Annotated in this window: 224 protein-coding genes and 4 tRNA genes (2 of these 228 running past the window's edge); 112 read left to right on the top strand and 116 right to left on the bottom strand. The window is 69.1% G+C overall.

What is annotated here, in order from left to right:
- The 3 genes in view from rpl12p to LI336_RS04210 are tightly spaced (at most 6 nt apart) and all read right to left on the bottom strand, a layout consistent with a single transcriptional unit that may run on beyond the window.
- On the bottom strand, positions 1-126 hold the start of the coding sequence (rpl12p, locus tag LI336_RS04220; protein ID WP_227131373.1) for a 50S ribosomal protein P1. It extends 225 nt beyond the left edge of the window; only the first 126 of its 351 coding nucleotides appear in the window; its start codon is at positions 124-126; its stop codon lies off the left edge, out of view.
- 6 nt (positions 127-132) lie between these two features.
- On the bottom strand, positions 133-1,185 hold the full coding sequence (locus LI336_RS04215; protein ID WP_227131372.1) for a 50S ribosomal protein L10: 1,053 nt from the start codon (positions 1,183-1,185) through the stop codon (positions 133-135).
- Complete coding sequence (locus LI336_RS04210; protein ID WP_227131371.1) at positions 1,182-1,823, bottom strand: 50S ribosomal protein L1; 642 nt, start codon at positions 1,821-1,823, stop codon at positions 1,182-1,184. Before LI336_RS04210 ends, LI336_RS04215 begins: the two co-directional genes overlap by 4 nt.
- A gap of 209 nt (positions 1,824-2,032) precedes the next feature.
- Here LI336_RS04210 and LI336_RS04205 point away from each other — a divergent pair, with 209 nt between their 5' ends.
- Positions 2,033-3,658 carry a sensor histidine kinase gene (locus LI336_RS04205; RefSeq protein WP_227131370.1) on the top strand — a complete coding sequence of 542 codons (1,626 nt, stop codon included), beginning with the start codon at positions 2,033-2,035 and terminating at the stop codon, positions 3,656-3,658.
- A gap of 61 nt (positions 3,659-3,719) precedes the next feature.
- Here LI336_RS04205 and LI336_RS04200 read toward each other — a convergent pair whose 3' ends face one another.
- Positions 3,720-4,199 (bottom strand): 50S ribosomal protein L11, encoded by a 480-nt coding sequence (locus tag LI336_RS04200; RefSeq protein WP_227131369.1) that lies wholly within the window; start codon positions 4,197-4,199, stop codon positions 3,720-3,722.
- Positions 4,200-4,366: 167 nt separating this feature from the next.
- Here LI336_RS04200 and LI336_RS04195 point away from each other — a divergent pair, with 167 nt between their 5' ends.
- Together LI336_RS04195 and LI336_RS04190 are read left to right on the top strand one after the other, a co-directional pair.
- A complete protein-coding gene (locus LI336_RS04195) occupies positions 4,367-4,759 on the top strand; it encodes an OsmC family protein (protein ID WP_227131368.1) in 393 nt (130 codons plus the stop codon).
- Positions 4,760-4,851: 92 nt separating this feature from the next.
- A complete protein-coding gene (locus tag LI336_RS04190; protein WP_227131367.1) occupies positions 4,852-5,397 on the top strand; it encodes a DUF5799 family protein in 546 nt (181 codons plus the stop codon).
- 24 nt (positions 5,398-5,421) lie between these two features.
- On the opposite strand, the gene LI336_RS04185 is transcribed toward LI336_RS04190, so the two are convergent.
- From LI336_RS04185 to LI336_RS04150, 8 genes are all read right to left on the bottom strand, one after another.
- Positions 5,422-6,414 (bottom strand): isocitrate/isopropylmalate family dehydrogenase, encoded by a 993-nt coding sequence (locus LI336_RS04185; RefSeq protein ID WP_227131366.1) that lies wholly within the window; start codon positions 6,412-6,414, stop codon positions 5,422-5,424.
- Positions 6,411-7,118 carry a 3-isopropylmalate dehydratase small subunit gene (leuD, locus tag LI336_RS04180; protein WP_227131365.1) on the bottom strand — a complete coding sequence of 236 codons (708 nt, stop codon included), beginning with the start codon at positions 7,116-7,118 and terminating at the stop codon, positions 6,411-6,413. The genes LI336_RS04185 and leuD overlap by 4 nt, the downstream gene beginning before the upstream one ends.
- Positions 7,115-8,548, bottom strand: a complete 1,434-nt coding sequence (leuC, locus tag LI336_RS04175; RefSeq protein WP_227131364.1) for a 3-isopropylmalate dehydratase large subunit — start codon at positions 8,546-8,548, stop codon at positions 7,115-7,117. Before leuC ends, leuD begins: the two co-directional genes overlap by 4 nt.
- Positions 8,545-8,898: a DUF7989 family protein gene (locus LI336_RS04170; protein ID WP_227131363.1), complete on the bottom strand. Its 354-nt coding sequence runs from the start codon at positions 8,896-8,898 to the stop codon at positions 8,545-8,547. The genes leuC and LI336_RS04170 overlap by 4 nt, the downstream gene beginning before the upstream one ends.
- Positions 8,899-8,920: 22 nt before the next feature.
- Entirely contained in the window at positions 8,921-9,973 is a 1,053-nt protein-coding gene (ilvC, locus tag LI336_RS04165; RefSeq protein ID WP_227131362.1) for a ketol-acid reductoisomerase, read from the bottom strand.
- Positions 9,970-10,692: an acetolactate synthase small subunit gene (ilvN, locus tag LI336_RS20325; protein WP_438267268.1), complete on the bottom strand. Its 723-nt coding sequence runs from the start codon at positions 10,690-10,692 to the stop codon at positions 9,970-9,972. The genes ilvC and ilvN overlap by 4 nt, the downstream gene beginning before the upstream one ends.
- A gap of 161 nt (positions 10,693-10,853) precedes the next feature.
- On the bottom strand, positions 10,854-12,677 hold the full coding sequence (gene ilvB, locus LI336_RS04155) for a biosynthetic-type acetolactate synthase large subunit (protein ID WP_227131361.1): 1,824 nt from the start codon (positions 12,675-12,677) through the stop codon (positions 10,854-10,856).
- A 469-nt stretch (positions 12,678-13,146) separates the two neighbouring features.
- A complete protein-coding gene (locus LI336_RS04150; RefSeq protein ID WP_438267262.1) occupies positions 13,147-14,499 on the bottom strand; it encodes a LeuA family protein in 1,353 nt (450 codons plus the stop codon).
- A gap of 317 nt (positions 14,500-14,816) precedes the next feature.
- Between LI336_RS04150 and LI336_RS04145 the strand changes: the two genes are divergently transcribed.
- Positions 14,817-15,272, top strand: a complete 456-nt coding sequence (locus LI336_RS04145; RefSeq protein WP_227131360.1) for a ferritin-like domain-containing protein — start codon at positions 14,817-14,819, stop codon at positions 15,270-15,272.
- A 56-nt stretch (positions 15,273-15,328) separates the two neighbouring features.
- Here the strand turns inward: LI336_RS04145 and LI336_RS04140 are convergent, their stop codons facing one another.
- Positions 15,329-16,996, bottom strand: coding sequence for a cryptochrome/photolyase family protein (locus LI336_RS04140; protein WP_227131359.1), 1,668 nt, complete (start codon positions 16,994-16,996; stop codon positions 15,329-15,331).
- A 114-nt stretch (positions 16,997-17,110) separates the two neighbouring features.
- Between LI336_RS04140 and LI336_RS04135 the strand changes: the two genes are divergently transcribed.
- From LI336_RS04135 to LI336_RS04125, 3 genes are all read left to right on the top strand, one after another.
- The gene (locus LI336_RS04135; RefSeq protein ID WP_227131358.1) at positions 17,111-18,163 is read left to right on the top strand and encodes a S66 family peptidase; all 1,053 of its coding nucleotides are present in this window, start codon (positions 17,111-17,113) and stop codon (positions 18,161-18,163) included.
- A gap of 77 nt (positions 18,164-18,240) precedes the next feature.
- Positions 18,241-19,578, top strand: coding sequence for a Trk system potassium transporter TrkA (gene trkA / locus LI336_RS04130; protein ID WP_227131357.1), 1,338 nt, complete (start codon positions 18,241-18,243; stop codon positions 19,576-19,578).
- Positions 19,579-19,687: 109 nt separating this feature from the next.
- Positions 19,688-21,181: a TrkH family potassium uptake protein gene (locus LI336_RS04125; protein WP_227131356.1), complete on the top strand. Its 1,494-nt coding sequence runs from the start codon at positions 19,688-19,690 to the stop codon at positions 21,179-21,181.
- 55 nt (positions 21,182-21,236) lie between these two features.
- Here the strand turns inward: LI336_RS04125 and LI336_RS04120 are convergent, their stop codons facing one another.
- Positions 21,237-21,689: an acyl-CoA thioesterase gene (locus LI336_RS04120; RefSeq protein ID WP_227131355.1), complete on the bottom strand. Its 453-nt coding sequence runs from the start codon at positions 21,687-21,689 to the stop codon at positions 21,237-21,239.
- Positions 21,690-22,193: 504 nt separating this feature from the next.
- On the opposite strand from LI336_RS04120, the gene LI336_RS04115 reads away from it, so the two are divergent.
- Positions 22,194-22,379, top strand: coding sequence for a hypothetical protein (locus LI336_RS04115; RefSeq protein ID WP_227131354.1), 186 nt, complete (start codon positions 22,194-22,196; stop codon positions 22,377-22,379).
- A gap of 116 nt (positions 22,380-22,495) precedes the next feature.
- Here the strand turns inward: LI336_RS04115 and LI336_RS04110 are convergent, their stop codons facing one another.
- A complete protein-coding gene (locus LI336_RS04110; protein WP_227131353.1) occupies positions 22,496-23,680 on the bottom strand; it encodes a cystathionine gamma-synthase in 1,185 nt (394 codons plus the stop codon).
- A 127-nt stretch (positions 23,681-23,807) separates the two neighbouring features.
- Between LI336_RS04110 and LI336_RS04105 the strand changes: the two genes are divergently transcribed.
- From LI336_RS04105 to LI336_RS04090, 4 genes are all read left to right on the top strand, one after another.
- Positions 23,808-24,551 carry a class I SAM-dependent methyltransferase gene (locus LI336_RS04105; protein WP_227131352.1) on the top strand — a complete coding sequence of 248 codons (744 nt, stop codon included), beginning with the start codon at positions 23,808-23,810 and terminating at the stop codon, positions 24,549-24,551.
- 123 nt (positions 24,552-24,674) lie between these two features.
- A complete protein-coding gene (gene fen / locus LI336_RS04100; protein ID WP_227131351.1) occupies positions 24,675-25,655 on the top strand; it encodes a flap endonuclease-1 in 981 nt (326 codons plus the stop codon).
- 119 nt (positions 25,656-25,774) lie between these two features.
- The gene (locus LI336_RS04095; RefSeq protein ID WP_227131350.1) at positions 25,775-26,239 is read left to right on the top strand and encodes a PH domain-containing protein; all 465 of its coding nucleotides are present in this window, start codon (positions 25,775-25,777) and stop codon (positions 26,237-26,239) included.
- Between the two features lie 2 nt (positions 26,240-26,241).
- Positions 26,242-28,080, top strand: coding sequence for a PH domain-containing protein (locus tag LI336_RS04090; RefSeq protein ID WP_227131349.1), 1,839 nt, complete (start codon positions 26,242-26,244; stop codon positions 28,078-28,080).
- A 159-nt stretch (positions 28,081-28,239) separates the two neighbouring features.
- Here the strand turns inward: LI336_RS04090 and LI336_RS04085 are convergent, their stop codons facing one another.
- From LI336_RS04085 to LI336_RS04070, 4 genes are all read right to left on the bottom strand, one after another.
- The gene (locus LI336_RS04085) at positions 28,240-29,400 is read right to left on the bottom strand and encodes an ABC transporter ATP-binding protein (RefSeq protein WP_227131348.1); all 1,161 of its coding nucleotides are present in this window, start codon (positions 29,398-29,400) and stop codon (positions 28,240-28,242) included.
- 61 nt (positions 29,401-29,461) lie between these two features.
- Positions 29,462-30,358 (bottom strand): carbohydrate ABC transporter permease, encoded by an 897-nt coding sequence (locus LI336_RS04080; protein ID WP_227131347.1) that lies wholly within the window; start codon positions 30,356-30,358, stop codon positions 29,462-29,464.
- On the bottom strand, positions 30,355-31,365 hold the full coding sequence (locus tag LI336_RS04075; protein ID WP_227131346.1) for a carbohydrate ABC transporter permease: 1,011 nt from the start codon (positions 31,363-31,365) through the stop codon (positions 30,355-30,357). The genes LI336_RS04080 and LI336_RS04075 overlap by 4 nt, the downstream gene beginning before the upstream one ends.
- Positions 31,366-31,389: 24 nt before the next feature.
- Positions 31,390-32,685, bottom strand: coding sequence for an ABC transporter substrate-binding protein (locus LI336_RS04070; protein ID WP_227131345.1), 1,296 nt, complete (start codon positions 32,683-32,685; stop codon positions 31,390-31,392).
- A 349-nt stretch (positions 32,686-33,034) separates the two neighbouring features.
- Here LI336_RS04070 and LI336_RS04065 point away from each other — a divergent pair.
- The 13 genes from LI336_RS04065 to rpsB all read left to right on the top strand — a co-directional run bounded on the left by LI336_RS04065 (position 33,035) and on the right by rpsB (position 39,218).
- Positions 33,035-33,118 (top strand) — tRNA-Ser (locus LI336_RS04065).
- Between the two features lie 74 nt (positions 33,119-33,192).
- Positions 33,193-33,714: a 30S ribosomal protein S13 gene (locus LI336_RS04060; protein ID WP_227131344.1), complete on the top strand. Its 522-nt coding sequence runs from the start codon at positions 33,193-33,195 to the stop codon at positions 33,712-33,714.
- Entirely contained in the window at positions 33,714-34,235 is a 522-nt protein-coding gene (locus tag LI336_RS04055) for a 30S ribosomal protein S4 (protein ID WP_227131343.1), read from the top strand. The genes LI336_RS04060 and LI336_RS04055 overlap by 1 nt, the downstream gene beginning before the upstream one ends.
- Before the next feature lies 1 nt (position 34,236).
- A complete protein-coding gene (locus LI336_RS04050) occupies positions 34,237-34,629 on the top strand; it encodes a 30S ribosomal protein S11 (RefSeq protein WP_166037127.1) in 393 nt (130 codons plus the stop codon).
- 5 nt (positions 34,630-34,634) lie between these two features.
- Positions 34,635-35,381 carry a DNA-directed RNA polymerase subunit D gene (locus tag LI336_RS04045; RefSeq protein WP_227131342.1) on the top strand — a complete coding sequence of 249 codons (747 nt, stop codon included), beginning with the start codon at positions 34,635-34,637 and terminating at the stop codon, positions 35,379-35,381.
- Between the two features lie 174 nt (positions 35,382-35,555).
- Positions 35,556-35,640 (top strand) — tRNA-Leu (locus LI336_RS04040).
- 30 nt (positions 35,641-35,670) lie between these two features.
- The gene (locus tag LI336_RS04035; RefSeq protein ID WP_227131341.1) at positions 35,671-36,021 is read left to right on the top strand and encodes a 50S ribosomal protein L18e; all 351 of its coding nucleotides are present in this window, start codon (positions 35,671-35,673) and stop codon (positions 36,019-36,021) included.
- On the top strand, positions 36,018-36,455 hold the full coding sequence (locus LI336_RS04030; protein WP_227131340.1) for a 50S ribosomal protein L13: 438 nt from the start codon (positions 36,018-36,020) through the stop codon (positions 36,453-36,455). The genes LI336_RS04035 and LI336_RS04030 overlap by 4 nt, the downstream gene beginning before the upstream one ends.
- Positions 36,449-36,844: a 30S ribosomal protein S9 gene (locus LI336_RS04025; protein ID WP_227131339.1), complete on the top strand. Its 396-nt coding sequence runs from the start codon at positions 36,449-36,451 to the stop codon at positions 36,842-36,844. The genes LI336_RS04030 and LI336_RS04025 overlap by 7 nt, the downstream gene beginning before the upstream one ends.
- Positions 36,845-36,856: 12 nt before the next feature.
- Positions 36,857-37,051, top strand: a complete 195-nt coding sequence (locus LI336_RS04020; RefSeq protein ID WP_227131338.1) for a DNA-directed RNA polymerase subunit N — start codon at positions 36,857-36,859, stop codon at positions 37,049-37,051.
- The gene (locus tag LI336_RS04015) at positions 37,051-37,239 is read left to right on the top strand and encodes a DNA-directed RNA polymerase subunit K (RefSeq protein WP_227131337.1); all 189 of its coding nucleotides are present in this window, start codon (positions 37,051-37,053) and stop codon (positions 37,237-37,239) included. The genes LI336_RS04020 and LI336_RS04015 overlap by 1 nt, the downstream gene beginning before the upstream one ends.
- Complete coding sequence (gene eno / locus LI336_RS04010) at positions 37,240-38,445, top strand: phosphopyruvate hydratase (RefSeq protein WP_227131336.1); 1,206 nt, start codon at positions 37,240-37,242, stop codon at positions 38,443-38,445. It begins immediately after the preceding gene.
- Complete coding sequence (gene rpsB, locus LI336_RS04005) at positions 38,442-39,218, top strand: 30S ribosomal protein S2 (RefSeq protein WP_227131335.1); 777 nt, start codon at positions 38,442-38,444, stop codon at positions 39,216-39,218. Before eno ends, rpsB begins: the two co-directional genes overlap by 4 nt.
- A 194-nt stretch (positions 39,219-39,412) precedes the next feature.
- On the opposite strand, the gene LI336_RS04000 is transcribed toward rpsB, so the two are convergent.
- A complete protein-coding gene (locus LI336_RS04000; RefSeq protein ID WP_227131334.1) occupies positions 39,413-41,881 on the bottom strand; it encodes a methyl-accepting chemotaxis protein in 2,469 nt (822 codons plus the stop codon).
- Between the two features lie 300 nt (positions 41,882-42,181).
- Here LI336_RS04000 and mvk point away from each other — a divergent pair, with 300 nt between their 5' ends.
- Both mvk and LI336_RS03990 read left to right on the top strand, forming a co-directional pair.
- Complete coding sequence (mvk, locus tag LI336_RS03995) at positions 42,182-43,186, top strand: mevalonate kinase (protein WP_227131333.1); 1,005 nt, start codon at positions 42,182-42,184, stop codon at positions 43,184-43,186.
- Positions 43,183-43,935 carry an isopentenyl phosphate kinase gene (locus LI336_RS03990; RefSeq protein ID WP_227131332.1) on the top strand — a complete coding sequence of 251 codons (753 nt, stop codon included), beginning with the start codon at positions 43,183-43,185 and terminating at the stop codon, positions 43,933-43,935. Before mvk ends, LI336_RS03990 begins: the two co-directional genes overlap by 4 nt.
- A 12-nt stretch (positions 43,936-43,947) precedes the next feature.
- Here the strand turns inward: LI336_RS03990 and LI336_RS03985 are convergent, their stop codons facing one another.
- Entirely contained in the window at positions 43,948-45,279 is a 1,332-nt protein-coding gene (locus LI336_RS03985) for an erythromycin esterase family protein (protein WP_227131331.1), read from the bottom strand.
- A gap of 112 nt (positions 45,280-45,391) precedes the next feature.
- On the opposite strand from LI336_RS03985, the gene LI336_RS03980 reads away from it, so the two are divergent.
- The 7 genes from LI336_RS03980 to LI336_RS03950 all read left to right on the top strand — a co-directional run bounded on the left by LI336_RS03980 (position 45,392) and on the right by LI336_RS03950 (position 52,048).
- A complete protein-coding gene (locus LI336_RS03980; protein WP_227131330.1) occupies positions 45,392-46,930 on the top strand; it encodes a glutamate-cysteine ligase family protein in 1,539 nt (512 codons plus the stop codon).
- Between the two features lie 89 nt (positions 46,931-47,019).
- A complete protein-coding gene (gene cofD, locus LI336_RS03975) occupies positions 47,020-48,012 on the top strand; it encodes a 2-phospho-L-lactate transferase (protein ID WP_227131329.1) in 993 nt (330 codons plus the stop codon).
- 122 nt (positions 48,013-48,134) lie between these two features.
- Positions 48,135-48,881: a tRNA-dihydrouridine synthase gene (locus tag LI336_RS03970; RefSeq protein WP_227131328.1), complete on the top strand. Its 747-nt coding sequence runs from the start codon at positions 48,135-48,137 to the stop codon at positions 48,879-48,881.
- Between the two features lie 87 nt (positions 48,882-48,968).
- Positions 48,969-49,829: a triphosphoribosyl-dephospho-CoA synthase gene (locus LI336_RS03965; RefSeq protein ID WP_227131327.1), complete on the top strand. Its 861-nt coding sequence runs from the start codon at positions 48,969-48,971 to the stop codon at positions 49,827-49,829.
- A gap of 107 nt (positions 49,830-49,936) precedes the next feature.
- Positions 49,937-50,572: a DUF447 domain-containing protein gene (locus LI336_RS03960; RefSeq protein ID WP_227131436.1), complete on the top strand. Its 636-nt coding sequence runs from the start codon at positions 49,937-49,939 to the stop codon at positions 50,570-50,572.
- Positions 50,573-50,725: 153 nt separating this feature from the next.
- On the top strand, positions 50,726-50,920 hold the full coding sequence (locus tag LI336_RS03955) for a 30S ribosomal protein S17e (protein WP_227131326.1): 195 nt from the start codon (positions 50,726-50,728) through the stop codon (positions 50,918-50,920).
- 147 nt (positions 50,921-51,067) lie between these two features.
- Complete coding sequence (locus LI336_RS03950; protein WP_227131325.1) at positions 51,068-52,048, top strand: aldo/keto reductase; 981 nt, start codon at positions 51,068-51,070, stop codon at positions 52,046-52,048.
- 60 nt (positions 52,049-52,108) lie between these two features.
- Here LI336_RS03950 and LI336_RS03945 read toward each other — a convergent pair whose 3' ends face one another.
- The 3 genes from LI336_RS03945 to LI336_RS03935 all read right to left on the bottom strand — a co-directional run bounded on the left by LI336_RS03945 (position 52,109) and on the right by LI336_RS03935 (position 54,292).
- The gene (locus LI336_RS03945) at positions 52,109-52,687 is read right to left on the bottom strand and encodes an NADPH-dependent FMN reductase (RefSeq protein WP_227131324.1); all 579 of its coding nucleotides are present in this window, start codon (positions 52,685-52,687) and stop codon (positions 52,109-52,111) included.
- Between the two features lie 81 nt (positions 52,688-52,768).
- On the bottom strand, positions 52,769-53,548 hold the full coding sequence (locus LI336_RS03940; RefSeq protein ID WP_227131323.1) for a helix-turn-helix transcriptional regulator: 780 nt from the start codon (positions 53,546-53,548) through the stop codon (positions 52,769-52,771).
- 42 nt (positions 53,549-53,590) lie between these two features.
- Entirely contained in the window at positions 53,591-54,292 is a 702-nt protein-coding gene (locus LI336_RS03935) for a DUF3267 domain-containing protein (RefSeq protein ID WP_227131322.1), read from the bottom strand.
- Positions 54,293-54,476: 184 nt separating this feature from the next.
- Between LI336_RS03935 and LI336_RS03930 the strand changes: the two genes are divergently transcribed.
- Positions 54,477-54,905: a universal stress protein gene (locus LI336_RS03930; RefSeq protein WP_227131321.1), complete on the top strand. Its 429-nt coding sequence runs from the start codon at positions 54,477-54,479 to the stop codon at positions 54,903-54,905.
- Positions 54,902-57,133 (top strand): heavy metal translocating P-type ATPase, encoded by a 2,232-nt coding sequence (locus LI336_RS03925; RefSeq protein WP_227131320.1) that lies wholly within the window; start codon positions 54,902-54,904, stop codon positions 57,131-57,133. Before LI336_RS03930 ends, LI336_RS03925 begins: the two co-directional genes overlap by 4 nt.
- Positions 57,134-57,181: 48 nt before the next feature.
- Here LI336_RS03925 and LI336_RS03920 read toward each other — a convergent pair whose 3' ends face one another.
- Positions 57,182-58,168: an HhH-GPD family protein gene (locus LI336_RS03920; protein ID WP_227131319.1), complete on the bottom strand. Its 987-nt coding sequence runs from the start codon at positions 58,166-58,168 to the stop codon at positions 57,182-57,184.
- A 128-nt stretch (positions 58,169-58,296) separates the two neighbouring features.
- Between LI336_RS03920 and LI336_RS03915 the strand changes: the two genes are divergently transcribed.
- Positions 58,297-58,617 carry a ribbon-helix-helix protein gene (locus LI336_RS03915; RefSeq protein WP_227131318.1) on the top strand — a complete coding sequence of 107 codons (321 nt, stop codon included), beginning with the start codon at positions 58,297-58,299 and terminating at the stop codon, positions 58,615-58,617.
- Positions 58,618-58,694: 77 nt separating this feature from the next.
- Here LI336_RS03915 and LI336_RS03910 read toward each other — a convergent pair whose 3' ends face one another.
- Complete coding sequence (locus LI336_RS03910; protein WP_227131317.1) at positions 58,695-58,841, bottom strand: DUF8555 family protein; 147 nt, start codon at positions 58,839-58,841, stop codon at positions 58,695-58,697.
- A 156-nt stretch (positions 58,842-58,997) separates the two neighbouring features.
- On the opposite strand from LI336_RS03910, the gene ligA reads away from it, so the two are divergent.
- From ligA to LI336_RS03895, 3 genes are all read left to right on the top strand, one after another.
- Complete coding sequence (gene ligA / locus LI336_RS03905; protein ID WP_227131316.1) at positions 58,998-60,863, top strand: ATP-dependent DNA ligase LigA; 1,866 nt, start codon at positions 58,998-59,000, stop codon at positions 60,861-60,863.
- A 158-nt stretch (positions 60,864-61,021) separates the two neighbouring features.
- Positions 61,022-61,483 carry a hypothetical protein gene (locus LI336_RS03900; protein ID WP_227131315.1) on the top strand — a complete coding sequence of 154 codons (462 nt, stop codon included), beginning with the start codon at positions 61,022-61,024 and terminating at the stop codon, positions 61,481-61,483.
- Positions 61,484-61,564: 81 nt separating this feature from the next.
- Complete coding sequence (locus LI336_RS03895) at positions 61,565-62,314, top strand: MBL fold metallo-hydrolase (RefSeq protein ID WP_227131314.1); 750 nt, start codon at positions 61,565-61,567, stop codon at positions 62,312-62,314.
- Positions 62,315-62,455: 141 nt separating this feature from the next.
- Here LI336_RS03895 and LI336_RS03890 read toward each other — a convergent pair whose 3' ends face one another.
- The 3 genes from LI336_RS03890 to LI336_RS03880 are packed head-to-tail and all read right to left on the bottom strand — an operon-like array spanning position 62,456 to position 66,766.
- A complete protein-coding gene (locus LI336_RS03890; RefSeq protein ID WP_227131313.1) occupies positions 62,456-63,163 on the bottom strand; it encodes a hypothetical protein in 708 nt (235 codons plus the stop codon).
- A gap of 52 nt (positions 63,164-63,215) precedes the next feature.
- On the bottom strand, positions 63,216-64,313 hold the full coding sequence (locus LI336_RS03885) for a DNA topoisomerase IV subunit A (protein ID WP_227131312.1): 1,098 nt from the start codon (positions 64,311-64,313) through the stop codon (positions 63,216-63,218).
- Positions 64,314-64,315: 2 nt separating this feature from the next.
- Entirely contained in the window at positions 64,316-66,766 is a 2,451-nt protein-coding gene (locus tag LI336_RS03880; protein WP_227131311.1) for a DNA topoisomerase VI subunit B, read from the bottom strand.
- 423 nt (positions 66,767-67,189) lie between these two features.
- Here LI336_RS03880 and gyrB point away from each other — a divergent pair, with 423 nt between their 5' ends.
- Positions 67,190-69,115 carry a DNA topoisomerase (ATP-hydrolyzing) subunit B gene (gene gyrB, locus LI336_RS03875; RefSeq protein ID WP_227131310.1) on the top strand — a complete coding sequence of 642 codons (1,926 nt, stop codon included), beginning with the start codon at positions 67,190-67,192 and terminating at the stop codon, positions 69,113-69,115.
- A complete protein-coding gene (gene gyrA / locus LI336_RS03870; RefSeq protein WP_227131309.1) occupies positions 69,112-71,595 on the top strand; it encodes a DNA gyrase subunit A in 2,484 nt (827 codons plus the stop codon). Before gyrB ends, gyrA begins: the two co-directional genes overlap by 4 nt.
- Before the next feature lie 69 nt (positions 71,596-71,664).
- On the opposite strand, the gene LI336_RS03865 is transcribed toward gyrA, so the two are convergent.
- Positions 71,665-72,030, bottom strand: a complete 366-nt coding sequence (locus tag LI336_RS03865) for a DUF7979 domain-containing protein (RefSeq protein ID WP_227131308.1) — start codon at positions 72,028-72,030, stop codon at positions 71,665-71,667.
- Positions 72,031-72,136: 106 nt separating this feature from the next.
- Between LI336_RS03865 and LI336_RS03860 the strand changes: the two genes are divergently transcribed.
- A complete protein-coding gene (locus LI336_RS03860; protein WP_227131307.1) occupies positions 72,137-73,210 on the top strand; it encodes an FAD-binding oxidoreductase in 1,074 nt (357 codons plus the stop codon).
- Positions 73,211-73,223: 13 nt separating this feature from the next.
- Here the strand turns inward: LI336_RS03860 and LI336_RS03855 are convergent, their stop codons facing one another.
- Both LI336_RS03855 and rocF read right to left on the bottom strand, forming a co-directional pair.
- Positions 73,224-74,033: a GIDE domain-containing protein gene (locus tag LI336_RS03855; protein ID WP_227131306.1), complete on the bottom strand. Its 810-nt coding sequence runs from the start codon at positions 74,031-74,033 to the stop codon at positions 73,224-73,226.
- A gap of 90 nt (positions 74,034-74,123) precedes the next feature.
- Positions 74,124-75,053 carry an arginase gene (rocF, locus tag LI336_RS03850; protein ID WP_227131305.1) on the bottom strand — a complete coding sequence of 310 codons (930 nt, stop codon included), beginning with the start codon at positions 75,051-75,053 and terminating at the stop codon, positions 74,124-74,126.
- A gap of 135 nt (positions 75,054-75,188) precedes the next feature.
- Here rocF and LI336_RS03845 point away from each other — a divergent pair, with 135 nt between their 5' ends.
- Positions 75,189-75,605, top strand: a complete 417-nt coding sequence (locus LI336_RS03845) for a hypothetical protein (protein WP_227131304.1) — start codon at positions 75,189-75,191, stop codon at positions 75,603-75,605.
- Between the two features lie 82 nt (positions 75,606-75,687).
- Positions 75,688-76,059: a hypothetical protein gene (locus LI336_RS03840; RefSeq protein ID WP_227131303.1), complete on the top strand. Its 372-nt coding sequence runs from the start codon at positions 75,688-75,690 to the stop codon at positions 76,057-76,059.
- Positions 76,060-76,096: 37 nt separating this feature from the next.
- Here the strand turns inward: LI336_RS03840 and LI336_RS03835 are convergent, their stop codons facing one another.
- On the bottom strand, positions 76,097-77,032 hold the full coding sequence (locus LI336_RS03835; protein ID WP_227131302.1) for an NAD-dependent epimerase/dehydratase family protein: 936 nt from the start codon (positions 77,030-77,032) through the stop codon (positions 76,097-76,099).
- Between the two features lie 117 nt (positions 77,033-77,149).
- Here LI336_RS03835 and LI336_RS03830 point away from each other — a divergent pair, with 117 nt between their 5' ends.
- Positions 77,150-77,683 (top strand): HTH domain-containing protein, encoded by a 534-nt coding sequence (locus tag LI336_RS03830; RefSeq protein ID WP_227131301.1) that lies wholly within the window; start codon positions 77,150-77,152, stop codon positions 77,681-77,683.
- A gap of 114 nt (positions 77,684-77,797) precedes the next feature.
- Entirely contained in the window at positions 77,798-78,967 is a 1,170-nt protein-coding gene (locus LI336_RS03825) for an NAD(P)/FAD-dependent oxidoreductase (protein WP_227131300.1), read from the top strand.
- 255 nt (positions 78,968-79,222) lie between these two features.
- On the opposite strand, the gene LI336_RS03820 is transcribed toward LI336_RS03825, so the two are convergent.
- Together LI336_RS03820 and cdd are read right to left on the bottom strand one after the other, a co-directional pair.
- The gene (locus tag LI336_RS03820; protein WP_227131299.1) at positions 79,223-80,044 is read right to left on the bottom strand and encodes a nucleoside phosphorylase; all 822 of its coding nucleotides are present in this window, start codon (positions 80,042-80,044) and stop codon (positions 79,223-79,225) included.
- Between the two features lie 102 nt (positions 80,045-80,146).
- Positions 80,147-80,545 (bottom strand): cytidine deaminase, encoded by a 399-nt coding sequence (gene cdd, locus LI336_RS03815; protein WP_227131298.1) that lies wholly within the window; start codon positions 80,543-80,545, stop codon positions 80,147-80,149.
- Between the two features lie 139 nt (positions 80,546-80,684).
- Between cdd and LI336_RS03810 the strand changes: the two genes are divergently transcribed.
- Positions 80,685-81,503 carry a hypothetical protein gene (locus tag LI336_RS03810; RefSeq protein WP_227131297.1) on the top strand — a complete coding sequence of 273 codons (819 nt, stop codon included), beginning with the start codon at positions 80,685-80,687 and terminating at the stop codon, positions 81,501-81,503.
- Complete coding sequence (locus LI336_RS03805; RefSeq protein WP_227131296.1) at positions 81,500-82,309, top strand: hypothetical protein; 810 nt, start codon at positions 81,500-81,502, stop codon at positions 82,307-82,309. The genes LI336_RS03810 and LI336_RS03805 overlap by 4 nt, the downstream gene beginning before the upstream one ends.
- Positions 82,310-82,475: 166 nt before the next feature.
- Here the strand turns inward: LI336_RS03805 and LI336_RS03800 are convergent, their stop codons facing one another.
- From LI336_RS03800 to LI336_RS03780, 5 genes are all read right to left on the bottom strand, one after another.
- Positions 82,476-83,537, bottom strand: a complete 1,062-nt coding sequence (locus LI336_RS03800) for an ABC transporter permease (RefSeq protein ID WP_227131295.1) — start codon at positions 83,535-83,537, stop codon at positions 82,476-82,478.
- A complete protein-coding gene (locus tag LI336_RS03795) occupies positions 83,530-84,828 on the bottom strand; it encodes an ABC transporter permease (RefSeq protein WP_227131294.1) in 1,299 nt (432 codons plus the stop codon). Before LI336_RS03795 ends, LI336_RS03800 begins: the two co-directional genes overlap by 8 nt.
- Positions 84,825-86,381 (bottom strand): ABC transporter ATP-binding protein, encoded by a 1,557-nt coding sequence (locus LI336_RS03790; protein WP_368408341.1) that lies wholly within the window; start codon positions 86,379-86,381, stop codon positions 84,825-84,827. Before LI336_RS03790 ends, LI336_RS03795 begins: the two co-directional genes overlap by 4 nt.
- 93 nt (positions 86,382-86,474) lie before the next feature.
- The gene (locus LI336_RS03785) at positions 86,475-87,551 is read right to left on the bottom strand and encodes a BMP family lipoprotein (protein ID WP_227131292.1); all 1,077 of its coding nucleotides are present in this window, start codon (positions 87,549-87,551) and stop codon (positions 86,475-86,477) included.
- 126 nt (positions 87,552-87,677) lie between these two features.
- Entirely contained in the window at positions 87,678-89,054 is a 1,377-nt protein-coding gene (locus LI336_RS03780; RefSeq protein WP_227131291.1) for a phosphohexomutase domain-containing protein, read from the bottom strand.
- 130 nt (positions 89,055-89,184) lie between these two features.
- Here LI336_RS03780 and LI336_RS03775 point away from each other — a divergent pair, with 130 nt between their 5' ends.
- From LI336_RS03775 to cysE, 3 genes are all read left to right on the top strand, one after another.
- On the top strand, positions 89,185-89,826 hold the full coding sequence (locus LI336_RS03775; RefSeq protein WP_227131290.1) for an RAD55 family ATPase: 642 nt from the start codon (positions 89,185-89,187) through the stop codon (positions 89,824-89,826).
- Positions 89,827-89,945: 119 nt separating this feature from the next.
- Complete coding sequence (locus LI336_RS03770; RefSeq protein ID WP_227131289.1) at positions 89,946-90,101, top strand: hypothetical protein; 156 nt, start codon at positions 89,946-89,948, stop codon at positions 90,099-90,101.
- On the top strand, positions 90,098-90,679 hold the full coding sequence (cysE, locus tag LI336_RS03765; RefSeq protein ID WP_368408340.1) for a serine O-acetyltransferase: 582 nt from the start codon (positions 90,098-90,100) through the stop codon (positions 90,677-90,679). Before LI336_RS03770 ends, cysE begins: the two co-directional genes overlap by 4 nt.
- A gap of 48 nt (positions 90,680-90,727) precedes the next feature.
- Here the strand turns inward: cysE and LI336_RS03760 are convergent, their stop codons facing one another.
- The 3 genes from LI336_RS03760 to LI336_RS03750 form a co-directional block, all read right to left on the bottom strand.
- The gene (locus tag LI336_RS03760; RefSeq protein ID WP_227131288.1) at positions 90,728-91,861 is read right to left on the bottom strand and encodes an acyl-CoA dehydrogenase family protein; all 1,134 of its coding nucleotides are present in this window, start codon (positions 91,859-91,861) and stop codon (positions 90,728-90,730) included.
- A 52-nt stretch (positions 91,862-91,913) separates the two neighbouring features.
- Complete coding sequence (locus LI336_RS03755) at positions 91,914-93,230, bottom strand: alanine--tRNA ligase-related protein (protein WP_227131287.1); 1,317 nt, start codon at positions 93,228-93,230, stop codon at positions 91,914-91,916.
- A gap of 61 nt (positions 93,231-93,291) precedes the next feature.
- Positions 93,292-93,825, bottom strand: a complete 534-nt coding sequence (locus LI336_RS03750) for a helix-turn-helix domain-containing protein (RefSeq protein ID WP_227131286.1) — start codon at positions 93,823-93,825, stop codon at positions 93,292-93,294.
- A 201-nt stretch (positions 93,826-94,026) separates the two neighbouring features.
- On the opposite strand from LI336_RS03750, the gene LI336_RS03745 reads away from it, so the two are divergent.
- Positions 94,027-94,111: transfer RNA gene (locus tag LI336_RS03745), tRNA-Leu, on the top strand.
- Positions 94,112-94,405: 294 nt separating this feature from the next.
- Here the strand turns inward: LI336_RS03745 and LI336_RS03740 are convergent.
- Entirely contained in the window at positions 94,406-94,999 is a 594-nt protein-coding gene (locus LI336_RS03740) for a hypothetical protein (RefSeq protein WP_227131285.1), read from the bottom strand.
- Between the two features lie 135 nt (positions 95,000-95,134).
- Here LI336_RS03740 and LI336_RS03735 point away from each other — a divergent pair, with 135 nt between their 5' ends.
- The 3 genes from LI336_RS03735 to LI336_RS03720 all read left to right on the top strand — a co-directional run bounded on the left by LI336_RS03735 (position 95,135) and on the right by LI336_RS03720 (position 98,476).
- Positions 95,135-96,913, top strand: a complete 1,779-nt coding sequence (locus LI336_RS03735) for a PA14 domain-containing protein (protein WP_227131284.1) — start codon at positions 95,135-95,137, stop codon at positions 96,911-96,913.
- 134 nt (positions 96,914-97,047) lie between these two features.
- A complete protein-coding gene (locus LI336_RS03725) occupies positions 97,048-97,845 on the top strand; it encodes a plastocyanin/azurin family copper-binding protein (RefSeq protein ID WP_227131282.1) in 798 nt (265 codons plus the stop codon).
- Between the two features lie 58 nt (positions 97,846-97,903).
- Positions 97,904-98,476 (top strand): DUF420 domain-containing protein, encoded by a 573-nt coding sequence (locus LI336_RS03720; RefSeq protein ID WP_227131281.1) that lies wholly within the window; start codon positions 97,904-97,906, stop codon positions 98,474-98,476.
- A 25-nt stretch (positions 98,477-98,501) separates the two neighbouring features.
- Here the strand turns inward: LI336_RS03720 and LI336_RS03715 are convergent, their stop codons facing one another.
- The 5 genes from LI336_RS03715 to LI336_RS03695 form a co-directional block, all read right to left on the bottom strand.
- On the bottom strand, positions 98,502-99,041 hold the full coding sequence (locus LI336_RS03715; RefSeq protein WP_227131280.1) for a GNAT family N-acetyltransferase: 540 nt from the start codon (positions 99,039-99,041) through the stop codon (positions 98,502-98,504).
- A 100-nt stretch (positions 99,042-99,141) separates the two neighbouring features.
- Entirely contained in the window at positions 99,142-100,623 is a 1,482-nt protein-coding gene (gene purF, locus LI336_RS03710; protein WP_227131279.1) for an amidophosphoribosyltransferase, read from the bottom strand.
- 301 nt (positions 100,624-100,924) lie between these two features.
- Positions 100,925-101,098, bottom strand: coding sequence for a 50S ribosomal protein L37e (locus tag LI336_RS03705; protein ID WP_227131278.1), 174 nt, complete (start codon positions 101,096-101,098; stop codon positions 100,925-100,927).
- Positions 101,095-101,289: an LSM domain-containing protein gene (locus tag LI336_RS03700; protein ID WP_227131277.1), complete on the bottom strand. Its 195-nt coding sequence runs from the start codon at positions 101,287-101,289 to the stop codon at positions 101,095-101,097. Before LI336_RS03700 ends, LI336_RS03705 begins: the two co-directional genes overlap by 4 nt.
- A gap of 82 nt (positions 101,290-101,371) precedes the next feature.
- The gene (locus LI336_RS03695; protein WP_227131276.1) at positions 101,372-102,436 is read right to left on the bottom strand and encodes a M20/M25/M40 family metallo-hydrolase; all 1,065 of its coding nucleotides are present in this window, start codon (positions 102,434-102,436) and stop codon (positions 101,372-101,374) included.
- A 201-nt stretch (positions 102,437-102,637) separates the two neighbouring features.
- Here LI336_RS03695 and LI336_RS03690 point away from each other — a divergent pair, with 201 nt between their 5' ends.
- The gene (locus tag LI336_RS03690) at positions 102,638-102,985 is read left to right on the top strand and encodes a hypothetical protein (protein WP_227131275.1); all 348 of its coding nucleotides are present in this window, start codon (positions 102,638-102,640) and stop codon (positions 102,983-102,985) included.
- A 90-nt stretch (positions 102,986-103,075) separates the two neighbouring features.
- Entirely contained in the window at positions 103,076-104,035 is a 960-nt protein-coding gene (locus LI336_RS03685; protein ID WP_227131274.1) for a zinc-dependent metalloprotease, read from the top strand.
- Between the two features lie 50 nt (positions 104,036-104,085).
- Here the strand turns inward: LI336_RS03685 and LI336_RS03680 are convergent, their stop codons facing one another.
- The 5 genes from LI336_RS03680 to LI336_RS03660 form a co-directional block, all read right to left on the bottom strand.
- The gene (locus LI336_RS03680; RefSeq protein WP_227131273.1) at positions 104,086-104,352 is read right to left on the bottom strand and encodes a DUF8527 family protein; all 267 of its coding nucleotides are present in this window, start codon (positions 104,350-104,352) and stop codon (positions 104,086-104,088) included.
- The gene (locus LI336_RS03675) at positions 104,352-104,741 is read right to left on the bottom strand and encodes a hypothetical protein (RefSeq protein ID WP_227131272.1); all 390 of its coding nucleotides are present in this window, start codon (positions 104,739-104,741) and stop codon (positions 104,352-104,354) included. Before LI336_RS03675 ends, LI336_RS03680 begins: the two co-directional genes overlap by 1 nt.
- Positions 104,742-104,829: 88 nt before the next feature.
- The gene (locus LI336_RS03670; protein ID WP_227131271.1) at positions 104,830-105,384 is read right to left on the bottom strand and encodes a hypothetical protein; all 555 of its coding nucleotides are present in this window, start codon (positions 105,382-105,384) and stop codon (positions 104,830-104,832) included.
- Positions 105,385-105,467: 83 nt separating this feature from the next.
- Complete coding sequence (locus LI336_RS03665) at positions 105,468-105,656, bottom strand: hypothetical protein (protein WP_227131270.1); 189 nt, start codon at positions 105,654-105,656, stop codon at positions 105,468-105,470.
- Between the two features lie 56 nt (positions 105,657-105,712).
- A complete protein-coding gene (locus LI336_RS03660; RefSeq protein WP_227131269.1) occupies positions 105,713-106,234 on the bottom strand; it encodes a hypothetical protein in 522 nt (173 codons plus the stop codon).
- Between the two features lie 93 nt (positions 106,235-106,327).
- Here LI336_RS03660 and LI336_RS03655 point away from each other — a divergent pair, with 93 nt between their 5' ends.
- The 3 genes from LI336_RS03655 (at position 106,328) to LI336_RS03645 (ending at position 111,017) form a co-directional block, all read left to right on the top strand.
- Entirely contained in the window at positions 106,328-109,054 is a 2,727-nt protein-coding gene (locus tag LI336_RS03655) for an AAA domain-containing protein (protein WP_227131268.1), read from the top strand.
- Positions 109,055-109,147: 93 nt separating this feature from the next.
- The gene (locus LI336_RS03650) at positions 109,148-109,669 is read left to right on the top strand and encodes a DUF6789 family protein (RefSeq protein WP_227131267.1); all 522 of its coding nucleotides are present in this window, start codon (positions 109,148-109,150) and stop codon (positions 109,667-109,669) included.
- A 79-nt stretch (positions 109,670-109,748) separates the two neighbouring features.
- On the top strand, positions 109,749-111,017 hold the full coding sequence (locus LI336_RS03645) for a lactate racemase domain-containing protein (RefSeq protein ID WP_227131266.1): 1,269 nt from the start codon (positions 109,749-109,751) through the stop codon (positions 111,015-111,017).
- A 69-nt stretch (positions 111,018-111,086) separates the two neighbouring features.
- Here the strand turns inward: LI336_RS03645 and LI336_RS03640 are convergent, their stop codons facing one another.
- Positions 111,087-111,437, bottom strand: coding sequence for a hypothetical protein (locus LI336_RS03640; RefSeq protein ID WP_227131265.1), 351 nt, complete (start codon positions 111,435-111,437; stop codon positions 111,087-111,089).
- A gap of 102 nt (positions 111,438-111,539) precedes the next feature.
- Entirely contained in the window at positions 111,540-112,289 is a 750-nt protein-coding gene (locus LI336_RS03635; protein ID WP_227131264.1) for a hypothetical protein, read from the bottom strand.
- Between the two features lie 138 nt (positions 112,290-112,427).
- On the opposite strand from LI336_RS03635, the gene LI336_RS03630 reads away from it, so the two are divergent.
- Complete coding sequence (locus LI336_RS03630; RefSeq protein WP_227131263.1) at positions 112,428-112,649, top strand: hypothetical protein; 222 nt, start codon at positions 112,428-112,430, stop codon at positions 112,647-112,649.
- Between the two features lie 18 nt (positions 112,650-112,667).
- Here the strand turns inward: LI336_RS03630 and LI336_RS03625 are convergent, their stop codons facing one another.
- Entirely contained in the window at positions 112,668-115,481 is a 2,814-nt protein-coding gene (locus LI336_RS03625; protein WP_227131262.1) for an ATP-dependent helicase, read from the bottom strand.
- 306 nt (positions 115,482-115,787) lie between these two features.
- Here LI336_RS03625 and rpl7ae point away from each other — a divergent pair, with 306 nt between their 5' ends.
- From rpl7ae to ndk, 4 genes are read left to right on the top strand one after another with little or no spacing between them, the layout of a single operon-like run.
- Positions 115,788-116,147 carry a 50S ribosomal protein L7Ae gene (rpl7ae, locus tag LI336_RS03620; protein WP_227131261.1) on the top strand — a complete coding sequence of 120 codons (360 nt, stop codon included), beginning with the start codon at positions 115,788-115,790 and terminating at the stop codon, positions 116,145-116,147.
- 6 nt (positions 116,148-116,153) lie between these two features.
- Positions 116,154-116,378, top strand: a complete 225-nt coding sequence (locus LI336_RS03615) for a 30S ribosomal protein S28e (RefSeq protein ID WP_227131260.1) — start codon at positions 116,154-116,156, stop codon at positions 116,376-116,378.
- Positions 116,378-116,572: a 50S ribosomal protein L24e gene (locus tag LI336_RS03610; protein WP_227131259.1), complete on the top strand. Its 195-nt coding sequence runs from the start codon at positions 116,378-116,380 to the stop codon at positions 116,570-116,572. Before LI336_RS03615 ends, LI336_RS03610 begins: the two co-directional genes overlap by 1 nt.
- Entirely contained in the window at positions 116,569-117,033 is a 465-nt protein-coding gene (ndk, locus tag LI336_RS03605; RefSeq protein ID WP_227131258.1) for a nucleoside-diphosphate kinase, read from the top strand. The genes LI336_RS03610 and ndk overlap by 4 nt, the downstream gene beginning before the upstream one ends.
- Before the next feature lie 140 nt (positions 117,034-117,173).
- Here the strand turns inward: ndk and LI336_RS03600 are convergent, their stop codons facing one another.
- A complete protein-coding gene (locus LI336_RS03600; protein WP_227131257.1) occupies positions 117,174-119,063 on the bottom strand; it encodes a S9 family peptidase in 1,890 nt (629 codons plus the stop codon).
- A 153-nt stretch (positions 119,064-119,216) separates the two neighbouring features.
- On the opposite strand from LI336_RS03600, the gene LI336_RS03595 reads away from it, so the two are divergent.
- The 3 genes from LI336_RS03595 (at position 119,217) to LI336_RS03585 (ending at position 122,961) form a co-directional block, all read left to right on the top strand.
- Positions 119,217-121,730: a penicillin acylase family protein gene (locus tag LI336_RS03595; RefSeq protein WP_227131256.1), complete on the top strand. Its 2,514-nt coding sequence runs from the start codon at positions 119,217-119,219 to the stop codon at positions 121,728-121,730.
- Positions 121,727-122,065, top strand: a complete 339-nt coding sequence (locus LI336_RS03590) for a hypothetical protein (RefSeq protein WP_227131255.1) — start codon at positions 121,727-121,729, stop codon at positions 122,063-122,065. Before LI336_RS03595 ends, LI336_RS03590 begins: the two co-directional genes overlap by 4 nt.
- A gap of 74 nt (positions 122,066-122,139) precedes the next feature.
- Entirely contained in the window at positions 122,140-122,961 is an 822-nt protein-coding gene (locus tag LI336_RS03585) for a class I SAM-dependent methyltransferase (RefSeq protein WP_227131254.1), read from the top strand.
- Between the two features lie 24 nt (positions 122,962-122,985).
- On the opposite strand, the gene LI336_RS03580 is transcribed toward LI336_RS03585, so the two are convergent.
- From LI336_RS03580 to LI336_RS03545, 8 genes are all read right to left on the bottom strand, one after another.
- Positions 122,986-124,125 carry a methionine synthase gene (locus tag LI336_RS03580; protein WP_227131253.1) on the bottom strand — a complete coding sequence of 380 codons (1,140 nt, stop codon included), beginning with the start codon at positions 124,123-124,125 and terminating at the stop codon, positions 122,986-122,988.
- On the bottom strand, positions 124,122-125,120 hold the full coding sequence (locus tag LI336_RS03575; RefSeq protein ID WP_227131252.1) for a 5-methyltetrahydropteroyltriglutamate--homocysteine methyltransferase: 999 nt from the start codon (positions 125,118-125,120) through the stop codon (positions 124,122-124,124). Before LI336_RS03575 ends, LI336_RS03580 begins: the two co-directional genes overlap by 4 nt.
- 98 nt (positions 125,121-125,218) lie before the next feature.
- On the bottom strand, positions 125,219-125,797 hold the full coding sequence (locus LI336_RS03570) for a HemK2/MTQ2 family protein methyltransferase (protein WP_227131251.1): 579 nt from the start codon (positions 125,795-125,797) through the stop codon (positions 125,219-125,221).
- Positions 125,794-127,194, bottom strand: coding sequence for a mechanosensitive ion channel family protein (locus LI336_RS03565; RefSeq protein WP_227131250.1), 1,401 nt, complete (start codon positions 127,192-127,194; stop codon positions 125,794-125,796). The genes LI336_RS03570 and LI336_RS03565 overlap by 4 nt, the downstream gene beginning before the upstream one ends.
- Positions 127,191-128,027, bottom strand: a complete 837-nt coding sequence (locus LI336_RS03560; protein ID WP_227131249.1) for a 16S ribosomal RNA methyltransferase A — start codon at positions 128,025-128,027, stop codon at positions 127,191-127,193. The genes LI336_RS03565 and LI336_RS03560 overlap by 4 nt, the downstream gene beginning before the upstream one ends.
- Before the next feature lie 93 nt (positions 128,028-128,120).
- A complete protein-coding gene (locus tag LI336_RS03555; protein ID WP_227131248.1) occupies positions 128,121-128,684 on the bottom strand; it encodes a DUF655 domain-containing protein in 564 nt (187 codons plus the stop codon).
- Between the two features lie 49 nt (positions 128,685-128,733).
- A complete protein-coding gene (locus tag LI336_RS03550) occupies positions 128,734-129,090 on the bottom strand; it encodes an RNA polymerase Rpb4 family protein (RefSeq protein ID WP_227131247.1) in 357 nt (118 codons plus the stop codon).
- A gap of 1 nt (position 129,091) precedes the next feature.
- Positions 129,092-129,382 (bottom strand): 50S ribosomal protein L21e, encoded by a 291-nt coding sequence (locus LI336_RS03545; protein ID WP_227131246.1) that lies wholly within the window; start codon positions 129,380-129,382, stop codon positions 129,092-129,094.
- A gap of 433 nt (positions 129,383-129,815) precedes the next feature.
- On the opposite strand from LI336_RS03545, the gene LI336_RS03540 reads away from it, so the two are divergent.
- The 4 genes from LI336_RS03540 to LI336_RS03525 all read left to right on the top strand — a co-directional run bounded on the left by LI336_RS03540 (position 129,816) and on the right by LI336_RS03525 (position 134,849).
- On the top strand, positions 129,816-131,168 hold the full coding sequence (locus tag LI336_RS03540) for a ribonuclease J (protein WP_227131245.1): 1,353 nt from the start codon (positions 129,816-129,818) through the stop codon (positions 131,166-131,168).
- Positions 131,168-132,223, top strand: a complete 1,056-nt coding sequence (idsA3, locus tag LI336_RS03535; protein WP_227131244.1) for a geranylfarnesyl diphosphate synthase — start codon at positions 131,168-131,170, stop codon at positions 132,221-132,223. Before LI336_RS03540 ends, idsA3 begins: the two co-directional genes overlap by 1 nt.
- A 157-nt stretch (positions 132,224-132,380) precedes the next feature.
- Positions 132,381-133,007, top strand: coding sequence for a DUF8159 domain-containing protein (locus LI336_RS03530; protein WP_227131243.1), 627 nt, complete (start codon positions 132,381-132,383; stop codon positions 133,005-133,007).
- Between the two features lie 111 nt (positions 133,008-133,118).
- Positions 133,119-134,849, top strand: coding sequence for a glutamate--tRNA ligase (locus LI336_RS03525; protein WP_227131242.1), 1,731 nt, complete (start codon positions 133,119-133,121; stop codon positions 134,847-134,849).
- A gap of 29 nt (positions 134,850-134,878) precedes the next feature.
- On the opposite strand, the gene LI336_RS03520 is transcribed toward LI336_RS03525, so the two are convergent.
- From LI336_RS03520 to tmcA, 3 genes are all read right to left on the bottom strand, one after another.
- A complete protein-coding gene (locus LI336_RS03520; RefSeq protein WP_227131241.1) occupies positions 134,879-135,589 on the bottom strand; it encodes a hypothetical protein in 711 nt (236 codons plus the stop codon).
- A gap of 28 nt (positions 135,590-135,617) precedes the next feature.
- Positions 135,618-136,103 carry a DUF456 domain-containing protein gene (locus LI336_RS03515; RefSeq protein ID WP_227131240.1) on the bottom strand — a complete coding sequence of 162 codons (486 nt, stop codon included), beginning with the start codon at positions 136,101-136,103 and terminating at the stop codon, positions 135,618-135,620.
- A gap of 88 nt (positions 136,104-136,191) precedes the next feature.
- A complete protein-coding gene (tmcA, locus tag LI336_RS03510) occupies positions 136,192-138,540 on the bottom strand; it encodes a tRNA(Met) cytidine acetyltransferase TmcA (RefSeq protein ID WP_227131239.1) in 2,349 nt (782 codons plus the stop codon).
- A gap of 117 nt (positions 138,541-138,657) precedes the next feature.
- Between tmcA and LI336_RS03505 the strand changes: the two genes are divergently transcribed.
- Positions 138,658-139,104: a DUF5518 domain-containing protein gene (locus tag LI336_RS03505; protein WP_227131238.1), complete on the top strand. Its 447-nt coding sequence runs from the start codon at positions 138,658-138,660 to the stop codon at positions 139,102-139,104.
- 235 nt (positions 139,105-139,339) lie between these two features.
- Entirely contained in the window at positions 139,340-141,778 is a 2,439-nt protein-coding gene (locus LI336_RS03500; RefSeq protein WP_227131237.1) for an integrin alpha, read from the top strand.
- Positions 141,779-141,799: 21 nt separating this feature from the next.
- Here the strand turns inward: LI336_RS03500 and LI336_RS03495 are convergent, their stop codons facing one another.
- Positions 141,800-142,285: a DUF309 domain-containing protein gene (locus LI336_RS03495; RefSeq protein ID WP_227131236.1), complete on the bottom strand. Its 486-nt coding sequence runs from the start codon at positions 142,283-142,285 to the stop codon at positions 141,800-141,802.
- A 191-nt stretch (positions 142,286-142,476) separates the two neighbouring features.
- Here LI336_RS03495 and LI336_RS03490 point away from each other — a divergent pair.
- Positions 142,477-142,560 (top strand) — tRNA-Leu (locus LI336_RS03490).
- Between the two features lie 224 nt (positions 142,561-142,784).
- Here LI336_RS03490 and LI336_RS03485 read toward each other — a convergent pair.
- A complete protein-coding gene (locus LI336_RS03485) occupies positions 142,785-143,042 on the bottom strand; it encodes a DUF8072 family protein (RefSeq protein ID WP_227131235.1) in 258 nt (85 codons plus the stop codon).
- 120 nt (positions 143,043-143,162) lie between these two features.
- On the opposite strand from LI336_RS03485, the gene LI336_RS03480 reads away from it, so the two are divergent.
- The 3 genes from LI336_RS03480 (at position 143,163) to LI336_RS03470 (ending at position 146,017) form a co-directional block, all read left to right on the top strand.
- Positions 143,163-143,987: an inositol monophosphatase family protein gene (locus LI336_RS03480; RefSeq protein WP_227131234.1), complete on the top strand. Its 825-nt coding sequence runs from the start codon at positions 143,163-143,165 to the stop codon at positions 143,985-143,987.
- A 162-nt stretch (positions 143,988-144,149) separates the two neighbouring features.
- The gene (locus tag LI336_RS03475; protein ID WP_227131233.1) at positions 144,150-144,599 is read left to right on the top strand and encodes an Lrp/AsnC family transcriptional regulator; all 450 of its coding nucleotides are present in this window, start codon (positions 144,150-144,152) and stop codon (positions 144,597-144,599) included.
- Between the two features lie 104 nt (positions 144,600-144,703).
- Positions 144,704-146,017: a DUF63 family protein gene (locus LI336_RS03470; protein WP_227131232.1), complete on the top strand. Its 1,314-nt coding sequence runs from the start codon at positions 144,704-144,706 to the stop codon at positions 146,015-146,017.
- 102 nt (positions 146,018-146,119) lie between these two features.
- Here LI336_RS03470 and LI336_RS03465 read toward each other — a convergent pair whose 3' ends face one another.
- From LI336_RS03465 to LI336_RS03450, 4 genes are all read right to left on the bottom strand, one after another.
- A complete protein-coding gene (locus tag LI336_RS03465; protein WP_227131231.1) occupies positions 146,120-146,302 on the bottom strand; it encodes a hypothetical protein in 183 nt (60 codons plus the stop codon).
- A gap of 170 nt (positions 146,303-146,472) precedes the next feature.
- The gene (locus LI336_RS03460) at positions 146,473-148,215 is read right to left on the bottom strand and encodes a YcaO-like family protein (RefSeq protein WP_227131230.1); all 1,743 of its coding nucleotides are present in this window, start codon (positions 148,213-148,215) and stop codon (positions 146,473-146,475) included.
- An 88-nt stretch (positions 148,216-148,303) separates the two neighbouring features.
- Positions 148,304-149,680: a class-III pyridoxal-phosphate-dependent aminotransferase gene (locus LI336_RS03455; RefSeq protein WP_227131229.1), complete on the bottom strand. Its 1,377-nt coding sequence runs from the start codon at positions 149,678-149,680 to the stop codon at positions 148,304-148,306.
- 119 nt (positions 149,681-149,799) lie between these two features.
- Positions 149,800-151,098, bottom strand: coding sequence for an MgtC/SapB family protein (locus tag LI336_RS03450; protein ID WP_227131228.1), 1,299 nt, complete (start codon positions 151,096-151,098; stop codon positions 149,800-149,802).
- Between the two features lie 142 nt (positions 151,099-151,240).
- Between LI336_RS03450 and LI336_RS03445 the strand changes: the two genes are divergently transcribed.
- Positions 151,241-152,488 carry an AI-2E family transporter gene (locus LI336_RS03445; protein ID WP_227131227.1) on the top strand — a complete coding sequence of 416 codons (1,248 nt, stop codon included), beginning with the start codon at positions 151,241-151,243 and terminating at the stop codon, positions 152,486-152,488.
- A 2-nt stretch (positions 152,489-152,490) separates the two neighbouring features.
- On the opposite strand, the gene LI336_RS03440 is transcribed toward LI336_RS03445, so the two are convergent.
- The gene (locus LI336_RS03440; protein ID WP_227131226.1) at positions 152,491-152,775 is read right to left on the bottom strand and encodes a PadR family transcriptional regulator; all 285 of its coding nucleotides are present in this window, start codon (positions 152,773-152,775) and stop codon (positions 152,491-152,493) included.
- Positions 152,776-152,979: 204 nt separating this feature from the next.
- Here LI336_RS03440 and LI336_RS03435 point away from each other — a divergent pair, with 204 nt between their 5' ends.
- On the top strand, positions 152,980-153,270 hold the full coding sequence (locus tag LI336_RS03435; RefSeq protein WP_227131225.1) for an amphi-Trp domain-containing protein: 291 nt from the start codon (positions 152,980-152,982) through the stop codon (positions 153,268-153,270).
- Positions 153,271-153,801: 531 nt separating this feature from the next.
- Here the strand turns inward: LI336_RS03435 and tbsP are convergent.
- A complete protein-coding gene (gene tbsP / locus LI336_RS03430) occupies positions 153,802-154,620 on the bottom strand; it encodes a transcriptional regulator TbsP (RefSeq protein WP_227131224.1) in 819 nt (272 codons plus the stop codon).
- Positions 154,621-154,930: 310 nt separating this feature from the next.
- A complete protein-coding gene (locus tag LI336_RS03425; RefSeq protein WP_368408339.1) occupies positions 154,931-156,988 on the bottom strand; it encodes a hypothetical protein in 2,058 nt (685 codons plus the stop codon).
- A gap of 226 nt (positions 156,989-157,214) precedes the next feature.
- Here LI336_RS03425 and glyA point away from each other — a divergent pair, with 226 nt between their 5' ends.
- Positions 157,215-158,471 (top strand): serine hydroxymethyltransferase, encoded by a 1,257-nt coding sequence (glyA, locus tag LI336_RS03420; RefSeq protein WP_227131222.1) that lies wholly within the window; start codon positions 157,215-157,217, stop codon positions 158,469-158,471.
- A gap of 107 nt (positions 158,472-158,578) precedes the next feature.
- On the opposite strand, the gene LI336_RS03415 is transcribed toward glyA, so the two are convergent.
- From LI336_RS03415 to LI336_RS03405, 3 genes are read right to left on the bottom strand one after another with little or no spacing between them, the layout of a single operon-like run.
- The gene (locus tag LI336_RS03415) at positions 158,579-159,328 is read right to left on the bottom strand and encodes a DsbA family protein (protein WP_227131221.1); all 750 of its coding nucleotides are present in this window, start codon (positions 159,326-159,328) and stop codon (positions 158,579-158,581) included.
- Positions 159,329-159,372: 44 nt separating this feature from the next.
- Entirely contained in the window at positions 159,373-159,906 is a 534-nt protein-coding gene (locus tag LI336_RS03410; protein ID WP_227131220.1) for a hypothetical protein, read from the bottom strand.
- On the bottom strand, positions 159,903-160,682 hold the full coding sequence (locus LI336_RS03405; RefSeq protein WP_227131219.1) for a DsbA family protein: 780 nt from the start codon (positions 160,680-160,682) through the stop codon (positions 159,903-159,905). Before LI336_RS03405 ends, LI336_RS03410 begins: the two co-directional genes overlap by 4 nt.
- A 120-nt stretch (positions 160,683-160,802) precedes the next feature.
- On the opposite strand from LI336_RS03405, the gene LI336_RS03400 reads away from it, so the two are divergent.
- Positions 160,803-161,429 carry a hypothetical protein gene (locus LI336_RS03400; protein WP_227131218.1) on the top strand — a complete coding sequence of 209 codons (627 nt, stop codon included), beginning with the start codon at positions 160,803-160,805 and terminating at the stop codon, positions 161,427-161,429.
- Between the two features lie 36 nt (positions 161,430-161,465).
- Here LI336_RS03400 and LI336_RS03395 read toward each other — a convergent pair whose 3' ends face one another.
- The gene (locus LI336_RS03395) at positions 161,466-161,837 is read right to left on the bottom strand and encodes a hypothetical protein (protein ID WP_227131217.1); all 372 of its coding nucleotides are present in this window, start codon (positions 161,835-161,837) and stop codon (positions 161,466-161,468) included.
- A gap of 151 nt (positions 161,838-161,988) precedes the next feature.
- Here LI336_RS03395 and LI336_RS03390 point away from each other — a divergent pair, with 151 nt between their 5' ends.
- Positions 161,989-162,882, top strand: coding sequence for a tetrahydrofolate dehydrogenase/cyclohydrolase catalytic domain-containing protein (locus LI336_RS03390; protein WP_227131216.1), 894 nt, complete (start codon positions 161,989-161,991; stop codon positions 162,880-162,882).
- 69 nt (positions 162,883-162,951) lie between these two features.
- On the opposite strand, the gene LI336_RS03385 is transcribed toward LI336_RS03390, so the two are convergent.
- Complete coding sequence (locus LI336_RS03385) at positions 162,952-163,686, bottom strand: DUF7117 family protein (RefSeq protein WP_227131215.1); 735 nt, start codon at positions 163,684-163,686, stop codon at positions 162,952-162,954.
- A gap of 87 nt (positions 163,687-163,773) precedes the next feature.
- Entirely contained in the window at positions 163,774-164,763 is a 990-nt protein-coding gene (locus tag LI336_RS03380) for an ABC transporter permease (RefSeq protein ID WP_227131214.1), read from the bottom strand.
- A 354-nt stretch (positions 164,764-165,117) separates the two neighbouring features.
- On the opposite strand from LI336_RS03380, the gene LI336_RS03375 reads away from it, so the two are divergent.
- Positions 165,118-165,411: a DUF7853 family protein gene (locus LI336_RS03375; RefSeq protein WP_227131213.1), complete on the top strand. Its 294-nt coding sequence runs from the start codon at positions 165,118-165,120 to the stop codon at positions 165,409-165,411.
- Between the two features lie 213 nt (positions 165,412-165,624).
- Here the strand turns inward: LI336_RS03375 and LI336_RS03370 are convergent, their stop codons facing one another.
- Both LI336_RS03370 and glmM read right to left on the bottom strand, forming a co-directional pair.
- Positions 165,625-166,959, bottom strand: a complete 1,335-nt coding sequence (locus LI336_RS03370) for a carboxylate--amine ligase (protein WP_227131212.1) — start codon at positions 166,957-166,959, stop codon at positions 165,625-165,627.
- Positions 166,960-167,090: 131 nt separating this feature from the next.
- Positions 167,091-168,425, bottom strand: a complete 1,335-nt coding sequence (glmM, locus tag LI336_RS03365; RefSeq protein WP_227131211.1) for a phosphoglucosamine mutase — start codon at positions 168,423-168,425, stop codon at positions 167,091-167,093.
- A 329-nt stretch (positions 168,426-168,754) separates the two neighbouring features.
- Here glmM and LI336_RS03360 point away from each other — a divergent pair, with 329 nt between their 5' ends.
- From LI336_RS03360 to LI336_RS03330, 7 genes are all read left to right on the top strand, one after another.
- Entirely contained in the window at positions 168,755-169,489 is a 735-nt protein-coding gene (locus LI336_RS03360) for a YihY/virulence factor BrkB family protein (protein ID WP_227131210.1), read from the top strand.
- Positions 169,490-169,626: 137 nt separating this feature from the next.
- Positions 169,627-170,136 (top strand): DUF7528 family protein, encoded by a 510-nt coding sequence (locus LI336_RS03355; protein WP_438267267.1) that lies wholly within the window; start codon positions 169,627-169,629, stop codon positions 170,134-170,136.
- Between the two features lie 98 nt (positions 170,137-170,234).
- Positions 170,235-171,263 (top strand): DUF1028 domain-containing protein, encoded by a 1,029-nt coding sequence (locus tag LI336_RS03350; RefSeq protein ID WP_227131208.1) that lies wholly within the window; start codon positions 170,235-170,237, stop codon positions 171,261-171,263.
- A 104-nt stretch (positions 171,264-171,367) separates the two neighbouring features.
- Positions 171,368-171,985 carry a hypothetical protein gene (locus LI336_RS03345; RefSeq protein ID WP_227131207.1) on the top strand — a complete coding sequence of 206 codons (618 nt, stop codon included), beginning with the start codon at positions 171,368-171,370 and terminating at the stop codon, positions 171,983-171,985.
- Complete coding sequence (locus LI336_RS03340) at positions 171,982-172,647, top strand: DUF2238 domain-containing protein (protein ID WP_227131206.1); 666 nt, start codon at positions 171,982-171,984, stop codon at positions 172,645-172,647. The genes LI336_RS03345 and LI336_RS03340 overlap by 4 nt, the downstream gene beginning before the upstream one ends.
- Positions 172,648-172,695: 48 nt before the next feature.
- Entirely contained in the window at positions 172,696-172,896 is a 201-nt protein-coding gene (locus LI336_RS03335; protein WP_227131205.1) for a dodecin, read from the top strand.
- Positions 172,897-172,975: 79 nt separating this feature from the next.
- Positions 172,976-173,461 (top strand): cupin domain-containing protein, encoded by a 486-nt coding sequence (locus tag LI336_RS03330; protein WP_227131204.1) that lies wholly within the window; start codon positions 172,976-172,978, stop codon positions 173,459-173,461.
- A 44-nt stretch (positions 173,462-173,505) separates the two neighbouring features.
- Here the strand turns inward: LI336_RS03330 and LI336_RS03325 are convergent, their stop codons facing one another.
- From LI336_RS03325 to LI336_RS03310, 4 genes are all read right to left on the bottom strand, one after another.
- A complete protein-coding gene (locus LI336_RS03325) occupies positions 173,506-173,688 on the bottom strand; it encodes a DUF4177 domain-containing protein (RefSeq protein WP_227131203.1) in 183 nt (60 codons plus the stop codon).
- A gap of 41 nt (positions 173,689-173,729) precedes the next feature.
- On the bottom strand, positions 173,730-174,095 hold the full coding sequence (locus LI336_RS03320) for a HesB/IscA family protein (RefSeq protein WP_227131202.1): 366 nt from the start codon (positions 174,093-174,095) through the stop codon (positions 173,730-173,732).
- Positions 174,096-174,561: 466 nt separating this feature from the next.
- Complete coding sequence (gene hisD, locus LI336_RS03315; RefSeq protein ID WP_227131201.1) at positions 174,562-175,848, bottom strand: histidinol dehydrogenase; 1,287 nt, start codon at positions 175,846-175,848, stop codon at positions 174,562-174,564.
- A gap of 520 nt (positions 175,849-176,368) precedes the next feature.
- A complete protein-coding gene (locus LI336_RS03310; protein ID WP_227131200.1) occupies positions 176,369-176,581 on the bottom strand; it encodes a hypothetical protein in 213 nt (70 codons plus the stop codon).
- Positions 176,582-176,719: 138 nt separating this feature from the next.
- Here LI336_RS03310 and LI336_RS03305 point away from each other — a divergent pair, with 138 nt between their 5' ends.
- From LI336_RS03305 to LI336_RS03295, 3 genes are all read left to right on the top strand, one after another.
- On the top strand, positions 176,720-178,435 hold the full coding sequence (locus LI336_RS03305) for a lipopolysaccharide biosynthesis protein (RefSeq protein WP_227131199.1): 1,716 nt from the start codon (positions 176,720-176,722) through the stop codon (positions 178,433-178,435).
- A gap of 6 nt (positions 178,436-178,441) precedes the next feature.
- Positions 178,442-178,744 (top strand): hypothetical protein, encoded by a 303-nt coding sequence (locus LI336_RS03300; RefSeq protein ID WP_227131198.1) that lies wholly within the window; start codon positions 178,442-178,444, stop codon positions 178,742-178,744.
- Positions 178,745-178,820: 76 nt separating this feature from the next.
- Positions 178,821-179,849, top strand: a complete 1,029-nt coding sequence (locus LI336_RS03295) for a hypothetical protein (RefSeq protein WP_227131197.1) — start codon at positions 178,821-178,823, stop codon at positions 179,847-179,849.
- A 20-nt stretch (positions 179,850-179,869) separates the two neighbouring features.
- Here the strand turns inward: LI336_RS03295 and LI336_RS03290 are convergent, their stop codons facing one another.
- From LI336_RS03290 to LI336_RS03275, 4 genes are all read right to left on the bottom strand, one after another.
- Positions 179,870-180,760 (bottom strand): winged helix-turn-helix domain-containing protein, encoded by an 891-nt coding sequence (locus LI336_RS03290; RefSeq protein WP_227131196.1) that lies wholly within the window; start codon positions 180,758-180,760, stop codon positions 179,870-179,872.
- Between the two features lie 223 nt (positions 180,761-180,983).
- On the bottom strand, positions 180,984-181,178 hold the full coding sequence (locus tag LI336_RS03285; protein ID WP_227131195.1) for a cold-shock protein: 195 nt from the start codon (positions 181,176-181,178) through the stop codon (positions 180,984-180,986).
- A 72-nt stretch (positions 181,179-181,250) separates the two neighbouring features.
- Positions 181,251-182,342 carry a phosphotransferase family protein gene (locus LI336_RS03280; RefSeq protein ID WP_227131194.1) on the bottom strand — a complete coding sequence of 364 codons (1,092 nt, stop codon included), beginning with the start codon at positions 182,340-182,342 and terminating at the stop codon, positions 181,251-181,253.
- 124 nt (positions 182,343-182,466) lie between these two features.
- Complete coding sequence (locus LI336_RS03275) at positions 182,467-183,213, bottom strand: mechanosensitive ion channel family protein (protein ID WP_227131193.1); 747 nt, start codon at positions 183,211-183,213, stop codon at positions 182,467-182,469.
- 357 nt (positions 183,214-183,570) lie between these two features.
- Between LI336_RS03275 and LI336_RS03270 the strand changes: the two genes are divergently transcribed.
- The gene (locus LI336_RS03270) at positions 183,571-184,215 is read left to right on the top strand and encodes a DUF998 domain-containing protein (RefSeq protein ID WP_227131192.1); all 645 of its coding nucleotides are present in this window, start codon (positions 183,571-183,573) and stop codon (positions 184,213-184,215) included.
- Between the two features lie 235 nt (positions 184,216-184,450).
- Here the strand turns inward: LI336_RS03270 and LI336_RS03265 are convergent, their stop codons facing one another.
- Positions 184,451-184,891: a DUF6653 family protein gene (locus LI336_RS03265; RefSeq protein WP_227131191.1), complete on the bottom strand. Its 441-nt coding sequence runs from the start codon at positions 184,889-184,891 to the stop codon at positions 184,451-184,453.
- Between the two features lie 314 nt (positions 184,892-185,205).
- On the opposite strand from LI336_RS03265, the gene LI336_RS03260 reads away from it, so the two are divergent.
- Positions 185,206-185,817 carry a hypothetical protein gene (locus LI336_RS03260; protein WP_227131190.1) on the top strand — a complete coding sequence of 204 codons (612 nt, stop codon included), beginning with the start codon at positions 185,206-185,208 and terminating at the stop codon, positions 185,815-185,817.
- 80 nt (positions 185,818-185,897) lie between these two features.
- Here the strand turns inward: LI336_RS03260 and LI336_RS03255 are convergent, their stop codons facing one another.
- The 4 genes from LI336_RS03255 to LI336_RS03240 are packed head-to-tail and all read right to left on the bottom strand — an operon-like array spanning position 185,898 to position 190,330.
- On the bottom strand, positions 185,898-186,782 hold the full coding sequence (locus LI336_RS03255) for an ABC transporter permease subunit (RefSeq protein WP_227131189.1): 885 nt from the start codon (positions 186,780-186,782) through the stop codon (positions 185,898-185,900).
- Positions 186,779-187,609: an ABC transporter ATP-binding protein gene (locus LI336_RS03250; RefSeq protein ID WP_227131188.1), complete on the bottom strand. Its 831-nt coding sequence runs from the start codon at positions 187,607-187,609 to the stop codon at positions 186,779-186,781. The genes LI336_RS03255 and LI336_RS03250 overlap by 4 nt, the downstream gene beginning before the upstream one ends.
- Entirely contained in the window at positions 187,606-189,678 is a 2,073-nt protein-coding gene (locus tag LI336_RS03245) for a NosD domain-containing protein (RefSeq protein WP_227131187.1), read from the bottom strand. The genes LI336_RS03250 and LI336_RS03245 overlap by 4 nt, the downstream gene beginning before the upstream one ends.
- 1 nt (position 189,679) lies before the next feature.
- Positions 189,680-190,330: a nitrous oxide reductase accessory protein NosL gene (locus tag LI336_RS03240; protein ID WP_227131186.1), complete on the bottom strand. Its 651-nt coding sequence runs from the start codon at positions 190,328-190,330 to the stop codon at positions 189,680-189,682.
- A 177-nt stretch (positions 190,331-190,507) separates the two neighbouring features.
- Between LI336_RS03240 and LI336_RS03235 the strand changes: the two genes are divergently transcribed.
- Positions 190,508-192,001 carry an APC family permease gene (locus LI336_RS03235; RefSeq protein ID WP_227131185.1) on the top strand — a complete coding sequence of 498 codons (1,494 nt, stop codon included), beginning with the start codon at positions 190,508-190,510 and terminating at the stop codon, positions 191,999-192,001.
- Positions 191,998-192,900, top strand: a complete 903-nt coding sequence (locus LI336_RS03230) for a universal stress protein (RefSeq protein WP_227131184.1) — start codon at positions 191,998-192,000, stop codon at positions 192,898-192,900. The genes LI336_RS03235 and LI336_RS03230 overlap by 4 nt, the downstream gene beginning before the upstream one ends.
- Positions 192,901-192,912: 12 nt before the next feature.
- On the opposite strand, the gene LI336_RS03225 is transcribed toward LI336_RS03230, so the two are convergent.
- Positions 192,913-193,746 (bottom strand): hypothetical protein, encoded by an 834-nt coding sequence (locus LI336_RS03225; RefSeq protein WP_227131183.1) that lies wholly within the window; start codon positions 193,744-193,746, stop codon positions 192,913-192,915.
- A gap of 416 nt (positions 193,747-194,162) precedes the next feature.
- Between LI336_RS03225 and LI336_RS03220 the strand changes: the two genes are divergently transcribed.
- Together LI336_RS03220 and LI336_RS03215 are read left to right on the top strand one after the other, a co-directional pair.
- On the top strand, positions 194,163-195,515 hold the full coding sequence (locus LI336_RS03220; RefSeq protein WP_227131182.1) for a ribonuclease J: 1,353 nt from the start codon (positions 194,163-194,165) through the stop codon (positions 195,513-195,515).
- Between the two features lie 100 nt (positions 195,516-195,615).
- Complete coding sequence (locus LI336_RS03215; RefSeq protein WP_227131181.1) at positions 195,616-196,725, top strand: pyridoxal-phosphate-dependent aminotransferase family protein; 1,110 nt, start codon at positions 195,616-195,618, stop codon at positions 196,723-196,725.
- A gap of 21 nt (positions 196,726-196,746) precedes the next feature.
- Here LI336_RS03215 and LI336_RS03210 read toward each other — a convergent pair whose 3' ends face one another.
- The 5 genes from LI336_RS03210 to LI336_RS03190 form a co-directional block, all read right to left on the bottom strand.
- Positions 196,747-197,259, bottom strand: coding sequence for a hypothetical protein (locus tag LI336_RS03210; protein WP_227131180.1), 513 nt, complete (start codon positions 197,257-197,259; stop codon positions 196,747-196,749).
- Between the two features lie 163 nt (positions 197,260-197,422).
- Positions 197,423-198,358: a LipP1 family hormone-sensitive lipase gene (gene lipP1 / locus LI336_RS03205; protein WP_227131179.1), complete on the bottom strand. Its 936-nt coding sequence runs from the start codon at positions 198,356-198,358 to the stop codon at positions 197,423-197,425.
- 73 nt (positions 198,359-198,431) lie between these two features.
- Positions 198,432-199,220 carry a 2-oxo acid dehydrogenase subunit E2 gene (locus tag LI336_RS03200; protein ID WP_227131178.1) on the bottom strand — a complete coding sequence of 263 codons (789 nt, stop codon included), beginning with the start codon at positions 199,218-199,220 and terminating at the stop codon, positions 198,432-198,434.
- 143 nt (positions 199,221-199,363) lie between these two features.
- Positions 199,364-200,413, bottom strand: coding sequence for a hypothetical protein (locus tag LI336_RS03195; protein ID WP_227131177.1), 1,050 nt, complete (start codon positions 200,411-200,413; stop codon positions 199,364-199,366).
- 689 nt (positions 200,414-201,102) lie between these two features.
- Positions 201,103-202,326 (bottom strand): MFS transporter, encoded by a 1,224-nt coding sequence (locus tag LI336_RS03190; protein WP_227131176.1) that lies wholly within the window; start codon positions 202,324-202,326, stop codon positions 201,103-201,105.
- Positions 202,327-202,610: 284 nt separating this feature from the next.
- Here LI336_RS03190 and LI336_RS03185 point away from each other — a divergent pair, with 284 nt between their 5' ends.
- A complete protein-coding gene (locus tag LI336_RS03185; RefSeq protein WP_227131175.1) occupies positions 202,611-203,012 on the top strand; it encodes a carboxymuconolactone decarboxylase family protein in 402 nt (133 codons plus the stop codon).
- 146 nt (positions 203,013-203,158) lie between these two features.
- Here the strand turns inward: LI336_RS03185 and LI336_RS03180 are convergent, their stop codons facing one another.
- The 8 genes from LI336_RS03180 to LI336_RS03145 form a co-directional block, all read right to left on the bottom strand.
- Positions 203,159-204,592, bottom strand: a complete 1,434-nt coding sequence (locus LI336_RS03180) for an NAD(P)/FAD-dependent oxidoreductase (RefSeq protein WP_227131174.1) — start codon at positions 204,590-204,592, stop codon at positions 203,159-203,161.
- A gap of 89 nt (positions 204,593-204,681) precedes the next feature.
- Positions 204,682-205,530, bottom strand: coding sequence for a helix-turn-helix transcriptional regulator (locus tag LI336_RS03175; protein WP_227131173.1), 849 nt, complete (start codon positions 205,528-205,530; stop codon positions 204,682-204,684).
- Positions 205,531-205,618: 88 nt separating this feature from the next.
- Positions 205,619-206,917, bottom strand: coding sequence for an NAD(P)/FAD-dependent oxidoreductase (locus LI336_RS03170; RefSeq protein ID WP_227131172.1), 1,299 nt, complete (start codon positions 206,915-206,917; stop codon positions 205,619-205,621).
- Between the two features lie 271 nt (positions 206,918-207,188).
- Positions 207,189-208,562, bottom strand: a complete 1,374-nt coding sequence (locus LI336_RS03165) for an NAD(P)/FAD-dependent oxidoreductase (RefSeq protein ID WP_227131171.1) — start codon at positions 208,560-208,562, stop codon at positions 207,189-207,191.
- A 123-nt stretch (positions 208,563-208,685) separates the two neighbouring features.
- The gene (locus LI336_RS03160) at positions 208,686-209,024 is read right to left on the bottom strand and encodes a DUF7116 family protein (RefSeq protein WP_227131170.1); all 339 of its coding nucleotides are present in this window, start codon (positions 209,022-209,024) and stop codon (positions 208,686-208,688) included.
- Positions 209,025-209,163: 139 nt separating this feature from the next.
- Complete coding sequence (locus tag LI336_RS03155; RefSeq protein WP_227131169.1) at positions 209,164-209,409, bottom strand: DUF5816 domain-containing protein; 246 nt, start codon at positions 209,407-209,409, stop codon at positions 209,164-209,166.
- Between the two features lie 100 nt (positions 209,410-209,509).
- Positions 209,510-211,066 (bottom strand): hypothetical protein, encoded by a 1,557-nt coding sequence (locus LI336_RS03150; RefSeq protein ID WP_227131168.1) that lies wholly within the window; start codon positions 211,064-211,066, stop codon positions 209,510-209,512.
- 111 nt (positions 211,067-211,177) lie between these two features.
- Complete coding sequence (locus LI336_RS03145; protein WP_227131167.1) at positions 211,178-211,366, bottom strand: hypothetical protein; 189 nt, start codon at positions 211,364-211,366, stop codon at positions 211,178-211,180.
- A gap of 251 nt (positions 211,367-211,617) precedes the next feature.
- On the opposite strand from LI336_RS03145, the gene dpsA (LI336_RS03140) reads away from it, so the two are divergent.
- From dpsA (LI336_RS03140) to LI336_RS03125, 4 genes are all read left to right on the top strand, one after another.
- On the top strand, positions 211,618-212,163 hold the full coding sequence (dpsA, locus tag LI336_RS03140; RefSeq protein WP_227131166.1) for a DNA starvation/stationary phase protection protein DpsA: 546 nt from the start codon (positions 211,618-211,620) through the stop codon (positions 212,161-212,163).
- A gap of 13 nt (positions 212,164-212,176) precedes the next feature.
- Positions 212,177-212,752, top strand: coding sequence for a ferritin-like domain-containing protein (locus tag LI336_RS03135; RefSeq protein WP_227131165.1), 576 nt, complete (start codon positions 212,177-212,179; stop codon positions 212,750-212,752).
- A 2-nt stretch (positions 212,753-212,754) separates the two neighbouring features.
- Entirely contained in the window at positions 212,755-213,324 is a 570-nt protein-coding gene (dpsA, locus tag LI336_RS03130; protein ID WP_227131164.1) for a DNA starvation/stationary phase protection protein DpsA, read from the top strand.
- Between the two features lie 208 nt (positions 213,325-213,532).
- The gene (locus LI336_RS03125) at positions 213,533-214,966 is read left to right on the top strand and encodes a bifunctional metallophosphatase/5'-nucleotidase (RefSeq protein WP_227131163.1); all 1,434 of its coding nucleotides are present in this window, start codon (positions 213,533-213,535) and stop codon (positions 214,964-214,966) included.
- Positions 214,967-215,055: 89 nt separating this feature from the next.
- Here the strand turns inward: LI336_RS03125 and LI336_RS03120 are convergent, their stop codons facing one another.
- Positions 215,056-216,411 (bottom strand): hypothetical protein, encoded by a 1,356-nt coding sequence (locus LI336_RS03120; protein ID WP_227131162.1) that lies wholly within the window; start codon positions 216,409-216,411, stop codon positions 215,056-215,058.
- Between the two features lie 172 nt (positions 216,412-216,583).
- Here LI336_RS03120 and LI336_RS03115 point away from each other — a divergent pair, with 172 nt between their 5' ends.
- From LI336_RS03115 to LI336_RS03105, 3 genes are all read left to right on the top strand, one after another.
- Positions 216,584-216,994, top strand: a complete 411-nt coding sequence (locus LI336_RS03115; RefSeq protein WP_227131161.1) for a universal stress protein — start codon at positions 216,584-216,586, stop codon at positions 216,992-216,994.
- A 143-nt stretch (positions 216,995-217,137) separates the two neighbouring features.
- Complete coding sequence (locus LI336_RS03110; RefSeq protein ID WP_227131160.1) at positions 217,138-217,809, top strand: class II aldolase/adducin family protein; 672 nt, start codon at positions 217,138-217,140, stop codon at positions 217,807-217,809.
- Between the two features lie 64 nt (positions 217,810-217,873).
- Positions 217,874-218,413 (top strand): NUDIX hydrolase, encoded by a 540-nt coding sequence (locus tag LI336_RS03105; RefSeq protein WP_227131159.1) that lies wholly within the window; start codon positions 217,874-217,876, stop codon positions 218,411-218,413.
- A 75-nt stretch (positions 218,414-218,488) separates the two neighbouring features.
- Here the strand turns inward: LI336_RS03105 and LI336_RS03100 are convergent, their stop codons facing one another.
- Positions 218,489-219,502, bottom strand: a complete 1,014-nt coding sequence (locus tag LI336_RS03100) for a mechanosensitive ion channel family protein (protein WP_438267261.1) — start codon at positions 219,500-219,502, stop codon at positions 218,489-218,491.
- 86 nt (positions 219,503-219,588) lie between these two features.
- Here LI336_RS03100 and LI336_RS03095 point away from each other — a divergent pair, with 86 nt between their 5' ends.
- Positions 219,589-220,332, top strand: a complete 744-nt coding sequence (locus LI336_RS03095) for a proteasome assembly chaperone family protein (protein WP_227131158.1) — start codon at positions 219,589-219,591, stop codon at positions 220,330-220,332.
- An 80-nt stretch (positions 220,333-220,412) separates the two neighbouring features.
- Here LI336_RS03095 and LI336_RS03090 read toward each other — a convergent pair whose 3' ends face one another.
- The gene (locus tag LI336_RS03090) at positions 220,413-220,883 is read right to left on the bottom strand and encodes a DUF5793 family protein (RefSeq protein ID WP_227131157.1); all 471 of its coding nucleotides are present in this window, start codon (positions 220,881-220,883) and stop codon (positions 220,413-220,415) included.
- 160 nt (positions 220,884-221,043) lie between these two features.
- Between LI336_RS03090 and LI336_RS03085 the strand changes: the two genes are divergently transcribed.
- On the top strand, positions 221,044-221,610 hold the full coding sequence (locus LI336_RS03085; RefSeq protein ID WP_227131156.1) for a DUF7549 family protein: 567 nt from the start codon (positions 221,044-221,046) through the stop codon (positions 221,608-221,610).
- A gap of 138 nt (positions 221,611-221,748) precedes the next feature.
- Positions 221,749-222,639, top strand: partial view of a type II/IV secretion system ATPase subunit gene (locus LI336_RS03080; protein WP_368408338.1) — the 5' portion only. It continues 840 nt past the right edge of the window; only the first 891 of its 1,731 coding nucleotides appear in the window; its start codon is at positions 221,749-221,751; its stop codon lies off the right edge, out of view.

Raw genomic sequence — 222,639 nt, 5'->3', positions numbered from 1 at the left:
GACGAGCGCCTTGACGCGGGATTCCTCCACGTCGACGCCGGCGGCCTCGAGCACGCCCGTGATGTTGTCTTCGCTGATCTCTTCGCCCGTCTCGTTCAGGATGAGTGCTGCGTAAACGTACTCCATTGTGATTTATCCGAACATGTTGCCGAGCGCGTCGCCACCGGCCTCCTCGTCGTCGTCATCGTCGTCGTCGGAGTCCTCGGCGTCCGCCTCGGTATCGTCTTCTTCAGTAGTCGATTCGTCCTCGCCCTCGTCAGCAGCGTCCTCGGCGGCCGCCGCAGGCGCTTCCACGTCCTGCAGTTCCTCCGGGAGCGCCTCGGGGTCGTCGACCATCGCCGCGAGCGCACGCACCTGCGCGTCCGCCTTCGCGACGAGGTCGTCCGCGAGGTCCGGGCTCTCGATCGCTGCCTGCAAGCCGACGGACTTCGCTTCGCCCGTCGCCTTCGCGAGCAGCGTCGACGCCGTCTGCGCGGTCGGATAGACCGCGTTGACGGAGAGGTTCCGGGCACCCGCGGCAGCTGCGGCGACGTCGTCGCGGTACGCGTCGACGTCGATGTCCAGGTCCTCGGGGTCGAACATGACGCCCTCGGAGAACACGGCGCGGAGGTCGAGCCCGACTTCCTTGGGCTCGATGCCGAGTTCGCTCAGGACGTTCGCGAGGTCGTCGGAGACCTCCTCGCCGGCCGAGAGGACCGTGGAGTCCTCCGTGACCTTGATGGAGCCCTCCATGATGCGCGCCTGCGCACCGACCTGCTGGAGTTCGCCGACGAACGGCCCGGGGTCGACGCCGGTGTCGCCCTCCGGGATGACGATGTCGTTCGGCGCGACCTCGCCCGCGTTGATCGGGGCGGGGGTCTTCGACGCTTCCAGCGTCTTGTAGAGCGCGAACGGGTTGTCGTTCGTCCCGATGAGACCGACCTGACCGGCGATGTGCTCGGTCAGGTCCTCGACGCCCTCGTCGACCTCCTCGAGCGCACGCACGAGGAGCGTGTTCCGGCTGACACGGAGTTCCGTGTTCGGCCAGAGGTCCGCGCGCATCGCCTGGAGCTGTCGGCTCGGGATGCCCGCGATGTTGACGACACCGACCGAGTCGTAGGACTCGATGGTCTCGACGAGGTCCGCGACCTCCTCGCGCTTCCACTCGGGGAGGTTCTCGGTCTTGCGCTCCGCTTCGGCGCTCATGCGGGCACCTCCACGCTCGGGCCCATCGTCGTCTTCACGAAGATGGAGTCGATGTTGAGCGGGCCCTTCTCGAGGTTCGCCTCGAGACGACGGATGATGACGTCGATGTTGTCACCGATGTCCTCGTCCGTCATGTCCTCGGCGCCGACGCGCGTGTGGAACGTGCGGCGGTCACCGGAACGGAGCTGGACCGTGTTCTTCATGCGGTTGACGGTTTCGACGACGTCGTCGTCTGGACCGAGCGGGGTCGGCATCTTCCCGCGGGGACCGAGGATGGTCCCGAGGTAGCGACCGACGTCCTGCATCTTCGCCTCTTCGGCGATGAAGAAGTCGGTCTCCCCAGCGAGGTCCTTCGCTGCGTCGTCGTCGTCTCCGAGGTCGGCCAGATCGTCGCCGTCGAGAACTTCGTCGGCGACGTCTTCGGCGCGGAGTCCCGTCTCGCCGTCTGCAATGACGACGATGCGGGTCTCTTGGCCTGTTCCGGCCGGCAATACCACTGACTCGTCGATACGCTTCGACGGGTCGTTGAGGTCGAGGTCGCGCAAGTTGATCGCGAGGTCCACCGTCTCCCGGAAGTTCCGGTCGGGTGCGTCCTCGAGTGCGCGAGAGACTGCGTTCTCTATATCCTGGTCTGCCATCGTTCACCTCCGTAGTACGCGTAGTGCTCCTACGGGTCAGTGAAACAGGCGAAGCCTGTCTCGCTTGGAACGTGACCCAACGGACTCTTAAACCCGTCGAAGTGCTGGACCTACGGGAGCGCGACGCAGGGCCGTGCGTGGTGGCCGTGCGAACGGCGGGGTGAATCGCCCAGTGCGCTCATATGTGTGTCCCGCGTGAGTTCGGTCAGATGCGCCTGTCGACGACGCTCGTCGGCCTCCTGGTCGTGCTCTCGGTCGTCCTCGGGAGCACGGTCTACGCGGGGTTCGCGTTGCACGCGGACGACATCGTCGACCACGAGCAAGCGAGCGTGAACGAGACGGCGGCGACGGTCTCGCACAACCTCCACACGCAACTCGAGGCGAAGGAGCAACTGGTGCTGGTCGGCTCGCGGATGCACGGCATGGCCGACCACGGCTCCGTGGACCAGTCGGTGGCGTTGCACGACTTCCTGACGACGTCGCAGTTCGACGGTGGGAGCGTCGTCGCGGCGAACGGGACGGTGATGGCGTTCGACGCAGAGGACACGAACGAGACGGAACGCGAGCGCGTGGTCGGGGCGGACCTGCGCGACCGGCGGTACGTCCAGGAGGCTCTCGATGGCAGGGTGTACGTGAGCGAGCCGTTCCGCGCGGACTCCGGGAACCTCGTCGTCGTCGTCAGCACGCCCGTCCGCGACGGGATGCAGGTCGTCGGGACGCTGAACGCCGCCATCCACATCGAGGACCCCGAGGCGGACCAGCACGGCGTGTTCTCGGACCTCAGTCACCTCGTCGGCCCCGACCAGACCGTCACCGTGCACTCGAAGTCGGGGACGCTCTACGACGGCGACCCGATCCCGGGACGCACGTTCCGCGCGACGGAACCGGTCGCGCAGACGGACTGGGTGGTCGTCGTCGAACAGGACCGGTCGGCCATCACCACGCGCCTCCAGTGGGTGTCCGTCGTCCAGGGCGCCGCGCTCCTCGTCGTCCTCTGCTCGGTCGGCGCCGTCGGCTACTGGACGTACCGGACGAACATCCGGCAGATAGCGGACCTCCGCGCCGGCCTGAGCGCGCTCGAGAACGGCGAGTACGACGTCGACGTCGAGCTGTCCGGGACCGAGGAGTGGGACGAGATCGACGACCGCTTCAATCGCGTCGGCATCCGCCTCGAGCAACGCGAGAGTCAGCTCAGGGTCCTGAACCGCGTGCTCCGACACAACGTCAGGAACGAGATGAACCTCGTGCTCGGGCACTCGAACTCGCTCCGCGAGGACGACGCGGACGTGGAGAAGCACGCCACAGCCATCGAGGCCGCGGTGCAGGATACCCTCGAGATCAGTGACAACGCGCGGATGATAGAGGACCGCATCCGGGACGCGACCGCGGGTCGCGCCCCCGCACCGCTCTCGTCGGTGGTCGCGGAAGCGACCGCGGCCGCCGACGGGCCGTCCGCGGCGAACGTCACCGTGGACGTCCCGGACGACGTCGTCGTCGCGGACGGGGACGGGGTCCGCACCGCGCTCGCGGAACTCGTCGAGAACGCGCGCATCCACAACGACAGACCGCCCGCGGACCGCGACGTCGCCATCACCGCGCGCGACGACGAGGACCGCGTCCACCTCACCGTCAGCGACAACGGCCCGGGGCTCCCCGACGTCGAACGCGACCTCCTCGCCGGCGGCCTCGACGCCTCGCCCGTCGACCACGGCGAAGGCCTCGGCCTCTGGATCGCGCGCTGGCTCGTCGAACGCGCCGACGGCACCATCACGAGCACGTGCGACGACGGAACGGTCGTCCACGTCGACGTCCCGACCGTCTACCCGGAGCACTGAACCTGGCTGCACGACGCTGTCGCTGAGGGCTACGTCGAAACGAGTGAGAGAATGCCTGTGGTCAGGCGTCAGCGAACGTGTCGTCGTACTCGCCCGCGTCGATGCGCTCCTTGAACTCGCGCGGGTTCTCGCCTTCGATCGTCACGCCCAGCGACGTGCACGTCCCGACGACTTCCTTCGCCGCTTGCTTGGAGTCGTACGCGAGCAGGTCCGTGAGCTTCTGCTCGGCGATCTGCTTGACCTGGTCGACGGTGAGGTCCGCGACGAACTCCTCGTGGGGTTCGCCGCTTCCGGTGTCGAACCCGGCTTCGTCCTTGATGAGCTCCGCGGTCGGGGGTACACCGACCTCGATGCTGAACGAGCCGTCGTCGTCGTACTCGACGGTCACGGGGACTTCCGTCCCGTCGAACGCTTCCGTCTGTTCGTTTATCTCACTGACGACAGCCTGCACGTCCACGGGTGTGGGACCGAGCTCGGGACCGAGCGGCGGGCCAGGGTTGGCCTGTCCACCCGGAACGAGCACTTCGATGGTTCCAGCCATACTCGATAGGTGCCTCGGGCGAGTTTTAACCCTTACCTTTCTCGGGCGACGTGTCGGCCGGGCTGCATCGGTCGGGTCGCGAGCGCGCCCGTCTCCGGCCGTGTTGCGGCGTGATAGCGTTCCGCAACGGCAACGCTTACCCGGGTTCCGAGTGTAACCTTGCGTGTATGTCCAAGCAAGTTCATTCCGTCTCCGAGGAAGGGTTCAGTACGACGACGACGATTCGCGACTTCGAGCAGACGGTCGACGCGACAGGCGAGGACGCGCCTGATACGCTCGAGACGCTCCTCAGCACGTACGCGGCGTGTTTCGTACCCGCGCTCCGCGTCGCTGCCGAGCAGCGGCAGGCGGGCGACCTCGGGCACGTCGAGATCGACGTGACCGGCGACCTGAACGACGACGACAAGCTCGCGGCGATCAGCTTCGACGTGTCCGTCGCGGGCGACGTCGGCGACAAGGCCGAGGCGGTCGTCTCGCGCGCCGAGGAGCTGTGCAAGGTCCACGACGCCCTGAAGACCGACCTCCACGCGGACGTCTCGCTCACCGGCGACGCGTTCTGAGACGCACTCGGTAGCGCTCGCCAGCAGCTAACTCGTTTTCTTCGAGTGATTGCAGCGGAACGCTGATACGACGCGTGGGCGTAGCCGTGGGTATGACCGAAGAGTGGACGAACCGCGTCGTCGGCGAGCGGATGTCCGTCGACCAGGAGTTCAACGACCGCGTCACTGGGTCGGAGTTCTCGAACCAGGAGTGGAGTCTCATCATGAGTGCGACGCAGTACACCATCGACGACCCCGACGACCCCGAGGCGGCGAGTATCGTCGTCGACCGCGACGCGACGAACCTCGAGGCCATCATGCCGGAGCTGGAGAACATCCAGGAGCAGATGGGCGCGCTCGGTGGCGCCGGCGGCGGGAAGAGCGACGTCGGCGGGTCGGGCGGGAGCTTCTTCGATGGCGTGAAGAGCGCGCTCGGTCTCGGCGGTGGCGGGTCGAGCGACGAGGACTACGCGGCCCGCGCCGAGACGGCGCGCGAGCTCGCCGGCGAGTACGGGCGCGAACTCCAGAACCACCTCGAAGCGAAGGGTCGCTGGGAGGAGGTGTGCGCCGTCGCCGCCGCGGAGGACGCTGGCGGGAGCGAGGGAGCCAGGGAGGACGCTGGCACGACCGACGGAGCGGACGCTGGTCGCGACGAGTAACGACGGAAGAACGGCTGTGAACGGTTAGAGTTCGTCGAGGATGGCGTTCCCGACGTCTCCGGTGGTCGCGTTGCCGCCGAGGTCGGGCGTCCGCGGGCCGGCGTCGAGCACCGTCTCGACGGCGGTGCGGACGCGCCCCGCTTCTGCGTCGTACCCGAGGTGCTCCAGCAGCATCGCCGCGGAGAGCACGGTCGCGCTCGGGTTCGCGACGCCGTCGCCGGCGATGTCGGGTGCGCTCCCGTGCACGGGCTCGAACAGGCCGTTCTCGCGGCCGACGTTCGCGCTCGGCAGCAGCCCGAGGCCGCCGACGAGGCCGGCGGCGAGGTCCGAGAGGACGTCGCCGGCGAGGTTCGGGCAGACGACGACGCCGTAGTCCGTCGGGCGCTGCACGAGGTGCATCGCCAGAGCGTCCATGAGCGCCTCCTCGAACTCGCGCTCGTCGACCGCGGGGTGGTCGCGCGCGACCTCGCGGCAGCGGTCGAGGAACCGGCCGTCGGTCTCGCGCATCACGTTCGCCTTGTGCGCGACGGTGACGTCGTCGTAGCCGTTCTCGACCGCGTAGTCGAACCCGAACTCGGCGATGTCCCTGGAGGCGTCGTCGGTGACGACCCTGGTGAGCGTCGACACGCCGTCGGCGATCTCGTCCTCGATACCCGCGTAGACGCCCTCGGTGTTCTCGCGGACGAACACGATGTCCGTCTCGGGCTGGAGCGCGTCCACGCCTGGGTACGCGCGCGCCGGCCGTACGTTCGCAAACGAATCCACTGCCTCGCGGAGCGGGAGCACGACGTCGGCCGCGGTCTCGCCGGCCGCGCCGAAGACGGTCGCGTCCGCGTCCGCGACGGTCTCGTACGTCGCGTCGGGGAGCGGGTCGCCGGTCTCCGCGGCGACCGCGTCGCCGGCGTTCGCGTGCACGAACTCGAAGTTCCCGACCGCGTCGAGGACGTCGACGGCGACCGGAACGACCTCCTGGCCGATGCCGTCGCCGGGGACGACCGCGATGCGTTCGGCGGTCACGCGTCGCCCCCGCCGTTCGCGGTCGCGTCGTCGCCGGACGCGTCGATGCGAGCGCGTGCGTTCGCGACGACGTCGTCGTCGACGTACGGGAGGCTCGCGGCGGTGTCCGCGACCGCGTCCGCGTTGCTCGCCATGAGCGCGGTCGTGTCCCAGACGCCGTCTACGAGCGCCTTCCGCTGCGCGTCGTCGACCGTCACGTCGACGGTGGTGTCGCCGTACGTCACGGTCTCGTCCGCGACGTCCACGTCGACGTCGCCGTTCGGGTGCTCGTCCACCCAGTCCTGGATGGCCTCGACGGTCGCCTCGTCCGCGGTGACTGTCGGGATGCCGAGCGCGAGGCAGTTCCCCGCGAAGATCTCGGCGAAGCTCTCGCCGACGAGCGCGTCGATACCCCACCGCATCAGCGCTTGCGGGGCGTGCTCGCGCGAGGACCCACAGCCGAAGTTCTTGTTCGTGACCATCACGCTCCCCGACCGGAACCGGTCCTCGTTCATCGGGTGCGCCTTCTCCTCGTCGTCGTCCGTGAACCGCTGGTCGAAGAACGCGAACTGCCCGAGGCCGTCGAACGTCACGACCTTCAGGAAGCGCGCGGGGATGATCTGGTCCGTGTCGATGTCGTTCCCGCGGATGGGGACGCCGGTCCCCGAGACGTGCTCGACGATCTCCGCCGGGCCGTCGTTCCCGTCGCTGGCGTCGCTACTCATGCTTCGGTCACCTCCTCGGGGTCGACGCGGTCGACGTCGCGGACGTCCGTCACCTCGCCGTGGATCGCCGCCGCGGCGACCATCTGGGGGTTCATGAGGATGGTCTTCCCCTCCTTCGACCCCATGCGGCCGACGAAGTTCCGGTTCGACGAGCTCGCGCACGCCTCGTCGCCCTCAAGCTGGTCCTCGTTCATCCCGAGGCACATCGAGCAGCCCGCGTTCCGCCACTCGAAGCCGGCGTCGCGGAACACGTCCGCCAGCCCCTCCTCCTCGGCGGCCTTCTGCACGCGCTGGCTACCGGGGACGACGAGCGCGCGGACGTCCTCGTGGACCTCGCGGCCCGCGACGACGCTCGCCGCCCGACGCAGGTCCGGGAGTCGCGCGTTCGTACAGGACCCGAGGAACGTCACGTCCACCTCGTAGCCCGCCATGGTGTCGCCGGGCTCGACGCCCATGTGCTCCTGTGCGCGCCGCGCCGTGTCCTGCTTGTCCGCGGGCAGGTCCTCGGGGGCGGGGATGGGTTCGTCGACGCCGACGCCCTGCCCGGGCGTCGTCCCCCACGTCACCATCGGCGGGAGCGCGTCCCCGTCTATCTCGACGACGTCGTCGTAGGTCGCGTCGTCGTCGGAGCGGATCGACTCCCAGTACGCCTTCAGTTCCTCGTACTCGTCGCCGTCGGGGACGCGGTCGCGGCCCTCCAGGAACTCGTAGGTCGTCTCGTCGGGGTTCACGTACCCGGCGCGAGCACCGCCCTCGACGCTCATGTTGCAGATGCTCATCCGACCCTCCATCCCGAGCGCTTCGACCGCGCTCCCGCCGTACTCGTAGACGTACCCGACGCCACCGTCCGTACCGAGCTTGCGGATGATCTGGAGGATGACGTCCTTCGCCTCGACGCCGTCCCCGAGGTCGCCAGTGACGTCGATGCGGCGGACGTCCTGCTTCTCCATCGCGATACAGCCCGTCGCGAGCACGTCCCGGATCTGGCTCGTGCCGATACCGAACGCGAGCGCGCCGAACGCGCCGTGCGTGCTCGTATGGGAGTCCCCGCAGACGATGGTCTTCCCGGGCTGCGTGAGGCCCTGCTCGGGGCCGACGACGTGCACGATACCCTGGTCGCCGGTGCCGGGATGCGAGAAGTCGATGCCGGCGTCGCGGACGTTCTCCTCGAGCTCGGTCATCATCGTCTCCGCGGCGTCGTCGTCGAACGGCCGCGACTGGTCGGCGGTCGGCACGATGTGGTCGACCGTCGCGTGCGTCAACTCCGGATAGGCGACGTCCATGTCCCGCTCCTCGAGCATCCCGAACGCCTGCGGGCTCGTCACCTCGTGCACGAGGTGCAGCCCCACGAACAGCTGGTCCTGGCCGGTCGGGAGGGTGTCAACCCGATGGCGTTCCCAGACCTCGTCGTAGAGCGTGCCCTCGCTCATTCCTCTGTGACGTCGGTCGTGTCGCCGACGCGCTCGAACATGCGATTCCCGTGACCCCCGCTCGGGGCCTCGTGCGATACGTCCTTCATCGGCGTTCCGTCCGCGTCGTCCTCGGCGTCGTCGTCCGGGGCCGCGTCCGCGTCGTCGAACGGTTCGTCGTCCGGGGCCGCGTCCGCGTCGACGGCCGCGTCCGGGTCCTCGTCGACGGCGTCGCGTCGGCCGCCGTCGGCGACGACGGTCACGCCGTGCTCGAAGACCGACCCCATGGATTCGTTCGTGTACGGGTTCGTGTGACTGACCGCTCGCATCGGCGTCGCGTTCTCGTCGGCGTCTCGCTGGTTCTCGGTCATTGCTGTGGAATGTATCTGTTGGTTAGTCGTCCGCGGCCGCTGGCGCTGATTCCTGCTCGTCGCTCTCGGCGTCGTCGTTCCACGAGAACAGCCCGCGGAGGTCCTCGCCGACGGCCTCGATCTCGTGGTTCTCCTCGGCGCGCTTTCGCTGCGTGTAGCTCGGCCGACCGGCCTGGTTCTCCGCGATCCACTCGCGGGCGAACTCGCCGTTCTGGACCTCCTCGAGCACTTCCTCCATCTTCTCGCGAGCGTGGTCGTCGACGACGCGGTCGCCGCGCGTCAACCCGCCGTACTCTGCCGTGTCACTGACGGAGTGCCACATCCCGCCGAGCCCGTCCTCGTACATCAGGTCGACGATGAGCTTCAGCTCGTTCAGGCACTCGAAGTACGCCATCTCCGGGCTGTAGCCCGCGTCGACGAGCGTCTCGTACCCCTGCTTGACGAGCGACGTGACGCCGCCGCAGAGGACGGCCTGTTCGCCGAACAGGTCGGTCTCGGTCTCCTCCGCGAACGTCGTCTCGATGACGCCCGCTCGCGTGCAGCCGATGCCCTTCGCGTACGCCAGGGCCTCCTGAGCTGCTTCGCCGGTCTCGTCCTGGTAGACCGCGAGCAGGCCGGGCGTGCCCTCGTCGCGCTCGTAGTTCCGGCGAACGATGTGGCCGGGGGACTTCGGCGCGACGAGCGTCACGTCCACGCCCTCGGGGGGCTCGATCTGGTTGTAGTGTACGTTGAACCCGTGTGCGAACTGGAGGGTGTCGCCTTCCTCGAGCGCGGGCTTGATCTGCTCGTAGACCGCCGGCTGGACGGTGTCCGGGACGAGGACGCTCACGACGTCCGCCTGCTCGGCGGCCTCGCGCGGCGTCGCCACGTCCAGCCCGTCGTCCTCGGCGACCGGCCACGAGTCCGAGGACTCGCGCAGGCCGACCACGACGTCGAAACCGCTCTCGTGGAGGTTCAACGCGTGGGCGTGCCCCTGGCTCCCGTAGCCGAGTACCGCGACCGTCTTCGATTGGAGGTACGATTCGTCAGCGTCGTCGTCGTAGTACACCGTCGTACTGAACTCGTCGTCTGTCATGCTTGCTCCGTGGTTGCGTCGTCCACCGTTGCGTCTTTCGGTTCGCCGTCGTCGCTCGCGCCAGCGGCGTCGGCGGGTTCGCCGCCGTCGGTGGCTGCCGCCGCCGCCTCGGTCTGCCCGGTCGTCTCCGCCGGTGGTGTCCCGGCCGTGCTGTCCGTGCCCCGGGCCTGGGCGGCCGTTCCCGTCCGCGTTATCTCGCGCACGCCGAACTGGCCGAGCGTGTCGATCGCGCCCTCGATCTTCTGTCTGGAGCCCGTGACCTCGACGGTCACCGTCTCCCGGGACGCGTCGACGGTCCGCGCGTCGTACATGTCCGCGACCGCGGCGACCTCGCTCGGGTCCGCCGCGTCGACCTTGATGATCGCGAGCTCCCGACGCACCGCGTCGGGGTCGAGCTCGCGCACCGAGATGACCGGGACGAGCTTCCGCAGTTGCTTCTCGACCTGGTCGATGCCCGGGTCGGGCTCCTCGACGACGACCGTGATGCGCGCACGCTCCGGGTCGTTCGTCGCACCGACGGTCAGACTCTCGATGTTGAACTGTCGGCGACTGAAGAGACTCGACACCTCCGACAGCACGCCGGGCTCGTGCGCGACCAGCACGCTGATGACCGCACGCCGTGGCTCGCGCTCCGCCTCGACCTCCGGGTCGATGCGGATGCCCTGCGAGTTCCGCTTCCCGCGCGGCACCGGACGCTCCCCCGGCGTCGGCCCTTCCAGGCCCTCGCGGCGATGGTCCGCACGCGCCCGCGGCGCAACCGTCTCGTCGTGCGATTCGTCACCCGTCCGCTGCGTGCTATCAGTCGATTCGCCCGCTGCTCGCTGTGCGTCGTCAGTCGATTCGCCCGCTGCTCGCTGTGCGTCGTCAGTCGATTCGTCGCTCATAACTGGTCCTCCGCCAGCGCGAACTGGCCGTTGTCGCCACCGCTCGGAACCATCGGGTAGACGTTCTCCGCCGGGTCGACGCGGAAGTCGACGACCGCCGGCCCGTCGTACTCGACGGACTCCTGGACGGCGTCGGCGACCTCGTCGTACTCCTCGACCGCGATGCCCTTCGCGCCGAAGGCCTCCGCGAGCTTCGCGAAGTCCGGACACCACCCGTAGTCGCTCGCGGAGTGCCGGCCGTCGAAGAACGCGTCCTGCCACTGGCGGACCATCCCGATGTACTCGTTGTTCAGGACCGCGACCGTGACGTCGAGGTTCTCGCGGACCGCGACCGCGAGCTCCTGCATCGTCATCAGGAACGACCCGTCGCCCTCGAACGCGATGACGGCGGCGTCCTCCTTGCCCTCGGCGTCCGCGGCGATGCGTGCGCCGATGGCGGCAGGGAGCCCGTACCCCATCGTGCCGAGGCCGTGACTGCTCACCCACGTCCGCGGTTCGGTGTACGTCCAGTACTGCGCCGCCCACATCTGGTGTTGGCCGACGCCGGTCGTGACGATGGCGTCGTCGCTCGTGGCGGCGTCGTACGCCTCGACGACGAACTGCGGCTTGAGGGGTTCGTCGCGCGGCGCGGCGTAGTCCATCGGGTACTCGGACTGCCACTGCTTGCACGTTGCGCGCCACTTCGTCGCCGACGGCTGCTCGTCCATCGCGGCGTCCAGCTGCGTGAGGACGGTTCCCGCGTCGCCGACGAGCGGATGATCGGCCTCGACGTTCTTGCTGATCTCCGCGGGGTCGATGTCGATGTGGACGACCTCGGCGTCGGGCGCGAACGTCTCGATACCGCCAGTGAGGCGGTCGTCGAACCGGCACCCGACCGCGATCAGGCAGTCGGTGTGCGTGAGCGCCATGTTCGCGTACCCGGTACCGTGCATCCCGCCCATCTCCAGGCTCAACTCGTGGTCCTCGGGGAACGACCCGAGCGCCGGCATCGTCGTCACGACCGGGATCTCGTACTCCTTGGCGAACTCGCGGGCCGCCTCGGTCGCGTCGCCCTTGATGACGCCACCGCCGAACAGGAGCACTGGCTCGTTCGAGTCCTCGATGGTGCGCGCCGCGTCCTGCACCGCGTCAGCGGGCGCGCGCTCTTGGACGTGGTACGTGTCCGGGGGCGTCGCCGGCCCCGGCTCCCGGTCGGTGTCGCCCTGCGTGACGTCCTTCGGCAGGTCGACGAGCGTCGGCCCCGGTCGGCCCGTGGCCGCGAGCGCGAACGCCTCGCCGACGTCGTCGCCGACGCGGTCCGAGCTCGCCGCGAACGTGTTGTCCTTCGTGATGGGCGCGGTGACGCCGGTCGTGTCCGTCTCCTGGAACGCGTCGTTCCCGACGAACTCCGTCGGCACCTGGCCGGTGAGTGCGACCATCGGGTCGCTGTCCATGTTCGCGTCCGCGATGCCGGTGACGAGGTTCGTCGCCCCCGGCCCCGAGGTCGCGAGGCACACGCCGGGCCTCCCGGCGACGATCCCGTACGCGTCAGCGGCGTGCGCCGCGGCCTGCTCGTGCGCCATCATGTAGTGATTCAACTCGGAGTCGAACACCGCGTCGTAGACGGGCATGATCGCGCCGCCTTGCACGCCGAAGCAGTGCTCGACGCCGGCGTTCTCGAGGGACCGGACGACCGACTGCGCGCCCGTCGTCACCGGCGTCCGCGCGTCCGTCGTCTCGTCCGCGGCGGTCTCCGACGCGTCCGTCGTGGCGCTTTCGGCGTCGGTCTCCGTGGCGGGCTCGGCCTCCGACTCGGCGGCGGCCTGGGCGCGTTCGCTCACGCCCACCACCCCGCCGTGCGTGGCGTCGACGCCGAACGGTCACGTGACCCGGCGGTCCCCGTGGTGGCTGTCGAATGTCGGTGCGTCAGTGGCTGCGTGCGTCGTGCGTGTGTGGTGTGTGCTGCGGGCATCTGTCGTCGTGCTGTCGAACGGACTCGGTGGTGATGGTCGAACGATACGCGGGGTCGAAGGAGAGGGATAGTAGGGGCGCTTACGCCCCTACAATACCGATGGTCCGTACGACGGCACCGTCGCTCCCGGCGAGGAGCGCGCCCGCGGTCGCGACGGTCGACTGCATGTACCTCCCGCTGAAGGCGACCGGCCGTATAGCTCTTGCGGGCCGTGCAATCGTTACCGGCGCGTGCTCGCGGTCGACGACCACTGGCGGGACGGCCGCTTGCCGTCCAGCCGCCCGAACGGTCGCTGGAGCGCGGGCTCGCGGGGGGTGCTGTCGAACGGACCGAGGCCCTCACGCGCGGACCTCCTCGTGGTCCTCCTTGGTGACGCCGACCTCGTGCGCGAACGCCTCGACGTCCTGCATCGTCACGCGCTCGTCGTCGGCGCCCTTGTCCTTCACGCGCCGCGTCACGGCGCGTACCTCCTCGTCGGTCGGCTCGAACCCGGCGTCGGTCAGGCGCTCGCGGACGCTGTGCGCGCCCGTGTGCTTGCCCATCACGAGCTCGCGCGTCGCGCCGACCATCGCGGGCGTCATCACGCCCGGCTCGAACGTGTCCGAGTTCTCGATGACGCCGGCCGCGTGGATACCGGACTCGTGACTGAACGCGTTCGCGCCAGTCACCGGCTTGTTCCCCGGGACGTCGATACCGGACTTCGCCTCGACGAGCTTCGACAGCGTCGTGATCTGGGTCGTGTCGATACCGGTGTCGGTCTGGTAGAGCGACTCGACCGCCATCACGTACTCCTCGTAGGCGGCGTTCCCGGCGCGTTCGCCGATGGAGTTCACCGACACCTGCGCCTGGTCCGCGCCCGCTTCGATGCCGGCGAGCGCGTTCGCGGTCGCCAGCCCGAAGTCGTCGTGCGTGTGCACGTCGATGTTCGCGGTCGTGTGCGCGTCGACGACCTCGATGAGGTCCCCGAACCGCGTCGGGGTCGCGACCCCGCACGTGTCCGGGACGTTGATCCAGTCGACGCCGGCGTCGGTGACGGCCTCGACCATCTCGACGAGGTAGTCCTCGTCGGTGCGCGTCGCGTCCATCGGGGAGAACATCACGGTCGTCCCCGACTCGGCGACGCGCTCCACGGCCTCGACGGAGCGCTGTTTGACGTCCGCGCGCGTCGAGTGCATGGAGTCCTCTATCTGGACGTCGCTGGTGCTCGCGAACACGTGGACCATGTCCACGCCGGCGTCCAGAGCGGCTTCGACGTCCTTGTCCACGACGCGCGCCAGTCCACACGTCGTCGCTGTCGTGGAGCTGGCGATGTCGCGGACGGCCTCGAACTCCGCGTCGGAGTTCACGGGGAACCCTGCCTCGATGACGTGGGTGCCCATGTCGTCGAGCGCCGCTGCTATCTCGCGCTTGTCTTCGTAGCTGAATGAAGTCCGCGGACTCTGTTCACCGTCGCGCAGCGTCGTGTCGAAGACGCGCGCGGCGTCGATCTCAGTCGTAGCGTCCAAAGTGCCCTTGAAGAACTCGATCGCCCTGACTGGTGTCAGAGCGGGACGTGTCGTTGGATGACATCGTACTCGGTCCCAGGGGGAAGGTGGTATTAAAGCGTTCCGCCCAGACAGTTCTTGCCGGCCCCCTCCCCGTGGGCGACCATGGTCGGCGCGCGAGAAACCGCACGACTGCGGCGTGTACATACTCCTTATATATCCTTGGTCACTGCCGTGTGGTATGGTGTCGAACCGCGTTTGAACTATCGTGATGTACTTTCCTGCGAGCGCAGAATTTGACAACGAACAGAATCGGTGCTGGCGCGCGCCGCGAGCCCAATCGGTCGTCCAACTCGAAGCGCTCGGAGCACGTCCACGCGCCGGCCGAAGGGCCGCGACGGCACGGTCGCGCGAAACGACACGGTCCCGTGAGTCCGCTGTCGCGAGCGCGCACGCGACGCACGAACCGGCACCACACGTGTCATGGACGAGTCGTTAAGGGGGATGCGGTCGTACTAGTTCGTATGGCAGATAAAGAGGTCGTTCGACTCCTCAAGAAGGCGTACCAGGACGAGATCGAGACCGTGATGAACTACCAGACGAACGCCATCGTCCTCGACGGCGTGCGCGCCGAGGAGATCAAGGAGAGCCTCCAGACGGACATCCAGGAGGAGCTCACGCACTCCCAGCAGCTCGGCGAGCGCCTGAAGCAACTCGAGGAGGCGCCGCCGGGGAGCGCCGAGTTCCAGGCGAACCAGCACAGCCTCCAGCCGCCCGAGGACACCACAGACGTCCTCTCGGTCATCGAGGGCGTGCTCGAAGCCGAGGAGGACGCCATCGCGACGTACCGCGCACTCATCGACGCGGCCGAGGAGGCCGACGACCCCGTGACCGAGGACCTCGCCGTGACGCTACTCGCGGACGAGGAAGCCCACCGCACGGAGTTCCGCGGGTACCGCACGGAGTACAAACAGGACTGACGCGGACGACGCGGTGAGGGCGCGGCCGTCGCCGTATCGACCCCCGATTCTCGCGGTTACAACTCGCCGCCAGCGCCCAGCTCGCGGATCTCGCTCGCGCGTTCGCGGACCGCCTCCAGGTCGTCGTTCTCTCGCTTCCGGTCGACGTGCGAGTACACGAGCCCCATGCGGTGATTCGACCGGAGGTCGTCCTCGTGTTCGGCGAGGAAGTCCCAGTAGAGCGCGTTGAACGGGCAGGCGTCGTCGCCCGTGGTCGCGTCCGGGTCGTACGCGCAGTTCGCGCAGTGGTCGCTCATCTTCCCGACGTAGTTCGCCGAGGAGACGTACGGTTTCGTGGAGAGTGCGGGACTGGCGAACGTCCCCATGCCGACGACGTTCGGCGTCGTCACCCAGTGGTAGGCGTCGACGAACCCGAGGTGGAACCAGCGGTTGAGTGCCTGGGGGTCGGCGCCGTACGTCGTCGCGAAGTTCGAGAGGAGCATCAGGCGCTCGATGTGGTGCGCGTATCCGCGTTCGCGGACGTGCCCGACCGCCGACGCCATGCAGCGCATGTCGGTGTCGCCCGACCAGTACAGCTCGGGGAGGTCCTCGGTCGCATCCAGTTGGTTCGCGTCGGTCAGCTCGGGCATCCGGTGCCGGTAGACGTGCCGGACGAACTCGCGCCACCCCAGGAGCTGGCGGACGAACCCCTCGACGCTCGCGAGCGCGATGCCGTCCTCGCCGTCAGTCGATTCCGCGTCGTGGTACGCGTCGACGGCCGCGTCGATGCACTCGCGCGAGGAGAGCAGGCCGAGGTTGACCGCGGGCGAGAGCAGCGAGTGGTTCAGGTGCCAGGAGCGCTCTATCATCGCGTCCTGGTACGGGCCGAACGCGGGCAGGCGCTCCTCGACGAACGCGTCCAGTTCCGCGAGCGCACCCTCGCGCGTGACGGGCCAGCGGAACGGCGCGAGGCCGGCGCCCTCGTCGTGGGTCCCGTCGGCGTGCTGGGCGTCCCCGTGGACGATGGTGTCGCCGTCGTCGACGGCCGGCCACGTCTCGAACTCGTCGGCGACCCAGTCGGCGACCTCGCGAACGACCGGGTCGTCGCGGACGCCGTGGTCGGGCGGGTCCGGGAAGCGCTCCTCCGGCCGCGGGAACCCGCGGTTCTCGTCGTCGAAGTTCCACTCGCCGCCGACGGGGTCGCCGTCGTCGACGAGGACGCCCGTGCGTTCGCGCATCCACCGGTAGAACGTCTCGTGGCGGAACGACTCCGGCATCGTGCCGTCGTCGTCCTCCGCCCAGTCGTCGAACTCGTCCGGCGAGCAGAGGAACGTCTCGTTCTCGCGGACGAGCAGGCGCGCACTCGGTGCGTCGCGGTCCGCCCCTTCGCGGTCGGCGACGGCGTCGCGAGCGGCCGCGAACGTCTCCACGAGCGCCTCCCCCGAACCGTGACTCGCGGGTCGCATCGTCGCGAGGTCCGCCTCGGGGTGCTCGCGGAGGTACTCGCGGAAGCCGGCCTCGAAGGAGTCGACGCGGTGGTAGTCGACGTCGAACCCTGCCTCGCGGAGGCGGTCACGGAAGTGTCGCATCGCGGCGAACACGAGCACGAGCTTGTGCGGATGGTAGCGTTTCCGGCGTGCGAACCCGGTGGATTCGACGAGGACGACTCGGTCCTCGCCGGGGGTCGCGTCCGCGAGCGGGCCAGCTCGCGTCGTGAGCTGGTCGCCGAGAACGAGTACGTTCATGTTCGGGTGTTGGGGCGCGAGGGTGTTATCCCCCGGGCCGACGCTGTTCGGTAGTCCGTCACTGCGTGTCACGCCCGGGTCAGGTTCAAGTCGGACGCGGGCGACGGCTCGCGTATGCCGGACTTCGTCACCCCGCCACCGGTCGAACGCGGCGACAAGGTCGCGGTCGTCGCCCCAGCGTCGACGAACCCCGAGTTCGCGAGTCACGTCTACGAGCTCGGCCTCCAGCGGATGCGCGAGGCCTTCGACCTCGAACCCGTCGAGTACCCGACCGCGACCGCCGACCCCGAGTGGCTCGCCGACAACCCCGAAGCGCGCGCCGAGGACGTCATGGACGCGTTCCGCGACCCCGACATCTCGGCGGTCGTCGCGAACATCGGCGGCCACGACCAGATACGCGTCCTCCCGTACCTCGACGCCGACGTCCTCCGCGAGCACCCGACGCGGTTCTACGGGTGGTCGGACAACACGAACCTCGCCCTGTTCCTCTGGAACCAGGGCGTCGTCTCGTACTACGGCGGGTCGACGCTCACCGAGTACGCGATGGACGGCGAACTGTTCGAGTACACCCGCGAGTACCTCGGGCGCGCACTGTTCGACGACGTCATCGGCGAGTGGACCGAAGCGGACGTCTTCACCGACGAGGCCGGCGACTGGGAGGACCCCGAGGCCCTCGAGGAACGCCGCGAGATAGAGGAGAGCGACGGCCGCGTCTGGCGCGGCGGCGACGACCCCGTCTCGGGACGGGTCTGGGGCGGCTGCTACGAGACCCTCGTCGAGCAGTTCCTTGCGGACCGCTACGTCCCCGACGAACGCGAGCTCGACGGCGCCATCCTCGCACTCGAGACGAGCGAAGGCATCCCCAATCCCGACTTCGTCAAGGCGAACCTGCGCGCGCTCGGCGAACGCGGCCTCCTCGAACGGTTCGACGGTGTCCTCGTCGGGCGCGCCGCCGCCCGCAGCCACCTCGAGGACAACCCACCTGAGTGGCGCGCGGACTACCGCGACCGCCAGCGCGACGCCATCACCGACGTCTTCGAGACGTACAACCCCGACGCAGTACTCGTGTTCGACTGCGAGTTCGGACACACGTACCCGACGTGCCCCATCCCCATCGGCGGCGAGGTCGACGTCGACCCCGCGAGCGAGACGATCCGGTTCCAGTAGGCGGGAACGACTTTTCATCGAGGTGCCCGTACGGTCGGGCAGATGAACGAGAACACGCTCGCGTCGCGGGTGATGGCGTGCGGATAGTCGTCGTCGGCGCTGGCGAGGTCGGGTCGAACATCGCCGCGAGCCTCTCGGCCGACCACGACGTCGTCGTCGTCGAACGCGACCCGGCGACCGTCGAGGAACTCACGTACTCGATGGACATCCTCGCGCTCGAAGGCGACGGGGCGTCCCGCGAGACGCTCAGGGAAGCGGGCGTGGAGGAGGCGGACCTGCTCGTCGCGAGCACCGACCAGGACGAGACGAACCTCGTCGTCTGCGGGACCGCGAAGACGCTCGGCGACCCGCTCACGATCGCTCGCGTCCGCAACGTCGAACTCCTCGACACGTGGCAGGCGTCCCAGGGCGCGTTCGACGTGGACGTCATGGTGTCGACCGACCTCCTCACCGCGCAGGACATCGTGCGCGTCATCGGCGTTCCCGGCGCGCTCGACGTCGACCCGTTCGCGAGTGGGCTCGTGCAGGTCGCGGAGTTCCAGGTACCCGCCGAGAGCGACGTCGCCGGACGGACGGTCGCGGACGCCGACCGCTTCGAGTCGCTGACGTTCGCCGCGGTCGTTCACGACGGCGAGGTCGCCATTCCACGCGGCGACACTGTCCTCGAAGGCGGTGACAAGGTCGTCGTCATCGGGACGCCAGCGGGCGTCCAGGAGTTCTCGCGAACGGTCGCTCCCGGCCAGGCACTCGACGAGGCCGACGACTTCGTCGTCGTCGGCGGGAGCGCAATCGGCGCGCACGTCGCACGCCTCCTCGCGGACCGCGGCGTGCAGCCACGACTCGTCGAACGCGACCCGGAGCGTGCGCGCGAACTCGCCGAGGCCCTCCCGGGCGCGCTCGTGATGGAGCACGACGCGACGGACGTCGACTTCCTCGTCGCCGAGGGCCTCGACCGCGCGGACGCGCTCGTCGCGGCGACCGACAGCGACGAGAAGAACCTCCTCGTCTCCCTTCTCGCGCGGAACGTCGGCGTGAAGCGCACGGTCGCGGTCGTCGAGAACGGCGAGTACGCGCACCTCTTCGAGACCGTTGGCGTGGACGTCGCGGTGAACCCGCGGCGGTCGACCGCGGAGGAGATCGTTCGGTTCACCCAGGAGGGTCGCGTCGAGAACCTCTCGCTCATCGAGGGCCGCGAAGCGGAGGTCGTCGAGTTCGAGGTCGACGCGGACAGCGCCCTCACCGGTCGCCCGATACGTGAGAGCATCGGGGACCTCCCCGACGGCGTCGTCGTCGGCGCGATAACGCGCGACCACGAATTCGTCGTTCCGCGCGGCGAGACCGAGATCCACGCCGGCGACCACGTCGTCCTGTTCGTCGCCGCGGACGCACTCGAGGACGTCATGACCCTCGCATGAACGCGGCGCGTGTCGGTCCCGGCCATCGCACGAACCCGGTGCGTGTCAGTGGCGCTCGCACGAACGCGGATCGCTGCCGTCTCGACGCTCACGCGAGCGTGATGCCTCGATGAGGGTCCGCGTCGACTGGCGCGTCAGCGTCAGTCTCGTCGGCACCATCCTCAAGTGGCTCTGGGTGCCGCTGACGGGGCCGCTCGTGCTCGCCGTCGTCGACGGGAGCGCGCTCGCGCCGTTCGCGCTCACCATGGCCGCGACCGTCGTCGCAGGCGTCGCACTCGAATCGCTCGCGGACGAACGCGACCTCCGCGGCCGCGAGGCGTTCCTCATGGTGTCGCTCACGTGGCTCGCGATCGCCGTCGTCGGCGCCGTCCCGTTCGTCCTCGCCGGCGAGGGCACGCTCGCGTCGCCGACGAACGCGCTCTTCGAGGCGACCAGCGGCATCACGACCACGGGCGCGACCGTCGTCGTCGACTTCGAGACGCACTCGCGAGCCATCCACCTCTGGCGCGCGGTCCTCCAGTGGCTCGGCGGCCTCGGCATCCTCGTCCTCGCGACCGCCGTCCTCAGCCAGCTCGGCGTCGGGGGCGCACACCTCATGGAGACGGAGACGCAGACGCGCGACGTCAACAAACTCACACCGCGGATATCGGAGACCGCGCGCCTCCTCTACCGGCTCTACATCGGCCTGACCGCGGTCATGGTGGCCGTCCTCCTCGCCCTCCACTGGCTCGGCGTGGCTCCCGAGATGACGCCGTTCGACGCGGTCAGTCACGCGTTCACCGCCGTCTCGACGAGCGGATTCTCGCCGCGCGGCGAGAGCCTCGCCGCGTTCTCCCCCGCCGTCCAGTGGGCGACGGTCCCGTTCATGGCGCTCGGCGCGACGAGCTTCGTCCTCATGTACTTCGTCCTCCAGGGCGACCTCTCGCGGCTCCGCGAGAGCGACGAGTTCCGGTTCTACGTCGCCCTGCTCGCGTTCTTCGCCGCGACCGTCGCCGGCGTCCTCGCACTCGACGGGACGTTCGCGACCACGGAAGCGACGGTGCGCCACGCGGTCTTCCAGGTGGTCTCGATACTGACGACGACGGGGTACGCGAGCGCGGACTTCAACCTCTGGTCGCCCGCAGCCAAGCACGTCCTGTTCGTGTCGATGTTCGTCGGCGGGATGGCGGGGTCGACGACGTGCTCGATCAAGGCACTGCGGTGGCTGGTCGTCCTGAAAGCGTTCCGCCGGGACCTGTTCACGGCCGCGCACCCGAGCGTCGTCCGCCCCGTTCGCCTCAGCGGGAGCGTCGTCGACGAGGACACCATCCGCGACATCTACGCGTACACGCTCGTCAGTCTCGTGTTCTTCATCCTCGCCACCGTCTTCGTCGTCGTCGACGCCTCCCGGGTCGGCCTCGCCGTCACCGAGTTCGAAGCGATGAGCGCCGCCGCCGCGACGTTCTTCAACGTCGGCCCGGCGTTCGGCATCGCCGGCCCGCTCGCATCCTACGAGCCGTTCCCCAGGTCGACGAAACTCGCGATGGTGTTCCTCATGTGGATCGGCCGCATCGAGATCGTGCCCGTGCTCGTCCTCCTCACGCCCTCGTACTGGCGGACCTGAACCGCTCCGCGGTCGCCCGCCACGAGGGACGCGGGGCCCGCGCCGCGATGCGCGGTCAGTCGTCGCCGTTCCCGTTGTCGCCGTCGAGCGCCTCTCGACGCAACCGCTCGCCCTGGTCGGATTCGACCGTGAGCTTCGGGACCTCAGCCGGATCGCGGTCCTCGTCGATCGCGACGAACACCATGTACGATTCCGTCGTCAACTCGGTCTCGCCGGTGCGGAGGTTCTCGCGGAACACCTTCACGCGCACCTTCACGCTCGTCTGCCCGGCGTCGTAGACGTACGCCTCGACGAGCGCCGCGTCCCCCTGCGGGATGGGCGCGCGGAAGTTCGTCTGGTCCATGCGCGCCGTCACGCACTGATGGCCCGCGAACCGCATCGCACTCATCGCCCCCACCTCGTCCATCCACATCATCACGTTCCCCCCGTGCGCGGTCTCCAGGATGTTCGCGTCGTTCGGATTCACGATGTGGCGATTCCGGATGTGCGTATCCATCAACGTGGGCATACCTCGAGGCGAGACGCGCCCGCCGCTTCAGGGTGTCGGGACGACCCCACCGCACGGAGAACACGCCCACTCACTCGACGCCACGACCCGAGCCCGTAGCGCGACCCCCACGACCCGAGCCCGTAGCGCGAACACCCGGGAAACCCGGGCGCGCGGGCTGTTCGCGACCCACTCGGTCGATTCGAACGCTCGAGTACCGGCCGGCGCGCGGTGTCGCAGTCGCGCGACCGGCGGGGAGCGCGGCTGCGTCGATACCGTGCGAGGACGAGACGCGACCGCGTTGCGCGTCGCGTCGAGTCGGCTGGGGAGGGCGAGGCTGCGGTGCGGTCGCCGTGCGGACCATCACGTGTCCCGGCCATCAGTGCGGTCGCGGGCGTCGCGTAGCGGTGTCTCGACCGTCCCGTCGAGCGGTTCTCGTCCCGTCGCCACAACCGTCACCGAACCACAGAGACAGCGATTCGAGTCAACAAAACTATTTTTTGCGTTTACCCGATAGCTACGTTCATGAGCCACGACGCTTCGACCGAGGTCTCACCACGACAGAGATCGGCTATCACCGGGATATTGGTGGTCCTGGGTGTCGTATTGCTCGGTTTCGGAGCCGTTCGAGCGGAGACGGTCAGTATCGCTGTAGGTGCCGGGGCGCTAGTGATCGCTCTGGCAACATACTCCGCGATGGGCGACACGTGACCGGTGAACACGCTTGCCCAGCGGTAGAAACGACGACGACACGATGACGGAGACGCCTCCTCGAAACGCCGTCGATGCGTTCGGGTCTCGGGAGCCCCGCGGCGACTACCCGGACGTCAGTCGAGCGCGTACTCCATCGCTTGCTGGAGGTCGGCTTTCAGGTCCTCGACGTGCTCGATGCCGACGCTCGCGCGCACCAGGCCGTCCGTCAACCCTGCTTCGAGCCGCTCTTCGCGCGGGATGGCGGCGTGAGTCATCGGCGCGGGCTGCTCGATGAGGGACTCGACGCCACCGAGGCTCTCCGCGAGCGTGAACACCTGCGTCGCGCTCACGAACTCGCTCGTCTCCGCGAGCGACGCGTCCAGTTCGAAGGAGAGCATCCCGCCGAAGTCGTCCATCTGCTTCGCCGCGACGTCGTGGCCCGGATGCGACTCGAGGCCGGGATAGTACACCTCGTCGACGTGGTCGTGGTCGTGAAGCCACGCGGCGAGGTCGCGCGCGTTCTCGCAGTGGCGGTCCATCCGAACGGGGAGGCTCTTCGTCCCGCGGAGGACGAGGAAGCAGTCGAACGGCCCCGGGGTCGCGCCCACCGAGTTCTGGTAGAACCCGAACTGCTCGTCGAGCTCCTCGTCGTCCGTCACGAGTGCGCCACCGACGACGTCGCTGTGCCCGCCGAGGTACTTCGTCAGCGAGTGGCTCACGATGTCCGCACCGTGCTCTAAGGGCCGCTGGAGGTACGGCGTCGCGAACGTGTTGTCGATCGCACAGAGCGCGTCGTGGTCGTGCGCCACGTCGCTCGCGGCCTCGATGTCGACGATGCTCATCAGCGGGTTCGTCGGCGACTCCAGCCACAGGAGCTCGGTGTTGTCCTGCATCGCGGCCGCGATCTCGTCGACGTCCGTCATGTCGACGAACGTGAACTCGACGTCGTACTTCTCGTACACCTGCGTGAAGATGCGGTGCGTGCCGCCGTAGACGTCCTCGCCGGTGACGACGTGGTCGCCCGATTCGAGGAGGTTCAGGACGGTGTTGATGGCGCCCATCCCCGAGGAGAACGCACGCCCGTACTCGCCGCCCTCGAGGCTCGCGAGGTTGTTCTCGAGGTCGGTGCGCGTCGGGTTCCCGGTCCGGGAGTACTCGTACCCGCGGTGCTCGCCCGGGGCGTCCTGCTCGTACGTCGAGTTCGCGTGTATCGGCGTCATGAGCGCGCCCGTCTCCTCGTCGGGTGCCTGGCCGGCGTGGATGCTCCGCGTCTCGAACCGGAACGCGTCCGCGTCACCGTCCGCTGGGTCGTCGGTCATGAGAGACGCGTCGCGCGCCCCGCAGGTGACTCTTGCGTTCCCCGAACGCGCCGCCAGCCACCTGGGGGTGTGACGGCTTCTCACACCGACGGTACGTCTTTGTTCCTCCACTCCGCGTACCTGACGTATGAAGGACGACGCCAGGGAGTGGTGGAACGCCTGGGCGGACGCGTTCCAGGCGAACGACATCGACGTCGCCGTCGCCTGGGGGCCGGGCGCGCCCGAAGGCGACGACCTCGGATTGCTCGGCGACGTCGACGGGACACGCGCGATCGAGCTCGGGTGTGGCGGCGGCCAGTTCGGGCTCGCGCTCGCCGAGCGCGGCGCCGACGTCACCGGCGTCGACATCTCCGAGGCCCAACTCGAGTACGCTCGCGAGAACGCTACTGAGCGCGACGCCGACGTCGACTTCGTACAGACGAGCGTCACCGACCTCGACGGGTTCGACGACGCCTCGTTCGACCTCGCGTTCTCCGCGTTCGCGTTCCAGTGGATCGCCGACCTCGACGCCGCGTTCGAAGAAGCCTATCGCGTCCTCGAACCCGGTGGCCGACTCGTCTACAGCGTCGACCATCCCTTCTACAAGACCGTGGACCCGGAGACCCACGAGGTCACGGGGAGCTACTTCGACGACGAACCGCGACGGGTCTACAGCGAGCGCTTCGACGCCGAGATGGTCATCTACGCGCGAGGCATCGGCGACACCGTCTCCCGACTCACCGACGCCGGGTTCCAGGTCGAGGCCGTCCGCGAACCCGGCTACAGCGACCCCGAGGCGTACGAGAACGACTTCGGGAGCTTCGAGCCCGAAGCGATGGCGAAGGTCCCCCCGACCGTCGTCTACGCGGCCCGGAAACCGGCGTCGTCCTGACACGGCGACGACGAATCTCGGAGGTCGGGCGGCGGACGGGAACGGTTCGATGACGACACGCAGGTACCGAGCGCGCCCGGAACCCCGGCCTCTTTGTCCCCCGTCGCGTACGCTTGCCCGACAATGGGGAACGCAGATCTGCGCGACCTCGCGACCATCGAGGAGGTCCCCTGGGACGAGCTCGACCCGGGCGTGGTCGCCGTGGACGCGCACAACTGGCTGTACCGGTACCTGACGACGACCGTACGGTTCACGAACGAGTCCGTGTACACCACCGCGGCGGGCGACGAGGTCGCGAACCTCGTCGGGATCGTGCAGGGGCTCCCGAAGTTCTTCGAGCACGACCTCACGCCCGTGTTCGTGTTCGACGGTGGCCCGAGCGAACTCAAAGCGGACGAGATCGCGGAGCGCCGGGAGCAGCGTGAGCAACTCGAGGACCGCCTCGAGGACGCCCGCGAGGAGGGCGACGCGGCCGAGGTCGCGCGCCTCGACTCGGCGACGCAGCGACTCACGGACGTCATCCAGGAGACGAGCCGCGAACTCCTCTCCCTCCTCGACGTCCCCGTCGTCGAAGCGCCCGCCGAGGGCGAAGCGCAGGCGGCGCACATGGCCGCGCGCGGCGACGTCGAGTACGTCGGCACCGAGGACTACGACGCGCTCCTGTTCGGCGCACCCGTGACGCTCCGCCAGCTCACGAGCAAGGGCAACCCCGAGCGCATGGACCTCGACGCGACGCTGCGCGACCTCGACCTCACGCGCGAGCAACTCGTCGACGTCGCCATCCTCTGCGGGACCGACTTCAACGACGGCGTCCGCGGGTACGGCCCGAAGACCGCCCTGAAAGCGGTGCGCGAGCACGGCGACCTCTGGGGCGTGATGGAGCACGAGGACGTCGTCGTCGAGAACGCCGACCTCGTCCGCGAGCTGTTCTTCGACCCGGACGTCACGAGCGACTACGCGTTCGACACCACGATATCGCCGGACGTCGACGCCGCCCGCGCGTACGTCAGCGACGAGTGGGAGGTCCCCGCCGAGGAGGTCTCGCGTGGGTTCGAACGCATCGAGGACGCACTCACGCAGACCGGGCTCGACGACTGGACGTGACCCGTCCGCAGGACCGGCATTGGCCGCGCGACCCGACTCGCCGCCCCGGGACCCGGTCGGTCGCGAGCACCGGCCGCGAGGCACGCGTTTTCAAGTCCCTCCGGCGTGACGGCCGAGGTATGGAGACGCTACACGGGCGCGTCCGCCTGCAGTGGTCGCTGCGCGCGCTCATCCTCGCCGCCGTCCTCGCCGGTCTCGCGTACGGTGCCACCCTGCTGCTCGAGTGGCTGCCGCAGGTCCCGCTCGTCGTCGGCGCGTTCACCGTCGTCGCCGTGCTCGGCGTCGCACACGCGTTCGCGCACTACCGCCGCTGGCGGTTCGACCTGGAAGCTGACGCGATCTACCTCGTCCGCGGCGTCGTCACGCACGTCGACACCGCCGTCCCGTACGTGCGCGTCCAGCACGTCGACACCCAGCGCACGCCACTCGACCGCGCACTCGGCATCTCCCGCGTCGTCGTCTACACGGCTGGTTCCAGGGGTGCCGACGTCACCATCCCCGGCCTCACCGTCGAGCGCGCACGCACGCTCCGGAACGAACTCCGCGAACTCGCCGTCGACGCCGAACCCGACGACGCCGTCTAGCCATGTCGATGGAACGCCTCCACCCGCTCTCGGCGGTCATCCGCGTGCTCTCCTACGGCGTGAACGGGTTCCTCATCCCGACGTTCCTCGCGTTCGTCGGCGGGAACGTCCTCGGCGACCTCGTCGGCATCGAGCTGCCTGCGACCGACCTCCTCGTCGTCCTCGCACCGCTCGGGCTCGCCGTCGGCGCGACCTACGGCTACCTCACCTACCGGCGGTTCTCGTACGAACTCACGCCCGACACGTTCGACATCGCGCGCGGCGTCCTCGGCCGCACCGAACGCGAGATACCTATCCGTCGCATCCAGAACGTCGACGTCCAGCAGAACGTCTTCCACCAGCTCTTCGACGTCGCCGTCGTCCGCATCGAGACCGCGGGCGGCGGCGCCACCGAAGCGACGCTCTCCGTCGTCGACATCGACGAGGCGCGCGCCATCCAGCGCGGCATCCGCGAACGCCGCGCGCGCCTCCGAGAGTCGAACGGCGCGGACGCGACCGCTGCGGAGCCGACCGACGCCGACGCGACTACCGCGGGCCCGACCGACGCCGACGCGACCACCGCGGGCCCGACCGACGCGGAGACGACCGCTGCGGACTCGGTCGCGGACGAACCGGCGGCGACCGCGGACGAGACGTCGCGGGCGCGCCGCGAGGACGCGCTCGGAGAAGACGGTGCGCACGACGACGCACTCGCCCACGGCGCCGAGGACTGGAACGACCCCGCGGGCGTCTGGGACGACGAGGAGGACTACGACCAACTGCTCGCGCTCAGGTTCGCGGACCTCCTCGTGCTCGCCGCGACGAACTTCCAGCTCGGGTCGCTCCTGTTCATCCTCGTCGGATTCCCGCTCGCCGGCGACGTCGCGACGAACGTCCTGCTCGCCGCCGCCGAACCGTTCGGCGGCCCCGCGAGCCTCGACCCGAACGTGGTGACGCCCGACCAGTACTTCGTCCTCGGCGGCGTCGCCGGCCCGCTCGTCCTCGTCGGCGGCTACGTCCTCTCCGCGGCGCTCGCCGTCCTCGAGTACTACGAGTTCGAACTCGGCCGTCGCGGGAACGACCTCGTCTACGAGCGCGGTCTCCTCCAGCGGTACTCGGGCTCGATCCCGACGGACAAGATACAGACGCTCACCGTCCGCGAGACCGCGCCGATGCGCTGGCTCGGGTACGCCGCGCTCGACGTCGAGACTGCCGGGTACGCCGGTGGAGGCGGGAACGCCGGCACGCAAGCCGCAGTTCCGGTCGCCACGCGCGACCGCGTCCTCGACCTCGCCGACGACCTCTTCGCGTACGACGACCCGGGACTGGAGCGCCCACCGAAGCGCGCTCGCGAACGCTACGCGGTCCGGTACTCGCTCGTCGTCCTCGCCGCCGTCGCCGTCGCGTACGCCGGCGCGCAACTCTACCCGTCGTTCACGCTCTGGTACGTCCCCGCGATCGCACTCCTCGCGGTCCCACCCGCCGCTCACCTCAAGTGGGCGCATCGCGGCTACGCCGTCCGCGACGACCACGTCGTCGTCCGCACCGGCTTCTGGCGTCGCCGCACGTACGTCGTCCCCTACTACCGGCTCCAGACCGTCGTCGGCTCCGCCACCGTCTTCCAGCGCCGCCGGCACCTCGCGTCGCTCGTCGCCGACACCGCCAGCTCAGCGACGCTCTCGCGGTCGTCGCCGACCGCCCACGACCTCGACGCCGACGACGTCGACCGCCTCCAGCACGAACTCAGGGACCGACTGCAAGCGCACCTCGGCGGGGACCACGCCGACGAACCCCCGGGCGACCACGTCGACGGCGGCGACGGCCCCGACGACCACGGTGGCGCGACACCGACGTCCGACTGACACCCCGCCCGCACACCGCTGCCACGACGCACTCCTCGACGCGAACGACGCACTTCTCGACGCGAACGACACACTCCCCGGCGCGAACGACGTCACCACCGACGACGCATCGCTCACCGCTACCCAGCGACCGACGACAGAAAAGACGCGACGACCGGGTCAGACGTGCTTGCCGAGCGTCTCGACCTGCTCGAGCGACCGGTTCTTCACCGCCTCGCCGGACGACTCGTCGAACAGGTGCACGGCCTCCTCCGGGATGTGCGCCGTGACCGGCTGTCCGGCCTCGACCTGCTGCATCCCGCCGACCGTGACGACGAACGTCTCGTCGTCCTCGTCGGGCTCCCCACCCGTGTCGAACGTGAGGTAGACGTTGTTCTCGTCGCCCATCGGCTCGACGACGTCCACGACAGTCTCGAAGTCGTGCTCGCCGGTCGCGCCATCGGTCGACAACGTCACGTCCTCCGGCCGGATCCCCAACCGGAGGTTCGTGCGGTCACCGATCTCCTGGAGCGTCTCGTCGCTCACCGGGTACGTGAAGTCGGCCGCACGCAACTGGTTCCCCTGGACCTCCACGTCGAAGAAGTTCATCGACGGATCGCCGATGAACCCCGCGACGAACTCGTTCGACGGCTCGTGATAGCACTCCAGGGGCGTCCCCGCCTGCTGGAGGCGGCCGTCGTCGAGCACCGCGATACGGTCACTCATCGTCATCGCCTCCGTCTGGTCGTGCGTCACGTACACCGTCGTCACGCCGAGGTCCTCCTGGATGCGCTGGAGCTCCGTCCGCATCTTCGACCGCAGCTTCGCGTCCAGGTTCGACAACGGCTCGTCCATCAGGAACACCGCCGGGTCACGGACGATCGCGCGACCGAGCGCGACACGCTGCTGCTGGCCGCCCGAGAGCTCGCGCGGCTTCCGACCGAGCAACTCCTCGATACCCATCATCGATGCCGCCGACGACACGCGCTCGTCGATCTCGTCGTCACCCATCGACGTGGACTCCTCCAGGCCGAACGCCATGTTCTCCCGCACCGTCATGTGCGGGTACAGCGCGTACGACTGGAACACCATCGCGATATCGCGCTCCTTGGGCTCCTTGTCGTTCATGACCTCACCACCCAGGCGGATCTCGCCGTCCGTGATGGTCTCGAGGCCAGCGATCATCCGCAGGGTCGTGGACTTCCCACACCCCGACGGACCGACGAGCACGAGGAACTCACCGTCGCGGATGTCGACCGACACGTCGTCGACCGCCACGATGTGGTTCCCGTCATCCTCGACGAACACCTTGCTAACGTTATCGAGCGTCAGTTCTGCCATACGTAATCACTCCTGTCGTTCGTCTCCGCGCGGAACCACTTGCCGACGGTGCGATTCCGGGTCACGTCGCGATCCCCTCCGCGAACTGCTCGCCGAAGAAGATGTACACGAGCAGCGTCGGGAGCGCCGTCAGGAACGCCCCAGCCATCTTCAGGCCGATACCGACGCTACTCAGGTTGTTCCCGAGCTGTGCGAGCACGACCGTCACCATCGCACCGTCGCCACTCCCGACGAGGACGAGCGCGAACAGGACGTCGTTCCAGATCTGCGTGAACTGGTAGATGAGCACGACCGCGAACATCGGCCCCGACAGCGGCAGGATGAGGCGACGATAGATGCGGGCGATGCTCGCCCCGTCCAGTCGCGCCGCCTCGATCATCTCGTCGTTCAGGTCGAGGTAGAACGTCCGGAACAGGAGCGTGCAGATCGGGAGCCCGTACGCGACGTGCGTGATGATGAGCTCCAGGACGTTGAAGTGGTACTGCTCGATGCCCGGCGTCAGCAGCCAGACGGGCTCGAACCACGTCTCCAGGGGTACGATACTCCCCCAGAACTTCGACACCGGGATGAGGACCGCCTGGTAGGGAATGAAGATCCCCGCGATGAACAACGCCAGGATACCGACCTGTCCCTTCCAGTCGACGTTCGTCAACCCGTACGCCGCCATACTCCCCATGAGCGCCGACAGTACCGTCGCCGGGATCGTCAGGAGGAACGAGTTCACGAACCCGTGCCCGAGCGCGTCGAACGCTCGCGCGTACTTCGCGGTCGTGAACTGCTCGACCGGCGGCAGGAACGGCGCGCTCGAGAACGGGTCCGCCTTCAACGACGTCATCAACCCGGTCTCTATCGGGAGGAGGTAGAACGCAACCAGTCCCCCGAGGACCGCGTACAGTGCCACTCGTTCGGTGTCGACGCCGACGTCGGTCTCCTCCGGCGTGACTGTCTCGGTACTCATAGTTGACCACTCCGGTACTGGTAGGTGAGGTACGGCGCGACGACGCCGAGCGCGAGCACGAACAGCATGATGCCGATCGCTGCCGCGTACGCGAAGTGTCCGTTACTGAACGCTTCGCGCATCATCAGCGTCGCGAGGATGTCAGTCCCCTTGTACGGCAGGTACGTGCCGCGGAGCGCGTACAGGAAGTCGAACGCCTTCAACGCGAACACCATCAGGACGACCGTCGCGGAGATCGTCGACCCCTTCAACTGGGGGACGATGACGCGCCAGTACATCTTGAAGGTGCTCGCACCGTCGACGCGAGCGGCCTCGTAGTGCTCGGTCGGAATCGCGCGCAGGCCGGCGAGGTAGACGACCATCGTGTACCCGCTGAACTGCCAGATGAGCGCGAAGATGACCGCCGGCAACGCCAACTCGGGGTTCGAGAACCAGCGGACCTTGTCCACGAACGGCAGGACGTCCAGGAAGAGGTTCACGACGCCGTTGTCGAAGTTGTACATCCACAGCCAGAACTGCGCCGTCACGACGAACGACAGGCTCATCGGGAGCAGGTAGATCGTCCGGAACGTGTTCTCGAAGCGGATGTTGCGGTCGACGAGGATGGCGACGACGAGCCCGAGCACGAGCGACACGAGCGTGAACGCGACGAGGAGCACGAACGTGTTCACGGTCGCGTTCACGAACGAATCGCTCGTGAACGCCTGGACGTACATGTCGAAGTCCAGGTCCGAGTAATCCGGCGAGCCGAGCCCGACCGGGTCCGTCAGCGACAGCATGAAGTTCCAGATGATGGCGCCGTACACGAACAACGCCATCAGCAGGAACGCCGGCAGCCAGAACGGCATCGACTCCCGGAACTGCTGGTTCGCCAGGTTCCGTTTGAGCGCGGCTATCGGGCCACTTCCCTGGGTATCGACGGGCTCACCGCCGTCCGCGCGGACCTCGTCCTCGGCGCTTCCCAAGCGACCTACGAGGCGTTTCGCGTCTCTTGCTAAATCACGCATAAATGAGGGCGTCGGTGTGCCGCCTTAGTTCCCGACGGCACTCATGAACGCCGTCGCGGTGGCGTCCACGGTGTCGGAGGTGTGATCGAACTTGTCGCTGAGCGCCGTCGAGAGCGCGCTGAGCTGTGCCTTCGGGACGGCGAGGCCGTGCGCGAGCGACGGCGGCTGGCTGTCGGAGTTCGTGAACTCCTCGAACTGCTGGGTCTGGAACGCCGGGAACTCGTCCATCGAGACGTCGCTCCGCGGCGGGATCGAACCCTTCTGCTTGTTGAAGCGCTTCTGGGCGTCCTTCGACGCGCAGTACTTGAGCCAGTTCTTCGTGCCTTCCGGCGACGGGTTGTTCGTCGGGTACACCCACGAGTCCATGTTCAGCTGGTAGACGCCTTCCGTGCCCGGATACGGCACGTGACCCCAGCCCGCCTCGAACTCGAAGTCACTGCCCTGGAACATCCCGGCGAGCCAGTCGCCCTGATGCATGAACGCCGCGTTCCCCTTCTGGACCATCGTCCCAGCCTCCTGGAAGCTGATGGAAGAGGCGTCGTCGGGCATGTACTCGGCGTACGAGGCGAGGGTCTCCAGGGACTTCGCGACCTGGGCCTTCTTCCCGTTCCCGTTGATGAACTTGTCGTACGCGCCGGAGCCGTGCTGGCCGATGAAGACCGTCGCGAACAGCTGGAGGCTCGTCCACGGGCCCTTCAGCGAGTGCGCGTACCCGACGGCGTCCGTCTCGGACTCGACGGTCTCGAGTGCGTCGACGAGCGCGTTCGGACTGTCGATGGAGGCGGGGTCGACGCCCGCGCTCTCCACGACCGACTTGTTGTAGAACAGGTTGTTGATGCGGTGGATGTTCGTCGGCACCGCGACGAACGTCCCGTCGACCTTCGCGGCGTCCATCGGGCCCTTGAGGTACGCGTCGCGGACCTCGTCGGTCCAGACGGAGTCACCGATGTCGCCGAACGCGTCGGCGTCCGTGAACTGCTGGAGGTTCGCGCCCGGCCAGTCGGCCCACGAGCTCGGCGGGTCGTCGTTCTTCACGCGCTGCTGGACCTTCGTGTTGAGCGAGGTGTTCGCGGAGCCGCCGATCGCCTGCACGTTGAGTTCGGCGTCGGGGTACTCCTCTTCGAAGCCTTCGCGCATCGAGTCGAACGCGGCCTTCCCGTCGCCGCCACTCCACCCGTGGAGGAGTTCGACGGTCGAGGTGCCGCCGGTCAGGCTGCTGAGGCAGCCCGAGAGTCCGGTGAGGCCCGCTGCGCCGGCTGCGCCGGTCGTCTTGAGGACGGTGCGTCTGGAGACGTCTGCTGTGTTGTCGTGTTCTGTCATGCCACCACGCGTCTCTGTGAGAGACTCACCCATGCATAACTACGCGCATCACTTAAGGTTTCCCCAAATTTATTCGAGACCGAGTGAATAACCAGGGTCGGTCGCGTCGCGGCCGCGACCACGCTGACCCCAGCACACGAACACCCAGCGCATCCCCGCACAAAAACCACCGCACACCAGCACGCGCTACCGGTTCGAATCGCCACCCGACGCCAGCCAACGACCGCGTGGGAACCGGACACAGTCGGCCCGCGTTCCGTGGGGCTTAAGTATAGGACCGGAGTATCAGGGAGTGCAATCGATGCAGGGGCATCGGCCCCGAGTCCGAGAGGGCGACGATAGACAGCATGTCGTGGTAGCCTAGCCTGGCCCAAGGCGCAGGGTTGCTAACTCTGTGGCGTAAGCCTCCGGGGTTCAAATCCCCGCCACGACGTCGGATTCCACACCACACCAGGCTGGTCGTGGAACTTCAACCGAGAGTGCATCAGCACTCCATACACGCAACACATGAGCGAAGAACAACCACAGGGCGACACCGAGGACGACGAGGACCTTCGCTACTTCGTCCGAATCGGCCAGACAGACCTCGACGGCACGAAGTCCGTCGAGCGGTCGCTCATCGAGATGAACGGTATCGGGCGACGTACGGCGAGAATCATCGCCCACGAGGCCGAGGTCGACCGGACGGCCACCTTCGGCCGACTGGACGACGACGACATCGACGCCGTCGTCGAAACCGTCGAGAACTACGCCGACGAGGTCCCGGACTGGCTCAACAACCGCCAGAAGGCCTTCTACTCCGGCGAGACCACGCACGAGGTCGGGAACGACCTCAACATGTCCCGCCGCCACGACATCAACCGCCTCAAGATGATCGAGGCGTACCGTGGCATCCGCCACAAGCGCGGACAGAAGGTCCGCGGCCAGCGGACGAAGTCCACCGGCCGCACCGAGGGTACCATCGGCGTCAACGTCGAAGAGATCCGCGAAGAACAGGCCGAAGAAGAAGCAGCGGCTGAGGACGAATAATGGCAACCGGGAACAACACCAAGGGCTACGAGACGCCGAACCACCCGTTCCAGGGCGAGCGCATCGCCGAGGAACACGGTCTCGTCGACACGTACGGCCTGAAGAACAAGGAAGAGCTCTGGCGCGTCCAGTCCCAGCTCCGTTCGTTCCGCCGCGAGGCCCGAGACCTGCTCGGGTCCGTGCAGATGGACGAGGGTGCGGAGGACGAGGACGAGGAGTTCCTCGCTCGACTCAAGCGCATCGGCGTGCTCGACGACGGCGACGAACTCGACGACGTCCTGAGCCTCGAGATCAACGACCTCCTCGAGCGCCGACTCCAGACCGTCGCGTACCGCAAGGGTCTCGCGAACACGACCCAGCAGGCGCGACAGTTCATCGTGCACGGGCACGTCACCGTGAACGGCGCTCGCGTCACGCGACCGTCGTACACGGTCTACGTGAACGAGGAGGACGCCATCGAGTTCGACGAGAACAGCGAGCTCGCGGACGAACTCCACCCCGAACGCGCGGAGGGTCAGTAACATGGCAGAGCAAGAAGACGACAAGTGGGGCATCGCCCACGTACACGCATCGTACAACAACACCGTGATGACCGTGACGGACCTCACGGGCGCCGAGACCATCGCGAAGTCCTCTGGCGGGACTGCTGTCAAGCAGAACCGCGACGAGGCGTCGCCGTACGCGGCGATGCAGATGGTCGAGAGCCTCGCTGACGAGATCCGTGCGTCCGGTATCGAGGGCCTCCACGTCCGCGTTCGCGGACCTGGCGGGAACCTCCAGAAGTCCCCGGGGCCGGGTGCGCAGGCAGCGATCCGCGCACTCGCTCGCGAGGACTTCGAGATCGGTCGCATCGAGGACGTCACACCCATCCCGCACGACGGCTCCCGAGCCCCCAAGGGCAAGGGCGGATTCTAACAAGCATGGACGAGGAATACGACGTCGAGTTCATCGAACGCGAGGAACGGTCCGCGAAGTTCCTCGTACGTGGCGTCACCCCGGCGTTCGCCAACGGTATCCGTCGCGCGATGATCGCGGACGTGCCGACGCTGGCGATCGACGAGGTGCGCTTCATCGAGAACTCGTCGGTGATGTTCGACGAGCAGATCGCGCTGCGGCTCGGACTCGTTCCACTGTCGACGCCGCCGAACGAGTTCGACGAGGACGACGTCGTGACGCTCTCGCTTGACGTCTCGGGGCCCGCGACCGCGTACTCCGGCGACATCGTGTCGTCGGACGAGATGGTCCAGCCGGCCGAGGAGAACGTCCCGATCATCGACCTCAAGGACGGGCAGCGGCTCGAACTGGAGGCCGACGCAGTGCTCAGCACTGGGAAGGACCACGCGAAGCACCAGGGCGGCGTGTCCGTGGGGTACCGACACCTCCAGCGCGTCGAGACCGTGGGCGACCGTGGCGAGTTCGAGGACGTCGACCCCGAGATCTACCGTGGCGTCATCCAGGAGGGTGACGAGCTGGTCGACACCGAGGAGTTCGACCACGACCTCACGAACCGGTATCCCGACCAGGAGGTCGCGGTGGAGGACGTCGAGCACGCGTTCGTCTTCAGCGTGGAGACGGACGGGTCGATGTCCGTCGAGGAGCTGTTCACGCGCGCCGTCGAGTCGCTCGACGCGCGCGCCGCTGAACTCGAAGACGCAGTATCGCTATAACGTAAACTATGACCCCTTCCAATCACACCCTGACGGCTGGACGAACGCTCGGTCGACCGTCGACCGACGCCGGGAGTGACGACGCCGACCGTGGCGCCGTCCCCCGTTCGTCCGCCGTAATCGAAAGTGGTTTGAAGGGGGGCACGGAACAGACAGGTGCCTACGAGGGCACGCGCAGGGATAGCCAAGTCAGGCCAACGGCGCAGCGTTCAGGGCGCTGTCCTGTAGAGGTCCGCAGGTTCAAATCCTGCTCCCTGCATCCGTTCTTCTCACATTCAGGAGGAAAGTCATGAGTAAGACGAATCCGAGGCTCAGCAGTCTCATCGCCGAGCTGAAGTCGGTGTCTCGTACAGATGACGCCGACGTTTGGAGCGACGTCGCCGATCGCCTCGAGAAGCCCCGCCGCACGCACGCGGAGGTCAATCTCGGGCGGATCGAGCGGTACGCGCAGGAAGACGAGACGGTCGTCGTCCCCGGGAAGGTCCTGGGGAGCGGCGCCCTACAGAAGTCGGTCACCGTCGCGGCGGTCGACTTCTCGTCGTCTGCCGAGACGAAGATCGAGCAGGTAGGCGAGACGCTCCAACTGGAACAGGCTATCGAACAGAACCCCGAGGGCAGCAACGTGCGGGTGATCCGATGAACACGTCCGAGTTCGACGCGGACGTCGTCGTCGACGCCCGTAACTGCATCCTGGGTCGCGTCGCGTCGCAGGTCGCGGAACGGTCGCTGGACGGCGAGTCCATCGCGGTCGTCAACGCGGAGGATGCCGTCATCACCGGTAACGAGGACGACATCATGTCGACGTACCGCAAGCGCGCGGAGATTGGGTCGGACCAGGGTCCGGCGACGATCAAGCGACCGGACCGCATCTTCAAGCGGTCCATCCGTGGGATGCTCCCCCACAAGTCCGACCGTGGTCGCGAGGCGTTCTCGAACGTCCGCGTCTACGTCGGGAATCCGTTCGACGACGACAGCGAGGTCCTCGACGGGACGTCGCTCGATCGGTTGTCGAACATCAAGTTCCTCCAGCTGTCGGAGGTCTCAGAGCAACTGGGTGCTAACGTCACATGGTAACGAACACGTCCGGGAAGAAGAAGACCGCTATCGCGCGGGCGACCGTCTCCGACGGGGAGGGTCGCGTCCGAATCAACAGCAAGCCCGTCGAGCTGGTCGAGCCGGAGATGGCTCGCCTGAAGATGCTGGAGCCGTTCCGCATCGTCGACGGCGTGCGTGACGACGTCGACGTCGACGTCTCCGTGCAGGGTGGCGGGTTCGCCGGACAGGCGGACGCCGTCCGCACGGCGATCGCGCGCGGTATCGTCCAGCACAGCGGCGACGCGGAGCTTCGCGACGCGTATCGCGAGTTCGACCGGTCGCTGCTCGTGAACGACGTGCGCCAGTCCGAACCCAAGAAGTGGGGCGGACCGGGTGCGCGTGCGCGCTACCAGAAGTCCTACCGCTAAGGTGATCCAGTCATGATGGTACCAGTCCGGTGTTTCACGTGCGGTAACGTCGTGGGTGAGCACTGGGAGGAGTTCAAGGCGCGGTCTCGCGAGGGCGACGAGGACCCCGAGATGGTCCTCGACGAGCTCGGCATCGACCGGTACTGCTGCCGGCGGATGCTCGTGAGTCACAAGGACCTCGTGGACATCGTCTCCCCTTACCAGTGATGCCCGGGAAACAGCGTTACAATCGGTACGAGAAGGCCCGTATCCTGGGTGCGCGAGCGCTCCAGGTGTCGTACGGGGCGCCCGTACTGATCGAGACGGACCAGACGGAGCCCATCCTCATCGCGGCCGAGGAGTACGACGCAGGGGCACTGCCCTTTACGGTGCGTCGGGGTCGAGGTGACGAGTAGATGACGCGCATCACGGACGTCCGGCTGCGGCGCGTGCTCGATTCGCGCGGGAACGCGACCGTGGAAGCCGACGTGTTGACGGAGAGTGGTGGTTTTGGTCGTGCGGCGGCGCCCAGTGGGGCGTCGACGGGCGAGTACGAGGCAATCGAGTTGCCGCCGTCGGAGGCGATCGCGAAGGCTCGCGAGCTCGCTGTCCCTCGACTACAGGGCGGCGTGTACGCGGGGAATCAGCGCGACGTCGACGCGGCGTTGCATGCGGCCGATGGCACCGACGACTTCGGCGTCATCGGTGCGAACAGTGCGGTCGCGATCTCGATGGCGGCTGCGAAGGCGGGTGCCGACGTGCTCGGCGCGCCGCTGTTCCAGCATCTCGGTGGGGCGTTCCGTGGTGGGTCGTTCCCGACGCCGCTCGGGAACGTCGTCGGTGGTGGCGAGCACGCGGCCGATGCGACGCACATCCAGGAGTTCCTCGCTGCACCGGTTGGTGCGCCGAGTGTCGCGGACGCGGTGTTCGCGAACGCGGCGGTCCACGCCGAGGTCGCGGACCTGCTGGACGAGCGAGACGTCGCCTGCGGGAAGGGCGACGAGGGCGCGTGGGCGCCGAGTATCGACGACGCGGAGGCGTTCGAGATAGTCGACGAGGCGACGAGTACGGTCGCTGACGAGTTCGGGTTCGAGATCGGGTTCGGGCTCGACGTTGCCGGTGCGGAGTTGTACGACGCCGAGGAAGACGCCTACGTGTACGGTGACGAGGTGCGCTCCACGGAGGAGCAGGTCGGTTACATCGCTGGTCTCGTCGACGAGTACGACCTCGTGTACGTCGAGGACCCGCTCGACGAGGACGCGTACGACGCGTTCGCGGACCTCACGGACCGCGTCGGTGACCGCACGCTCGTGTGCGGTGACGACCTGTTCGTGACGAACACCGAGCGGTTGCAGGACGGTATCGACGCCGGAGCTGGGAACAGTATCCTCGTGAAGCCGAACCAGATCGGGACGTTGTCGGATGCGTTCGACGCGATCGAACTGGCGGTCCGGCACGGGTACGACCCGGTCGTCTCGCATCGGAGCGGTGAGACGGAGGATACGACCATCGCACACCTCGCCGTGGCGACTGACGCGCCGTTCATCAAGACGGGCGCGGTCGGTGGCGAGCGAACCGCGAAGCTGAACGAACTCATCCGAATCGCAGACGACGCATTATGACAGCACAAGACGACGAAGGGCTCGATGCCGCCGAAGAGGAGATCGAGGCGGAGCCCGCGGAGGGCGCCGGTCCGGCGGCCGAAGCGGACGACGTCGAGCCCGTGACTGACGAAGAGAGCGCCGAGGCCGAAGAGGCCGAGGCCGAGACAGACGCGGGCCCCGCGCTCGACGACGACGTCATGGGCGACGAGGAGGCTGACCTCCTCATCCCCGTCGAGGATTACCTCGGCGCTGGCGTCCACATCGGGACCCAGCAGAAGACGAAGGACATGGAGCGGTTCATTCACCGCGTCCGCACGGACGGCCTGTACGTCCTGGACGTGGCGAAGACCGACTCTCGCATCCGTACGGCCGCGGACTTCCTGGCGAACTACTCGCCCGAGCAGATCCTCGTGACGAGTTCGCGCCAGTACGGTCGGTTCCCCGCGGAGAAGTTCGCGGAGGCCGTCGGCGCTCGCGCTCGCACGGGCCGGTTCATCCCGGGGACGCTCACGAACCCGAAGTACGACGGCTACATCGAGCCGGACGTGCTCGTCGTGACGGACCCGATCGGTGACGCGCAGGCGGTGAAGGAGGCTATCACGGTCGGTATCCCCGTCATCGCGATGTGTGACTCGAACAACCAGACCAGTAACGTGGACCTCGTCGTTCCGACGAACAACAAGGGTCGAAAGGCCCTGTCGGTCGTCTACTGGCTGCTCGCGAACGAGACGCTCGACCGCCGTGGGGCGGAGCCGGCGTACTCGCTCGACGACTTCGAGTCCGGTATCTGAACCGCCCGGGATTTCGTTTCTCGCGTTCGCTGTCCGCGTAGCGGTGCGGCCGGCGAGCGGTCGGTTCCGTCGGTGTGCTGCGGGGTCGTTGGTCGTGAGTGGTGCGTTCGGGAGTCCTGTTGCTGATGGGCGTGTTCTGGAGTGCCCTCGCTGTCTGGTGAAGTGGTCGAGAATGGGGACGGAACGAGGGTCGGTCAGTCGCTGTCGTCGACCGTTGCGTCGAGGTCGGTGTCGGTGGTCTGGTCGGGGTCGTCGGTCGCGTCGGTGTCTGCGTCGATGATCTCGTCGAGTGCGGTGTCGGGGTCGTCGGGCATCGGGTCGGCGGTGTCGTCCGTGAGCGCGCTCGGTTGGCCGTCGTGGAGTTCCGCGTGGTCGTCGGGCGCGTCGTCGGTGCTGGCGTCGGTCGTGAAGCGGTCGAGGGCGTCGCTGAGCGTGCTGGCGTTCGTCGCCAGGTTGCTCGCGCTCCGGGAGACCTCGGTGAGTGCGGTCGTCTGTTCTTCGGCGGCGGCGGCGACGTTCTCGGACTCCGCAGTGGTCTCCTCGCTGATGGTCGCGGCGTCGTCGACCATCGCGACGACCTCCTGCGTGCTCGCGGCCTGCTGTTCGGTGGCGGCCGATATCTCCTGGACGCCCGTGTTCGTCTCCTGTGCGTAGTCCGCGATCTCGTCGAGTGCGGCGACGGCGTTCTCGATGCTGCTGGCGTTCTCCTCGACGCGTTCGCTCGTCCGCTGGACCTCGTGGGCGGTCCGCTCGGTCTGGTCCTGGATGCGTTCCAGGCGGCTCTCGATGTCCTCCGCAGCGTCCTTCGCCTCGCTCGCCAGGTCCTTGACCTCCTGGGCGACGACCGCGAACCCTTCACCACCGGCGTCGCCGGCCGCGCCGCCGCGGGACGCTTCGATGTTCGCGTTCAGCGCGAGCATGTTCGTCTCCTTCGCGATGTTGCCGATGAACTCGATGAGCTCGTCGATCTCGCTCATCTCGCTCTCGAGGTCCTCGATGGCGTCGACGGCGTCCGTCGAGTCGGTCTGGAGTTCCCGCATCCCTTCGATAGCGGCTTCGGCGGCTTCTCGACCTTCGCGACCCGTCTCGGCGGTGCGTTCGGCGAGGTCCGCGACCTCGTTCGAGGACGCCGCGATCTCCTCGGTCGTCGTCGAGAGCTGCTCCATCTCGCCGCTGACGGACTGCAGGCTCTCATTCTGGCGTTCCGCGCCATCGGAGATCTCCTGGATGGACTCCGTGACCTGTTCGCTCGCGGACCGCACCTCCTCGCTGGAGGCGGTGACCTCCTCGCTGGCGGTCGCGACCTCGCTCGCGAACGCCTTCACCTCGGCGGTGGTGCGTTCGATCTCGGCGACCATGTCGTTGAACTCGACGGCGATGGATTCCATCGCGGCGCTCTCGGAGTCGGCGCTCATGCGTTCGGTGAGGTCGCCGTCGGCGCACGCCTGCATGACGGTGGCGTACTCGTCGGCTTTCCGTTCGAGGTGTGCGGTGAGCGCTTCCGCGTCGGCGCGTGCCTCCTCGGCGTCGGTGCGTGCTTCCTGGGCTTGGCGTATCTGGTCGCGGAGCGAGTTCCGCATGTTGTCGAACCCGTCGTAGAGCCGGCCGTACTCGTCGATGCGTTCGTGCGTGAGGGAGACGCTGAGGTCGCCTTCCTCCATCGCTGCGGCCTTGTCGCGGAGGCGCTGGAGGGGGCGCGTGGTCTGGCGAACGATGACGGTTCCGACGACGAGCAGCGAGACGAGGGCGGCGGCGACGAGCCCGCCGACGTTCATCGCGACGGTGTCGCGGACGGCGAACGCGGACGCTTCGGGCTGGGAGCTGACGACGACCCAGTCCGTGCTCGGGACTGGCGCGTACGCCTGGACGGTGTCGCCGCGGACGCGGAACGCGGGCTGGCCGGCGACGGCGTCCTGGAAGCCGCTGCGGACGACCGCGGTCTCGTCGCCGACGACGGGTTCGCGGTCGGTGGTGAGGACGTTCGTGGTCTGGTCGCCGGGTGCGCGGAGGTCGGTGACGAAGTCCTCGAAGCTCCCGACGACGACGACGGCGAGGTCTTCGTTCCCGGGGACGAGGCTGGCGTACGCCATGACGGCCTGGTTGTCGAACGCGGGGAGGTACGCGCGTTCGGTCGCCCAGACGTCGTCGCTGGACCGGAAGTCGTCGGCCTGGAGGCCGGTCCAGGCGCCGTCAGCGGCGTCGAGCCCCTGGCTGCGGAGGGACGTGGAGGTGGTGGTGACGAGTTCGTCGTTGGCGACGTTCACGACGTGGACGTTCACGACGACGGAACGTCCGCCGGTGTTGTACCGTGACTTTTCGGTTTTGGCGTAGTCGAGGATGGCGTCGGTGCTCGCGGAGTCGTTCCGGAGGACGTCGCTGTCGGAGATGGCGGACGTGCTCGCGCGCCGGTCGGCGCTCCATTCGTTGATGGCGTCGGCGTGGATCGTCGCGGTGGCTTTGAGGTTCTCTTCGGTCTGGGTCTGGACGCGCTGTTCGGTCTGGTAATAGCTGAACGCGCCAGCCCCGGCGACGACTGCGAGCACGACGAGGAGGAGGACGAAGAGCTTCAGTCCGAATCGTCTGCGGAGGAAGTTCGGTGCGATGCGTGCGCGTAGGCTCGGCCCGGTCGATGCGTCATCTTGGTCCTCGTCCTCACTTGACATACGTTCGTGGTGTATAGTCCGATACCGTCAATAAACCCTTGGGCTGTAAAGGGATGGTTTATTATCGTTTCGGAGTTCCGGCCGACACGCTTCGCGACTCGCAGGTGAGGGATCCGTGACTGCGACCAGACCGCCCCGCGGAGCTGTTGGTTCGCGGTACGGATTCGCGCGGCGGCTGGTTGCGCGAAGGGCGGTCGCGTGGCGGCTGGTCGCGCGGAGAGTGGCCGCGCGAGGGCTCGACGGGCGGTCGTCTCGTGGGGAACTGGCAACACTCTTTTTCCCGGGTGCGAATGGTCGCGTATGGTAACTGCGAGTGCGCCCGGGAAGGTCTACCTGTTCGGGGAGCACGCCGTCGTCTACGGGGAACCTGCGGTGCCTTGCGCCATCGAGCGTCGGGCGACCGTGACCGTCGACCCCCGAGAGGACGCGCGGCTCCGCGTCGAGTCCGCGGACCTCCACATCTCCGGGTTCACCGTCGAGTACGACGCCGCCGGCGGGACAGCACCGGACGTGGACGCGCCGACGCCGCTCCTCGAGGCCGCGACGGGGTACGTCGACGCCGCGATCGAGCAGGCGCGGGACGCGGCGGACGAACCGGACGCGGGCTTCGACGTGCACGTCGAGAGCGATATCCCGCTCGGTGGTGGGCTCGGGTCGTCCGCGGCGGTCGTGGTGGCGACCATCACCGCGGCGACCGCGGCGCTCGGCGTCGACGTCGACGCCCGCGAGATAGCGGAGCGCGCGTACCGCGCGGAGAGCGCGGTCCAGGACGGCGAGGCCTCGCGCGCGGACACGTTCTGCTCGACGATGGGTGGAGCGGTCCGGGTCGCTGGCGACGACTGCCGCAAACTCGGGAACCCCGACCTGCCGTTCGTCGTCGGCTACGACGGCGGTGCGGGCGATACCGGCGAACTCGTCGCCGGGGTGCGTGCGCTCCGCGACGAGTACGACTTCGCGGCGGACACGGTCTCCGCCATCGGTGACGTCGTCCGTCGCGGCGAGACGCTCATCGCGGACGCCGACGCCGCGCCGACCGACGACACGCTCGAAGAACTCGGTGCGTTGATGAACTTCAACCACGGCTTGCTCGAGGCGCTCGGGGTGTCCTCGCGGTCGCTCGACGAGATGGTGTGGGCGGCCCGGGAGGCGGGTGCAGCGGGCGCGAAGCTCACGGGCGCCGGCGGCGGCGGATGCGTGGTCGCGCTCGACGCCAGCGAGAGCACGGAGACCGCACTCGAGTTGACGCCGACGTGCGAGGACGTCTTCCGCGCCGAACTCGCGACCGAGGGGGTGCGACTCGAATGATCGTCCTGAAGCTCGGCGGGAGCGTCGTCACGGAGAAGGATCGCGAAGAGACCGTCGACGGTGCGGCACTGGACCGCGCCGCCGAAGCCATCGCGGCGGCTCGCGAGGACGATGCCGTCGACGATGTCGTGGTCGTCCACGGCGGCGGATCGTTCGGGCATCCCCACGCGGAGACGTGGGGTGCGAGCACCACGACTGGCGTCCACGACGTCGACGGCGTCACCGCCATCCACGGCGCGATGACGACCCTGAACAAGTTCGTGCTCCGCGCACTCCACGACGCGGACGTCCCCGCCGTCCCCGTCCACCCGCTCTCCGCGGCGCACCGCGACCGCGACGGCGACCTCACGCTCCCAAGCGGCCAGGTCGCGACGCTCCTCGCCGAAGGCTTCGTCCCCGTCCTCCACGGCGACCTCGTCGCACACGAGGGCGAGGGCGCGACCGTCCTCAGCGGCGACGAGATCGTGACCTCGCTCGCGGACTCGCTCGACGCGGACCGCGTCGGCGTCTGCTCGACGGTCCCCGGCGTCCTCGACGCCGACGACGCCGTCGTCGACGAGATACGGAGCTTCGACGACGTCGAGAGCGTCCTCGGCGGGAGCGAGGCGACGGACGTCTCCGGGGGCATGGCCGGGAAAGTACGGGAACTCCTCGCGCTCGGCGCCCCCGCGAACATCTTCGACCTCGACGCCCTCCCCGCGTTCCTCGGCGGCGACGAACCAGGGACCACCGTCCACGGCGACCGCTAGGCGATCGACGGGCTACCCGTCCGGTTCGGTCACGAAGTCGAGGAGCTCCGCGGCGTCGACCTCGGGAACGAACAAGAGCCCGTCGGCTTCTCGCGAGTAGTCCAGGCCCCAGTTGCCGGCCAGGCCCGCGTCGCGGTCGTCGTCGTACAGCGGTGCGAACCCGTGGCTGTCTGCGTTCGCGAGCCACTCGGCGACTGCCGGGTCCTCGCTCGCGGCCGCGAGGTCCACGAACGCTGTGTCGTCGGTCAGTGCAGTGAGTGCGGCAGGGAGTGAGTCCGCGGGCGGGGAGTCGAGCTGCTGCGCGGGGAACGAGCGCGCTTGCGCTTCGCTGTCGGCGTCGAGCATCCGGACGGAGCCGGTACCGAACTCGACCGCCAGCACGCGGTAGTCGTCGCCGAACGCGCGGTCGAGGTGGTAGCCCAGCGGGCCGTGTTGCGGGTCAGCGTCTTCGTGGTGGTCGTTCCCGGTCCGAAGGTGGCCGTTGGCGGCGACGACTGCTATCGAGTCGTGGGGTTCGAACTCCAGCAGCCACTCGACGCTCTCGACCATCGCGCCGTCGCGACGGCCGCCGTACGTGACGCCGTGACCGTCCTCGAGGGCGACGCGTGCGAGGTCGACTGCGTACTCGAGCACTTTGACGTGGCGGCGTGCGAGTTCGAACGCGCGTTCGTCGGTCGCATCGATGTACGCCTCGCGTCGGTCGTCGAACCGGTCGGCGAGCGTCGCGACGGTCTCACCAGCGGTCTCGACGTGTGAACGAGTCCTGGTCTCGTCTGGGTCGTCGTCGCGGGTGTGCGGCTGGATGCCTTCGCCGAGCAGTTCGAGGGCGTCGCCGGTCGCGTCCCTGAAGCCGGGGTCGACTGCTTCGAGATACGACGCGACCCGTTCGGCCGGCGCGCTCGTGGACTGGACGTCGATACCGTGGACGCGAACGCGATCGCTGACCGGTCGGTCGGCGTTGAACGCGCGGAGCCACTCGAGGAACTCGCGATACGCCTCGGTCTGCCATACCCAGAACGAGAGCTCCCGCATGGCCTCCTCGGCACTTCCGATGCCACGAACGACGTACTCGTCGAGCGCCCTGACCTCGGAGGCATGTGCTTCGAGCGCGACGACGCGAAGCCCGTGCTCGCGAACCAGTTGCTTGCAGAGTCGATGCTGGAGTCGGTGGCAGTCGCGGATGCCGTGTCCGGGCTCGCCGATACCGAGGACCGTCGCGTCGGCGACCGACGCGAGGACGTCCCCGAGGCGGTTCATGCCGTCGAACTCGGGAGCGAGGAGTGGGCGAACGTGCCCGGCGAGTTCCTCGAGCGGCGGGGTGACCTGCTCCGATGGCGGGGACATGCGTTCGCCGTACCGTTCCCGGGAAGATAAACCTCGGCGCTGGCGAGCGTAGCGGCGAACACCTACGTGCCCTACCATGGGATTGATACGGGTTGGCGTCTCCTTTCCGGGCATGCCATCGGACGACCTCGCGTCGCGCGTCGAGGATGCACTCGCTGTCGACACGGCCGCGTTCCAGGAGCGGGTTCGCGAGGATGCGGCGGTCATCAAGGAGGAGCTCCGCGAGGGGACGTTCGACAACCCGCAGGCGATCGTCGGGTTCGAGTACGAGTTCTACGCGGTGAACGACGAGACGACGGCGTTGATGCGGGTGCCGCGGCGGCTCCTGGAGTTCATCGGGTTCGAGAAGGAGCTCGGATTGCACAACGCGGAGATGTCGACGAGCCCGCAGCCGTTCAACGCTCATGGGCTCAGAGCGCAGGAGTCGGAGGTGCTCGCACGCCTCGAGACCGCTCAGGAGTGCGCGAGCGCTGAAGGGATGCGGCTCGTGAGCGACGGGATGTGGACGATTCCGCCCGAGGGCGAGACGGCGACCGGGTACCTGACGGATAGCGTCGAGGACCGCGGGGTGCGTGTCGCGACGAACATGAGCGACAGTGCGCGCTATCACGCGATGGCGAACGCCGAGGAGGGCGCGGCACAGGCGGGAATGCGGTTGGACGCACCGCACGTCGACCTGGCGGCGGACACCGTGATGCCCGAGAGCCTCATCACGAGCATCCAACCGCACTATCAGGTACCTCACGCCGCGGACCTCCCCGAGTACTTCAAGTACGCGCTCCGCATCGCGGGGCCGCTGCTCGCGCTCGGCGTGAACTCGCCGTTCTTCCCGCCGGACTGCTACGACGACGACGTGGACGCGAAGACGATTCTCGACGACGCCTGGATGGGTCACCGCATCGGCGTGTTCGAGACGGTCCTGAACGCGGAGACGGGCACCACGGGGAAGGTCCGGTTCCCGCGGGACGTCGACAGCGTCGAACAGTCCGTCGACCGCATCGCCGAGGACGACACGTTCGTCCCGATGCCCGTCGAGTCCTCGAACCGGTTCGACGACAAGTTCGCGGCGTTCCGCATGAAGCACGGGACGTACTGGCGGTGGGTGCGGCCGGTGTTCGGTGGGCCGACGCGGTCGTCGGCGAACGCTCGCATCGAGTTCCGGCCGATCGCTGGCCAACCGACGGTCCGCGACGGTATCGCGTTCCAGGCGGTGTTCGCGGGCCTCATGGAGGCCTTGCCGAAGGTCGAGCATCCGGTCCTGGACCTGGACTGGTCGGTCGCGCGCGACAACTTCTACGGCGCGATGCGCGACGGCCTCGCCGCCGACACGGTCTGGATCACGAACGACGGCCAGCACACGCGCGACCTCGCGCGGACCTACGAGGACTTGCTCGCGCACGCCGAGGAGGGCCTCCAGATGCGGGGCCTGGACGAGGACGAGGCGGCGCGGTACACGCACCCGCTGAAGGCGCGCGTCCGCCGGCGGATGACGCCGGCGCGCTGGAAGCACGAACGGGTCGCTGCGGCCGTGGACGACGGCGCGTCGTTCGCGGCGGCCGTCGAGGACGCACAGCGGTCGTACGTCGACGCGCAACGCGAGACGTTGCTGTCGGCGAGCTTCGCGGAGTGGCTGCAGGGCGGTCGACAGTGACCGGGAGCGCGCCGGGTCGGCGTCCACGCCCGGTGTCGAGCGGTGAGTGGGCCGGAACGGTTTAGACGAGCGGCCGGGAACGGTCGGGTATGGTGACGTTTCTCTCCGGTGGCACCGGCACGCCGAAGTTGCTGGACGGGGCCGCGGGCGCGTTCTCGCCGGACGAGACGACGGTCGTCGCGAACACCGGCGACGACGTCGAGCTCGGTGGGCTCATCGTGTGTCCCGACGTGGACACGCTCATCTTCCAGGGTGGGGGCGTACTCGACCGCGAGCGCTGGTGGGGTATCCGCGGTGATACGACGCGAACGCACGACGCCCTCGAGGACGTGGCGGAGGCCGCGGACCTCGACACGGGCCCGCAGTTCCTCCCGAAGGACAAACAGACGGCGGGCCGGGACCTGGCGCGCTGGCGGCGGTTCTCGGGCGTCGCGGAGTTCATGGAGATCGGGGACCGCGACCGGGCGGTGCACGTGACGCGAACGAGCCTGCTCGATTCTGGCTACTCGCTCGCGGAGGTCACGGACCGGCTCGCGCGCGGGTTCGGGCTGGAACTCGACTTGCTCCCGATGACGAACGACCCCGTGTCGAGTCTCATCCACACGCCCCAGGGAATGATGCACTTCCAGGAGTTCTGGGTGGGGCGCAACGGCGAGCCGACGGTCGAGAACGTCGAGTTCCGCGGGTCGTCGAACGCCGACCCCGCGCCAGGGGTGCTCGATGCGCTCGACGACGTGGTCGTCATCGGGCCGTCGAACCCGGTGACGAGCATCGGGCCGATGCTCTCGGTCCCGGGTATCGGCGCGGCGCTCCAGGACGCGACGGTGGTCGCGGTGTCGCCGTTCCTCGGCGACGAGGCGTTCAGCGGTCCGGTCGCGCAACTCATGGACGCCGTCGGTGGCGAACCGAGCACGCAGGGGCTGGCGGGCGCGTATCCGTTCGCGGACGCGTTCGTCGTCGACGAGGACGACGACGCCTCGTTCGACGTGCCAACCGAACGGACGGACGTCCGGATCGACGACCGCGAGGACGCCAAACGCGTCGTCCAGGCGGTGACGCGCGCCATCGACGCGGCGGAGTAGCTGGTGAGTCGGTGGAATCGGCACAGCGGAGTAGCTGGTGAGTCGGTGGAACCGGCACAGCGGAGTAGCTGGTGAGTCGGTGGAATCGACGCAGTCGAGTGATTGGGCGCGCTATGGTGGGTATGCACGGTTCGTTCGACCCGCCGCTCGCGCTCGCGAGTCTCTCCGGTGACGCCGACGCCGAGTGGGCGCGAGCGGGTGCGTCGTACGCGGGTGCGGCGTTCCTCGGTGGTATCGCGCTCGACGAGCCGTCGCGAGCGGCGGCTCGCGAGCTCGTGGCGCGCGACCGCAGCGAGTTCCTTCCCGAGGATCCGTTCGCGTGGATCGACGACCAGCTCGCCGCGCTCGCGGACGTCGACGTTCGCGCTGGCGTGAACGTCCGCGCGACCGCGCCCGGTCCGATACGGGCGGCGGCGGCGGTCTGTGCGCGTCACGACGCCATCGTCGAGGTGAACGCGCACTGTCGGCAGGCCGAACTCTGCGCGGTCGGCTGCGGGGAGACGTTGCTCGCGGACACCGCACGCCTCCGCGAGTACGTCGCCGCGGCCTCGGAGACGGGTGCGACCGTCTCCGTGAAGGTCCGCGCCGGCGTCGACGACGTCGACCTCCCGGCGACCGCTCGCGCCGTCGCGGACGCCGGTGCGTCCATCCTCCACGTCGACGCGATGGACAGCGAGCCCGCGATAGCGTGCGTCGTCGACGCGGCCCCGTCGCTGTTCGTCGTCGCGAACAACGAAGTGCGGGACGAGCCGAGCGTCCGCGAGTACCTCGCGCACGGCGCGGACGCCGTCAGCGTCGGCCGTCCGAGCACCGACCCGGTCGTCCTCGAACGCGTCAGCGACGCCCTCGACGCCGTCCGCACCACGTAGTCCGCTCGGTGGAGGCCCAGGGGGGTTGGGCGGCAGGCCGTGCCGACATCCGCCGGAGTTTTTCGCGGGGAGCGCGAACGGTCTCTCGTGCAATCGACAGCCGCGAACGCCGAACTCGCGCTCCTCGTCGAGGTCGCGGGCACGCCCAAGCCCGGGAACGTCGACCGCGAGCGCGACCTCGCGGACCTCCGCTTCGAGCAGTTCCTCGCCGGTGCCGTCGGCGCGCGCCCCGGGCTGGACGCGTGCTGCGACCCGAACTTCGGGCTCGGCGACGGGTTCGAGCGCGCGGTCGCGGGGATGAGCGACCGCGCCGGGACGAACACGCAGTTCGGCGCGCTCCTCGCGCTCGCACCGCTCGTGCGGACCGCGGCGACCGGCGCTCTCTCCCGCGACCGCGTCCGCGAGACCGTCGCGGCGACGACGGTCGCCGACGCCGCCGCGTTCTACCGGGCGTTCGACCACGTCGACGTCTTCGTCGGCGACCCGCCCGGTGACGCCCCGGACCTCGACGTACGCCGCGGGAGCGACGCCGTCCCGGCCGTCGAGGACCGCGAGCTCACCCTCGCGGCGCTCATGCGCGACAGCGCGGACCGCGACGGCGTCGCCGCCGAGTGGACGACCGGCTTCGAGCGGACGTTCGCGGCCGCCGACCGGATCGCCGCGGCGGACGGCTCGCTCGGCGACCGCGCCGCCGACGCCTTCCTCGCACTCCTCGCCGCCGAACCCGACACGCTCGTCGCCGAGAAGCACGGCGACGACGTCGCCCGCGAGGTCACCGAGCGCGCCGCAGCAATCCGTGAGGACGGCGTTCCCGGCGCGCCGGACCGCGAGGCGGTGACCGCGTTCGCCGAGGACCTCGTCGACCGCGGCGTCAACCCCGGGACGACCGCCGACCTCACCGCAGGCGCGCTGTTCGTCGCGCTCGAACGCTACGGGGTGACGCCGTGACCGACCCCGAACCCGACGGCGACCGCGCCCGCGACGGCGACAGTGACCGCGAGGTCGACAGCAACCGCGACGGCGACCGTGACCGCGACGGTGACCGCGACGCTGGCGTGGAGGAGGCAGTATGGCCGACGCGACTGCGCGGGGTCACCGAGACGGTCGTGGCGACGCTCGGCCCGAACGACCGCTGGAACCAGGCCGCGCTCGGCGTGCACGCCGACGGCCCGGCGTCGACGCGCGACGACGACGGCCGACTGCAAGCAGTCACTGCGTTCACGTACGGGAACACGCGAACGCGCCGGAACTTCCACGGGCGCGGCGCGGGCGTCGTCCAGTTCACGACCGACGCCGTCGAATTCACCGAGGCCGCACTCGACGTCTTCGAGACCACAGACCCCGTGCTGGAGTCCGCGGACGCGTGGGTTCGCGTCGACGCGACCCAGGTCGATGCCCGCGACGAGGACGGGACCCGCATCGAGACGTGGCGGCTCGACCCCGTCGCGTCGACGGTCAGGCGGCGCGTCGTCCCGGTCGTCAACCGCGGGCACGCCGCGGTCGTCGACGCTACCGTCGCCGCGTCCAGGCTCGGCGTCGACGGGTTCGACGACGACGCGCTCCGCGAGCGCCTGGAGCGCGCCGTGGACGTCGTCGCGACCTGTGGTGGGGCCCGCGAACGCGAGGCCATCCGTCGCTGTGCGACACTCACCGACGAGTGGACCCCGACCCGCGACCCTCCCGAGGACTGACTGCTCGCACGAGCGTACGGCGACCGCCAGGTCGCCGTTTCTGTTGCGACTGTCGAGCGGTCCACCGAGTGTGACCGGAGCACCCGCCGCAACCAGCCCGCTCGACGCCCGGAGAACGAACCCTTTTTGGGGGCGAACGGGGAACGAATCGGTATGGCCATCAAACCCGACTACGTCAAGAAGACGGGTACCATCCTCCTCGAGCAGTACCCGAAGGCGTTCACGACCGATTTCGAGACGAACAAGGACAGCGTCGCGAAGCTCACGAACATCGAATCCAAGGGCGTCCGCAACCGCGTCGCCGGCTACGTCACGCGCAAGAAGAACACCGCCGCGGCCGAAGCGTAACGCGACGATTCTCCCGAGCTCCCAGCACCCGATAGCGACAGCGCCGCGATCCACCGACCGCCGCGTTCCGTCCCCCGTCACGGCCGACGCCCCTCGAAGCCTGCCGCGGGCGACACGCTTACGCGACGGGGGGCGCTCGCGTGGCGCATGGACGAACGACAACTCGGTTCGACGGGCGAGTCGGTGACTGCTGTCGGGCTCGGCACGTGGCAGATCGGTGGCGCGTGGGGCGACGTCCCCGAAGACCAGGGACGGGACGTCGTCCGCGCCGCGCTCGACGCGGGCGTGACGTTCCTCGATACCGCCGACGTCTACGGTGACGGGCGGAGCGAGTCACTCATCGCGGACGTCCTCGAAGAACACGACGCCGACCCGTTCGTCGCGACGAAAGCCGGGCGCCGCCTCGACCCGCACGTCGCCGACGACTACGACCTCGCGCACCTCCGCGAGTTCGTCGACCGGTCGCGCGAGAACCTCGATACGGAGACGCTCGACCTCCTCCAGTTGCACTGTCCGCCGACGGACGTCTACTACCAGCCGGAGACGTTCGACGCCCTGGAGGCGCTCGTCGACGAGGACCGCATCGCGAACTACGGCGTCAGCGTCGAACGCGTCGAGGAGGGTCTGAAGGCCGTCGAGTACGACGGCGTCGAGTCCGTCCAGATCATCTTCAACCCGTTCCGTCAGCGGCCCGCCGAGCACTTCCTCGACCGCGCCGCCGACGAGGACGTCGGCGTCATCGTTCGCGTGCCCTACGCCTCGGGCCTCCTCACGGGCGCGCTCTCCGCGGACGACGAGTTCCCCGAGAACGACCACCGGAACTTCAACCGCGACGGCGAGGCGTTCGACGTCGGCGAGACGTTCGCTGGCGTCCCCTTCGAGACCGGCCTGGAAGCGGTCGAAGAACTCCAGGACCGGGCTGGCATCGACGACCTCGCGAGCTTCACGCTCCGCTGGATACTCGCACACGACGCCGTCACGACCGTCATCCCCGGGACGACGACGCCCGCGCACGTTCGCTCGAACGTCGCCGCCGCCGACCGCGCCGCCCCCACCGCGGAGGAACGCGCCGCCGTCGACGCCGTCTACGACGAGCACGTCCGCGAGCACGTCCACCACCGCTGGTAAACAAGCGGTGCTGCATCACCGCTGGTCGGCGCGCGATGCCGCGGCCGCCGACCGCGGCGGTCAGCGCGCGCCGACGTTCTCCTGGCTCTCGAAGCTGTCCGGGTCCGGTTCGATGTTCGCGTACTGGACCGCCTGCCGCCCGAGCGTCCGCACGCGGTCCGCGAGGCCGTCGTCTACGAACGCGCCGTCCTCGAACGCGTCGTACGCCTTCGGTATCGCGGCCTGATGCGGGATGACCCACGCGTCCAGCGCCCGACAGACAGACCGCAGGTGCTCGAGGGCGGTCACGGGGAACCCGCCGCCGGCCACGGCCAGCAGGCCGACGGTCTTGTCCTCGAACTCGTCGAACCCACAGTAGTCGAGCGCGGTCTTCAGCGGCGACGAGTACGACCCGTGGTACATCGGCGTCCCCAGCAGGATGGCGTCCGCCCCCGCGACCGTCGCCCGCAGTTCGTCGGCGTCTCCCGCGTCGTCGGCGTCCGCGTCGAACACCTGGAGGTCGAGTGCGCGGAGGTCGACGAGCTCCGTGCTCGCGCCTGCGTCGCTCGCCGCATCGAGTGCGACCTCGAGCGCACTCCGCGTGTGACTCGCGTCCCTGAGACTCCCGCACAGCGCGACGACGTGCACGTTCTCAGCCATGCAACGACCCTCGACGCCCGACCTCAAAAACCCACTGTCGGCCCCGCGTTGAGGCGGTCGTCATACCTGGCGGCGACGACCCTACAACGGCATCTCGTCGGCGCGCTCGAGGTAGTCGGCGACGAGCGCGTCACCCCACGAGACGGCGTCCGGCGCGTCGTTCTGGACGAGCGCCGCCATCCCCGTCCCGTCGTAGACGCCCATCGCCAGCACCCGCGATCCGTCCTCGCGTCGCAGGACGCTCACGCCCACCATCGGCAGCGAATCGATGCGATGCACCGCCACGCGACCCGTCTCGGTCGCCCGCTGGACGGACTCGCGGTGAGCGGTCGTCAACTCCGCGAGCGCGTCGTCGCTGAACACGAACTCGGCGGTCATCCCCGCGTCGACGACGCGACGCTCGAACACGTCGACGTACGCGCCGTACGCGGTCGGCGAGAACCCCCGCGCGTGCTCTGCGTCCTCGACGAGTTCGAGGAACGCCCGCACCGGCCGATCGGGTGCCGACGACGCCGCTCGAACGACCGTCGCGTCGTCGAGCACGTCCGGGTGCGCGAACTCGCGGGACGGCAGTTCCGCGACGACGTCCCGCGCGTCACACATCGCGTCCAGTCGCGACGCGAACCGGCCGTACAGGTCCACCGCGACCTCGCCGCACGTCGTCAACTCGTAGCCGTCGTCGCCGCGCTCGACGAGCGCCTGATTCTGGAGCTGGCGGATGGCGCGGTCCACGGTCGACCGAGCGACGTCCAGCTCCCTCGCAAGCTCGGGCTTCCGGCACGCGCTATCGTCGAGCGCCTCGAGCACTTCACGCCGGCGAGTGAGCGTCCGCACGAGCTCGTCGCGCTCACCCGGATTCATACCCAGCATGTTCGTCGGCGCGTTCTTACGCCTTACGGCAGTTCACTCGAACCGTCGCTCGGGGTGGAAGACGTAGCTGTGGCGCGCGTCGCTGTCGTAGAGGAGCGCGTCGTCTGGCAACCCGAGGAGGGTCGCGACGAGGTAGACGTCGCCCGTGGCGCCGGCGGTGTTGAACAGCAGGCCGACGAACGCCACGAACGCGACGGTCGGGTCCGGCGCGAAGAGCGCCGCGAGGAGGATGGCGTCGACGACGACGAGCGGTGCGATGCCGACGACGAGGTTGTGGTCTCGACGCTGGAACTGGTGGAACGCGGCGGTGTAGAACGCGCCCATCCCGACGAGCACGCCGTAGGAGACGTCGTACCCGAGGAGCCGATACGCGAGCCCGTGCACGAACTCGTGGAGGACGGTGACGCCCACGACGCCGAACGCGAGCGCGAGCGCGAGGACGCTCACGTTCGTCGTGAACGTCACGCTGTCCGCGGTCTCCGTTACCGTGAAGACGGTCGCGAGTGCGTCTGGGCCCTGCGCGACGTAGAGCACCCATCCGAACGCGGCGAGCGAGAGAACCGTCAGCACCCCCACGAGGACGACGAGCACGATCATCGGGTACCGGAACTCGACGGGGTCGGCGTACCCCGCGGGCGTCGCCGGGAGTAGGGTTGCGTCCGGGTCGTGCTCGCTCGCCACCTCGTCGGGGACGCGGTCGCGCGAGCCGTCGCGACTGTCCTCGATGTCGGCCATACGCTGACAGATACGGGCCGCGTGCTAATGCGTCCTGCACGGATTACCGCGCGCTCGTTCGTGCCGCATCGACGCGGGGCCGCCGAACTCCGGAAGCGGCGTCCGTTCGTCGAACTCCGGGCGTGCTCTCGGTCGGGACCCGGCGAGCAGTACGTTCATCCCGACTCGCGATGAACGTTCCCGCATGCCCGAACGCGTGCTCGTCGCCTTCGACGGTTCTCCACTCTCCGAACGAGCGCTCACGTACGCGATAGAGACCTTCCCAGGTGCATCGCTCACCACGATATACGTCATCAATCCCTACGACTCCGTCCTCGACGTGGAGAGCGGTGGTCTCCCGGTCGCCGAAGACTGGTACGACGACGCGAAGAACCGAGCGGCAAGCATCCACTCGCGAGCCAGGGACGTCGCCGGCGCTCACGACGTCGACCTCGACAGCGTCACGGAGGTCGGCAAGCCGGCGCGAACGATTCTCGACTACGCCAGGGAGCACGACGTCGACCAGATCGTCATGGGGAGTCACGGCCGTTCGGGGCTCGACCGGACGCTCCTCGGGAGCGTCGCCGAGACGGTCACGCGTCGCGCACGGTTCCCGGTGACGGTCGTCGGATGAGCCGCTCGAACCAGCGCCGTACCGATCCGCCAGCCTCGGACCGCGACGTGGCCGACCCCGACTCGCCCGCCCCAGCCACGTGCACCGTCCGGATAGCGCGACGCGGCGGTCGTGGCGAGGCCGGCGCGCGAGCGCTCGAACGCCACCTCCGGGAGACCAGCGGCGTCCACGACGTCGACGTGTCGTTCCGAACGGGGACCGTTCGGATAACCTACGACGAGCAGGTCACCTCCGAGCGCGACCTCCGGGCCGCGGTCCGCGACCGGAACGTCTCCGTCGACGACGACGCCGAGCCGACGGGCGACGAAGGAACCTCGCGGTCGGAACTCAGACGCGAGGGCGCGTTCGTCGCGCTGACGTTCGCCGGGATGGTGACGGGGCTGGCGACCGGCTGGCTCGGCGGTCCTTCACTCCTCATGTGGGCGGGATACGGCGTCGCGTACGTCTTCGGTGGCTGGTACGGACTGGTGGGCGCCATCGAGACGCTCCGTCATCGCGCGGTCGACATCGACCTCCTGATGATCGTCGCGGCGCTCGGCGCGCTCACCATCGGCGCACCGTTCGAGGGCGCGATGCTCCTCTTCCTGTTCTCGCTCTCGAACACCCTCCAGCACTACGCCATCGGTCGGTCGCGTCGCGCGATCAAGTCCCTCGTCGAGATGCGACCGGAGCAAGCGCAGGTGCTGCGCGACGGCGAGGAGGTCACCGTCCCCATCGACGACGTCGCCGTCGGCGACGTGTTCGTGGTTCGCCCCGGCGACAGGATTCCGCTCGACGGCGTCGTCGCAGACGGCGAGGGAACCGTCGACCAGGCGTCGCTCACCGGCGAGTCCGTGCCCGTCCCGAAGGCGCCCGGCGACGAGGTCTTCGGTGGCACGATAAACGAGAGCGGGAGCCTTGAGATCGAGGTGACGCGGCAGGCTCACGAGTCCGCCATCAGTCGCCTCATCACGATGGTCGAGCGCGCCCAGAGCGAGAAGGCGCCGACGCAGCGCCTCATCGACCGACTCGAACAGCCGTACGTCCTCGGCGTGTTCGCGCTCACGGTCGCGGCGATCGCCGTGCCGATGGCGCTCGGGGGCGAGTTCGCTGGGACGTTCTACAGAGCGATGACGCTCATGGTCGCCGCATCGCCGTGCGCGGTCGTCATCTCGACGCCCGCAGCGGTATTGTCTGCTATCGCGTCCGGCGGTCGCCAGGGCGTCCTGTTCAAGGGCGGGGAGCACGTCGAGACCGCGGCCCGCATCGACGCGGTCGCGTTCGACAAGACCGGGACGCTCACGCGCGGGGATACGACGCTGACGGACGTCGTCGTCCGCGAGGATGGCGTCACCGACCCGCCGACGGCGGACGAGGTGCTCTCGGCGGCGGCCGCGGTCCAGGCGCGCTCGGAGCACCACCTGGCTCGTGCGACCGTCGCGGCGGCCGAGGACCGGTCGCTCGACGCCCTCGACGCGCGACGGTTCCAGTCCGTCGCCGGGAAAGGCGTCAGTGCCGAGGTCGACGGTGAGACCATCCACATCGGGAACCGAAGCTACCTCGAGACCGTCCTCGCGGACGTGAGGATCGACGGCCTGGAAGCCGGATTCGACCGGCTCCGCGAGATGGAGGCGGCGGGGAAGACGGCCGTGCTCGTCGTCCGAGAGCGAGACGGCGAGCGGACAGTCGTCGGGTGGCTCGCGTTCACCGACACGGTGCGTCCCGACGCCGCGGAGATGATAGCGGACCTCCGGTCGCTCGGCGTGGAGCACATCGTCATGCTCACCGGCGACAACGAGCGCGTCGCCCAGCGGATCGCTGACGAGGTCGGTATCGACGAGGTCCAGGCAGCGCTGCTCCCCGAGGAGAAGGTCGAAACCATCGAGGCGCTGGTCGAGCGACACGAGAACGTGGCGATGGTCGGCGACGGCGTCAACGACGCACCGGCGCTCGCCACGGCAACCCTCGGTATCGCGATGGGGGGTGCCGGGACCGACGTCGCGCTCGACACCGCCGACGTCGTCCTGATGGGCGACGAACTCGACAAGATACCGTACGTGCTCGGGCTCGGTCGGAAGACCCGGCGGACGCTCACCGTCAACCTCGCCATCGCGTTCGGCGCGATCGGCGTGATGGTCGGCGCCATCCTCCTCCAGGGCATCCCGCTCCCGCTCGCAGTCATCGGCCATGAGGGGTCGACCGTCCTGGTGTCGCTCAATGGCCTCCGCTTGCTCGGATTCCGCGGGTGAGCGACCGCGACGCCGCCGGCTAGGCGCGCAATCGAGCGGTCGTCACCGCTACGCGCGCAATCGAGCAGTCATCTCAGCCCCGCCATCGTCGATGTCGACGAGGCCGTCGTCGTCGAGGTCCGCGAGGAGCCCGCGCAGCCAGTCGCGGCCGTACTCGCCGTCTGGCGCGTAGTCCACGCGAATCCGCGGGCCGAGTTCGTCGAGCGCGAGTTCGCCGTGCTCGCCGAGGACGTTCACGACGCGCCCGCGGAACTGCCGCCTGCTGCCTTCGAAGCTCGGTTGCGTCGGCACGTCGGGTGCGGTGAAGTCCCCGCTCTCGTAGGCGTGACACCACCGCCGCCACGGACAGCCCGCTTCGTCGCACGACGGGGTCTTCTCGCACGCGACGCCGCCGAGCTCCATGATGGCGTTGTTCCACACGCGGGACTCGCCGGCGGGCATGAGGTCGCTCGCCGCGGTCTCGAACGCGTCGTCGTCGTCCGGCACGTCGAACGCGCGGTACAGCACGCGCTTCACGTTCGTGTCCACGACCGCGTCCCCGTTGTTGAACGCGAAACTCGCCACCGCGTTCGCGGTGTACGGCCCGACACCCATCAGTTCCTGGAGGCCCTCCGGGGTCTCCGGGAACGCACCGTCGTGCTCCTCGACGACCTGCCCGGCGGCCTCGTGGAGGTACTTCGCGCGGTTGTTGTACCCCAGCGAGTGACTCGTCCAGAACCCGACGACGTCCCCGCGGTCCGCGGCCGCGAGCGCCTCGACGTCCGGCCACTCGTCGAGGAAGTCCTCCCACGCCGCGACGACGCGGTCGAGCTGGGTCTGCTGGCTCATCACCTCCGAGACGAGGATCTCGTAGGCGTCCTCGGTCCGCCGCCAGGGATAGTCGCGGTGGTCGCGCTCGTACCACTCGACGAGCGCGTCCTGCACCGCGCCATCGTCCTCGGGGAGCGCGGGCGCGTCGTCGTCGCTCGCGTCACCGGCGCCCTCGGTGTCATCGACCACGGCGCGCTCGTCGCTCTCGCCGTTACCTGCCGTCATCGGTCCCGACTCGGGAACCGACCGACAAGGGACTGCCGGTCTCGACCACGCGCGAGCGGCACGCACCCGCGACGACCGGGGTCCCGCGAGACGAAAGGCGTAGGCGTCCACGGCACCCAACAGGAGACATGAGTCTCGACGACCTCGCGACCGACGTCCAGCAGACCGCAGACGACCTGGAGACCGCGACCTTCCACCTCGACGCGGAAGCCCGCACCGAACTCGCGATGCTCGCCGCGGCGATGGACAACGACGACCCGAGCGTCCTCCTCGAGCGCGCCATCCACGCGCTCTTCCAGCAGACCGTCGACGCCGGCAAGCTCGACTTCCACCTGCGCGCGAACTACGACGTCACGTACGACGAGTACCTCTCCGGGATGACCTACGACGAGATGACCGGCGGGTCGACGTACCCGACCGACGACGGCGATCGCCGCTACCAGTTCTGACCGGGTCGCGGACCCCCGTTCTGCGCGGGCCGACGACGGCGACCGAATCCCGCTGGCGGGTACGGCCCCGCGAGCGGTTACATGTGTTCCTCTTCGAGCACCCACCCGATGGCGCGCTTGTAGTACGTGAACATCTGCTTGACGCCCTCGTGATTCATGTCCTCGTCCTCGAGTTGCTCGGTGAGGAACTCGTACTGCTCGCGGATCTCGTCCTCGTCTCGCATACGCTCGGGTAACGTTCCTGGGAACAAAAGTCCAACCACGCGGCCGCGTTGCGCTCGCCGCAGCGGTACCCTGGCCGCGAGTCCCGGCGTCGTGGCGTGAAGCGGTCGGCGCGAACCCGCGACGCTTTTGCGGGCGCCGCCGGTACGTCGAGCCGAATGGAGTTCGCAGCGTTCGCAGACCGGGCTCGCGCTATCGAGGAGACGGACGCGGACCTCGCGGTGGTCGCGGCGGTCGCTGACCTGTTCGCGGCCGCGGACGACGACCTGGAGACGCTCGCGCGGTTCGTGCAGGGCCGGGCGTTCCCGGCGTGGGACGACCGGAAGCTCGACGTCGGCCCGTCGCTGTGTCACGAGGCGCTCGCGCGCGCCGCCGGCCCGAACGTCACCGCCGGCGACGTCGAGGACCGGCTCGCTGACGTCGGCGAGATCGGCGCGGTCGCCGCGAGCCTGGACCTCGACGGCCAGCAGGGACTGAGTGCGTTCGGCGCAGGTGGCGGGGACGACCTGACGGTCGCGGACGTCCACGAGGCGTTCGTCGCCATCGCGACGGCGACCGGGAGCGGGTCGGCGGGCGCGAAGGAAGACCACCTCTTCGGGTTGTTCAACCGCGCCAGCCCCGCGGAGGCGCGGTTCGTCGCGCGGCTCGTGCTCGGCGAGATGCGTATCGGCGTGGGCGACGGCACCGTCCGTGACGCCATCGCCGCCGCGTTCCTCGCGGACGACGACCGCGTCGAGACGGGCGCGGAGACCGAGGGCGACGACGAGGGCGCGCAGTTGACGCTCTCGGAGCTCGGCGAGAGCGCCGACGGGGCTGGGGAGGTCGAGGAGGACGTGGAGGCCGTCGATGAGGACGCGGAGGCCGTCGACGAGGACGCGGCCGAGGTGTTCGAGCGACCGTCCGCGGACGCGGTCGCCGCGGTCGAGCGCGCGCTCCAGGTGTCGAACGACGCCGGCCGGGTGGCGACGGTAGCGCGCGACGCGGGCCGGGACGGACTCTCCGACGTCCACCTCGAGGTCGGGCGGCCAGTGGGCGCGATGCTCGCTCAGGCGGGGACCATCACGGACGCCGTCGAGGCGTGGGACGCCGTCGCCGTGGAGACGAAGTACGACGGGGCGCGCGTCCAGGTGCATCACGACCCCGACGGCGACACGCGGCTGTTCTCGCGGAACATGGAGGACGTCACGGACGCACTCCCCGAGCTCGTCGAGTTCGTCGCGGACCGCGTCGACATTCCGGTCGTCCTCGACGGCGAGGCGCTCGCGGTCGACGACGACGGCGACCCGCTCCCGTTCCAGCGCGTGCTCGAACGGTTCCGACGGAAGCACGACGTCGCTCGCGCCCGCGAGTCGGTCGCGATGGAGTTGCGCGCGTTCGACTGCCTGCATCACGACGGCGAGGACCTCCTCGACGCCCCGTTCACCGAGCGGCAGGCGAGACTCGAGGCGGTGCTCTCCGAGGGCGTCTCCGAGTCGTTCGTGACGACCGACGCCGACGAGATCGGCGAGTTCGAGGCGACCGTGCTCGACGCCGGCCACGAGGGCATCATGCTGAAGGACCCGGAGTCGACGTACTCCGCGGGGAAACGCGGAAAGGAGTGGTTGAAGCGAAAACCCGACGTCGAGACGCTCGACGTCGTCGTCACGGGCGCGGAGTGGGGCGAGGGCCGGCGCGCGAACGTCTTCGGGACGTTCGAGGTCGGCGTGCGCGTCCCCGAGTCCACCAATGCGTCCGCGGACGCCAGCGAGTACGCGACCGTCGGGAAGGTCGCCACGGGGATCACGGACGCGGAACTCGACGCGCTCACCGAGCGGTTGCGCGAGCACGTCGCGACCGAGGACGGCCAGACCGTCCGGTTCGAGCCGGCGGTCGTGTTCGAGGTCGGCTACGAGGAGATCCAGGCGTCGCCCACCTACGACTCGGGGTACGCGCTCCGGTTCCCGCGGTACGTCGCCGTCCGCGAGGACAAGGCACCCGCGGACGCGGACTCCCTGGAGCGCGTCGACCGACTCGCCGAGAACTGACTCGCGTCACCTGATTCGTCGGCGACTGCGACGGACGACCGGTTGGTCGAGAACCGGGTCGCGCCCCGGACGAACGGCGCGTGACGGTGCGTGCCAACGCGCCCCGAACGGCCACAATCGTAATGTGGCCAGCTACCGGGTTCTCTATCCAGAGAGGAATGATTCCGGGGGAATCACTCGACGAACGCGACCGGGGGGTCGCGGCCGTCGTCGACGGGGGTAGCCCGCATCGAGCAGCAGCGAACCGACTGGCGCGAGCGTTCGACGCGCATCTCGACCGCGAGGACCTCGCGGACTGCTCGCGCGTCGTCGTCCACGAGACGGCGAGCGCGCGCTACGAGTACGTCGACGGCGTCCACTACGTCACGGGCGTCGAGGACGACGTTCGCGAGCGCATCGAGGCGTTCGTCGACGCGCGCGACCTGGAGGTCGTGATGGACGGCCACGTCGGGTTCGCGTTCAAGCACTCGCGGCCCGATGGGGTGGCTGACGCGCACGTCGCGGGCGCGGTCGTCGAACTCGCGTTCGACGCCGCGTTCACGGACCTCGACGACGTCGTCGAGGTCGTCGACGGCGCGACCGAGATATCCTGGACGGAACTGGACGCTCGGCCCGCCTGAGCCGACGGTTCCTTCCACCACCACGTCTCGCGCTCGACTGCGTCCGTCAGTCCTATCCACGCCACTCGAGTACGGGCACGTATGACCGTCATCCACGACGACCTGACCGTCGAGTGGCTCGGGTACGCGACGCTCCGGGTCGCGGACGCCGACGAGGACACCGTCGTCTACTTCGACCCTGGCCGGTACGGCGTCCTCACCGGCGAGTGGGAGCCGGACACGCCCGGCGTCGCCCACCCGCCAGCCAGGGAGTACCGCCCCGAGGACGGCGACGTCGTCTGCGTCACGCACGACCACCACTACGACCCGGACGGCATCCGTCGGGTCGCCGGCGACGACGCGACGCTCGTCGTCTTCGACGGCGTGAACACGCACCACGTCGACCGCGTCGACGACCGCCCCAGCGACCTCGACGTCGACGTCGAGTGGGTGGACGCCGAGGCGGACTTCGCCGTCGGCGACGCCATCCTCCGCACGATACCCGCGTACAACACGCCCGACGGGCACGTCGACGCCAACGGCGATCCCTACCATCCCGAAGGCCGCGGCTGCGGATACCTCCTCACGCTCGACGACACGACCGTCTGCTGGCCCGGCGACACCGACGTCCTCGACGGCCACGAGATGCTCGACGTCGAGGTCTTCAGCCCACCGATCGGCGGGAGTTTCACCATGGACCGCCACGAAGCCGCCGCCCTCGCCGACGCCATGGCACCCGACGTCGTCGTCCCCATCCACTACAACACGTTCGCCGCACTCGAGACCGACTCCGCAGCGTTCGCCGACGACCTCGAATCGAGAGGGGTCAGCGTCGCACTCGACGAGGAATAACCGACTGAAGCAGCATACGGCGACCGCGAGGTCGCCGTTTCTGCAGTGACTGCTCGCAGGAGCATACGGCGACCGCGAGGTCGCCGTTTCTGGTGTGATTGTGAGAGCGGCCGACGTTCCGTCGGGCCGCCGTTCCTGACCTCAGTCCTCTTCGTAGGAGACGAGGGTGAGCGACATTTCGAGGGTGCCGTCTTCGCCGTAGTACGCGGCGTAGGGTGCGAGGCCGAGGTCCGGCGAGAAGCACGCTTCGTGGAACACGGAGTCGTTGATGCGCATCTCGCTCGTCCAGCAGTCGACGCGCGCGATGGTGTCGGTGCCGGTGACGGCGAAGCTCGCAGAGCCTTGCGGGGTGGAGTACGACCACTTCGTGCCCGTCGAGAGGTCGCGGCCCTCGTACCAGACTGCGGGCTGGGACATCGTCGTCACGAGGACGATGCCGCCGGGGTTCGTGAAGAACTGCTGGACGACGGTGTCTTTCGTGCCGGTGGCGGTCGTCTCGTAGCGTTCGTCGCCCATCTCGTAGACGAGGGTGACGGTGTACTCGCCGTCGTCGACCGATTCGACGTCCCAGACGATGGCGCCCTCGCCGTCGCCCTCCATGAACACCGCGTACTCGTAGCGCGCCGGGGTATCGAACGCGAACGGCTCCCATTCGCCGGAGACCGCGTCGCCGTCGGAGCTATCCGGGGCGTCGCCGTCGCTGGAATCGCCGCCGTCGTTCGAATCGCCGCCGTCACTTGCGCCGTCGCCGCTGCTCCCGTCGGTTTCGGGTGCGCCACCGCCGCCGCCGGTGAGGCAGCCTGCGGTGAGGACGAGCACTGCGACGACGAGGACGAACCTGGCCTTCATGCCAGTCAGACGATGCGAGAAAAGATAATACTACGTATGTGTTTGAGTGGCGTCAGATGACGCCCATCTCGTCGAGGCGCTCCGGGAGGTACGTGTCCGTCACGAAGTCCAGACCACGCGCCGCAAGGGCCTGCTGCTCGGCCTTCTTCCCGATGTCGAGCTGGAGCTCGATCTGCTCCGTCCAGAACTCGTCCTGGAACCGCGGGTCCTCCAACTCCGACTCCAGCGCGTTCACGTCCGAATCACCGAGCGGGTCCGTCGGCAGGTCGTACTCCACGATGTCCTCAGGGCGGATACCCACGAACTGCGCCTCCGGCGTCGCCAGGTACTCCGAGAGGTGCGCGGACTTGATCGACCCATAGGACACCGACCCGAAGATGCGGTACGACCACGGGTCACCGTCAGTGAACACCATCACCGGCAGCCCGAGCTCGTCGTGCAGGCGCTTCGTGATGCGGCGCGTCGCCCGCGCCGGCTGGCCCTTCAGGTGGACGACCAGACAGTTGTAGTCCGTATCGAACCCGTTCTCCACGAGCCGGTCGCGCATCCCACCGGTCTCCACGCACAGCACGAAGTCGATGTCGTGGTCGATGAACTCGATCGTATCCGGGTTGTTCGGGATTTGGTAGCCGCCCTCGCCGACGTCCTTCTGGCAGTGGATGACGCGCTCGCCGCGACGCGTCTGTTCGCGCAACTCCAGCGGCCCGATGAGCGTCGCCCCCGACTCCTCCGGCCGCATGTGGAAGTCCTCCCGTTTGACGTCGCTCACGATCTCCAGGTCCTCCACGAGCTTGTTCGACTCGTCCTGCCCGTTGAACTGCGCCTCCTCGTTGTCCCACGACTCCGAGAGGTAGTACAGTTCACGCAGCGTCGACGAGCGGTCCTCCTCGAGCTGGCGCGCGAGGAACTCGATCGTGTACGCCGCCTTCAGGAGCTTCCGGGCGCCACGCACCGAGTTCGCCGACCGCGTCGACGTCCGGTCGCCGTACACCCACACCTTCTTGTCCTCGTCGAAGACGATGTTGCTCTTCGTCCGCGTCGGCAGCGTCATCTCCGGGATGTCGCCGCGCTCGAACTGGTCGTAGAACTCCGCCGCCAGGTCCACGAGCTTCTGGCGGGCCTCCGCGTTCGAATCCTGTGTATCGCTCATTGTCAGTCACTCACCGTCAGCTTCGGGCCCTCGATCTCCGACACCGAGAGGTCCAGGGTCGCGTCCGTCTCGACCGTGTACGTCAGGCGGGCCTCCTCGCCCGCCGGCACGTCCGGCGTCCACTTCACGAACCACTCGCCGTCCATCTCGACGACGTTCGCGCCGTCGCTCACGTCGCGCGGCTCCCGGTCGACGATGTCCGTCACGTCCGGCGACTCCGACCGGTCGGAGTGATTCTCGACCACCACCGTCACCGTCTGCTCGCCGTCGCCCTCGCTCACCTCGCGCTCCACGAGGACGTTGTTCATGATGCGCGCCAGCGCGTCACCGATGTCCGGGTCCGGTCGGCCCGTCACGTCCGCGACCTTCTTCGACATCACCGGGAGGATGTCCGCGAGGACGTTCTGCTTCTTCTGGCGCTTCCGCATCGACTGCTGTTTCTTCAGGTACGACTTCAGTTCGCGAGCGGCCTCGCGGACCGCGAGCTCGATCTCGTCCTCGATGGCTTCGACGCTCGCGACCGCGTCCTTGGACTCGCTCGTGAACGGCACGTTCGTCGACGCGACGTGCACCATGATGACGACCGGGCCGTTCGGGATGCCGCTCCCGCCGGGCTGGTCGAGGTTGTAGTTCCGCCAGCCGATGCCCTTGATGGTCTGCGTGATGGCGCAGCCACCGCGCTTGTAGACGAGCGGCACGCGGTTCGCGAACCGCAGGAGGTCCGCCTGCCCCTCGGCTTCGATGTCGCCACCGTACGCGATGCCGGCCTCCGCGATGAACGGGTCCCCGGCGTGCACGTCCGCGTCACGCGACGAGGACGCGTAGAACTCCGCGTCGTACTCCTTCCGCAGGCCCGCTTCGACCTTCTCCGCGCTGATGGGCGACAGACACGACGTCGGCGGCGCGATGATGTCCGTCTCCCGCATCCCGTGCACGAGGCGACTGACGGCGTCGCGGTCGCCGACGAGGTCGCTCACGAGCGGCGCGTCGTCCGGCACCGTTCGCATCACGCGCCAGAACGCGGTCGTGACGTTCTCGCGAGCGGTGTCGCCGAACGTCGCGTCCTCGCGCTCCTCGGTCATGTCCGCGGACCGGTCGACGAACTCGCGAACCTCGTCGCGCGTGAATCGACCACGCCACGCGTCGGCGTCCGCCGGGTCCGGCACGAACTTCTCGGCGAGTCGCTCCGCGAACGCGCGAACGGTCTCGTCGTCCTTGCGCTTCGAGGTCGCCTCGTCGGCCAGCGCGTACGCGTCCGCTATCAGGTGCTCGCTCGCCGACTGGTCGGGCTCGTCCGGGTCGAAGCCGGTGATGGCGCGCCACGCCGCCTCCACGGCGTTCTCACGGACGGTCCCCCCGAACGTCTTCCCGTACTCCTCCTCGACGCGCTCGGCTTCCTCGTCGACGAACCGGCCGACGTGCTGGTGCGCGACCCGGTCCAGCTCCTGGACGCGGTCGGCGACCGCGTCCGCGAACGCCGTCGTCGCGTCCGCGCCCTTGTTCGACACCGCCGTCGACACCGCACGCGCCACGTCGCCGTCCTCGTGACTCGCTGGCGGCGTCCACGCCATCTCCCGCCCGAAGTGCCGGTCGCGGAACGCGTCGATGACCTTCTCGGCGGTCTTCTTCCCGACGCGCGTGAACTCCGTCTGCAGGAACCCAGACACGGTCTGGGAGTTCGTCGCGGAAAGCATCTTCAGGACGTTCCCCAGCTCCACGCCGTGGGGATGCGGCTTGATTTCCTCGGTCTCCTCGGGGAGCTCGTCGGTCGCCCGCTCGAACTTGAAGTGCTCCTGGGGCTCCTTGAGCTCCAGCCTGGCGTGGGGGTTCACGACCGCCGTGTGCTTCACGTAATCGTGGAGCTGCTGGCGAGCGCGCATGTTCCCCTCCATCTCCAGCTCGATGCGCGTCCCGTGCGGGCGGTCCCAGGACGTCTCGGACTCGTCGCGGATCTCCGGCTCGTTCGTGTCCGTGTCGATGACGAGCTCGAAGTACTGCGCGGTCTCGCTACCCTGCGTGCGACTCGTCACCTTCGCCGGCTTCCCCGACGTCAACTGCGAGTAGAGTACGGCGGCGGAGATACCGATACCCTGCTGCCCGCGGCTCTGTTCGCGAGCGTGGAAGCGACTCCCGTACAGGAGCTTCCCGAAGATCTTCGGGATCTGCTCCTTCGTGATACCGGGGCCGTTGTCCTCGACGACGAGCTTGTAGTAGTCACCGGCCTCCTCGATCTCGACGTAGATGTCCGGGAGGTGCCCGGCTTCCTCGGTCGCGTCGAGCGCGTTGTCGACCGCCTCCTTGACCGCGGTGACGAGCGCTCGGGCGCCCGAGTTGAACCCGAGCATCTGCTTGTTCTTCTCGAAGAACTCGGCGATGGAGATGGCGCGCTGGTTCTCCGCCAGTTCGGCGGCCATCCCCTCGTCCTCGCCGAGTGTCGACTGGAACGAGGTCATTCTGTATCGCCCCATACCTCCCGCGGGATTAAAAGCCGTTCCCTACCCGAGTGAAAGTGAAACGCCGGACGGAGGTGGGTCGAACGCCCCGACGACCGCTGGCCGGGTCCACCCAACGGGACGCGACGTCTCGCTCGCGTGCGTTCAGGATGGGTCGGCCTCTCGACGCCCCGAACGCGGACGGCTCCGCGGGCCGTCTGCGAGCCCGGTGGGGCACCCGGCACAACTCTACGAGAACTGATACTCTCTGGGCGGGGTGAATCGACGTCCAACCGGCGGACTCCTCGACGCCGAATCGCCAACGGCGAGCACCTTCAGCAATCGACCCCCTGCGCACGCTTTCCAGGGTCGTTCACGCGCGTGGGCGAGCGCGCACACGGTACCTTTATCAGTAGGTATCGTCTATGCCAGACCAGGTATTACATGTCCGAAGAAAGTGACTACAGCGCCGGACAGATCCAGGTCCTCGAGGGCCTGGAGGCCGTCCGCAAGCGTCCGGCGATGTACATCGGTTCTACAGATTCTCGGGGGCTACACCACCTGGTGTACGAGGTGGTGGACAACTCCATCGACGAGGCCCTGGCGGGCTACTGCGACTCCATCGACGTGAGCATCCACGAGGACGGGTCCGTGACCGTCAGCGACGACGGCCGTGGCATCCCCGTGGACACCCACGAAGAGTACGACCGGCCGGCGCTGGAGGTCATCATGACCGTCCTCCACGCGGGTGGGAAGTTCGACAACAAGTCCTACCAGGTCTCGGGTGGCCTGCACGGCGTCGGCGTGAGCGTCGTGAACGCGCTCGCCGAACGCCTCGAGGTCGAGGTCAAGCGCGAGGGCGCCGTCTGGACGCACGCGTTCGAGCGCGGTGAACCGCAGGGCGACATGGAGCGCGTCCGCGACATGCGCGAGGGCGAGGAGAACGGGACGAGCATCCAGTTCTGGCCGGACACCGACATCTTCGACGAGACCGAGTACAAGTTCTCCACGCTCGCGAACCGCCTCCGCGAGCTCGCGTTCCTGAACTCCGGCGTCGCCATCACCCTCGACGACGAGCGCGACGAGAAGTACCAGTCCTTCGAGTATGAGGGCGGTATCCGCGAGTTCGTCGAGTACCTCAACGAGACGAAGACGCCACTCCACGAGGACGTCATCTACTTCGACGACGAGGAACGTATCGACGACGGCGTCGTCCAGGTCGAGGTCGCGATGCAGGCGACCGACGAACTCCAGGGTTCCATCCACGCGTTCGCGAACAACATCAACACGCGCGAGGGCGGGACGCACCTGACGGGATTCAAGACGGCACTGACTCGGGTCGTGAACGACTACGCGACCGACCAGGGGATGCTGAAGGACCTCGACGAGAACCTCAAGGGCGACGACATCCGCGAGGGGCTCACGGCGGTCATCTCCATCAAGCACCCCGACCCGCAGTTCGAGGGGCAGACGAAGACGAAGCTCGGGAACGGCGAGGTCCGTGGCGTCGTCGAATCCGCGATGCACGAGAACCTCGACACGTACTTCGAGGAGCACCCCGACAGCGCGAAGCAGATCGTGCGGAAGGCCGTGGAGGCTGCGAAGGCGCGGAAGGCCGCGAAGAAGGCCGAGGAGCTCACGCGACGCAAGAGCGCGCTCGATTCGACGAGTCTCCCGGGGAAGCTCGCGGACTGCCAGACGAAGGACCCGAAGGAAGCGGAGCTGTTCATCGTGGAGGGCGACTCCGCGGGCGGGTCCGCGAAGCAGGGCCGGAACCCGGAGTTCCAGGCGATCCTCCCGCTCGGCGGGAAGATCCTGAACGTCGAGAAGCACCGGCTCGACCGCGTGCTCGAGAACGAGGAGATCCGGAACATGATCACGGCGCTGGGCACCGGCGTCGGCGACGAGTTCGACGCCGACGACGTCCGCTACGAGAAGATCATCTTCATGTGCGACGCCGACGTCGACGGCGCGCACATCCGCACGCTCCTCCTGACGTTGTTCTATCGCTACATGCGGCCGCTCGTCGAAGCCGGGTACGTGTACGCGGCGCAACCGCCGCTGTACCGCATCCGGTACAACGGGAACACGTACGACGTGATGACCGAGGCCGAGCGCGAGAAGGTGGTCGAGGAGAAGTGCAACGGGAACCCGACGCAGGTCCAGCGGTTCAAGGGCCTCGGCGAGATGAACCCCAAGCAGCTCTGGGAGACGACGATGAACCCCGAGAACCGCGTGCTCAAGCAGATCACGATCGAGGACGCCGCGGCGGCGGACAAGATGTTCTCGGTGCTGATGGGTGACGCGGTCGGGCCGCGAAAGCAGTTCATCAAGGATCACGCGACCGAGGCGGAGTGGGTGGACATATGAGTTCTGAACCAGCCGACGGCCCCGACATCGGTGCGGACCGCGTGAAGCACGTCCGCATCGAGGACGAGATGGAGCAGAGCTACATCGATTACGCGATGAGCGTCATCGCGGGGCGTGCGCTCCCGGACGTCCGGGACGGCCTGAAGCCCGTGCATCGCCGTATCCTGTACGCGATGCACGAGATGGGGGTCTCCAGTCGCTCCTCGCACCGGAAGAGTTCGAGCATCGTCGGGGAGACGATGGGGGACTACCACCCGCACGGCGACCAGGCGATCTACGACACGCTCGTCGGGATGGCTCAGGACTTCTCGATGCGGTACCCGCTGGTGGACGGCCAGGGGAACTTCGGGTCGATGGACGGCGACCCGGCGGCGGCGATGCGCTATACGGAGGCGCGGATGGCGCCGATCGCCGAGGAACTCCTCGAGGACATCGAGAAGGACACCGTGGACTTCTCGTCGAACTACGACGACCGCCTGACGGAGCCGAGCGTGCTGCCGTCGGCGTACCCGAACCTCCTCGTGAACGGGAGTACGGGTATCGCGGTCGGGATGTCGACGAAGATACCGCCGCACAACCTCGGGGAGGTCATCGACGCGACCATCGAGGTCATCGAGAACCCCGACGCCGACGTGTCGGACCTCATGGAGCACGTGAAGGGCCCGGACTTCCCGACCGGTGCGAACATCGTCGGGAAGAACGCGGTCCGGAAGGCGTACGCGACCGGTCGCGGTCGACTGCGCGTTCGCGCGGAGTACGAGGTCGAGGAGTGGCAGAACGGCCGGGAGCGCATCGTCGTCACCGAGTTGCCGTTCCAGGAGAACAAGGCGCGGATGGTCGAGCGCATCGCGAACGACGTCAACGACGGGAAGCTGGAGGGCATCACGGACCTCCGCGACGAGTCCGACCGGAACGGCGTCCGGGTCGTCATCGAACTGAAGCGTGGCGCGAACGCGGACGTCGTCGAGAACAAGCTCCTCGAGCATCACCTCGAGAAGACGTTCGGCGTCATCAACCTCGCGCTCGTCGACGGGCAACCGCAGGTCTTGACGCTCAAGGAGACCCTGGAGCACTACGTCGAGCACCGCAAGGAGGTCGTGACGCGACGCTCGCAGTTCGAGCTCGACGAGGCCGAGGACCGCGCGCACATCCTCGAAGGCCGCCTGAAGGCCCTGGAGAACGTCGACGACGTCGTCGACCGCATCCAGAACAGCGAGGACCGCGACAGCGCGAAGGCGAACCTCCGCGAGGCGTACGACTTCAGCGAAGCGCAGGCCGAGCACATCGTCCGGATGCAACTCGGGTCGCTCACGTCGATGGAGCGCGCCGAGATCGAGGACGAGTACGAGGGCGTGATGGAGACCATCGAGTACCTCGAATCCGTTCTCGGGAGCGAGGAGAAGCTCCTCGAGGTCATCAAGGACGAGCTCCGCGAGGTCAAGGACGAGTACGACGACGACCGGCAGACGAGCTTCGTCGAGGACACGGGCACGGTCACGCACGAGGACCTCATCCCGGAGGAGGAGGTCGTCGTGGTCGTCACGGAGGACGACTACGTCAAGCGGATGCCCGTCGACCAGTTCGACGCCCAGAACCGCGGCGGGAAGGGCATCATCGGCGCGGATGTCAAGGAGGGCGACCGCGTGTCGAAGGTCTTCCGGGCGAACACGCACGACTACGTGCTCGCGTTCACGAACCACGGCCAGGTCTATCGGTTGAAGACCTACGAGATCCCGGAGGTCTCCCGTACCGCGCGCGGGAAGTCGGCGGTGAACCTCCTGAAGCTCGACGACGGCGAGGAGATCACGGCGGTCGTGACGACGGACGAGTTCGAGGACGACGAGTGCGTGACGATGGTCACGCGGAACGGGTACTGCAAGCGCACGACGGGCGAGGACTTCTCGAACATCCTCTCGACGGGTATCATCGCCGCGGACCTCGACGAGGACGACGCGCTCGTCGACGTGGAGGTCACGGACGGCTCGAAGGACCTCGTCATCGCGACCGAGGGCGGGATGACGATCCGGTTCGACGAGCAGGAGGTGCGGACGATGGGCCGGAACGCCCGTGGCGTCCGCGGCATCGACCTCGCGGACGACGACCGGGTCGCTGGACTCGTCGCGACCGACCACGAGGACGACAAGAGCCTCCTCACCGTCACCGAGAACGGCTACGGGAAGCGCACGCGCCTCGCGAACTACCGCCAGCAGGGCCGGTACGGGAAGGGCCTCATCGACATCAAGACGAACGACCGGAACGGTCGCGTGACGAGCGTGAAGGCCGTCGACGACGACGACGACCTCGTCGTCATGAGCGACCAGGGCCAGATCATGGTCACGCACGCGAGCGACGTCAGTCTCGTCGGCCGGAACACGATGGGCGTCACCATCATGGACCTCGACGACGGCGACAACGTCGCGAGCGTCGACGTCCTCCCCGCCGCGACCGGCGCGGCCGACGCCGTCGACTCCGACGACTGACAACGTCGAGACGGCGTACCGCCCCGGCTGAACGACCGGTCTCTTTCTTCGAGGTGCGGACGAACGTCGTCAGAACCCGCCGCAGTCCGGCGTGTCGACGGGGCAGTATGCGGTGGACGCGTATCCCTGGTCGGTGACGGTCACGCAGAGTCCGTACCTGGTGTCGTCGTACTCGAGGTATGGCTCCTGGCTCTTCAGACGGTTCGCGAAGTCGTACACGGTGTCCGGAATCTCGGGACACGTGTGGTAGTACGGTTCGCGGATCGCGGTCTCGACGATGCGTTGTTCGGCGGGTGGGAGGTCCGCGTACGCGACGTCGGTCGGAGCAGGTGCCGAGGAAACCGGTTCAGCGTTCACGAGGGCGTCCTGGGGCATCCCACCGCAGCCGGCGAGCGGGACCGTGGCGGCGAGCGCGAGGACCTGTCGTCGCTGCATCGTCGCGCCGTTCGTCCACCCCCGATATCTGTCTTGGGGTGGCCGGCGGCGAGGGGACGCGGTCGCCCCCGTTTGGCTTATGCCCGCGACGCGAGTACGGCGCTGCATGGACGTTCCCGAGCATCTCGGGCATCACGAGGCGGCGGAGGCGCTGCCGCTCGTGACGGAGTCGGCGGTGGTGACCGAGGTGGAAGCGATGGACGAGAACCGGACGGAGGCGGTCGAGGACGCGCTGGCGGCGCTGTTCGAACGGAACGGCGTCGGCGACTGGTATAGGGGCGCGACGCGCGACGACGGGGAGGGCCTGCAGGGGAGCGACGTGGACTGGGATGCGGTCGAATCCCGGGCCGCCGACGCCGACTTCCCGGCGACGGACCTGGACGCACTCGGCGACCTCGTCGCGCGCCACGAGCGCCCGTACCCGTCGCTGTTGCGGGTTCGCGTCCGCCTCGAGGACGACGTCGACTTCGACTTCGCGCCCGGCCAGTACGCGACCGTGACGTTCGACGGCCATCCGCGCCCGTACTCCATCGCGAGCTCGCCGACCGCCGACGAACTCGAGTTCTGCATCCGGCGCGTCCCCGGCGGGACGCTCACGAGCGACGTCTTCCAGTACCTCGAGGAGGGCGACGAGGTCACCATCAGGGGGCCGAACGGCGAGATGGTGCTCGACGACCCGAGCGACCGCGACCTCGCGTTCCTCGCCACCGGCACTGGCGTCGCGCCGTTCAAGTCGATGCTGGACTACCTCTACGAGACGGGGCGGCACGTCGTCGACGGTCACGAGCGCGACGTCTGGCTGTTCCTCGGCGCCGCCTACGAGGACGACCTCGCGTACCGCGACGCGTTCCGCGCCCTCGACCGCGAGCACGAGCGCTTCCACTTCGTGCCGACGCTCACGCGCGAACGCCACCTCGGCGAGTGGGACGGGGAGACCGAGTACGTCCAGCGCGTCCTCCTGAAGTACGTCGCCGAAGACGCGGTGGACGCGACCGCGCTCCCCGAGGGCCTTCGAGCGTTCGCGACCGCGGACCCCGCGCTGGACGTCGACGCGCGCATCGACCCCGGGCACGTCGACGTGTACGCCTGCGGTATCAGTGCGATGGTCGAGCAACTCGTCGCCGCGACCCGCGCCATCGGCGTCCCCGACGACCGCACGCAGTTCGAAGGGTTCGGGTAGCGCCCCGGCGTCCTCACGCGAGAGCCTGCGAGAGGACGTAGACCGGAATCGCGCCGAAGAGCGCACCGAACAGCATCATCCCGACTCCGAGCTTGAGATGGCGCCACTCGGCCTCGTCCTCGCCGGTGTCCGCGACCACGAACGGGTCACCGACCAGACTGCTCAGGCGGCCGCCGCGGTTCGCGTCGACGACCGTCGGTGACTCGCCGTCGACCGCGGTCGTCGGCTCTGCGCGTCCCGCCGCGTACGCGCTCTCGCCGGGGTCGAGGCGGCGCTCGGTGAACCGGTGCTTGTCCCCACCGATGGAGATGCCCGCCACGTCGAACGTCGCGGTGTCGTGGTCGAGGTGGTCCTCGCCGTCGAGGAACGCCTGGATGCGCTCGGGCGGCCGCTCGTCGCTCTCGACGACGGTTCGATAGTTCCGCTCCACGGAGAGCCCCGACTCGGTCGGTTTCACGCCGACGGTCCCGGTCTCGTCCTGGATGTGGAACGGCACTGACCGCGTCCCACTGGCCTTCGTATCCCAGTTCGAGCCGTCGTCGTCGTAGCGGTAGCGCTCGACCTCGAACTCGTAGGCGACACACTCCTCGCCGGAGAACGGCGCTTCGAGCGTCTGCATCGCCGCCGCGGCCTCGCCCTCGACCTCGACGAGCCCCGAACCGACCGCGTGCGCGTCGGTCGGCGTCATCGACTTCAACTGCGCGTACGTCCGGAGGTTCGCGACGCCGTACGTGACCAATCCCAGAGCGACGAGCACGAAGACGCTCAAGAACAGCAGCGGCAGGAGGTCGATGCCGTCGAGCTGGAGGATACCCTCGAGCATACTACCGGCCTCATCCCGTCGCTCAAAATAGGTTCGGGTGGGTCGTGGTCGCAGGTACTCGACGGCGACGGCACACGCCCCGGGTCTTCGTCAGTCCCGCCCGAGGATGCGCTTCCCGAGCGCGCTCGCAGCGAGTTCGGTCGCGAGATGCGCGGTCTCGTTGTGCTCGTCGAGGATGGGGTTGACCTCGACCGCTTCCATCGACCGGAGCGAATCGTGCTCGCGGTCGTGCTCGGCGACGATCTCCATCGCGCGATGCGCCTCGCGGTAGGTGACGCCGCCGCGGACGGGCGTCCCGACGCCCGGCGCCTCGTTCGGGTCGAGCCAGTCCAGGTCGAGACTGACGTGGACGCCGTCGACGCCGTCGCTCGCTATCTGCATCGCGCGCTCGGTTATCTCGTCGATGCCGTGCTCGTCGATGTCGCTCATCGTGAACGCCGTCCCCGCCGAATCGCGGACGTCCGCGGCCTCCTGGTCGTCGACGCTCCGCAACCCGACCCAGACGACGTTCTCCGGGTTCAGGCGCGGGGCGGTCGCCCAGTCGACGCCCGCGAAGTCGCGGTGCCCGAGCGCCGCGGCGAGCGGCATCCCGTGGACGTTCCCGCTCGGGGACGTCGACGGCGCGTTCAGGTCCGCGTGCGCGTCGAACCACACCGTCCCGATGTCGGCGTCCGCCGCTGCACCCCGCAGCGACCCGATGGCGACGGAGTGGTCGCCGCCGACGACCAGCGGCGTCGCCCCCTCGGCGATGGTCGCCTCGACCTCCTCGGCGAGCTGGTGACTGACGGCCTCGATCTCCTCGACGAACTTCGCGTTCCCCTCCTCGGGCACGCGCTTGTCCGCGTCCTGGGTCTCCGCCGGCGGGGCGGTCACGTCCCCGAAGTCGGAACAGGCGACGCCAGCGTCCTCCAGTTGCTCCGCCAGCCCAGCGTACCGGACGGCGGACGGCCCCATGTCGACCCCACGTCGGTTCGCGCCGTAGTCTATCGGTGCGCCGATGATTCGGGCTTGTTCGGTCATACGCGGCGGTACTCACGGTCCCCGTATCAAACCCTTCGTTCCCACCAGCCGGCTCCGACTCGTGACGGTCGCGTTACGAAAACGCGCGTTTGACGTACCGGGCGTTTTTACTCACGTTCCTTGGTACGTGGCGGCATGACGACGACAGGTCGGTACGAGGGCTTGGCGTCCGCGCCGCTCCGGTTCGCGGTCTGGGTGCTCGCCGCCATCTACCTCGGACGCATCGGCTACGACAACACGCTCTACGACCTCAAACAGCTCACGGCGCGCCGCGTCGTCGTACGGACGCTCTCCATCGGTATCACGCTCGCGTTCGTCTACTGGAACGTGTTCGTCATCCCGGCGCAACTCCGGGGCGTCATCTGGGCGGTCGTCGCGCTCCTCACCGGCGCGGTCCTCGTCTGGAAGTACATCATCGAGACCGGCGTCGAGTACCACGACGCCCGCGACCCCCTCAAGCGCCGAGCGTTCAACGAGGACGACGTCGAGGCGCTCGACCTCGGCCACCGCGTCGCCGGGAAACGACTCGGCGACACCACCGACGACGACTGACGCGGCGCACGACGAATCGAGTGCCACGCGACTAGCCAGTACGGCACGTGTTTTTAGCCGGTGGGCACGAACTGTCCCGTAGATGCCGCACACGCACGAGTACAGCGGCTGGGAGTACGCACCGCTCCGACTCGCGGTGTGGATACTCGCCGTCGTCTACCTCGGTCGCGTCCACTACAACAACACGCTCTGGGACCTCAGGCAGGTTTCCGCTCTCGAGTACGCCGTCAAGACGCTCGCCATCGCGGTCGTGCTCGCGTTCGCGTACTGGAACGTCGCGCTCGCCGACCCGGACGTGATGGCGATGATCTGGGGCGTCGCGCTCTTCTTCGCCGCGAAAGTCCTGCTCGTCGCGGGCGTCATCCGCCTCGGCGGGGCGGTCGCGGACTACGAGGAACGGAAGGAGCGACGCCGGTTCGAAGCCGCGACCGCGTCCGACGCAGACGACGACTGACCGTCCGGCGACGCCCTCAGCATGACTCGGCCCGCGGTCAGTTCTCGAGGTACGGCTCGCAGACGCGCTCCATGCCCTCGCGGAACGACACCTGGGGTTCCCAGCCGGTCGCCTCCTGCATCTTCGAGTAGTCCGCCATCGTGTGCTGGACGAACACGCTCTCGTCGATCGGGTTCTCGACGTGCTCGGGTTCGACGTCCGTCCCGAGGACGTCGTTCAGGGCGTCGACGACCTCGTTCGCGGTGTACTGCTCGCCAGTCCCGAGGTTGTAGATGCCCGTGAGTTCGTGGTCGGCCGCCAGCTCGCAGCCACGGACGATGTCCGAGACGTGCGTGAGGTCCCGCGAGTGCGTGCCGTCACCGTAGATGACGGGCGACTCGCCGTTCGCGATGTCGTCAGCGAACTGCGCGACGATGTTCGCGAACTCGCCCTTGTGCGCTTCCGCACCACGATACCCCTGGTAGACCGAGAAGAACCGCATCCCCGCACAGGACATCCCGTGGTAGTTCGAGAAGTACTCCGCGTAGCGCTCGCGAGCGAGCTTCGACGCCTCGTAGCCCGTGTTCGCCTCCACGGGCATCGACTCCGGCGACGGCTCTCTGCGGTTCCCGTAGATCGACGACGTCGTCGCGTACACCACGGTATCACACCCCGCCTGCCGGCACTGCTCGACGGTGTTCGCGAACCCCTCGACGTTCACGCGCAGCCCCCGGACGAGGTTCTCGCGGGAGTCCTCGTGCATCTTCAGCGACGACAGCGCCGCGAGGTGGAAGCAGACGTCCACGTCCTCGACCGGCAGGTCGTCGTCGAGGACGCTCTGCTCGACGTACTCGACGTCGTCGTCGAGGTTCTCCGGCGTCCCGAGGTAGCCGTCGTCGAGCGCAACGACGTCGTTGTCCGCCGCGAGGTGATTCGCGAGGTTCGACCCGATGAACCCACCGCCGCCAGTCACGAGGACTCGCTTGTCTTGCATACCGCCAAGCGCACCGCGAACGGGCAAATGATTGTCGCTCCGCGCGCACCGGCGTTGGCCGCAAGCCGGCGTCGGGGTCCCCACGGTTTTAAGGCCGGACGTGACCTACCCGACGCTATGTCGTCGATCGAACTCACCCCGAGTCAGAAGAACATCTTGCAGGCGCTCATCAACCTGCACCGCGAGAAGGAAGACGCGATCAAGGGCGAGGACATCGCCACGCAGGTCGACCGGAACGCGGGCACCATCCGCAACCAGATGCAGTCCCTGAAAGCGCTCCAGCTCGTCGAGGGCGTCCCCGGCCCCAAAGGCGGGTACAAGCCGACGGCGGCCGCCTACGAGGCCCTGGAGATACAGCAGATGGACGAGCCAGCGACGGTCCCGCTCACGCACGAAGGCGAGTCCATCGAGGACGTCATCGTCGACGAGATCGACCTGTCGTCGGTCCACCACCCCGAGCTGTGTCGCGCCGAGATCCACATCCAGGGGTCGGTCCGGGACATCCACGAGGGCGACGCGGTGACGGTCGGGCCGACGCCGCTCTCGAAGCTCGTCATCGAGGGGACCGTCGACGGGAAGGACGACACGAACAACATCATCATCCTCCGCATCGACAACATGGTCGCGCCCGCGGAGGAAGCAGAGCACTGACCGAGCCGTCGCCCGGCCGCGACGACACGAACCGACCATAATCGGGGTGACAACGTCTCGCACGACGACTCGCGTTTCAACACCTTTGTACCGGAGGGTTACTGACCAGACGATATGGCTACGAACGTCACCGTGCTCGGCGCCGGCTACGCTGGCGCTGGCGCGGTCAAGGAACTCCAGAAACGCGCCGGCCCCGACGTCTCCATCACGTGGGTCGCGGACGTCGACTATCACCTCGTTCTGCACGAGTCCCACCGCATCATCCGGGAGCCGTCGGTCGCGGAGAAGATCAAGATTCCCGTGCGCGAGATCGCCGACCACAGCACGGAGTTCGTTCGCGGCGAGGTCGTCGGCCTCGACGAGGAGGCGCGCGAGGTCGAACTCGACGACGGTGACGTCATCGAGTACGACTACTGTCTCGTCGCCCTCGGCAGCCAGACGGCGTTCTTCGGTATCGAAGGACTCGAAGAGCACTCGCTGACGCTGAAGTCCGCGGACGACGCGCTCGCCATCCACGACGCCGTCAGCGACGCCGCTGCGGACGCGACGCGGAGCGACCCGGCGGACGTCATCGTCGGCGGCGCCGGCCTCTCGGGCATCCAGACCGCGGCGGAGATCGCGAAGTTCCGCGACGAGAAGCGCGCCCCCATCGACATCCACCTCGTCGAGGGCCTGGACTCCATCTTCCCCGGGAACGACCCCGAAGTCCAGGGCGCGCTCCGGAAGCGCCTGGAGGCACTCGACATCAACATCCTCACCGGCGAGTTCATCGGCGAGGTCGACGAGGAGACCGTCTACATCGGCGAAGACGCCGAGATGGAGTACGACGTCCTCCTCTGGACTGGCGGCATCACGGGCCGGGACGCGCTCGACGAGACCGAGGTCGACAAGGAACACAACCGGTTCCAGACCGGCCAGGACTTCCAGACGACCGACGAGCGCGTGTTCGCCGTCGGCGACTCCGCGCTCATCGAGCAGCCCGGCGAGGACCCGGCGCCGCCGACCGCGCAGGCCGCGTGGGGTGCCGCGGACGTCGCCGCCGAGAACGTCGTTCGCGCCATCGAAGGCCGCCGCCTGACGTCGTGGGTGCACGAGGACAAGGGGACCGTCATCAGCGTCGGCGACAAGGCCGTCGCGCACGACGTCAAGGCGTTCGGCGTGAGCGCGCCCGTCACGACCTTCGGCGGGTTCCCCGCGAAGAACCTGAAGAAGGCGATCGCCGCACGCTGGATCGCGGACGTCGCCGGGTACGGCCGCGCCGCCTCCGCCTGGAGCATCCTCTGACGCTCGCCGCCGACACGCTCACTTCTCTCTCTCTCGCTCTCCGACCGAACGTTCAAATGGAGAGCCGCGGCCACGCTCGACATGCACTGACAGTTCGCGACGCGAGGGCCGAGGCCGGAGTGCGACGACCCCTCGCGGCGACACACACGACGAACGCCGGTCGACGACCGCGACACCGTCGACCGCGAGCTCGTCGACTGCGGTATCGTCGACCGCCGTCGCCTGTTCGCTACGACATCCGCGCTCGAACGGCCGTCAGTCGAGCGTGAGGCCGGGATGCCAGTGGTCGACGCCAGCGTCGGCCTTCGCCTCGTCCATCTTCCGGAGGAGCTTCACCGCGAGACTCGCGGTCTCCGCGGCACGCGACTCGCCTTCCGTCCGGAACTCGCCCGTGATGCGGTTCGCGTACACCGAGCAGACCGCGCCCGCTCGGAGCCCGTAGACGTTCGCGAGCGTGAGGATGGCGGCGGCCTCCATCTCGATGTTCTTCACGTTCGCGTCCTGGAGTTCCTCGACGAGCGACTCCGAGCCCGCCGCCTCGAACCCCTCGAACCCAGGGCGACCCTGACCCGCGTAGAAGCTGTCCGCACTCATCGTGAGTCCCGTGTGATAGTCGTAGTCGAGGCGTTCGGCGGCGGCGACGAGCGCCGCGACGACCTCGTGGTCCGCGACCGCCGGGTAGTCCTCGCGGACGTACTCCGCGCTCGTCCCCTCCTGCCGGACCGCGCCCGTCGTGATGACGAGGTCGCCGACGTCCATCTCCGGCTGGATGGCGCCACACGACCCGACGCGGATGTACGTGTCCACGCCGACGCGAGCGAGCTCCTCGACCGCGATAGCGGCGCTCGGCGACCCGATACCAGTCGACGTCACCGAGACCTCCGCACCCTCGTAGTGCCCGGTCGCGGTCCGGTACTCGCGGTGGTACGCCTTCTCCTCGTGGTCGTCCCAGAGCGCCGTGATCTTGTCGACCCGCTCGGGGTTCCCCGGGAGGAGCACCGCGTCGCTCACGTCCGCCGGGCCGACCTCGACGTGGTACTGTACGTCCGCGTTCGGGTCCTCGCTGTCGCCAGTCATACCCTGCTCGTAGCGCGAGCCAGCGTAAAAGACTACTGCGTCAAATCGGTCGGGAGGTCGCCGTCCCCGGCCGCTTTCCAGGCAGGCACCGGTCGTCTGCGACTACTTTCCGAGGGTCTCCGGCCCGATGGTCTCCGGGAGCAGGTCGCCGAGGCGGTGCTCGCGGACTCCGTCCTCGCCGGCGTCACAGAGCACGCGGAAGTCCTCGTCGCAGAACTCCGCGAGCGTCTGCCGGCACATCCCACACGGCGTCACCGCGTCGCGCTTCCCCGAGGACACCGCGACCACCTCGAAGTCGCGGTGGCCGTCCTTGAGCGCCTCCGCGACGGCGACCTCCTCGGCGTGCAGGCTGTTCGAGTAGTTCGCGTTCTCCAGGTTACAGCCGACGTACACCTCGCCGTCGGCGGTCTCGATGGCCGCGCCGACGCGGTAGTTCGAGTACGGCACGTACGCCTCGGACTGCACGTCTCTGGCGGCTTCGACGAGTTCCTCGTCGTCCATGTCCACCACGATACCGTCCACGGGCAAGTAACCCACCGGTGTCGCACGAACTTGCGGCTGTACCGTGACGCTCGCGGGGTTTTTCTCGTCGCGAAAACACCGCGTGGTATTTACGGCATCCAAGGTGGGACTGTGTCGTATGCGCGAGAACTGGTATCGGCGTGCGTTCTTCGCCGGACTGGGCGGCTGGATCGGTGGCCTGCTCGCGATCGCCATGGGGATCGGAGCGGTGGCATACGACCTCGGTCCGTGGTGGGGTGGCGTCGCCATCGGCGTCCTCTCGGGCTCCGTCGGCGGGTACGTGGGCGCCGCGGTGACCTACGACTGGTCGATGCACGAGCGCTTGCACGGGTCCGTCGGGCTCGCGGCGTTCGTCGTCGTCCCGGTCGTCGGCCTGGTCGGCGTGCTCGTTGGTGTCGTCACGGTCGCGTCGCCGAGCGAGGCTATCGTGGCGTCGTCGCTCGTGGGAGCCACCACGGCCGTCCTCGGTGGGGTCGTCGTACTCGTCGCGAACCTCCAGCTCTGGAAGGCGAGCGTGCAGGCCGCTGCAGCGCCGTACGCGAAGTGGTCGGCGCGACGACCGCCGACGCAGCGTCGCCGTACGAAGTACGCGGTGGGTGGTCTCGCCGTGCTCGCGGTCGGCGCCGGTGCCGTCGTTTTCGTCGTCGGCGCGGAACTCGACGCGACGTGGGTGACGATAGTCGCGCCGTGGCCCGCGCTGCTCGCGAGCGTCGACACCGAGCGGACCGTCGAGGTCCGGGACGCAGGCGTGCTCGTGGACTCGTCGCTCGTCGCGTGGGACGACTACGAGTGCTTCGAACTCACCGACGAAGCGCTCGTCCTGCATCGAGCGAGTCGATACGTCGACCGCGCGCATCGCTTCGACCGCGACGACGTCGACGACCTCGACGAGACCGTGCGAGCGCTCGAACGCTTCCTTGCCCGACGCGAGTCATGACGGGGGTCGACGAGTCGCGGCGCGAGCGCGTCGTCGGCGCGTTCCTCGTCGCGTTCGCGGGCTGTGTGACCGCACCGCTGCCCGTGGTGCTCGGTGGCGCCGGCGAGAGAGGCGTCCTCGCTGGGAGCGTCGGGGTCGCCGTCGGCGTGGGTCTCGTGGTCGCCGCGGGCGTCCGCCAGAGCGACGCGCTCCTCGGCGCGCTCGCGGCACCTCGATGGCTCCTCCTTCCGGGCGGCGCGGTCGTCGCGTGGACGGTCGGCGCGTTCCTGCAGGGGCCGCCGCTTCGAGCGACGGTACTGGCTCCCTACGGGGTCGCGTTCGCGGGGTGCGTGCTCGGCGTGGCCGCGTGGGTGCTCGCCCGCGACGTCCACGACCGGCGGCGTCGCGAGACCGCCACGACCGCGGTATCGTTCGAGGCACCCATCGCGCCGCGCTCGCGTCGAGCGATGCGTCTCGGCGGCGCCGTCACCGTCGTCGGCGGCGTCGTCGCCGCCGTCGGCCTGGGCGTCGGCGACGACCCGATGCTCGCGTTCGCGTACCTCCCGCTCGCGGCGGCCGGCGTCGTGTTCCTCGCGTTCTCGCGGACCGAACGCGAGGTCCGCGTCGCCGACGAGGCGCTGTTCGTGAACCGGAGCAAGCGGTCGTGGCGCGAGTTCGAGTCGGTCCGCGTCGAGGACGACGTCCTCGTCGTCGACGGACGCGGTCGATGGCGGGGCGCGCTCCGGTTCGACGCGACCGCCATCGAAGATCTCGATGGCGTCGTCGTCGCCATCCGCGAACGCGTCGACGAACTCGCTATCGAGTGACCGAGAGCGAGCTGTCGGTCGTCGCCGGAATCGACAGAAGAGAAGCGAGCGGTCAGTGGTCGCCGGAATCGACAGAAGAGAAGCGAGCGGTCAGTGGTCGCCGGAATCGACAGAAGAGAAGCGAGCGGTCAGTGGTCGCCGGAATCGACAGAAGAGAAGCGACTGGTCAGTCGTCGCCGGATTCGTAGTGGTCGCCTGCGGCGTCGGGGATGCGGGTCTTCCCGACGAGTGCGAGGACGACGATGACGGCGACGAACGGCACCATCTGGACGAGCGACGGTGCGATGTTCAGTTCGCTTATCTGCTGGACGCGGAACTGGAGTGCGTTCAGGCCCGCGAACAGGAACGACGAGGCGAACGCGCCGATGGGGTTGTAGTTCCCCATGAGGTAGGCGGTGATACCGATCCAGCCGCGGCCGGCGACCATCGTCTGGCCGCTCCCGATGAACTGGCCGACCTGACCGAGTGCGAGGCCGGCGCCGCCGATGCCGGAGAAGACGCCGGAGAGGAGGACGCTCGCGTACCTGACGCGTCGAACGTTCACGCCGGCGGTGTCGAGCGCCTTCGGGTTCTCGCCGCTCGCGCGCACCCACCGGCCGAACGCGGTCCGGTTGAGGACGTACCACGAGACGGGGACGGCGAGTAGCATCAGGTACACGGTCGGGTTCGAGTCGAACACCGCCGGCCCGAGGACGGGGATGTCGACGAGGCCGGGGGCGACCCAGTTGTTCAGGGTCGGGACCGCCGGGGAGTTCACCGAGTCCCAGATGATCTGGCTCGCGAACGGCGCGAACCCGAGTGCGACCAGCCAGACCGCGAGGCCGGCGATGATCTGGTCGGCCTCGTAGCGGATGGTGACGACCGCGAACAGGGCCGCGAGCAGGGTGCTCGCGAGCACGGCCGCGCCGAACCCGGCCCACGCGGCCGTGGTCGGCGCGACCGACCCCTGGAGCGCCCACGCGACGGCGATGCTCGTGAACGCCGACGCGATGAGCAGTCCCTCGAGACCGATGTTGATGACGCCGGACTTCTCCGCGAAGATACCGCCGAGTGCGGCGAACGCGATGGGGACCGACAGCCGGAGTGCTGCCGAGAGCAGGCTCGTGTCGAGCTGGTCGACGAGCGCGACCACCCAGTCGACGGGGAACACGAACGCGAACACGAACAGCGCGAGCACGGCGACCGCTGCGCCGGCGGCGCCCGCGACGTACACGTTCCGGTCACGCATCGTCGTCACCTCCGTCGGTCGCGACCGCACGGTCGGCGTCCGGCCCGTACGGCGTGTACCGTGCGAGTAACCGGAAGAACTCCGGCATCGCGACGAAGAGGATGACGAGCCCGCGGAGCACGCCCACGAGCTGTTTCGGGACGCCGAGACTGAAGTCGATGGAGAGACTCCCGGCCTTCATCACGCCGAACAACAGCGCGGCGGGGATGACCCCGAGCGGGTTGTTCCCGGCGAGGATGGAGACCGTGATGCCGTCGAACCCGAGCGCGGGCACGCCGGTCCGGTAGCGCGCCATCACCATCATGACGTAGACGGCGCCGCCGACGCCGGCGAGCGCGCCCGAGAGCGTCATGCTGGAGACGACGAGGCGCTTCGGGTCGACGCCGGCGTAGTCCGCGGCCGCAGCCTGCAGGCCGCTCGTCCGGACGTCGTACCCGAACGCGGTGTTCGCGAGGACGTAGAACGTCCCCGCGACGAGGCCGACCCCGAGCAGGAGGGCGAGTACCGAGAACTGCGCGCCCTCGAAGAACGGCACGATGGGCTTCAGGCGTGCAGCTTCCGGGATGGCGACCGTCTGCACGCTCCCGCTCTCCGGGTCCTGGTAGTACGTCGAGATGAGGAAGAACGCGAGGTTCGTCGCGACGAAGTTCAGCATGATGGTCGTGATGACCTCGTTCGCCTCCGCGTACGCCTTGAGTGCGCCGGGGATGGCGGCGTACAGGCCGCCGAAGACGGCGCCAACGAGCAGCGCGAACGGCACGAGGACGAGCGTCCCGAGGACGCCACCGGGCGCGAGCGGCGCGACGAAGATGAGCGCGAGCGCCGTCGCGAGCCCGCCGAGGACGAGCTGTCCCTGCGACCCGATGTTGAACAGGCCGGCGCGGAACGCCACCGCGACCGAGAGGCCAGTGAACAGCAGGAGCACCGTCTCCTTCATCACGAGCGCGACGTTGAACCCGCCGATGAACGGGTCGACGAACAGGAAGTAGTAGACGAGGAACGGGTTGTAGCACGACCCGAGGAAGCCGGCGCTCGTACAGTCGACGACGAGCCCCGACAGGTAGACGAGGACGCTCCCGACGAGGACGCTCGCGAGGAACGCGGCGACGCTGATGAACACGCGCTCCTTCGCGCTCGCCGTGACGATCTTCGACGCCGCGGACTCCGACCACGACGGGATGTCGCCGTCGTCGACCTCGGTCGTCGCCGCGTCGGCCGCAGCCTCGCTGCCTGCGGCCGACTGGTCGTCGGCACCGTCCTTGCCACCTGCGTCAGACTGGTCGTCCGTCATGCGTCGTCACCTCGCGCAGGCGCCGCGTCGACCGTGCCGACGCTTTCGCCACCCATGAGAAGCCCGAGTTCCTCCTCGGTCGTCGTCGCCGGGTCGACGACGTCCACGAACTCGCCGTCGTGCACGACCGCGAGCCGGTCAGAGAGCGACTGCACCTCGTCGAGCTTCGAGGACACCAAGAGAACCGCCTTCCCGCGCGCTCGCAGGTCGAGCAGTTGCTCGTGGATGAACTCCACGCTCCCGATGTCGACGCCGCGCGTCGGATGCGAGGCGACGACGACCTCGGGGTCCTGACTGAACTCGCGGCCGACGATGAACTTCTGCTGGTTCCCACCGGAGAGGCTCTTCGCGCTCGCGCTCGGGTCCGGTGGCCGGACGTCGTACTCCTCGATGACGTCCGTCACGTGCTCGTACGTGCCCTCCCAGTCGATGCGACCGTTCGGCGCGAACGCCGGGTCGTGTTGCTTCCCCAGCAAGCCGTTCTCCACGAGGTCGTAGTCCATCACGAGCCCGCGTTCCTGGCGGTCCTCCGGGACGTACGCCATCCCGCGAGCGATGCGACTCCGCCGAGAGGCGCGCGTGATGTCCTCGCCGTCGAACGCCACCGACCCTGCGGCTGGGGTCCTGAGTCCGGTGACCGCTTCGACGAGCTCCGACTGTCCGTTCCCGTCCACGCCCGCGATACCGAACACCTCGCCCTCGCGGACGTCGAAACTCACGCCGTCGACCGCGACGACGCCGCGCTCGTCTCGCACCGTCAACTCCGACACCGACAGCGCGGACGACCCCGTCGACACCGACGGCTTGTCGACGTCGAGCAGGACCTCGCGCCCGACCATCAGCTCCGCGAGCTCCTCGCGGTTCGTGGCGTTCGCGTCCACCGTCCCGACGTTCACACCGTCCCGGAGGACGGTGATGTCGTCGGCCGCGTTCATCGCCTCGTCGAGCTTGTGCGAGATGAAGATGATCGTCTTCCCCTGCGACGTCAACTCCTCGAACACCGCGAACAGCTCCTCGACCTCCTGGGGCGTGAGGACCGCCGTCGGTTCGTCGAGGATGAGGACGTCCGCGCCACGGTACAGCGCTTTCAGTATCTCCACGCGCTGCTGTTCGCCGACGCTGATGTCCTCGATCGCTGCGTCCGGGTCCACGTCGAACCCGTACTTCTCCGCCAGGTCGACGACCGCCTTCCGGGAGGCCAGGCGGTCGACCGCGAGCCCACCCCACTTCCGGGGTTCGTTCCCGAGGACGACGTTCTCCGTCACCGTCATCGGGTCGACGAGCATGAAGTGCTGGTGTATCATGCCGACGCCCGCGTCGATCGCGTCCCGCGGCGAATCGAAGTCCATCGCCTCGCCGTCCAGCCGCACGACGCCCTCGGTCGGCTCGTAGAGCCCGTAGAGGACGTTCATCAGCGTGGTCTTCCCGGCGCCGTTCTCGCCGAGGAGCGCGTGCACCGAGCCCTCCTCGACGCGGAGGTCGACGTCGTCGTTCGCGACCACGCCCGGGAAGCGTTTCGTGATACTGTCGAGGTGAACCGCGAGCGAACTCACGGCCACGCACCTCCCGGGACCGCCCGCCCGTCACTTCCGTGCCTGCCCGTCGTCGTGGATTCGGTCATGAAGAAATCGGTGAGAGCTAACCGCTCAGGCGTTTTCCGGGTCGGTCGGCACCGAGATGTCGCCGTTGACGATACCGGACTTGGACTCCTCGAGTGCGCTCTTGACCTCGCTCGGGATCTCGGAGCCGAGTTCCTGCCCGAGGACGGCTTCGACGCCGCCTTTCTCGAGCCCGAGTGCACTCACTTCGCCGCCCGCGTGCTCGTCGTTCACGACGTTCTCGACGCTCGTGAGGACCGCGGTGTCGACGTGCTTGACCATGCTCGCGAGGATGACGTCCTTGTACTCCTTCGCGGACTTGGACTGGTCGGAGTCGACGCCGATGGCGTAGCGACCGCGTTCCTGGGCCGCACCGAAGACGCCCGTCCCGGTCCCACCCGCGGCGTGGTAGACGACGTCCGCGCCGTTGTCGTACATCGAGAGCGCGATCTCCTTCCCCTTCGCGGGGTCGCTCCACGAGCCCGCGTACGCCGAGCGGACCTCGACGTCGCCCGCGTGCTTCGCACCCGCGATGAAGCCGGCTTCGAACTTCTTGATGAGCGAGTTCTCCTTCCCGCCGACGAACCCGACCGTCGCCGCGTCCGTGTTCGTCGACGCGTCGGTCATCCCGTCACCGCCCGTCGAGAAGTCACGCTGCGTGAGCAGGCCCGCCAGGTGCCCGACCTGGAACGACCCGAGCTGCTCCTTGAACACGTAGCTCGCGACGTTGTCCTTCTCGACGACCGAGTCCACGATCATGAACTGCTGATCGGAGTACTGGTCGGCGTTCTCCGTGAGGGCCTCGGCCTGCGCGAACCCGATGGTGCAGATGAGGTCGTAGTCCGGGTTGTTCGAGTTGGCGAACTTCTTCTGGAGCGTCGGGAACTCGCTGTTCCCCGAGGGCTCGGCGCCCTGGTAGTTGATGTCGTACTCGTCGATGGCCTGGTCGATGCCCTGCTTGGCCATGTCGTTGAACGCCTTGTCGCCAAGGCCGCCGAGGGCGTACACGACGCCGACGTTCGTGCCGTCGCTCCCCGAGCCACCGAGACTCGAGAGACAGCCAGCGGTTGTCGCTACGCCGATACCAGCCGCACTCGCCAGGAACTTCCGCCTGTTCGAAGGCATTACGTCCAATTCATGCAGGATGCCGAATTAAACCCGTCGGAACGCAAGTCAATGGTTGTGACCCCTAACTATATATCCAACACGCAGAATGGTATTTAATCTATTCCTGGATAATACGCAAGAATCCTAGGATTGCGCGTCCTCGACTGCGGATTCGACGACTCCGCGTGCACGCTCGACGAGGGCGTCGACGTCGTCCGCCTCCGCGTAGATACGGACGTACGGCTCGGTCCCGCTCGGTCGGACGAGCACCCACGAGCCGTCCGGGCGGTCGACGCGAACGCCGTAGTCGGTGTCGACGTCGCCCTCGGCGAACGTCTCCGGGAGCGTGTCCGCGAGCGTTCCCATCGCCGCCTCCTTCGCCTCGTCCGGACAGGACACGCTTACCTTCCGGTACGGACGCTCCGTGATGGGCGCACGGAGCGCGTCGAGACCACCCTCGGTGGCGACGAGCGCCGACAGCACGCCCGCGCTCGTCACGCCGTCTATCCACCCACCGAACGCCGTGTGAACGTGCTTCCAGGGCTCCGCCGCGAACGCCACCTCGGTGTCCGAACTGCCCGCCTCGCGCTCGCGAGCGATACCCTCGTGGAGCGCGCCCAACCGAACGCGCTCGGTGCGCCCACCCGCCGCCTCGACGCGCTCGTCGATCCGCCCGGACGCGTTCGGCGTGGTCACGACCACCGGGTCCGCCGCGTCACTCACCTGGACGTAATGCTCGGCGAGCATCGCCAGTACGGTGTCCTCGTGCACCACGTCGCCCTCGGGCGTCAACACGACGATGCGGTCCGCGTCACCGTCGTGCGCGAGCCCGAGGTCGACCTCGGACTCCGCGAGGAACGCCGAGAACTCCGTGAGCGTCTCCGCCGTCGGCTTCGACGGCCGCGCCGGGAAGTGCCCGTCGACGTTCGCGTTCGTCGCCCGGACGTCCGCCCCCAGCGCCCCGAGCACCTGCGGCGTCGCGACGCTCGCCATCCCCGTCCCGCAATCCACGGCGACCGTCAACCCGTCCAGGGGCTCGGCTGCGCCGTCGTCGACGGACTCCCGAACGAACGCCACCACCGCCTCCCGGTACGCGTCGAGGACGCTGCCCTCGCGTCCCGACCCGAACGCGTCCCACGACGCCAGCGCGGGACCGTCCGCGACGCGCTCCTCGACGCGCTCCTCGGCCGCCCGGTCGTACTCCTCGCCGTCGACGAACAGCTTGATACCGTTGTCCTCGGGCGGATTGTGACTCGCCGTCACCATCACGCCACGACGCCCCTGGGAGGCGAACGCGAGCGCCGGCGTCGGCACCTGCCCGACGCGTTCGACGTCCGCCCCCGCGCTCTCCAGCCCAGCCTCGACGGCGGCCGCGAGCGCCTCGCCGGTCTCCCGACCGTCGCGACCGACGACGAACTCGGCGCCGTCGACCCCTGCTGCCTGCCCAACTCGCAACGCCAGCTCAGGCGTGACCCGTGTCGCCACCGGGCCGCGGATACCAGCCGTCCCGAACAGTGTCATATCACTCGATTCCCCCGCGCAGCACTTAGATGATGGCATACGCACGTCGGACGACTCCCGTGGGTTTATACAGACGTACGCGCAAATCACCACCAATGCAACCGGGCGTGGGAGCGATTTCGGGGGTCGTATGTACGCGGTAGCGGACGCCCTCCCGGTCGCCGAGGTTCGACCGGGGACGAACCTCCTCGTCATGGGGCCGCCGATGACCGGGAAGTACGACCTCCTCTGCGAGGTGCTCGCGGACGGGCATCGACAGGGCGACGCGGGCCTGGTCGTCACCACCCAGCACAGCGCCGACCGCATCCGCGAGGACGTCGGCAGTCGACTCCCCGACGACGTGAACCCGCAGCTCGGTATCGTCGACTGCGTCTCCCAGGAACGCGGGATGGGCCAGGAGGACCACCCGCTGACGCGGTACGTCTCCTCACCGGGTGACTTCACGGGCATCGGGATGGCGTCCTCGAAGCTCCTGGAGCAGTTCGCGAACCAGGGCTACCAGACGCGGGTCGCGCTCGACTCCATCAGCCAGCTCCTGATGTACGCGGACGTCAAGACCGTGTTCCGGTTCCTCCACATCCTCACGGGCCGCATCAGTGCCGCCGACGCGCTCGGGTTCGGGACGCTCGACGCGGACGCGCACGACGACCAGACGGTCAACACCATCCGCCAGCTGTTCGACGGTCTCGTCGAGACGCGGACCGGCGAGCACGGACGGGAACGCCGCGTACTCGGTCTCCCGGACTCGCCGAGTCCCTGGGAGGAGTTCTGAGCACGCGACCGGAATCGACCAGCGAACCCGCCTGCGTCAGGCGAACGGCCCTGTCTGCGCCAGTCGAGCGGTTCTGTGGAACCGATTCGTTTTAGACGATGGCTCGGCGAGTGCGAGGCATGCCTGTGGTCGTCACCGCATCCGACCGCATCGCCGTCGAACGCTCTCGTGGTTCGACGCGGCGGTGCTGTCGCACGCCACCCACCGTCGTCGACGGGACTCCCGGGGTCGTGAGCGTGCGCGACGGCGACCGCGTGTCGCGTGATCGGCCGTGATTGGGCGTCTCCTTCGACGCGTTCGCGTGGACGTGACCGCCGTTCACGACGCGGACCCGGCGGCGAAGTCGCGACTCGAGGTGGTCCTCTGTTACCCCGGCCTGCACGCGGTCTGGGCGCACGCCGTCACGAACGCGGTCTGGCGGGCGGGCTTCCCGCTGTCCGCGCGCCTGCTCTCCCAGCTCGTGCGATTCCTGACTGGCGTCGAGATCCATCCCGCGGCGACGGTGGGGCGACAGGTCGTCGTCGACCACGGGATGGGCGTCGTCGTCGGCGAGACCGCCGAAGTCGGCGACCGCGTCCACATGTACCACGGCGTCACGCTCGGTGGGAACTCGCCCGACCCGGTCAAACGACATCCGACCGTCGAGGACGACGTCACCATCGGCACGAACGCCACCGTCCTCGGCGACGTCACCATCGGTCACGGGGCGCGCGTCGGCGCCGGCGCGGTCGTCACGGACGACGTCCCACCCGGTGCCACCGTCGTCGGCGTGCCCGCAAAACGCGTCGACGCCGCCGACACGAACGACGAGGAGCGTGCCGACAGCGACCGCACCTCGGCCGCCGACGACTGACCCGCAGCGAGCGCGTTCCCAGCAGACGTAGTGGCGAGTGCGACCGGTTCAGTCCAGGAGATGCCGGGCGATGATCTTCTTCTGTATCTCGCTCGTGCCCTCGTAGATGGTGAGTATCTTCGCGTCGCGGTAGAGGCGCTCGACGGGGAAGTCGGTCGTGTACCCGTAGCCGCCGTGGATCTGGACGGCCTCGTTCGCGACCTCGATGGCGCTCTCGCTCGAGAACAGCTTCGCTTGCGACGCCGCCATCGCGGTCGCCTGCGGGTCCCCGCTGGCCTTCTTCCGGGCGGCGTCGTACGTGAGGAGGCGACCCGCCTGGACCTTCGTCTGCATGTCCGCGAGCTTGTGGCGGATGGTCTGGATGTCGCTGATGGGTTGGTCGAACTGCTCGCGCTCCTGGCTGTACTCGAGCGCCGCGTCGAGCGCGGACTGCGCGAGTCCGACGGACTGCGCGCCGATGGCGATGCGGCCGCCCGTCAGGATGGAGAACGCCGCCGACAGCCCGCGGCCCTCCTCGGTGAGCTGGTACTCCGCGGGGATGCGAGCGCCGTCGAACTCGAGGCTCGTCGTGTCGCTCGCCCGCAGCCCGAGCTTGTCCTCCTTCTTCCCGACGCTCACACCGTCGGTGTCCTTCGGGACGAGGAACTGCGTGACGCTCCCCGGGTCGTCGCGGTCGGTCTTCGCGAACAGGATGACGACGTCGCTGCGCTTCCCGTTCGTGATCCACTGCTTCGTCCCGTCGACGACGAACTCGTCGCCGTCGCGTCGCGCGACCGTCGACATCTCCGCCGGGTTCGACCCCGCCTGGGGCTCGCTGAGCGCGAACGCGCCGACCGGCCGACCGGTCGCCATCTCCGGGAGCCACTCGTCCTTCACGTCCTCGCTCCCGAACTCGGCGATACACGACGTCGCCAGCCCATGCACCGAGAGCGCGGTGGCGACGGACAGCATCCCGTACGCCAGCTCCTCGTTGATGAGCGCGTACGTCACCGGGTCAGCGTCGTACCCACCGTATCCCTCGGGGACCGTCAGGCCCGTGAGGTCCATGTCCGCGAGGTCGTCCCAGACGTCCTCCGGGAACGCCTGCTCGGCGTCGCACTCCGCGGCGACCGGCCGGAGCTCCTCGACGGCGAACTCGCGGACGACGTCCCGCACCGCCTCCTGCTCGCTCGTGAAATCCATACCGATGCTACGAACGGTCCCCGAAAAAATTGCCCGGTTCCGACGAACGCCGTTAGCTCTCCCGGAACCACTCGACGACTCCCGCCGGGTCGACCGACAGGCCACCGCCCTGCGCGAACCGAGGACTGCCACCGCCACCGCCGCCGAACTCGTCCGTGACGCGTTCGACGACCGCACCCGCGTTCGACGACGCGGATTCACCGGCCGCTACCACGACGAACGTACTCCCCGCGCGTCCGACGAGCACCACGACCGGCGCACGGTCGCCCGCGACCGCTCGCGCCACCGGCTCCACGTCGTTCGCGTCCACGCCCTCGACGGTCCCGACGAGCCAGCGCTCCCCCTGGCGTTCGACGACCGGGAACTGCGCCAACCGGGCTTCGAGCGCGCGGCGCTGCGCGTCCGCGGCCTCCTCGCGGAGCGACGTCACCTCGTCCTGGAGCCGCGACACCGCCTCGGGCACCTCGCCGGGGCCGACGTCGAGCGCGCGACCCGCCGCGAGCAACGCCGCCTTCTCGCTCCCGCGGCGCTCGATGCCGCGCGGGCCGACCGCGAACTCCACGCGCGTCATCCCCTCACCCGGGTTCGACCGCCCGAGGACCGTGATGGGTCCGATCTCTCGCGTGTTCCGAACGTGCGTTCCGCCACACGCCGCGACGTCGAACGGCTGCCCCGACGGCTGGCCGGCCGCCACCTCCGCGCCGCCGACGGTGACGACGCGCACCTCGGCGTCCTCGCCGAACACGCCCTCCTCGGTCTTCTCGTTGAACACGATCCCGTCGCGGTCGCGCGCCGCGTCCGCGGACAGCGTCTCCCACGTCACGTCCCGGGACTCCCAGACCGCCTGGTTCGCGCGTCGCTCCAACGTCACCAGGACGTCGTCGTCGACGTCCGTCGACGTCACGAAGTCCACGCGCACCCGGTCCGCGTCGCTTGAATCGACTCCCTCACTCCCATCGACTCCCCCACTCCAGCCGACCGCCTCGGCGCTCGACCGGTCCGCGGCCGCCCGGATGTCGAACCCGCCGTACCCGAGGTCGTCCATGCACGTACGCGCCGCCCCGTACAGGACGTGACTCGCGGTGTGCGCTCGCATACAGTACATCCGTCGCCGCCAGTCCACGCGACACAGCACCGACCGGCCGGCATCGAACGTCGGCGGTTCGTCGAGCGTGTGCACGACGACGTCGTCGTCCACCTGCACGTCGACCACGGACCGGTCACCCATCCGCCCGCGGTCCGCCGGCTGCCCGCCGCTCTCCGCGTAGAAGTACGTCTCCTCGAGCACCACGTCCCGTCCGTCGACGCGCTCGATCGTCGCCTCGAAACTCGTCGTGTACGGTTGCGCAGCAGCACGCTGTACGGTCATCACCGATAACAGACTTCCGGCGGTAGCAAAAGCACTTCGCCGACACCCCCCGGGTGGTCAGTTACTGCTCGGAGATTTCGACGTCGAGGTAGTCCTCGATGGCGGCGATGAGGCCACCACCGATACCGGCCTGGGTCGCGCGACCCTGCTCGATGGCGATGATGTCCGCCTCCGTCGCACCGAGTTCCTCCGCGAACTCCTCGCGCTGCAGTCCGCGCTCCTGGCGTGCCTCCGTCACGGTCTTCCCGTAGTCGCTGTGGAGGTACGGCAACTGGTCGTCGTCGTAGTTCGTTCCGCCTTCCTCCCAGTGCTTGGAGTCCGAATCCCAGACGTCGTTGGCCTTCGCCGTGTTCTGGACCGCACGCCGTTTCCGGTCACGGTCACCGCCACCGCTGCCGCTGCCGGCGCCGCTCCCGGAGCGGTCGTTCGAGGATCGCTTCGTCTCGGTGTCGTCGTGGGGGGCACAGGACGCGCACACGTTCAGTCGCGCGCCAGCGACGTTCGCCATGCTGAGGTTCTCGCTCGCCGCGCCGCAGAGCTCGCACGTGTCGCCGTCGCCGCCACCCGACGAACCACCCGTCGAGTACTTCGCCATACCTCTCCCTTCCACACCACACCATTTCAACCCCGCGCTTCGCGCGACCACCGCCACGCCGCGAGCGCGCCTCGTACGCGGTCGCGTTGGCGGTCCGGTGGCGAGCCCGGCGACGGCGTGCGAATCCCAATCACTGCCGGTGGAAAAGAAAGGGCTTTTATTGGTCCCCCGGGAACGAAGGAGTGCAGTAAGATACCGCGAGCGTGGGTAGCCAAGCCAGGCCAACGGCGCAGCGTTGAGGGCGCTGTCCTGTAGAGGTCCGCCGGTTCAAATCCGGTCCCACGCATCGCACCACGCGGCCACAACCGGCCGCACCTCGAATGCGATGCGGGTGCTCTCCCTCGTGGACAGCACCCACGCACATTCCTTTCCGACGCAACGCTCGAACAGCGACCGATATCTCGACATTACAGGGTGCTGCTCTCCCTCGTGGACACTCTCGGAACGGCTCCGCCGTTCCGGGAGGCAGCCAGAGATCTCTGATCTCTGGCCCGCGCATCCACGCACATTCCGTTCCGACGCAACGCTCGAACGGTGACCGGTTCGGTCTCGAGTACGCGACGTGGGTCGCCCCTCGCCGTCACTGGGTCGCGTCCTGCCGGAGTGCGGTGCCGGCCGCGAAGGAGATGCTGGCGCCGACGACGGCGACCGCGAGCACCTGCCACTCCGCCCAGAGCACCGTCGGTGCGACGTGGAATGCGAGCACGTTCAGTACGACGTACGCGGGGTCCACGACCGTCGGGAGCCACCGTACGACCGGGTTCGGGAGGACCGTCACGAGCGTCCCGAAGGCGACGCTCGCCGCTGCGAGCGCGCGAAGGACGCGGCCGTAGCGCGCGCGGTCCGCGGCCCCGTCGAATAACCGCTTCGCCATGACGGCGAACGCGACGAGGAGCGTCACGTTCACCGCCTGCACCGCGAGGAATCCGACCGTGTCCAGGCTCAACCCGAGGACGACCGCTTGCGGGAGGTACTGGAGCGTCTGAACCGTCTGGAAGCCGCCGAGGAGTGCCGCCGCTGCGAGCAGGATCGCGACCGCACGTGCCGCCGGCGACGAGACCCGTCCCTCGCGCGACGGCGCACTCGCCGTCCCGTCGCTCGCTCGCTCCGCGCAGTCGTCGCAGTACGCGGACGCACCGCGGATTGACGCTCCACAGGCGACGCACTCGTCCATACCGACGGCTCAGGGTGCCTTCCTGAAAAACCCCCTGTCGGCGGGAGGACGACCGCTCGAAGCGACCGCTGACCCCGAGTCGTCCGCCACTGGCTGGCCGGGAGTGTTTTAGCACCGACCACAGTACGATGTGGTATGCTTGGCGTCGACGACCGCGGGCTGAACTCCCAGATAGCGGTCGTGTTGATGCTCGCGGTGGTCGTCGTCGCCGCCGGCGCGACCGCTCTCTTCGGGTTCGATATCGCTGGCGTGGTCGGGAACGACCCGGCGCCACAGGCGTCGTTCTCGTTCAGTTACGACGCCGACGACGGCGTGGTCGCGGTCGAGCACGGTGGCGGCGCGACCATCTCCGACCGCGTCGCGGACCGGCTGACGGTCGTGGTCGTCGCGGACGGTGCGACGACGGCGACGTACACGTGGGCAAACGGGTCGTCGTTCGCGGTCGGGAGCGGCGACCGGTTCGTGCTGAACTCGACCGCGTCGACCACGACGGGGACGGCGACGCACAGGCCCGGGTTCGAGGCCGGGGACCGCGTGCACGTGAAGTGGGTGTCGACGAGCGGCGACCGGTCCGCGGTCCTCGCGTCGTACCGCGTGTCGACGGACGCCGCGCTCGCGACGCGCCTCCAGCAGGGCTTGCGGTACGAGTACTACGAGGCCGAGTCGTCGTACACGTCGCTCCCGGACTTCGACGCGGAGACGCCCGAGCGCGTCGGGACCGTCGCGCGCCCCGACATCTCGGTGCGCGACCGCGGGACCGACTACGCGTTCCGCTTCACTGGATACCTGAAGGTCCCCGAGGACGGCACGTACACGTTCACGACCGCGTCGGACGACGGGAGCGAACTCCACGTCGACGGGTCCCGCGTCGTCGACAACGGCGGCCTCCACGGGACGCGGCCGCGGTCGGGCACCGTCACGCTCGACGCGGGCTACCATCGCATCACGCTCACGCACTTCGAGCACACGGGCGGCGAGTCGCTGTCGCTCTCGTGGGCGGGCCCCGGGTTCTCGACCGAGCCGGTCCCCGACAGCGCGCTGTTCCGCGAACCCGTCGTCGTCGCGGCGATGGACGTCTCCTGTTACGACCTCGAATGCACGTTCGACGGGTCGCCGTCGGCGAACGAGGGCGGGAGCATCGCGAGCTACGACTGGTCGTTCGGTGACGGCGCCTCGGGGAGCGGCGCGTCCGTCTCCCACGAGTTCGCGAGCGCTGGCACCTACGACGTGACGCTCGCCATCGAGACGCCCGACGGCGCGACCCGGTCGGTGACGCGCTCCATGACGGTCGAGGCCGCCAAGGACGCCATGGAGCCCGGGAGCGTCGTCCAGGGCCTCGACTACGGCTACTACGAGGGCACTTACCAGACGATGCCGTCGTTCCCCGCGACCGGGGCCGAGTCGAACGGGACGAGCGCGAACATCGACGTGGACGCGTACTCGTCGCGACGCGGCGACAACTTCGCGTACCGGTTCGTCGGGTACGTCGAGGTCCCCGAGAACGGCACCTACGAGTTCTGGACGGGGTCGGACGACGGCAGCTACCTCTCCGTCGACGGCGAGCGCGTCGTCGACAACGGCGGCCGGCATCCCTATCAGGAAGCGGCGGGGACCGTCGACCTGGAGGAAGGCAAGCACCGGATCGTCGTGACGATGTACGAGCACACCGGCCAGGAGTCCCTCTCGGTGTTCTGGGCGGGCCCCGGGTTCTCGAAGGAACCCATCCCGGACGACGCGCTCTACCACGACGACGACGACGGCGACGGGTCGCCGGTCGTCGGAGGCACTCCGACTCGGACCCTGGCAAGAGGCGGTGGTGCGCTGTCCATAGCGAGCGGTGGCGTTGCGGTACGGGTCCGGGACGCGACGGTCGTCGGCGGGCACGACGTCGGTCTGACGGATTGCAAGAATTGAGAATCTCACGTTTTCCTTAAGTTAGCAGCCGAAGACGTTCGCCGTGCATTGGTCCCCATGTGCGACGATAGTTCGACCCGAAGACGGTTCCTGGAAGCAACTGGTACGACCGCGCTCGCGGCCGCCCTCGCGGGATGTGTGGTCGGGGGTTCGACCACCGAGCCACCCACCAGGAGGATGCGTCCGCCGAGGACGGCGACGTAGACACGACGACCGGTGGCGGCTCCACCACCGACGACGCGGCGGCGAACACCGATGAGACTGGGACGAACACCGAGGAAGAGTCGACGACCACGAGCGATGACGAGGTCGCCGTCGAGGTCGCGGTCGGCCCGGACGGCGAGTTCGGCTTCGAGCCCGCCGAGGTAGACGTCGACCCCGGCGACACCGTCCGATGGACGTGGCAGTCGGACAACCACAACGTCGTCCCCCACGACGTCCCGGCCGAGAGCGACTGGGTCGGGACGACCGACGGCGAGGTGTACGATTCCGGCTTCGCGTACGAGCACACGTTCGAGGTAGAGGGCCGATACGACTATCACTGCGAGCCCCACAGGAGCGTCGGGATGACGGGGCGCGTCGTCGTCGGCGACGTCGACGCGACGACGAGCGACCGCGTCGTCCTCGGCGAGGACGCGCCCGCACGCGTCGTCGTCGGCCCCGAGGGCGAGTTCGTGTTCGAACCCGGGACGAACGTCGCTCCCGTGGTTCGCCCCGGCACCGAAGTCCGGTTCGTCTGGGGGAGCGACAATCACAGCCTCACCGTCGACGAGCGTCCAGACGGCGCGACGTGGACTGGGACCGAGGGCGCCCTCCACGACGCGGGGGTCGAGCACGTGCACACGTTCGAGACGGAAGGCCGGTACCGCTACCACTGCGAGCCCCACGAGAGCGTCGGGATGGTCGGCGAACTCGTCGTCGCGAGCGAGTAACCGCCAGCGTGCGTCCGGGAAGGTAACGGGTAAACGGCCCGAGCACCGAGTATCAGTCATGCAACGAGTCGTTCGCCGGAACGTCCGCGGCCTCACCGCCGTCCTCTCCGTGGTGTCGCTCGCGCTCGTGTTCGCCGCGGCCCGGCAAGCCATCCCCGGGTCAGTCCTGCCCGGAGCGCCAGCGTGGCTGCTGGACGCCATCCCGCACGTGAACGCGGGCATCAGCCTCGCTGCCATCGCCTGCATCGTCCTCGGCGTCCGCGAGGCGCGCGCGAAGCGGTTCGACGCCCACCGAAAGTACATGCTCGCCGCGTTCGGGTTGTTCGTCGCGTTCCTCGCGCTCTACCTCTGGAAGGTCGCGCTCAAGGGCCCCCAATCGTTCCCGGGGACGGGCGTCGTCGAACTCGCGTACTTCGGCGTGCTCGCGGTCCACATGATCCTGGCCATCGTCTGCATCCCCTTGCTGTACTACGTGCTCCTGCTCGCGTGGACGCATCCCGTGAGCGAACTCCCGGAGACGAGTCACAAGCGCGTCGCGAAGGTCGCGGCGCCGCTCTGGCTCGTCTCGTTCGTCCTCGGGAACGTCGTGTACGTCCTCCTCTACCTCGTCCCCGCCGGATTCTACGGGTGAGCGCGAGGCGGTCGACGCGACCGCATCACGCCCGCTGCGCTCGCCAGTCGTCGGCGGTGATCGAGTAGATGTGCGAGTCGACGAACTCGCCGTCGACGAACGCACCCTCCGGGATGGTCCCGACGTGCTCCAGGCCGATCGAGGAGAGGAGTGCGTTCGACGCCTCGTTCGTCTCGTAGGCCTCCGCGCGAACGCTGTGCATGCGCTTCTCGTCGAACAGGTAATCGATGAACGTCGTCGTCGCGTCCGAGCCGTACCCCTCGCCGTGCGCGTCGGCGGCGATCCACGCCGAGAGGATGGCGTGGCCGTTCCGGTCCGCTATCCAGACCGTGCTCACGACGCCGACCGGTTCGTCGTCGGCGACGACGAGGAGCGCGATGCCGTCGCCGCCGTTCACCTCCTCCTCGATCCACTCCTCGTGATGCGCTCTGCTCCGCGGGTCCGCCACGCCGAGGGACTGCCGGACCGCCGGGTCGTTGACCGCTTCGGTGAGGAACGCGGCGTCCTCGGCCTCCATCGTACACAACTCCACGCGGTCGCCTTCGAGAAACGTCGCACCGGGCATACCTCGACCAACTCGACCGTCCGACATAAAAGACCGACCGGGTGTGGTACCGAGGGACGTGGTCGCGCTGACGCGGCCTGGAGCGCAACCGACCTGCGGGTCAGTCGTCGGCCGGGGCGTCGGCGCCCTCGATGACGGGACGGGCGACCTCGCGGTCCGTGGGCTCGCCCTCGATGTCGTAGGGGTACTCGCCGCTCACGCAACCGAGGCAGAGGTCGGCGCGGGAGGCGTCGAGCGCGTCGCAGACCGCGTCGATGGAGAGGTACGAGAGCGAGTCCGCGGCGATGGCCTCGCGGATGTCCTCGGTGGTCTGGCCGGCGGCGATGAGCTCGTCGCGCGTCGCCATGTCGATACCCATGTAGCACGGGGCGACGATGGGTGGAGCGCCGATGCGCATGTGGACCTCCTCCGCGCCGCAGTCCTTCAGGAGCTCGACGAGCTGCGTCGACGTCGTCCCGCGGACGATGGAGTCGTCGATGATGGTGACGGTCTTCCCCTCGACGGTGGACTTGATGGGGTTGAGCTTCAGGCGGACCGCGCGCTCGCGCTCGTCCTGCGTCGGCATGATGAACGTCCGGCCGACGTACCGGTTCTTCATCAGGCCCTCGGCGAACTCGGTGTCGGCGCCGTCCTCGTCGGCGGCCTCCGCGTACCCCGAGGCGAACGCACGCCCGGAGTCCGGCACGGGCATCACGACGTCCGTCTCGATACCGGACTCGTGCCAGAGGTTCCGGCCGAGCTGCCGGCGGACCTCGTACACGAGCGAGTCGTCGATGACGCTGTCGGGGCGCGCGAAGTACACGTGCTCGAAGAAGCAGTGCGCGCTGTTGTCCTGGTCGACGAGCTGGTAGGAGTCGAAGTCGCTCCCGTCCTCGTGGAGGACGACGAGTTCACCGGGTTTCACGTCCCGGACGAGGTCGCCGTCGAGCGTGTCGATGGCGGCGGACTCCGACGCGAGGATGTAGCCGTCGTCGAGTTCGCCGATGCAGAGCGGCCGGTTCCCCTCGGGGTCGCGGACGCCGAGGACCGTGTCGTCGTGCATGATGGTGAGCGAGTACGACCCGTGGATGCGCCCCATCGTGCGCTTGACCGCGCGGACGAGGTCCTCCTCGAGGAGGTTCCGCGCGAGGTCGTGCGCGATGACCTCGGTGTCGCCGTCGCTCGTGAACGCGTGCCCGAGCCCCGCGAGCTCGTCGCGGATCTCGTCGGCGTTCACGAGGTTCCCGTTGTGACTCAAGGCGAGCGACCCGCTCTTGAACGACACCGTGAACGGTTGCGCGCAGGACTTGTCGACGCTCCCCGCGGTCGGATAGCGGACGTGCCCGATGCCGGCGGCGCCCGTGAGCGACTCTATGTCCGCCTGGGTGAACGCGTCACCGACGAGCCCCATCTCGACGTGGTCGTGCTGCTGGAACCCGTCGTGCGTGACGATACCAGCGGACTCCTGGCCACGGTGCTGGAGTGCGTACAGCGAGTAGTAGAGCGGTCGTGCGGCCGCCCGGTCGTCGAGCGCGACGCCCACGACGCCGCACTTCTCGGTCGGCCCGTCGGAATCGGGGGTGGCTCCCCGCCCGTCTGTCATGGGAGACAGTCGGGCGTCACCCACCAAAAAAGGACGTGATTGTGGTCTAAACTGCTCCCCACCACCGAGAAGTATGCACGCTCGTGCGTATCTCGGGTGGTCGGCGGCCGGGTTCGTCCCACGCCACCGAGCCACCCCGGTCGCGTCGTCGTCACTCGACGGCGTCGACGCGCGAACGGCACCGGACCGGCTACCGAACGGTCGCCAGCGCGGTCGCTACGGGAGTCGAACGGTCGCCAGCGCGGTCGCTACGGAAGTCGAACGGTCGAGAGACCGGAAACCCGGTCGAGAACGAGGTCGCTTACTCGCCAGCCTTCGACTGCCACTCGTAGTCCCGTCGCTTCGCGGACTTCCCGAACCCACACGACGAGCACTCCTTCTTCTTCGTGTGGTAGGACTTCTCGCCGCAGCGGCGGCACTTCGTGTGCGTCTTCGTGTTCTTCTTGCCTTGAGAGGGGGTTCCTGCGCCAGTCATGGAGTTATCGACACGACGTTGTCGCCACGGATAATCGTTGTGTTGTCCTCCGACTCGATGACCAGGTTCATGTGCTGGTCGTACCCCGTCAGCGTGCCCTCGTACGTCTCGCCGTCCTTCAGTCGTACCGCGACCGTCTTCCCGACGGACGCGTCGAGCACGTCGAGGGGCCGTCCACTGTCGTCGTCCATACACCATCCGGGTCGTAGCGGTTCCTTAAACGTACCGGGTCGCCGCCGACAGGTCGCCTGCAATCGCCGCGGGTGCGCGCGGTCAGACGTCGACCGCGAAGCTCTCCCGGTCCTCGACGGTCGCCGCGAACGCCGCGAGCAGGTCCGCGACGCCCTCCACGTCGGTCGTGTCCACGACCTCGACGGGTGTGTGCATGTAGCGGTTCGGGACGCTCACGTTCAGCGACGGCACGCCGCCGCTGGAGACGTAGAACTCGTCGGTGTCCGTCCCGGTGAAGCTCCCGGCGGCCTGCAGCTGGACGTCGATGTCCGCGTCCGCCGCGGCCTTCCGCGCGAGCTGCGAGACGACCGGATGGTTCGCGCTCCCGCGGCCGACCACGGGGCCGTCGCCGAGCGCGACGTCGCCCGTCTTCTCCGACGGGGACTTCGGGTAGTCGCCGGCGTGCGTGACGTCCACGACGAGCGCCGCGTCCACGTCCAGCCGGTCGGTCACCATCATCGCGCCCTTCTTCCCGAGTTCCTCTTGGACCGTGCTCACGGCGTACACGGTGACGTCGACGTCCATCTCGGCAGCGCGCCGCAGGCCCTCGATGGCCGTGTACGTCCCGACGCGGTTGTCCATCCCGCGCGCCGCGACCTTGTCGCCGACGAGGTCCTCGACGGTCGACGAGAACGTGATAGGGTCCCCGACCTCGACGAGCTCTTCGGCTTCCTCGCGGTCCTCGGCGCCGACGTCGACGACCTGCTCGGCTATCTCGTCGTACTCGTCCTTCGAGGGGTCACGGAGGTGGATCGCGACCTGCCCGACCACGCCCGGGACGACCCCGTCGCTGCCGTGGATCGTGACGTGCTGGCCCTTCGACACCGTGCGGTCGCTCCCGCCGATGCGTCCGAGGTGCACGAACCCGTCGTCGTCGATGCGACGGACGATGAACCCGATCTCGTCGCCGTGCCCGGCGAACGCGACCGTCGGCCCCTCGGCGTCCTCGTTGTACGCCGCGATCGCGTTCCCGTACGCGTCCGTCCGCACGTCGTCGGCGTACTGCTTCGCGTACTCCACCCACACGCGCTGGCCGCGCGTCTCGTACCCCGACGGACTCGGCGTCTCGAGGAGTTCCTCCAGGAACTCCCAGCGTTCGCTATCCATGCCTGACCGGTTCGTGGGCGGGGACTTAAGGCTCGGGAATCCACGGCCAGTTCCACGCCACCGATGCCGTTACAATCCCCGTGGCGACGCCGACCGCTCGACCCCGTGGCGGCGCCGACCTGTCAACGTCGGAGGCGCACGTCGACCCGGTGCAGCGACCACGTCGGAATCGATAAGTGACGACTCCGCGAAGGGTACGGTATGGGAGACATCACGATATTCGAGTTGCACTTCGAGGGCGGCCTCCAGCTCGGCCCGAGCTTCGGCGACGACCCGAGCCCGGACGTCGAGGCGACCGACGGCGGCCACCCCTCCGACGCCGACGACGCACCGACGACCGACGCCCCCGCGGTGGACGTCGACCCCGACGACGCAGCCGAGAGCGGGCGCAACACGCCGGTGAAGGGCGCCATCCTCGGCGTCGTCGCACTCGTCCTGCTCGCCGTCGCCGCACGCGTCCTCATGGGCGGCGACGACGACGCCGTCGACGACGTCGAGATGGTCGAACTCGACGACGTCGACGACGCAGACGACGTCGACGACGTCTGAACCAGCACCGGCGACCGGCCGCGTTCGCGCCGGGACATCACTCCCGAGGAGACTGAAAGCGTTTACGTGTCCACCTCCTACGCTTTCGGCATGAACCTGTTCCGGAGCGTTCAGGCGGTCGCGTCCGCGTCCGGCGAGGGCGCTATCGACTGGACGGCCGTCGCGGACGCGGCGAAGGCCGCGACCGACCCCGGCGACGTCGCGCTCACCGACGCGCAGCGAACCGGGTACGCGACCGACGTCCGCGACGCCCGCGACCGCGTGCGGCGCGTCGCCAGCATCGACTTCGACGTCCCCGACACCATCGAGATACAGCACCGCCACCACTGGGTGGACGCGAACGTCGACACGTTCCGGCGCGTCCTCGCACCGCTCGAAGCAGAAGGGATGTCCGCGTTCCCCGGCGTCGCCCGCACCGTGAACACGGGGACGATGGCGGTGATGCTGACGTTCCTCGCGAAGAACGTCCTCGGCCAGTACGACCCGCTCTTGCTCGCGGGCGACGACGACCCCGACCACGCGCTGTACTTCGTGCACCCGAACATCGAGCGCGTCGCCGACAGCCTCGACGTCGACGCCCCGCGATTCCGCCGCTGGATCGCGTTCCACGAGGTCACGCACGCCGCGGAGTTCGGCGCCGCCCCGTGGCTCTCGGGGTACCTCGAGGACCGCGTCGAGTCCGGCCTCCAGGACCTCTCCGCGGGCGGCATCTCCTCGCAGGAGTTCCAGGAGATGAACGCCGCGATGACCGTCGTCGAGGGGTACGCGGAACTCCTGATGGATCACGCGTTCGACGACGAGTACGCGGACCTGCGCCGGAAGGTCGACGAGCGCCGCGGCGGCCGCGGCCCGCTCGCCCAGCTCGCGCGTCGACTCCTCGGCCTCGGCCTGAAACGCCAGCAGTACGAGCGCGGGAAGGCGTTCTTCGAGCACGTCACGGACGCCCGCGGCCTCGACGCCGCCGGGCGCGTCTGGGACGGGCCCGAGAACCTCCCGACCGACGAGGAGATAGACGACCCCGACGCGTGGCTCTCGCGACTCGGCCTCTAAGAACGAACGCGGGCACTGCGAACGAATACGCCGGTTCGCCGTCGACGCGGTCAGTTGAAGCGGTCGCGTTTCTCGTAGCCGTCCTCGCTCCCGGGCTCGTGCCGGGACGACCCGTCCTGGTACGCCCACACCATGTAGTACCAGAGCACGAACCCGAGGGCCGCCCCGCCGAGCGCGCCCCCGGCGACGACGACCGGGCCGGCGTCCGCGTACAGCGCGACGAGCGCGCCCGAACCAGCGACGAGGAGGACGACGAAGGCCTGGAGGCGACTCATGCCCGCGGCGTAGTCGGCCTCGCTGAGCGATGGCCCCACCATCAGACTGCGGTCGGGGCGCTCACGTGCAGTTCCAGGAACGACCACTCGTCGTCGTGGTCGACGAGCGTCCCGCTCCAGCGCGTCTCGAACTCGTGGCGGGTCGCCGTGGCGTCGTCGTCGTCGGACGTCCGCGTCCACGCGAGCGAGACGGCGTCGTTGAACGACGCCCACTCCTCCCCTTGGACGACGGCCGGTCCGTCGCTCCCGACCGACCAGTCGGTGGTCGTCCGCGTCTGCTCGCGTAACGCCGCGGCGACCGCGTCGTACCCGTCGTACGTCGTGGATATCGCAGCTTTCCACGTGTCGGGGGACTCGCGGAAGTACGGGTACAGCGGTTCGCCGCGACGCAACGCCTCGTAGTAATCCAGCACAGCGTCCTCGGCGCTCATAGCCGAACGCAGGACTGGTATCGGTATCAAACCCTCGCTTCCGGGAGTCCGCGAGACGACCGCGTCGCGAGTACGCGGCCGACGCCGCTCACATGAAGCCCTTGTCGACCTCGTCGGTCTCCACGAGGTCGTCGAGCTCCTCGTTGAGGACGTCCTCGGCCTCCTCGAACGTCGTCGCGAGTTCGTCCAGGCCGTCGGGCCGGTCGTACTGGTCGTACTCCATCGGGCCGAACGCCGGCGAATCGAGCGCCTCCATGACGTCGTCGAAGAAGTCGCCGGGGGTCGTCGGCGCGTCCGCGTGCGCCTTCACGACCTCCTCCAGTTCCGTCGCCTTCTCCTTCGCCTCGTCCTCGTCCATGCCCTCGCTGGGTCCCTGGACGGCGAACCGACCCGAGCCCTCCGTCGGGAGGTAGCTCCCGATCTCGTCGTCGAGGTTCCGGGCGACCTGCGACCCGACGCCCTTCACCTCGAAGGGGTTCTTGGCGTACGTCTTCAACTGGTACATCCCCCTGTCGGGATGCCCGAGGTAGAGGTCCTCCCCGAGGCCGTTCGCGCGGTCGCCGGCGACCGCGCGCCAGCCGTCCGGGTCCACGTTCGACTCAACCACGTCCTCGACGATGTCGTCCCAGTCGCGAACCCGCATGCCTCACGGTAGCGGATACGGCGGCAAGATTGTGTCGGTCCGGGCGATTCCGGAACCGGCGGTGGCGTCGGTCGCGGGGCCGTTCAGTCCAGTCCGGCCTGTGCCAGTCCGGCACCGATGGCGATACCCATCCCCATTCCGATGGTGAGGCCGAGCGCGATGTCGTCCATCGCCACGCCGATCGCCGTCCCGACGCCCGCACCGAGTGCGATGCCGACAGCCATCCCTCGCGGGTCTAGTGCCCCGTCGTCGTCCGCCGGCTGGTCGCTCATATGCGAAAGAGTTCCGGCGACGGTACAGTACGCTGTCGGTTCGACGACGAACCCTCTCACGCGCAGGCGATGGTGACCCAGCCGTAGTCTGGTGGGTCGTCGCTATCGGCGGCGGAGCGTTCGACCCGAGCCTCGGTGACGCGATACCAGGCATCGTAGTGGAGGCTCGCGAGGAGCGTCGTCTCGGCGTCGCCCGCGCGCTCGGCGGACTCGGCGGCGTCCAGGCTCACCTCGACGAACACGACCACGCCGGCGTCCGCATCGTCATCAGTCTCCGAGTGTACGTACTCGACGCCGCTCACGTTCCAGCCCTCGGCCTCGGCGCGGTCGCGAGCGTACGCCCTCTCGACGAACTCCGCGACCTCGCGCGCCGGTCCCTCGGTCGGGTCCTCGGGGACGTCGACGTCCGCGAGGTCGAGCGAGTCGTCGACGGTACAGGTCGCGGTGGGGGAACTCGTCGGCGGACGCTCGGTCGTGGACGCGGTGTCGTTCCCGCCGGTCGACTCGAAGGCACCGAGACACCCTGCGGTGGCTGGAACGGCGGCGGCGACGGTCGCGAGGAGGGCGCGGCGGCGCATGCGGCCCGGTGGTCGCGCCGGCGGTAAGTGTCTTCTCCGCGGCGACCCCGGGAACCGACACCCCTAACCGGGCCGCGGGCGTGGCTTCCTATCGTGACTGACGCGGCTCGCGACGCGATAGAGGGGACGATATCGGCGGTCGGCGACGCCAAGGAGGTGTCGACGCAGTACGGGACCTCCGACCTCGCGGAGCTGACGGTGGAGACCGAGACGGGCCCCGAGCAGGTGACGTGCTGGGGGAAGTGGACTGAGACGACCGCGGTCGCCGAGCCCGGGATGCGTATCCGCGTGACGAACCCCGAGGAGCGCGAGTACCAGGGCGATGTACAGTATTCGACGACGGGCGACTCCTACGTGGTGCTGGAACCGCAGTTCCTCGTGGACGTGACGGACGTCCGCGAGTACGTGCAGTGCCCGCGGATGTACTACCTGAACAAGCTCTCCAGCGCCCCGCTCAAGTACCCCGTCATCAAGGGGACCATCGTCCACGAGGTGTTCGGCGACCTGCTGCGTGGCGTGGACTTCGACGACGCCGTCGACGACCGCGTCGAGGAGGCCGGCCTCGACCTCGGGTTGCTCGGGATGGACGCCGAGGAGGTCCGCGAGGAGGTCGCGGAGAACGCCAGGGCCATCGACGCGTGGCTCTCGCAGGGCAAACTGAGCGGCGACGACGAGTGGCGGTCGGAGATGACGCTCATCTCGGAGACGTTCGGCATCAAGGGCCGCGCGGACGCGGTCCGGAACGGGATGCCCGTCGAACTGAAGACCGGGAAGAACCTCAAGCGGGACCCGCGGTTCGAGGACAAGATACAGGCCGCGTCGTACGCGCTCTTGCTCCGCGAACGCGGCGTCGAGGTCGATACCGCGACCTTGCTCTACACGAAGAACGCGGCGCTCGATAGGTCCGAATTCTCCGGGGACTTCTCGCCCGCGAAGGAGTTCTCCGTCGGGGACGGCCTCCTGAAGTACGTCGTTCGCGCGCGGAACGCCATCGCGGGGTTCGAGTACGATTTTGCGGTACCGACGGGGTACGAGGCCGACGCGGTCTGCGAGTACTGCTTCGAGCAGGACACGTGTCGCGTCGTCGCGGGCCGACTCGACCAGGAGTCGAAGGCGGGCCAGATCGGGCGGAAGCTCCCCGACGACGAGCTCGAGTACTACGAGGACACCTATCGCGCTATCGAGGAGGAGCGCGTGGAGACCCACGAGGAGTACGCGAAGCTCTGGGAGCAGACGCCCGCCGAGCGCGCCGAGGACGACCGCGCGCTCGTCGACCTCGAGTTCGAGAGCAAGCGCGAACGCGCCGACGGCCGGTGGGAGTTGCGGGCGCGACGCACCTCGGCGGCGGTGTCGAAGCTCCGCGAGGACGACCTCGTGCTCGCGAGCGACGGCGACCCCGTCCAGGGCGACGCGGAACTGGCGTACATCGAGCGCCTCGGCGACGACGAGGTCGTGCTGAGTGCGGCCGAACCCATCGCGGTGTCCCGCATCGACGTCTACCCGTCGGAGTTCTCGGTGTCGCGGATGCAGGTCGCGCTCCACGACGCGCTCCTCAAGGGCGACCCGGACCGGAAGGACGTCCTGTTCGGTCGCCGGGAGCCCGAGTTCGACGCCGAGCGTGCGCTCGACCCCGACCGCGACCCGGGCGAGGGCGGCGAGTCGACGACCGAGGCGGAGCCGGAGACGTTCGTCGACAACAACGCGGCGCAGGACGAGGCGGTGCGGAAGGCCGTCACTGCGGAGGACGTTGCGCTCGTGCACGGGCCGCCGGGAACGGGGAAGACGTACACCATCGGGCAGGCGGTCCGGGCGATGGTCGCGCGCGGCGAACGCGTGCTGTTGTCGGCGTTCACGAACCGTGCGGTCGACAACGCGCTCGAAGCGCTCGAGGAGCAAGGGTTCACGGACTTCGTCAGGGTCGGTACCGAGTCCGGTATCCGCGACGACATGCTCGGGTACCGCCTCGAGACGCGCGGCGACCCCGAGGAGTGCGCTGCGCGACTGCAGGACGCGCAGGTCGTCGCGGCGACGACCGCGACCTGTGGCTCCAGGGTGATGCGCGAGCAGCGCTTCGACGCGGCGCTCGTCGACGAGGCCGGCCAGCTGACGGAGCCGGACGCGCTCGCGGCGGTGAACCTCGCGGAGCGGTTCGTGCTCGTCGGCGACCACCAGCAGCTCCCACCGGTGGTGCGCGCGGAGAACGAACTCCAGGAGTCGCTGTTCGAGCGCCTCGTCGAACGCTACCCCGAGGCGGGCGTGATGCTCGACAGGCAGTACCGGATGAGTCAACGCATCCAGGCGTTCGCGTCCGCGGCGTTCTACGACGGCAAGCTCCGGCCGGCGACGGGCGAGGTCGCCGCCCAGCACCCGCGTCAGCTCGTCGACCTCGACGACCTCCCCGCGGAACTCCGGGACGGCGTGACGTTCCTGGACACCCCGGGGGACGGTGGCCGAAACACGGACGCTGTGGAGGCCGAACGCGTCGCGGACGTCGTCTCGTCGTACCTCGCCGCGGGCGTGGCGCCCGAGGACGTGGGCGTCATCGCTCCGTTCAGGGCGCAGGTCGCGGAGATCACGCGGCGCGTCCCCGAGTCGGTGACCGTCGACACCGTCGACCGCTTCCAGGGGTCCTCGAAGGAGGTCATCGTGGTCTCGTTCGTCGCCTCGGGCGACCTCGAGTCGCCGATATTCGAGGACTATCGGCGCGTGAACGTGGCGTTGACGCGAGCGAAGCGCGCGCTCGTCCTCGTCGGCGACGCGGACGCGCTCGCGACCGACCCCGTCTACGGCCGGATGGTCGACTGGTCGCGACCCGACTGACCGACGCGGGCGACGAACCACCGCGTTCCGTTTTCGAGACGCGTCCCGAACCTGTGCGGTCCATTTATGGCCGTGTCGCGTGTTAGCATTACTATGGCAAGTGATAACGCGACACACGACGAGCCGGCGGTGGAGGACGGCACCGCGGAGGACGCGTTCTCCACGCCCGAAGCGAGCGAACTCGAGCGCGCGGTCGGCGGTATCGCCGGCGGCATCGTCGGCACGATGCTCATGACGGGCGTGCTCTTCATCGTGAACGCCACGCTCACGCCCCGCATCGACGTGTTCGGGACGCTCGCGGAACTCGCCGGCGTCGGGAACGCGCCCGCGCTCGGCCTCGCGCTGTTCTTCGGCGCCGGCATGTTCGCGTGGCCGCTCCTGTTCGTCACCCTCGGCGCGTACCTCCCCGGCGCCACGCGCCCCCAGCAGGGCATCGTGTTCGCCGCCGTCCTCTGGACGGGGTTCATCACCGCGTTCTACTCGCGCTACGCCGGGTTCGACCTCCTCGTCTTCGTCGTGTTCTCCGTCGTCACGCACCTCGCGTACGGCTGGGTGCTCGGGTTCGTCTCCGCGCGCCTCACCGGCCAGTACGAGGCGCCCGAACTCGCGGTCTGACCGTCTCGCGGTCTGACCGACCGGCGGTCGCCAGGGGGACCCCCGCCCGCTTTTGGTTCGGGGGGACGACCACTCCCGCATGGACCTCCCACTCGGCGACGGGACCGTCTCCGTGTCCCTCGACGCCGTCGACGCGACGGTCGCACGCGCCCCGGGCGGAGACGCCGTCGACGTCCCGGCCGCGGCCCGGAAGGCGCTCGCCGACCCGCACGGGCCGCGACTCCGCGAGCGCGCCACGCCCGACGACGACGTCGCCATCGTCGTCACCGACGGCACGCGCGCCGTCCCCACCGACGTCCTCCTCGCCGGCCTCCTCGACGACCTCGACGCCGCCGGCGTCGCCCGCGAACAGGTCACGGTCGTCGTCGGCCTCGGGCTCCACCGACCGATGACCGACGCCGAACTCGAGGAGATGCTCGGCGCGCACGCCGACCTCGCCGCGAACCACGACCCCGACGACGTCGTCGCCGTCGGCGAGGTCGACGGCGTCCCGATCGAACTCGCTCGGACCGTCGCGAACGCCGACCTGGTCGCGGCGACGGGCGTCGTCGAACCCCACCAGTACGCGGGGTTCTCCGGCGGCGCGAAGACCGTCGTCGTCGGCGCCGGCAGCGAATCACAGATCGGGTACACGCACGGCCCCGACCTCCTCGCGCGCGACGGCGTCCGGCTCGGGCGCGTCGAGAACAACCCCTTCCGCGAGTTCCTCGACCGCGCCGGCGACCTCGCCGGCCCGGACTTCTGCGTGAACGTCACGAAGGGCCCGCAGGGCGTCCTCGGCGTCGCCGCCGGCGACCCGCGGGCGGTCGTCCGCGACCTCGCCGCCACCGCCCGCGACGCGCTCTCCGTCCCGATCCCCGACGACGAGACCTACGACGCCGTGGTCGCGGGCGTCGGCGCCCCGAAGGACGCGAACCTCTACCAGGCCACCCGGGCGGCGACGTACGTCGCGCTCGGCGACCGCAACCCGCTCGCCGCGCCCGCCGCCGACGCGGACGACGGGTCCGCCGGCGCGCGCGGCCGCATCCTCGTCCCCGCGGAACTCCCCGAAGGCGCGGGCGAGGGAACCGGCGAGCGACGGTTCCACGACTGGCTCTCGAACGCGACCGACGCCGACTCGCTCTACCGCGAGATGCGCGACGGCTACGAGCCCGGCGCGCAGCGCGCGTTCGTCGTCGCGCGCGTCCTCCGCGACCACGACGTCCACGTCACCAACAGCCAGCATCCCGACGTCGTCGACGACTGCCTCATGCACGCCGCCGACAGCGTCGAGGACGCACTCGACCCCGGGACCGACGTGCTCGTCGTCCCCGACGCCCTGAACACGCTCCTCGTCCCCGAGCGCTGACGAACGGGCGACGTGTTCGACTCGCGCGACGCGTCAGCGGGAACCACGCGTCCAGGGGACCCGTGGACGCTACGGGACGTACGTGTCGAGCACCTCCCAGTTCGCCGGGGTCCGGACCGTCTCGTCCTCCTGCCAGCGGACCTCCACGACGGACGCGTCCGCGGGCACCGTCGCCGTCACGCTGTCTCCCGCGGTCACCGTCTCGTGGTCGTCGGCGAACTGCACGTCGAGCGTCGTCTCGTCGCCGCCCCGCTCGGCCATCAGACGCACGCGCTTCGCGGGGAACGACTCGCCGCCCTCGTGGGCGACCATCAGCGCGCGCGTCCCCTCCTCGTAGGCGAACGCGAAGGATGCGCGAGGTGCCGGCCACCCGTACGCGAGGAAGTCGAGGCGCTTCGTCGGCGTCGTCCCGGTGACCACCGCCGCGTCTCCCCGTCGAGTGCTCTCCAGGTCCTCGTACGTCTGGAACGCCGCACGCTCCCGGCACGTCCCGAGGAACGCGTCCGGGTCGGGCGACGACGGCTAGAGCGCGACGGCGCGGAGGTCCGTCGTCCGGTCGCCGACCGCGAACGCCTCGGCGCTCCCGGTCACCTCGGGGACGTACGCCGACCTGGTCGAGAGGCGCGCGACCGTCGGGTCGTCGGCGAGCGCGGCGACTCGCGCGAGGCGCTCGGCTGGTGCCGTCTCGGTCGCGAACGTCGACGGGCGCTCGGCGAGCACCCGCACCGCTCGTCGTTCGAGTCGGTCCCGGCGCTCGACGACCGACGCGTCCGCGTCCGGCCTGGCGCCCATCGACAGCAGGACGCCGTCGCCGACCACCTGGAGGACGTGCTCGCCACGGACGCGACTCCAGTAGCCGTCGGCGTCCATCGGCTCGAACGTCTCCCAGACGTCGTCGGCCGCTCGCAGCGCAGCCTCGTCGTCACGGAGGCGTGCGACCGCGTACTGGTACTCCCTGATGGTCACGACGAGGTCGCGCACGAACGCGGGTTCGAGCAGCGGCGCCGACGCCACCCACTCGTCGAGCACGGGGAACCGCTCGACGTGCTCGGCGAGCGAATCGACGTCGACGTACCGGACGTGCTGGAGTCGCCACTCGGGCGTCACGTCGGCCGCCTGCAGCCAGTCGTCGGTCACGATACGGGACGTGAACGACGGCGGGTCGACGCTCCGGTCGAAGACGCCACGCGTGCAACCGGCGAGCGACGACGTGGACGCGACGGCACCGATGGCGCTGGCACGGAGAACTCGGCGACGCGAGACCCGTCGCATACGACACACCCATCACGGCGTCGATAAGTGTCTTGGGCCACCCGTCGGGGCGAACGCCACGCTGACGCCCGCCAGCTTTAGCCGACCGGGGTTCGCACTCACGCCAACGTGACGTACAATCCGCCACCGTGGAACTCGATGCGCGACGCGTTCGGGTGGACCGTCCTCGGCCTGCTCCTCGCCTTCGTCGGGTTCCAGTTCTCCGGGGCCACCGGCGTGTACGCTATCGGGGCCGGCCTCGTCGCAACGGGCCTGGGCACCGGCTCGCTGTTCGGGTTGTACACCGAGGAGTTCCGCATGGCGGTGATCGACCTCAAGCAACGAACGCTCGGGCAGTCGCGCTCGAAGTACGAACGATAGCAGCCCGCGAGACCAGCCTCACCGACCCGCGGTCGGTTCCGCCGTCTCGTCGTCGCCCTCGATCTCGTCGACCACCCGCTGATGGAACTCCTGGAGGACCGCGGACTCGTCCTCCGCGAGCACGACGTCGCTCGCCATCAGCGTCGCCAGCCCGAACGCGCGCGGCGACGGCGACTCCACGCGCGTCCGCGACACCTCGATATCGCCGTCCTGCACGCCGCGCGCGAACGTCTCGATGCCGTCGACGTGGAGCTTGTCCTCCAGTATCTCGCGGTACGTCTCCTCGACGACCGCGAACTCCTCCAGGTCCTCCGCGAACGACAGCAGCATCTCGCTCGCGACCTGCTGTTGCTTCGCGGACTTCTCGTAGCCCTTGTAGCGCTTCAGTATCATCAACGAGCGCGTCGCGTCGATGCGGAAGTACCGCTGCAGGAGGTCCGTTCCCCCCACCGCCTGCCGGAGCGTCCCCCGGACCGCGTCGGGGTCGAGGTCCTCGACGATGCCGACGACGTCCACCTTCCGGTTCAGGGGGAGTTTCAGCGTGAACCCGTCGTCCGCGACCGCGACCGTCACGTTCGCGTTCGCCTCCTGCGCGATGCGGTACGCCAGGAGCCTGGAGAGGCCGTCGTTGAACCGCCGGCCGTAGTTCGAGTGCACGTAGTAGTGGCGCTCGTACGCGTCCCGGTCACGGGCCTCCTCGATGGCCAACCGGTCCGGGGTGCTCACGCTCGCCGCGCCAGCGTACCGCACCTGCTCGTCGTACATCCGGCTGAGTGCTCGCACCGCGTGCTCGTCGATGGGCATCTCGCGCAGCCAGTGACGGACCGCGGGTGTCCCACCGCGCTCGTACTTTTCCAGGAGCGTCTCCTGGAAGGCCAGTACCTCCACGCCGAGGTCGTACGCGAGCGGCAGGCGCTCGCTGAACCACGACGGCACCGTAGGGGAGGCAGCCGTGCGGTCGACGTACACCTTCGACCCACGGCGGTACTCGTACTCGAAGTTCGACCCGCCGAGCACGAACACGTCACCCGGCTCCAGCGTGTCGAGGTAGGATTCGTCGAGCTGACCCACCCACTCGTCGCCGCTGCGCGTGAAGACGTCGCACGCGAACGAGTCCGGGATGGTCCCGACGTTCGTCATGTAGATGACCCTGGCGAGCCGCCCGCGCTTCCCCATCAGGGGCGTCCCGGGCTCGTACTCGTCGTAGTGGTGCTCGCCGCCGGGTTCGTCGTTCTCGTCGCGCCACACCTTCGCGTACACGTTCTTGTCCTCCAGGCCCTCGTAGTCGGCCGTGAGGTACCGCAGGAGCTGCTCCCAGTCGTCGTCGCCGTAGTGCCGATAGGGGTACGCGCCCTGGAGGATCCGCTTCACGTCGGCCTCCGGCCGTATCTCCGCGATAGCCATCCCGTAGACGTGCTGGGCGGCGACGTCCTGGCAGCGCTCCGGGACGTTCACGGAGTCCACGAACCCCTCGGTCGCCTTCTTCACCATCACCGCGCACTCGACGAGCTCGTCGCGGTCGAGCGCGACGACCCTGCCCGTGACGGTCTCGCCGACGCGATGGCCCGCGCGCCCGACGCGCTGGAGCATCGCCGCGACCGACTTCGGACTCCCGACCTGCACCACGAGGTCGACGTGGGGCATGTCGACCCCGAGCTCCAGGCTCGTCGACGACGTCACCACGTCCAACTCGCCGTCCTTCAACTTGCGCTCGACGTCCTGGCGGACGTCCTTCGAGAGGCTGCCGTGATGGCACGCGGAGTTCGCCTCGTCGTACGCGTCGTACCTGTCGCGGAGGTTGTGCAGCACGCGCTCGGCGCCCGACCGCGTGTTCGTGAACACGAGCGTGTTCGTCGACCCCTGCACGTGCTCGTGCAAGGAGTCGTAGAACTCGCCCGTCACGACGTCCCGCGGCGTGTGCACGAGGTCGTCGGTCGGGCACTCCAACTGGAGGTCGAACTCGCGCGCGAACCGCGCGTCCACGATCTCGTAATCCCTGGGTTCGCGCTCGCCCACCATCGCGCCCCCCGACGCAGTCCCCTTCCCAGACGCGGCCTCCTCGTCCGCGTCCACGGGCTCGTAGCCGACGAGGAACTTCGCCATCTGGCTCAAGGGTTCGATGGTCGCCGAGCACCCGATGCGCGTCGGCGACCCGTTCGCGAGCGCCTCCAGACGCTCCAGGCTCACCGAGAGATGCGTCCCGCGCTTGCTCTCCGCGAGCGAGTGGATCTCGTCGACGACGACGTACTCCACGGTTCGAAGCTTCTCCCGGAACTTCGGCGAGTTCAGGAGTATCGCGAGCGTCTCCGGCGTCGTGTTCAGGATGTGCGGGGTCTCCCGCAGCATCTTCTGGCGGTCCGCGTCGCTCGTGTCCCCGTGCCGTATCGCGTGCCGTATCTCGCCGACGTCCTCGCCGCGGGCCTCGGCGATGTCCGTGATGCCCTCCAGTGGCTCCGTGAGGTTCCGATGGATGTCGTTCGCGAGCGACTTCAGCGGCGACACGTACAGGCAGTACACCGAGTTCTCGAGGCCCTCCTCGCGTTCGCGCTCGCGCTCGAACAGCGCGTCGATGATGGCCGTGAACGACGCGAGCGTCTTCCCGCTCCCCGTCGGCGCGCACACCAGCGCGTTCTCCCCGCGCTGCACGAGCGGGATGGCCTCCTTCTGGGGCGGCGTGAAGAACCCGCCGTTCTCCGGGACGAACGCCCCGAACTGCTCGACCCACCACTGCCGGACCGACGGCGACAACGAATCGAGGACGTCCGCGTCGTCCACGTCGCTCGCGTCGACGTCCACTTCGGTCCTCGACGCCAACAGATCCAGCGCGTCCATTCACGCGTCTCTCCGTGCCACACACGGAAGAACGTCACGTCGACCGAGGTCGGACCCTCCAAGGACGCATCACCACCCGGAATGTCGCCCGACCGGAACGTGCGAGCGCCCAACACACCGAAACCCGATTGAACATTCTTATAAGGTGGGGCCAGCAACTCACGAGGTACACCCTACGCGGGGTTGATGATGCTCCTAGCCCCACAGGACGAGGGCCGTCCCGCACCCAGCCGGTCGGCCCAAGCGGACACCGAGTCCGCGGACGGCAGGGGAGCGCGAGCCCACGCGTAGACAAGGTGAACAACCATGCCAGTTTACGTCAACAAAGAAGTCCCAGCCGACCTCCAGGACGACGCCCTCGAGGCGCTCGAGGTCGCACGAGACACAGGTAGCGTAAAGAAAGGAACCAACGAGACGACCAAGGCCGTCGAGCGAGGGAACGCCTCCATCGTGTACGTGGCCGAGGACGTCCAGCCCGAGGAGATCGTCATGCACCTCCCCGAGCTCGCCGACGAGAAGGGTATCCCGGTCGTGTTCGTGGAGACCCAGGACGACGTCGGGCACGCCGCCGGCCTCGAGGTCGGTAGCGCTGCCGCGGCCGTCGTCGACGCCGGCGACGCGTCGGATCAGGTCGACGACATCGCCTCGAAGCTCGAGGACCTCTGATAGGCCATGAGCGCAGAAGAATCAGAGAGCGGCTCCACGCCCGCGGAAGTTATCGAAATCGTCGGTAAGACCGGCATGCACGGTGAGGCCATGCAGGTCAAGTGCCGCATCCGCGAAGGCGAGAATCAGGGTCGCATCATCACGCGAAACTGCCTCGGTCCGGTCCGCGAGGGCGACGTCCTCCAGCTGCGAGAGACCGCCCGCGAGGCCGACTCCATCGGAGGCCAATAATGCCCCAGACTCGAGCCTGTGATTACTGTGGGGACGACATCGAGCCCGGTACCGGGACGATGTTCGTTCGCACGGACGGTACGACGATTCACTACTGTAGCGCGAAGTGCGAGAAGAACGCGGACCTCGGCCGCGAACCCCGCGACCTGGAGTGGACGGACGAGGGTCGCGCGAACTCGGGGGATAACGAATGAGCGAGCGCGAGCGGACGTTCGTGATGGTCAAGCCCGACGCGTTCGCGCGCGGGCTCGTCGGTACCGTCATCTCGCGTCTCGAGGACCGTGGCCTGAAGCTCGTCGGGATGAAGGTCGAGATCCTCGACGAGGAGACGGCCCACGAGCACTACGCGGAGCACACGGACAAGCCGTTCTTCGACGACCTCGTCGACTTCATCACCTCGGGACCGGTCGTCCCGATGGTGTGGGAGGGCGAGGACGCGACGCGGCAGGTCCGGCAGATGATCGGTGCGACGGACCCGCTCGAGGCGGACGCCGGCACCATCCGCGGTGACTACGCGCTCGACCTCGGCCGGAACGTCGTGCACGCGGCGGACCACGAGGACGAGGGCGCGAACGAGCGCGAGATCTCGATCCACTTCGACGACGACGACCTCGTGTCCTACGAGGGACACGACGAGACCTGGCTGTACGAGTAATCAGCCGGTTCGCGCGCTTCTCACTCGATTCCACGACCCGATAGCGACGGGTGTGGTCGCTGTCCCCGGGACTATGTTCGATAGCGACGGGTGGGTGCCGTCGCGCGGTCGCGGTGAGTCTTCGGTTTCAGTCGTCGCCGTCAGTCGTCGGCGGGGGCGTCGACGGTCGTGTCGACCCGTCGGTCGAGGAAGTCCTCGAGGAGGCGGAACATCCGGAGTTTCTGGTCCTGGTCGCTGGACGCGTGGCCTTCCTCGCCGAGTTCCTCGTACTCGTAGTCGTCGCCGGCGGCGTAGTCGGCGTCGTCGAGGGCGTCACGGAAGATGCGTGCCTGCGAGACGGGGACGCGGCGGTCGTTGACGCCGTGGACGAGGAACATCGGGGCGTCGACGTTCTCGACGTACTCGACTGGTGACCGCTCTCGATAGCGCTCGGGGTTCTCGCTGGGCGTCCCGAGGTACTTCTCCATGAGTTCGGTCTTGAAGTGCGGCATCGTGTTCTCGTACATGTCCTCGAGGTCGGTGAGCCCGATCCAGGCGACGCTGGCGTCGTAGAGCTCGGGGTACTGGACGGCCTGCCAGTACGCGCTGTAGCCGCCGTAGCTGCCGCCGAAGACGACGACGCGGTCGTCGTCGAGCCAGTCGCGGTCGGCGAGGACGTGCTCGGCGGCGGTGGCGACGTCGCCCTGTTCGGCGCCACCCCAGTCGTCGATGAGTTCCTCGACGAACTCGCGGCCGCGGCCGGTGGACCCGCGGTAGTTCACCTTGAGGACGGAGAACCCCATGGCGGCGAGGACCTGCGTGTAGAGGTCGAAGGACTTGGTGTCGCGTGCTCGTGGGCCGCCGTGGGGGTTGACGACGAGCGGCGAGGGTCGTTCGCCGGAGTCGTAGAGGAGCGCGCCGATGTCGAACGTCTCGTAGGGGTCGTGGTCGACGGCTTCGGCGGGCGTGTCGGGGACGCCGTCGGATTCGACGGTGAGGTACTCGGCGTCCGCGAAGTCCTCCGGTTCGAACGGGCCGTACTCGGGTTCGACGAGCGTCTCGGTGTCGTCTGCGTCGAGGTCGTACGCGAGCAGTTCCGGGCGCGTCGTCGGCGTGGTGTGGGTGACGGCGACGGTGGTGGCGTCGATGCTCGCGTCGCCGCCCATCCCGATTCCGGCGCTGCCGTCGGGCAGGTCGAATTCGCGTCCGTCGCCGGTCTCGACGTCGTAGACGACTGGGACGTTGATCGCGTCTCGCGAGCGCGTTGCGATGATGCGCTGCCCGTCCTCCGTGAAGAACTGCCCGCCCTCCTCGTACTCGCCGGTGCCGTACCACGTCATGTCGTCGGCGTCGAGGTCGTAGACGCCGAGGCGACTGAGGTCCTCGCTGTTGTCGGTGACGAGGAGACGGTCGCCGTCCGGGTGCCAGTCCACCGGGAGGCTCTCTGCGCCCGTCTCGCCGATCTCCAGGTTCCGGGCGTTCGACCCGTCGACGTCGGCGACGTAGACGTCCTTGTTGTCGAAGTCGTCGGTCTCGTTCGTCGAGTACGCGATGCGGTCGCCGTCCGGGGAGAGGTGCGACCCCCAGACGGCGCGGTCGTAGTCGGTGACCTTCGTCGTCTCGCCGCTCGCGAGGTCGTGCCGGTAGACGTTCATCTGGCCGTCGCGGGAGGACCCGAGGAGGAGCGTGTCGCCGTCCTCGCCGACGTCCTGTAGCATCACCTGGCCGTCCATCTCGACGACGGGTTCGACGTCACCGTCGCGCGTGATGCGGTGGATGTCGTTCTGTTCGTCGCCGGCTTCGTCGAGGTGGAAGTAGATGGCGTCGCCGTCCGCGGCCCACTCGACGAACCAGCGGGCGTTCCGCGGGACCTCGCCGTCGCTCCACTGTTCGCGTTCGCCGGTCTCCAGGTCGAGGACGTGGAGTTCGTTCCGGCCCGTGTCGTCGTAGTAGAACGCGACCTCGCTGCCGTCCGGGGAGACCGTCGGGTGGGCGAGCGTCGGCAGGCTTGCGAGCGCTTCGAGGACGTCCGTGTCAGCGGGAACCTCCATGCACGAATCGTGTCGCGTGGGCCACATAAGGACTTGCAGAAGAATTCTTCAGTCCCACCATCGCCGAGCCGTCGGTTCGAACGGGTTGCTGGCTCGGGAACGCTCCCGCCGGGGGGTGAAACTATTTGTGCGTGGCCTGTTCACACCCACGGTATGGTCTCCGAGACGACGCGTCGTGCGCTCCTCTCCTCGGTGCTGGGCGTGGGCGTCGGCGGGATGGCGTTGACGGACGCGCGACAGTTCCTCGCGGACTTCGCGCCGCTCTCCGGCTCGACGTGGAACGCCGACGCTCGACGGGTCGACCGCGAGGTCGACTCGCCGTACGGCGACGCGACGGTCCGGTACGACGACCACGGCGTCCCGCACGTTTCAGCGAGCGACGAACGCGCGGCGTACTACGCCGTCGGGTACGTCCAGGCGAGCGACCGCCTGTTCGAGATGGACCTCCTGCGACGCGTGATGCGCGGCGAGCTATCGGCGGTGTTCGGCGAGGTCGCCGTCGACTCCGACCGGTTCAACCGCCAGATGGACTTCGCCCGTGCCGCGGAGGTGACGTGGGACGCCGCGAAGGACGGACCCGCGGCGCCCGCGAGCGAGGCGTTCGTCGACGGCGTGAACGCGTACCGCGAGGACGCCGACCGGCCCGTCGAGTTCGAACTCCTCGATTACGACGCGGACCCGTGGACGCCCGTCGACTCCATCCTCGCACAGAAACAGATCTCGTGGGGGCTCACGGGGAGTTTCGCGACGCTCCGTCGGGCCGCGGTCGCGGACGCGTTCGACCGCGAGACCGCGGAGACGCTGTACCCGCTCCCGGACGCCGACAACCACGATTCGCCGATCCTGCGGCCGGGCGACCGCGAGCCGAACCCGCCCGGTGGCGAGTCCGCCACCGTGAGCGGTCGAGCGTCCGCGACGTCGAGGAGTCGACGACCGACGGGCGCCGGGACGGGTAAGAGGGTCGACCCCGACCTCGTGTCGTGGCTCGAGGGCTTCGAGTCCGAGGACGGCGTCGGGTCGAACTCGTGGGTCGTGCACGGCGAGTACACCGCGTCCGGCCAGCCGGTCGTCGCCAACGACCCGCACCTCGACCTGCGCGTGCCGCCGGTCTGGTACGAGCAGCACGTCGTCGTCGACGGCGAGCGCGACGTCCGCGGCGTGACGTTCCCCGGCGTTCCGTTCGTCATCATCGGTCGGAGCGACACCGGCGCGTGGGGCTTCACGAACGCCGGGTACGACGTCATCGACTTCTACACGTACGAGACGCGCAACGGCGGCAGCGAGTACCGGTACGGCGACGAGTTCCGCGAGTTCCAGACGCGCGAGGAGACCATCCCGGTCGCCGACGGCGAGGACGAGACGGTCGAGGTGACAAAGAGCGTGCACGGCGCGGTGCTCTCGCGGAGGAGCGACGGCGACGCGCTCTCCGGGACCGACGGGCGCGTCGGCGTCCAGTGGACGGGGCTATCCGCGGCGCGAACGATCGAGTCCATCTACGACATCGGGCGCTCTGCGGGCGTCGACGACGTGCTCGACGCCCTCCCGAAGTTCGACGAGCCCACGCAGAACTTCGTGTACGCCGACCGCGACGGCCGGACGCTGTACTACACGACCGGGACGGTGCCCGTCCGGCGGACGGACGGCGACCCGGTCGCCGCGACCCGGCCGTTCGACGGGTCGGCGCGCGAGGGCGAGTGGCGCGGGTTCGAGCCGTACGGCGAGACGGACTGGGCGGCCGCGGACACCATTCCGTTCGAGGAGATGCCACACAGCGTCGACCCGGGGTACCTCGCGACCGCGAACCAGCGCGTCACGGACGACCCGCCCGCGCACCTCTCGGAGGGGTACGCGTCGCCGTTCCGCGGCGCGCGCATCTACGAGCGCCTCGACGAGCGCGCTGGAAGCGGCGAGGCGATGACGCCCGCGTTCCTCCGGGACGTCCAGCTGGACGCGGTCGACCGCCGCGTCGACCACCTCCGGCCGCTCCTCGAGGACGCGCGCGGCGAGGTGTCGGGTGCGGTCCGCGAGGAACTCGACGCCGTGCTCGCGTGGGACGGCGAGATGACCACGGCGCGCCGCGAACCGCTCGTGTTCGCGTTCTGGGCACGCGAGCTCGGTGAACGCGTCTTCGAGCGACGATTCGAGGACGCCGACCTCGACGTCGGCACGCCCAACGACTGGGTGCTCGGGAACCTACCGGAAGACAGCGAGTGGTTCGTGCCCGCGGACGGGAGCGACCCCGACCGCGGCGCCGTCGCCGCCGCCGCACTCGCCGACGCGCTCGACGCCATCGACGAGGCGGGCCACGAGACGTACGGCGACTACAACCGGACCGCGCTCACGCATCCGTTCGAACGCGAGTTCCTGAACTACCCGGCGTACCCGACTGACGGTTCGCCGACCGCGGTGAACAACTTCCGGCGGGAATCGATGGTCGGCTCCTCGTGGCGACAGGTCGTCCCCGTCGGCGACGACGGTTCGGACGCGATGGCGGTACTGCCCGGCGGGAACGACGGCGACCCGCTCTCCGCGAACTACGCGGACCAACTCGACGACTGGGCCGCCGGGCGGTTCCGCGAGTTCGGCCTGGACGCACCCGACGGCGTGGACGTCCGGTTCACTGGCGACGACGGGGACGCCGGCGACTCGGGGGGTGACGGCGAATGACGGACCTCGCCACCGAACTCGGCTCGACGCTCTCGAACCCGCGACGTGCGGGCCTGACCGCGCTCGCGGTCGTCGTCGGCGTCGCGCTCGCGAGCGTCCACTGGCTCGGCCTCGTCGTCGGCGGCGCGCTCGTCGCGCTCCCCCAGGGCTCGCTGCCCCGCGGCCTCCTCGCCGGGTTCCTGTTCGGCGGCGTCGTCCTCTCCGTGTTCCTCGTCGACCTCGCTGCTGCGGGCGCGGCGGGCGGCTTCCTCCGGTTCGGGCTCCTCCGCGACGTCGCCGTCGCCATGGCACTCGGCCTGCCGACGTTCGGAGCGCTCGCCCGCGGCCTCCGGTAACGCCCCAACCGACCGCACGTGACGCCCTCGCACGCCCGGGGAAAGCACTTGACGCGCGCGCGACTCCGACCGGTATGGACGACGACTACCGCGCGACGAACCGCGCGAACTGGAACGAGCGCGTCAGCGTTCACCCCGACACCGACTACTACGACGTCGAGGGCTTCCTCGCGGGCGACTCCAGTCTCTACCCGATGGAGCGCGAGGAGCTCGCGGACGTCGTCGACGACGACACCACCCTCCTGCATCCGATGTGTCACTTCGGGCTCGACACGCTCTCGTGGGCGCGCGAGTGCGAGGAAGCGGTCGGCGTCGACTTCTCGCCCAGCGCCGTCGAGAAGGCGCGCGACCTCGCCACCGACGCCGGCATCGAGAACGCCACGTTCGTCGAGGGCGACGTCCTCGACCTCGACCTCGACCGCGAGTTCGACGTCGTCTTCAACACGTTCGGCGTCGTCGGCTGGCTCGACGACCTCGACGCCCTCGCGGAGACGGTCGCCGACCACCTCCGACCGGGCGGCACGTACTACCTCGCGGACGTCCACCCCTTCGCGGAGCCGTTCCACGACGTCGACGCCGACGGCTGCCAGTTCGGCGACTGGGGGTTCTCGTACTTCCGCGACGACCCTCTGCACCTCGACGCCGACGGCTCGTACGCCGACCCCGACCAGTCCTTCGAGCACACCGAGACCGTCCAGTTCGTCCACACCATGGGCGAGATAGTGACCGCACTCTGCGACGCCGGCCTCGACGTCGAGTTCCTCCACGACCACCCCTGGGCGGACTTCCCGATGTACGACCGGATGGAACGCGACGACCACGGGCGCTGGTGGCTCCCCGACGACGTCCCCGTCGAGCTGCCACTGACGTTCTCGCTGCGAGCGACGAAAGGATGAGTTCCTGCGGGCCGGCGTACGCGGTCAGTCGTCGGCCTTCGCGGGTGCGGCGTCGACCTGTATCTCGCCGGCGTCGAGGTCCGCTTCGACCTCGCGGGCGGCGGTGACGAGGTTCGCCATCTTCTCGTAGGCGACCTCCCGGGGCAGGAGCTTCAGCCCACAGTCCGGGGACACCACGAGCTGCTCCGGCGGGACGACCTCCAGCCCCTTGCGGATGTTCGCCTTGATCTCCTCGACGGTCTCGACCTCCGCGACGTGCGCGTCGACGACGCCGAGCGCGAGGTCAGCGGTGAACGCCGGGTCCTTGAAGACGTCCAGCTGGTCGTAGTCGCCGTTACACAGCTCGAGGTCGAACTCGTCGACGGGGTACTCCAGCACCTCCGGGTAGATGCGCGAGTAGTCGCCGTAGCAGACGTGGAGGCCGACGCGGACGTCCTCCGGGATGTCGTCGACGATGTGCTCCAGGCACTCGCCGACGATGGCGTGGTCGTCCGGCGTCGTCGCGAGCGCCGGCTCGTCGATCTGGATGTAGCGCGCGCCGGCGTCGACGAGCTTCTGGATCTCCTCGTTCACGAGGTCCGCGAGGTCCACCGCGAGCGATTCGAGGTCGTCGTACGCCTCGTTGAAGCTCCAGTTCGCGAGCGTGTACGGCCCCGTGATGGGGACCTTCACCGGGCGGTCGGCGACGTCGGCGGTGAACTCGTACTCGTCGACGAGCCACGTCTCGTCGTACTCGACCTCGCTCACGACGCTGGGCTTGTCGAAGTAGTTGTGGCCCCAGACCTTCACCGGGCCGTTGAACTCGTAGCCGTCGATGCGGTGCGCGAAGAACTCCACCATCTCGTTGCGCCGCATCTCGCCGTCGACGACGACGTCCAGCCCAGCTCGTTCGTGTTCCTTCGTGATGAGGCGGCTGGCGTCGTCCTTCGCCTCCTCCCAGGCGTCCTCGTCGAAGTCCGGGAGTTCCTCGGCGTGGTCGGCCTGGTGCTCGCGGGGCTTGGTCGTATCGCCGCCCTGGTAGAGTTCGCGAGCGCGGTCGAGCCACTTCGGCTTCGGGTAGCTCCCGACGACCGTCGTCAGGAGGAAGTGCTCGTTCTCGTGGCCGACCGGCCGGAACTGGTCCTTGCCGTTGGGGTCGTCGTGTCCGTCGGTCGCGTCGGTCATGCTTCCACCTCCGCGAGCGAGACGGCGTCACCGAGGACGTCGAGCTTCGCCTCGTACTTCGCGTAGGGCAGGTAGAACAGCTCGGTGTTCGTCGTCACGTACGTGGTGTCGAAGTCGGCGCTGACGGCCTGCTCGTGCACCCAGTCGACGCGCTCGCGGACGACCTCGGGGTCCTCGACGAGCGTGTTCTGGCCGTCGACGAGCCCGAGCGAGACGTCGTCGGTGGTGCCGTACTCGTTGATGTTGTAGAGGTTGTCCTCGTGGTTCGCGACGAAGTCGTACCCGAGGGCGTCGACGTCGGCGTCGAGCAGGTGCGCGTGGGTCTTCTCGTCGAGCGCGCCCCAGTACGGCTGGACGACGACGTCGGCGTCGACGGCGTCGGCGACCGTGGTGACGGCCTCGGCGAGGGTCCCGGCGACGTCGTCGTCGGGCGCGTTCTCGACGAGCGACGGTTCGAGGAGGAACAGGGTCTCAACGTCGGGGAAGGCGTCGGCTTCACCGGCGAGGAACTCGCTGATGGCGGCGAGGAACTCGACGTCGTCGTCGTAGTGCTCGTCGGTGGCGAGGTCCGCGAGCGAGTAGGGGCCGGGGAGGACGGCCTGGACGGGTTCGTCGGTGAGCGCGGCCGTCGCGTCGAGTTCGTCGGCGACGTCCCCGGAGAACGAGAGGTCGCCCTTGACGACGGGCTCGCGGTAGAAGTTGTTGTTGTCGTAGTAGCGGACGATGCCGCGGGTCTCCACGTCGTCGTGGACGGTGAGAGGATGTGCGAGCATGTCGTCCCAGCGGAGCTGGCCGTCGACGACGCGGTCGAGCCCGGCGTCGACCTGCGCGTCGACGACCTCGCCGCGGGCGGTGGCGTAGGCGTCGCGGACGGCGTCGGCCTCGTCGCCGTCGACGAGGTCTTCCTTCTGGTGGCCTTTGAGGTCGGAGAGGTCGGATTTCGCCCAGTCCGGGAGCGGGAACAGCCCGGGTGTGGTGGCGACGAGTTCTGTCATGCGTGATACCGCGTAGGAAATGCGGCTGTTTAATATTTACTGTCTACACAAATGAGCCACAGTAATTGCACCTCGTGTGGACGAGTCACGCACCCGGCCTACGCCGGCACGAGCTTCAGGACCGACAGCGTCTCGAACGGGTACGACTCCTCGCGGAGCGCAACCGCCGAGAACCCGCACTCGCCCGCGAGCTCGACGACCTCGTCGACGCCGGTCAGACTGCTCACGAGCACGAGCACGTACCCGTCGGCGGCGAGCACGCGCGACACCGACTCCACGAACGGGTCGACGACCGCACGCCCGTCCTCGCCACCCGTCAGCGCCGTCTCCATCCAGTCGTCCCGCGCCGCCGCCGCGTCCTCCGGCAGATACGGCGGATTGAACAGCACCACGTCGAACGCGCCGTCGCGGAACGGCGCGACGAGGTCCGCGCGCACCGCCGCGACGCCACGGTCGCGAGCCTGCCGGGTCGCGTGCGGGTTCACGTCCGACGCCACCACGTCCGCACCCGTCTCCGTCGCGACGCGCTCGGCCACCCACCCCGACCCCGTCCCGACCTCCAGCACGCGGTCACCCGACTCGACCGCGTCCTCGGCGACCGACGCCAGCAACGCCGAATCCTCCGCCGGCTGATAGACCTCCGTCTCCACGCCACGACGCTCCGCGAGGTCCGTCACGACGACCCCTCCCCGTCGTCGACCGCAACGTCGGTCCCGCCGCCGTCGTCCGCACTGCCGTCGCTCTCGTCGTCGGCGCCGCCGTCGCCCCCGGTAGCCCTCTCGTCGTCGCCGAGAGAGACGCGTCCCTTCGTGAACGTCATCCCGAGGTCGTCGCCGCCGAGCCCGAACCCGCTCTCGCGCGCCCCGGCGCCGTCGGGCGTCGGCACGTCCTCCTCGGTCGGCTCCACGGCCGCCTCGGGCTCCGGGTCCGCATCCACGCCGCCGTTCTCCACCGGCACCGACTCCGCAGTCTCCGCGTGCCGGAACCCACCCGTCTCCGCACGCCCCGACAGCTCGCGCTGCGGGAACGGAATCTTCACGCCCGCCTCGTCGAACTCCGCCTTCACCGACTCGACGACCGCCGTCCGCGCCCGCCACTTCCGGCGCGCGCTCGGCTTGTCGATCCAGAACCGACACCCGAGCACGACCGCCGAATCACCGAAGCGCTTGACGACCACCTGCGGCGTCGGCACCGACAGGATGGCGTCCAGGTCGTCCATCGCCTCCCCCGCGAGCGCCGTCGCCGTCGGCACGTCCGTATCGTAGTCCACGCCGACCTCCACCTCGATGCGGAGCCGGCCCTTCCGCGACCGGTTCACGACCTCCTGCCCGCTCACGATGTCGTTGGGTATCATCACGTACTCGCCGTCGAACGTCTGCACGCGCGTGTTCACGATGCTGATGTCCGTCACGATCCCCTCCTTCTCGCCGATCTCCACCCAGTCACCGATCTCGAACGGCCGCGCGAACATCAACACGAACCCCGCGAGCACCGCACCGAGCGTCTGGCGAGCGGCCATCCCGACGACGATACCGAGGAAGCCAGCGCCGACGAGCACGCCCGTCAAGTCCACGTTCCACAGGCCGAGGACGATCGATATCGCCGTCACCCAGAGGACGATCTGGAGGACGCGGTACGTGATCTCGACCTCGTGCTGGTCGAACGCCTGCCGGTTGCTCACCCAGCCGTCCACCAGCCGTCGTCCCGCGCGCGACAGCAGGTGCGTGACGACCGTGATGACGACCGTCGCCGCCAGGTTCGGGCCGTCGATGAACTCGAGACCGCGCGTCGCCCGCACCACGTCGTCAGCGAGCTGCCAGACGCCCATCGACACGCCGATCGCCGTGAAGAACGTCGTCCCGACGACGACGACCGTCACCACGTCCGCCGTGACGTCGGTCAACCGCTCGCGGAGCCACGTCTGGACCTGCGTCGTCACCCACCCGATGCCCGTGAGGACGCCGAGCGCGACGAGCGTCACGAGCGTCCGCGTCACCGTCGTGTCGAACACGCGCGACAGCTCGTTCAGCGACCGCGCGACCTCCATGGCGACCGACGCGTCGGACTGTATCATTCCGCATCACGGCCGACGTCGGCCGCGAGCGCGGCGAGCGCGGCCAACTCCCCGGGGGAGACCTTCCCCGGCCGCATCCCCATCAGGTCCTCGTCGGCCGCGTCCACGACCGCGGAGCCGTCGTCGAGCCCCGAGATGTGGACGGTGTTCCGGACCGCGTTCCGCATCGTCTTCCGGCGCTGCGTGAACACCGCCTTCACGAAGTCGAGGAAGAACTCCTCGTCGTCGACCACGTAGTCGGGGTCCCGCGGCATCGCGCGGACGACCGCGCTCTCGACCGCCGGCTGCGGACTGAACGCCTCCTTCGGGACCGGCTCGACGATCTCCACGTCCGCGTAGTGCTGCGCCGAGACGGACAGCCGCCCGTAGTCGTCGGTGCCCGCGTCGGCGACCATGCGCTCCGCGAACTCCTGCTGGAACATCAGGACGAGCGGTTTCTTCAACGGCAACAGTCGGAACGCGATCTGGCTGGACACGCTGTACGGAAGGTTCGCGACGCACGCCGAGAACTCGGGGAGCTCGACCGCCAACGCGTCCCCCTCGACGACGTCCAGGTCGCCCGCCGCTATCTCGTCGGCGAACTCCTCGCGGAGGAAGGAAGCGAGCTCGGGGTCGCGCTCCACCGCCGTCACGTGCTCGGCCTCGGCGAGGAGTCGCGCGGTCAACGCACCGTTCCCAGCACCGATCTCGAGCACGTGCTCGCGGACGCCCTCGCCCTCCGGCAGATACGACGGCAGTCGGTCGAGCACGCGGTCGTCAACGAGGAAGTGCTGGTCGCGGTTCGGGTCGCCGCGCACGCCAGCACGAGACAGCAAGCCCTCAGGGTCTCTCATCGATTGCACTCGGCTAGTACGCGAGGCGGCGTAAACCCAGCGGGACGTCCTTCGCGGCGAACGAGACCGTCGCGACGCCCCGAACGCAGCGACTCAGGCGTCCTCGTCGCGACCCACGAACGTCTTGTACTTCAGGTCGTCCTCGCGGACCTCCTCGAGGATGCGTTCGACGAGCACGCCCACGGGATCGTGCAAGCCCTTCACGCGGTCCTCGAGGTCCTCGAAGCTCTCGAAGGGCTTGCGCTTGCGTTCGTCGAGGATCGTGTTCCGGAGCTTCTTCCCGATACCCGGCAGGAGGTTCAGCTGGTGGAGGCGGAGCGTGATCGGTTGCGCGTCGTTGTAGAACGCCACGAACCGCCCCTCGTTGGCCTCCACGAACTCCTCGACGATGTACTCGAGCTCGGACTGCGCGCTCCCAGAGACGTCCTCGTAGTCCACGGGATACACGCCACGGATCTCGTCGCCGGCCGGCTCGATGACGAGTTCGTCGTCCATCCCGACCTCCGGCGTCTCCTCGAACACGACCTCTTTCAGCGTGAAGTCGCGGACGTCGAGCGCGTACGCCATCGGCCGCGAGCCGTGTCGACCGTCCGAGCGCCCGTTCGGGAAGATATCGAGGACGACTGCGACCCGCTCTTCGGCGGTTGAATCACTCATGATAGTAGCAGTTACGACGACGACGTATTTAAAAGATGGCGGCAGGGACTCAGACGTACTTCGCGAGAACGTTCAGGATCTCGTCGAGTTCGTCGCCGTCGAGCGTGTACCGCTCCTTCGCGAACACCGACCGCAGCTCCGTGCGGTCCTCCGGCAGGAGGTTCGCGATCTTGTACGCCGTCGCCTCGTCGACCTTCTCCAGCTCCTGGAGCTCCTCGACGAGTTCGAGGGACTCCTCGGGCTCCAGGACGGTGAAGCGATTGACGTGCTCGATGGCGCGCGCGAGCTCGTAGCGCATCTCGCGGTCCTCGTCGAGCGCGCGGTCGGCCTCCACCTCGTCGAGCAGTTCCTTCGTCTCCGCGAACGTCAGGAACTCCTCGTCGAGCTTCTCCTTGAATATCGTCATCCTACTGCTGAGCCTTCAGGTGCGCGGCCGCGGCGATGATGGTCTTCTCCTTCCCGCCGTCGTTGATGAGGACCTTGAACGCGGCGCCCTGCTTGCCTTCGACCTCGCCCGTGAGGCCGTTGAAACGCGGGTGGAAGCGACCGTCAGCGACCGACGGGTCGATCTTCAGGTGGACCTTCTGGCCCGTCTCGAACTCCTGAATCGCGCGCTGGGGCGGGGACGTGCCGCGCTCTCGGGGATGGTTCTTGAGCTTGTTCCGGGTCTTCTTGCGGGGTCCGTGCGAGTTCGGCATAGTCGTACACCTCAGTTCCGTCGTCGTCGTTATAAAACGCACGTTCCTCGCCCGCTGGCCGGCCGCGGCCTCCGGCGCGCCCACGATGGGCCCGCGCCTGCGACGAGCCCGCTGGCGCTGGATAGTGGGTGCGGGGGCGCTGGATAGTGGCAGTCGGGTGGTGCCTGGTCACCCAACCCGCTGTCTTTTTACCCTCCGAGTGAGAAAGCCGAGATACCACAACGCCCGCGGGTAAGTGTTTCGCTCGGAGTCGGGCTCGCCGCCGGCCGGTTTCGCGGCCGTGGACGAGTGAAGCATAGCGGGTTGCACGCCGACGTGCTGCAAGACGCCGGGGCCCCTGCAATCGGACAACCGCGGGTATTTGCATACCGGAGCCGCCCTCGGGGGCGGCCGACAGCGCTCGCCGCCGCGGCGGGGTTTCAGTGCGTTAGCTATGGAAATCGAAATCGCCACAATCGGCGGCTACGAGGAAGTTGGCCGCCAGATGACCGCAGTACGAGCCGGGAACGACGTCGTCATCTTCGACATGGGCCTGAACCTGTCGAAGGTCCTCATCCACGACAACGTCGAGACCGAGAAGATGCACAGCCTCGACCTCATCGACATGGGCGCCATCCCGGACGACCGCATCATGTCCGAGATCGAGGGCGACGTGCAGGCGATCGTGCCGACGCACGGTCACCTCGACCACATCGGCGCCATCAGCAAGCTCGCGCACCGCTACAACGCGCCGATCGTCGCGACGCCGTTCACGAACGCGCTCGTCAAGCAGCAGATCGAGGGCGAGCAGAAGTTCGGCGTCGAGAACGACCTCGTGGAGATGGAAGCGGGCGAGACGATGAGTATCGGCGACAGCGGGCAGGTCGAGCTCGAGTTCGTGAACGTCACGCACTCCATCATCGACGCCATCAACCCGGTGCTCCACACGCCCGAGGGCGCCGTCGTGTACGGCCTCGACAAGCGGATGGACCACACGCCGGTCATCGGCGACCCCATCGACATGAAGCGCTTCCGCGAGATCGGTCGCGAGGGCGAGGGCGTGCTGTGTTACATCGAGGACTGTACGAACGCGAACAAGAAGGGCCGGAACCCGAGCGAGGCGACCGCGCGCCGGCACCTCAAGGACGTCATGTACTCCATCGAGGACTACGACGGCGGTATCGTCGCGACGACGTTCTCGAGCCACATCGCTCGCGTCAAGAGCCTCGTCGAGTTCGCGAAGGACATCGGCCGCCAGCCCGTCCTCCTCGGTCGTTCGATGGAGAAGTACTCGGGGACGGCGGAGCGCCTCGGGTTCGTCGACTTCCCGGACGACGTCGGGATGTTCGGGCACCGCAAGAGCGTCGACCGGACGTTCAAGCGAGTGATGAACGAGGGGAAGGGCGACTACCTCCCCATCGTCACGGGCCACCAGGGCGAGCCGCGCGCGATGCTGACGCGGATGGCGCGCGGCGAGACGCCGTACGAACTGGAGGACGGCGACAAGGTCCTCTTCAGTGCGCGGGTCATCCCGGAGCCGACGAACGAAGGCCAGCGCTATCAGGCCGAGCAGCTCCTTGGCATGCAGGGCGCGCGCATCTACGACGACATCCACGTCTCCGGGCACCTGAACCGCGAGGGCCACTACGAGATGCTGCAGGCGCTCCAGCCCCAGCACGTCATCCCGGCGCACCAGGACATGAGCGGGTTCAGCGGGTACGTGAACCTCTGCGAGAACCAGGGCTACAAGATGGGTCGCGACCTGCACGTGACGCGGAACGGGAACCTCATCCAGCTCGTGGAATGATGACAGACCCGAGTACGCGGGAGGAAGCGGTGCTGTCGGCGGTCGAAGCGCGCCGAGAGCACGTGAACGCTGCCATCCCGGAGGAACTCCCGATAAAGCGTCCGGAGCGACTCTACGAGGCCTCGCGGTACCTGCTGGACGCGGGCGGGAAGCGCCTGCGGCCGACGGTCCTGCTCGCGGTCGGCGAGGCGCTCACGGACGTCGACGGCCTGAGCGAGGACGTCGACTATCGCGCGTTCGAGGACCTGACCGGGGAGCCGGTGGACCTGATGGCGGCGGCGGTGAGCGTGGAGGTCATCCAGTCGTTCACGCTCATCCACGACGACATCATGGACGACGACGAACTCCGGCGTGGCGTGCCCGCGGTACACGAGGAGTTCGGGCTCGACACCGCGATCCTCGCCGGGGATACGCTGTACTCGAAGGCGTTCGAGATCCTCCTGGAGACGGGTGCGCCCGCGGAACGGTCGGTGGATGCACTCCACATGCTCGCGTCGACGTGCACGAAGATCTGCGAGGGCCAGAGTCTGGACGTCGCGTTCGAGCAGCGCGGTGACGTGGTGCCCGACGAGTACATGGAGATGATCGAGCACAAGACCGCCGTCCTCTATGCGGCGTCGGCGGCGATGGCGGGCATCGTTCTCGGCGCTGACGAGGAGACCGTCGACGCCCTGTACGGGTACGGGCTCGACGTCGGGCGTGCGTTCCAGATCCAGGACGACGTCCTCGACCTGACGGTGCCGAGCGAGAAGCTCGGGAAGCAGCGCGGGTCGGACCTCGTGGAGAACAAGCAGACGCTCATCACGGTGCACGCTCGCCGACACGACGTGGACGTGGACGCGCTCGTCGAGACCGACGACGTGGAGGCGGTGACGGAGGCGGAGATCGACGATGCGGTCGAGCGCCTGCACGAGGCCGGGAGCATCGAGTACGCGAATCAGACGGCGCGCGACCTCGTCGAGCAGGGGAAAGGTCGACTCCAGCGCTTGCCGGAGAACGACGCGCGGCGCTTGCTTGAGGACCTCGCGGACTACCTCATCGAGCGCGAGTACTGACCGTCTCGACTGCTCTCTGCACGCGTTTACGGTCGACTGCTCGGCACTCGTTTCTGGTTGACTCCTCGCGGCACGCGTTTCGTGGTGCGTTTCGAGCCGTGAGTCGAGCGTCGATTCTCTCGGCGGTGCTTTTTGTATCGACGTGGTAGCTGGGTGTATGCCAGGGGACGAGACGACCACGGGTGACGGGAGATCGGACGCGGACGTTGGCGAGAGCGGCGACGGTGACGCCGAGGGCGTCGACGGCGACGTCGAGAGCGTCCACGGTGACGCCGAGAGCGAGGACGGCGGGTTCGACGTGTCTCGCCGGAAGGTACTGGTCGGTGGTGTCGGACTGTTCGTCGGTGCGGGCGTCGGCGCGAGCGCGACGTTCGCGACGTCCGGCCCGGACCAGATCCGCAAGCAGACGCCGAACAGCGACGGGAAGGGAACGCTCGGTGAACTCCGGTGGATCCTCGAGGAGAAGCACGCGCTCTCGGTGACGAGCATGGTCCGGGACGGTGACACGGTACGGTTGGCGTACGAGTCGGCGGCGTCGTCGCGCGCGGAGTCGCGCCGCGAGATCGGCGCTGTCATCTCGGCGTACGGCCTCATCGTCGCGAACGACGGGCCGACGGCGAAGCTCTCCGCGGACATCGCTCGCGCGTTCGAGGAGCAGGCGACGAGCTATCACGTCCAGGCGAAGTGGGTGAAGAAGTGGCGGTCGGGCGGCCTCTCGGACGCGGGCCTCGCGCAGCGCGTGTTCAACACGCGTCGGTTCCCCGAGGGCGTCGGCTCGAACTGACGCGGGGTCGAATCGACACGGACTGCCGTCGTCGGTGCGCGCTGGCGTGGTTGCGGTGTCGGTCGCGGAACATCGGGGCGGTTTTTACGTGGCCGGGAGTACGTCGCGGTAATGGACGAGGATCTTCGAGCGCGCGTCGAGGAGGCTGCAGAGACGGCCGCGTTGTTCAACGCGGTCAAGCACGAGAGCGACGCGGCGGTGGGTGCGGTGATGGGGCCGTTGATGGGCGAGAACCCGGCGTTCCGCGAGCATTCCGACGAGGTCCCCGGCGTCGTCGGTGGCGTCGTCGGGCGCGTGAACGACATGAGTCACGAGGAGCGCGTCGAGCGCCTGCAGGAGCTCGCGCCCGAGCGCTACGAGGAGCTGATGGCCGAGGACGAGGACGACGACGGGCCGCTCCCGGACCTGCCGAACGTCGAGGACTATGACGAGGTCCGGATGCGGTGTGCGCCGAACCCGAACGGCCCGTGGCACCTCGGGAGCGCGCGGATGCCGGCCGTCATCGGGACGTACAAGCAGATGTACGACGGGTGGATGCTCGTTCGGTTCGACGACACGGACCCGGAGACCAAGCGCCCGGACCTGTCGGCGTACGACGAGATCATCGAGGCCGTCGAGTACCTCGGGTTCGAGCCCGACGAGGTCCTGAAGGCGAGCGACCGCGTGGAGACGTACTACGAGCACGCTCGCGACCTCATCGACGCCGGCGGCGCGTACACGTGCTCGTGTTCGGGCGAGGACTTCTCGGAGCTGAAGAACGACGGCGAGCCGTGCCCGCATCGCGACAAGGACGTCGAGACGACCCGCGAGGAGTTCGCGGCGATGGTCGACGGCGAGTACAGCGCGGGCGAGATGACGTTGCGCGTGAAGACCGACATCGACCACAAGAACCCCGCGTTGCGGGACTGGGTGGCGTTCCGGATGGTGGACACGCCGCATCCCCGCGAGGAGGCGAGCGAGTACCGGTGCTGGCCGATGCTGGACTTCCAGAGCGGCGTCGACGACCACCTGACGGGCGTCACACACATCGTGCGCGGCATCGACCTCCAGGATTCGGCGAAGCGCCAGCGGTTCCTCTACGACTACTTCGACTGGGAGTACCCGGAGGTCGTGCACTGGGGGCACGTCCAGATCGACGCGTACGACGTGAAGATGAGCACGAGCACGATCAAGGAACTCGTCGACCAGGGCGAGCTCGACGGCTGGGACGACCCGCGTGCGCCGACGGTGGCGAGCGTCCGCCGCAGGGGTATCCGCGGGGAGGCGCTCGTGGACGCGATGCTCGAGCTCGGGATGTCGACGTCGGACGTGGACCTGGCGATGTCGAGCGTGTACGCGAAGAACCGCGAGTACGTCGACGAGGACGCGACGCGCCGGTTCCTCGTCCGCGACCCCGTGGAGGTCCCCATCGACGGCGAGGGACCGGCGAGCGCGCACCCGCCGCTGCATCCGGACTTCGAGGACCGTGGCGACCGCGACATTCCCGTCGGCGACGCCCTCGTCCTCGAACCGGGTGACGTTCCGGACGCTGGCGACCGCGTCTGGCTGAAGGGCCTCGGTTGCGTCGAGGCGGTCGACGGCGGTGACGCGCTCGCGTTCACGGACGACGACCTGTCGGTCGTCACCGACGGCGACGTCGACGTCGTGCACTGGGCGCCCGCGGACGGTCCGACGGTCCGGATGCGGACGATGGACGGCGACGAGCACGGCGTCGCCGAACCCGGACTGGTCGACCACGCCGTGGACGACGTCGTGCAGTTCGAGCGCGTCGGCTACGCGAGAATCGACGATCTCGACTTCGACGGCGACGCGGACGTGCAGACGTACTTCGCGCACCCCTGACCGGTCGTCGACGCTCCTTCTCGATCGGTTCAGGCGTGTTTCGTGACGCTCGCGGGGTCGAGGAACCGGAGCGCTCCGTCCTCGGCGGGGTCGAGCCGCCAGTCGTCGCCGTCGCGGGCGAGCGTGCCGACGACGGCGACCGGTCGGTCGACGGGGACGACGGTGACGCGGTACGTGCGGTGGGTGCGTCCGGGGAGGATGCCGCCGGAGAGGACGCGCGCGGCACGCGACCGGTCGGTGTCGAGTGCGGTGAGGACGTCCGCGGTCGCGGCGGGGACGTCGTCGGCGTCGTGGAGGACGCGCCGGTGCGTGCTCCGGGCGTCGTCGACGACCGGTGAGTGTGCAGTCGGCGGGTCGACGTGGACGGTCTCGCCGTCGACGTCGAGGCGGAACGGCGCGACCGCGCGGACGGTCGTGACGTGCCCGAACGGGCTGGCGACGCGGACGGCGAACGCGACCGCGTCAGCGTCCGCGAACGGCGCGTCGAGCGGACTCTCGGTTCTCGGCGTCCCGACGACGGCGACCGGGTCGGAGTCGGTGCTATCGGTCGTTGCGGCGTCGGTTCCTGCGGCGTCGGTCGCCGCCGCGAGGCCTGCTGCCGTCGAGATGGGGCGCGTCGGCTGGACGGTCGGTGGGGAGCGGTCGCCGAGCGCGAACACGCCGACGAGGACGAGTGCGACGGTGGCGACGACGACGAGCGCGAGCGCGTTCCCGGCGAGGAACTCGACGAACGTCGTCATCCTGCGCTCTCGATGTGGTCGTCGGTGGTCATACGACGAGAGCGAGTGCGAACGTCGCGAGCATCCCGAACGCGAGCATGACCTGCACGACGATGCTGCCGAGCGCACCGAGCGTCGAGTAGACCGCGGCCCGGGTCGCGTGCTCGGCGTTCTCGCGGTACGCTTCGACGAGGAAGACGGTGCCGGCGAGACCGACGATGAGCCCGATCGGGCCGACGGCGAAGAACGCGACGAACCCGACGACGCCGCCGAGGATGCTCGCCGTCCACGACGCGCCGCCGTACTTCGCGGCGAGCGTGCCGGCGAGCCAGTCCGCGACGACCGCGACGACGCCGACGACGACGAGCGCGACGAGCACGAGCGTGCTGACGCCGGTCCCGCCGCCGAACGCGTAGACGAGGACGCCGGCGAGACTCACGAGCGGACCCGGTACCGACGGGATAGCGCTCCCGACCACGCCGAGCGCGAGGAGGGCGAGCGCCGCGACCGTCACCACGTCCAGACCGAGGAGCATGCGTGCTGGTAGCGCCAGAGCGCCGAAGAACGTTCCGGTCGTCACCCCCTCCCCGGTCGACGCTCGATGCCTGGGGTGATGCCCCCGGTCAGTCCGTATAGCGCTCGCGTTCGCGGAGCGCGTCCTCGTCGCCGTACGCGTCGACGAGCGGCTGGACGGCGTCGCCGAGCGCTCGCATGCAGGCACCCGGGGAGACGTAGTCGAGGGCGTCGGCGACCGCGGGCCACGGTCGCGCCTGGAGGACGCGCTCGACGAGCAGGCGCTCCTCGCGCGCGTCGAGCGCGCCGGCGCTGCCGTCGGGGTCGACGAGGTGCTTCGTGGCGAGGTCGCGGAACGGCCCGGGTGCGACGTCGAACAACCCGGGGCCGTAGGACGCGCCGACGATAGTCCGCCACGCGGGCGGCGAGAGGTCGACGTCGACGTCCGCGTCGCATGCCCGCAGCGTCGCCCGGACGACGTCCGGGTCGCAGTCCGCGAGCGCGTCAGATAGCACGCCCGGGACGCGCTCGGCGAACCACTCGGCGTGCCGGTCGTGGAGCGCGCGGCCCGCGTCGCTCGTCGGGTGGAGGACGACGGCGGAGTACTCGCCGCTCGCGTCGTTCCGCGTCGTCGAGAGGTGCACGCTCCCGTAGCCGTTCTCTCGCCAGAAGTCGACGAGGTCCGGGGTCGCCCCGAACCCGGAGCCGAGCCAGTCGACGTCGTCGCCGACCTCCGCGCGCAGTTCCGCGAGGAGGTGCGAGGCGAGGCCGCCCCTGCGGACGGCGTGATGGGTCGCGATGCGGACGACGCGGTACCCGACGGTCTCGGCGGCGCGTTCGTCCCGGAGCTGGCTCGTGAGGACATCCGGGAGCATGTTCCCCTTCACGCGACCGCCCTCGTACATGCTCGCGCGGCGGTCCGCGGACAGGTCGCCTTCGCGAGCGAGGAGCGCGACGCAGGCGACGTGGTCGTCGTGGGTGAGCGCTCGCACGGAGAGGTTCGGCGCGTCGAGGAGTCGTGCGAGGTCGTCTGGCTCGGTCCGGTAGTGCGCGAGCACGAGCGACCCGAAGACCTCCCGGAGCAGGTGCTCGTCCGCGAGGAGGTCTTCGGGATCGAGTTCGCGGTACGTGACCGACTCCGGGGTCGCGTCGACGACGAGCGAGTCGACGGGCGGTCGGGCGTCCAGGAGGAGCGCGCGGAACGCCCACACCTCCACGGGGTCGCCCGCCGCGTACCGGATGGGCGTCACGAGCTTCGACTCGACGACGTCGTGCGCGCCGTCGTCGAGCCGGCCGCGGAACCGGACGTCGAACCCGCGGCCCGTGCCCTCGTAGCCGTGAACGGTCGTCGCGTACGCCACGCGGTCCGCCGCGAGCGTCGCCTCGAGCCGTCGCACGGGCACCGTCGCCGCCTCGTCCACGACGAGGACGTCCCCGCCAGTGGGGTCCGCGACGACGTCGGCGAGGGACGCGAAGCGGACGCGTCCGCCCGCGTCGTCACCCATGGACACCCCGGACGCGTCGGGGTCGGTGGCTCGCAGGTCGTACTCGCCGGCGTGGTCGCCGGCCGCGTCGAGCGCGTCGAGGAGTTCGAGAGCGCGCTCGAAGACCTCGCGGCTCCCCCGGCGCTCGCTCGCGGTCACGACCACGTCGTCGCCGCGCGCCGCGAGCGCACCGGCGGCCAGTCCCGCGGCGCTCGACTTCCCGCGCCCCCGGTCGGCCGCCACGACGACCGCGGACCCGTCGTCGAGCAACGCCTCCAGGTCCGCGACCGCCGCCGCCTGGTCGACGGTCCGGCACGCCTCGTACGCCGCCGCCGGGTATCGAGCGTCCGCTGGCGGCGACGGCTCGGGCGTCGGCTTCGCCGGCGGCGGGTTCGTTCGCCCGTCTGAGAGGAGGCGGCCACCGCCGTCGCGCTCTTCGGCGGTGTCGTCGACGTCGACGACGCTCACGCCGCGGTGTGCTCGCGCGAGCGCGACCAGCCGTCGCCTGAAGTGCCCGGTGACGTCCTCGAGCCCGAACGGTGGGACCGCCATGCCCTCGTCGAACCCGTCCCGGATATCCGGCCACGCGTCCACGTCCGGCGCGAGGACGACGAGGAGGCCGCCGCCGTCGACGACGCCGACGACGCGTCCGAGCGCGTTCGGCCGGCACTCCGCGTGGCAGTCGAGGACCACGACCTCGCGCGTACGCCCGAGGAGTTCGCCGGCGCGACGCGTCCCGACGTGCTCGCCGGCGAGGAAGTCCTCCGGGCCGACGACCGTCGTCTCGCTCACGCCCACCGACAGTGCGTCCACCGCGTCGTGCGCTCGCGACCGCGTCTCGGCGGGGTCGCCGGCGAGCACGAGCACGCGACGCTCGTTCGCTCGCTCGGCCTCCGCGTGCAGCGCTCGCGCGTACTCGCCGATTCGGACGCGTTCCCCCTCGGCGTCCACTCCGTCCGTCCCGTCCGCGTTCATACCGGAACGGTCGACGCGCCGGCAGAAACAGGTGTCCATTCCCGAGTCCACCCGCCGAGACGGCTGCATGACATCCACGCCCGAACGAATAAGTGACGCGTTGACATAATTGGGACGATGCACTCCTCGGGTAACACCTTCGCGAACGCGGTCGTCGGCGCGGTCGTCGCGCTCGTCCTCGTCGTCCTCCCGTTCTCGCCGGCCGTCGGCGGCGGAGCCGCCGGCTACCTCCAGCGCGGACGCCTCCGCGACGGCGCGACCGCCGGCACCGTCACCGGCCTCCTCGTGGCGTTCCCGCTGTTCGTCGGTGTCGTCCTCCTGGCACCACTGTTCGTGTTCGCACCGGCCGGCGTCCCGTCCATCCCGACGAACCCCGTCGTGTTCGTCGTCCTCGCACTGCTCGCGACGGTCACGTACGCGGTCGGGAGCGCGGCCGTCGGTGGCGCCGTCGGCGCGTACCTCGCCGCGGTCCGACACCACGACGCGGACGCGTCGACGACCGACGGACTCGACGCCCGGCCAGGGACCGAGTCGGGACGCGACCCAGCGCCGACCGAGGACTGAGCGGCGCTGCCGCGACGCCCCGGCTCGAACCCGCACTCCCTCGGCGACGACGTCCTCACGGTAACTGGCGCTTTTCTCGTCGCGGGACGACCCAGACGCGCGTCGCTCCTGGGTTCATCGACCGAACGCGCCACCGAGCCTGCACGGAGTAAGCTCCGCCCTCGACGCACGCGAGCGTGCTTACTCGCGAGATACGTTGCCATAACAAAGGAACGGAACCCCGATACCTCCGACCATGCCGCGAGTACACCCGGCTCCGGACGCGATGGTCGGTCGCTGGCTCGTCCTGGCGGTCGTCGGCGTCGTGTTCGTCGGCGCCGCCGCCGCGACCGTCACCCCGCTCGTCGCGGACGTCCCCAGCTCGGACGCGAACACGCCAGACGCACCACTGGCCACCGACGCAAGCGCACTCCCCAGTGACGACGCGTTCGCCGGCGAGCGCTCGCTCGCGACGGCGAACGCGACGTTCAACGGCGCTGGCGCGAACGACTCCTTCGGCGCCGCGGTCGCGAACGTCGGCGACCTGAACGACGACGGCCACGCCGACGTCGCGGTCGGCGCACCCCGGAACGACACCGCGGGCATCGACGCCGGCGCAGTCTACGTGTTCTTCGGTCCGATCGACGACGGCGACGTGACCGCGTCCGACGCGGACGTCGTCCTGCACGGCGAAGCGCCCGCGAGTCGCGCCGGCGCGGCGCTCGCGAGCGCGGACGTCGACGGCGACCGCATCCCCGAACTCGTCGTCGGCGCGCCGAACGACGACGCCGCCTTCCGGAACGCCGGCGCGGTGTACGTCCTCGACGAGACCGATCTGGCGGCGAACGTCTCGCTCGGAACGGCCACGTGGACGCTCCACGGGGTCGCTCGCGACGACCGCGCCGGCTACGCGGTCGCGGGCGTCGGGAACCGGAGCGACGACGCCCCCGACCGCGTCGTCGTCGGCGCCCCGGGGAACGACGCGGCAGCTGAAGACGCCGGGACCGTGTACGTGCTCGAGACGCCGCCCGCGGGGACGACTTCGCTCGCGGCCGCGAACGCGTCGCTCCGCGGCGAGGCAGCCGGCGACAACGCGGGCTGGTCGGTCGCGTCCGCGGGCGACTTCGACGGCGACGACGACGCCGACGTGATCGTCGGTGCACCCCGGAACAACGCGACCGGGGTGGGGTCCGGCGCGGCGTACGTCCTGACCAACCGGTCGCTCGCTGGCGAGTCCTCCCTCGCGGACGCGGCGGTGACGTTCGCTGGCGCGAAGCGACGCGACGGCGCGGGCTGGGCGGTCGCCGGCGCTGGCGACGTGAACGGCGACGGCGTCGACGACGTCCTGGTCGGCGCACCGTTCAACGACACGAACGGGAACCAGGCCGGCGTCGCGTACGTCGTCACCGGGAGCGACGACGTCGACGGGACCGTCCCGCTGAACGGGTCTGCGCTCGCCGCGTACGGCGAAGGCACCGGCGACCGCGCGGGCTGGGCGGTCTCCGCCGCCGGTTCGGGCGACCTGACGTGCGACGGCTACGCGGACGTCCTGGTCGGCGCGCCGCTGAACGACTCGACGGTCGACGACGCCACACTGAACGACTCCGGGGCAGCGTACCTCCTCGAAGGTGCCGCCGACCTCGCCGACGAACGCGAACTCGCCGACGCGGACGCGACGTTCCGCGGCGTTTCCGCGGGCGACCACGCAGGGTGGAGCGTCGCGGACGTCGGCACCGTCACCGAGAACGACACCGAAGACGTCGTGATCGGCGCTCCGGACGCCGACACCACGGGCGTCGACGCTGGCGCCGCGTATCTCCTCGACGGCGGTTGCGTCCCTTCCAGCGAACGCCCACCGGAGACGACGACCGAGGAACCAACGACGACGAAGACGACGGAGCCCACGACGACGAAGACGACGGAGCCCACGACGACGAAGACGACGGAGCCCACGACGACGAAGACGACGGAACCCACGACGACGAAGACGACGGAACCGACGACGACGAAGCCGACGAAGACGACGAAGCCGACGAAGACGACGGAGCGGGTGAAGGCACGCGTCGTGTTCAACGGCTGCGGGAACGCGGTCGTGTACGCGTCCGGCGTCGACTATCCCCTCACGGTGAAGGTCCAGGTGTACAACCCCGGGAACGGCCCTAATGCCGGATACCGGGTGTACTCGGACACGCTCCGGGGCTCGGGCGATAGCGTCGCCGGCCAGGGCGGGAAGCTCGTCGCGATCTCCGTCCAGGACGTCGGCGCGTTCAGGAATCCCACGTTCGAGGTGACCGGGGGATCAGCGCGCTGTCCGGGCGGCCAGAAGCCCGGCGAACCCATCGACGAGTTCCCCTGGCGCGACGACCAGAAGGACGGATACGACGACGACGATCACGACCAGGAGGACGATGAGGACGAAGAGGGCGACGACGATGACGAGGACGGCGATGATGAGGACGAGGAAGGCGACGACGATGACGAGGACGGCGATGATGAGGACGAGGAAGGCGACGACGATGACGAGGAGGGCGACGACGATGACGAAGAGGGCGACGACGATGACGAAGAGGGCGACGACGATGACGAAGAGGGCGACGACGATGACGAAGAGGGCGATGACGACGACGAGGAAGGCGACGACGATGACGAGGAAGACGACGACGATGACGACGACGCGGTCTATCCGGTCCGTTGATAGCGCGAGGTGCGGTCGTCGTCAGTCGGCGTGCTCGGCGTACGCGTAGTCCGCGTCAGTCGCTTCGAGGATCTCGCCGTCGAGCCTGAGCTGCCAGCCTTCGACGACCGTCGGGTCCTGGAGTGCGTTCGTCATCGTCGTGCGGATATCGAGGAGTTCGACGCCGTACATGTCGTTCGGGAGGCCGTGGAAGTACTGGAGCGCGGTCCGGAACAGCGACCGGAGACCGTCGTCGTCCTCGAAGTCCACGTGCTTGTACGTCCCGGCGGCGACCTGCACCATCCCGTGCAGGAACATGGATTCCCGGGACCCACGCCCGTAGTTGTACCACTCGTCCTCGAAACAGTCGTGTGATTCGTGGTACGCACCCGCGTTGAAGAGTGCGACGCCGTGCTCGAGCGCGCGCCGGAGCGTCGCGTGCTCCCAGCGGCCCGCGTCGGCGTCCCACCCCGTCGGGTCGCCGCGAACTGGCGGGCCGACCGACGGGTCGTTCGTGTGCTCGTCCATACGCCCGACCACGCGCTCGGCGCGGAAGAACAATCGGGTGCCGCGAGTACTCCTCCGACTGCCGCCACCAGTCGACGGACCGACCCTGCGAGGCCGGACCGGGGGAGGTCGGACGACGGCCCCGCACCCGAGTTCGAGGTCACCGCACTCCGCAAGGTTTTAGCGCGCGGTCCGCCGACACGCAATCGCGTGCGAGGGTAGCCAAGCCAGGAAACGGCGGCGGACTCAAGATCCGCTCCTGTAGAGGTCCAAGGGTTCAAATCCCTTCCCTCGCATCGCGTGCGCCGTCAGGCGCACAAGATGCAGGGGAAGCGGTTTGAGCCAGGGAGCAACTCCGTTGCGACCGTGGTTCAAATCCCTTCCCTCGCATCGCACCCGCTTGAGGCGGGGTCGATGCGGAAGGCGCTCCGGGAGCGCTCTTCCCTCGCAAAACTCTCACTCGAACACCGAACAGCTGCGCCGCCGTCGACCGGTCGCTCGAGTGCGGTCGGGGTCGTCCTCAGGCGCGTTCGACGTCGACGGCTTCGCCGACTATCTGCCAGCCGTCGGTGGTCTCGCGGGCGACGAGGAGCGTGTCGTCGTCGTCGCCGTCGACGATACGGTACGTGGTACCGTCGTCGGTCTCGCCTTCCGCTTCGAGTTCGTCCTGGAAGAACTCGGCGTGACCCATGGCGAGGTCGAGGGTGGTGTCGTCGGTGAACGTGAGCGTGACCGGGTCCGGTGCGACGTTGTACAGGCGTTTCGCGAGCGTGTTCATGGACGATGGTGGCGTGCGAGCCGACAAAGCCGCGTCGGTCTGGCGAGTCCACTCGCTCGCACGCCGGTGTCTGCGGGGGGAATCGGAGGGCATTTTTGTACGGCTCTCGCCAGTGCGAGCATGACCGAGGACGCTCGCGTTCGTGCGGACGTCGCGCTGGCTGCGGCCCGAGCAGGGGCGGCCGTCGCGGAGTCGCGCTTCCGGACGGACATCGACGTGGAGACGAAGGACGGGAAGACGGACGTGGTGACCCAGGCGGACCGCGACGCGCAGACGGCGGTCGTGGACGCGATCCGCGACCAGTTCGACGCGGACGCAATCGTCGGCGAGGAGGACGACGAACTGAAGTCGGTGCCCGAGGAGGGGCCGGCGTGGGTCGTCGACCCGATCGACGGGACGAACAACTACGTCTCCGGGATGCGTTTCTGGGCGACGAGCGTCGCGGCGGTCGTCGACGGCGAGCCGGTGGCGGCGGCGACGGTCGCGCCCGCGCTCGGCGACACGTACGTCGTCGGCCCCGACGGGGCGCGGCGGAACGACGACCCGATCGCGGTGAGCGAGGAATCGGACCCGGAGCGCCTCGTCGCGGTGCCGACGATCTGGTGGGACTTCGACCGGCGAGACGAGTACGCCGCCGCGTGTACGGCCGCCGTCGAACGGTTCGGTGACGTCCGCCGGTTCGGGTGCGCGCAGCTCGCGCTCGCGAGCGTCGCCGAGGGCGCCGTCGGCGGGACGTACACGAACGTCGCGGCGAACCCGTGGGACACCATCGCCGGCGTGCAGCTCGTCCGCGAAGCCGGTGGGCGCGTCACGGACGTCCACGGCGACCGCTGGCGGCACGACTCCCGAGGGCTGGTGGCGTCGAACGGCGCGGTCCACGGGGACGTACTGGCCGCCGCACAGGCCGCCGAAGACGTTCGAACGGGCGACGAGGACGCTGCCTGAAGCTCGAACGGGCGACGACGACGCCTGACGCCTCGACCCGGCGGCGAGGATACCATCTGATACGTCGACCGGAATCGCTCCGTCGATTCGTCGGTGACGGCGATTCCCGGCCGTCGAATCCCCGTCAATCACTTGTACCCGGGCGACGAACCGTCGGTATCCATGGAGCTCGACGACACTGACCGGGAGATCCTGCGCATCCTCCAGGAGGACGCACGCACACCGTTCTCGGAGGTCGCGAGACGCATCGACATGTCGAGTGCGACCGTTCACGACCGCGTCAACCGCATGCAGGAGGCGGGCGTCATCGAAGGGTATCACGCGAAGGTCGACCCGCGAGAGGTCGGGTTCGGTATCTCCGCCATCGTCGGCCTCCGCGTCGAGCAGGGCCGAGAGCAGGACACCCTCGACCGACTGAGCGCGGTCGAGGGCGTCCAGGAGATTCACCTGACAACCGGCGAGTGGGACGTGATGGCTCGCGTGTACGCCGAGGACGCGGACGCGCTGCGCGAACTGATGTTCGAGGAGGTCGCGCAGATGGACGGGTTCGCGCGCTCGCAGACGATGGTCGTCCTCGGCACCGAGCACGAGACCGAGGAACTCCCCGTGTAGGGCGCCGTCGGGTCGACGACGCACTGTCGGCAACGAGGTCGGTCTGGTGACGACGACGGGAAAGACCGGAAGGGTAAAACGCGGGCCGTCCGCTGGTATCCAACATGACGAGTGACGACCCCGGACGCGGGGGCGACGAGTCGGGCGCGGACGACCGGTCCCGCGACGACGCGACCGTGGACGACGGGGTGAACGTCGACGAACTCGAGCACGAGGGAGCGACCGAGTTCGACGCGGACGCCGACCCTGACCCCGCCGAGAGCGGCCTCCTCGACCGACTCGGGGTGTCGCTGTTCCAGGCGTGGCTGGCGGCCGTCGCCGGCCTGTTCGTCGTGTTCGGACTCGGATCGATAGCGTTCACGCGAACGATCTACGCGAACTTCGTCTGGCATTACTTCTGGGGGCCGGTGTACGCGGACGCGCAGGGCTGGCGGTACGTCGCGTGGGCGGACGGCGAGCAAGTGCAGGTTTCGAGCGCGGACGTCGCCGCGAACATGGGGCCGGTCGCGGAACCCGGGTACACGGTGTACTCGGAGGTCGGGTACGCGGTCATCCTGCTCGTGATGCTCGTGGGCGTCGCCTTGCTCCTGCGTCGGTTGGAGCTGACGCGCTACCGGGCGCTGTTCTACGCGCTGTTCCCGTTCGTCCCGCTCGGTGGGGCGCTGCGCGTGCTCGAGGACGCGAACAACGTGCTGCCGGCGGAGGCGAGCGCGTTCGCGCTCGACTACCCGCTGAACACGTTGTTCATCAGTCCGATCATCTACTTCACGATGTTCTTCCTGACGCTCGCAGCGCTCCTGCTCGCGCTCTGGATCCATCGGCAGGGGTTCACGGACACGTTCGAGTACCCGCTCGCGGCGATGGGGACCACGCTCCTCGTGCTCTCGGTCGGTGCCGTCGCTGCACTGGCGTTCACGACGGACCTGACGTCGCCCCCGCGACTCCGGTTCTACCCGATCATCACCGTGTTGACGCTCCTGTTCGCGACGCTCTCGACCGCGGGCGTCTGGGGACTCATCCGCGCGTTCGCACCCCAGATAAACGAGGGGACGGGCTACATGGGCGCGGTCATCATCTGGGGGCAGGCGGTCGACGGCGTGTCGAACGTCATCGGCCTCGACTGGTACGACGAGCTCGTGCCGGTCGCGACCGCGGACCTGCAACCGAAGCATCCCGTGAACAAGTTCGTCCAGGACTTCACGGGGCAGGTCCTCCCGGAGTCCATCACGGCGATAACGGGCGACGCGTGGACGTTCCTCCTCGTGAAGCTCGTCGCTGCCGTGTTCGTCGTGTGGGTGTTCGACGACCAGATCTTCGAGGAGAGCCCACGGTTCACGTTCATGCTCCTGCTCGCCATCCTCGCGGTCGGGCTCGGCCCGGGGACGCGGGACATGCTCCGCGCAACGTTCCTCGTCTGAATCGACCGCACGAGCATCCGGCGGCCGTCAGGCCGCCGGTTCTGGGGTCTCGCTGAGGCGTTCTTTGCTTGCTTGCGCTGCTGTCTCTGGTTTTCGTGCGCGCTAGCTCGCTTCCCTGCCGATGACTTCGAGTGCTTCGGCGGGGTAGTATCGGCTCCCGCAGTGCTCGCAGGTGGCGACGGGAACAGGGCCTGGCGCGTCGACGCCGAGGTCGTCGGGGGCGACCGTGTCGCGTGCGAGTGGACCGTCGCAGGTCGCGCACGGCAGGTCGTATTCGGTCGTCATACGTGCACCTCTGTCTGTGCGTGGGCTTGCATCCGAGAGAACACCGTGATAATAGTTACCGAACCCCGGGGCTTAAATCTAGCCCTACCTAGACGAGTCTGACGCGTGGCAGCCGGCGGCGGCGGGACGACCGCGGCTCGCGAGCCGGTCGGAGCACGGCAGCGAGTCCTTCAGGGATAGGGGTGGTGGCGTCGGTCGAGCCGGGGTTCGAACCCGAGTGCCTCGGGGACGGCGTGCGCGCGCTCGCCGAACACGGGGTCGTCGGTGAACAGCGGTTGGGCACCGGGGACGACGACGCGGACGGCCTCGAACCCGAGCGCGTCGACGTCCCGCGTCGTCAGTCGCGCGGCGTACGGCGTCAGGTCCGCGTCCGTGACGGCGTCGACGAGCGCGTCCACGCGGTCGGTGCCGGTCGGCGCGTCGTTCGGGCCGACGCTCGACGCCGGCACCGGGCCGTCGGCGTCCAGGAACGCGTTCGCTGCGCGCGGGAAGTCCGCGAACGCGCCGATGGCGCCGTCCTCCGCGCTCGCGTCCGAGCGCCCCATCGACCGGAGTTCCATCCAGTTCTGGAGCGCCTCCGCCAGCGCGTCGGTCGCCGCCGCCGCCGGGTCGAGCGCGGCGTCCGAGCCGACCGCGAACCGCGGCCAGTCCCCGTCCTCGCGATGCACCGCCACAGCGACCACGGGCACGTCCACGTCCTGCGTGACCAGCAATGCCGTCACCTCCAAGTCCTCGCTGCGCGCGCGCTTCTCCAGGGTCCGATACCCCTCGGCGTCCACGCGCAACTCCAGCGGCGAGAACGACGAGTACCACGCGAGCATCGTCGCGTCCCGCTCTATCACCTCGGAGAGCCCGGACGCGAGCGCGTCCGCGCCGGACGAACCCAGGCCGAGCCCCGTCGTGATGGCGTCGACGTACCGTTCCGCCGGCGGCGGGAACTGCACGAGTTCCGCCGCGAGGTACGTCTCCTCGCCGGACGCGAGGTCGACGCCCGGCACCCACCGGATCGGGTCCTCGGGGTCGACCGCGGGCGCGTCCGCGCCGCGGACCACGGCCTCGGCGGTCACGCCGTCGTCGACGACCGCCGGCGGTGCGGTCTCGAAGTCGCTCGCGTCGTAGACGCCCGCGCAGTACCGCTCCAGTCCCTCGCCGAGCGCCTTCATGAACGCCGCGTTCCAGTCCGCGTCCACACCCGCGCTCTGGGGCGCGGCGCGACCGGCGGCGAACGCGGTTGTGTCGCAGGTCCGCGCGAGGTAGTACGGCGCCGGGTACGATTCGGCCTCGCCCACCTCGGCGACGAGCCCGACGCGGTCGTCGAGCCCGCGCTCCGCCGCCGCGAGTGCCTCGTCGAGGGTCACGTCGCGGTGGTCGGTCCGCACCCGTCGGTCGCGGACCTCGTCGCCGCACCCACACCCCGGGACGGGCAGGAACTCGCGCTCGCCGCCGGGGAGTTCCCGCACGCCGCCGACGAGCGACGACCGCTCGCCCGCGACGAGCGCCGCGGCCTCGCTCCCCGCGAGCGCACCCGCGAGACGCTCGACGCGAGCGCTCGGCGCGGTCCCGTCCTCGTTATCGCCGGTCGCGGCGGCCGGGTCGCGGTTCGACGCGACGCGCGACCCCAGGCACTCGAAACACCCGGACTCGGGCCCGAACCCAGAGATCGCCGCGTCGACGTCCGCGAGCGCGTGCCCGCCGAGGCCACCGCGTTCCACGGCGAGCCACGTCGACCCATCGGCGAGCGCCGCGTCGTTCGCCGTCCCGAACGCGCTCGCACCGACGTCCGCGACCACGACCCCGAGGTCGGCGTCACCGACGTCGCCCGGGTCGCCGCGCTCGACGTCGCACTCGACGTCCGCGAGCGCCGCCGCCACCGCCTCCACCGCCGGGCCATCGCCCGCGAGAACTACGTGCATGGCTACGACGTCACACGAGCACGGGAAAAAGCCGACGAGTCGACGCGGAACGGGGACCGACGTCCGGGCGGACGAACCGCCGGCGGCGTCAGGACGCGTTGCTCGAGTCCGTGGTCGCGAGGGGCGCGTCGCGGCCGGCAGCGTCCACGGCGTCCAGGAAGATGTCCGCACCGAGCTCGATCTCGCGTTCGGTGACGTCGAGCGGCGGGAGCAGCCGCAGGCTCTTGTACCCGCAGCCGAGCGTGAGGAGGCCACGGCCGAGCGCTTGCTTGACGACCTCCTCGCGTCGGTCCTTGGAGTCGAACTCGACCGCGAACATGAGTGCACGACCGCGGACGTCCGTGATGCACTCGGGGTCGGCGTCCTCGATGATCTCGCGGAGCTGGCGACCGCGCTCGCGAGCGTTCTCGAGCAGGTCGTACTCGTGGATGGCGTCGAGCGTCGCGACGCCCTGCGCCGCGGAGATGATGTCGCCCGCGCCCCACGTCGACGACAGGCGGCCCTTCTCCTCGGGGAAGATCTCCGAGCGCGAGACGGTCGCGCCGACGCGCAGGCCCTTCGCGCTCGTGACGACGTCCGGCTCCAGGTCGACGTGGTCGATGCCCCACATCTCGCCGGTGCGGCCCAGCCCGGCCTGTATCTCGTCGCTGATGACGCGGATACCGTGCTCGTGCTTGATGTCCTTGATGTCGGCGATGAACTCCTCGTTCGGGACGCGGTACCCGCCCTCGCCCTGGACGGGTTCGAGGATGATGTACGCGACCTCGTCGGGGTGGACGTTCCCCTGTGCGTGATGGAGCTTGTCCGCCAGGAGGTTCCCCCCGGGGCCGTTCGTCTGCCAGCCGCACTGGCACTCGCCGCGGCAGGAACAGTACGGGACGCTCATGATGCCCGGAACCTCCGGGTAGCCCTTGCGGTGGACGGTCTTCGAGCGGTTCAGGCTGAGTGCGCCGAGCGTCCGGCCGTGGAACGCGCCCTCGAAGCAGACGCCGCGGTGCGCGTCCCGGTCCTGGTACGAGACCTTGATGGCGTTCTCGACGGCTTCGGCGCCCGAGTTCGACAGGAAGACGGTGTCCATGTCGTAGTGACTGAGCGCACTCGTGATGCGGTCCATGAGCTGTGTCGGCGTCGCCAGGTCGGGGTCCTCCGGCGGCCAGCCGGCGCTCGCGTAGAAGTCCTGGCCCGCGATCTTCGACGGGTCGAAGACGTCCATCCCCTCCAGCTTCTCCATGATCTTCGGGTTGTTGTACCCGAGGGGGGCGGCCGCGACGTGACTCGTGAAGTCCATGAGCACGTTCCCGTCGACGTCGACACAGAACGGTCCCTCCGAGTCCTCGGTGACGTCCCACACGAAGTCGTAGACGTACGTGCTCGGCGCGGAGAACCCCTGATGGTAGTCAGCCCACCGCTTCGCCTTCTCGCCCGGCATCGAATCGACACTGGGCGTGGCCGTCTCTCGGTCCATACTCCGAGTATGGAAAAGAACGGTTTAAAACGTCCGTTACGGTTCGCGCGAACATTGCCGACCGTGGTCACGACGTGGTCGGCGTTCGACACCACCGGAACCCGTCGCCTCGGGCGCGGTCAGACGAGGACGACGGCGGCGGCCAGGCCCGCGGCGACGAGCAGCCCCGTGGAGTACGTCGCGACCTTCCGTGCGAACTCGCGGTTCGGGCCGACCCACGTGAGCGCACCCTTCACGACGATGGAGGAGGCAGTCGAGAGGAGGACCGCGAGCACCGCTGTCTGCGAGTCGACGGTTCCGGCGCGGAACAGGAGGACCGCGGACGTCGTCGCACCCGCCGAGGAGACGAGACCGGTGAGGATGGCGGTGACGACGAACGCGGAGGGCCCGACCTGCTCCTGGGCGACCGCGCCGACGACGAGGACGACCAGGAACACCGCACCGAACCCGAGGACGTACCGGAGGCTGAACGGCGACTCGAGGTCCATCTCGACGCTCTCGCCCCAGTCCGCGGTGAGGCCGGCGATCACGAACGACCCGACGACGACGACGAGGAGCGGGACGACGGCGTCGACGAGCAGGCCGGCCGAGAGCGTGAATGCGACCGCGATGACGAGGTTGCGGGTCGCCATCGCCGCGTTCGCGAGGAGGATCGCGGCGACCGCGTACGCCGTCGCGTCCGGTTCGTCGCGGACGTGGTCGAGCATCGTGCCGACGACCGCCGTCGAGGACGCCAGACCACCGAAGAACCCGGTGACGGCGATGCCGCGCCCGCCGTAGGTCTGGACGACGGCGTAGTTCACGATGCCGATGCCTGCGACCGTGACGACCATCAGCCAGACGACCCGGGGTTCGATGGCGAGGCTGTCGATGCCGAGCGCGGGCACGGTGAACGTGACGGCGTCCGCGGGAAGGAGCGGGTAGACGACGAACGCGAGGATGGCGAACTCGGTCGCTGACCGGACCTCTTGCCGGGAGAGGCTGTCGGCGAACGCGTGGAGTTCGCGCTTCAGGACGAGCAGGAGCGACGAGATGACGGCGACGGTGACGCCTTCGAGGACGAACCCGGTTGCGACCATCGCGCCGACGCCGTACGCGACGAGCATCGACACGGACGTCGTCAGCGAGAGTCCGTCGCGCTCGTCGTCGACGAGCCCGCGGACGGCGAGCAGGACGCCCTGCGCGATGACGAGGACGCCCCCGACGAGGACGAGCGACGCGCCCGCGGATAGTTCGTTCGCGAGGAGCGTGAACACCGCCCCGAGGAGCGAGATGAGCGAGAACGTGCGGACGCCCGCGGACTTCTGGGACCACTCGCGTTCCAGCCCGAGGAAGAGCCCGAGCGCTGCGGCCAGCGCGAGCTGGACGACCGGACTCGAGAGCGGCGCCTCCACGACCTGCAACGCGAACCCAAGCACTCTATAGACTATATAGCCAAGTAGGTTAAGGGTTCCCTTCTGAACGATCGGCGAGCGCACCGCGACACGGCGACGACGCCCGAATACGCATCAACTACGCCACACGATAGGTTTTTTACACCCGGGCGGTGCTGTAGATGGTATGTTCGGTGGGTTCGACATCAGTCGCTCCCGCGCACCCTGGGTGCTCGCGGGCGTCCTCCTCGCGGGCACCGTCGCGTTCGTGCTCTACTCGTTCGTCGGCACGTTCGTCTTCGGTCTCTTCATGTACTACGCCACGCGCCCCGTCTACCGGCGCCTCAAGCGACGCATCCGTCCACCCAGCCTCGCAGCCGCCATCGCCATCTTCACCCTCGCACTCCCGTTCGTCCTCCTCGTCGCCTACACCGTCGCCATCGGCCTCCAGGAACTCAACGCGTTCACCGGACAGCTCCGCGCCGGCAACGCCACGCTCGGCGGCTACGAATCCGTCCTCCAGCCGTACTTCAACGTCTCCACCATCGCCGAGAACCCCGCGAGCCTCGTCCAGGACTCCACCGGCCGTCAGGTACTCCAGGAGCTCCTCACCGAGAGCCAGCAGTACCTCTTCTTCATCGGGAACGCGCTCCTCCACCTGTTCGTCATGGGCGCCCTCGCGTTCTACCTCCTCCGGGACGGCAGCCGGCTCTCGGGGTGGGTGAAGGGGAACTTCGGCGACGACCGCGGCGTCATGGACGCGTACTTCCGCGCCATCGACAAGGACTTCTCCTCCATCTTCTTCGGGAACATCCTCAACGCCTTCATCACCGGCGTCATCGGCACGCTCTCGTACAGCCTCCTCAACATCTACGCACCCGGTGACCTCATCATTCCCTACGCCGCGCTCGTCGGACTCCTCTGCGGGGCCGCGAGCCTCATCCCCGTCGTCGGCATGAAGCTCGTCTACTTCCCCGTCACCGCGTTCCTGTTCGTCCGCGCGTACATGGCGGACGCGTCCGGCGTCCTCTGGTTCCCCATCCTCTTCTTCGGCGTCTCGTTCCTCATCGTCGACGTCATCCCCGACCTCGTCCTCCGCCCGTACGTCTCCGGTCGGAACCTCCACGTCGGCACCGTCATGTTCGCGTACATCCTTGGACCGCTCCTGTTCGGCTGGTACGGGCTCTTCCTCGGGCCCGTCCTCCTCGTCCTCACCGTGCACTTCGCGCGGCTCGTGCTCCCGGAACTCCTGCACGCAGAACGCCTCCAACCGTACGCGGTCGACCCGACGTACTTCGGGCCGGAGGCCGAGGTGACACCGCCCGATCAGTCGACCGAAGAACCCGCCGTCGTCGACGACCCGCCCGTGGACGTGGAGGACGTCCAGGTGGACGACGCCAGCGAGACCCCCGACGGTATCGGGGATAGCAGCTAGCCTTACTCCTCGTCGGGAGACACGTACTGGGACTCCCAGTCCCGACGTGCCTCGATCTCGCGGCTGCCCCGCCGCGTGAGCGAGTAGAAGTTCGTCCGACGGTCGAGTTCGCCCTTCTCGACGAGGCCCTTGTCGACGAGCGTGTCGAGGTTCGGGTAGAGCCGGCCGTGATGGATCTCCTTCTCGTAGTAGTCTTCGAGCTCTTCCTTTATCGCCAGTCCGTGCGGTTCGTCTGCCCCCGCGATGACGTACAGTAGATCACGCTGGAATCCTGTCAGGTCGTACATCTATCTATCTACGCGAACTCATTATTGTCTGAATTAAATAAACATAACGGCCTCCACCCGATAGTCCGGAGCTTAGCGGCTATTACCGCTGGTTACTGTCGTGAATGGGATGTAACGTATTCGGGATGTGCACGCAGACGTATCAAATCGAATTTCACTTTGGCAGAGCGATGACTTATTCCTGTCGACGACGTACACCTCGGTATGCCCGAAGAAGTGCTCTTCGAGACCGAATCCAAGACGACGCGCGCAGACATCGCGGCGATCCTCCGCAACACCGCCGACAAGCTCGATGCGGGCGACGCCGTCACGCTCAGCGCCGGCAACGACTCCATCACCCTCGACCCCCCAGCGTCCCCCGAGTTCGAGGTGAAGGTCGAGCGCGAGACGAAGGCCGGACAGACCGAGGGCGAACTCAGTATCGAGTTCGAGATCGAGTGGAACGAACGCGAGGACGACGATAGCGCGACCGACGGCACCCTCACCGTCGAGTAACACGCCACTCGAGACGTCGACTGGAGGTCACGGGACGCGCTCGCCCGCGCGAGACGACCCGGTACCTACGATTCTCCGTCGTTCGCGAGAACAGCGTCGCACCGTCCCGTCTCAGACCATCCGCCAGGACGGAGCCGTGGCTGTGTCGTGTAATGTATCGAAACAGGAAAGCAGGGCACGCGGGGAAAAACCGCGTGCCCGCTTGCCGCCCTGATTGGTCCCCGCTGACGCTTCGGCCCTCCAAGCGAAGCGTCACTTACGCAAAGCCCCCACATGCTATTAAAAGTACCGACCACGGCTGATATCACGGGCTGGTTCGTCGGCGGAAATCGCCGGAGGACGCTCCAAGAGCGCCGGTAACCAGGTACTGACGGGTACGTTCGCCCCGTCGCCCACGACGTGCCCCACGACCGCTCTCGCGGCCGAGCTGCGCGCGGTTCGTGGCCCATTGCCTGGTCTCGCCCCCAGCCGTCGTGGCGACGGCAGCGCGGTCGCTATCGGACGCAGCGTCGAAAGGATAGAAGTCGTCGTTCAGTTGAGGATGGACTGCGCGACCGTCGCGAGCTGGCCGTTGTCGGCGTTCCGCAGGCGGTCGTCGCCGATCTTCAGGCGGAGACGCGGGCGACCGACGTCGATGGGTACCTTCTCCGTGTCGATGAGGCCCATGTCCTCGAGCTTCGTCTTCGTCCGGGAGAACGTCGCCTTCGACGCGATGCCGACGTCCTCGCCCCACTTGCTGATGTCGTAGAGCAGCGCTTCGTTCTTCGCCGCGACGAGCAGCGAGATGGTGACCTCGTCGAGGCCGTCACCGTCGCCGCGCGCGGTCTCGAGGCTCGCGAGGATGTTGTCGAAGTCCTCCTCGGCCTCGGGGCTGATGTCCTCCTCGAGCGTCTGGCGGACGCGACTGATCGGGGGCGTGCGGAGCTTGAACTCCTCGGCGTCGTCCCACTCGGTCATGTACGCGTCGTAGGCGGTCGTGACGAAGTCCTCGTCGTCGGTGGCGAGGCCGCCGACGCGGTTGCCCGCGCGGACGAGCGCCACGACCTCGGTCTCGGTGACCAGCAGCGAGTTCTCCGGGCTCTCGTCGGTGGTGCGGAGCTCCAGTGCGTCCTGGTCGATGAGGTCTGCGGCGTTCGATGCGACGATGAAGTCGTCCATGACGTCCTTCAGCGTGCGCTCGTCTGCGAGCATGTGGACGCTCGGCAGGTCGCCGTCGAAGGACGTGGCGACGCGGACGAACTCCTCGATCGCGTCCGCGGAGGGATTCACCACGAGAAGGTCTCCCGCGGTATCTTCCAGCACGGTGCGGAGGATATCGTCAATTTGTTGGTCTAGTAAATTCGAGGTCATGCTTCTGTCGAACACAACGCTAGTATCGTACTTAATTTTGTTGGCTAACCTAACGGCAAGGCGGCTAGATTCGGAAAGGAATCGCGCTCGCGGTTTGGCGAGTCGGCACCGAGCCGGACCGGCCCAACGTTTAAGAGGAGTCGCGAAGTTGTGTCGCGGTAACACATGCACGGGAACCGCGAATCGACGAGGATGGGAACCGGACGGCGACCGACGGCACTGGACGGCTCCTCGAGCCCGTACACGGGCCCGTAGTACCGGTCAGTCGTCTTCGAAGCGGACCGAGACCGGCGGTTTTCGTGCTCTTCCATCAGCGGCCACCGAGTTCCTCCGCGAGCTCGTCCGACCAGTAGAACTCGCCGTCGAAGATGACGGACGTGTCCGCGCGAGCGAGGAAGTCGACGGTCGTGCGCCGGTCGAGCGCGAACTCGGAGGTGTTCCCCGAGAGGTACGAGTACTCGTTGTCCGCGACGTATGGATGGTAGTACGCGCCGGCTTCGCGGATGGAGAACTGGTCGAACAGCAGGAAGAACTGGTCCTCGGAGAGCTGTTCGAGCTCCGCGGTCGTCGGCAGCCGGTTCGTCGTCTGACTGAGGGTGTGCGTGCCGTCGCCGACGACCGCGTAGTCCTTCCCCATCATGATGCGGCGTCGCGCGATGCGGAGCGCGCGCTCGAAACTGAACCCGTGAATGAGCAGGCGGGCGAACGCCGACCCGACCTTCACCGCGTGGTCGTTCAGGACCTGCGTGAACGTCACGCCACCCGTCACCGCGCCCTTCTCGACGAGCGCCATCCCCTCGTGGAACGACCCACAGGCGTTCAGGAAGAACGTCTGCGTGTTCACCGTCGAGAGCATGCTCGCGGACATGTAGCCGTCCGGGCATCGGAGGCCGTCCTCCTCGCAGTGCCCGATGTAGTGCACGAAGTCGTTCTCGGACTCGAACACGGCGGCGAGCTCGTCGGTCGACAGCTCCTCGTAGACGTCGACGGTGATGGGGAGGTCCTCGCTGCCTTCGCGGTAGATGCTCGCCACGTCCGCGTGCTCCTTGTCCATCTGTTGGTCGTTCAGGACGACGCTGACGATGGTGTCGTCGTGGTCGCGGTCCATGTACGACAGCCGGTTCCGGTACGCCGACGGCGTGGACTTGAAGACGTCGATGGGGACGCCGTCGGCGAGCCAGCCGTGGACGCGACCACCTCGTAGCTCGGGTTTGACGACGTCCACGGTCGCGACCTCGCCGGGGCCTTGCGGGCTCCGGTAGAAGTCGTCGAGCGAGCGCTCGACGAGCTCCGCGCCCTCGAGTTCGCTCGTCTTCGGCGGGAACAGGAGCGACAGCGAGTCCAGGAGGAACGGGAGCGTCTCCACGTACGCCGGGTCCGGGTCGACGTACGTCGACAGATGCCAGTCGGGGAGCCGGTGCTCGACCGCCTGGAACGGCACGTCGAGGTACGTCTCGAGTCGGTCGACGGGGTCGGCGTGATAGAGCGCCGACCCGTCGAGGTCGAGCGCGTCGAGCAGGCTCTCCTCGGCGAGGTTCGTCCCGTACGGTCCGGAGTTCCGGACGAGGCAGTCGAGGAAGAACGTCTTCCGGAGGAGTCGCTTCACGTCCGTCTCGAGGCGCGGCATCGGCGACAGCGGTTCGCGGATGCCGGCGCTCGGCGCGCACAACAGCGGCTGGTCGACGTCCGCGGTCTCCACGCTCGCCTGCAGGTAGTACGCGAGCGGCGCGGTCGTGTACAGCGTCTCGTACTCGGGCGGGACGAGGAGTTCGATACCGACGTCCGGGGTCGCGTCCACGACCGCGTCCGGGACGTCGATGGCGTCGCCGAGTTCGACCAGTGGGGGGTGTCCGCGGAGCGTCGGGTACGTGCGGTCGGCGCCCGTGGTCTTGTGCGCGCTCGACGCGTACGTCACCGCGGCGGCGAACCCCGTCGGCGTCTCGGGGACGGTGACGGTGTCGGTCGGTCGGTCGTTCCGGCTCCGGAAGCCGAGCGTGAGCTCGCATCGCTCCGGGAACGTGACGACGACCTGCTCGAAGTCCGGGGTCTTCGACACGGACAGCGGCCCGTCGACCTGGAGGTACGTCTTCACGTGCGTGTCGATGTCGAGGACGTACTCGCCCGCGGGCAGGTCGAGCGGCCCGGTGTCGTTCTCGAGTTCGTACGTCGCGTCGCTGGCCTGCGAGGCGACGTAGACGACGGCGACCGGGAAGCGGAGTTCGGAGGCCTCGCAGTCGACGGTGACGTCGACGGGGCGCGGGATGGTCGTGTCGCTCGCGCGCACCGACAGGTCCGGCGAGGTGACGCGCAGTTCCGTGTTGGCCGCGTCACCGACGGTGAGTCCGTCACTACGCACCCGCCACTCCATTTTCACCGGTACGTGGCCGCCCGTGCCAGTTAGGTGTATCGGGCGCGGCACGACGCGGTCGGTATCGGGGTCGGGACCGTCCAGGTGGCGTCGCTGCACGCGCGTGTCGTGAACCAGCTCTCTCGGCCGTATCACGCCCGGTGCCTGTGCACGTTCGTGCAGTCCCGGGGTGGGCGTTCTGTCCGTCAAAGGTAGACTTATGCGGCCGCCGGTGTGGGTTTCTCGTATGGACTACGAGCGGGTTCGCGAGACCGACCCTGACGTGGCAGCGGCACTCGACGGCGAAGTGAGACGACAGCAGGATTCGCTGGCGATGATCGCGAGCGAGAACCACGTCTCCGAGGCGGTCCTGGAGGCCCAGGGGAGCGTGCTGACGAACAACTACGCGGAAGGCTACCCGGGCAAGCGGTACTACGGCGGGTGCGAGTTCGCGGACGACGTCGAGTCGTTCGCCATCGACCGCGCGAAGGAGCTGTGGGGCGCGGAGTACGTGAACGTGCAGCCGCATTCGGGGAGCCAGGCGAACATGGGCGTCTACCTCGCGGTGCTCGAACCCGGCGACAAGATCCTGTCGCTCGACCTCACGCACGGCGGGCACCTCAGCCACGGCCACCACATGAACTTCGCGGGCAAGCACTACGAGGTCGAGCAGTACGAGCTCGACGAGGAGTCCGGGCGCCTCGACTACGACGCCATCCGCGAGCACGCCGAGGCGTTCGACCCGGACATCGTCGTCTCCGGGTATTCGGCGTACCCGCGCGAGGTCGAGTGGGAACGCATCCAGGAGGCCGCGGAGGCCGCGGACGCGTACCACCTCGCGGACATCGCGCACATCACGGGACTCGTGGCGGCGGGCGAGCACCCGAACCCGGTCGGGACGGCTGACTTCGTCACCGGGTCGACGCACAAGACCATCCGCGCGGGCCGGGGCGGTATCATCATGTCCCGCGAGGAGTTCGCGGACGACATCAACTCGGCCATCATCCCCGGGATGCAGGGTGGGCCGCTCATGCACAACATCGCCGGGAAAGCCGTCGGGTTCGGCGAGGCGCTCGAACCCGAGTTCGACGAGTACGCCGCCCAGACTATCGCGAACGCGAAGGCGCTCGCCGAGGGCCTCCAGGAGCGCGGGTTCGACCTCGTCTCCGGCGGTACCGACAACCACCTCGTGCTCGTGGACCTCCGCCCGAGCCACCCCGATACGACGGGGAAGACGGTGGAGGAGGCCCTGGAGGACGTCGGTATCGTCCTGAACGCGAACACGGTCCCCGGCGAGACCCGGAGTCCGTTCAACCCGAGCGGGTTCCGCGCGGGCACGCCGGCGCTGACGACGCGCGGGTTCGACGAGGAGGACATGGCGACGGTCGCGGACTGCATCGCGGACGTCGTCGATCACCCCGACGACGAGGACGTGAAGGCGGAGGTCGCCGAGATCGTCCAAGGGCTGTGCGACGCGTACCCGATCTACGAAGACCTCGTGTAGGCCCGCAATCGACTGGTATTCCTCGCGGGACTCGACTGGTATTCCCCGCGGGACTCGACTGGTATTCCTCGCGGGACTCGACTGGTATTCCTCGCGGGACTCGACTGCTATTTTTCGCGGAGCGCGGTCATCGCGTCGCGGAACGTCTGGACGGGTTGGGCGCCACGGATCTCGCGCCAGTCGCCCGTCGATGGGTTCGAGAGCGCGAACAGTGGCGCGCCCGGTTCGAGTTCGAGGTCGTCGAACGCGACGCTGGCGTCGGCTCGGACGCTCGCCGTCAGCGCGTCGCGGTCGTCGGCGACGAGTCGACGGACGGTCTCGCTGGGGACGCCATCGACGGCCGCGGCGTACGAGAGGAGGTTCGATTCGGTCGCCCATTCGCCGTTCTCCGGGCCTTGCTTCGAGAACACGAAGCGGTGGAATCGACCCCACGCGTTCGGGTCGTCGTCCCTGACGGCTCGCCAGACGGCCTTGGAGACGACGCCCGCGGTCAGCGACCGGTCGCCGAGGAGCGGGAGTTCGAGGAAGACGACGGCTATCGTGCCGTCGAGGACGTCGCGTTCGACGAGTGCCGGGAGCGTCTCCTCCTCGAACCGCCGGCAGTACGGGCACTGGTAGTCGCTCCACGCGAACAGCCGGAGGTCGGCGTCGGCGTCTCCGAGCACGGGTCGGTCGGCGTAGTCGATGCCGAGGCCGCCGCTCCGGCCGGACTGCGGCGAGAGGTCGGCGGCGTAGTCGTCGACGTCGGCGGCGGTGTCCGCGGTCAGGTACAGTCCCGCGGCGCCGAGTCCGAGGACGCCGCCGAGTCCGGCGAGGGCGCGTCGGCGAGTGAGGAGGCCGCTCGTGTCGTCTGCCATGTCGCCCTCTCGGGAGTACGATGGGTTAAGGCGCGTCGTGTTTCTCAGACACTGCAAACGCGCGGGTCGCCGGTGCGAGCGAGCGCGAACAGGAGCGCGAGCACGCCGACGGCGCGGACGAGGTTCCCGGCGAACGGGAAGAGCGCGTACGCGCCGGCGACGCCGAGCAGCGGGAGGACGCCCGCGCCACAGCTCGCGCAGCCGGCGGCGAGGACGCCCGGGGCGACCCCGAGGAGGTTCTCGGCGCCACCGGCGCCCCGGCGGAGCGTGCTCGCGACCACCACTGTGGTGACGCCCGCGAGGACGGCGTACGCGACGGTGAGTGCGAGCCCGAGCCAGCCGGCGGCGTCGACGGTGCCGACGGTGTACGCGACGAGGAGGTCGTCGACGGTGCCGGCGCTCGCGCTCAGTGCGGTCGCGACGGCGGTCGGGTTCGCGCTGGCGACGAGGAGGACGTACGTCGCCGCGGCGACGCCGACGGCGGCGGCGGTCGTTCCCGCGGACAGCAGGGGGTACGTGAGTGCGCGGTAGAGGCGGTTCGAGCGCGAGCGGGAACTGGTGGCGTCGGTCGCGCTCATGTGTCCTGGAGGCGCTCGATGACCTTCTCGAACGTCTCGTACGGCTGGGCGCCGGGGATGCCGAGCCACTTGCCGGAGTCGACGTTGGACATCGCGAACGCGGGGGTTGCGCGCCGGAAGCCGAGGTCGTCGATGGCGGTGGTGACGTCCTCCTGGACGGCGGCGGTGACGGCGTCCCGGCGCTCGTCCATGCAGCGTCGGAGGTCGGCTTCGGGGATGCCGTCGACGTCGCGCGTGTACTCGTAGAGCTTGGTCTCGCTCGCCCAGCCGTCGTTCTTGTCGCCTTGCTGTGCGAAGACGTGGCGATGCCAGCGCCCCCACGCGTCCGGGTCGTCGTCGCGGGCGACGCGCCACGCGCACTTCGACGCGGCGGCGGCGACGTCGGAGTCCGCGCCGAAGACCGGGAGTTCGAGGAAGACGATGGCGAGGTCGCCGGTCGCGACGTGGTTCGCCGCGAGCTTCGGGAGGGTGTCGACGTCGAAGCGCTTGCAGTACGGGCACTGGTAGTCCGTCCAGTAGAACAGTCGGAGGTCGGCGTCGAGACTGCCGAGGACGGGGCTGCCGGCGTAGTTCACGCCGAGGTGCGCGCTCTCTCCGTCCGCGCGGCGGAAGCCGCCGGCGAGGGCGTCGCCGTCGTCGGTCGCGAGCGTGGAGGCGGCGTAGACGCCGGCGGCACCGAGGCCGACGACGCCGCCGAGGGCGGCGAGGGCGGTTCGACGTGAGACGGTGATGGGGGGTTCGTCGGTGGACGTGTCGGCGGACCTGTCGTCGGGCACGACCGGAGGACAGTCTTGCAGGGCTTTAACTATACTGGTGCAGGCTGTGGCTGATGGGGAGTGTGGTTCGTTGCGCACTCGCGCGGCACGCTTTTCGTTCCGCCTCGCGACTGCTCTCACATGGACCACGCCGCGACGCGACGCCGCCTGCTCGCGACCGTCGGCGCACTCGCGCTCGCCGGTTGCCTGACCGGCACCGAGGACACGGACGACGGCGACGCCGACGCGGGAACCGACGGCACGGACGCCGACCCTGCCGAAACTGGAAGCGCCGGGACGGACGGCGGCGACGACGCCACCGGCTCCGAACCGAGCACCGCGGACGGGACCGACGGCGAGTCGACCACGACTGCTGGGGAGACGACGACCGACGGGCTGGACCTCCGGGAGGCGAACGTGACTGGCGTCGAACTGGAGGCACAGGGCGACGGCAGGGTGCGGTTCTCGGTGACGCTCTACCACGACGACGAGGGCGAGGACGGCTACGCGAATTGGTGGACGGTGGAGACGCTGGACGGCGAGGAACTCGGGCGCCGCGAACTCCTGCACGCGCACGGCACCCGCGAGTTCACGCGGTCGGAGACGGTCTCGGTCCCGATCGACGTCGAGTGCGTGGTGGTGCGCGGGCACGACCAGACGCACGGCTACGGCGGGCAGGCCGCGCTCGTGTCGGTGTCGTCGGGCGCGACGCGGGTCGTCCGTCAAGGCCCAGCGCGGTCGTCGTTCGCGGACGCGAGCTGTCCGTGACGCGAACTCGTGGCCGGAGATCGAGGAACGGGGCGGTCAGCGCTGGTGGTCGTAGCGGTCCCAGCCCATGTCGCTGCGGACGCCGCTCCAGACGCGGACGACGTTGATGAGGACGACGAGCGCGACGAGTACGGGAACGAGGACGTAGATGGGCGGGAAGAGCGCGAGGACCTGCGGAACGGTCGCGGTCTCGGCGTCGACGATGGCGCTGGTCTCGGCGGGCCGCTGGCTGACGAGGTAGAGGACGGCGACGATGGCGAGCATGAACGTCGTCGAGAGGATGGTCCTGATGGGTCGCGTGAACACGCGGACGGTGCGGGTGCGGAGGGAATCGGAGAACCGGCGCGCGTTGCGCTCGCTCCGGGTTCGCTGTCGGCGGACGGCCCAGGACATGATGCGCTTGAGCATACCAGGTAGACGCGTGATGGCGACATAACCGTGCTTTCCAGTTGCTGACAGCCAGCAGTATGATACAAGAACGTGCATATTTCTGGTTCGAGATTCGGTGTTTTGAGCACGAATCCGAGGGTTTTAGGCGGGCGTGCTCGTGGTGTCGACCATGACCGACGTAATCGACGGGAACGCGCTCGCGGACCAGGTATTCGACGGCGTCAGCGACGCCGTCGACGAGTTCGAGGCCGAGGGCGTCACGCCCGGGCTCGCGACGGTCATCATGGGCGAGGACCCCGCGAGCCAGACGTACGTGAACATGAAGCAGCGCGACTGCGAGAAGGCGGGCGTCAACGGCGTGCACGTCGAGGTCGACGGCGACGCCACGCAGGACGAACTGCTGGAGACCGTCGCGGACCTCAACGACCGCGACGACGTCCACGGCATCCTCGTGCAGACACCGCTGCCCGACCACGTCGACGAGCGCGAGGTGATGAACGCCATCGACCCCATCAAGGACGCCGACGGCTTCCACCCCGAGAACGTCGGCCGGCTCGTCGCCGGCGAGGCGCGCTTCAAGCCGTGTACGCCCCACGGCGTCCAGCGGATGCTCGCGCACGCCGACGTCGACACCGAAGGGAAGGACGTCGTCGTCGTCGGCCGGTCGAACATCGTCGGGAAACCGCTCGCGAACCTCCTCCTGCAGAAGGCCGACGACGGGAACGCGACCGTCACCGTCTGTCACTCCCGCACGAAGGACCTCGAGGCGAAGACGCGGGCGGCGGACATCGTCGTGGCGGCCGCGGGCCTCCCAGAGTTCGTCACCGGCGACATGCTCGCCGAGGACGCGGTCGTCATCGACGTCGGCATCAACCGCGTGGACGCGGACAACGAGAAGGGCTACGAGCTCGTCGGCGACGTCGACTTCGAGAGCGCGAAGGCGAAGGCGTCGGTCATCTCGCCGGTCCCGGGCGGCGTCGGCCCGATGACGCGCGCCATGCTCCTGTACAACACGATCAAGGCGACGCGCCTCCAGACGGGCGTCGACGCGACGCTGCCCTGAGGGCGACGCTCCCCTGCGACGCGCCCCTGACCGCGTTCGGGTCGTTCTTCCAGCCGTTCTCGGTTCTCGCTACGTGTCGCCGAGCGACCGCAGTCGGTCGGCGGCCTCGACGACCGCGCTCTCGTCGCCGTCCCTGAGGTACTCGTTCAGGCCGCGGGCGGCGGCGTAGAGTGCGTCGGCGTCGCGGGGGTCGACGTCGCCCTGGAGCGCCTGCACGCGCTTCTGGTGGGACTCGAGCCCGGTGAGGACGTCGTTCACGGCGGGGACGGGCGTGCGGTCCGTGACTTCGAGCCAGTCGCGGACGTCGCGCCGGTACCGTTCGACGAGGTCGGCGGTCGCGAGCCCGCGGGCCGCCCGCATCACCGGTGGGACGTCCGCGGCGGGCGGCCGTTCGCCGCCGTCCGCGCCCCGCAACAGCGAGAGCACGTAGTAGTCGACGTCCTCGGGGTTCTCGAACGAGCGGGTGCGGCCGACGACGTCGACGGCGTTCGCGAGCTCTCGCGCCGCGACCCGTCGCCCGTCGAACGCGACGAGGTCGCCGGCGTGCACGAACCCGTTCCCGCGAACGAACTCGCGGCACGCGGCCTTGACGACGTCCACGGCTTCGTCCTCCGGCGCCTCGTCCCACGCGGTCCGTGCCTCGGTGAGGTCGAACTCGGCGGGCGTCGTCGTGTGGAGCGCCCTGTCCTCGTCGACGCCGACGCTCCGCATGCTCCCGCACTCGGGGCACTCGACGGAGCCGGTGTCGTAGTACGACCACCGCGTCCCGCAGTCGCTGCACTCGCGCGCGCCGCGTATCTCCATGCCCGTCCTTCGTACGCCCGAGAGAAATGACCTGCGTCTCGTCGCGCCACGGGCCGGGGCGCCGGCGAGAGCCGTCGCGGGCGGCCGTCAGTCCGCGTCGACGCGCGGGTCGAGGACGCCCATCCCGAGGTCGTGACAGAAGTTCAGGACGATGGCGACCGCGACGACGACGACGACGAGCGCCATCGTCGTCGAGACGTCCCGCGCCTTCACGGAGACGAGTCCGAGCTGTCCGAGCCCGGGGAGGTCGAACACGAACTCGAGGACGAACACGTGCACGAGGAGCGTGGTGACGACGTCGTCGAGGAACCCCGTCAGGAGCGGGAGGCCGGCCGCGCGCACGACGCCGGCCATGAGCCGCCAGACGCCCGCGCCCTTCGCTCGCGCGAGCTTCACGAAGTCCGCGTTCACGTACTCGAGGCACTCCGAGCGCGCGTAGCGGACCTGGCCGCCGGCGAGCGTGATGGCGAGGATCGTCGCGACGATACCGAACTGGACGAACGCGTCGACGGTCCAGACGTCGACGGGCGCACCTCCCGTGTAGTACTTGCCCTGGGAGGTACCGAGCGTGAACTCGACGAGCCCGAGCTGCGCGGAGAGGACGACGAGTGCGAGCTGGGCGACGACGAAGTTCGGGACGCCGAACGCGAGATAGCCGACGGACTGGACCGCGCGGTCGACGTATCCGCCGCGTCGGAGGGCGGCGTACGCGCCGAGGCCGACGCCGCCGGCGAACCCGGCGACGAGCGCGGGCACGGCGTACAGGAGGGTGTAGGGGGCGTGGCGGACGAGGAGGGTCGTGACGGGCGGCCCGACGCTCCCGAATCGACTCACCGAGCGCCCCCAGTCGAGCGTCGCGAGGTTCCCGAGGTATGCGACGTACCGGTCGAGCAGCGGCTGGTCGCCGCCCTTCGCGGCGATGAGCGCCGGTATCTGGTCGGCGTTGACGTTGTAGTAGTTGAGGACGGCGGGCGCGGGGTCGGGGACGAGGACGACGGCGACGAACACGAGCGTCACGACCGCGTACAGCGAGAGGACGGCGACGCCGGCGCGACGCACGACGTACGTCCTGTTCACGGCGTCCCTCCGCGACCGCTCGGGTGCTGTCGAACCGGCCGGTCGGTCGTGGGGCGGGTGTCGAGTCGAGCGCTTGAGCGAGGCACTGACCGGTCGTGCGACCGGCCGGCGGAAATGTGGTCCGGAGTGTCAAACGGCTCTTTGAGGCACGCGGTCGGGTGGTCAGGTCGCGGCGTCGAGGCGGTCGGTCGTCGAGGCAATCGGTCGTCGAGGCGGTCGGTCGTCGAGGCGTTCGGTCGTCGAGGCGGTCGGTCGTCGGTTCGACGCCGACGTATCGAGTCTCGATTCGACGCGCGAGGGCGTTCGCGGGTTTAGGTGGGTGGCGGCAACAGTAGCGAGTGCGGGGTGAAAGTCATGTCGACCACGCACAACGACGAACCCGGGACGACGACCATCGCGCTCTCCAGGGAGAGCCAGTGGGTCGTCCACGACGTCGTCCTCGACGAACTGCTCGGCGACGACGCCGACCGGCCGCTCTGGGCGGTCTCGGTCGCGGAACGCATCGAGGGCGAGGAACTCGCCGTGACGGGCGTCGAGGGACGACGGCTTCGAGCGCGCCTCCGCGAGTACCTCGCGGGCGAGGCACCGGCTCGCGACCGCGAGGCGGCTCGTCTCGCGCTGGAGGCGCTCGACGCGCGGATGGAGTAGACGACGCCATCGGCCGCCGGCCTGGGGGTGGGCGGCCGTGGCGACGGGCGCGCCTGGATCGCTGCGCCCGGTGGGTCGCTCGGCCGTCACGGGGGTGACGGGCGGACAGGCCTGGACTCGCTTCGGCGACTCGACGGCGACGCCGGCCGTGGGTGCCGGCGTCGCCACCACGGTTTTCGACGACTCCTTCGACTACGAGTGGCGTCGCTGGCCTCAACGGTCGCGGAGGCGCCGCCAGTCGGAGACGAGCGTGGCGAGGAACGGTTTCGGGTCGTGCAGCGACAGCACGTCGAAGTTCGGTTGGGCGACCAGCGACCGTGCGACGGCCACGACTTCGCGTGCGAGCGACGGTCGTTCGACGTGCTCGAACGTTCGTTCGCGGACGCTCAGGAGGTAGCTGCACTCGCCGAGGAGTCGATGACAGCCGAGGCCGACGTCGTACGCAGGTCGAGCGGCCGCTCCCGCATCGACGCCGGGTCGCCCGCCGTCGGTCGCCGCCGACCCTTCGCCGCTGCGGGACCGCTCGCCAGCGAGGCGCTCGCCGTCTCCTTCGGCCGCGTCGTTCGAACCGCCGTCGAGCGCTGCGTCGGCGACGTCACGGCCCATCGAGAGCGCCCAGTAGGCCGCGGGGAAGTCGACGCCGGCGGCGACCGCGAGCGGGAGCGACCCCCAGAACCGCGGGTTCACCTCGAGGAGGACGTACTCGCCGTCGCGCGCGTCCTTCCGGAACTCGACCATCGCGGGGCCGTGCCAGTCGAGCGCGTCGAGGACGCGCCGGCCGGCGTCCGCGAGCGCGTCGTCCGCGATGGACTCGCGGTAGACGCTCGCGCCGCCGGCGTACGTGTAGCTCCGGACGCGGCGATGCTGGAACGTCGCGACGGGCGTCCCGTGGTCGTAGAGCGCGAAGAACCCGAACTCGCCCGCCGACGGGACGTACTCCTGCGCGATGGGTTCGTGACCCATCGCGTCGACGAAGGCCGCGACGTCGGGTTCGACGCCGGCCTCGTGCACGCTCGCGGTCCCGGTGCGCGCGCCACCGTCGACGACCACGACAGTGTGGCGCGGCTTCACGATGTACCGGTCGGCCCGCGCGTCGAACGCGCCGAGTGGCGCCGTCTCGGGCGTCCGAACGCCAGCGTCGGCCGCGCGCTCGAACAACTCCAGTCGGTCCTGCGCGGCACGCATCCCGTCCGCGTCCGGCCACGGTGCGCCGACGTGCGTCGCGAACGCCTCCCGGTTGATCGCAAGCACGTACGCGTCGACCTCCGAGAGGGGGACGACCGTGCGGACGTCCGCGCGTCTGGTGAGCGACAGCAACCCGGCCGCGTACGCCTCGAGGTCCCGACTCGGGTCCGGGAGCACGTGCGTCTCGTCGCAGTACCGGGAGGCGAGCGCGGGCGCGCTCTCGCTCGTCGCTGTCCCGAGGACGCGCACGCCGCGTCGGCCGAGCGACCGCATGCACGCGAGACTGCTCCCGCCGGGGTCCGCCGGCACGACGACCGCGTCGTGCCCACGGGACCCCTCGGTCCCGTACTTGCTCCGTCGCATGTCCGAACCCTACAGGGCTCTCGATAGTTGGTTATAGAGTGCCGTCGGTCGCCGGCGCGGACGGTAACCCGCGCGTACCGCCGTCGCGCGGTTCCGGGCGTCGACTCAACGAGCCGTCCGCGGGGCGTGGTTCAGGCGGCGTCGACGGCGGCGAGCGCGTCGTCGAGGTACTCGCGGGCGCGAGCGACGAGCGCGTCGCTCCGTGCCGCCGAGCGCGCCTCGGCGGTGACGCGCACGAGCGGTTGCGTGCCGCTCGCGCGCACGAGGAACCAGCCGTCGTCGGTGTCGACGCGCACGCCGTCGCGGTCGTCGATCGCGTCGAAGTCCGCGTGAACCGCCTCGGCGACGCGCGCCATGACGGCTGCCTTGTCCGGGACCTCGACGCTCTCCCGGCGCGTCGGGTACGTCTCGATCCCGTCGGCGAGGTCGGCGAGGGGTCCCTCGGTCGCGACGAGCGCCGCGAGCTCGACGGCGGCGAGCGGGCCGTCCGGGCACTTCGTCGCGTCCGGCCAGATCCACGCGCCGCTCATCTCGCCGCCGAACACGACGCCGTCGGCCTCCGTCTCCTCGGCGACGAACCCGTCGCCGACCTTCGTGTGGACGAGGCTCGCGCCGACCGCTGCGAGCGCGTCGTCGACCGCGAGACTCGTGTTCAGGGGTGCGGCGACGCGGTCGCCGTCGCCGGCGACGTCCGTCGCGAAGATGGCGAGCAGGACGTCGCCGGGGAGGAACTCGCCGTCGCTCGTCACCGCCATCATGCGGTCGGCGTCGCCGTCGTGCGCGATACCGAGGTCGGCGTCGGTCGACGCGACGAGCGCGGAGAGCGCCCCGCAGTGCTCGGCCGTCGGTTCGCTCGGCCGACCCGGGAAGGACCCGTCCGGTTGTGCGTTCAGCGTCTGGACGTCCGCGCCGAGCCGGTCGAGGACCGTCGCGGTCACGCCACCCATCCCGTTCCCGACGTCCACGACGACCGACAGCCCGTCGAGGTCGGCGTCGACCGCGTCGACGAGCGCGTCCGCGTGCCGACCGATGGCGTCCTCGAGCCGTCGTTCCGTGCCGACGTTCGCGGCGTCGACGAGCGCGTAGTCGGCCTCGCGGACGCGCCGCGCGATGGCGTCCTGCTGGGCGCCGTCGAACGCGCGCCCGGACGCCGTCCAGAGCTTCAGGCCGTTGTCCGGCGCGGGATTGTGGCTCGCGGTGACGGAGACGCCCGCGTCGGCGTCGACCCACTCGACGCCGCGCGCTATCGTCGGCGTGGCCGCCATCCCGACGCGTACCACGTCGCTCCCGCCCTCGCGGAGTCCGGCGACGACCGCGTCCGCGAGCATCTCGCCGCTCTCCCGTGGGTCGCGACCGACGACGACCGTCCCGTAGCCCTCCGCGGCCAGCGCACGCCCGACCGACAGCGCCAGCTCGCAGGTGACCTCGTCGCCGACGCGACCGCGTATCCCACTCGTTCCGAACATGACAGTCGATACCCGCGTCCGCCAGGTAGTTATACCCTCTCTGTCGCGTGCGTCGGCCAGGGGTCGACCGGCGAGCAGTCCGGCGCTGAACGTCCAGCGAACGGTGTTTCCCGCCGGTAGTACTTGCGTACCGCACTCGACGCGGCCCAGTTCCCGCGAAGTAACCACCTAATAACGAGGCGCCTGTGGTTCGACGACAGACTGATGACACGCCATCGTGTTCCGTGCCGCGGCCACCCCGTCCAGAGCGCGTCTCCGGCCGGGTCACCCGACCTGGAACTTCCCGCCTCCTCGGCGGTCGGTGTGTCCCGCATCGACCGCACACAGCCGTGAGCGCCCCGACCGAGGCGGTCGCCCGGGCACGCCGCGCGGACGTCCCGTTCGTCGCTGCCGCGGTCGCGTACTACTGGCTCGGGTCGCTCGTCCCGGTGTTCGCGCTCGGGTTCGTCGTCGTCCAACTGACGTACGGCGGCGTGCTCGCGGACGCGACGCTCGCGTACCTCGAGGGCGCGCTGACCGCGACCGGGCGGTCGGTGCTCCGACGAGCGCTTGTCGACTCCTCCGGCGCGAGCGGCCTCGGCGTCGTCGGCGTCGTCGGCCTCCTCTGGGGCTGGACGCGGCTCTACGGTGCACTCGAGGCCGCGTTCGAGCGCGTCTACGAGACCACGGGAGACGACGGGCTCGCGGCGCGCGCCGTCGCCGGCGCGATCGTCGTGCCCGCCATCTCCGTCGGGATGGCGCTCGCCGCGTCCGGACTCCTCACCGGGTCCGACGGCCTCGCGTGGCAACTCCTGCACGTCGTCGCGGTCGCACTCGCGCTCTTCCCCGTGTTCGTGACGCTTCCGCCGACACGGCCGGGACTGCGCGCGGCGATGCTCGGCGCAGCCACGACCGCGGTCGCGTGGTCCGCGCTCCGAGCCGGGTTCGAGGCGTACACGACGTACGGGTCGTACTCGCCCGCGTACGGCGTCCTCGGCGGCATCATCCTCGTCGTCACGTTCCTCTACCTCGGCGCGCTCGCGCTCCTCGTCGCCGTCTCCCTCACCGCTACGCTCGACGGCTGAGGGCCTGGGCCGACGGGCCGCTCGCGACCGACGGACCGTCACGGTTCCGGTTCGACTGGCAGAACCTGCAGCACCACCAGCGTTTATGTCCCTCGACGCGAAAGGGTGGGTTGCAATGACACGGAGTTCCCAGGCTCCTGGTCGAGAAATTCTCCGACGGTAAGCCGACCGTCGTAGCCGACGACCACGACCTGTCCCTGTGCGTCGGCGACGAAACGCACGACCTGAGCCGCGACGAAGCAGCACAGTTACGCGACGCGTTGTCGAACGCACTCACGCGCACCACCGAGTACGTCCACACGACGGGCACGCACCGCGAGGACGACGCGTACGTCGTCGCGCGCCGCGGCGCCGATTCCGCCGGCCACGAGAAGGTCTTCGAGTCCTTCGAGGCGTGCCGGGCGGTCTACGAGAGTCTCCCGGCGTCGTTCACCGCGTCCGACATCGAACGCTCCGGGCTCACGGGCGGTCGTCGACACATGCTCGTGTGGCACTACGCGGAGCATCCGGCGTTCGACTGCGAGCTCGCCTCCCGCCAGCCGCTGACCGTCGAGAAGGCTGCCGACGGCGAGGAGTCAGCCACGACCGCGTCCGCGAACGAATCGACGAACGGCGACCACCTGGGGGTGATGCCCGCGGACGACTGACCGCCCGAGTCGGTCGACGACGCCGGAATCGCCGTTCGGCGACGCCCGGTGCTGCCGGGACGCCAGTCCTTTTGCGACCACGTGCCGTGCCCTCGAGCATGCCACGAGACCACGAGAGAGGGACCGAAGGGTCCCGGGCAGCGACCGATGGGCAGCGGACGGGGACAGCCGGGTCTCAGACTTCGACCGATGGGCCACGGCCGTCGACGTTCTCGATCGTCGCTCGCGACCCCGAGCAGGACGCGGTCGGCGTCGCCGTGCAGTCGAAGTTCGTGAGCGTCGGGAGCGTCGTCCCGTTCGCGGACGCCGCGGCGGGCGCTGTCGCGACGCAGTCGTTCGCGAACGTCGCGTACGGCCCGGACGGCCTCGACCTGCTCCGCGACGGCTACGGCGCCGAGGAGGTCGTCGAGGCACTCACCGACGGCGACGACGAGGCCGCCCAGCGCCAGGTCGGCGTGGTCGGCCAGGACGGGAGCGTCGCGGCGTTCACGGGCGACGAGTGCTTCGACGTCGCCGGCGACGTCCAGGGCGAGCACTACACCGTCCAAGGGAACATCCTGGAGAACGACGCGACGCTGCCCGCGATGGCCGACGCGTTCGAGTCGACCGACGGCGGCCTCCCCGAGAAGCTGCTCGCGGCGCTGCACGCCGGGAACGAGGCGGGCGGTGACTCCCGGGGCGAGCAGTCCGCGGCGATGTACGTCGCGAAACCCGAGGGCGGGTACGACGGGAAGAACGACCGCTGGATCGACGTGCGCGTCGACGACCACGAGCACCCGATCGACGAACTCGAACGCGTGTTCAAGGTGTACGACGTGACGCTGCTCGCCCGCGAGGAACCAGACGAGGTCCGCGAGCTCGACGGCGACGTCGCCCGGGCGGTCGCGGCGACGCTCGCCGACCTCGGGTTCTACGACGGCGACCCCACGTCCGTCGCCGACGCCGGGTTCGGGGACGCCGAGCGGGACGCGCTCGAGGACTTCCGCGGGATGAACAACTTCGAGAACCACGAGCTCTCCGTCCTCGAGGACGCGCTCGTCCGCGGGTGGAGCGACGCCACGGGCGAGGGCGAGGAGCGGCTGGTCGACGCCATCTGGCACGGCCTGAGCCGCCTGGAACGGGAGTGAGCGAGTCAGCGGCTCGACCGCGGACAGTCCGGTGCTGGATGCAGACCGGGTGACGCGGCGAGGGAGGAAGCAGGTTTTTCACTCGGACCCGCTTACGGTGGCGCATGTCAGGGGCAGACGGCGGGTTGTTCGAAGAGGACCTCGCGGGGCTGTTCGAGGATCATCGGGTGAACGCGGCGCTGGCGTGGGTGCTGGTGGCGGTGCTCGTCGTCGACGCGGCGACCGAGCTGTTGCTCGGCGGCGTGCCGTCGGCAGCGTTCGCGGCGGGTGTCGCCGCGCTCGCGGCCCTGCCGGCGGTCGCGTTCCGGAACCCGCGCATCATGCTGCCGTGGGAGGTGCTCGCGCTCGCGGCGCTCCCGATGCTCGGCCGGTTGTTCGCGACGCTCCCCATCACGGAGGCGCTCGCGACGTACCTCGCGGTGGCGGCGGTCGCACTCATCGTCGCCGTGCAACTGCACGTGTTCACGCCCGTGAAGATGACGCTCGGGTTCGCGGTGCTGTCCGTCGTCGTGTTCACGACCGCCGCCGCGGGCGTCTGGGCGGTGACTCGCTACGCCGGGTTCGTGTTCCTCGGGACGCCGTTCGTGCAGGACAACGAGGCGCTCATGATCGAGTTCGTGTACTCGATCCTCGCCGGCGTGTTCGCCGCGGGCGTGTTCGAGTTCTACGTGCGTCGACGCGCGCAGATGGACCGGCTGCCGCCGGGCGTGACCGTCCGATGACGTCGCTATCGTCGTTCGGTATCCACGAACGCCGCCAGAAGCAGCTCTCGCGAGTCATGCAGTTGTCGCTCGTCGGCCTGTTGTTCGTCGGTCTCTACGAGCTCAACGTCGGTATCGTCGTGAACTGCGCGGTCGGCCTCGTCGTCACGGAACTCCCCGCTATCGTCGAACGCGACTACGACGTCCCGATGGACGCCGGGTTGACGCTGTGGATCACGACCGCCGCGTTCCTCCACGCGCTCGGGACCGTCGGCCTGCCGGGGATGGAGGACTCGTTCTACCGGACGCTCCCCGTCTGGGACGACGTCACGCACGCGCTGTCCGCGAGCGTCGTCGCCGCGGCGGGGTACTCGACGGTGCGAGCGCTCGACGAGCACTCGGTGGACATCTACCTCCCGAGGAGGGTGACGTTCGCGTACGTGCTCGCGTTCACGATGGCGTTCGGCGTCGTCTGGGAGGTCCTCGAGTTCGCCATCACGCTCGGGACGGGCGCGCTCGGCGTCGGGAACGTCCTCACGCAGTACAGCGTCGCCGACACCCTCGGTGACCTGATATTCGACCTCCTCGGTGGCTCCATCGTCGCCATCTGGGGACACCTCTACCTCACTGACGTCGTCGGCGCGCTCGGCAGGCGCATGGCCGAGAACTCTCGTGGGGAGTGATACCACGCCCCTAGGCTTACGTCGGGTGCGGTCGACCACCCGAACGCGATGGTATTCAAGAAGATAACCCTCATCGGAACGAGCCCCGAGAGCTTCGACGCCGCGGCGGACGACGCCATCGACCGTGCACAGGACACCCTCCAGAACGTCCTCTGGATCGAGGTGGACGAACTTGGCGTCGAGGTCGCGAGCGTCGAGGACCGAGAGTACCAGGCGGAGGTCACGGTCGCGTTCGAGCTCGAAGGCTGACCGCTGCCGGCGCACCCGGCCCTCGTCCTCCCGCACCTTCACCCGAACGGCTACCTGTCGGTCCGTCGAACACTGCCGTATGGAGCCAGTCGACGAGAGCGATCTGGAGTGGCGCGAGTACGAGCACGGCGAGTCCACGTTCCGCCGGAAGCAACTGGCCGCGGCCGCCGGTGCGAGCGACGACCTCGGGTGTAGTCTCTACGAGCTGCCGCCGGGGAAGCGCTCGTGGCCGTACCACTATCACGCGGGGAACGCCGAAGCGCTCTACGTGCTCGCAGGCGAGGGCCTCGTGCGGCTCGACGACGACGAGTACCGCGTGGACGCGGGGTCATACGTGCCCTGTCCGGCCAGTCCCGAGGGCGCGCATCGCGTGGTGAACGACGGCGACGAACCCCTGCGGTACCTCGCGGTGTCGACGATGCAGGACCCGGACGTCATCGAGTACCCCGATAGCGAGAAGGTCGGCGTGTTCGCCGGGTCACCGCCCGGGAGCCGCGAGGAACGCACCGTCCACGGGTACTTCCGGACCGCGGACGCGGTCGACTACTGGGACGGCGAGAACTGAGCGATCGACTCCTCTTGGAACGTGTCGCGGGATGCGACGGGAACCTACCGTGGGCGCTTGAACACGAGCGACTGGGAGTTCCCGCTCGCCTCGCTGAGGTCCTCGACGAGCTCCCAGCCCTCCCGACCGAGTTCGTTCAGTTTCTCCTCGGGGTCCTTCACCGACTTCCCGAGGAACGACGTGGACAGGTCGACGACCGTATACTCCCACTGCTGTCTTTCGGCCATAGCTCGACGCAGCGCCGACGACGAGAAGTGTCTTGTGTTCGTTACGTCCGGAACGACTCGCCACAACCGCACTCGCTGACGACGTTCGGGTTCTCCACGTGGAATCCTTCACCCTGGAGGCCGCCCTCGAACGCGAGGTGACTACCTTCGACGTAATCGAGGCTCGCGGGGTCGACGAACACCCGCAGGCCGTGGTGGTCGAACACCGAGTCCTCGTCGGCGGGCTCGTGCTCGAACCGCATCCCGTACGACAGCCCCGCGCAACCGCCCTGCTTGACGAACAAGCGAAGCCCCGACTCCTCGACGTCCATCCCCTCGCTCTCGAGGAGGTCGAGAGCCTGCGACGCGGCGTCCTCGCTGACGGTGAGGGACCCGCCCGGTTCGGCGCCCGCGGTTTCCGTGCTCATACTACATGAGAGGGACCGGCACCGTGTTAAGCGTGTTGTACGACCACCTTTTTCCTGCGGGGGGTGCGCTCGCTACGCTCGCGCACCCCCTCTTGGAAAAACGTGGGCGAAAAACCTCCCGAGCGCTCACTGCGTTCGCGCTCGGTATCGGTGCAGTGGACGATACCGCAACCGCGACAGCGACCGCACCGCAACCGCGACCGCGACCGCACCGCAACCGCGACCGCGACCGCACCGCAACCGCAACCGCGACCGCACCGCAACCGCGACCGCACCGCAACCACAACCGCAACTGCCACTGCGCCTCGGCCTCCCCAGCCGACTCCTCGTGACCTGCGGCCACTCGTCGTCCCTCGCGCAGTATCGACGCGACGCGACTCACCGGGGTTCGTCGCGCCGCGTCAGCGCGCACCGGAACGTGGTGGAGCGTAGCGATTCCAGGTGGGGGTGGTGAGCGTCGATCGGTTCAGTCGTCGTCGCGGTCGGTGCGTTTGCGGACGCTCTCGGCGTGTGCTTCGAGGCCTTCGGCTTCGGCGAGCGTGGTGATGGCGTCCGCGAGGTCGTCGAGGCCTTCTTCGTCGAGCCGCTGGACGGTCGTGGAGCGCACGAACTCGTCGACGCTGAGGCCGCCGTGGCGTTTCGCGCCGCCGTTCGTCGGCAGCACGTGGTTCGTGCCCGAGGCGTAGTCGCCGGCGGCGACGGGCGTGTGCGCGCCGAGGAAGACGCTCCCGGCGTTGTCGATGCGCTCCAGGAGCGCCTCGTCGTCGTCCGCGTGGATGGCGAGGTGCTCGGCGGCGTACTCGTTCGCGAACAGCACCGCCTCGCTCATCGAGCGCCCGAGCAGCACGCCGCTCGAGTCGTTCCCGAGGGCGTCGCGGATCGTCGACTCGCGCTCGCGACCGTCGCACTGCGCGGCCACCTCGTCCACGACGTCGTCCGCCAGGTCCTCGTCGTCGGTGACGGCGACGACGCTCGCGTTCGGGTCGTGTTCGGCTTGCGCGACCAGTTCCGCGGCGACGAACTCCGGGCTCGCGGTCTCGTCCGCGAGCACGAGCACCTCGCTCGGGCCCGCGAGGAAGTCGATGTCGACGTCCCCGCGCACCTCCGCTTTCGCGGCGGTCACCCACTTGCTACCCGGCCCGACGACCTTCTGGACGTGCGGGACGGACTCCGTGCCGTACGCGAGCGCCGCGATCCCCTGCGCCCCACCGATACTGTACACCTCGTCCGCGCCGGCCGCGTGCACGGCCGCGAGCGTCGCCGGATTCATGTCCTCGGCGGGCGGCGTCGCGACCGCGACCTGGTCGACGCCCGCGACCTTCGCCGGCACCACGCCCATGATGGCGCTCGACGGATACGCCGCGGTCCCACCGGGCGCGTACACGCCGACGCGCTCCAGCGGCCGGAACCGACGACCGAGCTCGCGACCCGGCGAGAACTCCTCGCGCCAGTCCTCGGGGACCTGGCGCTCGTGGAACGCACGGACGTTCTCGACGGCCGTGTCGATGGCGTCGCGTACGTCCTCGTCCACGCGGTCCTCGTACGCGCGCTCCGCGGCGTCAGTCACGTCCAGGTTCCCGACGGAGACGTCGTCGAACTCCTCGGTGAACTCGCGGACCGCGACGTCGCCTTCCTCGCGCACTCGCTCGACGACCTCGCGGACGGACTCGCGAGCGCTCTCGACGCCGGCGTCGCGTTCGAACAGCGCACGGCGTCGGTTACTCCCGAGGTCCGCGATCTCGTTGACGTCCATGCATCGGGGTTGACAGCGACCGGAGAAAAACCGTTTCCTTCGCGGGTTCCCTGCCGGAACCGTCTCGCTCGGGCACCGGCCGGACTCGCCCGGCGGGTTGACCTGACGGCAGTGCGGACTACCGGGTGTCTCGACGGGGCGTCGCGGCGTGGCACGAGGCGGTCGCTCCGGGGAGTGGTTCGGTTTCGGGCGACCACGGAGAGCCCGCTCCGGTGTGGGAGCGGCGGTGCTGGGGTGCCGTCTGGCGCAGGTGCGGGACCGTCTCGTCGCGGAGTCGGCCGCGGTCGCTCCGAGACGCCGTACGCACGACGCCGCGGGGGGGATGCGGCGCCAGGCATCGGTTCGTGGGGGGACGAGCCGACCGTGGTGGCGTCCGCGCCGGCGCGAGTCGTTGGGGGGACTGTCTCGCTACCGGTGCGGCCATGCCCGTGGTCCGAGCGACCGCGGACCGCACACTGCATTCGCTATTCGAGCGCCCGTAACAAAAAATTGTTGCTATCGGAGATTGTCAATGGTCACGTCACGCTGCGTCGTCGTCGCCGAGGAGCATCGTCCGAACGGACACCGCGAACAGGAAGAGGACGAGCACGAACGCGACCAACCCGAACGGCGCCGCGAGCACCTGCGCCGTCCGGTATCCGAGCGCGATGCGACCGACGCCGAGCGTCACGAAGCTCGCGAGCACGCACCCGAACGCGACGAACGACAGCAACACGAACCGGTTCCGGTCCATGACCTGACTCCGGCCGCCCCCGTCAAGTCCGTTTCGTCCACCGACGCGAGCCCCCCGCCGAACGCTCGTTCCGTGGTACGTGATACCGTCACTGTAGCCACCAGCGGACTTATTCCGTCCACCAAGCAAACCACGGACGTGACAGCGGACGCGACCGCCGAAGCGGCCGAAGACTCTCCGCACGAGCGCGACGCCACGGCCAGTGCGAGCGACGGCACCCTCGTCGACGGCGATAGCGACGGCAGCCCCGGCGACGACGACGGCGATAGCGACGGCAGCCCCGGCGACGACCACGATCTGTCGGCCGACGAGGACGTCGCGCCGAGCGACGCGGTCGTCGAAGCCCGCCTCGAGGACGCGCTCGAACGGGTCGCGCACGGGGCGACCGTCTCCGTCCCCGGTATCCTCGCCGAGCGTGGACTCTCGGTCGCGTTCACCGCCATCCTCACGAACGGGTTCGGTGCGGCGGCGTACGGCGTGTTCGCGCTCGCGCGCCGCAGCCAGGCGTACCTCCTGCACCTCGCGTTCGGGTTCAACGGCGGCCTGAGTCGCTTCCTCCCGAATGCTGACGACGACGCCGAGCGCGACGCCATCGTCACGTTCGCGGCCCTCCTCCTGTTCGGCGTCGCGACCGCGTTCGGCGCCGCGTTGTACGTCGCCACGCCCACCATCGTCGACCTCGTCGAGGTCGGCCGCGAAGGCCAGTTCGGCGCGCTCCTCCGCGTGTTCGCCATCGGGCTGCCCGCCGCCGCGTGGCTGTTCACGGTCAGCGGCATCCTGCGCGGGCTCGAAGCCGTCGTCCCGCTGACGCTCACGATGCGCGTCGGCGTCCCGGTCGCGCACCTCGCGGTCGCCGGCCTCGGCGTCGTCGTGTTCGACGACGTCGTGCTCGTCGCCGCCGGCGTCGTCACCGCGAGCGCGCTCGTCGGCACCGTCGCGATGGCGTGGTTCGCTCGCGACCGCGGCATCAGCCCGCGCGTCCGCGGTCCCGACGTCCGCGCGCTCTGGAAGCGCTACGTCCGGTACACGTTCCCGCTGTTCCTCGGCGGGTTCGCGACCGTCACCCAGCGCCTCGGGTTCTACCCGCTCATCGCGTGGTTCCTCACGGGGCTCGCCGGCGGCGTGTTCGCCGTCGGCGTCCTCGTCGGGTCGCTCGTCAGACTCCCCCTGAACGCCATCAACCAGTTCATCCCGCCCGTCGCGGCCGAACTCAACGAGGAGGGCTACGACCGCGCACTCAGCCGACTCTACCACGTCACGAGTCGGATGGTGCTCGTCGGCGTCACCGCCGCCGCCGTCCCCGTCGTCGTCTACCGGCGCGAACTCATGTCGCTGTTCGGCGACGCGTTCGTTCCCCACGCCGACCTCCTCGCGGGGTTCGTCGTCGCGCAGTACGTCGCGTGCGCCGCCGGGAGCGTCGGCATCCTCCTCATGATGACGGACAACCAGCGCGCGCTCCTCGTCGTGAACTCCCTCATCACCGCGGCGCTCGTCGTCGTCGCCATCCCCCTCACCGCGAACTACGGCCTCCCCGGCCTCGTCGGCACGTACGTCCTCATGCTCACGCTGAACAACGTCCTCGAGGTCGTCGTCCTCTACCACCTCGAGGGCCTCCAGCCGCTCACGCACAGGCACGGGTACACGCTCGTCGCCGCCCTCCCGCTCGCCGCGGTCGCGCTCGGGTCCCGCGCGGCCATCCCGGGTACGGTCGGCGTCGCCGTCGGCGTCCTCGGCGGCCTCGCCGCGTACACCGCCACCCTGCGGTGGCTCGGGTTCACGCCCGTCGAACGCCGCCTCGTCGGCACGCTCGCCGACCGTTACCGGCAAGCGCTCGCCGACCGTCGCTCCGCCTGAGCGCTCATGCATCGGAACGACTCGACCGGCAGCGGCACGACGTTCGACCCGACGCACGCGCTCGTCGTCGCGAGCGACGCCGACGCGTGCTTCGACCTCGGGCGACTGGCGCGCGTCGACCTCGACGCCGACGAACGCGTCGTCCGACTCGCGTGGACGACCGGCGACGGCCTCCTCGCCAGCGCACTCGACGCGCTCGGGCCCTCTCGCCCCGAACGGTTCCCGTTCGACTCCCCGAACCGATACGAGGACGTCGCGGCCACGTTCCGCACGGTCGCCGACGCCCTCGACGTGCCCGTCAACCCGTGACACGCCAGCCCTCGCGAGGGGGACGCCGACGGCTGCAAGCGCAAGGTACGAACCGCTGGCGCGCGTTCGGAGAGACGTGCATCGACGCTCCGCGCTCGCCGCCGTCCTCGTCGTCGTGGCGCTCGCCGCCGTGGCCGCGCCCGCGCTCGGGCACGTCCCGGCGTTCTCGACGGACAACGACGACCCGGGGAACGCGACGTACGTCGACGACCCGGCGAAGTCGTGGTCGTTCTACGACCGGGTCGACGCGAACGAGAGCGCGTACTACCGGACGTACCTCGACGCCGGCGACCGACTCCAGGTGAGTACGTTCACGCCACGGGACACCGGGTTCGAACCGGGGTTCGTCGTTCTGAGTCCCGCACTGAACGGGACCGACGGCGTACCGTCTCACGTCGAGGTCCCCGAAGGGTACGGTGCGCGCGTCGTGGAGCCGACCCCGATCGGTGACGCCGAGTACGAGCCGTTCACGCCCGCGGCGCTCTACCGGACCGCGGAACTGAACGCGACCGTCGACACCGCCGGAACGTACTACGTCGCCGCGTACGACCCGGACCGTGGCGCGGGCGCGGTCGGCGTCGTCGTCGGCTACGAGGAGTCCTTCGGCGTCGAGGAGTACGTCACCGTCCCGCTGGACCGGCCGCGCATCCACGAGTGGGAGGGCCAGCCCGCGTGGTTCGTGTACGGCTCGATCCTCCTCGGCGCGCTCGCGACCCTCGTGGCGTTCGCGTGGTGGACCGACGGCGGGAGCAAGGACGGCGCTCGCGGCACCGGCGGGGACGCCGGCACGCGAACGACGCGCTCGGTCGTGCTCGCGGTCGCGTCGGCGCTCTACGGCGGTGGCGTCGCCGGCGTCGCCGTCCAGACCGCCGTCGCGGCGAGCGTCGCCGGCCTCACGACCGGCGTCCTCGTCACGCTCGCGTTCGTCGCGATACCCGCCCTCCTCGGCTGGTACCTGCTCGGGCGCGCCATCGACGACCAGCAGCCCTCGCGAGCGCGACGCGGAACGCTCCTCGCGGTCGCACTCCTCGGCGTCGGCACCTGGGCGGGGTTCGTCGTCGGCCCCGCACTCGTCGTCCTCGCCGCGTTCCTCCCCGCAGAATAGTACTCGCTGCCGGGTGCCGGCTACCCCGAGGTCCGGTGGACGTCGTCGACGGACGCGTCCGCGTCGACGGTCGCGACCAGTCGTTCGTCGCCCGCCGCGACCGTCACCTCGACGCGCACCGGCTCCCGCGACACCACCTCGACCGCCGGGAGGTCGAGTGCCGACCACACCACCCACGACGGCAGTTCGCTCACGTCGAACCCGTGGTCGAAGAGGAACCCGCGCGTCGCCGGATGCATGAACACCGGCGTGACCGGCGCGGTCCGCACCGCGCCGCCGCAGCGACCGCACGTGAACTCGACGTGCGCGGGGTACGTCGCGAACGGCCGGTCGTCGTCGTCGAGGACGAGGCGCCCGGTCGTCCGTCCCGCACAGATGTGACAGAACCCGTCGAGGACGCCGTCGACGACGTGACTCATCCACCGGTCGAACGCCATCGGGAGTTCGTCCGCGTCGAACTGGTCGAGGCTCCCCGGCGGGAACGAGAACTCGTTGAACCACTCCTCGCACTCGCTACAGGACAGCGTCGCGGTCTCCTCGGCGTACGCCGCCTCGAGCGCGCCGTCGCACACCGGGCACTCGCCGGGGACCGCGATGGCGTCCACGGACGCGTTCGCGGTGTACGTCCCGGCGTACATCGCGCCGACGATCTGCCGGCCCGCGTACGTCAGCTCGTAGCCGTCGTCGGTCTTCCGGACGAACGACCCGACGAGCTTCCGGAGGTGGTAGTTGAACCGCCCCGAGTCCTCGGTGCCGACGCGCTCGCGGAGGTCGCTGAACGACCGCGCGTCCTCCGGCGTCTCCCCGAGCGCTCGCAGGATACCGATGCGGGTGTCGTCGCCGAGGAGCGCGAACGTCTCCTCCGGTGACCGTCGTTCGACCGCGAACCCATCGCTCGTCCGTTCGTTCATACTATCAGTTCGCCGCCAGGGACCATCTCCGTACCGGGTGCCGCGGTCTCATCGCGCACGACCAGCGTCTCACGGCCCGCTGGGGCGACGGCGCGGTCGCTCGTCGCGACGCACCGGTCCCGGCGGCCGGGCGGCGCTCGCGCTCTCGGGTGGTGGGTTCGTGACGAGTCGCCCCGTCAGAAGTCGTATCTTCGTCGCCTCGAAGGCGGGTCGAAGACCGTAGTTACAGACGCGTCAGGTTCGTCGCGCGCGGACCCTTGTCCGCCTGCTCGATGCTGAACTCGACCTGCTGCCCCTCTTCGAGGTCCGGACCGCCAACGTCTTCCATGTGGAAGAACACGTCGTCGTCCGCGTCGTCAGTCGAAATGAAACCGTAGCCGCCAGTGTCGTTGAAGAAGTCAACTTCGCCTTCTGCCATTGCGACCAGACACAATCCCGGCACCACATTAAGGCTTGCGAGGGACGTGGTACCACGACCGTCGGCGTCAGTTCACGCGTCGCCGCAGCGGTCGCGGACGAACGAGCGGTGGTCGGCCTCGATGGCCTCGCGCTCGCTGGGCGTGGCGTCCTCGTGCCAGAGTCCGAAGCACGCCATGGCGCCGACGCGGTTCCCGAACTCGTAGAACGCCATGCGCTCGCGGACGGCGTCGGTGAACGCCCAGTCGGCGTCGCGAGCCGACGCGTACGCGTCCCGGAACGTCCGCCGGCGCGCGGCGAGCGTGGCGTCGTCGGGGTCGTCGGCGTCGAGCAGGTGGAACTCCACGGACGCGAGGTTGCTCGCGGGCTCCGCGGCCGAGAGGTTCGCCCAGTCCAGGACCGCGTTCGTCGCCCCCGTGTCCGGGTCGACGAGCAGGTTCCCGTAGCGGTAGTCCCAGTGGCAGTACCGCGGGTCGTCGGCGGGTGCGAGCGTCGGGACCGTGCGGTCGACGTGCTCGCGGAGGGTCGGTATCAGGTCCGCGAACCGCTCGCGGTCCTCGGTCACGCCCGGGAAGTAGCCGCCGTCGTCGAGCGTATCGATCGCCTCCAGGCAGCCCTCGTGCGTCTTCTCGAGACCGTTCTCGTAGCGCGGGTTGTCGTCGGTATCGAGGACGGCGAGGTCGCCGCCGTGGACGCCGACGGTGCCGGCGGCGGGGAGCGTCCCGAGGTCGTGGAGTGCCGCGAGGTTCTCGCCGGCGTCCCGGACGACGCGAGCGAACGCGTCCTCGCTCAGGACGTCCGCGCGGCCTTCCAGTGCCTCCCCGGGGACGTACTCCATCAGGTAGAACGGCGTCGGGAGCGCGTCGTGCACGTCGCAGTACCCGTAGACGTCCGGGACCGGGATGGTCGTCTCGCGGCCGACCAGGTCGAGCAGTCGCGGCTCCGCGCGGGCGACCTCGGCGTCCACCCAGTCGTTCGTCGTCGCCTTCAGGACGACGCGGCGAGTGCTCGCGGCCGTCGCGACGTCGAGGACCGCGACGAAGTCAGTGCCCTCGTCGGCGCGCTCGACGCCCTCGACCGTCCACGCGGGCCGCAGCTCGTCGACCATCGCACGCACGGCTTCGTCAGCAACCTCCGCATCGGCTCGCGTCCACTCGTCGGTCACGTCCACACTCGCGGCCCTCGCACACACGAAGCTACCGGTGGCTTGCGAGTCGTTCTCTCGCACTTGCCGATGATGGAGCGGTCGGTGTCGGCCGAACCGAACCGGTCAGGCGGGGCGAACGCGGTCAGTCCTGGTCGGCGCCCGCGTCGCTGCCGCCGTCGGTGTGGCCCGCGGGCATCGCCGGCTCGGAACTCCCGACCCAGCCGTCGATGTTCTCGGCGACGTAGTCCTTCCCGCCCCAGCCGAACGCGATGCCGAGCGCGAGTGCGACGCCGACCGCGATACCGAGCGAGATGGATTCGGCGAACGTGAACAGGATGTCGACCGCGACGCCCATCGTGTCCAGGCCGATGACGATGGCGACGAAGTACAGGAACAGGCGGGTGCCGTCGGCGAACCAGCCAGTGTAGCGGCTCTCGGTGACGGTCTCAGTGCGCCCCATGGCGTCGGCGAGGAAGTCCGCGAGGACGAACCCGACGACGATGATGAGTGCGCCCGCGACGAACGACGGCAGGTACGAGACCGCGGTGGCGACCCACTCGGAGAGCAACTCGACGGCGAGCACGTCCGAGGCCGCGAGGATCGCGATCGCGTACACGAACCACGCCGTCACCCGGCCGAACGCGCTTGAGACGGCGTCTTCGGTGCCACCGAGCATCCGTCCGAGGGGCGTCTTCAGGACCGCACGATCCATCTCGATGCGGTCCGCGAGTTGCGCGACGACGCGGAACGCGATCCGGCCGACGAACCACCCGGCGATGAGGATGAGCAGTGCGCCGGCGAGCCGTGGCGCGAACTCGATGATGCCACCGATGGTGTCGTCTATCGTCTGTTCGAGACCGGTCTGTAGTACGACTAGTTCTATTGCCATGATAGGGTCTTGCACGGCGCGGGAATCGTTATTTGGCCGTTACGCGATTCTAGGGTCGTACGGGCCGCTCGCGACGCTCCGTGCTCGTCCGTCGACGGAGGGGACTACAGGCGTCGGTCGGTCGACCGCTCCGCGACGTCGTGAATGTCCACGTTACCGCGAGCGGCCGTGCTCGCGGCGACGACCGACGTCGTTCGACGGAGCAGTGCCGACAGCGCGCAGTAATCGCTCGGAGCGACCCGTGGGGACTGCTGGGCATCGCGTGCGAGCTGCTGGCAATCGACTTCGTTCTCGCCGGCTGAGACCCACCGTCTGGAGCGATACCGAGGGGGCGCGTCTCTCTAGTCGTGAGCCATCATGACTGAAACCACCTTCAGCGAAACGTTGCCCGCGGAATCGACGACCGGGACTGTACGAGCGCAGCGGCGTGCCGGGGTCATCCTCGCGGTCCTCTCCGCGCAGTTCATGACGGTCATCATGCTCGCCGCCGCGATGGTCCCCGGGTACGACTTCGGTGCCAGCGCCATCAGCGACCTCGGCGTGTTCCCCGAGAGCGCGTGGCTGTTCAACGCCTCGCTCGTCCTCGTCGGCCTCCTGAACGTCGCCGGCGGCTACTACTACTACCGGGTGCACGGGAAGCGCTGGCTCTTCGGCGTCTTCGCGCTCGCCGGTCTCGGCGCCGTCGTCGCCGGTGCCGTGCCGCTCGACGCCGGTGACCTCCACAGCCTCGGGGCGCTCTTCGCGTTCCTGTTCTTCAACGTGCAGGCCATCGGCGTCGGCACGCAGGTCCGCGGAGCGATGCGGTACGCGTCCGTCCTCGCGGGCATCGTCGGCATCGCGTTCCTCGGCATCATGATCGTCGGTGACGCCGGGAACCCGGCGGTCTTCGGCGCCATCAACCACGGCGGCGCCGAGCGCATGATCGTCTACCCCGCGATGCTCTGGCTCGTCGCCTTCGGCGGGTACCTGCTCGGTCGCGGCGAGAGCACCACCGTCGCCTGACCGCGCTCGCGCCCCGACCGCCAGCGCCCCGACCCTCGTTCTCGTCGGAGAGCCCGACTCGCTGTCCAGATTACACTTCCACTCCGCGCTATTGCCAACGGTATCGAACCCGCGACGTCGTCCTCGATAGCGCGGCGGCTAGCGGCCAGGCGGTCGGCATTCGGTGCCTGGGCTGTCAGGTGGTCGGCATTCGGTGTCTGGGCAGTCAGGCGGTCGGCATTCGGTTCCTGGGCGGTCAGCGGTCGGTCGTCCGTCCGTACCGGTTCGCCATCCGCTCGAAGAACGCGAGCGAGAGCGCGACGCTGCACGCGACGCCGACGGCCGTGCGCAGCGGCTGGCGTCGTACCGCGGCGCGGAGCACGAGCAGGTTCAGTGGCGCTCCGACGGCGAGCAGCGCCAGGTCGCCCGGGGAGTCCGCGAGGCCCGCGTCCAGCCAGTCGCGTTCGCCGCGGACGACCCGGGTCGCCCACGCCGCGTCGTCGTCGGGCGCGTCGAACAGGAGCGGTTGCGCGCCGACGAACGCGAGCACGGCCGCGAGGAGTCGACGGTCCCGTCGGTACACCGCGAGCACGAACAGCGGGTACGCGAGGAGGAGCGACCAGACGCTCCCGGGATGCTCGTGACGCGACCAGAGGTACCGCTCGACGCGTTTCGACTGGTGGAGACGAGTGAACATGGCTCCTGTGACGCGCGAGGCGGCCCTAATCGTTTCGTCGGGTACCGACTGACTGCGAGCGGCGGCCGTGTCATTTATAAAAGAAACGCGGTGGTTCGTTCGTCTCAGACGAGAGAGCGAGCCTTTCCGAGGACGAGAGCCGGTAGTTCACCGAGCCGAAGTGCTGTATTAGTCCTTGATAACAGATAATACGGCCTTATTCGATATGCGCTGGGGCCGACGTCGTCGTCGCGATAGCAATCGTCGTGAACCAGTAACCGGACGCTGGTACCACAAGACTCATATGGTAAGCTAGGGCTACGATTGGCAACGACATGGACGGGAACGATTCCGTCGAGGACCGCCACGCGGCCGCCCTCCTCGGCGACTCGCACTACGAGCGAATCAAGCTCCAGCGGTACAGTCTCTTCAAGCTATCTCTCCCGCGGACGCTCGCCCTCCAGGGACTCATCCTCGGCGCGCTCGCGCTCGTCCTCCCGCTCGCGCTCTCCCAGCCCGAGCCGACGCGCACGCTTCTCGGCGGCGACGTCCTCGCCGCCGAACCGAAGTTCCTCTTCCTCGGCGCGTACGCCAGCGCCATCGAACTCGTCGGCGTCCTCGGGTGCTGTTACGTCGCGTACCGACGGCTCGCAGCCGACGACGTCCTCTCCGAGCGCGAGGTCCACGACCTCCTCGCCATCGAGGACGTCGCCACGCACGTCAGTCTCGTCACCGGCGGTGCCGCCGTCGCCGTCGTCCACGGGTTCTTCCTCATCGGTCTCGCCGGCGACCCGCTCGTCGGGCAATTCCAGGCGCTCGTCGGCCGCAACCCCTTCGAACCCGGTATCATCCCGATATCCGTCGCCGGCGTCGCGGTCGCCGCCGCGGTCCTCGCCGTCCTCGCGCTCGGACTCAGTCAGGCCCTCCGCGGCCGGCTCGCGTACTGACGTCTCGAGACGAACTTTCGGCCCGAATCGTCACGAACAGGTTCGCGCCCCGGTGCGCTCTCCGTCCACCGCCGTCCGCCTCACTCCTCGCTCGACTCGACGTCTTCGCCCGGGGTCGCGGTCGCGTCGACGCGCTCCCAGCCGCGTTCCTGCGGCGTCGGCCAGACGAACGCCGTCGCGAGCGCGAGCGCGCCGGTGAGCCACACGGCCAGTCCGATCGCGCTCGCCACCACGACGCTCGACGGGATCGCCGCGGCGTCGACCGTGCGGACGACGAGCGTCAGCACGAGCCCGCGGAACGCGCCGTTCGGGCCGAGTGCCTGCAGGTACCGGAGGCTCTCCGGGCCGAAGACGCCCGAGGCGAGCGCGCCGACGAACGCGAGGTCGACGCCGACGGTGACCAGGACGAACAGCGCGACGGCGGCCGCGACGGCCGTGCGCGCCGTGGACGTCACCGCGGAGACGGCGAGGACCGCGGCGAGGACCACGGCCGCGTACGCGGTGGCGAGCACGACGAACCGGAGGTACGCGCCGAAGGACCCCTCGCCGCCGTGGGTCGCGACGACCGACGACCCCTCCGGCCCCAGGAACGGGACGAGGACGCCGGCGACGAGCAGCGTCGCGAACACGAGCGAACAGACGACGACCGCACGACCGACGTAGACGCCGCCGACGTACGCCCACCGCGGCATCGGGTACGTCCGCAGCACCGGGCGTTCCGTGGTCTCCGTGCCGGCGCCGAGCGACCGATACCCGAACGCGACCGCGAGCAACGGCACGAGGACCTCGACGGGCGCGAGCAGGTCGACCGCGAGCGGGACGTACCCCGTCAGACCGCTCGCGACCGCGAGCCCGAGCACGACGACGACGAACCCGACCGCGACGAGGACGTACTGGGGCGTCCGGAGCATCGTGACGAGCTCGCGGTCGGCGACGGCGAACAACCGGTCGCGGTCGGTCGTCATTCTTCCACCTCCGTCCCGGCGCGCACCGCGAGTTCGTCGCCGACGATGGCGGTGAACGCCGCGTCGAGCGAGTCCACGCCGGCATCGTCCACGATGGCGTCCGGCGTGCCGTCGGCGACGACGTCGCCGTCGTCGAGGACGAGGACGCGGTCGGCGTTCGCGGCGCCCGAGAGATGGTGGGTGGCGACGACGACCGCGGGCCCGGTCGCGGCGACGTCCCGGAGCGTCGCGAAGATGTGCGCTCGCAGCGACGGGTCGAGTCCGGACGCGGGTTCGTCGAGCACGAGCAGGCCGGGGTCGCCGAGGACGGCCTGCGCGATGCCGAGCAGTCGGATCATGCCCCCGGAGAGCGCGTCGACGCGTCGGTCAGCGACCGCGTCGAGCCCGACGAGTTCCAGGGTCTCGTCGACGTCGACGGGCGCGTCGAGGAGGCTCGCGTAGAACGACAGCGTCTCGTCGACGGTGAAGTGCGGGCGGAACCGCGGGTCCTGCGGGCAGAAGCCGACGGGGCGCACGTCCTCCGCAACGACCCGGACCGTTCCCGCCGATGGTTCGAGGAGCCCTGCGAGTGCGCGCAGGAGCGTCGACTTCCCCGAGCCGTTCGCGCCCACGACCGCGGTCACCGCACCGCCCTTCACCGCGAGGTCGACGCCGGAGAGGACCTGGACGTCGTCGAACCGCACGCCCAGTCCGTCCGTGCGTGCGACCACCCGCGACGCTGCGTCGGGCTCGCCAACCGGAGCGCTCTCGGTGTCTTCGTGCGACTCGGTTTCGACGTCCGCTGCAGCTGCGTCGTCGGCCGCGACCTCGGGGTCGGCGTCGCTCACGTTCGATGTACCTCCATCGGGGTTTCGACGAGTGGCCTGGTAACGGTATCGTCGACTGCGACCCGGCCGAGGGTCGCGTTCGAGCGAGTGGCGTCGTTCGCCGTCGCGTTCGAGCGAGTGGCGTCGTCCGCGGTCGCGTTCAGCCACGACCGCGGGTCGGCGTCCGGCGCCGCCGCGACGCGCTCCAGGACGCCCGGGCGGACCGGTGCCGCGAGCGGTGCGACGTCGAGCACGCCCTCGGAGCGGAGTCCGGGCATCTCCGCGGCCGACGCTCGCAGGAGCGACATCGCTGGCGAGCGCGCGAGCACGTGGACGCTCGGGACGGCCTCCGCGTGCCGGTCGACAGCGCCGGTCGGCTGGAACGGTCGCTCGAGGACGCCGTCGCCGTCCCGGTCGGTCCCCGGCGCGCCCGCCCAGTAGTTCCCGCGCCCGTCGCTGGACCACACGCGGACCGGGCCGAGCGACGCCTCGGCGTACGCGTCGTTGCGCACGACGTCGTTCCGCGCGACCGCGTTCGTCGGGACGAGCGTCGACCCGCTGATACCGATACCGTTCCCGTACACGGTGTTCTCGGCGTACAACGACCGGTACGAGCCGACGGTCACCCCGATGTCGTTCTCCACGGCGACGTTCCGGAGGACGAACGACGACCGGCCGGCGACGTCCACCCCGATGCCGCTGTCGCGCACCGCGTTCCCGAGCACGACGTTCCGTTCCGGGCGCGTCATCACGACGATCCCCGTGTCCGCGTCCGTCACGACGTTGTTCGCGACGAGCGTCTCCGACGTGTACATCTCGTGCACGCCGAACCGGAGGTTCCGGAAGTCGTTCCCGCGGACGACCGTCCCGTCCGCGACGTGCATGTAGACGCCGTCGCGCCCGCCGTCGAACGTCGACTCCTGGATCACGACCCGGGAGTGCGCGGCGAGCGTGCTCATGAAGCCCTCCAGCCACGGCGACCGGCCGTCGACGTGCACGCGCTCGACGACCACGCCGTCGCTGTACCGGACGGTGACGCCGTTCGACGGCGTGGTGACGTGGACGTCCGCGACGTACGACCCGTTCGCGTTCTCGAACTCGATGCCGGAGGCGGCGTGTGCGTACGACCGCATCACGAGCGCGTCCCAGGCGTCCGTGTCGACGGAGACGTTCGGAACGCCCTTCCCCTCGCCGACGCCCTCGATGGCGAGGTCCGTCACCGCGACCCGGGCGTCGAGGACGCGGAGCACGCTCCCGTTCCCGGTTCCGACGAGCGTCGTCGCGTTCGCCCCGGCGCCCGCTATCGTGACGGGTTTCCGGACGGTGACGTTCACGTCGCTGTAGTTGCCGGCGGGCACGCGGACGGTCGTGTTCGGTGGCGCGGCAGCTATCGCGGCGGCGAGCGTTGGTGCGTCCTCGCCGACCACCACCGACACCGGTCGCTCGGTCAGTCGCCGCGCGTCGGCGGTCGCCTCGTCCGCCCAGGCGTGGCGGTCAGCCGCGAGCGCGAGCCCCGGCTCGACGGCGAGCGGTCGGTCACCGCGGTCGCGCTCTCGAACCTGCAACCCCGGCCAGTCGACGACGTCGCCGCCGTACTCGCTCGCGAACGCTCGCGCCGCGTCGCGCTCCGAGAACGGGACGACGACCGGGCCGCCGGGCCGACGCGCACTCGAGTTCACGACGAACACCGCGTTCTCGACCGCGACCCAGCTCGCGTACCCGTCGGTCGTCGCGAGGTAGCCCTCGTCCGTCACCGCGAGCGTCGCCGTCGCGTAGTTCGAGACGAGGATATCCAGCGGCTCGCCGAACTGGCGAGCGTGCGCGTCGTCGCCGAGGGTGGCGACGAGCGACGACAACCCGACGTGCCCGACGACGTACCGGTATCGCGAGTAGAACACCTCCGCTCTCGGGACCGCGAGCTCGCGCTCCTCGGCGATCCGACGCTCGGCGTCCGTGAGGTCCGTGAGGACGATGGTGTCGTCGAACGGCACCGGGTCGACGTCACCGGTCGGACCGACGTCCGTCACGAAGACGCTGCTCGACACGAGGAGGACGCCGACGAGGACCGCGAGCGCGCCGCGTGCAGCCATCTCACTTCCCGACGAGCGTCGGCGATATCTCGTCGAACCCGACGACGCTCCCGCCGTACTCGGTCGCGAACGACTCCGCGTCCGCGTCGTCGCTGAACGGCACGAAGTCCGGCCCCATCGCCCCCTGGACGTCGCTCTCGACGACGTAGCTGAGGGTGGTGGCGTCAGCCAGCGAGTCCGCGTCGGTGTGAGAGGTGATGTACGTGGCGCCCTCCTGCGTGTTCACGGAGTACTCGACCGCGGAGTAGTCGGTGACGTACGCCGCGTCGAGCGACCGGCCGGCGTCCCGGCCCTCGAAGTAATGCGGGAAGAAGCACTGCTTGAGGGAGTCGAACCAGAACGGCGCGTCGCGCCCCTCCGGCGCGACGTCCTCCCAGTATATCTCGCCGTTCGGCCCGGGGTGCTTGGAGATGACCATCCCGCATTCGTCGCACGCCGCCGCGTCCGATATCGCGATCGCAGCGGGCGTCGTGCCGCCGTTGCCACCGAGGCAGCCGGCGACGCTCGCCGCGGCGACTGCGCTCGCACCCGCGAGGACGCGCCGCCGGGATACCGGCACGGTGCACGCGCCGTGCTGGGAGGGTGCCGCGTGCTCGTGGTCGTTCGTACTGCTTGACTTGGGGAACGAATCTGGGGATTCGATTGAGGGCATAATCGTGTATCGTCTCGTAGGGATTGCTACGCGTCGAACGATGATATCTCGTCGGGGCGGTTCTCGGCTCGCAAGAACCGTAGCGCTGCCGCGACCGATGGGAGCGTGGCCGCTTCCCGTTCCCGGCTGCCGCGAAGCGCCCGAATACATTAGTGCTGTCCGGTCGACGCGGGGAACGTGCCCACTCACTCATCCTCCGGTTCGGACGTCTCCAACCCGGCCGACGGCGACGTCCCGGACGCGGCCGAAGCGCCCGCTCCCGAGCCACCCAGCGGGGAGAACGTCGAGGGGACCGCACCGGACACGGAACCGACCGTCGAGACGCCCGAGGCCGACGTCACGGACGACTCCGAGCTCGAACGCACCATCGGGCTGTCCGGCGGCCTCGCCATCGGTATCGGGACGATGATCGGCGCCGGCATCTTCGTGTTCCCCGGGATCGCCGCGGGCGAAGCCGGCCCGGCGGCCGCGCTCTCGTTCGGGCTCGGCGCCGTCATCGCGCTCCTCGTCGCACTCCCGACGAGCGAGCTCGCGACCGCGATGCCAAAGAGCGGCGGCGGGTACTACTTCATCTCGCGCGCCCTCGGGACGCTCCCGGGCGCGGTCGTCGGCATCTCGCTGTGGTTCGGGCTCGTGTTCGCGACCGCGTTCTACCTCGTCGGGTTCGGGTACTACGCCGTCGACACGCTCGCGCAACTCGGCGTCACCGTCGGCGAAGGCCTCGTCGTCCCCATCGCGCTCCTGTTCGGTGCCGCCGTCACCGTCCTGAACGTCACCGGCACGGAGAACGCCGCGAAACTCCAGAACGGCATCGTCGCACTCCTCCTCTCGATACTCGTCGCGTTCCTCGCGTACGGCGGCCTCGACGCCGTCGGCGTCTTCGGCGCGGAGAGCGCGCCCGAGCAGTTCGCGCCGTTCGGCACCGTCCCCATCTTCACGACCGCGGCGCTCGTGTTCACGAGCTACCTCGGGTTCGCGCAGGTCGCGACCGTCGCCGGCGAGATGAAGCAACCGGCGCGGAACCTCCCGCTCGCGATGGTCGGCTCCGTCGTCGTCGTCGGCGTCCTCTACGTCGCCACCATCTTCGTCGCGACGAGCGCCGTCGGCAGCGGGGAGCTCGGTCGCATCGGCGAGACCGCGATGGTCGACGTCGGCCGCGAGCTGCTGGGCGCGCCCGGCGCGCTCGCCATCGTCCTCGGCGGTCTGCTCGCGACGATGTCGAGCGCGAACGCGAGCGTCCTCTCCACGTCGCGCGCCATCTACGCCGTCTCGAAGGACGCGCTCCTCCCGAAGCGCGCGAGCCGCGTGAACCTCCGCTGGGGCACGCCCCACGTCGCGCTCGGCCTCGCCGGCGGCCCTATCCTCGTCCTCGTCGCGACCGGCCAGGTGCAGGTGCTCGCCGAGGTCGCCTCGTTCCTCCACCTCGTCCAGTACGGCCTCATCTGCGTCGCACTCGTCGTCCTGCGCCGCGAGGACCCCGACTGGTACGACCCGGACTTCCGCACCCCAGGTTACCCGTTCGTTCCCGTGCTCGGCGCGCTCTCGAGTTTCGCGCTCGTCGGGTTCATGCAACGGACGTCGCAGGTCGTCGGCGCCGCACTGATGCTCGCCACGGTCGGGTGGTGGGCGTACTACGCTCGCGACGTCTCCCTCAGAGGTGTCAGCTCGTGACTCGCGTCCTCGTCCCCGTCGCCGTCCTCGAATCCGAAGCGGTCTCCCTCGGCCTCATGAACCTCCTGTCGACGATGGACGTCACCGTCCTCGGCTACCAGGTCCTCCCCGAGCAGACGCCGCCCGACCAGGCGCGCGCCCAGTACGAGGACCGCGCCACCAGCGCGCTCGAGGACATCGCCGAGGAGTTCCGGCAGGCCGGCGGCGACGCCGACCACCGTCTCGTGTTCACGCACGACCGCAAACAGAGCATCGACCGCGTCGCCGACGACGTCGACGCGAACGCGTACGCCATCACTGGTGCCACCGGCGCCGTCGACAGCATCCTCGTCCCGCTCACCGGCGACGTCGACGTCGACCGGATCGTCGCGTTCCTCACCGACCTCATCGGTGACCGCGACATCGACGTCACGCTCTTCGCCGCCGCGTCCGAGGCGAACGCCGACGCCGTCCGCAGCGCCCTCGAGGACGTCGCCGCCGACCTCGACGCACGCGGCCCCGCGGTGACCGTCGAGACGGCGACCAGCCAGCGTCCCCTCGAGGCGCTCGTCGACGCCATCCCCGGGCACGACGCCATCGTCATGGGCGAACGCGCACCGTCGCTCCAATCGCTCGTCTTCGGCGACGAAGCCCACCGCGTCGCCGCCGAATCCGTCGGCCCCGTCCTCGTCGTTCGACGGGAACGCGAACCCGACGCAGCCCCAGAACTCGACGCGGACGACGACCGGAACGACGAGTCCACGCTCGACGAGGAGAGCGCAGTCGACGACGATGCGGCACCCGATGACGACGCCGACCGCGACTCCACGTCGACCGACGAAGCGACCGACGAAGCGACCGACGAAGCGACCGAACGGGCCGGTGACGGGGGCGACGGCGACTCACCGACCGGGCGCTGACCTCGACGACACTCAGTCGTTCCCTGCAGTCCCGGGTTCGGTGAGCGTGAAGTCGTCGTAGTAGTACGTGGCGTCGTCCCCGAAGTTCGGGGAGTTGACGATGAACTCGAGGAACTGCGTGCTCGGCGCGAACACGTTGTACCCGCGTTCGTCCGCGACGAGCTTGTTGTTCACGCGCCACTTCAGCGCCGCACCGCCGCTCGTCCGCTGGAGCTGCACCGACACCTCCACCCAGCCGCCCTCCGCGGGGTCGAACTTGAGCTGGCGGGGCACGCCCAGGTTCCTCCACTTAGCAGACACGAAGTCCCCGTCGTCGTCGGATTCGTAGACGTACGCGCGGAACCCGGCTTCGCCGGTCTCGTCGTTCGCTGCGCTGCTCTGGTAATCGAGGATCGGGTACGCGCTGATGCTCCCGGCGCTGGTCCCGAGCACCGGCCAGACGCCTGTCTGCCGGGCCAGGCCACTCTCCTCCCAGTCCGGGTCCACGTAGAACCGATAGGAGAGCCGGGACCCACGGCCAGCGTTCCAGTACGCGCCGTCGGCGTCCTGGTACTTCTTCCCCTGGTATGCGTAGAAACCCGAGGTCTCCGCCGTTTCGTCGACGTCGATCTCGAGGCGATAGTCGCCGTCGAACATCGCCTGACTCCAGCCCTCTGGAGCCCGTCGGTCGACCACCCAGCCGGGGGTCGTCGTCGTGTTGTCGGCGGCGTCGGCCGCGTCGTCGAAGAGCAGGTCGAAGCGAGCGTTGGGCTTCCCCGGACGAGCACCGCTCACGCCCGAGAGTCCGCCGGCAGCTATCGTCGATACACCGATCGTCTTCAGGACGGTTCGTCTGTTCGTGTTCATGAGTACACCAGCCCAGGTGGGTTGGCTACCGCTCGATTCCCGCGCTCTGACTTGGTTATGACCCGTTCTCTGCGTTTCAGTCGTCTGTTACCGGTCGGTAACGGATATCCATCCGGCGGCCGACCGCCGGCGTTCGTGCTCGACCCACGCCGACGTCGGTCGGCGAGGGGCCCGTCGCTCCTCGTCTCGACTCCACCCCGACTGCCGACGCCCGAGGACTTCCGGACAGTACTTACGTCGGGCCGAGAAACGTCCACGTAACCGTACCACGCGTCGTCCCCGAGAAGGACGGGTCGAGGACGCCGCCGACCCCGGTTCGAACCCGGTCGTCGGCGCCGTCCTCGTTCGTCCTGCTCTCCTCCACGTAGGCGTACTCTGAGACGGGTTCTGGGATTGCGTTGTTCGGACCCACATCTATGGAAATCGAAATCGCGACAATCGGCGGCTACGAGGAAGTCGGGCGGCAGATGACGGCGGTCCGCGCCGGAGACGACATCGTCGTCTTCGACATGGGCCTGAACCTGTCGAAGGTCCTCATCCACGACGACGTCCGCACCGAACAGATGCACAGTCTCGACCTCATCGACATGGGCGCCATCCCGGACGACCGCGTGATGAGCGACCTCCAGGGGGACGTCAAGGCGATCGTGCCGACGCACGGCCACCTCGACCACATCGGCGCCATCAGCAAGCTCGCGCATCGCTACGACGCACCGATCGTCGCCGCGCCGTTCACGCTCGAACTCGTCAAGGACGAGATACAGGACGAGAACAAGTTCAACACCGAGAACGACCTCGTGAAGATGGAAGCCGGCGAGACGATGCCCATCGGCGACTCCGGCGAACTCGAGCTCGAGTTCGTGAACGTCACGCACTCCATCATCGACGCCATCAATCCCGTGCTCCACACGCCAGAGGGCGCGGTCGTCTACGGGCTCGACAAGCGCATGGACCACACGCCAGTCATCGGCGACCCCATCGACATGGACCGCTTCCGCGAGATCGGTCGCGAGGAGAAGGGCGTGCTGTGTTACATCGAGGACTGCACGAACGCGAACAAGAAGGGGCGCACGCCGAGCGAGAGCGTGGCGCGCGACCGACTGAAGGACGTCATGTACAGCCTCGAGGACTACGACGGCGGCATCGTCGCGACGACGTTCTCGAGCCACATCGCTCGCGTCAAGAGCCTCGTCGAGTTCGCGCGAGACATCGGCCGGGAACCGATACTGCTCGGGCGGTCGATGGAGAAGTACTCCGGCACCGCGAAGCGGATGGACGGCGTCGACTTCCCTGACGTCGAGATGTACGGGCGACGCCAGGGCATCGAGCGGACGTTCCAGCGCATCATGAACGAGGGGAAGGAGAACTTCCTCCCGGTCGTCACGGGCCACCAGGGCGAGCCGCGCGCGATGCTGACGCGGATGGGTCGCGCGGAGACGCCGTACGAACTGGACGACGGCGACAAGGTCATCTTCAGCGCGACGGTCATCCCGGAACCGACGAACGAAGGCCAGCGCTACCAGTCCGAGAACCTCCTCTCGATGCAGGGCGCGCGCATCTACGACGACGTCCACGTCTCCGGGCACCTGTCGCGAGAGGGCCACTACGAGATGCTGCAGGCGCTCCAGCCCGAACACGTCATTCCCGCCCATCAGGACATGAAGGGCTTCTCCGGGTACGTCGAGCTCGCCGGGAACCAGGGCTACAAGCTCGGCCGCGACCTCCACGTGACGACGAACGGGAACGTCATCACGATCGTCGACGAGTAAGCGAGTTCGACGCGCGGGGGCGACGCGCTCGTCACAAGGGCCGGTATCACAACTACCTTGGAACCCGGCGTCGCAGGTCCGGGTATCGGGTAGATTCTACATGGAGAAACGCGAATACACCGACGATTATCCCGAGAAGACGCTGTACATCCCCGGACCGACCGAGGTCCGCGAGGACGTCGTCGCGGAGATGGCACAGCCGATGTTCGGGCATCGCATGGACCGGATGACGGACCTGTACACGACCATCGTCGAGGACACCAAGGAGTTCCTCGGCACGGACAACGAGGTCGTCGTCCTCACGGCGTCGGGCACCGAGTTCTGGGAAGCGTCGACGCTGAACCTCGTCGACGAGAACATCCTCGTGCCGACGTGCGGGAGCTTCAGCGAGCGGCACGCGAACGTCGCCGAGCGTCTCGGGAAGGACGTCGACCGCCTCGAGTACGAGTGGGGCGAGGCGATTAAGCCAGAGGACATCCGCGCGGAACTCGAGGAGAGCGACAAGCACTACGACGTCGTCGCGGCCGTGATGAACGAGTCCTCGACGGGCGTCAGGAACCCCATCGAGGAGATCGGTGACGTCGTCGCGGAGTACCCGGACACGTACTTCGTCGTCGACGCCGTCAGCGCGCTCGGTGGCGACCACGTCGACATCGACGCGCACGACATCGACGTCATCTTCGCGTCCACGCAGAAGGCGTTCGCGATGCCGCCCGGGCTCGCGGTGTGCGTCGTCAGCGACGAGGCGTACGAGCGCGAGGTCGGGAAGGACTCGGCGTCGTGGTACGGTGGCTTCCAGCGCACCATCGACTACTACGAGCGCAAGGGCCAGACGCACTCGACGCCCGCCATCCCCGTGATGCTCGCGTACCGCAAGCAGATGAAGTACATGCTCGATGAGGGCCACCAGTCGCGGAGCGACCGCCACCTGGAGATGGCGGAGTACACCCGGGAGTGGGCGCACGACCACTTCGACATGTTCCCCGAAGCGGGGTACGAGTCCCAGACGGTCTCCTGCATCGAGAACACGCAGGGCATCGACGTCGCGGCGACCATCGAGCAGGTCAGCGACGAGTACGACTACGTGTTCTCGAACGGGTACGGCAGCCAGCTCGGCGAGCAGACGTTCCGCATCGGTCACATGGGCGAACACGACCGGGACTCCATCGAGAAGCTCACCGACGCCATCGAGGACGTCGCCGGGCTCTGATCGGCGCTGCCGTCGTTCGACTCAGTCGCTCCCGGGATTCTCGGGGTCGTCGATCCAGTTGTAGCACCGGAACTCCTCGCGGTCGGTCGTCAGTGCCTCGATGGGAACGAACCCGCGGCCGCCGCGTGCGCCGACCGCAGGCTTCTCGGGGTCGTCGGCGACGAACATCGCCTTCGCGTTCAGCGTCACCGTCACCTCGAGTTCGCCGCGGTGGTCGTCGTCGGGGTCGAACGACATCGCGACGTCTTCCGCGCCGACGCCGAACCGGACGTGGCCGTCCGGGGACTCGACGGCGACGTCGTGGCTCGCCATCGCGCCCGCGAGGTCCGAGAGCCACGCCGACAGCGTCTCCCGGTCGACGTCCTGGGAGAGGTCGAACCCGCCGTCGGCGTCGACCGCGCCGTCGTCGAACGCGAACGTCGGATACACGAGGTCCTCGGGTGGCAGCGCGTGCTCGCCGGGTTCCACGGGCTCCCCGTCGACGCCAGTGGGCACCTGCTCCTCGTCGGTTCCCGACGTGTCGTCGTCCGTCATCCCCGTGCCCCGTTTTCACGTCCGCGTTCACGTCCGCGTCCGTCCTCCGTTACGTCCCCACGAGCGCCACGGTCGCTGCGAGCGAACGACCTCGATTCCATCGACGCGAATCTCGCGCGCGACCGTCAAGAAACGTTCGCTCGCCGTCGACGCCCTGCCGCGGTCAGTGCGCGCCGAGTGCGTTCGCGAGGTCGTCCGCGATGTCCACGATGGCTTCCCGAGCGCGGTCGACCCCGGGCATCGTCAGGAACCCGTGGGGCACGTCCGGGTAGTTCACGTAGCGCGTGTCGACGCCGTCGCGGACGAGCTGCTCGGCGTACGCGCGGCCGCCGTCGCGGAGCGGGTCGAACCCGGCGGTGAGGACCGTCGCGGGCGCGACGCCGGAGACGTCCGCGGCGTTCGTCGGGTCCGCGTACGGGTTCCGCCGGTGGATCTCGCTCCCGTAGTAGGCGTCGCCGAAGAACGCGAGGTCCGCGTCGGAGAGCACGACACCGGCGTGCTCGCGGACCGACGGGTCGTCCTCGTCGAAGCCGACGCCCGGATAGACGAGCGCCTGATACGCGAGGCCGGGGCCGTCGCGTTCGGCGGCCATGAGCGCGGTCACCGCCGCGAGGTTCCCGCCCGCGGAGTCGCCCGCGACCGCGACGTCGCCGGTGCCACCGACCGCGTCGGGGTTCGCCGCGACCCACTCGACGGCCGCGTACGCGTCCTCCACGGCGGCCGGGAACGGGTGCTCGGGCGCGAGCCGGTAGTCGACCGAGAGCACCGCGCAGTCGCTCTCGCGGACGAGGTGGCGACAGAGCCGGTCGTGGGTCTCGATGCTCCCGAACACGAACCCGCCGCCGTGGAAGAACACGACCGTCGGCGAGCGCTCGCTCGCAGCAGGCCGGTAGAGGCGTGCGTCGACGTCACCTGCTGGGCCCGGGATGGCGAGGTCGACGGTCGCGCCGACCGGCGGTGGATTCCGGTTCCGGACCCACATCACCGGCCGCGTCAACGCCCGCGCGAGCTTCACGCCGACGCGACTGTGCGGCAACGGCAGGTAACCCTGGCGTCTGACCGCCGCCCGTGCCTGTGAGTGCATCTCGTCGGCCTGCATCACCGGGCGGTACACCCGCGGACGGGAAACCGATTGCGCTCGAACCGGTCGCGGGCCGCTACGCGCGTTCGAGTCACTCGGTCGCCGCGGGGAGCCCGCGTGCGTCCTCGACGAGTTCGACGAAGCGGTCGGCGAACCGGGCGGCGTCGGCGCCGTCGACGACGTCGTGGTCGACGGTCACGGTGAGCGAGAGCAGCTCGCGCGGTTCGAGTTCGCCGTCGACGTACCGGGGTTTCTCGGCGATGCCACCGACCGTGACCTGGACGGTATAGTTCGAGGGCGCGACCGCCCATCCGCCTCGCTCGCCCATCATCCCCACCGACGTGACGGCGACGGTGCCGGCGAGCGCCTTCCACCGGCGGGGGAACAGCCGGGGGAGTCGCCACGGCAGTCGTCGAACGAACCCGGGGAGCGAGAGCCCGAGGCGTTCGAGCCCCGAGAGCGACGCGTCGCCGGTCGACGCCTTCGCGTCCTGGACCTCGTCGTGGACCGCGCGCAGCGACCGCGCGTTCGCCGCGCGGACGACGTGAGGCACGCCGACGCGACCGGCGTCGGTCGGCTTCTCGATCAGGACGTTCACGTCCACGTCGTCGAAGGTGTGCACGCGACCGCGCCAGTCCCGGTACGCGTTCACGTGCGGGTGCTCGTCGACCGCGGCCGCCAGGCAGTGCACGACGAACGCCGTGAACGACAGTCGCGTCCCCGTCTCCGTCTCGTACCGTCGGATGCGTCGACGTGCCGCCGTCACGTCCGCCTCGACGAGGCCGTGGACGTTGCTTCGGCCGCTCGCGACGCGCATGTAGTCCACGGTCGCCCGACGACGCGCCGGCAGCGAGTCGACGCGGTCACCGCCGTTGCTCATGTCGACGTCGACGACGCCCCGGACCAAACGTCTTCGTCCGACGCACCGACCGCCAGTCGGGTCGTGGTCGCGACGCCGCCCGAGAGCTGCCAGCGGTCGCGACGCCACGCGAGGGATGTCCGCCGTCGCAGCGACCTTCGGTGTTACCGCCAGTCGAGGCCCCGCGGGTCGCTGGGCGGTGCGAGCGGGCTCGTCGGGAGGTCCTCGCTCGGCTCGGGGTCGTTGTACGCCTTCGGGGCGACGTCGTTCGGCGCGTCCGGGTAGAACAGCGACGCGATGGCGTGGAGGTGCTCGCGGCCGACGTCGAGCTCGAACTGCCCGCCGCCGTACATCTCGACGTCGTGCTCGCGACAGTAGTCGAGCGTGTCGAACAGCGCCTCGACGCTCCCGAACCGCGACGGCTTCACGTTCAACCACTCGGGCTCCCAGGGCAGGCCCTCGACGGTTTCGACGCTCCGTATCGGGTAGTCCCACGTCACGCGCTCGACGTTCGCCTCCAGGAGGGGTCGGGTCTCGTCGGTCACCTCGGGGTCCTCGACGAGCGCGTCCGGGAACCCCTCGACGACGCGCTCGTAGAGCTCGGGGTCGGCGGGCTGGTCGACGTCCGTTCCGTGATACTGTCCTTTGAGGTCGAGCGTCCGCACGGCGTCCGTCGCCGCGAGCGTCTCGACGACGTCGTCGGTCCAGTCCGACGTCGGGTCGAGCTTGAACTCCAACTCGGGGTTGCGGTCGAGCCAGTCGAGGACGCGCTCGCCGGTCGGCGGGTCCTCCAGGCGCGTGCTGACGACGAACCGCACGGGGTCGTACTCGCGGTCGAGCTGGGTGGCGAGGTCCGTCTCCGCCTGCTTCAACGCGAGGTCAAGCGCCGCGCTCTCGAACGCCCACTGGCGGTAGTTCCGGAAGATCGGCTGGCCGGGTTCCTCGCCGAAGAACAGGTCACCGTCCGCGATGTACGAGGAGAACGAATCGAGCGTGTACTCGCCGGCGAGCGCGAGGTTCGTGCCGGCGTCGTGGAACGCGTCCTGGGCCTCTGTCTCGTACGTGACGTCCTCGCCACGCCCCGTCTCGCCGTCGCCGTGCAGCGCGACGACGGTGGACGCGCGCGTGAACCCGCTCGACGTCTCGCGCTCGAACCACTCCAGATCGTAGTCCTCGATGCGGACGTCCAGGTCCGCGACGGCGTCGTAGAGCATCACCGTCGACTACGGTGGGGCGGTACAAGAAAGCCGACGGCTATACGGACAAGTGAACCAGCGCTCCGAGTGGACCACTCTTCGGGGAGTCCGATGCTCGGGCGAGTACGCGTCGACCTTGAGACGGCGTCGGTCGGGACGCCTGTGGCGCTCGTCGCCCCGGCCGGAACGCGCCCGTCGTCGTTCCACGCGCGTACGAGTTCGCGACGGACGGCTCTCGGCGGGAGAGATGTTCGCCCGGAACACTAACGACCGACGTCATCCCTGGCGGCGTGCCGAGTCTGCCGGGAAACCCTCGTGCCGGGCGGGCCGTACGCGGCCAACGAGCACTCTCGTGCTGGAATGTTGCATGCCCGGGTTCTCCGCACCGTCATCGCACCCGATTGCCGGGTCTACTGGGGCGGGGACTGAGGCACGCACCTCCTCGTTCGCCGGGTACGCGGGTATGTCTTGCGGGTCCGGCACGTATCGGCCGTCCAGTGGACCTGATTAGCCTCCCATCCGGTCCGGCACTGCTCGCGCGTTTCCCCCGTCGACGACCTCCGTCGTGCAGACACCTCATTTCGAAGACGGGGTCGGAGACGACCCGCTGCTGGTCGCCGAGTGCGGTGCGTGCGACCACGTCATCACCGTCAAACCTCACCCTGGTAGCGACTCTTCGCTCACCGCGCGCTCGCTCGCTTCCGCGGTCACTCCGCGATGGGGACCTCCCACGCGAGCACGAGCGCCGAGCCGACGACGAGGACGCCACCGGCGACGGCGAGCGCGACGAGTGGCGAGACGACGTCCGAGACGACGCCAGTCCCGAGCTGGAACGGGACGACGGTGAGGCCGCTCACCATCGCCATCGCGGACAGGACGGTGGCGCGACCGACCGTGTCGACGCGGTCGTTGACGTACTGGCCGGCGAACGACCGCGTGACGTCTGCGAGACCGCGTGCGACGAGGAACGTCGGGAGCGCGAGTACGGGCACGACCGCCATCCCGACGAGTGCGGTGCCGACGACGAACGGGAGGGCGAGGAACCACGTGCGCATCCCGACGACGTCGCGTATCGCGCCGGTGTAGTAACTCAAGGCCGCGCCGACGAGACTGTACGCCGCGTAGAACCACCCGAGGAGCGATTCGACGCGTGCGGCGGCGACGCCGAGGTCGACGACGACCGTCTCGAACACCGGCTGGAGGAACACGAACACGAGGTACGTCACCGCGGCGTACAGCACGTAGTAGTAGACGACGAGCGCGCGGACGTTCCGCCGGGCGAGCGTCTTGCGGACGATGTCGAGGATGCGTCCCAGTCCGAGCGCGTCCGTGTCGGCGTTCTCGTACGTCTCGGGGTCGTCCATCGTGAGGAGGACGACCGCCCCGACGGTGGTGACCGCGGCCGCGACGAACCACGGGTACGAGAGGTCGACGCTCCCGAGGTAGCCGCCGACGACTGCGGCGGCCGCGCCGACGGCGAGCGACACGGACTCGCCGCGGCCGCGGACCGTCGCGAACGCGCCCTCGTCGACGTCGTCGGTGACCGTGTCGTACAGCCACGCGTCCTCGCTACCCGACCGGAAGTTGTACCCCATCGACCAGACCGCGTACAGGACCACGAACGCCGGGAACGATTCCGCGAGGCCGATGCCGACGAGCGTCCCCGCGATGACGACCGTGCCGACGAGGAGGCTGTTCCGTCGACCGACGCGGTCGCCGACGTACCCCGTCGGTACCTCGCCGACGACCGTCGTCACGTTGTACGTCGCCTCGAGGATGGCGATCTGCGTGAACGACAGGTCCTGCGCAATCAGGAACAGGTACATGATGGGGCGGTAGAACTCGACCGCCTTCGTCGCCTTGTAGACGTAGTACTTGCGGACGCTCGGTGGCGTCCCGTGGCGCACGCGACTCGGCGACGACCACGTCATCGCCCGTTGATTCCGGAACCGCCCTCAATTACGTTCCGTTAATACGACCTGTAGAAATCGTAATACTGGGGTGCCTCACGCCCACGTCCAGGCTTTCAGCGGGCCCCGTTCGTGGACGTTCTCGACTGGTCCGAAGGTGTCGGGTTCGGTCGCCCTTCGGTAAGCAAGCTGCTGGCTCGTGGAAGATACTGCTAAGCGATTCTATGCGAGAGAATAGCATGGGCGTCGTGCTGGGCGTGTCCCGTCCGCGGACGCGACGGCACGGCTCCCGGGACGAGAGACACATGGCATCAGCGCAAACACGAGGCGAAGTCGAGGAGTACCTCGGGCAAGTCCCGAGCTTCATCGAGGGACTCCCCGAGGCCGCGGCCGACCACGGCTGGGGCATGATGCGGGACTTCCAACTGGCAGAGACCGAGCTCTCGGGCCGCGAGAAGGCGCTCGTCGGGCTGGGCGCGGCAGCGGCCATCCAGTGTCCGTACTGCATCCACTTCCACAAGGCCGAAGCGAAGATCGAGGGCGCGTCCGAGGCGGAACTGACCGAAGCCGTCGGCACCGCCAGCGGCGTCAAGTACTTCTCGACGGTCCTCCACGGCAGCGAGATCGACCTCGACGCGTTCGAACGCGAGACCGAACAAATCGTCGAGTACGTCGAACAACAGCAGGCAGCACCGGGCGACGACTGACCCCCTTCCAGTTCCTTTCTTTGCTCGCACTCGCTTGGACGCTGCGTGATCCGGCGTCCCGGGATGAGCGTGCGTTCCCACCGCGCGACTGCGACGCCCCCGACCACGAGTGCCTCGACGCCTCGGTCGCGGTTTCGACGCCCCGGTCATCCGAACCGCGAGCCGAGTGCGGCGGCCAGTCGACGCAGGTCCGAGCCGGTCGTGGAGCGTCGAGCGCGTGCGTTCCCGACCGCGACCGCGAGCACCCGACGGACCACCCCAGGATGCACCAGCGCAGTCGGCGGGTCCTGCATCGCGATGACGCGCATGAGTGCCTCGCGGAGGTGGCCGTCCTCCTGGGCCGCTCGCATCACGTGGTCGAAGTACGCGGTGAACGCCCTGACGTGGGGCGGCACGGTGGTGTCGCCGGGCGCGAAGGACGCGTCGGCACCGATCGCCATCTCCCACGCGTGGTCGACGACGGGCGACGCGCGCTCGAAGAACCGCGCCGAGAGCGCTCGCGACCCGCCGCTGGCGAGCGCGTGATGGAGCGCGAGCGCCTCGAGCGCGCTCACTGACATCCCCTGCCCGTAGATGGGGTTGAAGCTCGCGATGGCGTCCCCGACGACCAGGAGACCGTCCGGTAACGCGTCCGCGTCGAGGGCCTCGTAGCGCCGGCGGCGACTGGACGGGAACCTGTACGCGTGGACGTCGCCGACCGGCGAGCGCTCGTCGAGCGCGGTCGCGGCGGCGTTCGTCGGGAGCGACGCCGCGAACTCGCGGACGCCCTCGAGGTCGGTCGGTGGGTGGTCGCCGGCGACGCCGTGGACGTTCACCAGCCACGTGCCGTCCTCGACCGGGAATACCGCTTCGCCGCGCGTTCGTGGCGCGGACGCCATCGCCAGCGTCGTCGCGCGCTCCTCGGGTGGGCGCTCCACGGCCACGGTCGCGTACCCAACGTCGATCGGGACGTCGACGACCGGCGGTTCGGCGAATCCGTTCGTCGCGAGCCATCGCGGAGTACGGCTCGCGCGCCCGGTCGCGTCGACCACGACGTCCGCGGGGAGGCGGTCGGCTTCGGCGGTGCCCTCGCGGCGTTCCACGCCAGCGAGAGTCGTCCCCGTGTCGTCGAGGAGGTAGTCAGTGACGCGCGTACCGCCTCGAACTGTCACCGCCGGCAGCCTGGTGACGTGCTCGCGGAGCACGCGCTCGAACAGCGGGCGCGTCGCGGCGTAGAACGGCATCCGACGCGGCCCGTCCGCGAGGTACTCGTCGTGGCCGTAGAACCGGAACTGGCTCGCGCCGTCCAAGAGTACGCCGCCCGCGGCGAGCAGCGACTCGCAGTAGCCCGGACAGAGGTCTTCGACGGTCGCGCGCCCGGCCTCGAGGAGCGCGTGTATCTGGGTGGCTTGCGGGACGCCGTCGCGCTGGCTGGCGTCCTCGGGGAGGACGTCGCGTTCGAGGACGACGACCTCGTCGAAGGCGTCGGCGAGCACGCGCGCCGCCAGCAGCCCGGCGACGCTCCCGCCGACGACGACCGCTCGGTCACCGCACTCGTCGACGACGTCCGGGTCGTACCGCTCGAGTTCGTCCAGCGTCATACTCGAACGGACGGGCTGTCGGCACGTCCCATTACGCGGCGAGGATTCGCTCGAACCACGAGGTCGTGCCCACGCCGTGAGACCCGTCCTCACTCCGCGAGCGTATCGGCCTCGATAGGGGTCGCGGCCGCCCGATAGCGTTCGAAGAGATCCAGCGCCCACTCGCGGACCCGTGGGTTCGTGCTCTCGATGGGGACGCCGTAGGACTCGCTGACGGCGTCGGGCCCGCTTGCCTTCACGAGGACGGTCTCGTCGAACACGTAGAGGTTGCACGGGATGGGGCCGTCGACGACCCACGTTTCGGCGTTCGTCGACAGCATCTCCCGCCAGCGCTGTACTCGTTCCGGGGCTGCGAAGACCTGCGCGGCGACGTCCCGGGTGACGACGAACGTCGCGTCGAGGTCGCCACCGACGATCTCGTCGTGCATCGGTCGTGCGAGCGCCTCCGGCGGCGCCCACTCGCTCATCACCCACATCTCGTCGGCCGCACGGGCGAGCCCCGCGAAGTACCGCCCGGTCTCGACGGGATCGCCGCCCTCGGGCTGCCGGACGTGGGCGTCCCGGAAGTGCGCGAGGTCGATGGGGTGTTCGTCGCGCGGGAGCCAGTCGACGGCGTCGCCGAGGCGACGGAGGGCGACGGCCGCGTCCAGCGCGGGCTCGAACGCGTCCACGAGCGCGGCTCCCGTTGCGGTCGTCGCGTACGTGCCGTCGTCGCGTCGCTCCACCCAGTGCCGGTCCTCGAACTCGTTCACGATGCGGTCGAGGGTCGTCCGGGAGACGCCCGTGTCGTCGGCGAGCGCGCGCCGCGACGCCGGAGCTTCGGCGAGCGCCACGAGGATGCGGACGCGGTTCGCGGAGCGCGCCAGGAACGCGACGTCCGCGAGCGCGTCGCCGCGCTCACCCTCGAACGCGTCGTCGGTGGCGGTCGAAGACTCCATACGCACCCCTTCGTGCTAGTCAGTAACAAAGGTTGGTTGGTGGCGCGGCCCGCGACCGCGCCCGCACCGAGGTCAGCGTCGCCGCCACTCAGCGCGCCGACGCGTCCTCGAGGTGCCGGAACTCCCAGTCGTTCGTCCACGCACGCCACGCGCGCTGCAGCATCGGCTTGCTCCCGAGCATGTTCGCGACCAGTACCGGGTGGCGTGCGAGCCGCGCGAACGCCTTCCGCGGGTTCCGGTCGACGTCCTCCACGTCGATTCCCGAGACAGCCTCCATGACGCCCGAGAGGATGTCCGGGCGGCCGTCCTCGAGCGCGCCCCGGACGACGTACGCGAGGCGGTACTCGTCGCGGAGTCGCGCGTACAACGCGTCCGGGTACGCCTCGAGCACGTCGGCGTCGGCGTGCACGGCGGCGAGGTACGACGACTCGATGGCCTGCGAGATACCCTTGCCAGTGAAGCGATTCGCGATACCGGCGGCGTCCCCGACCCGGACGACGCCGCGGTCGGGGAGCCACGTCCGCTCGGGGTCGAGCGACGGCCCGCGCGGTATCGTGTAGACGTTCGCCTGCTCGCGCGTCGGCACCGGCCAGTCGTTGCGCTCGCAGGCCGCCTCGAACGCCGCCATGTAGCTCTCCGGCTGGCGGTCCTGCGCCCACCCGATGCCGACGTTCGCGCGCGACTCCGACTTCGGGAACACCCACGAGTACCCGAGGTAGTTCTCGAACACGATGCGCGAGTCCGGATACAGGTCCGAGAAGTCGCCCTCGACGTCCGCGTTCAGCGCCGTCATCGCACCCGCGTACTCCGCGGTCGTCCCCTCTATCTTGCTCGCGAGCGACGGCTGGCCGGTCGCGTCCACCACGAGGTCGTGTCGCTCGCAGAGGGCATCGAAGTCGGCCTTCGACACGCCCGTGTTCTCTCGGACGTCCACGCCATCCTCGCGGAGTCGGGCCGCCCACGCACGTTCGACGAGCGCACGGTCCGTGACGTACGCTCGCGACGCCGGGAACCGCCCCGTCCCCGCGAGCTCGCGGTCGTCGACGTCGCCCGTGAACACCTGCACCTCGAAGATCGGCGTGTCGTTCGCGAACCCGTTCTCCGGCGTCTTCTCCAGGGGGATACGGGTCACGTCCGTCATCGCCTCCCCGCAGTTCACGCGCTTCTCGTCGAACGACTGGCGCTCGTAGAGCTCGACGTCCCAGTCCAGGCGCGAGAACGCGTGCGCCGCCGCGAGCCCCGCCATCGCACCGCCGACGACCGCCACCGACCGCTCGCCGTCGGCGGCCCCGCCAGTCCGCAGTCCACTCCCGCGTCCGGTCGCTCGCACGTCCACGTCCTCGCGGAACGCGTCGAAGGGGTCCAGCGTTCCGTCTCCAGCAGTCATATCCCGTCAGTTCGGTCGCCCGCAGTAAAAGCCGTCGCACCGCGGCACGCGACCGGGGGTGTCGTCAAGGGCCGATTCGCGGCACGCGACCGGGGGTGTCGTCAAGGGCCGATACGCGGCACGCGACCGGGGGTGTCGTCAAGGGCCGATACGCGGCACGCGACCGGGGGTGTCGTCAAGGGCCGATTCGCGGCACGCGACCGAGGGTGTCGATAAGAGTCGATTCGCGGCACGCGACCGGGGGTGTCGAGACCTGGCGATTCTCGACTCCTCAGACCCGGTACTCGTCCTCGGTGATCTGGACGTAGCCGTCCTTCTTCAGCGACCGCTTCTGCCACTTGTACTGCGCGAGGAGCTTCAGCGCGCCCGGCCCGGCGCTGAGGCGTCGCGAGAGGAGTTTCCCATCGCCGCCGTCGCCGAGCATCCGGCTCGCGAGACTGAACGTGCGGTCCCAGTCGTCGGGGTCGTACTCGGCGACGAGGTCCGCGAACGCGACGTTCCGGATGAGCTCCGTGCCGATGGCGCGCCGCCACTCGTCGTTGTACCGCGAAAGCGAGTCCGTCGCGGCGAGTTCGCCCGCGATCTTCCCGGAGCGCACCGCGACGTGATAGCCGCCCTCGTGGAACGCGCTCGTCGTGCCCATCGCGCCACCGGCGACCGCGATACCGGCGCCGACCGGGGAGTCGATGGGGCGCGTCGACGAGATCGGGTACGTCTCCGTCCCGCTCGACTTCCCGCGGTCCTCGACGCGCGGGAAGTCCTCCTCGACGTCGTACTCGTCGCCGTACACGCGCTCCAGGAGGCGCTCGATGTACTCGCTGGCCTTCGGGAGACTCTCGTCCTCGGGGTCGAGCAACCGGTACGCTTCGGGGTGCTCGACGTCGTCGAGCGTCATCCCGATCGGCATCGTGAGGCCGACGCGCGCGACGTTCCCGTCGTTCGGGAACACCCACGGGTACGCGGTCTCGCCCGGCATCCACCCCCACCAGAACTTCAGTCGGTCGTCCTCGAACGCGCCCTCGGGGAACTCGCGGTGCTCCTGGTACGCGATGTGGTTCGCCTTCGGGGGCGACATGACGTCGCTCGCCGCGCGATGCTCCGGGAGGAACGAATCGAGCACGCCCATCGACACCTGGCGTTGCGGGCCGTCCGCGAGCACCACGTACTTCGCTTCGACGTCCTCGCCGTCAGCGAGATGGACGGTGTGGCGGTACTCCGCGTCGAGGTCGGTGTCCACACCGCGGACGGAGACGCCGACGTCGTACGTCGCGCCCGCGGCCTCGGCTTGCTCGCGGAGGAAGTCGTCCATGCGAGCGCGCTGGAACGTGTACCCGAACCGGTCGTACCCGGACTCGATACCGGTCGCGTACATCGTCGCGGTCTCGGTCGGCCCGATGAACTCCACGCAATCGAGTTCCTGGAGGACGACGTCGTCGGGGAGTTCGCCGGGGTCGATGTCCATGATGTCTATCCAGTAATCGAGCATCCCCGCGGCGTCCGTCGAGTCCGGACCGAGGCCGTCGCGGTCGGCGCGCGGCACGCCCTTCTCGAGGAGGAGGGCGTCGGCGCCGTTGCGCGCGGCTTCCCAGACCGCGCTCGTCCCCGCGGGCCCGCCACCGACGACGGCAACGTCGACACGCTTCATACGCCAACACCGGTTGGGCCGGGATAATAAACGGTCCGAACCGCGGCCGCTATCGCTCGTCGCTGGGCCGTCGCTCGCGACCCAAGAATCGGTGGTGTCGGGCACGCCGACAGCGTCGGCGTGCTACCGGAGCGGGTCCTGTGGCGGATGGATGACGTCGTAGCCGCCGTCGGTGCCCGCTGCGGGGGCGTCGGTCACGGAGAGTATCGCCCAGTCGTAGTCGGGTTTGTCCGCGAGGAGTTTCTCCCGTAGCGAATCGGCGGTATCCTCGGGCGTCACGAAGCAGCGGAGGTCGCCGCCGGTCGGGGTCTCGGGCACGTCGCGCGTCGGATTCACGAAGACGGTCTTCCAGTCTCGTTCGGCGCGGAACTCGCCGGGTGCGTCGGTCACGTCGTAGCCCAGGCCGCGGAAGATCGTCTTGGCGCGCTCGTGCAGGTTCTCGGTCGTGGTACCAGAGACCATTCGATACGTGTTATCACACACCGAGGACATAAAGTTGTTGTATAAACACGTCTTCGGGTTCGAAGACGAAGACGGCGCTACGGAGCCGGTACCGTCCGTCACGAGCGTGATAGCTTCGATGAGGGTTACGGGGCGGCGGTCACTCGTGGGCGGCGTCCCACTCGGTCGGTTTCCGGAAGTTCCCGCACTCGTTGCACTGGATGCGCCCCATCGAGTCCATCGCGTTGTCGAACGTCGAGCAGTTCGCGCAGAACCAGCCGTACTTGCGTTCGGCGTCACTCGTCCGGTACACCACCATGAACGGCGCCTTCGAGCCGCGGTCACCCTCCGTGGTCGAGACGTACACCGTCTCGCCGTCGTCGGTCTCGTGGGGGTCCAACTCCATGCATCGACGAAGTCGACGCCGCGACTTAGTGCTGTTCGTCCCGGCCACCGCGGGCATCGCACCGACGGTCGGGCACCGCGGGCATCGCACCGACGGTCGGTCACTCCCGGGGTCGTCGTCGGGCGCGCGTCGCGTCGTCGACGCGTTCGACCGCGGACGCCTCGCCGTCGTACGCGAACTGGAACGGCCCGTCGCCCCACTGGAACGGCCCGCGCTCCGGTGGCGTCGCGGTCCGGTACCGTACGACGTCCGCGCGGTCGGCGTACGCGAGCGTGTTCCGGAGGGCGCGGTCGCGGTACAGTTGCTCCGTGACGAGCGACCGGGACGGCGTCGCGTCGACGGCGCGGCGCTCGAAGACGAGGACTGTCGACTCGTCGTCGAGCCCGGGGTCGCTCACCACGAGCGCGTCGCCCTCGCGGTCGACGACCACGCCGTCGGTCGGCCGGAGCGACAGTTCGGGGGCGTCGAGTTCGAACGCGGCCGCGAACCCCTCGGCGTACGCGCTCGCGAACGCGTACGTCCCGCCGCCGAGGAACGGAACCGCGAAACCATCGCCCGACGGCGGCGTGCCGTCGTGTGCGAGCCGGAGCGTCCACGAGACGCGCTCGCCGGGGAGGATGGGCTCGCTGATGTCGTTCCGCCCACGCCACGTGAGCGGTCTCCACGCACCGTCGGCGAGTCGGTACAGTCCCCACTGGTCGGTGCGACCGACGAGGTTCCGTTCGGTGTGGTTGACGAGTTCGAACGAGAGCGCACTCGGTGCCGCGACCCGACGCGTCGCTGGCGCCACCCACGCCCGAACGCGAGGCGTCACGTCGTGATACCACGTGTCGACCGACGACAGCGGCGGGAGTCCCGACCCGACGCCGTCCGCTGGGGTCGTCGGCCCGGGTTCGGTCAGGTCCCAGACGTGTGCGGTCGTCGCGAGTCCCCCCTCACCCAGCCGGTACCGCCCCGCCGCGACGGACGTGACGCCGGCATCGCCCGTGGCCTGCGTCGCTGCCGAGTCACTGTCGTCGGTCGGCGTCGCGTCGTCGCGACCCGGGTCGACGCCGACGAGCGCGTACCGGCCGGTCGCGTTCCCCCACGGGCCGATCTCCACCTCCGCGGGCAGCCACGCGTCGACGCCCGGGACCGTCCACGAACCGTCGTCGGACTGGGCGACGGCGGGCGTCGACGACGAGAACGGGTGGTCCGGCGTCGGCGCGAGCGCGAACGCACCAGCGCTCGCGGCGGACCCATCGTCGTCGGCCGCTCCCGTCTCGACGGGGTGGTAGACCGGTTCGGGGTCGAACGCGGGGATGCCCCGCGTGTCGACGGTCATCGTCGTGTCCGAGCGGTTCCGGAGCGTCGCGCGAAGCGTCGCCGGCCGCGACGCCGTCGCGTCCCGTTCGAACCCGACGCGCAGGACCAGCGAGTTCGAGGACCCGGTCTCGGCGGGCGAGAACGCGACCACGCGGTCGGCGGCCGGGAGCGCCGCGGTCGTCCCCTCGAACTGCGAGTACGGCACGGGACGGAGCGCGCGCTGGGTCCCCGTCCCGGTCGGCGGGTCGTCGACGCCGAACGTCCCACGGCCACGGCGTTCGTCGCTCTCGAACGCGCTACAGCCCGCGCCGAGGGACGCGGTGAACGCGGAGAGGACGGCGCGTCGTCGCATCACCGGGTGCTAGGGCTTCCGGCGGCATACCTCTTGGCGACGGTGCGGCGTCGACCCTCGTCGGTCTCGGCGCCATCGAATCGAAAAGCACTCGCGCTCGACGTCGCTGTCCTACTCCCGAACGTCGACGGTCACGTCGGTCGAGATCCACCCATCTACGTTGTCCTCCTCGGTCAGTAGCTTCCGACCGGGTCGGGTCTCGTGGAGGGAGAGCGTCGGGACCCCGCGCCCGGTGTTCGCTTCAAGGGCTGTAGAGCGCTCGCCAGCGACACTCTCGTCGGTCTCCGAATCCCCGTCCATGCACGCTTTAGGCCGACCTTAATATTAAAGCGTTCCGTTGCTGTCCGCTCCCACGCGAACCACATATCGGTGCGCAGTGGGTTCGACTCCGTGCCGAGGACAGGAGCATTCGTACCGACGAAAGGAGCACCCACCTGCAGACGTTCCACCCTGAAGTGGTACGCGTCCCGGCCGTACGTCTCCCCAAGACGGACCATCGGAACGAGAAACGAAACTACGGTTAAGTGTTCATCGAACAAACAGTACTCGGCATGAGTTCCCAGCAGTCTATCCGCCAACAGTACGGGACGGTTCAAGCGAACGCGCTCAAACTGGACGAGGAGAAGGCCAAGCAGAGCGTCGATGCCCTGAACACCGACCTCGCGAACGCGTACGTCCTCTACCACCAGCTCCGGAAGCACCACTGGAACGTCGACGGCGCGGAGTACGACCAGCTCCACGACTGGTTCGGTGACGCCGCCGAGGACGCGGAGACGGCCGCCGACGAGATGGCCGAACGCGTAGCGGCGCTCGGCGGCGTCCCCGTCAGCGGCCCGGCGGCGCTCGAATCGCACGCAACAGTCGACTTCGAGGGCGAGGACGTCTACGACGCCAGAACGTCGCTCGAGAACGACCTCGAGACGTACGGCGACGTCATCGAGGCCGTTCGCGAGCACGTCACCGTCGCGGAGAACCTGGGCGACTACGCGACGAGCGAGGTCCTCCGGGACCACCTCGCGGAACTCGAAGCGGACGCGGACGACCTCCGCGGATTCCTGGCCGACGACACGCTCGTCCTCGAGAGCGCGATGCACTGATGGAGCGACTCGCATGACGGAGAAACACGGACCACTCGTTCGCGAACCCGAGACCGGCGACCGCCGGCAGGAGTGGGGTACCATCGCCGAGAACGCGGTCCGGATGGACCCCAGCGACGCGGAAGCGGTCGTCGACGCGTTGAGCGTCGACCACGCAGGGTCGTTCAACCTGTTCTACCTGCTCCGCAAGCACCACTGGACCGCCGAAGGCACGCACCACGAGGCAGTCGGCGACTTCCTCGCGGACGCTGCCCAGCGCGTCCGCGAGATGAACGACGAGGTCGCGGTCCGCATCGTCGAACTCGGCGGCATCCCACCGAACACGCCGCCGACGATCCAGGAACGCGCCGAGGTCCACCTCGAGGCCGAGGACCGCTACGACCTTCGCGCTTCGCTCGCGGGCGACCTCGAGGGGTACGCGACGCTGCTCGCCGGGATGCGCGACCACGTCGAACTCGTGGAGCGACGGGGCGACCAGACGTCTGGCACCCTCCTTCGCGACCACCTCGACGCGCTCGAACCGGACGCCGACACCATCCAGCAACTCCTCGAAGCGGACACGCTCGTTCGACCCGGGGTGCTGCAGTGACCATGTCCGGGACGTCACACCTCCGACGGCTCGACGAATCCCACGTCCGACAGGAGTGGGGGACGATGAGGGAGAACGCACTCCGGCTCGACCGCGACGCGGCCGAACGCCTGGTCACCGCGTTGAACGCCGAGGTAGCCGGACTCTACATCCTCTTCAACCAGGTACGCAAGCATCGATGGCTCGTCGAGGGCAGCGAGAGCGAACCCGTCGGCGACTTCCTCGCCGCGGCCGCGGACCGGCTCTCGGAGATGACGGACGACGTCGCCATCCGCATCCACGCGCTCGGCGGCGTGCCGGCGTGTGGCCCGATGGGGATCCGCGAGTACGCGCCGATGGACATCGAGGCAGCGCACCACTACGACGTCCGTTCGTCGCTCGAACGCGACCTCGACGGCTACGCGACGCTCGCGGCCCAGTGGCGCGCACACGTCGAACTCGCGGACGACCTCGGCGATGCGACGACGAGCGACCTCCTCCGCGGCCACCTCAAGACGCTCGAGGCGGACGCACACGTCCTCGCGAGGTGCCTCGCCGACGACACACTCGTCCGTAGCGACGCGATCCAGTAGCCTCGATCAGGCCGCTCCGCCGCGTCGATGCCCTCCCGCGTGGCACCTCGTTCTTCGCAGCGAGCACACACCCCTCGACAGAGGCGTCCTCCATCCCCGGTCGCTGTGGGCTCGCTGCCGGCATCGCGGCGGTCCGCCAAGGTGGTGATTCGAAACTGCCGTGTTTCGACACTCTCAAACGCGGCGAGTGCCTGCGTTCGCTGACTAGATGACTGCGCGTCTCCTCCACTACTCCGACGTCGAGAACGCCTTCGACGACCCCGAACGCATCGGTCGACTCGCGGGCCTCCTCACCGGCCTCGACGACGACGACGCCGTCGTCGTCGGGAGCGGCGACAACACCGCGCCGGGCGTGCTCTCGCTCGTCACCGAGGGCCGTCACTCGCTCCCGTTCTTCGAGGCGGTCGACGCGGACTTCGACACGTTCGGGAACCACGACTTCGACTACGGGCCGGACGTGACCCGTGAACTCGTCGCGGACTCCCCGCAGACGTGGCTCACCGCGAACGTCGAGGAGGAGACGTCGGCGACCGCGACCGACGGCGGTGCGGACGACCAGCGAGCCGTGGCCGTCGGGGACGCCGAGCGGTTCGCGAGCGAGCACACCGAGCCCTGGGTCGTCCGCGACGTCGACGGCATCTCGGTGGGGTTCTTCGGGGTGACGACGCCGGCGACGAACTCGATCAATCCGAACGCGACCGACGTCGCGTTCGCGGACCCCATCGCCGCGGGGGAGCGCGCGGCGGCCGCGTGCCGTGACGCGGGCGCGGAGTGCGTCGTCGCGGTCTCGCACCTCGGGACGGAGGACGACGAGCTCGCGGTCGCGGCGGACGTCGACGTCGTCCTCGGCGGGCACGTCCACAGCGAGATGGTCGAGCGCGTGGACGACGCGGTACTCCTTCGCCCGGGCGTGAACGGCCGTATCGCGTACGAGGTCGCGCTGGACGTGGACGACGACGGCGAGGTGACCGTGGACGTGACGCGTCACGAGGCCGCGAGCGCCGACGTCCACGAGGGCGTGGCCGAGGCGATGCGGGAGGCGATGGCGCGCGCGGACCTGAACGAGGTCGTCGCGCACGTCGAGAACCCCATCGAGCGCACGCAGGCGGCGGCGTTCCGCGGGGAGTCCCGCATCGGGAACTTCGTCGCGGACGCGTACCGGTGGGCGACCGGCGCGGACGTCGCCCTCCAGAACTCCGGGGGCGTCCGCGAGGGCGACCCGCTAGAGGGCGACGTCACTATCGCGGACGTGATGAGCGTCGTCCCGTTCCAGGAACCCGTCGCGGTCGCCGAGCTCACGGGCGCGGAACTCAAAGATACCATCACGCAAGCCCACGGCGCGAACCTCGCGTTCGGCGAACCCGACTGGTGGCACGCGCACCTCTCGGGTGCCACCGTCGTCTGGGACCGCGACCGCGACGAGATCATCGCACTCCGCGTCGACGGCGAACTCGTCGACGACGACGCGACGTACACGCTCGCAACCACCGACTACCTCTTCCACACCGAGCACGAGTTCCCCGCACTCGACGAATCCCACCGCGTCGACCTCGGCGACGTCCAGTACAAAGTGCTGGCCGCGTACGCCCGCGAGAACGGACTCGACCCACAGTTGGAAGGGCGGGTCGCCTGGTCCGACTGACTGCACGGGCATACGGGCGCCGCCAGGGGGCTGTTTCGTGATTGCTGTTGTTGCGTGGGATGGTGGTGTGGGGCGTGGTTCTCGCTGGGTCAGGGCCGGTTGACGAACTGCTGGTAGACGTCGGGGTGGTGTTCGAGTTTGGCGCGGCCGACGAGCGCGTAGAGGTAGGCGTCGAGGCGTTCCTTCCAGGCGGTCCAGTCGCCGTCGGTGTGGTCGAGGTCGACGGTGGCGACCTGGAGGTCTTCGATGGCGCGGGCGGCCTGCCGTGTGAGGAGTGGGTCGGGGTCGTCCCCGATGACGTCCTGGTAGGTGTCGCGGGCGCGGCGTTTCTCGGCGAGGACGTGCCCGGAGTCGAAGTCGGTGGTGGATTCGTCGACGACGAGGTGGTCGATTGCGAAGCCGTGCGCGCGGTGGTCGACGACGCCCTGGGCGAGGCCGACGGCGATGAGGGCGCGAGCGTCGGTGTCGACCTCGGTCGTCCAGGGGGAGACGTATGGTGCGTCGTAACACCAGCGGGCGAGTCGCGAGTGCGCGAACTCGTCGGGGCCGTAGTCGTCGGTGCTCCTGACGTCGTGGCGTTCGATGACCGTCTCGCGGTCGGGGGCGTCCGCGAGTTCGCTGCGGAGGGCCTCGATGACGTCGTCGAGGTGGCTCTCGTAGGGCGCGGCGTCGTCGCCGAGGCGCTCGGTCAGGTGGTCGTGGAAGCGTTCGGCGTTCGAGACGGCGACGTCGCCGAGGACGACGCCCTCGGTGAGGTCGCCGACGTCCCGGGGGTCGAACTTCCCGCGGGGCGGGCCGTCGTCGTCGTCGACGCCGTTCGCGGTCGCGTCGACGCTCCCCCAGGTCGCCTGGCCGGCGCCGCGGACCGCGTCCTGCTCGATGCGGCGGTACCACGCGAGGTCGGTCCCCGGGTCGCCGACGCGGTACGGTGATAAGGCGTCCACGACAGCGGTCGCGCGGTCGCGGACGTCGATGGCGCGTTCGGCGAGCGCCTGGAGGTCGGCGTCCCCTTGCTTCGCTCTCGCGCGGCCGAGGTCGTTCGCGGCGAACTGGAGGCCGTACGTCGCGTCGAACAGCGCCTCGTGGTAGTTCCCCGATTCGAGTGCCGAGCGGGCGTCCTCGAGCCAGCCGCTCCCGCCGGACCCGAACCGGTCCTCGTCGATCCGCGTCCAGCGTTCGTCGGCGCGCTCGTGGGTCGTCGCGAGCGTCTCGACGACGTTCCGTGCGTGCGCCTCGGTGACCGTCGGCCGCCAGTGTTCGGTGACCTCCGGTGGCGTCGGATAGTGCTTCGTCGCCTCGTCGGTCAGGACGTCCGGGAGCGCGGTCGGCGCGGTCGCCCCGACCGCTATCGAGCCGAGCGTGCCGAGGGCGACGACACCGCCGACGCCGGCGAGCACGCGGCGGCGCGACAGCTCGGAGAGGGAGAGCGTGGAGTCGGAGGGCATGTCGTCCTGAGCTACCTGACAGTTCGTAATAAGTCTCGTGTCTGGGTGCGTGCAGCTGTCACGTCGCCCCCCGAAACGGCGGCCGCGAGCCGCGTCGCGAGGTGTCGGCCCGAGCTGGCCGCGGGCGTCGAGTCCTAACGTTTAGGTCCGTCGACGCGCTCTGTTCCGCTAGATGACGCGCGTTCTGGTCCCAGTCCGGTACCCGCTCTCCTCGCACTCGAAGCGGACGCTCGCGGCCGCGGTCGACATCGCCAACGAGCGAGACGCCGCCCTCACCGTCCTCCACGTGAACCTCTACCAGGACGGTGGGCGGGTCACGCGCTCGGACCTGAAGGCCGCGGCCGAGCGCGCCGTCGACGTCGACGTCCACACGCGCTACGTCGTCCGGAAGGGATTCCTCGTCGAGGAGACGATCCTCGACGAAGCCGCCGCCGAGGCAGCCGACGTCGTCGTCATCGGGACGAAGCAAGCGGGCCGCTGGCGGCGGATGCTCCGACGACTGTTCGACGACCCCGACGTCGACGCGTACCTCCGCGAGCACCTCGACTGCGAGGTCGTGACCGTCTCCGCCACCGAGAACTGACGCCCGTTCGCGACCGTCACTGCCCAGTACGCCGGTTCGCGGCCGGCACCGCCCACGACGCAGTCGGTCGGTTCGCCTCGATGCGTTCGGTCGCAGTGACACGCGGGGGAAGCGTTAACGTACCGGCGGTCGAACCGCCGCGCGTGACCACACGACGGGACCTCGTGCGAGCGAGTCGAGCCCTCTCCCATACCGGCATCCTGGACGCGTTCGGGCACGTCTCGGCGCGTGACGGCGACATGGTCGTGCTGCCGCCCGCGGTCCCGCCCGGGCGCGCGGAGCGCGACGACCTCCTCGAGATGGACGTGGCGGGCCGCATCGTCCGCGGCGACGGCCGCCCGCACGACGAGCACGCACTCCACCGTCGCATCTACGCCGCTCGCGACGACGTCGGCGCCGTCGTCCACCATCACGCACCGGCCGTCCTCCCGTTCGTCACCGCCGGCGCGGACATCCGGCCGGTGAGTCGTCTCGGCGCGCCGTTCGAGGACCCGATACCGGTCTTCGACGACTTCGACGACGCCCACGGGCATCTCGTCACCGGCGACGCGGAAGCGGACCGGCTCGCGGCGACGCTCGGTGACGGACTCGGCGTCGTCCTCGCCGGGAACGGCGCGGTCGTCGTCGGCGAGACCGTCCGCGAAGCGACGGTCTTCACGTGGTACATGGCGGCGAACGCGGAGACGCAGTACCGCGCCTCACACCTCGGCGACCCCGACCCTGTCGGCGACGAGGATTCGCTGGCGGCGACCGCGGCGACGCTCACGAACGCCATCGCCGTCGACCGCGTCTGGTCGTACCTCACCGGCGGTTGACTGGCCCTCGACCCCGACCCGCGAGTTCGACCGTTTGAATACCAACGACTCCTGAACCCCGGATATGGATGGCTTCGAGGGGTACGCCGACGTCGTCGATCCGCGCGAGCGATACGCGGACCTCGTCGAGGACGCCGGCGAGGACGTTCGCGACCCCGAGCGGTACGTCGAGGACCGCGAACTGGAGGCGTTCCGCTCGGGGTGGGTGGCGGTCGGCGTGGTGCTCGACGACCGCGACCGCGTCCTCTGCATCCGGCAGGGCGACGACGAGCGGTGGCTGCTCCCCGGCGGGACGCTCCAGCGCGGCGAGTCCCTCGACGGTGGACTCGTTCGCGAGGTCCGCGAGGAGACCGGCGTCGACGTGGACCCGGTGCGGCCGCGCGCAGTCGGCGCGAGCCGCATCGTGAACGCCGACGACAGCGACGAGTGGACGGGCTTCCACGTCGTGCTCTACGAGGCTCGCGCCACGGACACCACCCTCGGCGACGACCTCGGCGTCGACGACGAGGACATCGTCGACGTCGCGTGGTTCCAGGACCTCCCCGAGCAGGTCTTCAATCCGGACCTCACGCGACCGGCCGTCAGAGCAGCGAGAACGGAGTGACCGCCGCGACCGGTCGTCGTCGAGGGAGCGTCCGATGCAGGGAAGCCGTGCTGGTGTGGACCCGCCGCGAGGAGGTCACCGGTTGCGGTCGTCCGGAGGTCCGTCGGCGGGGAAGCGCCGGTCGTCCCGCGGTCGGTCGCGGTTCGCGACGTTGAGTTCGCCGCTCGTCTCGTCGAACACGACGTGACTGTGCGGGTACGCGATCTCGACGTCCGCGTCCGCGAGCGCCGACCAGACGTTCGTCTGGACCTTCGAACGTACGGTCAGGAGCTTGTACGGTTGCTTCGCCCAGTACCGGAGTGTGAGCTGGACGCCGTGGTCGCCGAACTCGTCGATGTAGCACGTCGGCGCCGCGGGGTACCGTGCACTCCCGATGCGGATGTCCGGGCCGCCCGTGATGACCTCGTCGACGTCGCGCGCCGACGACTCCATGATGTCGCGGGCCTCGTCGAGGTCGCCCTCGTAGGTCACGCCGACCGTGAGCTCCAGCCGCGTGCGTTCGTCCTCCGCGGAGTAGTTGATGACGTCGCGGTCGCGGATGGAGTCGTTCGAGATGACGATGAACGTGTTGTCGAGCGTGAACATCTTCGTGTAGCGGATCGTGATGTCCTCGACGAACCCCCTCTGCCCGCGGTCCGCGAGCTCGATCATGTCACCGATCTCGTAGGGCTGGTCGGCGAGCACGAAGAACCCGTTGATGATACTGCCGACGATTGGTGCGAGCACGATACCGAGCACCGCGGAGAACACCGTCACCGAGAGGAGGATGTCGCCCGCCTGGAACCCGACGAGGCTCGCGGCGACCCCGACCCCCAGGAGCACCACGCCGAGTTGCACGAGTCGAAGTACCGTCCGCGTGACGCTCGGCCGCTTGATCCGGCGCGCGACCGTTCGACCCGCGAGGCGCACCGCCAGCTTCGACGCGGTCCACGTCACGGCGAGCACGACGAGCGCGAGCACCCAGCCGATGACCTCCGGGGGCAACCATGCGGGGAGCTCCACGCCGAACCAGTCCGACAGCGTCCTCCCGGCGGTCGCCCCGCTCCCACCGCCCGCGGTCTCGGTCCCCGTCTGCTGCCCGATAGTCACGTCACAGCCGTCTCACCCACCCCCGATAAAACGCACGGCGTCGCCGTCGGGCAAAGAACGAAGCCCACCGGCCACCAAGCACTACTATGGTACGTGACAGCACACCGCGATTCGAGGTCTGTGATCAGGGTGCGGACGTCGACCACGTCATCTCGGGGTTCGCCGCGTACGGCCTCGCCGGGCTCACGGCCGTCGATTACCTCCGAGAGCGACTCGAACTCGAGGCCTGTGGGTACGTCACCACGGACGCTCTCCCGACCATCACGCCGTTCGAGGACGGACGCCCGCACCACCACACGCGCATCCTGACCCGAGACGACCTCGACCTCGCCGTCCTCCACGGTGGCCTGTTCGTCCCGAACTCGGTAGCGAAACCGTTCACCGACGCGATACTCGACTGGACCGAGTCCGCGAGCGTCGACGAGGTCGCCGTCCTGAGCGGTGTGCCGATACCGCACGGCCCCGACGACCACCGGACGTTCCACGTGTCGACGCGTGACTACTTCCACGCTCGCGTCGCGGACGCGGACCCGGCGCTCGACGGGATGGGGAACGGTTTCCTCGACGGTGTCGACGCCGCGCTCGTCGAACGCGGGATGGTGAGCGACCTCGCCGTCGGCGTCTTCCTCACGCCAGTCCACGACCGCGTCCCGGACGTCGACGCCGCGATCAGACTCGTCGACACCATCACGCGCCTCTACGACCTCGACGTCGACACCGGGCCGCTGGAGGCGTTCGCCGCGGACGTCGCAGCGTACTACGAGCGCCTCCACGAGCGCCTCGAAGCCATCCCGGACGACGAACGCCCCGAGGACCGGATGTTCAACTGAGCTACGACTCCGCCCCGGCGTCGTCGACTGCGAAGAAACGACGGACTACGCGGACGGACAGAGACCGCGGATCCCTTGGCCTACAGTTCCACGCCGCTCGGGATGAGCGAGTGATTCCGCAGCAGGTTCCCCGCGTTGTCGTACACGAGGAACGTCGACTTCTCGTAGGACACGAAGTCCTCGCCGCCGAGCGCGATGTCGACGCGGTACTCGCCGTCGTCCCCGGCCTGCTCGCCGTACCGGCGCGCGGCCGTGATGAACGTCCCGACGTCCTCCGCGTCCTCGTTCAGTTCCAGCACGAAGTCCCCGGTCAAGCGGTTCGTGACGCTCACCACGCCGACGGCGTCGTCGTCGCCGACGTCGTCCTTGTACCGGAACGCGACGTCCGTCTCCTCGGCCGGAAGCGGATTCCCGTCCGGGTCTGTGAGGCGCTCCTCGAGCGTCGCTACGGGGCCCTCGAAATCGATCGATACCGTCGGCTTGGAGGGCTCACCGTCGTCGTCCACCCAGTCGACGTTGCTCACGTCCAGCGTGAAGTAGTCGCGCCTCATTCCACGAACGGCCTTTAGGTATCCCCCCGTATGAACGTAACGCCCGCCGCCGACCCGGCCGGTACCGGAACCTGACGGCTCCGGTCGCACGACCGCGGCTTCGCTCGCGGGAGTCGCGGGTATCCGATACGCTTTACTCGCCGCCCCGACGCGTGTGGGTATGGTCTGGGTGAAGTCGGAGTACGCCGAGGAACTCGCGGTCCTCGTGACGTGGCTGTCGGCGCTCGTCCCGTGGTCTATCTCCTACGGGTCGTTCGCGGTCACGTCCGGACAGGACCTCACGCTCGTCATCCTCCGGTTCCCGTTCGTCGGCATTCGCTACCAGCTAGGGGTACAGATTCTCGGTGGGACGTCCGTGAAGACACCGCTCCAGTTCCGCCAGGAGGTCGTGAACGCCGGCGGCGGCGCGCTCTCGCAGGTCCCGGGATACGACCTCTGGCTCGTCGGGGTCGCGTTGCTCGCCGTCGCGGTCGTCGTATCGCTCCTGATGTACTTCGAGGTCGACGCCGCACTCGACGCCATCCCCACGGACCCGGTCCGGGTCCTCGGCGCGCTCCTCCTCGGCGTCGCCGTCGTCCTCCTCGGGTCGACGTACGTGCTGTTCACGACCCAGGCGGCGCTGTTCGTGCCGTTCGGGGTGTTCCTCCAGCTCGCGTTCGGCATCATCCTCCTCCGAGTCGACCGGACCGACGTCGACGGCCCGGACGCGAACGCCGACTCCGCCTGATGCGACGCCGATTTCGTTTGCCGTGAACCCATAGCCAGAAACGGGTTCGATAGCAATCATCTCCTACCCACATGGCCGCCTGATTTAAGTCGACGCTCCACTTATGACCCGAAAACCGGCGGTTCCTGCTCTTCGACGATGTCCGGACACCCACACGAACGACGCGACGACGCCCCTTCCCACGAACGGATCCAGTCAGCGGACGCCACGTCACCGGAGTCACGACTCGCGGGACTCAAGCGTCGCGTCGTCCGGACCGTCCAGATGCTGCGCGGGACCACCATCGATCACTCGCGGTACGACCCCGCCGAACACGGTCGGCTCGTGAACTTCGACGGGCTCGACGACTACGAGGAGGTGAACCGGTACTGGGTGAACCCGCCGTTCGCGTTCGTCTCCATCAATCACAACGAGAGCGCGAACGAGCACCTCTACTACGTCGTCGAACCGGAACTCGACGAGTACGAGCACGCGCTCCTCGAGACGCTGTTCGAGGACGTCCGCGACCCGCTCGTGTACCGACGCGACATCGAGATGAACGACACCGAGGTCGTGCTCGACGAAGCGCTCCACGAGCACCTGGAACGGTACGGCGCGGACGTCGACATGACGACGTACTACAAGCTCTACTACTACCTCTGGCGCGCGTTCAGGGGGTACGGGAAGCTCGACCCCGTGATGCACGACCCGCACGTCGAGGACATCTCGTGTGACGGCTACGACCTCCCGCTGTTCGTGTACCACGACGAGTACACGGACATCGAGACGAACGTCCAGTTCGACCAGGAGTCCCTCGACAACTTCGTCGTCCGGCTCGCCCAGCACTCCGGCCGCCACATCAGTATCGGCGACCCGATGGTCGAGACCACGCTCCCGGACGGCTCGCGCGCCGAACTCGCACTCGGCGAGGAGGTCACTCCCAGGGGGTCCGCGTTCACCATCCGGAAGTACGCCGACGAGCCGTTCACGCCCATCGACCTCCTCGATTACGGGACGTTCAACATCGACCAGATGGCGTACCTGTGGCTC

The sequence above is a fragment of the Halorubellus salinus genome, from assembly GCF_020567525.1.
GTDB lineage: Archaea > Halobacteriota > Halobacteria > Halobacteriales > Natrialbaceae > Halorubellus > Halorubellus salinus.
The sequence above is the reverse complement of the archived record's forward strand: the minus strand, read 5'-3'. Positions and strand labels throughout refer to the sequence as shown.

Bases quoted from the DNA above. Each gene is read 5' to 3' on its own strand.
- LI336_RS04215 (WP_227131372.1), bottom strand. From the start codon at position 1,185: ATGAGCGCCGAAGCGGAGCGCAAGACCGAGAACCTCCCCGAGTGGAAG.
- LI336_RS04210 (WP_227131371.1), bottom strand. From the start codon at position 1,823: ATGGCAGACCAGGATATAGAGAACGCAGTCTCTCGCGCACTCGAGGAC.
- LI336_RS04205 (WP_227131370.1), top strand. From the start codon at position 2,033: ATGCGCCTGTCGACGACGCTCGTCGGCCTCCTGGTCGTGCTCTCGGTC.
- LI336_RS04200 (WP_227131369.1), bottom strand. From the start codon at position 4,199: ATGGCTGGAACCATCGAAGTGCTCGTTCCGGGTGGACAGGCCAACCCT.
- LI336_RS04195 (WP_227131368.1), top strand. From the start codon at position 4,367: ATGTCCAAGCAAGTTCATTCCGTCTCCGAGGAAGGGTTCAGTACGACG.
- LI336_RS04190 (WP_227131367.1), top strand. From the start codon at position 4,852: ATGACCGAAGAGTGGACGAACCGCGTCGTCGGCGAGCGGATGTCCGTC.
- leuD (WP_227131365.1), bottom strand. From the start codon at position 7,118: ATGAGTAGCGACGCCAGCGACGGGAACGACGGCCCGGCGGAGATCGTC.
- leuC (WP_227131364.1), bottom strand. From the start codon at position 8,548: ATGAGCGAGGGCACGCTCTACGACGAGGTCTGGGAACGCCATCGGGTT.
- LI336_RS04170 (WP_227131363.1), bottom strand. From the start codon at position 8,898: ATGACCGAGAACCAGCGAGACGCCGACGAGAACGCGACGCCGATGCGA.
- ilvC (WP_227131362.1), bottom strand. From the start codon at position 9,973: ATGACAGACGACGAGTTCAGTACGACGGTGTACTACGACGACGACGCT.
- LI336_RS04150 (WP_438267262.1), bottom strand. From the start codon at position 14,499: ATGTACACGCCGCAGTCGTGCGGTTTCTCGCGCGCCGACCATGGTCGC.
- LI336_RS04145 (WP_227131360.1), top strand. From the start codon at position 14,817: ATGGCAGATAAAGAGGTCGTTCGACTCCTCAAGAAGGCGTACCAGGAC.
- LI336_RS04140 (WP_227131359.1), bottom strand. From the start codon at position 16,996: ATGAACGTACTCGTTCTCGGCGACCAGCTCACGACGCGAGCTGGCCCG.
- LI336_RS04135 (WP_227131358.1), top strand. From the start codon at position 17,111: ATGCCGGACTTCGTCACCCCGCCACCGGTCGAACGCGGCGACAAGGTC.
- LI336_RS04125 (WP_227131356.1), top strand. From the start codon at position 19,688: ATGAGGGTCCGCGTCGACTGGCGCGTCAGCGTCAGTCTCGTCGGCACC.
- LI336_RS04120 (WP_227131355.1), bottom strand. From the start codon at position 21,689: ATGCCCACGTTGATGGATACGCACATCCGGAATCGCCACATCGTGAAT.
- LI336_RS04115 (WP_227131354.1), top strand. From the start codon at position 22,194: ATGAGCCACGACGCTTCGACCGAGGTCTCACCACGACAGAGATCGGCT.
- LI336_RS04110 (WP_227131353.1), bottom strand. From the start codon at position 23,680: ATGACCGACGACCCAGCGGACGGTGACGCGGACGCGTTCCGGTTCGAG.
- LI336_RS04105 (WP_227131352.1), top strand. From the start codon at position 23,808: ATGAAGGACGACGCCAGGGAGTGGTGGAACGCCTGGGCGGACGCGTTC.
- fen (WP_227131351.1), top strand. From the start codon at position 24,675: ATGGGGAACGCAGATCTGCGCGACCTCGCGACCATCGAGGAGGTCCCC.
- LI336_RS04095 (WP_227131350.1), top strand. From the start codon at position 25,775: ATGGAGACGCTACACGGGCGCGTCCGCCTGCAGTGGTCGCTGCGCGCG.
- LI336_RS04090 (WP_227131349.1), top strand. From the start codon at position 26,242: ATGTCGATGGAACGCCTCCACCCGCTCTCGGCGGTCATCCGCGTGCTC.
- LI336_RS04085 (WP_227131348.1), bottom strand. From the start codon at position 29,400: ATGGCAGAACTGACGCTCGATAACGTTAGCAAGGTGTTCGTCGAGGAT.
- LI336_RS04080 (WP_227131347.1), bottom strand. From the start codon at position 30,358: ATGAGTACCGAGACAGTCACGCCGGAGGAGACCGACGTCGGCGTCGAC.
- LI336_RS04075 (WP_227131346.1), bottom strand. From the start codon at position 31,365: ATGCGTGATTTAGCAAGAGACGCGAAACGCCTCGTAGGTCGCTTGGGA.
- LI336_RS04070 (WP_227131345.1), bottom strand. From the start codon at position 32,685: ATGACAGAACACGACAACACAGCAGACGTCTCCAGACGCACCGTCCTC.
- LI336_RS04060 (WP_227131344.1), top strand. From the start codon at position 33,193: ATGAGCGAAGAACAACCACAGGGCGACACCGAGGACGACGAGGACCTT.
- LI336_RS04055 (WP_227131343.1), top strand. From the start codon at position 33,714: ATGGCAACCGGGAACAACACCAAGGGCTACGAGACGCCGAACCACCCG.
- LI336_RS04050 (WP_166037127.1), top strand. From the start codon at position 34,237: ATGGCAGAGCAAGAAGACGACAAGTGGGGCATCGCCCACGTACACGCA.
- LI336_RS04045 (WP_227131342.1), top strand. From the start codon at position 34,635: ATGGACGAGGAATACGACGTCGAGTTCATCGAACGCGAGGAACGGTCC.
- LI336_RS04035 (WP_227131341.1), top strand. From the start codon at position 35,671: ATGAGTAAGACGAATCCGAGGCTCAGCAGTCTCATCGCCGAGCTGAAG.
- LI336_RS04030 (WP_227131340.1), top strand. From the start codon at position 36,018: ATGAACACGTCCGAGTTCGACGCGGACGTCGTCGTCGACGCCCGTAAC.
- LI336_RS04025 (WP_227131339.1), top strand. From the start codon at position 36,449: ATGGTAACGAACACGTCCGGGAAGAAGAAGACCGCTATCGCGCGGGCG.
- LI336_RS04020 (WP_227131338.1), top strand. From the start codon at position 36,857: ATGATGGTACCAGTCCGGTGTTTCACGTGCGGTAACGTCGTGGGTGAG.
- LI336_RS04015 (WP_227131337.1), top strand. From the start codon at position 37,051: ATGCCCGGGAAACAGCGTTACAATCGGTACGAGAAGGCCCGTATCCTG.
- eno (WP_227131336.1), top strand. From the start codon at position 37,240: ATGACGCGCATCACGGACGTCCGGCTGCGGCGCGTGCTCGATTCGCGC.
- rpsB (WP_227131335.1), top strand. From the start codon at position 38,442: ATGACAGCACAAGACGACGAAGGGCTCGATGCCGCCGAAGAGGAGATC.
- LI336_RS04000 (WP_227131334.1), bottom strand. From the start codon at position 41,881: ATGTCAAGTGAGGACGAGGACCAAGATGACGCATCGACCGGGCCGAGC.
- mvk (WP_227131333.1), top strand. From the start codon at position 42,182: ATGGTAACTGCGAGTGCGCCCGGGAAGGTCTACCTGTTCGGGGAGCAC.
- LI336_RS03990 (WP_227131332.1), top strand. From the start codon at position 43,183: ATGATCGTCCTGAAGCTCGGCGGGAGCGTCGTCACGGAGAAGGATCGC.
- LI336_RS03985 (WP_227131331.1), bottom strand. From the start codon at position 45,279: ATGTCCCCGCCATCGGAGCAGGTCACCCCGCCGCTCGAGGAACTCGCC.
- LI336_RS03980 (WP_227131330.1), top strand. From the start codon at position 45,392: ATGCCATCGGACGACCTCGCGTCGCGCGTCGAGGATGCACTCGCTGTC.
- cofD (WP_227131329.1), top strand. From the start codon at position 47,020: ATGGTGACGTTTCTCTCCGGTGGCACCGGCACGCCGAAGTTGCTGGAC.
- LI336_RS03970 (WP_227131328.1), top strand. From the start codon at position 48,135: ATGCACGGTTCGTTCGACCCGCCGCTCGCGCTCGCGAGTCTCTCCGGT.
- LI336_RS03955 (WP_227131326.1), top strand. From the start codon at position 50,726: ATGGCCATCAAACCCGACTACGTCAAGAAGACGGGTACCATCCTCCTC.
- LI336_RS03950 (WP_227131325.1), top strand. From the start codon at position 51,068: ATGGACGAACGACAACTCGGTTCGACGGGCGAGTCGGTGACTGCTGTC.
- LI336_RS03945 (WP_227131324.1), bottom strand. From the start codon at position 52,687: ATGGCTGAGAACGTGCACGTCGTCGCGCTGTGCGGGAGTCTCAGGGAC.
- LI336_RS03940 (WP_227131323.1), bottom strand. From the start codon at position 53,548: ATGAATCCGGGTGAGCGCGACGAGCTCGTGCGGACGCTCACTCGCCGG.
- LI336_RS03935 (WP_227131322.1), bottom strand. From the start codon at position 54,292: ATGGCCGACATCGAGGACAGTCGCGACGGCTCGCGCGACCGCGTCCCC.
- LI336_RS03930 (WP_227131321.1), top strand. From the start codon at position 54,477: ATGCCCGAACGCGTGCTCGTCGCCTTCGACGGTTCTCCACTCTCCGAA.
- LI336_RS03925 (WP_227131320.1), top strand. From the start codon at position 54,902: ATGAGCCGCTCGAACCAGCGCCGTACCGATCCGCCAGCCTCGGACCGC.
- LI336_RS03920 (WP_227131319.1), bottom strand. From the start codon at position 58,168: ATGACGGCAGGTAACGGCGAGAGCGACGAGCGCGCCGTGGTCGATGAC.
- LI336_RS03915 (WP_227131318.1), top strand. From the start codon at position 58,297: ATGAGTCTCGACGACCTCGCGACCGACGTCCAGCAGACCGCAGACGAC.
- LI336_RS03910 (WP_227131317.1), bottom strand. From the start codon at position 58,841: ATGCGAGACGAGGACGAGATCCGCGAGCAGTACGAGTTCCTCACCGAG.
- ligA (WP_227131316.1), top strand. From the start codon at position 58,998: ATGGAGTTCGCAGCGTTCGCAGACCGGGCTCGCGCTATCGAGGAGACG.
- LI336_RS03900 (WP_227131315.1), top strand. From the start codon at position 61,022: ATGATTCCGGGGGAATCACTCGACGAACGCGACCGGGGGGTCGCGGCC.
- LI336_RS03895 (WP_227131314.1), top strand. From the start codon at position 61,565: ATGACCGTCATCCACGACGACCTGACCGTCGAGTGGCTCGGGTACGCG.
- LI336_RS03890 (WP_227131313.1), bottom strand. From the start codon at position 63,163: ATGAAGGCCAGGTTCGTCCTCGTCGTCGCAGTGCTCGTCCTCACCGCA.
- LI336_RS03885 (WP_227131312.1), bottom strand. From the start codon at position 64,313: ATGAGCGATACACAGGATTCGAACGCGGAGGCCCGCCAGAAGCTCGTG.
- LI336_RS03880 (WP_227131311.1), bottom strand. From the start codon at position 66,766: ATGACCTCGTTCCAGTCGACACTCGGCGAGGACGAGGGGATGGCCGCC.
- gyrB (WP_227131310.1), top strand. From the start codon at position 67,190: ATGTCCGAAGAAAGTGACTACAGCGCCGGACAGATCCAGGTCCTCGAG.
- gyrA (WP_227131309.1), top strand. From the start codon at position 69,112: ATGAGTTCTGAACCAGCCGACGGCCCCGACATCGGTGCGGACCGCGTG.
- LI336_RS03865 (WP_227131308.1), bottom strand. From the start codon at position 72,030: ATGCAGCGACGACAGGTCCTCGCGCTCGCCGCCACGGTCCCGCTCGCC.
- LI336_RS03860 (WP_227131307.1), top strand. From the start codon at position 72,137: ATGGACGTTCCCGAGCATCTCGGGCATCACGAGGCGGCGGAGGCGCTG.
- LI336_RS03855 (WP_227131306.1), bottom strand. From the start codon at position 74,033: ATGCTCGAGGGTATCCTCCAGCTCGACGGCATCGACCTCCTGCCGCTG.
- rocF (WP_227131305.1), bottom strand. From the start codon at position 75,053: ATGACCGAACAAGCCCGAATCATCGGCGCACCGATAGACTACGGCGCG.
- LI336_RS03845 (WP_227131304.1), top strand. From the start codon at position 75,189: ATGACGACGACAGGTCGGTACGAGGGCTTGGCGTCCGCGCCGCTCCGG.
- LI336_RS03840 (WP_227131303.1), top strand. From the start codon at position 75,688: ATGCCGCACACGCACGAGTACAGCGGCTGGGAGTACGCACCGCTCCGA.
- LI336_RS03835 (WP_227131302.1), bottom strand. From the start codon at position 77,032: ATGCAAGACAAGCGAGTCCTCGTGACTGGCGGCGGTGGGTTCATCGGG.
- LI336_RS03830 (WP_227131301.1), top strand. From the start codon at position 77,150: ATGTCGTCGATCGAACTCACCCCGAGTCAGAAGAACATCTTGCAGGCG.
- LI336_RS03825 (WP_227131300.1), top strand. From the start codon at position 77,798: ATGGCTACGAACGTCACCGTGCTCGGCGCCGGCTACGCTGGCGCTGGC.
- LI336_RS03820 (WP_227131299.1), bottom strand. From the start codon at position 80,044: ATGACTGGCGACAGCGAGGACCCGAACGCGGACGTACAGTACCACGTC.
- cdd (WP_227131298.1), bottom strand. From the start codon at position 80,545: ATGGACGACGAGGAACTCGTCGAAGCCGCCAGAGACGTGCAGTCCGAG.
- LI336_RS03810 (WP_227131297.1), top strand. From the start codon at position 80,685: ATGCGCGAGAACTGGTATCGGCGTGCGTTCTTCGCCGGACTGGGCGGC.
- LI336_RS03805 (WP_227131296.1), top strand. From the start codon at position 81,500: ATGACGGGGGTCGACGAGTCGCGGCGCGAGCGCGTCGTCGGCGCGTTC.
- LI336_RS03800 (WP_227131295.1), bottom strand. From the start codon at position 83,537: ATGCGTGACCGGAACGTGTACGTCGCGGGCGCCGCCGGCGCAGCGGTC.
- LI336_RS03795 (WP_227131294.1), bottom strand. From the start codon at position 84,828: ATGACGGACGACCAGTCTGACGCAGGTGGCAAGGACGGTGCCGACGAC.
- LI336_RS03785 (WP_227131292.1), bottom strand. From the start codon at position 87,551: ATGCCTTCGAACAGGCGGAAGTTCCTGGCGAGTGCGGCTGGTATCGGC.
- LI336_RS03780 (WP_227131291.1), bottom strand. From the start codon at position 89,054: ATGACACTGTTCGGGACGGCTGGTATCCGCGGCCCGGTGGCGACACGG.
- LI336_RS03775 (WP_227131290.1), top strand. From the start codon at position 89,185: ATGTACGCGGTAGCGGACGCCCTCCCGGTCGCCGAGGTTCGACCGGGG.
- LI336_RS03770 (WP_227131289.1), top strand. From the start codon at position 89,946: ATGCCTGTGGTCGTCACCGCATCCGACCGCATCGCCGTCGAACGCTCT.
- LI336_RS03760 (WP_227131288.1), bottom strand. From the start codon at position 91,861: ATGGATTTCACGAGCGAGCAGGAGGCGGTGCGGGACGTCGTCCGCGAG.
- LI336_RS03755 (WP_227131287.1), bottom strand. From the start codon at position 93,230: ATGACCGTACAGCGTGCTGCTGCGCAACCGTACACGACGAGTTTCGAG.
- LI336_RS03750 (WP_227131286.1), bottom strand. From the start codon at position 93,825: ATGGCGAAGTACTCGACGGGTGGTTCGTCGGGTGGCGGCGACGGCGAC.
- LI336_RS03740 (WP_227131285.1), bottom strand. From the start codon at position 94,999: ATGGACGAGTGCGTCGCCTGTGGAGCGTCAATCCGCGGTGCGTCCGCG.
- LI336_RS03735 (WP_227131284.1), top strand. From the start codon at position 95,135: ATGCTTGGCGTCGACGACCGCGGGCTGAACTCCCAGATAGCGGTCGTG.
- LI336_RS03725 (WP_227131282.1), top strand. From the start codon at position 97,048: ATGTGTGGTCGGGGGTTCGACCACCGAGCCACCCACCAGGAGGATGCG.
- LI336_RS03720 (WP_227131281.1), top strand. From the start codon at position 97,904: ATGCAACGAGTCGTTCGCCGGAACGTCCGCGGCCTCACCGCCGTCCTC.
- LI336_RS03715 (WP_227131280.1), bottom strand. From the start codon at position 99,041: ATGCCCGGTGCGACGTTTCTCGAAGGCGACCGCGTGGAGTTGTGTACG.
- purF (WP_227131279.1), bottom strand. From the start codon at position 100,623: ATGACAGACGGGCGGGGAGCCACCCCCGATTCCGACGGGCCGACCGAG.
- LI336_RS03705 (WP_227131278.1), bottom strand. From the start codon at position 101,098: ATGACTGGCGCAGGAACCCCCTCTCAAGGCAAGAAGAACACGAAGACG.
- LI336_RS03700 (WP_227131277.1), bottom strand. From the start codon at position 101,289: ATGGACGACGACAGTGGACGGCCCCTCGACGTGCTCGACGCGTCCGTC.
- LI336_RS03695 (WP_227131276.1), bottom strand. From the start codon at position 102,436: ATGGATAGCGAACGCTGGGAGTTCCTGGAGGAACTCCTCGAGACGCCG.
- LI336_RS03690 (WP_227131275.1), top strand. From the start codon at position 102,638: ATGGGAGACATCACGATATTCGAGTTGCACTTCGAGGGCGGCCTCCAG.
- LI336_RS03685 (WP_227131274.1), top strand. From the start codon at position 103,076: ATGAACCTGTTCCGGAGCGTTCAGGCGGTCGCGTCCGCGTCCGGCGAG.
- LI336_RS03680 (WP_227131273.1), bottom strand. From the start codon at position 104,352: ATGGTGGGGCCATCGCTCAGCGAGGCCGACTACGCCGCGGGCATGAGT.
- LI336_RS03675 (WP_227131272.1), bottom strand. From the start codon at position 104,741: ATGAGCGCCGAGGACGCTGTGCTGGATTACTACGAGGCGTTGCGTCGC.
- LI336_RS03670 (WP_227131271.1), bottom strand. From the start codon at position 105,384: ATGCGGGTTCGCGACTGGGACGACATCGTCGAGGACGTGGTTGAGTCG.
- LI336_RS03665 (WP_227131270.1), bottom strand. From the start codon at position 105,656: ATGAGCGACCAGCCGGCGGACGACGACGGGGCACTAGACCCGCGAGGG.
- LI336_RS03660 (WP_227131269.1), bottom strand. From the start codon at position 106,234: ATGCGCCGCCGCGCCCTCCTCGCGACCGTCGCCGCCGCCGTTCCAGCC.
- LI336_RS03650 (WP_227131267.1), top strand. From the start codon at position 109,148: ATGGCAAGTGATAACGCGACACACGACGAGCCGGCGGTGGAGGACGGC.
- LI336_RS03645 (WP_227131266.1), top strand. From the start codon at position 109,749: ATGGACCTCCCACTCGGCGACGGGACCGTCTCCGTGTCCCTCGACGCC.
- LI336_RS03635 (WP_227131264.1), bottom strand. From the start codon at position 112,289: ATGCGACGGGTCTCGCGTCGCCGAGTTCTCCGTGCCAGCGCCATCGGT.
- LI336_RS03630 (WP_227131263.1), top strand. From the start codon at position 112,428: ATGCGCGACGCGTTCGGGTGGACCGTCCTCGGCCTGCTCCTCGCCTTC.
- LI336_RS03625 (WP_227131262.1), bottom strand. From the start codon at position 115,481: ATGGACGCGCTGGATCTGTTGGCGTCGAGGACCGAAGTGGACGTCGAC.
- rpl7ae (WP_227131261.1), top strand. From the start codon at position 115,788: ATGCCAGTTTACGTCAACAAAGAAGTCCCAGCCGACCTCCAGGACGAC.
- LI336_RS03615 (WP_227131260.1), top strand. From the start codon at position 116,154: ATGAGCGCAGAAGAATCAGAGAGCGGCTCCACGCCCGCGGAAGTTATC.
- LI336_RS03610 (WP_227131259.1), top strand. From the start codon at position 116,378: ATGCCCCAGACTCGAGCCTGTGATTACTGTGGGGACGACATCGAGCCC.
- ndk (WP_227131258.1), top strand. From the start codon at position 116,569: ATGAGCGAGCGCGAGCGGACGTTCGTGATGGTCAAGCCCGACGCGTTC.
- LI336_RS03600 (WP_227131257.1), bottom strand. From the start codon at position 119,063: ATGGAGGTTCCCGCTGACACGGACGTCCTCGAAGCGCTCGCAAGCCTG.
- LI336_RS03595 (WP_227131256.1), top strand. From the start codon at position 119,217: ATGGTCTCCGAGACGACGCGTCGTGCGCTCCTCTCCTCGGTGCTGGGC.
- LI336_RS03590 (WP_227131255.1), top strand. From the start codon at position 121,727: ATGACGGACCTCGCCACCGAACTCGGCTCGACGCTCTCGAACCCGCGA.
- LI336_RS03585 (WP_227131254.1), top strand. From the start codon at position 122,140: ATGGACGACGACTACCGCGCGACGAACCGCGCGAACTGGAACGAGCGC.
- LI336_RS03580 (WP_227131253.1), bottom strand. From the start codon at position 124,125: ATGACCGACGCGACCGACGGACACGACGACCCCAACGGCAAGGACCAG.
- LI336_RS03575 (WP_227131252.1), bottom strand. From the start codon at position 125,120: ATGACAGAACTCGTCGCCACCACACCCGGGCTGTTCCCGCTCCCGGAC.
- LI336_RS03565 (WP_227131250.1), bottom strand. From the start codon at position 127,194: ATGATACAGTCCGACGCGTCGGTCGCCATGGAGGTCGCGCGGTCGCTG.
- LI336_RS03560 (WP_227131249.1), bottom strand. From the start codon at position 128,027: ATGAGAGACCCTGAGGGCTTGCTGTCTCGTGCTGGCGTGCGCGGCGAC.
- LI336_RS03555 (WP_227131248.1), bottom strand. From the start codon at position 128,684: ATGAGTGATTCAACCGCCGAAGAGCGGGTCGCAGTCGTCCTCGATATC.
- LI336_RS03550 (WP_227131247.1), bottom strand. From the start codon at position 129,090: ATGACGATATTCAAGGAGAAGCTCGACGAGGAGTTCCTGACGTTCGCG.
- LI336_RS03545 (WP_227131246.1), bottom strand. From the start codon at position 129,382: ATGCCGAACTCGCACGGACCCCGCAAGAAGACCCGGAACAAGCTCAAG.
- LI336_RS03540 (WP_227131245.1), top strand. From the start codon at position 129,816: ATGGAAATCGAAATCGCCACAATCGGCGGCTACGAGGAAGTTGGCCGC.
- idsA3 (WP_227131244.1), top strand. From the start codon at position 131,168: ATGACAGACCCGAGTACGCGGGAGGAAGCGGTGCTGTCGGCGGTCGAA.
- LI336_RS03530 (WP_227131243.1), top strand. From the start codon at position 132,381: ATGCCAGGGGACGAGACGACCACGGGTGACGGGAGATCGGACGCGGAC.
- LI336_RS03525 (WP_227131242.1), top strand. From the start codon at position 133,119: ATGGACGAGGATCTTCGAGCGCGCGTCGAGGAGGCTGCAGAGACGGCC.
- LI336_RS03520 (WP_227131241.1), bottom strand. From the start codon at position 135,589: ATGACGACGTTCGTCGAGTTCCTCGCCGGGAACGCGCTCGCGCTCGTC.
- LI336_RS03515 (WP_227131240.1), bottom strand. From the start codon at position 136,103: ATGCTCCTCGGTCTGGACGTGGTGACGGTCGCGGCGCTCGCCCTCCTC.
- tmcA (WP_227131239.1), bottom strand. From the start codon at position 138,540: ATGAACGCGGACGGGACGGACGGAGTGGACGCCGAGGGGGAACGCGTC.
- LI336_RS03505 (WP_227131238.1), top strand. From the start codon at position 138,658: ATGCACTCCTCGGGTAACACCTTCGCGAACGCGGTCGTCGGCGCGGTC.
- LI336_RS03500 (WP_227131237.1), top strand. From the start codon at position 139,340: ATGCCGCGAGTACACCCGGCTCCGGACGCGATGGTCGGTCGCTGGCTC.
- LI336_RS03495 (WP_227131236.1), bottom strand. From the start codon at position 142,285: ATGGACGAGCACACGAACGACCCGTCGGTCGGCCCGCCAGTTCGCGGC.
- LI336_RS03485 (WP_227131235.1), bottom strand. From the start codon at position 143,042: ATGAACACGCTCGCGAAACGCCTGTACAACGTCGCACCGGACCCGGTC.
- LI336_RS03480 (WP_227131234.1), top strand. From the start codon at position 143,163: ATGACCGAGGACGCTCGCGTTCGTGCGGACGTCGCGCTGGCTGCGGCC.
- LI336_RS03475 (WP_227131233.1), top strand. From the start codon at position 144,150: ATGGAGCTCGACGACACTGACCGGGAGATCCTGCGCATCCTCCAGGAG.
- LI336_RS03470 (WP_227131232.1), top strand. From the start codon at position 144,704: ATGACGAGTGACGACCCCGGACGCGGGGGCGACGAGTCGGGCGCGGAC.
- LI336_RS03465 (WP_227131231.1), bottom strand. From the start codon at position 146,302: ATGACGACCGAATACGACCTGCCGTGCGCGACCTGCGACGGTCCACTC.
- LI336_RS03460 (WP_227131230.1), bottom strand. From the start codon at position 148,215: ATGCACGTAGTTCTCGCGGGCGATGGCCCGGCGGTGGAGGCGGTGGCG.
- LI336_RS03455 (WP_227131229.1), bottom strand. From the start codon at position 149,680: ATGGACCGAGAGACGGCCACGCCCAGTGTCGATTCGATGCCGGGCGAG.
- LI336_RS03445 (WP_227131227.1), top strand. From the start codon at position 151,241: ATGTTCGGTGGGTTCGACATCAGTCGCTCCCGCGCACCCTGGGTGCTC.
- LI336_RS03440 (WP_227131226.1), bottom strand. From the start codon at position 152,775: ATGTACGACCTGACAGGATTCCAGCGTGATCTACTGTACGTCATCGCG.
- LI336_RS03435 (WP_227131225.1), top strand. From the start codon at position 152,980: ATGCCCGAAGAAGTGCTCTTCGAGACCGAATCCAAGACGACGCGCGCA.
- tbsP (WP_227131224.1), bottom strand. From the start codon at position 154,620: ATGACCTCGAATTTACTAGACCAACAAATTGACGATATCCTCCGCACC.
- LI336_RS03425 (WP_368408339.1), bottom strand. From the start codon at position 156,988: ATGGAGTGGCGGGTGCGTAGTGACGGACTCACCGTCGGTGACGCGGCC.
- glyA (WP_227131222.1), top strand. From the start codon at position 157,215: ATGGACTACGAGCGGGTTCGCGAGACCGACCCTGACGTGGCAGCGGCA.
- LI336_RS03415 (WP_227131221.1), bottom strand. From the start codon at position 159,328: ATGGCAGACGACACGAGCGGCCTCCTCACTCGCCGACGCGCCCTCGCC.
- LI336_RS03410 (WP_227131220.1), bottom strand. From the start codon at position 159,906: ATGAGCGCGACCGACGCCACCAGTTCCCGCTCGCGCTCGAACCGCCTC.
- LI336_RS03400 (WP_227131218.1), top strand. From the start codon at position 160,803: ATGGACCACGCCGCGACGCGACGCCGCCTGCTCGCGACCGTCGGCGCA.
- LI336_RS03395 (WP_227131217.1), bottom strand. From the start codon at position 161,837: ATGCTCAAGCGCATCATGTCCTGGGCCGTCCGCCGACAGCGAACCCGG.
- LI336_RS03390 (WP_227131216.1), top strand. From the start codon at position 161,989: ATGACCGACGTAATCGACGGGAACGCGCTCGCGGACCAGGTATTCGAC.
- LI336_RS03385 (WP_227131215.1), bottom strand. From the start codon at position 163,686: ATGGAGATACGCGGCGCGCGCGAGTGCAGCGACTGCGGGACGCGGTGG.
- LI336_RS03375 (WP_227131213.1), top strand. From the start codon at position 165,118: ATGTCGACCACGCACAACGACGAACCCGGGACGACGACCATCGCGCTC.
- LI336_RS03370 (WP_227131212.1), bottom strand. From the start codon at position 166,959: ATGCGACGGAGCAAGTACGGGACCGAGGGGTCCCGTGGGCACGACGCG.
- glmM (WP_227131211.1), bottom strand. From the start codon at position 168,425: ATGTTCGGAACGAGTGGGATACGCGGTCGCGTCGGCGACGAGGTCACC.
- LI336_RS03350 (WP_227131208.1), top strand. From the start codon at position 170,235: ATGCCACGAGACCACGAGAGAGGGACCGAAGGGTCCCGGGCAGCGACC.
- LI336_RS03345 (WP_227131207.1), top strand. From the start codon at position 171,368: ATGTCAGGGGCAGACGGCGGGTTGTTCGAAGAGGACCTCGCGGGGCTG.
- LI336_RS03340 (WP_227131206.1), top strand. From the start codon at position 171,982: ATGACGTCGCTATCGTCGTTCGGTATCCACGAACGCCGCCAGAAGCAG.
- LI336_RS03335 (WP_227131205.1), top strand. From the start codon at position 172,696: ATGGTATTCAAGAAGATAACCCTCATCGGAACGAGCCCCGAGAGCTTC.
- LI336_RS03330 (WP_227131204.1), top strand. From the start codon at position 172,976: ATGGAGCCAGTCGACGAGAGCGATCTGGAGTGGCGCGAGTACGAGCAC.
- LI336_RS03325 (WP_227131203.1), bottom strand. From the start codon at position 173,688: ATGGCCGAAAGACAGCAGTGGGAGTATACGGTCGTCGACCTGTCCACG.
- LI336_RS03320 (WP_227131202.1), bottom strand. From the start codon at position 174,095: ATGAGCACGGAAACCGCGGGCGCCGAACCGGGCGGGTCCCTCACCGTC.
- hisD (WP_227131201.1), bottom strand. From the start codon at position 175,848: ATGGACGTCAACGAGATCGCGGACCTCGGGAGTAACCGACGCCGTGCG.
- LI336_RS03310 (WP_227131200.1), bottom strand. From the start codon at position 176,581: ATGGACCGGAACCGGTTCGTGTTGCTGTCGTTCGTCGCGTTCGGGTGC.
- LI336_RS03300 (WP_227131198.1), top strand. From the start codon at position 178,442: ATGCATCGGAACGACTCGACCGGCAGCGGCACGACGTTCGACCCGACG.
- LI336_RS03290 (WP_227131196.1), bottom strand. From the start codon at position 180,760: ATGAACGAACGGACGAGCGATGGGTTCGCGGTCGAACGACGGTCACCG.
- LI336_RS03285 (WP_227131195.1), bottom strand. From the start codon at position 181,178: ATGGCAGAAGGCGAAGTTGACTTCTTCAACGACACTGGCGGCTACGGT.
- LI336_RS03275 (WP_227131193.1), bottom strand. From the start codon at position 183,213: ATGGCAATAGAACTAGTCGTACTACAGACCGGTCTCGAACAGACGATA.
- LI336_RS03270 (WP_227131192.1), top strand. From the start codon at position 183,571: ATGACTGAAACCACCTTCAGCGAAACGTTGCCCGCGGAATCGACGACC.
- LI336_RS03265 (WP_227131191.1), bottom strand. From the start codon at position 184,891: ATGTTCACTCGTCTCCACCAGTCGAAACGCGTCGAGCGGTACCTCTGG.
- LI336_RS03260 (WP_227131190.1), top strand. From the start codon at position 185,206: ATGGACGGGAACGATTCCGTCGAGGACCGCCACGCGGCCGCCCTCCTC.
- LI336_RS03255 (WP_227131189.1), bottom strand. From the start codon at position 186,782: ATGACGACCGACCGCGACCGGTTGTTCGCCGTCGCCGACCGCGAGCTC.
- LI336_RS03245 (WP_227131187.1), bottom strand. From the start codon at position 189,678: ATGGCTGCACGCGGCGCGCTCGCGGTCCTCGTCGGCGTCCTCCTCGTG.
- LI336_RS03240 (WP_227131186.1), bottom strand. From the start codon at position 190,330: ATGCCCTCAATCGAATCCCCAGATTCGTTCCCCAAGTCAAGCAGTACG.
- LI336_RS03225 (WP_227131183.1), bottom strand. From the start codon at position 193,746: ATGAACACGAACAGACGAACCGTCCTGAAGACGATCGGTGTATCGACG.
- LI336_RS03220 (WP_227131182.1), top strand. From the start codon at position 194,163: ATGGAAATCGAAATCGCGACAATCGGCGGCTACGAGGAAGTCGGGCGG.
- LI336_RS03215 (WP_227131181.1), top strand. From the start codon at position 195,616: ATGGAGAAACGCGAATACACCGACGATTATCCCGAGAAGACGCTGTAC.
- LI336_RS03210 (WP_227131180.1), bottom strand. From the start codon at position 197,259: ATGACGGACGACGACACGTCGGGAACCGACGAGGAGCAGGTGCCCACT.
- lipP1 (WP_227131179.1), bottom strand. From the start codon at position 198,358: ATGCAGGCCGACGAGATGCACTCACAGGCACGGGCGGCGGTCAGACGC.
- LI336_RS03200 (WP_227131178.1), bottom strand. From the start codon at position 199,220: ATGAGCAACGGCGGTGACCGCGTCGACTCGCTGCCGGCGCGTCGTCGG.
- LI336_RS03195 (WP_227131177.1), bottom strand. From the start codon at position 200,413: ATGCTCTACGACGCCGTCGCGGACCTGGACGTCCGCATCGAGGACTAC.
- LI336_RS03190 (WP_227131176.1), bottom strand. From the start codon at position 202,326: ATGACGTGGTCGTCGCCGAGTCGCGTGCGCCACGGGACGCCACCGAGC.
- LI336_RS03185 (WP_227131175.1), top strand. From the start codon at position 202,611: ATGGCATCAGCGCAAACACGAGGCGAAGTCGAGGAGTACCTCGGGCAA.
- LI336_RS03180 (WP_227131174.1), bottom strand. From the start codon at position 204,592: ATGACGCTGGACGAACTCGAGCGGTACGACCCGGACGTCGTCGACGAG.
- LI336_RS03175 (WP_227131173.1), bottom strand. From the start codon at position 205,530: ATGGAGTCTTCGACCGCCACCGACGACGCGTTCGAGGGTGAGCGCGGC.
- LI336_RS03170 (WP_227131172.1), bottom strand. From the start codon at position 206,917: ATGACTGCTGGAGACGGAACGCTGGACCCCTTCGACGCGTTCCGCGAG.
- LI336_RS03165 (WP_227131171.1), bottom strand. From the start codon at position 208,562: ATGAAGCGTGTCGACGTTGCCGTCGTCGGTGGCGGGCCCGCGGGGACG.
- LI336_RS03160 (WP_227131170.1), bottom strand. From the start codon at position 209,024: ATGGTCTCTGGTACCACGACCGAGAACCTGCACGAGCGCGCCAAGACG.
- LI336_RS03155 (WP_227131169.1), bottom strand. From the start codon at position 209,409: ATGGAGTTGGACCCCCACGAGACCGACGACGGCGAGACGGTGTACGTC.
- LI336_RS03150 (WP_227131168.1), bottom strand. From the start codon at position 211,066: ATGCGACGACGCGCCGTCCTCTCCGCGTTCACCGCGTCCCTCGGCGCG.
- LI336_RS03145 (WP_227131167.1), bottom strand. From the start codon at position 211,366: ATGGACGGGGATTCGGAGACCGACGAGAGTGTCGCTGGCGAGCGCTCT.
- dpsA (WP_227131166.1), top strand. From the start codon at position 211,618: ATGAGTTCCCAGCAGTCTATCCGCCAACAGTACGGGACGGTTCAAGCG.
- LI336_RS03135 (WP_227131165.1), top strand. From the start codon at position 212,177: ATGACGGAGAAACACGGACCACTCGTTCGCGAACCCGAGACCGGCGAC.
- dpsA (WP_227131164.1), top strand. From the start codon at position 212,755: ATGTCCGGGACGTCACACCTCCGACGGCTCGACGAATCCCACGTCCGA.
- LI336_RS03125 (WP_227131163.1), top strand. From the start codon at position 213,533: ATGACTGCGCGTCTCCTCCACTACTCCGACGTCGAGAACGCCTTCGAC.
- LI336_RS03120 (WP_227131162.1), bottom strand. From the start codon at position 216,411: ATGCCCTCCGACTCCACGCTCTCCCTCTCCGAGCTGTCGCGCCGCCGC.
- LI336_RS03115 (WP_227131161.1), top strand. From the start codon at position 216,584: ATGACGCGCGTTCTGGTCCCAGTCCGGTACCCGCTCTCCTCGCACTCG.
- LI336_RS03105 (WP_227131159.1), top strand. From the start codon at position 217,874: ATGGATGGCTTCGAGGGGTACGCCGACGTCGTCGATCCGCGCGAGCGA.
- LI336_RS03095 (WP_227131158.1), top strand. From the start codon at position 219,589: ATGGTACGTGACAGCACACCGCGATTCGAGGTCTGTGATCAGGGTGCG.
- LI336_RS03090 (WP_227131157.1), bottom strand. From the start codon at position 220,883: ATGAGGCGCGACTACTTCACGCTGGACGTGAGCAACGTCGACTGGGTG.
- LI336_RS03085 (WP_227131156.1), top strand. From the start codon at position 221,044: ATGGTCTGGGTGAAGTCGGAGTACGCCGAGGAACTCGCGGTCCTCGTG.